The 230,686-nt window shown below is 69.4% G+C and carries 187 protein-coding genes, 2 tRNA genes, 4 pseudogenes and 1 riboswitch (1 of these 194 cut by a window edge); of the genes and pseudogenes, 117 read left to right on the forward strand and 76 right to left on the reverse strand.

The window, feature by feature from the left end; translation table 11 throughout:
* The coding region (locus FHS42_RS17945; RefSeq protein WP_246494953.1) for a 1-deoxy-D-xylulose-5-phosphate synthase N-terminal domain-containing protein at positions 1-1,063 on the reverse strand (1,063 nt) is incomplete at its 3' end.
* Positions 1,064-1,525: 462 nt separating this feature from the next.
* Between FHS42_RS17945 and FHS42_RS17950 the strand changes: the two genes are divergently transcribed.
* From FHS42_RS17950 to FHS42_RS17965, 4 genes are all read left to right on the forward strand, one after another.
* A complete protein-coding gene (locus FHS42_RS17950; protein WP_184573271.1) occupies positions 1,526-2,521 on the forward strand; it encodes a 4-hydroxy-3-methylbut-2-enyl diphosphate reductase in 996 nt (331 codons plus the stop codon).
* A 75-nt stretch (positions 2,522-2,596) separates the two neighbouring features.
* A complete protein-coding gene (locus FHS42_RS17955; protein ID WP_312866933.1) occupies positions 2,597-3,367 on the forward strand; it encodes an alpha/beta fold hydrolase in 771 nt (256 codons plus the stop codon).
* A gap of 235 nt (positions 3,368-3,602) precedes the next feature.
* A complete protein-coding gene (locus FHS42_RS17960) occupies positions 3,603-4,355 on the forward strand; it encodes a GntR family transcriptional regulator (RefSeq protein WP_184573273.1) in 753 nt (250 codons plus the stop codon).
* Positions 4,356-4,664: 309 nt separating this feature from the next.
* Positions 4,665-4,856, forward strand: a complete 192-nt coding sequence (locus FHS42_RS17965) for an SPOR domain-containing protein (RefSeq protein ID WP_184573274.1) — start codon at positions 4,665-4,667, stop codon at positions 4,854-4,856.
* Between the two features lie 96 nt (positions 4,857-4,952).
* Here the strand turns inward: FHS42_RS17965 and FHS42_RS17970 are convergent, their stop codons facing one another.
* Positions 4,953-6,347 (reverse strand): MATE family efflux transporter, encoded by a 1,395-nt coding sequence (locus FHS42_RS17970; protein WP_184573275.1) that lies wholly within the window; start codon positions 6,345-6,347, stop codon positions 4,953-4,955.
* A 111-nt stretch (positions 6,348-6,458) separates the two neighbouring features.
* Between FHS42_RS17970 and FHS42_RS17975 the strand changes: the two genes are divergently transcribed.
* From FHS42_RS17975 to FHS42_RS17990, 4 genes are all read left to right on the forward strand, one after another.
* Positions 6,459-6,983, forward strand: coding sequence for a PadR family transcriptional regulator (locus FHS42_RS17975; protein WP_184573276.1), 525 nt, complete (start codon positions 6,459-6,461; stop codon positions 6,981-6,983).
* 163 nt (positions 6,984-7,146) lie between these two features.
* Positions 7,147-7,548 carry an NUDIX hydrolase gene (locus FHS42_RS17980; protein ID WP_184573277.1) on the forward strand — a complete coding sequence of 134 codons (402 nt, stop codon included), beginning with the start codon at positions 7,147-7,149 and terminating at the stop codon, positions 7,546-7,548.
* Between the two features lie 158 nt (positions 7,549-7,706).
* Positions 7,707-8,147 (forward strand): ATP-binding protein, encoded by a 441-nt coding sequence (locus tag FHS42_RS17985; RefSeq protein WP_184573278.1) that lies wholly within the window; start codon positions 7,707-7,709, stop codon positions 8,145-8,147.
* Between the two features lie 533 nt (positions 8,148-8,680).
* Positions 8,681-11,899, forward strand: a complete 3,219-nt coding sequence (locus FHS42_RS17990) for a SpoIIE family protein phosphatase (protein WP_246494971.1) — start codon at positions 8,681-8,683, stop codon at positions 11,897-11,899.
* 136 nt (positions 11,900-12,035) lie between these two features.
* Here the strand turns inward: FHS42_RS17990 and FHS42_RS17995 are convergent, their stop codons facing one another.
* From FHS42_RS17995 to FHS42_RS18010, 4 genes are all read right to left on the reverse strand, one after another.
* Positions 12,036-12,803, reverse strand: coding sequence for a succinate dehydrogenase/fumarate reductase iron-sulfur subunit (locus tag FHS42_RS17995; protein ID WP_184573279.1), 768 nt, complete (start codon positions 12,801-12,803; stop codon positions 12,036-12,038).
* Positions 12,800-14,836, reverse strand: a complete 2,037-nt coding sequence (locus FHS42_RS18000; protein WP_184573280.1) for a fumarate reductase/succinate dehydrogenase flavoprotein subunit — start codon at positions 14,834-14,836, stop codon at positions 12,800-12,802. Before FHS42_RS18000 ends, FHS42_RS17995 begins: the two co-directional genes overlap by 4 nt.
* 99 nt (positions 14,837-14,935) lie before the next feature.
* Positions 14,936-15,763 carry a succinate dehydrogenase subunit SdhC gene (gene sdhC, locus FHS42_RS18005; RefSeq protein WP_184573522.1) on the reverse strand — a complete coding sequence of 276 codons (828 nt, stop codon included), beginning with the start codon at positions 15,761-15,763 and terminating at the stop codon, positions 14,936-14,938.
* Between the two features lie 492 nt (positions 15,764-16,255).
* Entirely contained in the window at positions 16,256-16,540 is a 285-nt protein-coding gene (locus FHS42_RS18010; RefSeq protein WP_184573281.1) for an Rv0250c family protein, read from the reverse strand.
* Positions 16,541-16,888: 348 nt separating this feature from the next.
* On the opposite strand from FHS42_RS18010, the gene FHS42_RS18015 reads away from it, so the two are divergent.
* The 7 genes from FHS42_RS18015 to FHS42_RS18045 all read left to right on the forward strand — a co-directional run bounded on the left by FHS42_RS18015 (position 16,889) and on the right by FHS42_RS18045 (position 28,575).
* Positions 16,889-19,387 (forward strand): ABC transporter substrate-binding protein, encoded by a 2,499-nt coding sequence (locus FHS42_RS18015; RefSeq protein ID WP_246494954.1) that lies wholly within the window; start codon positions 16,889-16,891, stop codon positions 19,385-19,387.
* Between the two features lie 301 nt (positions 19,388-19,688).
* Positions 19,689-21,593, forward strand: coding sequence for a translational GTPase TypA (gene typA / locus FHS42_RS18020; protein WP_184573282.1), 1,905 nt, complete (start codon positions 19,689-19,691; stop codon positions 21,591-21,593).
* A 1,084-nt stretch (positions 21,594-22,677) separates the two neighbouring features.
* A complete protein-coding gene (locus FHS42_RS18025; RefSeq protein ID WP_184573283.1) occupies positions 22,678-24,303 on the forward strand; it encodes a peptide ABC transporter substrate-binding protein in 1,626 nt (541 codons plus the stop codon).
* Between the two features lie 116 nt (positions 24,304-24,419).
* Positions 24,420-25,346 (forward strand): ABC transporter permease, encoded by a 927-nt coding sequence (locus tag FHS42_RS18030; protein WP_184573284.1) that lies wholly within the window; start codon positions 24,420-24,422, stop codon positions 25,344-25,346.
* Complete coding sequence (locus FHS42_RS18035; protein ID WP_184573285.1) at positions 25,339-26,346, forward strand: ABC transporter permease; 1,008 nt, start codon at positions 25,339-25,341, stop codon at positions 26,344-26,346. Before FHS42_RS18030 ends, FHS42_RS18035 begins: the two co-directional genes overlap by 8 nt.
* Positions 26,347-26,357: 11 nt before the next feature.
* Positions 26,358-27,416 carry an ABC transporter ATP-binding protein gene (locus tag FHS42_RS18040; RefSeq protein ID WP_184573286.1) on the forward strand — a complete coding sequence of 353 codons (1,059 nt, stop codon included), beginning with the start codon at positions 26,358-26,360 and terminating at the stop codon, positions 27,414-27,416.
* A complete protein-coding gene (locus FHS42_RS18045) occupies positions 27,409-28,575 on the forward strand; it encodes an ABC transporter ATP-binding protein (RefSeq protein WP_184573287.1) in 1,167 nt (388 codons plus the stop codon). Before FHS42_RS18040 ends, FHS42_RS18045 begins: the two co-directional genes overlap by 8 nt.
* 108 nt (positions 28,576-28,683) lie before the next feature.
* Here the strand turns inward: FHS42_RS18045 and FHS42_RS18050 are convergent, their stop codons facing one another.
* The 4 genes from FHS42_RS18050 to FHS42_RS18065 form a co-directional block, all read right to left on the reverse strand.
* Complete coding sequence (locus FHS42_RS18050) at positions 28,684-28,881, reverse strand: hypothetical protein (RefSeq protein ID WP_184573288.1); 198 nt, start codon at positions 28,879-28,881, stop codon at positions 28,684-28,686.
* A gap of 74 nt (positions 28,882-28,955) precedes the next feature.
* Positions 28,956-29,318: a hypothetical protein gene (locus FHS42_RS18055; protein WP_184573289.1), complete on the reverse strand. Its 363-nt coding sequence runs from the start codon at positions 29,316-29,318 to the stop codon at positions 28,956-28,958.
* A 251-nt stretch (positions 29,319-29,569) separates the two neighbouring features.
* Entirely contained in the window at positions 29,570-30,436 is an 867-nt protein-coding gene (locus FHS42_RS18060) for a DUF1206 domain-containing protein (RefSeq protein WP_376772621.1), read from the reverse strand.
* Positions 30,437-30,671: 235 nt separating this feature from the next.
* Positions 30,672-31,064: an ATP-binding protein gene (locus FHS42_RS18065; RefSeq protein ID WP_246494955.1), complete on the reverse strand. Its 393-nt coding sequence runs from the start codon at positions 31,062-31,064 to the stop codon at positions 30,672-30,674.
* 163 nt (positions 31,065-31,227) lie between these two features.
* Between FHS42_RS18065 and FHS42_RS18070 the strand changes: the two genes are divergently transcribed.
* Genes FHS42_RS18070 through FHS42_RS18085 form a run of 4 tightly spaced genes read left to right on the forward strand, consistent with a single transcriptional unit; the run spans position 31,228 to position 32,793 of the window.
* Positions 31,228-32,118, forward strand: a complete 891-nt coding sequence (locus tag FHS42_RS18070) for a helix-turn-helix domain-containing protein (RefSeq protein ID WP_184573291.1) — start codon at positions 31,228-31,230, stop codon at positions 32,116-32,118.
* Positions 32,119-32,128: 10 nt separating this feature from the next.
* The gene (locus tag FHS42_RS18075) at positions 32,129-32,329 is read left to right on the forward strand and encodes a DUF397 domain-containing protein (RefSeq protein ID WP_184573292.1); all 201 of its coding nucleotides are present in this window, start codon (positions 32,129-32,131) and stop codon (positions 32,327-32,329) included.
* 49 nt (positions 32,330-32,378) lie between these two features.
* Positions 32,379-32,582 carry a hypothetical protein gene (locus FHS42_RS37225; protein ID WP_246494956.1) on the forward strand — a complete coding sequence of 68 codons (204 nt, stop codon included), beginning with the start codon at positions 32,379-32,381 and terminating at the stop codon, positions 32,580-32,582.
* A 10-nt stretch (positions 32,583-32,592) separates the two neighbouring features.
* Positions 32,593-32,793, forward strand: a complete 201-nt coding sequence (locus FHS42_RS18085) for a DUF397 domain-containing protein (RefSeq protein WP_184573293.1) — start codon at positions 32,593-32,595, stop codon at positions 32,791-32,793.
* Between the two features lie 22 nt (positions 32,794-32,815).
* On the opposite strand, the gene FHS42_RS18090 is transcribed toward FHS42_RS18085, so the two are convergent.
* The 3 genes from FHS42_RS18090 to FHS42_RS18100 form a co-directional block, all read right to left on the reverse strand.
* Positions 32,816-33,385, reverse strand: coding sequence for a GNAT family N-acetyltransferase (locus tag FHS42_RS18090; RefSeq protein WP_184573527.1), 570 nt, complete (start codon positions 33,383-33,385; stop codon positions 32,816-32,818).
* Between the two features lie 248 nt (positions 33,386-33,633).
* Positions 33,634-33,900, reverse strand: coding sequence for a DUF5133 domain-containing protein (locus FHS42_RS18095; protein WP_184573294.1), 267 nt, complete (start codon positions 33,898-33,900; stop codon positions 33,634-33,636).
* Positions 33,901-34,085: 185 nt separating this feature from the next.
* A complete protein-coding gene (locus FHS42_RS18100; protein ID WP_184573529.1) occupies positions 34,086-36,365 on the reverse strand; it encodes a catalase in 2,280 nt (759 codons plus the stop codon).
* 653 nt (positions 36,366-37,018) lie between these two features.
* Between FHS42_RS18100 and FHS42_RS18105 the strand changes: the two genes are divergently transcribed.
* Both FHS42_RS18105 and FHS42_RS18110 read left to right on the forward strand, forming a co-directional pair.
* Positions 37,019-38,296, forward strand: coding sequence for an ATP-grasp domain-containing protein (locus FHS42_RS18105; RefSeq protein ID WP_184573531.1), 1,278 nt, complete (start codon positions 37,019-37,021; stop codon positions 38,294-38,296).
* 94 nt (positions 38,297-38,390) lie between these two features.
* Positions 38,391-40,571 carry a CocE/NonD family hydrolase gene (locus FHS42_RS18110; protein WP_221476640.1) on the forward strand — a complete coding sequence of 727 codons (2,181 nt, stop codon included), beginning with the start codon at positions 38,391-38,393 and terminating at the stop codon, positions 40,569-40,571.
* A gap of 105 nt (positions 40,572-40,676) precedes the next feature.
* Here the strand turns inward: FHS42_RS18110 and FHS42_RS18115 are convergent, their stop codons facing one another.
* The 3 genes from FHS42_RS18115 to FHS42_RS18125 all read right to left on the reverse strand — a co-directional run bounded on the left by FHS42_RS18115 (position 40,677) and on the right by FHS42_RS18125 (position 42,133).
* Positions 40,677-40,928 carry a hypothetical protein gene (locus FHS42_RS18115; protein WP_312866935.1) on the reverse strand — a complete coding sequence of 84 codons (252 nt, stop codon included), beginning with the start codon at positions 40,926-40,928 and terminating at the stop codon, positions 40,677-40,679.
* Positions 40,929-41,089: 161 nt separating this feature from the next.
* Positions 41,090-41,305, reverse strand: a complete 216-nt coding sequence (locus tag FHS42_RS18120; protein ID WP_184573296.1) for a DUF397 domain-containing protein — start codon at positions 41,303-41,305, stop codon at positions 41,090-41,092.
* Positions 41,306-42,133: a helix-turn-helix domain-containing protein gene (locus tag FHS42_RS18125; protein WP_184573297.1), complete on the reverse strand. Its 828-nt coding sequence runs from the start codon at positions 42,131-42,133 to the stop codon at positions 41,306-41,308. It abuts the gene before it with no gap.
* Between the two features lie 130 nt (positions 42,134-42,263).
* Between FHS42_RS18125 and FHS42_RS18130 the strand changes: the two genes are divergently transcribed.
* From FHS42_RS18130 to FHS42_RS18185, 12 genes are all read left to right on the forward strand, one after another.
* Positions 42,264-42,446, forward strand: coding sequence for a hypothetical protein (locus FHS42_RS18130; RefSeq protein ID WP_184573298.1), 183 nt, complete (start codon positions 42,264-42,266; stop codon positions 42,444-42,446).
* A gap of 51 nt (positions 42,447-42,497) precedes the next feature.
* Entirely contained in the window at positions 42,498-43,352 is an 855-nt protein-coding gene (locus tag FHS42_RS18135; protein WP_184573299.1) for a hypothetical protein, read from the forward strand.
* The gene (locus FHS42_RS18140) at positions 43,349-43,687 is read left to right on the forward strand and encodes a hypothetical protein (protein WP_184573300.1); all 339 of its coding nucleotides are present in this window, start codon (positions 43,349-43,351) and stop codon (positions 43,685-43,687) included. Before FHS42_RS18135 ends, FHS42_RS18140 begins: the two co-directional genes overlap by 4 nt.
* 208 nt (positions 43,688-43,895) lie before the next feature.
* Positions 43,896-44,252 carry a hypothetical protein gene (locus FHS42_RS18145; protein WP_184573301.1) on the forward strand — a complete coding sequence of 119 codons (357 nt, stop codon included), beginning with the start codon at positions 43,896-43,898 and terminating at the stop codon, positions 44,250-44,252.
* 338 nt (positions 44,253-44,590) lie between these two features.
* Positions 44,591-46,231, forward strand: a complete 1,641-nt coding sequence (locus FHS42_RS18150) for a peptide ABC transporter substrate-binding protein (protein WP_184573302.1) — start codon at positions 44,591-44,593, stop codon at positions 46,229-46,231.
* 127 nt (positions 46,232-46,358) lie between these two features.
* Positions 46,359-47,282, forward strand: a complete 924-nt coding sequence (locus tag FHS42_RS18155) for an ABC transporter permease (protein ID WP_184573303.1) — start codon at positions 46,359-46,361, stop codon at positions 47,280-47,282.
* Complete coding sequence (locus tag FHS42_RS18160; protein WP_184573304.1) at positions 47,275-48,357, forward strand: ABC transporter permease; 1,083 nt, start codon at positions 47,275-47,277, stop codon at positions 48,355-48,357. Before FHS42_RS18155 ends, FHS42_RS18160 begins: the two co-directional genes overlap by 8 nt.
* A gap of 104 nt (positions 48,358-48,461) precedes the next feature.
* On the forward strand, positions 48,462-49,400 hold the full coding sequence (locus FHS42_RS18165; protein WP_184573533.1) for an ABC transporter ATP-binding protein: 939 nt from the start codon (positions 48,462-48,464) through the stop codon (positions 49,398-49,400).
* A complete protein-coding gene (locus tag FHS42_RS18170) occupies positions 49,390-50,448 on the forward strand; it encodes an ABC transporter ATP-binding protein (RefSeq protein WP_184573305.1) in 1,059 nt (352 codons plus the stop codon). Before FHS42_RS18165 ends, FHS42_RS18170 begins: the two co-directional genes overlap by 11 nt.
* 172 nt (positions 50,449-50,620) lie before the next feature.
* Positions 50,621-51,082, forward strand: coding sequence for a hypothetical protein (locus tag FHS42_RS18175; protein WP_184573306.1), 462 nt, complete (start codon positions 50,621-50,623; stop codon positions 51,080-51,082).
* A 9-nt stretch (positions 51,083-51,091) separates the two neighbouring features.
* On the forward strand, positions 51,092-52,954 hold the full coding sequence (locus FHS42_RS18180) for an alpha/beta hydrolase (protein WP_312866936.1): 1,863 nt from the start codon (positions 51,092-51,094) through the stop codon (positions 52,952-52,954).
* A gap of 77 nt (positions 52,955-53,031) precedes the next feature.
* Complete coding sequence (locus FHS42_RS18185) at positions 53,032-53,511, forward strand: hypothetical protein (RefSeq protein ID WP_184573307.1); 480 nt, start codon at positions 53,032-53,034, stop codon at positions 53,509-53,511.
* A gap of 66 nt (positions 53,512-53,577) precedes the next feature.
* Here FHS42_RS18185 and FHS42_RS18190 read toward each other — a convergent pair whose 3' ends face one another.
* From FHS42_RS18190 to FHS42_RS18215, 6 genes are all read right to left on the reverse strand, one after another.
* Positions 53,578-54,780: an ABC transporter ATP-binding protein gene (locus FHS42_RS18190; RefSeq protein WP_376772630.1), complete on the reverse strand. Its 1,203-nt coding sequence runs from the start codon at positions 54,778-54,780 to the stop codon at positions 53,578-53,580.
* An 8-nt stretch (positions 54,781-54,788) separates the two neighbouring features.
* The gene (locus FHS42_RS18195) at positions 54,789-56,042 is read right to left on the reverse strand and encodes an ABC transporter ATP-binding protein (protein ID WP_246494957.1); all 1,254 of its coding nucleotides are present in this window, start codon (positions 56,040-56,042) and stop codon (positions 54,789-54,791) included.
* 13 nt (positions 56,043-56,055) lie between these two features.
* Positions 56,056-57,033, reverse strand: a complete 978-nt coding sequence (locus FHS42_RS18200; RefSeq protein ID WP_184573309.1) for an ABC transporter permease — start codon at positions 57,031-57,033, stop codon at positions 56,056-56,058.
* Between the two features lie 83 nt (positions 57,034-57,116).
* On the reverse strand, positions 57,117-57,329 hold the full coding sequence (locus FHS42_RS18205) for a hypothetical protein (protein WP_184573310.1): 213 nt from the start codon (positions 57,327-57,329) through the stop codon (positions 57,117-57,119).
* Positions 57,326-59,110, reverse strand: a complete 1,785-nt coding sequence (locus tag FHS42_RS18210; RefSeq protein ID WP_184573311.1) for an ABC transporter substrate-binding protein — start codon at positions 59,108-59,110, stop codon at positions 57,326-57,328. The genes FHS42_RS18205 and FHS42_RS18210 overlap by 4 nt, the downstream gene beginning before the upstream one ends.
* A gap of 101 nt (positions 59,111-59,211) precedes the next feature.
* A complete protein-coding gene (locus FHS42_RS18215; protein WP_184573312.1) occupies positions 59,212-60,261 on the reverse strand; it encodes an ABC transporter permease in 1,050 nt (349 codons plus the stop codon).
* A gap of 581 nt (positions 60,262-60,842) precedes the next feature.
* Between FHS42_RS18215 and FHS42_RS18220 the strand changes: the two genes are divergently transcribed.
* The 3 genes from FHS42_RS18220 to FHS42_RS18230 all read left to right on the forward strand — a co-directional run bounded on the left by FHS42_RS18220 (position 60,843) and on the right by FHS42_RS18230 (position 64,813).
* Positions 60,843-62,168 (forward strand): hypothetical protein, encoded by a 1,326-nt coding sequence (locus FHS42_RS18220; RefSeq protein ID WP_184573313.1) that lies wholly within the window; start codon positions 60,843-60,845, stop codon positions 62,166-62,168.
* 391 nt (positions 62,169-62,559) lie between these two features.
* Positions 62,560-63,768 (forward strand): NAD(P)/FAD-dependent oxidoreductase, encoded by a 1,209-nt coding sequence (locus FHS42_RS18225; RefSeq protein ID WP_184573314.1) that lies wholly within the window; start codon positions 62,560-62,562, stop codon positions 63,766-63,768.
* Between the two features lie 145 nt (positions 63,769-63,913).
* Positions 63,914-64,813 carry an RNA polymerase sigma-70 factor gene (locus FHS42_RS18230; protein ID WP_184573315.1) on the forward strand — a complete coding sequence of 300 codons (900 nt, stop codon included), beginning with the start codon at positions 63,914-63,916 and terminating at the stop codon, positions 64,811-64,813.
* 227 nt (positions 64,814-65,040) lie between these two features.
* Here FHS42_RS18230 and FHS42_RS18235 read toward each other — a convergent pair whose 3' ends face one another.
* Complete coding sequence (locus tag FHS42_RS18235) at positions 65,041-67,281, reverse strand: S9 family peptidase (protein WP_184573316.1); 2,241 nt, start codon at positions 67,279-67,281, stop codon at positions 65,041-65,043.
* A 663-nt stretch (positions 67,282-67,944) separates the two neighbouring features.
* Between FHS42_RS18235 and FHS42_RS18240 the strand changes: the two genes are divergently transcribed.
* The 4 genes from FHS42_RS18240 to FHS42_RS18255 all read left to right on the forward strand — a co-directional run bounded on the left by FHS42_RS18240 (position 67,945) and on the right by FHS42_RS18255 (position 72,977).
* Complete coding sequence (locus FHS42_RS18240) at positions 67,945-68,139, forward strand: hypothetical protein (RefSeq protein ID WP_184573317.1); 195 nt, start codon at positions 67,945-67,947, stop codon at positions 68,137-68,139.
* A 188-nt stretch (positions 68,140-68,327) separates the two neighbouring features.
* Positions 68,328-69,290 carry an N-acetyl-1-D-myo-inositol-2-amino-2-deoxy-alpha-D-glucopyranoside deacetylase gene (mshB, locus tag FHS42_RS18245; RefSeq protein WP_184573318.1) on the forward strand — a complete coding sequence of 321 codons (963 nt, stop codon included), beginning with the start codon at positions 68,328-68,330 and terminating at the stop codon, positions 69,288-69,290.
* Positions 69,287-69,949, forward strand: coding sequence for a DUF6113 family protein (locus tag FHS42_RS38665; protein WP_221476641.1), 663 nt, complete (start codon positions 69,287-69,289; stop codon positions 69,947-69,949). The genes mshB and FHS42_RS38665 overlap by 4 nt, the downstream gene beginning before the upstream one ends.
* Positions 69,950-70,148: 199 nt before the next feature.
* Positions 70,149-72,977: a hypothetical protein gene (locus FHS42_RS18255; protein ID WP_184573319.1), complete on the forward strand. Its 2,829-nt coding sequence runs from the start codon at positions 70,149-70,151 to the stop codon at positions 72,975-72,977.
* Positions 72,978-73,409: 432 nt separating this feature from the next.
* On the opposite strand, the gene FHS42_RS18260 is transcribed toward FHS42_RS18255, so the two are convergent.
* Positions 73,410-74,240, reverse strand: coding sequence for a transglutaminase family protein (locus tag FHS42_RS18260; protein WP_184573320.1), 831 nt, complete (start codon positions 74,238-74,240; stop codon positions 73,410-73,412).
* Positions 74,241-74,281: 41 nt separating this feature from the next.
* Positions 74,282-75,454 (reverse strand): GNAT family N-acetyltransferase, encoded by a 1,173-nt coding sequence (locus FHS42_RS18265; RefSeq protein WP_184573321.1) that lies wholly within the window; start codon positions 75,452-75,454, stop codon positions 74,282-74,284.
* Between the two features lie 140 nt (positions 75,455-75,594).
* Here FHS42_RS18265 and fdxA point away from each other — a divergent pair, with 140 nt between their 5' ends.
* Positions 75,595-75,921, forward strand: a complete 327-nt coding sequence (gene fdxA, locus FHS42_RS18270; protein ID WP_176163910.1) for a ferredoxin — start codon at positions 75,595-75,597, stop codon at positions 75,919-75,921.
* Between the two features lie 291 nt (positions 75,922-76,212).
* Positions 76,213-77,334, forward strand: coding sequence for a succinyldiaminopimelate transaminase (gene dapC, locus FHS42_RS18275; protein WP_312866937.1), 1,122 nt, complete (start codon positions 76,213-76,215; stop codon positions 77,332-77,334).
* Between the two features lie 136 nt (positions 77,335-77,470).
* On the opposite strand, the gene FHS42_RS18280 is transcribed toward dapC, so the two are convergent.
* A complete protein-coding gene (locus FHS42_RS18280; RefSeq protein ID WP_184573323.1) occupies positions 77,471-77,893 on the reverse strand; it encodes an ATP-binding protein in 423 nt (140 codons plus the stop codon).
* Between the two features lie 188 nt (positions 77,894-78,081).
* Positions 78,082-79,233 carry a VldE C-terminal domain-containing protein gene (locus FHS42_RS18285; protein ID WP_184573324.1) on the reverse strand — a complete coding sequence of 384 codons (1,152 nt, stop codon included), beginning with the start codon at positions 79,231-79,233 and terminating at the stop codon, positions 78,082-78,084.
* Between the two features lie 361 nt (positions 79,234-79,594).
* On the opposite strand from FHS42_RS18285, the gene dapE reads away from it, so the two are divergent.
* Positions 79,595-80,695, forward strand: a complete 1,101-nt coding sequence (dapE, locus tag FHS42_RS18290) for a succinyl-diaminopimelate desuccinylase (protein WP_184573325.1) — start codon at positions 79,595-79,597, stop codon at positions 80,693-80,695.
* Between the two features lie 234 nt (positions 80,696-80,929).
* On the forward strand, positions 80,930-81,691 hold the full coding sequence (locus FHS42_RS18295) for an LOG family protein (RefSeq protein WP_184573326.1): 762 nt from the start codon (positions 80,930-80,932) through the stop codon (positions 81,689-81,691).
* 246 nt (positions 81,692-81,937) lie between these two features.
* Here the strand turns inward: FHS42_RS18295 and folP are convergent, their stop codons facing one another.
* Positions 81,938-82,798: a dihydropteroate synthase gene (gene folP, locus FHS42_RS18300; protein ID WP_184573327.1), complete on the reverse strand. Its 861-nt coding sequence runs from the start codon at positions 82,796-82,798 to the stop codon at positions 81,938-81,940.
* A 95-nt stretch (positions 82,799-82,893) separates the two neighbouring features.
* Here folP and FHS42_RS39130 point away from each other — a divergent pair, with 95 nt between their 5' ends.
* Together FHS42_RS39130 and FHS42_RS18310 are read left to right on the forward strand one after the other, a co-directional pair.
* A complete protein-coding gene (locus tag FHS42_RS39130) occupies positions 82,894-83,613 on the forward strand; it encodes a hypothetical protein (protein ID WP_376772623.1) in 720 nt (239 codons plus the stop codon).
* The gene (locus tag FHS42_RS18310; protein ID WP_184573328.1) at positions 83,610-84,203 is read left to right on the forward strand and encodes a DNA-3-methyladenine glycosylase I; all 594 of its coding nucleotides are present in this window, start codon (positions 83,610-83,612) and stop codon (positions 84,201-84,203) included. The genes FHS42_RS39130 and FHS42_RS18310 overlap by 4 nt, the downstream gene beginning before the upstream one ends.
* 158 nt (positions 84,204-84,361) lie before the next feature.
* Here FHS42_RS18310 and chcB read toward each other — a convergent pair whose 3' ends face one another.
* Positions 84,362-85,162 carry a 2-cyclohexenylcarbonyl CoA isomerase gene (gene chcB, locus FHS42_RS18315; RefSeq protein ID WP_184573329.1) on the reverse strand — a complete coding sequence of 267 codons (801 nt, stop codon included), beginning with the start codon at positions 85,160-85,162 and terminating at the stop codon, positions 84,362-84,364.
* Between the two features lie 449 nt (positions 85,163-85,611).
* On the opposite strand from chcB, the gene FHS42_RS18320 reads away from it, so the two are divergent.
* Positions 85,612-85,779, forward strand: a complete 168-nt coding sequence (locus tag FHS42_RS18320; protein WP_184573330.1) for a DUF3117 domain-containing protein — start codon at positions 85,612-85,614, stop codon at positions 85,777-85,779.
* Positions 85,780-86,445: 666 nt separating this feature from the next.
* Here FHS42_RS18320 and FHS42_RS18325 read toward each other — a convergent pair.
* On the reverse strand, positions 86,446-87,120 hold the full coding sequence (locus FHS42_RS18325) for an O-methyltransferase (RefSeq protein ID WP_184573331.1): 675 nt from the start codon (positions 87,118-87,120) through the stop codon (positions 86,446-86,448).
* Positions 87,121-87,262: 142 nt separating this feature from the next.
* Here FHS42_RS18325 and sigE point away from each other — a divergent pair, with 142 nt between their 5' ends.
* From sigE to FHS42_RS18350, 5 genes are all read left to right on the forward strand, one after another.
* Positions 87,263-88,039, forward strand: coding sequence for an RNA polymerase sigma factor SigE (sigE, locus tag FHS42_RS18330; protein WP_184573332.1), 777 nt, complete (start codon positions 87,263-87,265; stop codon positions 88,037-88,039).
* A complete protein-coding gene (locus FHS42_RS18335) occupies positions 88,036-88,968 on the forward strand; it encodes an anti-sigma factor family protein (RefSeq protein ID WP_184573333.1) in 933 nt (310 codons plus the stop codon). Before sigE ends, FHS42_RS18335 begins: the two co-directional genes overlap by 4 nt.
* A 207-nt stretch (positions 88,969-89,175) precedes the next feature.
* Positions 89,176-91,530 (forward strand): trypsin-like peptidase domain-containing protein, encoded by a 2,355-nt coding sequence (locus FHS42_RS18340; RefSeq protein WP_184573334.1) that lies wholly within the window; start codon positions 89,176-89,178, stop codon positions 91,528-91,530.
* Positions 91,531-91,895: 365 nt separating this feature from the next.
* Positions 91,896-92,366: a sec-independent translocase gene (locus tag FHS42_RS18345; protein ID WP_184573335.1), complete on the forward strand. Its 471-nt coding sequence runs from the start codon at positions 91,896-91,898 to the stop codon at positions 92,364-92,366.
* A gap of 105 nt (positions 92,367-92,471) precedes the next feature.
* Entirely contained in the window at positions 92,472-93,170 is a 699-nt protein-coding gene (locus tag FHS42_RS18350; RefSeq protein ID WP_376772624.1) for a hypothetical protein, read from the forward strand.
* Between the two features lie 149 nt (positions 93,171-93,319).
* On the opposite strand, the gene FHS42_RS18355 is transcribed toward FHS42_RS18350, so the two are convergent.
* The 3 genes and pseudogenes from FHS42_RS18355 to FHS42_RS18365 form a co-directional block, all read right to left on the reverse strand.
* On the reverse strand, positions 93,320-94,486 hold the full coding sequence (locus FHS42_RS18355) for an Mrp/NBP35 family ATP-binding protein (RefSeq protein ID WP_184573336.1): 1,167 nt from the start codon (positions 94,484-94,486) through the stop codon (positions 93,320-93,322).
* Positions 94,487-94,991: 505 nt separating this feature from the next.
* Positions 94,992-95,498, reverse strand: a pseudogene (locus tag FHS42_RS18360) (DUF1003 domain-containing protein); the annotation flags it as partial.
* Positions 95,488-96,801, reverse strand: a complete 1,314-nt coding sequence (locus FHS42_RS18365) for a magnesium transporter MgtE N-terminal domain-containing protein (protein ID WP_184573337.1) — start codon at positions 96,799-96,801, stop codon at positions 95,488-95,490. The gene FHS42_RS18365 and the pseudogene FHS42_RS18360, both read right to left, overlap by 11 nt.
* Positions 96,802-97,160: 359 nt before the next feature.
* Between FHS42_RS18365 and FHS42_RS18370 the strand changes: the two genes are divergently transcribed.
* On the forward strand, positions 97,161-97,949 hold the full coding sequence (locus tag FHS42_RS18370) for a hypothetical protein (RefSeq protein ID WP_184573338.1): 789 nt from the start codon (positions 97,161-97,163) through the stop codon (positions 97,947-97,949).
* Between the two features lie 112 nt (positions 97,950-98,061).
* Here the strand turns inward: FHS42_RS18370 and FHS42_RS18375 are convergent, their stop codons facing one another.
* A complete protein-coding gene (locus FHS42_RS18375) occupies positions 98,062-98,673 on the reverse strand; it encodes a hypothetical protein (protein WP_184573339.1) in 612 nt (203 codons plus the stop codon).
* A 242-nt stretch (positions 98,674-98,915) separates the two neighbouring features.
* On the opposite strand from FHS42_RS18375, the gene FHS42_RS18380 reads away from it, so the two are divergent.
* Positions 98,916-99,893, forward strand: a complete 978-nt coding sequence (locus FHS42_RS18380; protein WP_376772625.1) for a DMT family transporter — start codon at positions 98,916-98,918, stop codon at positions 99,891-99,893.
* 47 nt (positions 99,894-99,940) lie between these two features.
* On the opposite strand, the gene FHS42_RS18385 is transcribed toward FHS42_RS18380, so the two are convergent.
* On the reverse strand, positions 99,941-101,068 hold the full coding sequence (locus FHS42_RS18385) for a magnesium and cobalt transport protein CorA (RefSeq protein ID WP_184573341.1): 1,128 nt from the start codon (positions 101,066-101,068) through the stop codon (positions 99,941-99,943).
* A 508-nt stretch (positions 101,069-101,576) separates the two neighbouring features.
* On the opposite strand from FHS42_RS18385, the gene FHS42_RS18390 reads away from it, so the two are divergent.
* Entirely contained in the window at positions 101,577-102,191 is a 615-nt protein-coding gene (locus tag FHS42_RS18390) for a suppressor of fused domain protein (RefSeq protein WP_184573342.1), read from the forward strand.
* Between the two features lie 190 nt (positions 102,192-102,381).
* Here the strand turns inward: FHS42_RS18390 and FHS42_RS18395 are convergent, their stop codons facing one another.
* The gene (locus FHS42_RS18395; RefSeq protein ID WP_184573343.1) at positions 102,382-103,737 is read right to left on the reverse strand and encodes an MFS transporter; all 1,356 of its coding nucleotides are present in this window, start codon (positions 103,735-103,737) and stop codon (positions 102,382-102,384) included.
* A gap of 163 nt (positions 103,738-103,900) precedes the next feature.
* Between FHS42_RS18395 and FHS42_RS18400 the strand changes: the two genes are divergently transcribed.
* From FHS42_RS18400 to FHS42_RS18410, 3 genes are all read left to right on the forward strand, one after another.
* Positions 103,901-104,539, forward strand: a complete 639-nt coding sequence (locus FHS42_RS18400) for a DUF6758 family protein (RefSeq protein WP_184573344.1) — start codon at positions 103,901-103,903, stop codon at positions 104,537-104,539.
* Positions 104,540-104,680: 141 nt separating this feature from the next.
* Entirely contained in the window at positions 104,681-105,616 is a 936-nt protein-coding gene (locus FHS42_RS18405) for a PHP domain-containing protein (protein WP_184573345.1), read from the forward strand.
* Positions 105,617-106,139: 523 nt separating this feature from the next.
* Complete coding sequence (locus FHS42_RS18410; protein WP_184573346.1) at positions 106,140-106,745, forward strand: MarC family protein; 606 nt, start codon at positions 106,140-106,142, stop codon at positions 106,743-106,745.
* Positions 106,746-106,899: 154 nt separating this feature from the next.
* On the opposite strand, the gene FHS42_RS39495 is transcribed toward FHS42_RS18410, so the two are convergent.
* Positions 106,900-107,052, reverse strand: coding sequence for a DUF8834 family protein (locus tag FHS42_RS39495; protein ID WP_512700940.1), 153 nt, complete (start codon positions 107,050-107,052; stop codon positions 106,900-106,902).
* A gap of 203 nt (positions 107,053-107,255) precedes the next feature.
* On the opposite strand from FHS42_RS39495, the gene FHS42_RS18420 reads away from it, so the two are divergent.
* Positions 107,256-108,191 (forward strand): NYN domain-containing protein, encoded by a 936-nt coding sequence (locus FHS42_RS18420; RefSeq protein WP_184573347.1) that lies wholly within the window; start codon positions 107,256-107,258, stop codon positions 108,189-108,191.
* 168 nt (positions 108,192-108,359) lie between these two features.
* Here the strand turns inward: FHS42_RS18420 and FHS42_RS18425 are convergent, their stop codons facing one another.
* Both FHS42_RS18425 and FHS42_RS18430 read right to left on the reverse strand, forming a co-directional pair.
* Positions 108,360-109,223, reverse strand: a complete 864-nt coding sequence (locus tag FHS42_RS18425) for an alpha/beta fold hydrolase (RefSeq protein WP_184573348.1) — start codon at positions 109,221-109,223, stop codon at positions 108,360-108,362.
* 367 nt (positions 109,224-109,590) lie between these two features.
* Positions 109,591-111,357: a DEAD/DEAH box helicase gene (locus FHS42_RS18430; protein ID WP_246494958.1), complete on the reverse strand. Its 1,767-nt coding sequence runs from the start codon at positions 111,355-111,357 to the stop codon at positions 109,591-109,593.
* A gap of 484 nt (positions 111,358-111,841) precedes the next feature.
* Between FHS42_RS18430 and FHS42_RS18435 the strand changes: the two genes are divergently transcribed.
* Positions 111,842-112,588 (forward strand): ferritin-like fold-containing protein, encoded by a 747-nt coding sequence (locus FHS42_RS18435; protein WP_184573350.1) that lies wholly within the window; start codon positions 111,842-111,844, stop codon positions 112,586-112,588.
* Positions 112,589-112,740: 152 nt separating this feature from the next.
* Here FHS42_RS18435 and FHS42_RS18440 read toward each other — a convergent pair whose 3' ends face one another.
* The 4 genes from FHS42_RS18440 to FHS42_RS18455 all read right to left on the reverse strand — a co-directional run bounded on the left by FHS42_RS18440 (position 112,741) and on the right by FHS42_RS18455 (position 114,566).
* On the reverse strand, positions 112,741-113,010 hold the full coding sequence (locus FHS42_RS18440; protein WP_184573351.1) for a hypothetical protein: 270 nt from the start codon (positions 113,008-113,010) through the stop codon (positions 112,741-112,743).
* 156 nt (positions 113,011-113,166) lie between these two features.
* Entirely contained in the window at positions 113,167-113,394 is a 228-nt protein-coding gene (locus FHS42_RS18445; RefSeq protein ID WP_184573541.1) for a DUF3107 domain-containing protein, read from the reverse strand.
* Between the two features lie 123 nt (positions 113,395-113,517).
* Positions 113,518-114,174, reverse strand: coding sequence for a TetR/AcrR family transcriptional regulator (locus FHS42_RS18450; protein ID WP_184573543.1), 657 nt, complete (start codon positions 114,172-114,174; stop codon positions 113,518-113,520).
* A 137-nt stretch (positions 114,175-114,311) separates the two neighbouring features.
* Positions 114,312-114,566: an Rv3202a family protein gene (locus FHS42_RS18455; RefSeq protein WP_184573352.1), complete on the reverse strand. Its 255-nt coding sequence runs from the start codon at positions 114,564-114,566 to the stop codon at positions 114,312-114,314.
* Positions 114,567-114,765: 199 nt separating this feature from the next.
* Here FHS42_RS18455 and FHS42_RS18460 point away from each other — a divergent pair, with 199 nt between their 5' ends.
* From FHS42_RS18460 to moeZ, 13 genes are all read left to right on the forward strand, one after another.
* Complete coding sequence (locus FHS42_RS18460) at positions 114,766-115,851, forward strand: alpha/beta fold hydrolase (RefSeq protein WP_184573353.1); 1,086 nt, start codon at positions 114,766-114,768, stop codon at positions 115,849-115,851.
* A gap of 256 nt (positions 115,852-116,107) precedes the next feature.
* Positions 116,108-117,403 carry a DUF3152 domain-containing protein gene (locus FHS42_RS18465; protein ID WP_184573354.1) on the forward strand — a complete coding sequence of 432 codons (1,296 nt, stop codon included), beginning with the start codon at positions 116,108-116,110 and terminating at the stop codon, positions 117,401-117,403.
* Positions 117,404-117,669: 266 nt separating this feature from the next.
* On the forward strand, positions 117,670-117,762 hold the full coding sequence (locus FHS42_RS38670) for an Ms4533A family Cys-rich leader peptide (protein ID WP_312866938.1): 93 nt from the start codon (positions 117,670-117,672) through the stop codon (positions 117,760-117,762).
* 199 nt (positions 117,763-117,961) lie between these two features.
* Positions 117,962-119,686, forward strand: coding sequence for an ABC transporter substrate-binding protein (locus tag FHS42_RS18470; protein ID WP_184573355.1), 1,725 nt, complete (start codon positions 117,962-117,964; stop codon positions 119,684-119,686).
* Positions 119,687-119,909: 223 nt separating this feature from the next.
* Positions 119,910-120,923, forward strand: a complete 1,014-nt coding sequence (locus tag FHS42_RS18475; RefSeq protein WP_184573356.1) for an ABC transporter permease — start codon at positions 119,910-119,912, stop codon at positions 120,921-120,923.
* Entirely contained in the window at positions 120,920-121,909 is a 990-nt protein-coding gene (locus tag FHS42_RS18480; RefSeq protein ID WP_184573357.1) for an ABC transporter permease, read from the forward strand. Before FHS42_RS18475 ends, FHS42_RS18480 begins: the two co-directional genes overlap by 4 nt.
* Positions 121,906-123,786 (forward strand): dipeptide ABC transporter ATP-binding protein, encoded by a 1,881-nt coding sequence (locus FHS42_RS18485; RefSeq protein ID WP_221476645.1) that lies wholly within the window; start codon positions 121,906-121,908, stop codon positions 123,784-123,786. The genes FHS42_RS18480 and FHS42_RS18485 overlap by 4 nt, the downstream gene beginning before the upstream one ends.
* A gap of 152 nt (positions 123,787-123,938) precedes the next feature.
* On the forward strand, positions 123,939-126,839 hold the full coding sequence (locus FHS42_RS37240) for a DUF3492 domain-containing protein (RefSeq protein ID WP_312866946.1): 2,901 nt from the start codon (positions 123,939-123,941) through the stop codon (positions 126,837-126,839).
* Positions 126,836-129,223, forward strand: a complete 2,388-nt coding sequence (locus FHS42_RS39135; protein WP_184573606.1) for a hypothetical protein — start codon at positions 126,836-126,838, stop codon at positions 129,221-129,223. The genes FHS42_RS37240 and FHS42_RS39135 overlap by 4 nt, the downstream gene beginning before the upstream one ends.
* A 133-nt stretch (positions 129,224-129,356) precedes the next feature.
* Positions 129,357-129,494, forward strand: a complete 138-nt coding sequence (locus FHS42_RS18510) for a hypothetical protein (RefSeq protein WP_184573358.1) — start codon at positions 129,357-129,359, stop codon at positions 129,492-129,494.
* Complete coding sequence (locus tag FHS42_RS18515; RefSeq protein ID WP_184573359.1) at positions 129,494-130,588, forward strand: SDR family oxidoreductase; 1,095 nt, start codon at positions 129,494-129,496, stop codon at positions 130,586-130,588. The genes FHS42_RS18510 and FHS42_RS18515 overlap by 1 nt, the downstream gene beginning before the upstream one ends.
* Positions 130,576-131,325 carry a spherulation-specific family 4 protein gene (locus FHS42_RS18520; RefSeq protein WP_184573360.1) on the forward strand — a complete coding sequence of 250 codons (750 nt, stop codon included), beginning with the start codon at positions 130,576-130,578 and terminating at the stop codon, positions 131,323-131,325. Before FHS42_RS18515 ends, FHS42_RS18520 begins: the two co-directional genes overlap by 13 nt.
* Positions 131,326-131,385: 60 nt before the next feature.
* Positions 131,386-132,564: an adenylyltransferase/sulfurtransferase MoeZ gene (moeZ, locus tag FHS42_RS18525; protein WP_184573361.1), complete on the forward strand. Its 1,179-nt coding sequence runs from the start codon at positions 131,386-131,388 to the stop codon at positions 132,562-132,564.
* Between the two features lie 350 nt (positions 132,565-132,914).
* Here the strand turns inward: moeZ and FHS42_RS18530 are convergent, their stop codons facing one another.
* The 3 genes from FHS42_RS18530 to FHS42_RS18540 all read right to left on the reverse strand — a co-directional run bounded on the left by FHS42_RS18530 (position 132,915) and on the right by FHS42_RS18540 (position 139,482).
* Positions 132,915-134,531: an alpha/beta hydrolase gene (locus FHS42_RS18530; protein WP_184573362.1), complete on the reverse strand. Its 1,617-nt coding sequence runs from the start codon at positions 134,529-134,531 to the stop codon at positions 132,915-132,917.
* Between the two features lie 93 nt (positions 134,532-134,624).
* Positions 134,625-136,307 carry an alpha/beta hydrolase gene (locus tag FHS42_RS18535; protein WP_184573363.1) on the reverse strand — a complete coding sequence of 561 codons (1,683 nt, stop codon included), beginning with the start codon at positions 136,305-136,307 and terminating at the stop codon, positions 134,625-134,627.
* 208 nt (positions 136,308-136,515) lie between these two features.
* Positions 136,516-139,482, reverse strand: coding sequence for a lysylphosphatidylglycerol synthetase family protein (locus FHS42_RS18540; RefSeq protein ID WP_184573364.1), 2,967 nt, complete (start codon positions 139,480-139,482; stop codon positions 136,516-136,518).
* A 191-nt stretch (positions 139,483-139,673) separates the two neighbouring features.
* Between FHS42_RS18540 and FHS42_RS18545 the strand changes: the two genes are divergently transcribed.
* From FHS42_RS18545 to nudC, 5 genes are all read left to right on the forward strand, one after another.
* A complete protein-coding gene (locus FHS42_RS18545) occupies positions 139,674-140,237 on the forward strand; it encodes an MGMT family protein (RefSeq protein ID WP_281392796.1) in 564 nt (187 codons plus the stop codon).
* Between the two features lie 1,063 nt (positions 140,238-141,300).
* Positions 141,301-145,026 (forward strand): ATP-dependent helicase, encoded by a 3,726-nt coding sequence (locus FHS42_RS18550; RefSeq protein WP_376772631.1) that lies wholly within the window; start codon positions 141,301-141,303, stop codon positions 145,024-145,026.
* Positions 145,027-145,145: 119 nt separating this feature from the next.
* A complete protein-coding gene (locus FHS42_RS37250; protein WP_312866939.1) occupies positions 145,146-149,525 on the forward strand; it encodes an ATP-dependent helicase in 4,380 nt (1,459 codons plus the stop codon).
* A 145-nt stretch (positions 149,526-149,670) separates the two neighbouring features.
* On the forward strand, positions 149,671-151,080 hold the full coding sequence (locus FHS42_RS18565) for a dipeptidase (RefSeq protein ID WP_184573367.1): 1,410 nt from the start codon (positions 149,671-149,673) through the stop codon (positions 151,078-151,080).
* Positions 151,081-151,521: 441 nt separating this feature from the next.
* Positions 151,522-152,454 carry an NAD(+) diphosphatase gene (gene nudC / locus FHS42_RS18570; protein ID WP_184573368.1) on the forward strand — a complete coding sequence of 311 codons (933 nt, stop codon included), beginning with the start codon at positions 151,522-151,524 and terminating at the stop codon, positions 152,452-152,454.
* 218 nt (positions 152,455-152,672) lie between these two features.
* Here the strand turns inward: nudC and FHS42_RS18575 are convergent, their stop codons facing one another.
* Positions 152,673-152,915, reverse strand: coding sequence for a mycoredoxin (locus FHS42_RS18575; protein ID WP_184573369.1), 243 nt, complete (start codon positions 152,913-152,915; stop codon positions 152,673-152,675).
* 461 nt (positions 152,916-153,376) lie between these two features.
* Between FHS42_RS18575 and FHS42_RS18580 the strand changes: the two genes are divergently transcribed.
* The 4 genes from FHS42_RS18580 to FHS42_RS18595 all read left to right on the forward strand — a co-directional run bounded on the left by FHS42_RS18580 (position 153,377) and on the right by FHS42_RS18595 (position 157,015).
* Positions 153,377-155,689 (forward strand): ATP-dependent DNA helicase UvrD2, encoded by a 2,313-nt coding sequence (locus tag FHS42_RS18580; RefSeq protein WP_376772626.1) that lies wholly within the window; start codon positions 153,377-153,379, stop codon positions 155,687-155,689.
* A 146-nt stretch (positions 155,690-155,835) separates the two neighbouring features.
* Positions 155,836-156,186: a hypothetical protein gene (locus FHS42_RS18585; protein ID WP_184573370.1), complete on the forward strand. Its 351-nt coding sequence runs from the start codon at positions 155,836-155,838 to the stop codon at positions 156,184-156,186.
* A gap of 143 nt (positions 156,187-156,329) precedes the next feature.
* Positions 156,330-156,698 (forward strand): WhiB family transcriptional regulator, encoded by a 369-nt coding sequence (locus FHS42_RS18590; RefSeq protein WP_184573550.1) that lies wholly within the window; start codon positions 156,330-156,332, stop codon positions 156,696-156,698.
* Complete coding sequence (locus FHS42_RS18595; RefSeq protein WP_184573371.1) at positions 156,695-157,015, forward strand: putative WhiB-interacting protein; 321 nt, start codon at positions 156,695-156,697, stop codon at positions 157,013-157,015. Before FHS42_RS18590 ends, FHS42_RS18595 begins: the two co-directional genes overlap by 4 nt.
* Positions 157,016-157,841: 826 nt before the next feature.
* Here the strand turns inward: FHS42_RS18595 and FHS42_RS18600 are convergent.
* Entirely contained in the window at positions 157,842-159,263 is a 1,422-nt protein-coding gene (locus FHS42_RS18600) for an ABC1 kinase family protein (RefSeq protein ID WP_184573372.1), read from the reverse strand.
* Positions 159,264-159,337: 74 nt separating this feature from the next.
* Positions 159,338-160,603 carry a TOMM precursor leader peptide-binding protein gene (locus FHS42_RS18605; RefSeq protein ID WP_184573373.1) on the reverse strand — a complete coding sequence of 422 codons (1,266 nt, stop codon included), beginning with the start codon at positions 160,601-160,603 and terminating at the stop codon, positions 159,338-159,340.
* 41 nt (positions 160,604-160,644) lie between these two features.
* Between FHS42_RS18605 and FHS42_RS18610 the strand changes: the two genes are divergently transcribed.
* From FHS42_RS18610 to FHS42_RS18630, 5 genes are all read left to right on the forward strand, one after another.
* A complete protein-coding gene (locus tag FHS42_RS18610) occupies positions 160,645-161,172 on the forward strand; it encodes a hypothetical protein (protein WP_184573374.1) in 528 nt (175 codons plus the stop codon).
* 327 nt (positions 161,173-161,499) lie between these two features.
* Positions 161,500-162,177 (forward strand): M48 metallopeptidase family protein, encoded by a 678-nt coding sequence (locus FHS42_RS18615; RefSeq protein WP_376772627.1) that lies wholly within the window; start codon positions 161,500-161,502, stop codon positions 162,175-162,177.
* 317 nt (positions 162,178-162,494) lie between these two features.
* Positions 162,495-164,270: a TerD family protein gene (locus FHS42_RS18620; protein ID WP_184573376.1), complete on the forward strand. Its 1,776-nt coding sequence runs from the start codon at positions 162,495-162,497 to the stop codon at positions 164,268-164,270.
* Between the two features lie 11 nt (positions 164,271-164,281).
* Positions 164,282-164,965 carry an AIM24 family protein gene (locus FHS42_RS18625; protein WP_184573377.1) on the forward strand — a complete coding sequence of 228 codons (684 nt, stop codon included), beginning with the start codon at positions 164,282-164,284 and terminating at the stop codon, positions 164,963-164,965.
* A 16-nt stretch (positions 164,966-164,981) separates the two neighbouring features.
* Entirely contained in the window at positions 164,982-165,746 is a 765-nt protein-coding gene (locus FHS42_RS18630) for an AIM24 family protein (RefSeq protein WP_184573378.1), read from the forward strand.
* Between the two features lie 303 nt (positions 165,747-166,049).
* Here the strand turns inward: FHS42_RS18630 and FHS42_RS18635 are convergent, their stop codons facing one another.
* Positions 166,050-166,580, reverse strand: coding sequence for an NUDIX hydrolase (locus FHS42_RS18635; RefSeq protein WP_184573379.1), 531 nt, complete (start codon positions 166,578-166,580; stop codon positions 166,050-166,052).
* Complete coding sequence (locus FHS42_RS18640) at positions 166,580-168,145, reverse strand: zinc-dependent metalloprotease (RefSeq protein WP_184573380.1); 1,566 nt, start codon at positions 168,143-168,145, stop codon at positions 166,580-166,582. The genes FHS42_RS18635 and FHS42_RS18640 overlap by 1 nt, the downstream gene beginning before the upstream one ends.
* A gap of 191 nt (positions 168,146-168,336) precedes the next feature.
* Here FHS42_RS18640 and FHS42_RS18645 point away from each other — a divergent pair, with 191 nt between their 5' ends.
* The 4 genes from FHS42_RS18645 to FHS42_RS18660 all read left to right on the forward strand — a co-directional run bounded on the left by FHS42_RS18645 (position 168,337) and on the right by FHS42_RS18660 (position 171,751).
* Positions 168,337-169,479: an SDR family oxidoreductase gene (locus FHS42_RS18645; protein ID WP_184573381.1), complete on the forward strand. Its 1,143-nt coding sequence runs from the start codon at positions 168,337-168,339 to the stop codon at positions 169,477-169,479.
* A 98-nt stretch (positions 169,480-169,577) separates the two neighbouring features.
* The gene (locus tag FHS42_RS18650; protein WP_184573382.1) at positions 169,578-170,054 is read left to right on the forward strand and encodes a molybdenum cofactor biosynthesis protein MoaE; all 477 of its coding nucleotides are present in this window, start codon (positions 169,578-169,580) and stop codon (positions 170,052-170,054) included.
* 179 nt (positions 170,055-170,233) lie between these two features.
* Positions 170,234-170,404, forward strand: a complete 171-nt coding sequence (locus FHS42_RS18655; RefSeq protein ID WP_184573383.1) for a hypothetical protein — start codon at positions 170,234-170,236, stop codon at positions 170,402-170,404.
* A gap of 240 nt (positions 170,405-170,644) precedes the next feature.
* Positions 170,645-171,751 carry a YlbL family protein gene (locus tag FHS42_RS18660; RefSeq protein WP_184573384.1) on the forward strand — a complete coding sequence of 369 codons (1,107 nt, stop codon included), beginning with the start codon at positions 170,645-170,647 and terminating at the stop codon, positions 171,749-171,751.
* Between the two features lie 249 nt (positions 171,752-172,000).
* Here FHS42_RS18660 and FHS42_RS18665 read toward each other — a convergent pair whose 3' ends face one another.
* Complete coding sequence (locus FHS42_RS18665) at positions 172,001-172,567, reverse strand: PPA1309 family protein (protein ID WP_184573385.1); 567 nt, start codon at positions 172,565-172,567, stop codon at positions 172,001-172,003.
* A gap of 143 nt (positions 172,568-172,710) precedes the next feature.
* Between FHS42_RS18665 and FHS42_RS18670 the strand changes: the two genes are divergently transcribed.
* The 4 genes from FHS42_RS18670 (at position 172,711) to FHS42_RS18685 (ending at position 178,313) form a co-directional block, all read left to right on the forward strand.
* Entirely contained in the window at positions 172,711-175,740 is a 3,030-nt protein-coding gene (locus FHS42_RS18670) for a UPF0182 family membrane protein (protein WP_184573552.1), read from the forward strand.
* A gap of 41 nt (positions 175,741-175,781) precedes the next feature.
* Positions 175,782-175,855: transfer RNA gene (locus FHS42_RS18675), tRNA-Met, on the forward strand.
* Positions 175,856-176,187: 332 nt separating this feature from the next.
* Entirely contained in the window at positions 176,188-178,014 is a 1,827-nt protein-coding gene (locus FHS42_RS18680; protein WP_184573386.1) for a tetratricopeptide repeat protein, read from the forward strand.
* Between the two features lie 225 nt (positions 178,015-178,239).
* A tRNA-Met gene (locus FHS42_RS18685) sits at positions 178,240-178,313 on the forward strand.
* 372 nt (positions 178,314-178,685) lie between these two features.
* Here FHS42_RS18685 and FHS42_RS18690 read toward each other — a convergent pair.
* Positions 178,686-179,102, reverse strand: a complete 417-nt coding sequence (locus tag FHS42_RS18690) for a Fur family transcriptional regulator (RefSeq protein WP_184573387.1) — start codon at positions 179,100-179,102, stop codon at positions 178,686-178,688.
* A gap of 155 nt (positions 179,103-179,257) precedes the next feature.
* Between FHS42_RS18690 and FHS42_RS18695 the strand changes: the two genes are divergently transcribed.
* The gene (locus FHS42_RS18695; protein WP_184573388.1) at positions 179,258-180,733 is read left to right on the forward strand and encodes a catalase; all 1,476 of its coding nucleotides are present in this window, start codon (positions 179,258-179,260) and stop codon (positions 180,731-180,733) included.
* 308 nt (positions 180,734-181,041) lie between these two features.
* On the opposite strand, the gene FHS42_RS18700 is transcribed toward FHS42_RS18695, so the two are convergent.
* Both FHS42_RS18700 and hisN read right to left on the reverse strand, forming a co-directional pair.
* Positions 181,042-181,470: a CBS domain-containing protein gene (locus FHS42_RS18700; protein ID WP_184573389.1), complete on the reverse strand. Its 429-nt coding sequence runs from the start codon at positions 181,468-181,470 to the stop codon at positions 181,042-181,044.
* 456 nt (positions 181,471-181,926) lie between these two features.
* On the reverse strand, positions 181,927-182,718 hold the full coding sequence (hisN, locus tag FHS42_RS18705) for a histidinol-phosphatase (RefSeq protein WP_184573390.1): 792 nt from the start codon (positions 182,716-182,718) through the stop codon (positions 181,927-181,929).
* A 126-nt stretch (positions 182,719-182,844) separates the two neighbouring features.
* Here hisN and FHS42_RS18710 point away from each other — a divergent pair, with 126 nt between their 5' ends.
* Positions 182,845-183,573 carry a TetR/AcrR family transcriptional regulator gene (locus FHS42_RS18710; RefSeq protein WP_184573391.1) on the forward strand — a complete coding sequence of 243 codons (729 nt, stop codon included), beginning with the start codon at positions 182,845-182,847 and terminating at the stop codon, positions 183,571-183,573.
* A 63-nt stretch (positions 183,574-183,636) separates the two neighbouring features.
* Here FHS42_RS18710 and FHS42_RS18715 read toward each other — a convergent pair whose 3' ends face one another.
* From FHS42_RS18715 to FHS42_RS18730, 4 genes are all read right to left on the reverse strand, one after another.
* Positions 183,637-183,960, reverse strand: a complete 324-nt coding sequence (locus FHS42_RS18715; protein ID WP_184573553.1) for a DMT family transporter — start codon at positions 183,958-183,960, stop codon at positions 183,637-183,639.
* 93 nt (positions 183,961-184,053) lie between these two features.
* Entirely contained in the window at positions 184,054-185,061 is a 1,008-nt protein-coding gene (rsgA, locus tag FHS42_RS18720; RefSeq protein WP_184573392.1) for a ribosome small subunit-dependent GTPase A, read from the reverse strand.
* A gap of 10 nt (positions 185,062-185,071) precedes the next feature.
* Positions 185,072-186,493, reverse strand: a complete 1,422-nt coding sequence (gene aroA / locus FHS42_RS18725; protein WP_184573393.1) for a 3-phosphoshikimate 1-carboxyvinyltransferase — start codon at positions 186,491-186,493, stop codon at positions 185,072-185,074.
* Positions 186,494-186,595: 102 nt separating this feature from the next.
* Positions 186,596-187,309 carry a M50 family metallopeptidase gene (locus tag FHS42_RS18730; protein ID WP_184573394.1) on the reverse strand — a complete coding sequence of 238 codons (714 nt, stop codon included), beginning with the start codon at positions 187,307-187,309 and terminating at the stop codon, positions 186,596-186,598.
* Between the two features lie 466 nt (positions 187,310-187,775).
* On the opposite strand from FHS42_RS18730, the gene FHS42_RS18735 reads away from it, so the two are divergent.
* From FHS42_RS18735 to def, 8 genes and pseudogenes are all read left to right on the forward strand, one after another.
* Complete coding sequence (locus FHS42_RS18735; protein WP_184573395.1) at positions 187,776-188,597, forward strand: SOS response-associated peptidase; 822 nt, start codon at positions 187,776-187,778, stop codon at positions 188,595-188,597.
* 195 nt (positions 188,598-188,792) lie between these two features.
* Positions 188,793-189,581: an alpha/beta hydrolase family protein gene (locus FHS42_RS18740; protein ID WP_246494961.1), complete on the forward strand. Its 789-nt coding sequence runs from the start codon at positions 188,793-188,795 to the stop codon at positions 189,579-189,581.
* A gap of 90 nt (positions 189,582-189,671) precedes the next feature.
* Positions 189,672-190,631 (forward strand): sigma-70 family RNA polymerase sigma factor, encoded by a 960-nt coding sequence (locus FHS42_RS18745; protein ID WP_221476647.1) that lies wholly within the window; start codon positions 189,672-189,674, stop codon positions 190,629-190,631.
* Positions 190,628-190,918: pseudogene (rsrA, locus tag FHS42_RS18750) on the forward strand (mycothiol system anti-sigma-R factor); the annotation flags it as partial. The gene FHS42_RS18745 and the pseudogene rsrA, both read left to right, overlap by 4 nt.
* Positions 190,919-191,732: 814 nt before the next feature.
* Positions 191,733-193,121, forward strand: a pseudogene (locus FHS42_RS18755) (HD-GYP domain-containing protein); the annotation flags it as partial.
* Between the two features lie 1,090 nt (positions 193,122-194,211).
* Positions 194,212-195,282: pseudogene (locus FHS42_RS39140) on the forward strand (HD domain-containing protein); the annotation flags it as partial.
* Positions 195,283-195,971: 689 nt separating this feature from the next.
* A complete protein-coding gene (locus tag FHS42_RS18765) occupies positions 195,972-196,970 on the forward strand; it encodes a tetratricopeptide repeat protein (RefSeq protein WP_184573396.1) in 999 nt (332 codons plus the stop codon).
* Between the two features lie 122 nt (positions 196,971-197,092).
* A complete protein-coding gene (gene def, locus FHS42_RS18770; protein WP_184573397.1) occupies positions 197,093-197,749 on the forward strand; it encodes a peptide deformylase in 657 nt (218 codons plus the stop codon).
* Between the two features lie 114 nt (positions 197,750-197,863).
* On the opposite strand, the gene FHS42_RS18775 is transcribed toward def, so the two are convergent.
* Positions 197,864-198,313, reverse strand: a complete 450-nt coding sequence (locus FHS42_RS18775; protein ID WP_184573398.1) for an ATP-binding protein — start codon at positions 198,311-198,313, stop codon at positions 197,864-197,866.
* Positions 198,314-198,542: 229 nt separating this feature from the next.
* Between FHS42_RS18775 and FHS42_RS18780 the strand changes: the two genes are divergently transcribed.
* Both FHS42_RS18780 and FHS42_RS18785 read left to right on the forward strand, forming a co-directional pair.
* Positions 198,543-199,433 (forward strand): helix-turn-helix domain-containing protein, encoded by an 891-nt coding sequence (locus FHS42_RS18780; protein ID WP_184573399.1) that lies wholly within the window; start codon positions 198,543-198,545, stop codon positions 199,431-199,433.
* Positions 199,434-199,443: 10 nt separating this feature from the next.
* Positions 199,444-199,626 carry a DUF397 domain-containing protein gene (locus FHS42_RS18785; RefSeq protein ID WP_184573400.1) on the forward strand — a complete coding sequence of 61 codons (183 nt, stop codon included), beginning with the start codon at positions 199,444-199,446 and terminating at the stop codon, positions 199,624-199,626.
* Positions 199,627-199,634: 8 nt separating this feature from the next.
* Here the strand turns inward: FHS42_RS18785 and FHS42_RS18790 are convergent, their stop codons facing one another.
* From FHS42_RS18790 to FHS42_RS18810, 5 genes are all read right to left on the reverse strand, one after another.
* Positions 199,635-200,177, reverse strand: coding sequence for a hypothetical protein (locus tag FHS42_RS18790; RefSeq protein ID WP_184573401.1), 543 nt, complete (start codon positions 200,175-200,177; stop codon positions 199,635-199,637).
* Between the two features lie 295 nt (positions 200,178-200,472).
* On the reverse strand, positions 200,473-201,429 hold the full coding sequence (locus tag FHS42_RS18795) for a ribonucleotide-diphosphate reductase subunit beta (protein WP_246494984.1): 957 nt from the start codon (positions 201,427-201,429) through the stop codon (positions 200,473-200,475).
* 152 nt (positions 201,430-201,581) lie between these two features.
* Positions 201,582-204,119, reverse strand: coding sequence for a ribonucleoside-diphosphate reductase subunit alpha (locus FHS42_RS18800; RefSeq protein WP_184573402.1), 2,538 nt, complete (start codon positions 204,117-204,119; stop codon positions 201,582-201,584).
* A 169-nt stretch (positions 204,120-204,288) separates the two neighbouring features.
* Positions 204,289-204,385, reverse strand: a riboswitch (adenosylcobalamin-variant (AdoCbl-variant) riboswitch).
* Positions 204,386-204,844: 459 nt separating this feature from the next.
* Positions 204,845-205,057, reverse strand: a complete 213-nt coding sequence (locus FHS42_RS18805) for a YbdD/YjiX family protein (protein ID WP_184573403.1) — start codon at positions 205,055-205,057, stop codon at positions 204,845-204,847.
* A gap of 160 nt (positions 205,058-205,217) precedes the next feature.
* The gene (locus FHS42_RS18810; RefSeq protein WP_184573404.1) at positions 205,218-207,386 is read right to left on the reverse strand and encodes a carbon starvation CstA family protein; all 2,169 of its coding nucleotides are present in this window, start codon (positions 207,384-207,386) and stop codon (positions 205,218-205,220) included.
* Positions 207,387-208,192: 806 nt separating this feature from the next.
* On the opposite strand from FHS42_RS18810, the gene FHS42_RS18815 reads away from it, so the two are divergent.
* A complete protein-coding gene (locus tag FHS42_RS18815) occupies positions 208,193-209,023 on the forward strand; it encodes a PIG-L deacetylase family protein (RefSeq protein ID WP_184573405.1) in 831 nt (276 codons plus the stop codon).
* A gap of 313 nt (positions 209,024-209,336) precedes the next feature.
* Here FHS42_RS18815 and FHS42_RS18820 read toward each other — a convergent pair whose 3' ends face one another.
* Positions 209,337-210,131 carry a GntR family transcriptional regulator gene (locus tag FHS42_RS18820; RefSeq protein WP_246494985.1) on the reverse strand — a complete coding sequence of 265 codons (795 nt, stop codon included), beginning with the start codon at positions 210,129-210,131 and terminating at the stop codon, positions 209,337-209,339.
* Between the two features lie 282 nt (positions 210,132-210,413).
* On the opposite strand from FHS42_RS18820, the gene FHS42_RS18825 reads away from it, so the two are divergent.
* The 4 genes from FHS42_RS18825 (at position 210,414) to FHS42_RS18840 (ending at position 215,364) form a co-directional block, all read left to right on the forward strand.
* A complete protein-coding gene (locus tag FHS42_RS18825; RefSeq protein ID WP_184573406.1) occupies positions 210,414-211,688 on the forward strand; it encodes an extracellular solute-binding protein in 1,275 nt (424 codons plus the stop codon).
* Between the two features lie 91 nt (positions 211,689-211,779).
* Positions 211,780-212,766 carry a carbohydrate ABC transporter permease gene (locus FHS42_RS18830; protein WP_184573407.1) on the forward strand — a complete coding sequence of 329 codons (987 nt, stop codon included), beginning with the start codon at positions 211,780-211,782 and terminating at the stop codon, positions 212,764-212,766.
* Complete coding sequence (locus FHS42_RS18835) at positions 212,763-213,593, forward strand: carbohydrate ABC transporter permease (RefSeq protein ID WP_184573408.1); 831 nt, start codon at positions 212,763-212,765, stop codon at positions 213,591-213,593. The genes FHS42_RS18830 and FHS42_RS18835 overlap by 4 nt, the downstream gene beginning before the upstream one ends.
* Before the next feature lie 34 nt (positions 213,594-213,627).
* Positions 213,628-215,364 carry a glycoside hydrolase family 3 protein gene (locus FHS42_RS18840; protein ID WP_184573409.1) on the forward strand — a complete coding sequence of 579 codons (1,737 nt, stop codon included), beginning with the start codon at positions 213,628-213,630 and terminating at the stop codon, positions 215,362-215,364.
* Between the two features lie 627 nt (positions 215,365-215,991).
* Here the strand turns inward: FHS42_RS18840 and FHS42_RS18845 are convergent.
* Positions 215,992-216,747 (reverse strand): SDR family oxidoreductase, encoded by a 756-nt coding sequence (locus FHS42_RS18845; RefSeq protein ID WP_184573410.1) that lies wholly within the window; start codon positions 216,745-216,747, stop codon positions 215,992-215,994.
* A gap of 80 nt (positions 216,748-216,827) precedes the next feature.
* On the opposite strand from FHS42_RS18845, the gene FHS42_RS18850 reads away from it, so the two are divergent.
* On the forward strand, positions 216,828-217,511 hold the full coding sequence (locus tag FHS42_RS18850) for a TetR/AcrR family transcriptional regulator (RefSeq protein ID WP_184573411.1): 684 nt from the start codon (positions 216,828-216,830) through the stop codon (positions 217,509-217,511).
* Positions 217,512-217,767: 256 nt separating this feature from the next.
* Complete coding sequence (locus tag FHS42_RS18855; RefSeq protein ID WP_184573566.1) at positions 217,768-219,237, forward strand: GAF domain-containing sensor histidine kinase; 1,470 nt, start codon at positions 217,768-217,770, stop codon at positions 219,235-219,237.
* Between the two features lie 773 nt (positions 219,238-220,010).
* Here the strand turns inward: FHS42_RS18855 and FHS42_RS18860 are convergent.
* Together FHS42_RS18860 and FHS42_RS18865 are read right to left on the reverse strand one after the other, a co-directional pair.
* Positions 220,011-220,268, reverse strand: coding sequence for a WhiB family transcriptional regulator (locus FHS42_RS18860; RefSeq protein WP_003953983.1), 258 nt, complete (start codon positions 220,266-220,268; stop codon positions 220,011-220,013).
* A 317-nt stretch (positions 220,269-220,585) separates the two neighbouring features.
* Positions 220,586-221,554 carry a diacylglycerol/lipid kinase family protein gene (locus FHS42_RS18865; protein WP_184573412.1) on the reverse strand — a complete coding sequence of 323 codons (969 nt, stop codon included), beginning with the start codon at positions 221,552-221,554 and terminating at the stop codon, positions 220,586-220,588.
* A 307-nt stretch (positions 221,555-221,861) separates the two neighbouring features.
* On the opposite strand from FHS42_RS18865, the gene FHS42_RS18870 reads away from it, so the two are divergent.
* Complete coding sequence (locus tag FHS42_RS18870; protein ID WP_184573567.1) at positions 221,862-222,356, forward strand: hypothetical protein; 495 nt, start codon at positions 221,862-221,864, stop codon at positions 222,354-222,356.
* A 267-nt stretch (positions 222,357-222,623) separates the two neighbouring features.
* Here FHS42_RS18870 and FHS42_RS18875 read toward each other — a convergent pair whose 3' ends face one another.
* The 4 genes from FHS42_RS18875 to FHS42_RS18890 form a co-directional block, all read right to left on the reverse strand.
* Positions 222,624-223,607: an RNA polymerase sigma factor SigF gene (locus FHS42_RS18875; protein ID WP_246494962.1), complete on the reverse strand. Its 984-nt coding sequence runs from the start codon at positions 223,605-223,607 to the stop codon at positions 222,624-222,626.
* Positions 223,546-223,959 (reverse strand): ATP-binding protein, encoded by a 414-nt coding sequence (locus tag FHS42_RS18880; RefSeq protein ID WP_184573413.1) that lies wholly within the window; start codon positions 223,957-223,959, stop codon positions 223,546-223,548. The genes FHS42_RS18875 and FHS42_RS18880 overlap by 62 nt, the downstream gene beginning before the upstream one ends.
* A 335-nt stretch (positions 223,960-224,294) precedes the next feature.
* Positions 224,295-224,831, reverse strand: coding sequence for a GNAT family N-acetyltransferase (locus FHS42_RS18885; RefSeq protein ID WP_184573414.1), 537 nt, complete (start codon positions 224,829-224,831; stop codon positions 224,295-224,297).
* A gap of 205 nt (positions 224,832-225,036) precedes the next feature.
* The gene (locus tag FHS42_RS18890; RefSeq protein WP_184573415.1) at positions 225,037-225,297 is read right to left on the reverse strand and encodes a UBP-type zinc finger domain-containing protein; all 261 of its coding nucleotides are present in this window, start codon (positions 225,295-225,297) and stop codon (positions 225,037-225,039) included.
* 266 nt (positions 225,298-225,563) lie between these two features.
* Here FHS42_RS18890 and FHS42_RS18895 point away from each other — a divergent pair, with 266 nt between their 5' ends.
* Complete coding sequence (locus FHS42_RS18895) at positions 225,564-227,162, forward strand: Na+/H+ antiporter (RefSeq protein ID WP_184573416.1); 1,599 nt, start codon at positions 225,564-225,566, stop codon at positions 227,160-227,162.
* Positions 227,163-227,276: 114 nt separating this feature from the next.
* Here FHS42_RS18895 and FHS42_RS18900 read toward each other — a convergent pair whose 3' ends face one another.
* Both FHS42_RS18900 and FHS42_RS18905 read right to left on the reverse strand, forming a co-directional pair.
* Positions 227,277-228,248, reverse strand: a complete 972-nt coding sequence (locus tag FHS42_RS18900; RefSeq protein WP_376772633.1) for a 1-aminocyclopropane-1-carboxylate deaminase/D-cysteine desulfhydrase — start codon at positions 228,246-228,248, stop codon at positions 227,277-227,279.
* A 195-nt stretch (positions 228,249-228,443) separates the two neighbouring features.
* The gene (locus FHS42_RS18905) at positions 228,444-229,034 is read right to left on the reverse strand and encodes an N-acetylmuramoyl-L-alanine amidase (protein ID WP_184573417.1); all 591 of its coding nucleotides are present in this window, start codon (positions 229,032-229,034) and stop codon (positions 228,444-228,446) included.
* A 427-nt stretch (positions 229,035-229,461) separates the two neighbouring features.
* Here FHS42_RS18905 and FHS42_RS18910 point away from each other — a divergent pair, with 427 nt between their 5' ends.
* Positions 229,462-230,373 carry a glutaminase gene (locus FHS42_RS18910; RefSeq protein WP_184573418.1) on the forward strand — a complete coding sequence of 304 codons (912 nt, stop codon included), beginning with the start codon at positions 229,462-229,464 and terminating at the stop codon, positions 230,371-230,373.
* A 139-nt stretch (positions 230,374-230,512) separates the two neighbouring features.
* Here the strand turns inward: FHS42_RS18910 and FHS42_RS18915 are convergent, their stop codons facing one another.
* Positions 230,513-230,686 carry the 3' end of a beta-ketoacyl-ACP synthase III gene (locus FHS42_RS18915; RefSeq protein ID WP_184573419.1) on the reverse strand. The gene runs 765 nt beyond the window's last position, so only the last 174 of its 939 coding nucleotides appear in the window; its start codon lies off the right edge, out of view; its stop codon occupies positions 230,513-230,515.

Raw genomic sequence — 230,686 nt, forward strand, 5'->3', positions numbered from 1 at the left:
GCTGCAACATCGCCGCCGTAATCCCCACCACATCCTCACGCTCCGCACCCACCCGCACCATCTCATCGGAAAACACCGACGTCCACGACGGACCCGCTGGCTTCTTCTGCGACGATACGGCGCCGATCGCGTGGAATTGGTCCAACTCGTGTTGTTCGGCGGGAGCGTGGCCCTTGCCCTTTTGGGTGATGCAGTGCACGATCACCGGCCCGCCGAACGCCTTCGCCCGGCGCAGCGCCGACTCGACCGCCACTAGGTCATGGCCGTCCACAGGGCCGACGTACTTCAGGCCCAGGTCCTCGAACATGCCCTGGGGGGCGACGAAGTCCTTGAGGCCCTTTTTGGCGCCGTGCAGGGTGTCGAGTAGCGGGGTGCCGATGACGGGCGTGCCGCGCAGCCGGTCCTTGCCCCACTCCAGGAAGCGCTCGTAGCCCTGGGTGGTGCGCAGCGTCGTCAGGTGTTCGGCGAGCCCGCCGCGCGTGGGCGCGTACGAGCGGCCGTTGTCGTTGACGACGATGACCAACGGGAGGTCCTTGGTGGCGGAGATGTTGTTGAGCGCCTCCCAGGCCATGCCGCCGGTCAGCGCCCCGTCTCCGATCACCGCGACGACGTGCCGGTCGGTCAGCCCGCGCAGCCGGTGTGCCTTGGCGAAGCCGTCCGCGTAGGACAGGGCGGTCGAGGCGTGGGAGTTCTCGATCACGTCGTGATCGGACTCTTCTTGCGAGGGGTAGCCGGACATTCCGCCGCGGCTGCGCAGTTGGGTGAAGTCCTTGCGGCCGGTGAGCAGTTTATGCACGTACGACTGGTGGCCGGTGTCCCAAAGGAGCCGGTCGCGCGGGGAGTCAAAGACCCGGTGCAGCGCGATCGTCAGCTCCACCACCCCTAGGTTTGGCCCCAGGTGCCCGCCCGTCTTTGACACCGCCTCTACCAGGAACTCCCTGATCTCGCTGGACAGGGCGGTCAGCTCGTGCGGCGCTAGGCGGCGTACGTCCGCTGGGCCGCTGATCCGGTCGAGGAGCGGCGTGGTGCTTGCGCTGACCCCGGACTGCGAGCGAGAACTCAAAACGCACCTCCATTACTGGCGCGGGGGCGGCACTGCCCTCGCGAAATTCCGTGGAACGGCCGACCACGGTCGGGGAGTTCTTCGTGGCTGAGGAGGAGGGGAACGGTGAGCCCCTGGTGCGGCGTCCACGCTACGGCCGCCGTGGCGCATGCGCGTATGGCAATTGATTGCCTGTGTCGCGTCTTCCATCTGCACTGAAGTGCCAGGGCCAGCCAGGTTTGGGTGCTTCCTCACCTGACAATTCCGTGGAATCTGGACGAGCGAGCGGTGCATCGGCCGTTCGCCCCGGCCACCTGATGCCGGTGATGCTCGCGCTCCGGCGGGTCATAAAAGCCAGGTGTCGTGCGCGACAGGCATTTGTGACAGGAGTCTGCTATATACCCGACGCGCACTCGCCGCGAGAATTGGGAACATCAGACTTTTAGTCGTTACGACGTCTTCGATGCCTGGAGGGAGCAGTCGATGCCTTCGGTAAGTGACACAACGCTCACGTCCCCGCGGCAGCAGCGCAAGCGAATCATCATGGCCGAGCCGCGCGGATTTTGTGCGGGGGTGGACCGTGCGATCGGCATGGTCGAGAAGGCCCTTGAGCTGTACGGAGCGCCGGTTTACGTACGTAAGCAGATCGTGCACAACCAGCATGTAGTGAATGAACTGGAGAAGCTGGGCGCACGTTTCGTCGATTCCGAAGACGAGGTCCCCGAAGGGTCGATCTGTGTCTTTTCCGCACACGGCGTATCGCCGGCCGTCCGTGGAAATGCGGCCAGCCGCGAGCTGAAGGTGATCGACGCGACGTGCCCGCTAGTGGCCAAGGTCCACCAGGAGGCGCGCCGCTCATCGGACGCGGGCAAGACGATCTTGTTGATCGGCCACTCCGACCACGAAGAGGTCGAGGGCACTGTTGGTGAGGCCCCGCAGGACACCATCGTGGTGGAGAGCGTCGAGGACGCGCAGCGCCTGGAGTTCGACCCCGGTGTGGAACTGTCCTACCTCACCCAGACCACGCTCTCGCTGGACGAGACCAAGGACATCATCGGCGAACTCACGCGCCGCTTCCCCCACATCAAGGGCCCCGGCAGCGACGACATCTGCTACGCCAGCCAAAACCGGCAAAACGCGGTCAAGGACATCGCCGCCCAAACCGATCTGGTGCTGGTCGTCGGCTCCGACAACTCCAGCAACTCGGTGCGGATGGTGGAGGTCGCCATCCGGCAGGGCACCCAGTCCTACCTGGTCAACGACGTCTCCAAGCTGGACGAGCGCTGGCTTGATGGGGTGGACACGGTGGGCGTGACCTCCGGAGCCAGCGCGCCCGAGGTCCTCGTACAGGAACTGGTCGCCCGCCTCACCGAGTTGGGTTACGGCGATATCGACAGCGTGACCACCACCACGGAAGACATCGTGTTCTCCATCCCCGGCAGCCTCTTTCAGCACACGGGGCAGCCGCGCCCGGAATAGGCCGCCGACCGCAGGGCTGGGGGCCCGCCTAGCCTGTGGCCGGGCTGGTCAACCAGCCTAGCTAGAATGCGGGCCATGCGTGAGTCCTTCACAGCTGGGCAACTGCGCTTGTCCTTCCTGGATTTCGGCGGTCCGGGTCTTCCCCTGCTGGCTTTTCACGGGCATCTCAACGAGGCGTCGGTGTTCGCCCCGCTGGCTGAGGCGTTGGCGCCGCGATGGCGAGTCATCGCTTTGGACCAGCGTGGACATGGTGAGTCCGACCGTGCACAGAGCTATCAGCGGGCTGACTACGTCGCGGATATCGCGGCCTTCCATCGCCATCTGGGACTCGGTCCCGTGCCGGTTCTCGGCCACTCCTTGGGCGGCGTGAACGCCTACCAGTACGCCGCCCGGCACGCAGGCCAGGTCTCCGCCCTGATCGCCGAGGACATTGGCGCCGAAGTGAACGCCGACTGGTCCTTCGCTACGCAGCTACCTGGCAAGGCGCCGTCCCGCCAGGCATTGGCCGCGGCTCTCGGTTCGACGGCGCCCTATCTTGAGGCTTCCTTGCGCCAGTTCGACGACGGCTGGGGATACTCGTTCGACATCGATCACACGGTGCGGTCCCACCAGGCCCTCAGCGGTGACCACTGGAGCGACTGGGAGTCGGTGACCTGCCCGACCCTGCTGGTCCGGGGAACGGACAGCGAGGTACTTGCCCAGGACCACGCCCGGGAAATGATCGCCCGCCGGGCCGGTCAGGCTCGGCTGGCCGAACTCCCAGCCGGGCATGTCGTGCATGTCGATGCTCCCGACCAGTTCGCCGCCGCTGTGCGTACCTTCCTGTCCCAACTGCCCGCGGTGTGAGGGAGACCGGTGGTCAGCGTGCAGCGCAGTGCGTACGCTGCGGCGGGGGCGCCTTCGTGGCGCGATGCCTTGGGGCGGGGCCCTGCGTACACCTAGCGGAAGAGCTGACCGGAGTCCACTCCTGACCAGCAATGCATCACATCGGGTGATTCGTAGCCCAAAGCTTGCGGGTCTTCTTAGGCGATTGCGAAGCTGATGCGGACTGTCAACCCCCTGGGACCTGTTGGGAGGGGCCGTGGCCTTTGGCGAGCAGCCCGCATATCTCCGCGTGGCCGGCGACCTCCGGCAGAAGATCGTCGCCGGCGAGCTGCCGCCGCATACCCGTCTTCCTTCGCAAGCCCGCATTCGCCAGGAGTACGGAGTCTCCGACACGGTCGCCCTGGAAGCCCGCAAGGTGCTCATGGCGGAGGGGCTGGTGGAGGGCCGATCCGGCTCCGGTACGTACGTCCGTGCGCAGCCCGTCCTGCGCCGCCTGATCCGCACCGGATATCGCACCGTTGATGACTGCACCCCCTTCCGGCAGGAGCAGGCCGACGAGACCGTGCGCGGCACCTGGGAATCGAGCAGCATCCAGGAGGAGGCCACGTCCGATGTCGCCGCCCGTCTGTTGATCACCCCCGGTCAGCGCGTGATGCGCACGCGCTATGTCTTTCGGGCCGCCAATGAGCCGACGATGCTCTCCACCTCCTGGGAGCCACTGGCCATCACGGGGCGCACGCCGGTGCTGCTGCCGGAGGAGGGCCCGCTGGCCGGGCGCGGTGTCGTGGACCGCATGGCGGCGATCGACCTGGTGGTGGACAACGTCGTCGAGGAGGTCGGTGCGCGCCCTGGGCTCGCCGAAGAGATGCTCGCCCTTGGCGGCTGTGCCGGCCACGCGGTTTTGGTCATCTCCCGTACGTATTACGCCGGCGGGCGGCCCGTGGAAACCGCCGACGTCGTGACCTCCGCAGACCGCTACCGGGTCGCCTACCACCTGCCGGTCCGATGACCCAGCACCGTGGGTGACGGACGCCCCCGCCGATGGGTCGTTGACCCTTTTCTCGCCGCTCGGTCGGTTGGGCGGCTGCGTTATCACACTGGTTATGGTGATGTGTGCCGGATGGTGCGTGAGGTATCCGTGAGTGCCGTGAGTCACGCTGACCGTCCATAGAGTGGCCGGATGCCTACCTCTTGGTGAGAATTCGTATCCGCTGCGTAAGGGTCGGGCGTAGGCTCGGGCATATGCGGATCGCGGTTTCCCAGAACGGATTTCGACAGCGTGCGCCGGGGTGCAGCCGGCCTCAAGAGGGGGTGCGGGATGACTGATAGCGCCCCCGAGCCCTCCCTGCCCTGGCTGGTCGTCCGCCAGGACGACAACGGCAACCGCTATCGCGTCGGGCGGTATGCCACCAAGAGCGAGGCGGAACAGGTAGCCGACCGGCTCCACGCACGTGGCCCGAGCAAGCTCTACGTAGTCGAACGCTCTACCGCGCCCCGGCGCACCGCTTGACCACGACGCCGTCCGTCCGCACCAACGCTCCCCGTACCGCGCGACTCGCCGAGCGCGCAGGTCAGCGGCGAGGTCACGGTTGAACTACCGCGGGGCTCACGAGGGTTCACTAGGCGAAGCAGTGGCCGGGTGGGGAGGTGCCGGGTTCGGTACGGAGCTTTTCACGCGACTTCCGCCATGGCCCGCGGGCACCGGATGTTCGGTACGCCGGTACAGCGCGGTGATGGCTGCGCATTGCAAGGCCATGGAGAGCGCCATGGCCAGGCACACGCCCGGCAGTCCGAATGTCAACAGACCGTATGCAAGCGGAAGTTGGAGTAGCACCCCACATACCGTGACCCGGGCGAGTGCCGGGCTGCTGCCGCTGCCTTCGAACACCCCGCCCAGCGCGATAAAGCAGGCGAGCAGTACCAAGTACGGGCCTACGCACCGCAGATAGAGCGCCCCCGCCTCGGCCACCTCGCCCTCGCTGCCGAAGGCCCGCATGATCAACGGACCGGCGGCGAGCAGTGTCAGCGCGGTCAAGAGCCCGAGTGCCCCGGCGAGGAGCAGCGCCTGGCGTCCGATGGCCCGCCGCTCATCGCGTCCCGTGCCGAGTAGCTGGGCGGTGCGAATGGCGGCGGCCTGGCGTATCGCGTAGAAGCCCATGGTCGCGACGTACATCGCCTTGGTCGCGATGCCGTACGCGGCGACCTCGCCGGCACCGATCCGGGCGACGACGGCGACGATGGCGAGCGCCCCCGTCATGCGCGCGACGAAGTCGGCCGCCATGGGCAGTCCGGTCGCAGCCGTTTTGCGGGCATCGACGCCGAGCGACCCGGTCCGGCGGGGGGATGCTCGGGCCGCGAGCCGCAGCGTGTCGTTGCGGCGCAGGGCCACGAAACCGCAAGTGAGCGCGACCGTACGACCCAGCACCGTGGCCATCGCCGCCCCGCGTACCCCGAGGTCGAAGCCGAGGATGAGCAAGGGGTCCAGCACGAGAATCAGTCCGTTCGCGAGCACCGCGAGCCGCATGGGGGTCCGGGTGTCGCCCGCGCCTTTGAGCATGCCGTCCACGACGTTGGTGGCGAAGAAGACCGCGATTCCTGGCAGCGCGATCGAGAAGTAGTCGGTGGCCAAAGGGAGCGAGTCGCCACCGCCGAGCACGAGGCGGGCGAGCGGTTCGCGGCACAGGTAACCGCCGATGGCGACCATTGGCGTGAGGAGTGCCCACAGGGCCCATCCGCCGCGCACGGCGGAGCGCATCGCTAACGGGTCCCTTGCGCCACTGGCTCGGGCGAGCAGCACGGTGGTGCCCGAGCCCGCAACGAGGATGACACCGAGCAGCAGGTTCTCGACCGTGGTGGCGACGGCCACCGCGCCCACCGCGGCCCCGCCGAGCCGTGCCACCCAGACCATGTTGATGATCCCGGCCGTGACTCCTGCGAGAAGTTCGCAGTAGACCGGTAATGCGAGTGACATCAGCATGCGCCGGTGTTGCGTTGCCTCCACGACGGCACCCTCTCTATCCGCTGTACCTCGTTTAGAGGTATAGCGAATAGAGATAACATGAGGGCGGAGAGCGGGCAAGTGTGTGGACCGATACGGGAAGGGGCTCGGCGCGTGCTGGAGCTGTCGATTCTGGGTTTCCTGTGCGAGGGGCCCCTGCATGGCTACGAACTGAAGAACCGCATCCAGGGCCTCAGTGGCCACATCCGCCCAGTCAGTGACGGTGCGCTCTATCCGGCCATCAGTCGGCTGGTGAAGGGCGGCCTGGTCGAGCAGCGCACCGAGCCCGGCACCGGCGCCGCGGCCCGCCGGGTCCTGACCCTCACCGAGGCGGGGCGCACCGAACTGCGGGCCCGGCTGCGCCACCCCAAGCAAGCCGACATCACTGATGGTCAGCGCTTCTTCACGCTGCTCGCGTTCCTGCGGCACCTGACTGACCGCGCCGAGCAGGCCGCCGTCCTGCGCCGCCGGCAGGCCTTCCTGGACACCCCGGCGAGCTTCTTCTACCGCGATGGCGAGCCGGTGCGGGCCGAGGAGGAGTCCGATCTCTTCCGGCGGGGCATGCTGCGCATCGCCCGCGCCACTGCGGCAGCGGAAACGCAGTGGCTGGCCGAGGCCATCGACAGCCTGGAGACCTGAGCGGGGCCAAGCCGGAGGCATCCGCGCCGGCCTGTCCTGCTCAACTGTCCTGCTCAACCATGCTGCTCAACCGTCCCGCTCGGTCGTCCCGATGGCCTGCCCCGACGAGCAGCCCCGCTAGGGTCCTGCCCTGACGTGAGTTCCCGACGGTGAAGGCGGAGTGATGGCGGTCCTGATCGACACGGTGGCATGGGTGCGTGTGCAGGACGGCCGGATTCTTTGCGCACGGCCGCGGGGGAAGAGCATCTTCTACATCCCCGGTGGCAAGCGGGAGGGCGCGGAGAGCGATCGGGAGACCCTGCTCCGCGAGATCGAGGAAGAGCTGACCGTACTCCTTGACCCGGACACCGCGGTGCACGTGGGTACCTACGAGGCCGTGGCATCCGATGTGCCGGGCGGCGCCGTGGTGCGTATGAGCTGCTACACCGCGGACTACGCCGGGACGTTGACGGTGAGCAGCGAGATCGAGGAGCTGGCCTGGTTCTCCTACGCTGACCGCCCCCTGGTCCCACCCGTGGATCAGCTTCTCTTCGATGACCTCAAGGCATCGGGCCGGCTGGTCTGAGCCGGCAGGCGCGGTCGAGGCGTACTGGCGGCCGAGAATACGCCGAACGTGCCACCGTGCTTCCCCGCGGACGATAGGCCCACCCGAATATCGGGTATGTGCTGATTAACCCCGTCTAACGTGGACAATTCAATGGGGCCCGTCAGCGTTCAGGGGAAGTGGTCGGCGTGAACGACAGCGCAGGGGCCGTGGCCTCCACACCGGGGTTCGCCGAGTGGAGCTTCTCCGCCGAGCCTGACTCCGTGCGCAGCGCCCGCGGGCTGGTGCGCAACGCATTGGCGGACTGGGGCCTTGCAGCGATCAGCGATGTGACCGTTTTGCTGGTCAGTGAGCTGGTCACCAACGCGCTCCGGTACGCGAGCGGCCCGATCGGTGTTCGCATGTACTGCCGGCCCCTACCCGGCTCCGGCGGTCGCGCCCTATTGGTCGAGGTGTCCGACCCGGTGAAGGACCCGCCAAGAGAACGGGCCGCGGCCCCCGAGGACGAAGGGGGTCGCGGCCTTCAACTGGTGGCCTGCGCGTCCCGACGCTGGGGGACCCGGCGCGGCACGGTGGGCAAGACGGTCTGGTTCGAACTCGCGCTCCCGAGCGGTGCATGAACGCTGCCGGACGGGTAGGCGACGAAACGGCGGCGGTGCGACCCAAGCGCACCGTATGACCCGGCCGGACGAAGGCCGGGAAGCTTTACGGCAAGGCACGGGGCCGGGGTGCTGGGACGGTGTGTGGGGCGCGTGTGCTGGAACGGGAGCCTGACGGGTGGGGGACGCGCGTGAGCTGTCTGGTTAGAGTCGAGTCTGCCTGGTGAGGAGTCAGGCAGCAGCGGTCTGTGAAACGGTCTGGCCTGCCGTAATGAGCGGTAGGCGGGATATTTCGCGGCGACGGGGCCCTGGCCGACATGCCATGGCCCGGCGGGGGCTGACGGGGGTTCGATGGGGCCGCCCAAGCCCGAGCGGACCCGTGCTGGGTCCGTCGAGCGGCTTGTCGAGCGTTCGCGATCGTTACTTCGCACGGGAGTGCGTCGAGACCGTGCTGTGATCGTGAAGGCCGTGCAGGGAGTGGCCGGGGTGCTGGATACTCGGCGTTCTGGGCCGGTCCTAGCACCTGAGCCGGAGGAGACGGGCACGTGAGCGACATGCCAGCGGGGGCGGAGACGCCCGACGGAACGGAGATAGCACCGATTTCGGCACCGATGTGGCAGGGCAGCCCGCCGGGTTCCATTTACGACTATATCCGGGTGGCATCGTTCTCCATCGGCCCTGACGGACGTGTGGAGCAGTGGAGCGAACGCGCCGCTGAACTCCTCGGCATTCCGGCCCACGAGGCCATAGGACGTGACCCGGTGGAGGTGTTCGTCCCGCCCGAGTTGCACGAGCGCGGCCACCGTAAGGTCGCCGAACTGCTCGACGGCCGCGAGTGGACCGGCCTCGTCCCCTATCTGCGACCGGAGCCCGCTGCCCCAGCCCCCCGTACGCACGCCTCCGAGGCCCCCGAGGCCCCTAAGGAAACCGCCGCGGCGGCCCCACCCATCGCGCGCACCGACTTCATCCCCGACCCCCGCACCGCCGCGGAATCCCGCACGTCGAGCAGGGGCGCTGGACGAGAGGGCGGGCGCTACCCGCGAAGCAGCCCCGGCGACGGGCCGTACGGACTCGCCGAGATCTATCTGATGCCCACCCGAAACGACAAGGGTGAACGTTCCGCGCTGTGCATCGCCGTGGATGTAAGCGCACTGCGCCAAATCGAGACGGACCTCGCCGCCTCGCAGGCCGTTTTCGGTCAATCTCCGCTGGGTTTCTTCTTCGCCGATATGGACCTGCGGTTGATGCGGGTCAATGAGTGCTTTGCCCGTTCCTTCGGCCGCCCGGTGGAGTGGCACCGCGGGCGCACCCCGTACGACTTCCTGCCGCGCGCAGAGGCCGACCGGTTCAGCGCCTCGCTGCGCCGGGTGATCGAGACCGGGGTACCGGTCACCGGCATGCAGATCATTGGCTCGCGGTACGGGGAGACGGACCGGCACCGCTGGCAGGCGTCGTTCTACCGGCTGTATAGCGGATCGGGGCGGCCGATCGGCGTGGCCGGTCTGGTCATCGACACCACTGACCGCCGCCGCGCGGAGCAGGAGGCGGCGGGCGTCCGCCGCAATCTCGCGCTGCTGAACGAGGCCGGTGCCCGCATAGGCACCTCGCTCGACCTGGAGACCACCGCCCGTGAGCTGCTGGCCGTCGCCGTGCCGCAATTCTGCGACCTGGCGTCGGTCGATCTGTATCAGGGGTTGCTCGCCGGCGACGAGGCCCCGCCGGAGCTGTGGGCCGCCGCCCGCGGTTCGGGCAGAGGGCGCGGCCGGGCCGGTGAGCCCGTGACGGGCAGCGCACAACTACGCCGGGTCGCCTTCGCCAGCGCCGTATCGGATGGCCCGGTCGCGCTCTCCGGCTACGACGACAGCGAACCCTGCGGCATGGATGGCACAGCTAGCACAGCTAGCACGGCCAGCACAGCCAGCACAGCCAGCACCGGCGGCTCGTCCAGCACGGCCAGCCCAGAGGGCATGGGCCGCACGGCCGATGTAGGTGACATACGCGGCACAGCCGATACGGCTGGTGCGGCTGGTGCGGAAAAGGCGGCGCAGGCCGAGAAGGAAGCAGGCGATGAGCCGGGGTCGGGGTCGCCCGGTGGGTACGGGGCCGGCGACGCACGGTCGCACGTGCCCTACGGCGGCCGTCCGGGACGCGCGGGCCGGCGGCCGGTGCAGGTCGGGGAGGTGCACCAGTACGCGCCACACTCACCGTGCGCCACCGCGCTACGCACCGCGCAGGTGCGCGTCATCCCCGGCCGGGAGGCCGGCATCGACCCAGACGGCGGCCCCGAACTGGGGGCGGTCGTGCAGTCCACGCTCGCCGTGCCGATGGTGGCCAGGGACACGGTGGTGGGCCTTGCCCAGTTCTCCCGTACGAAGGGCAGCGAGCCGTTCGGGGAGCGAGACACTGCGCTCGCCGTCGAACTGGCCGCCCGCGCCGCCGTCTCCATCGACAACGCCCGCCTCTACCGGCGCGAGCACGAGCGCGCGCTGATCCTCCAGCGCAGCCTGCTGCCGCCGGGCAACCCGGAGGCGGCCGGCCTCGACATCGCCTGCCGCTATCTGCCGGGCAGCGAGGCGACGGAGGTGGGTGGCGACTGGTTCGACGTCATCGAGTTGCCCGGGCACCGCACCGCGCTCGTCGTCGGCGATGTGATGGGGCGCGGGCTGCGCGCCGCCGTGGCCATGGGCGAACTGCGTACCGCCGTCCGTACATTGGCGATGCTGGACCTGGAACCGGCCGAGGTGATGACCGCGTTGGACGAGATCGCACAGGGCCTTGGGGCGCCGGGCACCACGCGCTCCTCCACGCGCTCGGCAGTCCGGCAGGGCACGCGCCGTTCCGTACGGGCGCCCGGGGCGACGGGGCGGGCGCGGGGCACGGGCGGCCCCGGCGACTCCGACCCGTCCGAGATCTACCTGGCCACCTGCGTATACGCCGTCTACGACCCGGTCACCCGGCGCTGCACCATCGCCAACGCCGGGCATCTGCCGCCAGTGCTCGTCCCGCACGGCGAGCAGCCTCGACTGGTGGAACTGCCGGCCGGAATGCCGCTGGGGGTGGGCGGCGAGCCGTTTGAGGAGAAGGAGTTCGAGCTCCCGGACGGGGCGCTGCTCACGCTCTATACGGACGGGCTGGTCGAATCCCGCGATCACTCGCTGGACGTGGGGATCGAGGCGCTGCGTATGGCGCTGATCGATCCGCCGGTCACCGCCGCCGACGTCAGCCCGCTGGAGGGCTACTGCGACCATGTGCTTACCGCCCTTGACACCCACCACGGCGAGGATGACACGGCTTTGCTGATGGCCCGCGTGCAGGGCCTGCCCGCCAGCTCGGTCGGCGATTGGCGGCTGCCGTGTGAGCCCAGGTCGGTGGGCCGGGCTCGCGAACTGGCCTGCCGCCAGCTCCGCGAGTGGGGCCTTGACTCCCTGGTGGATACGGCCGAACTGTTGGTCAGCGAGCTGGTGACGAACGCGTTGCGGTACGGCGAGATGGGCGTGCCGCCGGCGAAACAAGGTGGCGAGATACGCGTTCGGCTGCTGCTCGATCGAAGCCTGGTATGCGAGGTGTGGGACAGCGGTCTGGTGCAGCCACGCAGACGACGGGCCCGCGACACGGACGAGGGCGGGCGCGGCCTGCAACTGGTCGGCCTGCTGAGCGCGGCCTGGGGCAGCCGGCGGACGCCGCGCGGCAAGACGGTCTGGTTCGAACTGGCTCTGCCGAACGGCGATTCGAGCGAAGCGGACACCACCGAGGCGCTGCTGAGCATGTTCTAGGTGCGGGGGTGCGGGGGTGCGGGGGTGCGGGGGTGCGGAGGTGCGGGGCGCGGCGCGAAGTCGGCGACCCCCGCCCCCGCCCGCGACCCCCGCCCGCGACCCCCGCCCGCGACCCCGCCCCCGGCGCGCACGCCCGTTACTGGCCCCGGCGCTTGATCTTGTTCCCCAGCCACACCAGGGGGTCATACTTGCGGTCCACGGCGCGCTCCTTCAGCGGGATCAGGGCGTTGTCGGTGATCTTGATGCCCTCCGGGCAGACCTCCGTGCAGCACTTGGTGATGTTGCAGTAGCCAAGGCCGTGTTCCTCCTGGGCGGCGCGCTTGCGGTCGAGGCCGGTCTCGTCGGCGGCGTCCAGCGGATGCATGTCGAGTTCCGCGATGCGCATGAGGAAGCGGGGGCCGGCGAACGCCGGCTTGTTCTCCTCGAAGTCGCGGACCACATGACAGGTGTCCTGGCACAGGAAGCACTCAATGCACTTACGGAACTCCTGTGAGCGCCCCACGTCCTCCTGCGACATGCGGTACTCACCCGGCTTCAGATCGGCCGGGGGGACGAAGGCGGGGATCTCGCGGGCCTTGGCATAGTTGAACGAGACGTCTGTGACCAGATCCCGCACCACCGGGAACGCTCGCATCGGCGTCACCGTGATGGTTTCGGACTGCTCGAACACGGACATTCGGGTCATGCACAACAGCCGGGGGCGGCCGTTGATCTCGGCGCTGCACGAACCGCACTTGCCGGCCTTGCAGTTCCACCGGACGGCCAGGTCGGGAGTTTGGGTGGCCTGAAGCCGGTGGATGATGTCGAGGACCACCTCCCCCTCATTGACCTCGACCGTGAAGTCGCGCAGACCTCCGCCGTCCGCATCGCCTCGCCACACCTTGAAGTGCGCCTGATAACTCACTGGCTCAGCTCCTCATCCGTCAGGTACTTCACCAGTTCGTCCCTCTCGAAGAGCTGGAGCAGATCTGGCCTGATGGGCGGCGTTTCGCGACGCTCCAGTTGAATTTGCCCGGCCTGGTCGCCCACCAGACCACTGAGGCCCGGGTCCGCGGGCGCGACCCCACCGCCGTGCACCGCTGGCCGCTCCGCGTCGATCTCTGGCTGGGTCGCCACCTGGCATACGAGGTTGACCCGGCGCCAGAGCCGGTCCATCGCCGGGAAGTCGTCGCGGGTATGGCCGCCGCGGCTTTCCGTGCGCTCCAGCGCCGCCCGCGCGACGCACTCGCTGACGAGCAGCATGTTGCGTAGGTCGATCGCCAGGTGCCAGCCCGGGTTGAACTGCCGGTGCCCCTCGACCCCCGCCCGGCGGGCGCGCGCCCGCAATCCGGCGAGCCGGTTCAGCGCCTCGGCCATCTCCTCGTGCTTGCGGATGATGCCCACCAGGTCGTTCATGGCTTGCTGGAGTTCCTGATGCAGGGTGTACGGGTTCTCCACCGGGCCGCTGGCCGTGGTGGCGTTCACGTCCTCCGCGCTGAACGGGAGCAGCGCCTCGGCCTCGGCCGCAGCCGCGTCGGCTTCCGCGACCACCGGGCGGTCCTCGGGCCGCGTGTTCGCCGCGAGCTGTGCCGCGTACAGGCCCGCTCGCCGGCCGAAGACCAGCAGGTCGGAGAGCGAGTTGCCGCCGAGCCGGTTGGAGCCGTGCATGCCGCCCGCCACCTCGCCCGCCGCGAACAGGCCAAGCACGCCGGTCGCCGCAGCCGTGTCCGGATCGACCTCGACGCCGCCCATCACGTAGTGGCAGGTCGGGCCCACCTCCATCGGCTCGGCCGTGATGTCCACGTCCGCCAGTTCCTTGAACTGGTGGTGCATGGATGGCAGCCGTCGCTTGATGGTCTCGGCGGACATCCGGGTGGACACGTCGAGGAAGACGCCGCCGTGCGGTGAGCCGCGGCCCGCCTTCACCTCTGAGTTGATGGCCCGCGCCACCTCGTCACGCGGCAGCAACTCCGGCGGCCGGCGGTTGTTGTCCGGGTCCTCGTACCAGCGGTCGCCCTCCTCCTCGGACTGCGCGTACTTGTCCTTGAAGACGTCCGGAACGTAGTCGAACATGAAGCGCTTGCCGTCGCTGTTGCGCAGCACCCCTCCGTCGCCACGCACCGACTCGGTGACGAGAATGCCCTTCACCGATGGCGGCCAGACCATCCCCGTCGGATGGAACTGCACGAACTCCATATTGATCAGCGGCGCCCCGGCGAGCAGCGCCAACGCATGGCCATCGCCGGTGTACTCCCAGGAGTTGGACGTCACCTTGAAGGACTTGCCGATGCCGCCGGTGGCCAGCACCACTGAGGGCGCCTCGATGACGAAGAAGCGGCCCGACTCGCGCTCGTAGCCGAAGACCCCGGCCACCCGCCCGCTGCCGCCAGCTCCCGTTGGCCCGCCCGCCGGGTCGGCTTCCTTGAGTACGCGGGTGACCGTGCACTCCTGGAAGACCTTCAGCCGCGCCTCGTGGTCGCCGAACTCGCGCTCGTCCTCCTGCTGCAAAGCGACGATCTTCTGCTGGAGGGTGCGGATCAGCTCAAGACCCGTGCGGTCGCCGACGTGGGCCAACCGCGGATACTCATGCCCGCCGAAGTTGCGCTGTGAGATCTTGCCGTCAACCGTGCGGTCGAACAGCGCGCCCCAACTCTCCAACTCCCACACCCGGTCCGGCGCCTCGCGCGCATGGAGTTCGGCCATCCGCCAGTGGTTGAGGAACTTCCCGCCGCGCATGGTGTCGCGGAAGTGCACCTGCCAGTTGTCGCCCTCGTTGACGTTGCCCATGCTGGCCGCGATGCCGCCTTCGGCCATCACCGTATGAGCCTTGCCGAACAGGGACTTGCAGATGACGGCGGTACGCATGCCCTGCTCGCGCGCTTCGATGGCGGCGCGTAGCCCCGCACCGCCCGCGCCGATCACGACGACGTCCCACGCCTGCCGTTCGACTTGCGTCATGTCTTTTGTTTCCCTCTCACAGCCTCGGAGTTCCCACATGCCCTGTGGGCGGTCGCCACCCGGACCGTGGGCCGTCCCCACCCGTCCCGTGCGTGGTCGTCAGAAGAAGGTCGGGTCGTCAAAGGCTCCGATCGCCAGCAGATAGACGTAGAAGTCCGCGAGCGCGACGCTGACCAGCGAGTACCAGGCGAGCTTGGCGTGGCGCGCGTTGAGCTTCCCGATCCATCCCCACAGCCGGTAGCGCACCGGGTGCTTGGAGAAGTGCTTGAGCCGCCCACCGACGATGTGCCGGCAGGAGTGGCAGGAAAGCGTGTAGGTCCACAGCAGCACCGCGTTGGCCAAGAACACCAGCGTGCCGAGCCCCATGTGGCCCCACTCGTAGTCGGCGTTGCGGAAGGCCAACACGGTGTCGTACGTCAGGATGCAGGCCACCAGCGTCGCGGCGTAGAAGAAGTAACGGTGGATGTTCTGCAAGATCAGCGGAAAGCGCGTCTCGCCGGTGTACCGCTTACGGGGCTCGGCCACGGCGCACGCCGGGGGCGAGGCCCAGAAGCCGCGGTAGTACGCCTTGCGGTAGTAGTAGCAGGTCAGCCGGAAGCCCAGCGGCAGGATCAGGATGATGATCGCCGGTGAGATCCCCCACCAGTCACCTACAAGGGCCCAGTTGGGGCCGTCGCGCATGGGCTCGCAGTTGTCCGCGAGGCACGGCGAGTAGAACGGTGACACATAGGGCGATTCGTAGTAGTCGTCGTTGGCGAAGGCCCGCCACGTCGAGTAAATGATGAACAGGAGCAGTCCCGCGGCGGACGCGGCGGGCGCCAGCCACCAGCGGTCCGTACGCAGATGGCGTTCCGGGATGGCGGCGCGCGACGCACTGTGCACGCCGTGCGCTCCCGTTTGGACATGAGGGTCGGTGCCTGTGGCCAAGGGGGACTCCGCGGTGGCGTGGTAGCGGCTCGGGTCGGTCGTACGGACGAGCTGACCGGGAAGACCGGTCACATGAGGTCACACAGGGACAAACGACACCGCACGCATCAGGCGACGTCATCCGCTCAAGAAAATTGGTGCGCGCTCGGCGAGTTGCACTCATCGGGTGCCGAGCCATTGGCGATATCGGGGGAGGAGGCGTGGGTGGCGACATGAGGCGAAGGGGGCGCCGACCCGCGGCGTGTGCGCCAGGGCCCGCGGCGTGCGCGCCGGGGCCCGCGCTGTGTGCGTACGGTCTGCGCCCTAGGCGTATGGCCCAGTCTCGCGCCGCCCGGGCGCGGGCCCGCGGCGTGCGCGCCCGCGGCCGGGCCTTCGGCGTGCGCCGGGGGGCGATCCGGGCGGTGGCGAGTGGACAGGTACGGCCCAGGCGGCGGTGCGGTGTGCGCGCCGCACCAACGCCGGGGCCCTGACCTGCCGGTTCTGCACCACTCACTAGGGGGCGTGACCCTCCCGGGAGCCGAGGCCCTCGTCCTCGGCGCCCACCCATAGCGCCGCGTCGTACGGGGTGTCGGGGATGGGCACGCGCTTCGGGCGAGCGGGCTCTGGCGGGGCCGATGCGCGCAGCAGAGCCACGCTTTCCCGCAGGTGATCCGCGTCGGTACGTACCCTGCGGATGTCGAGTCCATCGGAGCCGACCTGCTGTTCCAACCGCCCGACGCAGCGGACCAGATCGTTGAGACTTCGCTGAACAGCCGTCAAATCATCGTGTACGGACATGACTTGCCCTCACTTCCGCGGTTGCGGACGGCGACACTCATGCGACAGCGAGTGTCGCGCGCCGCGCCCGCTGTTGGGAAGAGATCTGCCGGGATTCAGGGCGCACACCGGTGTCATTGCGCCCCTCCCGTTTCAAGCCTAGACCTGAGCGCCGCGCAATTTCGGGAGCGCTACGCCGCGCGAGTGGCGGCCGTTTTGGCCGGATATCGGCCCGCCCGGCCTGGCTAGGCCGGGCGGGTGGCCTTGCGGCGTGAACCCGCCGTGTCGGCGCCGCTGGCCGGGGGCTGTCGCCTTCAGTGAGTGGTCAGTCCATCTGATGAACGGCAATGTCACCCGGAGGTACCCGCCATGTCCGTCGATGGCGTCATCAGGGGCCCGGCGTCCCGCACCCGCCGCTGCGCCACGCTGTTCGCCGCCGGGGTGCTGCTGCCGCTTCCGTGGCTCACCGGGTGCAGTTCCGGCGGCGACAAGGACGCGGCGGCGGCTCCCGCCGCACACGATGTCGCCGATGCCTCCCGCGCCGACCTCTCCGGGCGGGGCACGGTGCGCTGGGCCATCGACGCCAGGCCCACCACTCTCAACGTCTTCCAGGCCGCCGCCGACGCCGGCACCGAACGGGTGGCCGGTGCCGTACTGCCCACGCTGTTCACCCTCGACAAGCAGGGCCGGGCCCAGCGCAACGCGGACTATCTGAAATCCGCCGAGATCACCGACCGCGACCCCCAACAGGTCGTCGTCTACCGGCTGAACCCGAAGGCTGTTTGGAGCGATGGCCGCGCCGTGGGGGTGGCCGACTTCATCGCGCAGTGGCGGGCGCTGCGCGGCAAGAACACCGCGTACTGGACGGCCCGTAACGCCGGCTACGAGCGGATCAAGCAGGTATCGCCCGGCGCGGAGCCCGGGGAGGTCAAGGTCACCTTCCGCCGGCCGTACGCGGACTGGCGTGCCCTGTTCAGCCCGCTGTATCCGAAGGACGTGATGGCCAGCCCGAAGGCGTTCAACGAAGGAGTGCGGGACCGGCTTCCGTTGTCGGCCGGCCCCTTCATGTCGAGCGCGACGGACACCGAGCGGGGCAGCAGCCGCGACGACGGCAAGCGGGGGCCGGAGCGGTACGACGAGAGGCGGGAGCGGGGGCAAAGGCCCGGTGCGCGAACCGGCACTGCGCGAACCGGCACGGCGGAGCACCGTGCGGCGCGGGCCCCCTCGTCGCGCTTGTCGCGCTTGTCGCTGGTGCGTAATCCGCGCTGGTGGGGCGAGCCCGCGCGGCTGGACAAGCTGGTGTTCACGCCGGTGCCCCGTGCGGAGCGGACCGCTGCATTGGCCGCTGGCACGCTCGACGTGGCCGAGATCGACGCGGCCACGGCCGAGCGGATCGAGGAAGCGGGCGGGGCCAAGGAAGCGGGCGGGGCCGAGAACGCGAGGCGGCCCGCCGGCGGCCCACCGCCCGGAAACGGGCCAAACGGGGCGGTCGGAGCAGCGCCCCTACTCGGCGGCAGCGCGGCGACCATGACGGACGCGGCGAGTGCGCTGCGCTCCTGGGTGATCGAGTACGGCCCGAAGGACGCGCGGGACAGGGCGCTGCGAGCGATGGAGGTGGAACGGGCGGCAGCGGTGCGGCGCGCGGTGGAGAACCGGGCGCTGAGCGCCTTCACCGTCCGCAGGTCCCTTGAGCCCGCTTACACCCAGCTCGCGCTGAACGGCACATCCGGGCCGCTCGCCGATGAGCGAGTACGCCGCGCGATCGCCCGGGCCATCGACCGGGAGGAACTGGCCGATACGGTGCTGGGCTCGCTCGATCTGTCCGCGAAGCCGCTCGGCAGCCATCTGACCATGGCCGGCCAGCGGGGATACAAGGACAACAGTGGCGTCATCGGTGCCCAGGACAACGAGGCGGCCCAGTCGCTCCTGGCCGACGCCGGCTGGCAGCCGGGCGCGGGCGCGGCCCCGCCGAAGTCCACGGACGCCAAGCCCGACGCCAAGCCCGACGCCGGGAGGGACAGTGAAGCGGGCGCGAGGTCGGACGCCGGCACTGACAGCAAGCCGGGCGCGAGGTCGGACGCCAGAACGGACAGCAAGCCGGACGCTGCCCAGGATGCGGCGGAGGAGGCTGGGCGGGCCGGGGAGCAGGACCAGCCCGAGCGGGACCGCCCCGAGGGCCGAAGTGCGGCGCGTAACGGCGTCAACCAGCACGGTTCCGACCGGGACACCGGCCGATCCGCGGCCCGGGACGGGAGCGCCCGGGAAGGGACCACACGGTCGGGCACCGTGCCCGGCGGGGCGCCGGTTCGGGTGAAGGACGGCGATCCGCTGCTGCTGCGCTTCGTCCTGCCCGCGGGCCCGGGCACCGAGCAGGTGCGCGAGGTCGGCGAGCGGATCGCGCGCATGCTGGGCACGATCGGCATCCAGACCGACATCACCCAGGTCACGGACAAGAGGTACTTCAAGGACCACGTCGCCAAGGGCGACTACGACCTTGCCCTGTACTCCTGGCCCGCTACCGCCTTCCCGGCCACCGACGCCCGTCCGATCTTCGCCAAGCCGCGCCCGGCGGCGGACGGCTCGCTGCTCGTGGAGCAGAACTACACCCGGGTCGGTACGGATCAGATCGACCAGCTCTTCGACCAGGCGTCCACCGAGTTGGACGAGGACGCGGCACGGAAGCTGATCCAGCGGGCCGACGCCCGCATCTGGGCCGCGGCCGGTTCCCTTCCCCTCTACCAGCGTCCGCAACTGGTCGCGGTCCGCTCGGGCGTGGCCAACGTGGGCGCCTTCGGCTTCAGCACTCCGCGCTACCAGGACATCGGCTACGAGAAGTCCGAGGACGCGAAGGCGGGGGCCGCACAGTGAGCCGGGGCGAGCGCGCGCGGCCGGGGCCGGGCCGGTGGCGGGGGAGGGGATCGAGGGAGGACAACGGGGAAGGAGCGAAAGAAGCAGGGGGTAAGCGCGGGACAAGGGCAGGTAAAGACGGGGCTCGCGGGGCCCCGCTGAGCTGCGGGTCGTGGTGCTCCGCAAAGGGCCGGGGAAGGGCTGAGGCGGCCGGTACCGCCCTTGCCCCGTACCATGGGGTAAGGCCGAGGCTTTAGATCTGCCCGGCAGCGCGCGTACCGGACCGTACGCCGCGATCCACGATTCCGGGAGAAGCGTCGCAGTGCCCACGCGCCACGATATTCGTAATGTAGCCATCGTCGCCCATGTCGATCACGGCAAGACGACCCTCGTCGACGCCATGCTCAAGCAGGCGGGCGCCTTCGCGGCGCACGCGGCTGAGAAGCTTGACGACCGGATGATGGACAGCAACGACCTGGAGCGTGAAAAGGGGATCACGATCCTGGCGAAGAATACCGCCGTCAAGTATCACCCGAAAGACGGTGGTGACCCGATCACCATCAACATCATCGACACCCCTGGCCACGCCGACTTCGGTGGCGAGGTGGAGCGCGGGCTGTCGATGGTGGACGCGGTCGTGCTGCTCGTGGACGCCTCGGAGGGTCCGCTGCCGCAGACCCGCTTTGTGCTCCGCAAGGCGCTCGCGGCCCGGATGCCGGTCATCTTGTGCATCAACAAGACCGACCGGCCCGACTCACGTATCGACGAGGTCGTCAACGAGACGTACGACCTCTTCCTCGACCTGGACGCGGACGAGGAGCAGATCGAGTTCCCGATCGTCTATGCCTGCGCCCGCGACGGCGTCGCTTCGCTGACCAAGCCGCAGGACGGCACGGTCCCGCCCGACAGCGAAAACCTCCAGCCGTTCTTCGACACGCTGCTTTCGCACGTTCCGGCCCCCGAATACGAAGAGGGTGGCTCGCTCCAGGCGCACGTCACGAACCTGGACGCGGACAACTTCCTCGGCCGTATCGCGCTGCTGCGGGTGGAGCAGGGCGAGCTGAAGAAGGGGCAGACCGTCGCGTGGATCAAGCGCAATGGCAGCGTTGCCAACGTGCGTATCAGCGAGCTGATGATGACCGAGGCGCTGACCCGCAAGCCTGCCGAAAAGGCCGGCCCCGGCGACATCTGCGCGGTCGCCGGCATCCCGGACATCATGATCGGTGAGACCCTGGCCGACCCGGAGAACCCGGTCGCACTGCCGCTGATCACGGTGGACGAGCCCGCGATCTCGATGACCATCGGCACCAACACCTCCCCGCTGATCGGTCGCGGTGGCACCGGTAAGGGCGCGGAGAACAAGGCCGTGGTCAAGGACCGCAAGGTCACCGCCCGTCAGGTCAAGGACCGCCTGGACCGCGAGCTGATCGGTAACGTCTCGCTGCGCGTCCTGGACACCGAGCGCCCGGACACCTGGGAGGTACAGGGCCGCGGCGAGCTGGCGCTGGCCATCTTGGTCGAGACCATGCGCCGGGAGGGCTTCGAGCTCACCATCGGCAAGCCGCAGGTGGTCACCAAGGAGATCGACGGCAAGCTGCACGAGCCGATCGAGCGCATCACCATCGATGTGCCCGAGGAGCACATGGGCGCGGTCACCCAGCTCATGGGCACCCGCAAGGGCCGTATGGACAACATGTCCAACCACGGCTCGGGCTGGGTGCGGATGGAGTTCATCGTTCCCTCCCGCGGCCTGATCGGCTTCCGTACGGAGTTCTTGACCAACACCCGCGGTACGGGCATCGCGCACTCGATCCACGAGGGCCACGAGCCGTGGTTCGGCGAGCTGATCACCCGTAACAACGGCTCTTTGGTCGCCGACCGCTCCGGTGCGGTTACCGCGTTCGCGATGACCAACCTCCAGGAGCGCGGCGTTCTGTTCACCGACCCGGGCGTCGAGGTGTACGAGGGCATGATCGTCGGGGAGAACTCGCGCGCCGACGACATGGACGTGAACATCACCAAGGAGAAGAAGCTCACCAACATGCGCTCCGCCAACGCCGATGTCACCGAGTCGATCGTGCCGCCGCGCAAGCTCTCCCTGGAGCAGTCGCTGGAGTTCTGCCGCGACGACGAGTGCGTTGAGGTGACCCCGGAGGCGGTCCGTATCCGCAAGGTCGTCCTCGACCAGAAGGAGCGCGGCCGGGCAGCCTCCCGCGCCAAGCGCTAACGCTTACCGCGCGGGCGCATGGATGCGCATCGTGCTACAGGCCCCAGTCTTCGCGCCGGGTGAACCGGCGTGCGCACTGGGGCCTGCGCGCAGGATGCACCACACCACATCCGCCGGATGCGCCACACCGCATGCACCGGGGCGCTCTGCCATGCCTCGGGCGCCCTCTCGCGCCTCCAGCGCCCTCTCTGCCCTGGGCGCCCTGCCTCGCCCTCAGCGCCCTCGCACGCGCCCGGAAGCCCTGCCCTGCCTCCTTCGCCGCGCAGCGAAATGCAAGGCGTAATCAAGCCAACCGATTTCAACGCCATCAGGCCACCGGGCTGGAGCATCGGCCCTGCCGTCTGGTCCCTCGAATGAGGGGGTCTCGACGCTGCGGGTTCAGTCATGCGTACGGGGGCAGTTCGCTCCGCCCGAGGCGTCGAGCAGCGATCGGCGCGCCCCGACGTAGACCTCAATCGGCCACGGGCATTTTCATGGGCTTGCCGATCGGTTCGCCGCAGCGCTGCGGCGAAAGAATCTTGGCCTTGATTTTGAATCGCCCCCCGCTGGAAGGGGGTTGACGTATCGACGCAGTCGGCCTTAAATCGCGGCGCTCACCTGCCGTGGTGCGGTCGAGGTGGCGTCGGTGGCGGTGTGTCGGCCAGCGGTAACCGTCACGCTGTGTCGAAGTGCCGGGTGCGCGGAGCTTCCATCGCTGCCCCTGGGGCTATTGCCTGGCGGCAGGTCAGGACCGGTCAAGTCAACAAGTTTTCCTCTAACGGGCGTTCGGATATCGGTGAAGGCGTTCCGGATGTTGCGTTAACAGTCCGTTTCGGGGGTGTCTGTCTGCGATGCCTTTGTCCGGATTTCGGTACTCCGTCCCCGGTTGATGTGACCAAAGTGAGACCCTTTAAGTGTGGTTTACGGGCCAGGTGTGCTCAATCATGGGGTCCATTGAGCTCGGGTCAATGGGTCACGCGCTGTGGGGAGCGCCGGCCTACGAGCACACTTTGGGGTGCCGGGTCTTTATGTCGCTGTCAGGGGTGTCAGCGCGCGGCCGGTGCCCTCTCTCGTAGTGACAGTGGACTCCTGAGGAGGCAAACCCATGCGCGGTGCCAATAGCGCCAAGTGGGTCGCGATGGCGGCAGTTGTGGCGCTCGCCGCGACGGCTTGTGGCGGCGGCGACAGTGACAGTGACAGCAGCGGACCGGCTGATAAGAACGCCAAGGTCGTCTTCGACAACGGCGAGCCGCAGAAGCCGCTACAGCCGGCGAACACGATGGAGTCGTACGGCAGCGCCGTGATCAGGTCGCTGTTCACGGGCCTGGTTGACTACGAGGCCGGCACCGGCAAGATCGTCAAGCAGAACGCCGAGAGCATCACCACCAAGGACAACAAGACCTGGACGGTGAAGCTCAAGGCGGGCTGGAAGTTCCACAACGGCGAGACGGTGACGTCCAAGTCGTACGTGGATGCCTGGAACTGGGCAGCGGCCACCAAGAACAACCAGCAGAACAGCTCCTGGTTCGCTGACATCAAGGGCTACGAGGACGTTCACCCCGAGAAGGGTGACGCCAAGGGCGACAAGATGTCGGGCCTGAAGGTCGTGGACGACACCACGTTCACCATCGAGCTCGTCGCACCGATCCCGTACTTCGAGTACAAGCTCGGCTACGAGGTCTTCTCCCCGCTTCCCTCGGGCTTCTTCGAAGACCCCAAGGGCTACGGTCAGAAGCCGGTCGGCAACGGTCCCTACAAGTTCGTGAAGTGGGACCACAACAAGCAGATCGACGTGGAGACGTACGCCGACTACCAGGGCAGCAACAAGCCCAAAAACGGCGGCGTCATCTTCAAGAACTACTCGCAGCCTGAGGCCGCGTACAAGGACCTCACCTCCGACAACGTCGATGTGATCCGCCAGGTCCCGCCGAACGACCTGCCGAACTACAAGAGCGACCTCGGTGACCGCGCGATCGACCAGGACTACTCGGCGATCCAGACGATCAACCCGGCGTTCTACAACACGCAGTTCAAGGACATCGACGTCAAGGTCCTCCAGGGCCTGTCGATGGCGATCGACCGGGACACGATCACCAAGACGGTGCTCCAGGGAACCCGCGTCCCGGCCACCGGTTGGGTCGCCAAGGACGTGCTCGGCTACCAGCCCGGCGCCTGTGGGGAGTTCTGCAAGTTCGACCCCGCGAAGGCCAAGGACCTGATCAAGCAGGGTGGTGGCGTCCCGAAGAACGCCATGAAGATCCAGTACAACGCCGATGGCGGCCACAAGGAGTGGGTCGACGCGGTCTGCGGTTCCATCCGCAAGAGCGTCGGCGTCGAGTGTGTGGGTGACTCGAAGGCCGACTTCCAGGCCGACCTGGAGGCCCGCGACAACAAGCAGGTCAAGTCGATGTACCGGTCCGGCTGGGTGCTGGACTACCCGTTCAACGGCAACTTCCTGCGCGACCTGTACGGCACCGGCGTCGCCGGCAACAAGGGCGCCTTCTCGGACCCGGCGTTCGACGCGCTGGTGAAGAAGGCCGACGGCGCCAAGACGGTGGATGAGTCCGCCAAGAACTACAACCTCGCCGAGCAAGAGCTCAAGAAGACCTTCCCTGCCATTCCGCTCTGGTACTACAAGGTCAACTCTGGTTATTCGAAGAACGTTTCGAATGTGAAGTTCAACCAGAAGGGCGACCCGATCCTCACCGACATCACGGTGAACCAGAAGTAGTCGTCGGACGCTGATGCCAGGGGGCGCCCCGAATCGGGCGCCCCCTGGCCAACGGGGGCAGCCGGTTCCTTACCAGGAACGCGGCTGCTTTCGGCCGACCCCAGGACGGAGGCACGATGGGGCGATATGTCGCGCGGCGACTGCTCCAGATGATCCCGGTCTTCATCGGGACGACTTTTCTCATCTTCTTCATGGTGCGGACCCTGCCGGGTGACCCGATCCGGGCGCTGTGGGGCGACAAGGCACCGGACCCGACACAGCTCGCAGCGCTGCGCCACGAGTACGGGCTCGACAACCCGATGTGGCAGCAGTACCTCGACTACATGAAGGGCCTGTTCCAGGGCGACTTCGGGACCACGGTCGGTGGCCGACCGGTCTCCGAGATCCTCAGCGACGCCTTTCCGGTCACGATCAGGCTCGCCCTCATCGCGCTGACCTTCGAGATGGTCCTCGGCCTCGTACTCGGCGTCTTCGCGGGCATGAAGCGCGGCAAGCTCGTGGACCGCAGCGTGCTGATCCTCACCCTGTTGGTGATCTCGATCCCGGTCTTCGTGCTGGCGTACATCTTCCAGACGGTGTTCGGTACGGAACTCGGGTGGACCACAGCCACGGTCCAGGACTCCATGAGCGTGGAACAGTTGATCTTGCCGGGCATCGTGCTCGGCTCACTGTCGCTGGCCTATGTGGCCCGGCTGACCCGTACCACCGTCGCGGAGAACCTGCGCGCCGACTACATGCGTACGGCACTCGCCAAGGGCCTGCCCCAGCGGCGCATCGTCGTCAATCACCTGCTGCGCAACTCGCTGATCCCGGTCGTCACCTTCCTGGGTACCGACCTGGGCGCACTGATGGGCGGCGCCATCGTCACCGAGGGCATCTTCAATGTCCAGGGTGTGGGCGGTGCCCTCTACCAGGGGCTGATCCGGCGTGAGGGAAGCACCGTGGTGGGCATCGTGACCTGCCTGGTCTTCGTCTACCTCGCCATGTCCCTGATCATCGACCTGCTGTACGCGGTCCTGGACCCGAGGATTCGCTATGCCTGAAATCTATGACTCCCCGCAGTCAGGCCCCGGGACCCGCGCAAGTAACGCCGCGCTCGCCGCGAACCGCGGTGAGTCACCGACCAGCCCGAAGGCGCCGGCAGCCGGCCCCGGGCCCGCTGACACGGTGCGCGACGAGCAGGTCCGCAGCCTGTGGGGCGACGCCTGGCGGGACCTGCGACGCAACCCGTACTTCGTCATCTCCAGCCTGCTCGTGGTGCTGCTGCTGTTCATCGCCGTCTTCCCGAGCTGGTTCACCAGTGCCGACCCCCGGGACACGGACCTGACGAACCACTTCCTCACCAAGCCGGAGCTGGGCAGCTTCTTCACGGCCGACTGGTTCGGATACGACAACCAGGGCCGCAGCATCTACGCCCGGGTCATCTACGGCACCCGCGCCTCCATTCAGGTCGGCGTCGGCGTCACGGTCCTGGTCACCATCTTCGGTGGCCTCATGGGCATGCTCGCGGGCTACTTCGGTGGCTGGCTGGACGCGCTGCTCTCTCGTGTCACCGACGTGTTCTTCGGCATCCCGTTCCTGCTCGGCGCGCTGGTCGTGCTGAACGCCTTCACGGACCGCACGGTGAGCGTCGTCATCGGCGCGCTCGCGTTCCTCGGCTGGACCCAGATCGCCCGCGTGATGCGCGCTGCCGTCATCACGACCAAACAGGCGGACTACGTGGTGGCCGCGAAGGCACTGGGCGCCGGCACCGGGCGCATCCTGGCGAAGCACATCCTGCCCAACGCCATGGCACCGGTGATCGTCGTCGCCACCATCGCCCTCGGCGGTTACATCTCGGCCGAGGCGACCCTGTCGTACCTCGGCATGGGTCTCGCGGAACCGACGATCTCCTGGGGCATCGACATCTCGACCGCGTCCAAGGTGGTGCGGAACAACCCGCACGCCCTGTTCTTCCCGGCCGGCATGCTGACCCTCACGGTCTTCGCGTTCATCATGCTCGGCGACGCGGTGCGCGACGCCCTCGACCCGAAGTTGCGCTGAGGGAGGCGTACGTGACCACTATCGATAAGACCGCGAGCGCCCCCAGCCGGCGCATTGAGGATGACGGGGATACCCCGCTCCTAGATGTCCGGGACCTGCACGTCGAGTTCAAGACGCGGGACTCCCTCGTCAAGGCCGTCAACGGCGTGAGCTACAGCGTCCGTGCCGGTGAGACGCTGGCCGTACTCGGTGAGTCCGGGTCCGGCAAGTCCGTGACGGCGCAGGCCATCATGGGCATCCTCGACATGCCGCCGGGCCGCATCCCCCACGGGGAGATCCGGTTCCGCGGCAAGGACATGCTGGCCATGCCCAACGATGAGCGCCGCAAGCTGCGTGGCCGCAAGATCGCGATGATCTTCCAGGACGCGCTCTCCTCGCTGAACCCGGTGCTGTCCGTCGGCTACCAGCTCGGCGAGATGTTCCGCGTGCACGAGGGGCTGTCCCGCAAGGCGGCCAAGGCCAAGTCCATCGACCTGATGGACAGGGTCCGTATCCCCGCGGCCAGGGAGCGGGTGAACGACTACCCGCACCAGTTCTCCGGCGGTATGCGCCAGCGCATCATGATCGCGATGGCGATGGCCCTTGAGCCCGACCTGATCATCGCGGACGAGCCGACCACGGCGCTCGACGTGACCGTGCAGGCCCAGGTCATGGAGCTCCTCGCGGAGTTGCAGGCCGAGTACAACATGGGGCTCATCCTGATCACCCACGACCTCGGCGTGGTCGCCGACGTCGCGGACAAGATCGCCGTGATGTACGCGGGTCGCATCGTGGAGACCGCGCCAGTGCACGAGCTCTACAAGCGCCCGGCGCACCCGTACACCCGCGGCCTGCTCGACTCGATCCCGCGCCTTGACCAAAAGGGCCAGGAGCTCTACGCGATCAAGGGTCTGCCGCCCAACCTGACGCAGATTCCGCCGGGTTGTGCGTTCAACCCGCGCTGCCCGAAGGCGGACGACATCTGCCGCACCGAGGTGCCCCTCCTGCTGTCGGTCACCGAGCGGGACGGCACCGACCTGCCGGGCCGCGGCAGCGCGTGCCACTTCTGGAAGGAGACGATCCATGGCTGACCCCGCAAAGAAGGACGAGGCGGCCGGCCGGAAGGACGTGCCCCAGGACGCCGTACCCAACCTCACCAAGGTGGAGGTGGCCGAGGCCACGACCATCGCCGAGGTGGAGACCGTGCTCGACGCTCCGGTCGAGCGCGGTGAGCCGATCCTCCAGGTCCGCAACCTGGTCAAGCACTTCCCGCTGACCCAGGGCATTCTCTTCAGGCGCCAGATCGGCGCGGTGAAGGCCGTGGACGGCCTGTCGTTCGACCTCTATCAGGGTGAGACGCTGGGCATCGTCGGCGAGTCCGGCTGTGGCAAGTCCACGGTCGCCAAGCTGCTGATGACGCTGGAGACGGCGACCGCGGGCGAGGTCTTCTACAAGGGCCAGGACATCACCAAGCTGTCCGGGCGCGCGCTGAAGGCCGTACGCCGCAACATCCAGATGGTCTTCCAGGACCCGTACACGTCGCTGAACCCGCGCATGACGGTCGGCGACATCATCGGGGAACCCTTCGAGATCCACCCCGAGGTGGCCCCGAAGGGTGACCGGCGCCGCAAGGTGCGGGACCTGCTCGACGTGGTGGGTCTGAACCCGGAGTACATCAACCGGTATCCGCACCAGTTCTCCGGCGGTCAGCGCCAGCGCATCGGCATCGCCCGCGGCCTGGCGCTCAACCCGGAGATCATCATCTGCGACGAGCCCGTCTCGGCGCTCGACGTGTCGGTGCAGGCGCAGGTCATCAACCTGATGGAGAAGCTCCAGGACGAGTTCAACCTGTCCTACATCTTCATCGCGCACGACCTGTCGATCGTCCGGCACATCTCAGACCGGGTCGGCGTGATGTACCTGGGCAAGATGGCCGAGATCGGCACGGACACGGAGATCTACGACCACCCGACGCACCCCTACACCCAGGCGCTGCTGTCGGCGGTACCGGTCCCCGACCCCGCGGCCCGCGAAGGCCGGGAGCGGATCATTCTCGTCGGCGACGTCCCGTCCCCGGCGAACCCGCCGTCCGGTTGCCGCTTCCGCACCCGTTGCTGGAAGGCGGAGGACAAGTGCGCCAAGGAGGTGCCGCTACTCGCGATCCCGCAACGGTTCGTGGGCGCGAACACCCCGGCGGCGCACGAGTCGGCGTGCCACTTCGCGGAGGAGAAGGACGTCGTCCACGCGTGACGGTGGCGCTCGCCGCGGTGGCGCTCGCCGCTGAGGCGTAGTGGAGTACGGGCTGTGCCTGACGAGGGCGCCCGGGCCGAAGGTGGCCTGGGCGCCCTCGGGCGTTGTTCAGGGGGTTGTCGTCACTGGCCAGTGCTGTACCCGGACAACGAAGATCATGGTCAGCCGGCGGTGTTCCTGATACCAGACCATCAGGCTGCCTTCGGCGTGGTCGAGCAGCCGGGACACCCCTGACTCGTGGAGTGGCGGGTCGCCGAGATATCGAACGGCTGCCGCGTCGGCGAGCTGCTGTGCGAGACGTTCCACGTCTTGCTTGACGCTCGGGTCTAAGCCATCTACCACGTGCTCGGCGTCCGGGAGATATTCCCACGTCTAGTCAGTCACGCGGCAACCTCACGATGCGCCTCATCGAGTAGCGCGCCGATCTCGGCCGAAGCGCGGCGGGCATCCTCCAGGTTGTCGGCGTCAGTCACGGCGTGTTCCAGTGCGTCCAGCCGCTGAGCGCGGCGCGGGAAGCGTCGCAGGGCTTCGAACACCACCCAGCGGTGGAGAAAGGTGTGCATGGGCACTGTGCTATCGGTCTGCACGGCCTCTTGCCACGCATCGTGGAACTCTGCCTCGAAACGGATGGACGCGCTGAGGTCGATGGTCCGGACGGCGACCCTGAGCGCTTGCTCCGTCAGGGGCGGCATGGGAAGCAGCGGCTCGTCACGGCCGAACTGTTCTCTGCGCCGAGTGGTCATGGTGCTCTCTCCTCCGTCGTACGCCCGATGCACACCCGTGCGCGGCGAGCTGCCGTCTGTCGGCCTAGCGCACAAGTGGCGGCCGGCGCCCAGTCTGCGCACGGCCCGCAGGCCATGGGCGCGATGGCTCTTCCGCCACCCGTGCGGGTCAGTTGGGGAGGGGACCCGACGCGCGCAAGGGTCAGGCCGGTGCCGTCACGCCACCGTGATGGCGGCCCACCCTGGGCTCTGCCGTTTCACCCGTACGAACCTCACACCCGCCGCCACCGGGCCAAGGCAAAGGAGAAGACGCCGAACAGGACGAGGCCGATGGCGATCGCCGCCAGGAGCCAGGGGCCGGCCGGGGTGTCGGCGAAGGTGCGCAGCGTGTCGTCCATGCCCTTGGCCTTGTTCGGGTCGTAGGCGAGCGCGGCCCGCACGGCGAAGATGCCCGCCACGGTGAAGAGAACGCCCCGTGCGATGCCGCCGGTGACCCCGAGGACATCGGTCACCTTGCGTGCGGTCTGCGACATCTGCGCGTGCTTGAGGTGCTTGTGGAAGCTGCGCCGCGCGGCCTGGATGACGATCCAGACCCCCGCTCCCGCAATGACGAGCCCGCCGATCGCGACCAGCCACTGCCCCGCGGGCCAGCCGAGGGCAGTCGCCGTCACGTCCTGCGACTTCTTGTCGCTGGAGCCGCTTCCCTTGTCCTTGATGGCGAAGGAGATCATCGAATAGGACGTCAGCCCGTAGAACACCGCGCGCCCCGCGGACGACAGCCGCTTCGTCGCCTTGTGGCCGTCAGGCCCGGCCGCCCCGAACAGCGCCTCCGAGAGCCGCCACAGCGCCATCCCGGCGACGCCGATTCCGATGGCCCAGATGAGGAAAGCGCCGAAGGGTTGTCTGCCGAGTTCACGCAGTGCGCCGCCGTTGTCGGCCTGTTCACCGCCCCCGAAGGCGAGGCGCAACGCGAGCAGACCGATGAGGCAGTAGATCACCCCGCGGGCCGCAAGTCCCCAGCGTGCGGCAGCGTCCATGGCCGAACTGTTCGCCGCTCTGCGGGCCGCGCCTCGGCCCTGTACCGCAGTGAACGTACCCATCGTCGTTGCCTCCTGGGAGTGGGTGACCCACTCCCGCATGCCCCGGTCCCTGCTGGAGTAACGGTGTTTATCGCTCCGCTGAGGCGTCGGTGCCCTTCGGGCACGCGCTGTGGAGATGGGAGGCGGTGCGTGTTGTGCCGCGAGACGCCCGGGCCGGTAGGGGTTGCTGATGGCCCGGGCGTCTGACGGGTGTGCTGCGGCTAGTGGGCGACCTCGCGGCGTGCCGCGCCCAGAGGTTCGCCGACCTGGGCCGCGGCCGTCGTGGCGACCGCGCTCACGCGATGGGTGGGGGCTTGAGCGAGAACCAGACTGCCTTGCCGCCGGGGTGCCGCTGTACGCCCCAGTCGTCGGCCCGTGCGGCGATGATTCCCATGCCGCGGCCGTGCTCGTCGGTGTCCTCCGCGCTGCGCCTGACGGGCAGGCCCGGTCCCGTGTCCCACACCGTGACCCGGAAGTCGCCCGGCTGCCAGTCCATGCTGACGTAGGCGTCGCTGTGCGCGTTGCGGTACGCGTTGGTAGCGAGCTCGGAGGCCAACAACTCGACCGTCTCTGCTAGGCAGTTGAGGCCCGTAGCCCCGAGCACGCTGCGGACGGTGGCCCTGACGATGCCGATGGCTCGCGGATCACGGGGGATGAACAGGCCGTAGGACCGTGGTTCTTCAGGCATGCGCATATGGCAGCCTCCAGTTGAGTGCCTGCTGTGACTGGCGCCATACTCAACGTAGCCATAGCCGGGTTAGTTATTCAACCTCATGCCTCGATTGTGGTCACCAACTAGACGTGCGCGACTCCAGTGAGTGAGACTGCCGTCGTCTTGAGGGAGGGATCGCATGGGGTTACGGGTCAAGCCGACCTACCGCCAACGCCGTTTCGGGGTAGAGGTGCGGCAGTTGCGTGAGCGCGCTGGCCTGTCGTCTACCGAGGCCGCGCGCCTGCTCGTCATGAAGCAACCGCAACTGAGCAACGTCGAGTCCGGCAAGACTGGTCTGTCGGCAGCCAGGGTGTCGTACCTAGCAGATGCCGCAGGTATTAGTAATGGCCCGTTCGTCGAAGCTTTGAACGAGATGGGCCAAGACTCCGGCAAGGGATGGTGGACGGAGTACCGCAAGGAACTTGGGGAATCCCACCTCGACCTTGCCGAGCTGGAGGCAGGCGCGGTCGCCCTGCACAACTACGAGTTGCTGTTCATTCCCGGGCTGCTCCAGACCGCCGACTACGCGACAGCTGTGCACGGAGGCGGCTACGCGGAATCGGTCCGGGAAGTGCAGGACAAGGCTGTTGAGTTCCGCATGGCGCGGCAGCGGATCTTGTCGGGCGACCATCCGCCAAAGCTGCACGCGATCATTCACGAGGCGGCCCTGCGTGTGCTGTACGGCGGGCGTGAAGTCATGCGCGAGCAACTGCTCAGGCTGGTGGAGGTGTCGCGGTTGCCAAATGTGACGGTCCAGATCATCCCGCTCGAAGACGAGCGCCGAGCGGCGTTCAACCACTCGTTCATGGTGATCGAGCCGAGCGTGGTCGAATTGGGCACTGTGCTCGTTGATCAGTTGGGCACAGCGCAGCTACTGGGAGACGCTCAAGTGACCACGGAGTATGAGCAGTCCTTCGCTAGGCTGAGCGAGCTGGCGTTGCCTGCGGTAGACGCCGAAGTGGTGCCAGAAGATCGCAGGGTGAAGGACTCGCTCGGACTTATTCAGCACCTTTTGTACCCCCTGCTTTAGGAGATCGCGCATGCCCCCTCTTCAATGGCGAAAGTCCAGTTTCAGTGCGGGCGACGCTCCCAATTGTGTGGAGATAGCCACTGGCTCCACCGGCAGCCCTCACCTTCGCGAAAGCGCCGTTCCCGGGATGGTGATCACTACGACGCGACCCGCGCTCCAGGCGCTGCTGCGGGTGTTGAAAGCGGGCCGGTCGGATGGTGGTGCGGGCTGATGAGTAGGCGCAGTCCGACGGCTTCCGCGCACCGCGAGGACCGCATGCCGTGAACGCATCCGTGGGCACACCCGTGAACGCTGCCTTGGCCGCCGATAGCCGGGTCCCGCTGTTGCACCGGGCCGCTGAGGACTACTTCGGCGGTCCGTGGGAGCTCCCTTCCGGTGGTGTGGACACCGAGGTAGTACCGGAAGCGCGCAGAACGAAGGACTCGCTCGGACTCATTCAGCACCTCCTGTACCCCCTGCTCTAGGAGATCGCGCATGTCCCCTCTTCAATGGCGGAAATCCACGTTCAGTGCGGGCGATGCCGCCAACTGCGTAGAGATAGCCGCCGGCCCCACCGGCACCCCCCACCTTCGCGAAAGCACCGCCCCGGCGGTGGTCATCGCTACCACCCCACCCGCCCTACGCGCACTGCTGTCGGCGCTCAAGGCGGGCCAGTGGGACTTCACCGGGCGCTGACGAAGACGAACGGCAGCCCGCCTCAGCCGCGGGCCGACGTTTCGCGGTGCTTGCGCCAGTCCGGGGCGAGCACCGACCACACCTCGATGTCGCGGCGACCGCCGCCGCGTGCGTAGCTGCCCCGCAGTACCCCGTCGCGTGCCATCCCGAGCCGCTTGGCGGCCTTGATGCTCGCGGCGTTGGCGGAGTCGGCCAGCCACTCCACGCGGTAGATGGCGCGATCGTTTACGGCCCAGTCGATGAGGACCCGGATCGCGCGGGTGACCAGGCCGCGGCCCACGACGGACTCCTCCAGCCAGCATCCGACCTCGCAGGTTCCCGCCGGCGCGTCGAAGGTCCGGAAGAGGACGCCGCCGACCAGCGTGCCATCGAGCCAGATGCCGTAGATGCGCCCGCCGTCGGCCGCCGTCTTGTCCGCGTACGACTGGAGGAAGGCACGGGCCGAGTCCAGGTCGGTGGCGGCGTCGGCCAAGCCGATGTAGCGCCCTATGTGATCGCGGGACCGATCTAGATGGGTCAGGTACTCCTCGGCGTTCCATGGCTCCAGCGGGCGCAACTCCGCGCCGTCGTCCCCCAACAAGATGGCAAACATCGCGTACCCTCCACCAGCGCGCATCCAGCAACGGTCCGCTCACCCCGTGAGCTGCGCTCACCGTCTCTCACGCGGGCTCTGCGGGACAAGTGGAAATCGCCCCGAAGATCGTTGCGGTTGGCTACCTCGGGGGTGGCACGGCTGCGAGGGCATCGGGCGGGCAGGAAAAGCGCCCGCGTGCGAGGCAAGCGGGCGCTGTCAGCCAGGGGTAGGCGAGGCTGGCCGCGAAGCAGGGCGAGGTGGTCGCCTCACACCCCGCCGGGCACAGGCTGTGCCGGCTCTTCGCCCGCGCCGGTCAGCACGGAGTCATCGTGTACGCGGGCGCCAGGGAGGTGGTACTTCGCGGAGATCAGGGCTGTGTCCACGTCCTGGGTACCGGTCGATACGCACAACGTGTAGGCCACGTCATCCATGCGCTGGCGAGCTGCCTCGTCGCCGGCCTCGGCGTGTAGGGCCTTAAGCGTTTCGTACTGCTCAACTAGTCGTTGCAGTACCGCCGGGTGAGCCATCAACACAGGGGTCTCCTTTCGCCTTAAGGGACGATGGGCGTCCAGGCTTCGGGTACCCGGTATGCAGAGCTGTATGCCTCCGTTGTGGAGGCGGCTTGGTCATGATGGCGGGGGCGTGCCGCACCCCGCTGGGTGTGCACGCCCCCGCCGCGGGCCGTGGGCCCGCGGAGCTCACGAGACCGCAGGGCGCTTTAGAGCGCGGGAGCGAAGCGTTCCCACACCCGGTGGTTGCCCAACAGCTCGGTGATCTGGCCGAGCGTGGCATCGCCGCCGTCGCCCACGATGACGCCGGGCGCGTCGGCCGGGACGCCGGCCGCGGCCAGCACCGCGTCCGCGCCCGCCCAGCCGCCGATCGCCTTGCCGTGGCGGTACGCCTCGCTGAGCATCAGCAGCACCCGCGGGTCGGTCGCGCCTGCGGCCCGTGCCGCCTCGTCGCCGGCCTTGGCGTCCCGCGCTCCGTACGCGTCGGCGCCGGGGCCCGGCACGCCGGCGAGCAAGATGGCGTCGAACTCCGTGGACCGTGCGGTGGCGAAGGAGCGCTGGATGGTGATCGGGTCGCCGCTCGGGTCGAGCTTGCCGCCCGCCGGGGCGATGACCAGCGGGACCATGCCCGCGTCGAGGACGGCCTGGCGCACGGACCGTACCCCGGCCAGGTCGCCGGCGCCGTCGGTGACGATGCCGATGATGCGCCCGTCCGGCGGCCAGACCTGGCCGAGCTGGGACAGGGCGGGGCTCGGTGTGACCGGGGTGAGTTCCACGGTGGGTTCGGGGACGGGCAGGCCGAGGCCGGTGGCGACCTGTTCGCACAGCTGTGGGTCGATGTTGGCGAGCACCTTGAGCTGCCGCTCCTTGATGGCCTGCTCGTAGCACTTGCCCAGCTCGAAGGTGTACGCGCCGATGAGGTGCTCGCGCTCGACGTCCGTCAGGCTCTTCCAGAACAGGCGCGGCTGGCTGAAGTGGTCGGAGAAGGTGGCGGGTGCCTCGCGGACCTTGCGGGCGGCCGGTACCTCGACCGGTACCTCGATGTACGCGCCGGTGTCCGCGCCTGCCAGGAAGGGGCAGCCGCCGTCGAGCGAGTTGGGCCGGTAGGGCGCGACGCCCGCGTGCACGGCGTCTTGGTGGAAGCCGTCCCGCAGCATGTCGTTGACCGGTGCGTGGGTGCGGTTGATCGGGATTTGTGCGAAGTTCGGCCCGGCGAGCCGGGTGATCTGGGTGTCCAGGTACGAGAAGAGCCGCCCGGCGAGCAGCGGGTCATCGGTGATGTCGATGCCGGGGACCAGGTGTCCGGGGTGGAAGGCGACTTGTTCGGTCTCGGCGAAGTAGTTCGTCGGGTTGGCGTTGAGGGTCAGCAGCCCGATCGGTTGTACGGGGGCGATCTCCTCGGGAACGATGTTGGTCGGGTCGAGCAGGTCGATGCCCTCGTACATCTGTTCCGGGTTGTCCGGGAAGGTCTGGATGCCCAGCTCCCACTGCGGGAAGGCGCCGGCCTCGATCGCGTCGGCGAGATCGCGCCGGTGGAAGTCCGGGTCCATGCCGTTGATGATCTGCGCCTCCTCCCAGACCAGGGAGTGCACGCCCAGCTTCGGCTTCCAGTGAAACTTGACCAAGGTGGTCTGACCCTCGGCGTTCACCAGCCGGAAGGTGTGGACGCCGAAGCCCTCCATCATCCGGTACGAGCGCGGGATGCCCCGGTCGGACATGTTCCACATCGTGTGGTGGGTCGCCTCGGTGTGCAGCGAGACGAAGTCCCAGAAGGTGTCGTGCGCGCTTTGGGCCTGCGGGATCTCCCGGTCGGGGTGGGGCTTGCCCGCGTGGATGATGTCGGGAAACTTGATCGAGTCCTGGATGAAGAACACCGGGATGTTGTTTCCGACCAGGTCGAACGTGCCCTGGGCGGTGTAGAACTTCGTGGCGAAGCCGCGGGTGTCGCGGACGGTGTCGGAGGAGCCGCGCGAGCCGAGCACGGTGGAGAAGCGTACGAACACCGGCGTCTCCACGTCCTTGGCCAAGAAGGCGGCCTTGGAGACCTGCGCGGCCGTGCCGTACCCCTGGAAGACGCCGTGCGCCGCGGCGCCCCGGGCGTGCACCACGCGTTCCGGGATGCGCTCATGGTCGAAGTGCGTGATCTTTTCGCGCAGGTGGTGGTCTTGGAGGAGCACCGGGCCGCGCGCGCCGGCCTTGAGTGATTTGTCGGTCTCGTACAGCCGAGCGCCCTGCGCCGTGGTCAGATACGGGCCCGCCTGCCCCAGGTCCGATGGGTCGGCCCCGGTGGGCTGCCCGGTAGGGCTGACGGTGGCGGGAGAGCCCTGGTCGGGCGTGGGCGGCAGCGGGCCGCGCGGGGCGGTCGGCTCATCGACCGGCGGCGTCTCGGCGCCGGGCTTGCCCGGGATGCCTTCGGCCGGGCCGGTGTCACCGCGTAGTGCGCCGGTCACCTTGTCGGCTGCTGCCTTCATGGGGTGGGACTTGCCCATCGATTCCTCCGTGCCTGGGGACGGTGTCGTGAAGTGGCGGGTCGGCAACGTCACAGCCTTGACCGCCGGTGCGGGGCGCCAAACGGGTACATCGAGGAGATTCAGCCCTTCAGCACACGCCCGCTCGGCCACGTGATCGCCTGGCGCGTGCGCCGCGTCAGCCGGGTCATGGGCGATCACGGCGGCGCGGGTACCCGGACGCGGACTGCTCAAGCCCCCACCGCCTCGGCGCCCACTGACTCCCGCGCCCACCTCGTGCGCTGTCCACCGCGCCTCGCGCCCCGTGCGCCCCGCCCCGCGTGTGCCCTGCGCCCCGTGCGCCGCCTGGTCCGTACCGCAGTGCTCTCCGCGACTCCGCGATGACCTGGCATTGAGCGCCGGCGACCGGGTACCCGGTCGCGGACCGGCACCGGCACCGGCGCCAGTAATGACACCAGCAACGGCACCAGTGATGACACCAGTAATGACGCCAGCGTCGGCACCGACGAGACCGGCAGGGCCCGGGTACCCGGGCCGGATATACCGGCCATATGCCATATGCCATATGGGGGTGGGACGGATGAGCCGCATACGCAGAGCGAGTGGGATGGACGGCAGGAACAGGTGGGGGAGTGGGAGCAGTGGTGAGTAAGAAGAACATCGTCGTGATCGGCATGAACGACGCGAATCTACGGACCCTGCGGGAGGTTCCCGGCGCGGACGACTACCGTTTCCACGGCCTGTTCGAGCTGAGTGAGCTCCAGGTCGGCGAGGTGTCCATGGATCGCCTCGTGGACAAGGCGACGGGCATCCTCGATTCCCTTGACGGCGGCGTGGACGCGATCATTGGCTACTGGGACTTCCCCGTGAGCGCGCTCGTGCCGATTCTCAGTGAGCGCTACGGCACCCGAGGCACCAGCCTGCTGTCCGTCGCCAAGTGCGAGCACAAATACTGGAGTCGGCTTGAGCAGCGGGAGGCAATAGCGGAGTATCCGCGCTTCGGGCAGGTTGACCTGACGGCGCAGGACCCGCAGCCGCCCGAGGGCGTGCGCTTTCCGATGTGGGTCAAGCCGGCCGTGGCGTACTCGTCGGAACTGGCCTTCGGCGTCTCGAACTTGGCGGAGTTCCACAGCGCGGTCGCCCAGATACGCGCGGGCATCGGCCGGGTCGGGCGCCCCTTCACCTACGTCCTGGACCGGCTCGATGTGCCGCCCGCGATGACCGGAATCGGCGGCGAGGTGTGCCTGGCCGAGGAGACGCTGACCGGCATCCAGGTGGCCGCGGAGGGTTACGTACACGAGGGCGAGGTCACCGTCTACGGCGTACTCGACTCGATCAACTACCCGGACAGTTCCTGCTTCCTACGCCACCAGTACCCTTCGACGCTGCCCGAGCCGGTGTTGGGGCGGCTGCGCGACGTTTCGGCGCGGGTGGTGCGGCAGCTCGGCTTCGACAACGCGACGTTCAGCATCGAGTTCTTCTACGACCCACGCACCGACACGATCAAGCTCCTGGAGATCAACCCCCGGCACTCCCAGTCGCACGCGGTGCTCTTCCAGTACGTCGATGGGGCGCCCAACCACCACTGCATGATCAGCCTCGCGCTCGGCAAGGACCCGGACTTCCCCTACCGCAAGGGCCGCTATCGGATGGCAGCCAAGTGGTACTACCGCTGGTTCGCCGATGGGGTGGTGCGCAGCGTGCCGTCCCGGGCGGACATCGAACGCATCGAGCGCGAAATCCCCGGCGTGCGGGTCTGCGTACTGCCGCAGGAGGGTCAGCGGCTTTCCGACGCCCGCGAACAGGACAGCTACAGCTACGAGGTGGCCCACATCATCACCGGCGGTGACAGCGAGCAGGAGTTGCGCGCGAAGTACGACCACTGCGTGGCAGCGCTGAACCTCAGCTTCGATGGAACGGCGCCCGGCGGCCGGGCCGAGCGGAACCAGTAAGCATTCCCGCTGGTCAACGGCCGGCCCAAGGAGGGGCCGCGCGGTGACGAGAGCGGTGACGAGAGCGGTTACGAGAAGGGAGTGAACCGGGACCATGCGCTATGTGAGCAACTTGCCATACGCGACGAGGGAAGCGGAACACCTCACCATCGCCATGTCCGACGGCGTCTGCCTGTCGGCGCACGTCTGGCGCCCGACGTCATCCGACGACGAACCGGTTCCCGCGGTCCTGGAGTACATCCCGTACCGCAAGCGCGATCTGACGTCCGTACGCGACTCGATCCACCACCCCTACCTGGCCGGCCACGGCTATGCCTGCGTACGCGTCGATCTCCGCGGCACCGGCGATTCGGGGGGAGTGCTGCGCGATGAATACCTGGAGCAGGAGCAGCAGGACGCCGAGGAGGTGCTCGCCTGGCTGGCCGACCAGCCCTGGTGCGACGGCACGACCGGGATGATGGGCATCTCCTGGGGCGCCTTCGCCGCGCTCCAGGTCGCCGCCCGGCAACCGCCGAGCCTACGGGCCATCGTCATCGCGTCCTTCACCGACGACCGGTTCGCCGACGACATGCACTACATGGGTGGCGCGCTGCTCTCCGACAATTTGGCCGAGGCGGGCACCATGTTCGCCTACGGCACCTGTCCGCCCGACCCGGCCGTCGTCGGCCGCCGGTGGCGCGAGATGTGGCACGAGCGCCTGGAGAACACCGAGCCATGGGTTCTGGAGTGGCTGCGGCACCAGCGTCGCGACGACTACTGGCGGCGCGCCTCGGTCTGCGAGGACTACCAGGCCGTGCGCTGTCCGGTGCTCGCGTCGAGCGGCTGGGCCGATGGCTACTCCAACGCGGTCACCCGGCTGCTCGCCAACCTGGATGTGCCCCGCAAGGGCCTCATCGGGCCGTGGTCGCACAAGTTCCCGCACCTGGGCGAGCCGGGCCCGGCGATCGGCTACCTCCAGGAGGTCGTGCGCTGGTGGGACCGCTGGCTCAAGGGCATCGACAACGACGTCATGGACGGTCCCATGCTGCGCACCTGGATGCAGGAGAGCGTGCCCCCTTCCACGTCGTACGAGGAGCGCCCCGGCCGCTGGGTCGCTGAGCAGAGTTGGCCATCGCCCCACATCCAGCAGGTCGTACGCCCTCTCCTTCGGCATCGCATCGGCACCCCCGAGGAGGCACCGGCGGGCGCCGGCGGCCCAGGCGGCGGACACCGCGGGGACGGCGCGCTGCCGGCGGCGGGGGCCGCGGGCGATGCGGGGATCGGCGCGGATGCGGGCGCGGGTGCCGGCTCGGGCACGGGTGCGGACGCGAGCTCGGGCACGGGTGCGGGTGCGGGGGAGGGGGTGGCGCTGACGGTGCGATCGCCGCTTTCCGTGGGCCAGTTCGCCGGCAAGTGGGCGTCCTACAACGCGCCCCCAGACCTGCCGTACGACCAGCGCGAGGAGGACGGCGGCTCGCTGGTCTTCGATACGGACACGCTCACCGAGTGCGTGGAGATACTCGGCTCGCCCACCGTGGAGTTGGACCTCGCCGTATCGGAGCCGGTCGCCCAGGTCGCCGCCCGTATCTCCGACGTCGCGCCGGACGGCAGCGCGACCCGGGTGACGTACGGACTACTCAACATCGGCCGCGGCGACGGCACCAAGGACCCCGAGCCGTTGGAACCAGGCCGCCGCTACCGCGCGGTCATCGAACTCAACGGCGTGGCCCAGGCGTTCCCGGCCGGCCACCGCATCCGGCTCTCGCTGTCCACCTCGTACTGGCCGCTGGCCTGGCCGCCGCCGCGGCCGGTGCTGCTGAGCGTGTACGAGCGGACGAGCACATTGACGCTGCCGGTGCGCCCGGCGGATCGGCCCGATGGGCTGCCGCAACATCCGTTCGGCGAACCAGAGGGCACCGCGCCGCTGCCGAGCACCCAGCTCACCCCCGTAGAGGAACGCTGGGACGTAAAGCGGGACCTGGTTGGCTACCACGCGGAGCTGGAAATCGTGAAGGACCGGGGCATGGTGCGCTTCGATGACATCTGCCTCGATGTGGGCCGCCGCGCCTACGAGCGCTACACGGCCGTCGCGGACGACTTCACCTCGCCCAGCGGCGAATCGGCCTGGACGATGCACTTTCGGCGCGGCGACTGGGACGTTCGCGTGGAAACCCGCACGGTGATGCGGTGCAACGAGAAGGAGTTCCTGGTCAACGCCACGTTGGACGGCTACGAGGGAGACCGCCGGGTCTTCTCCCGCAGTTGGAACGAGACGGTGCCGCGCGACTGCTTGTGAGTTGGGCGCGTGCCAGGGGGCATGGAGCTGACGGTGGTGGGCGGCGGTGGGCCGCCAGTGGTGGGGCGGGCGGCCGGGGAGCGACCCGGCCGCTCGCCCCGACCGTCACCCGGTTGGTGCCGCCGCTGCCGACTCGTTGCCGTCGTTGGCCGTGGCCCGCCGGCGTACGCCCTGGGCTACGGCCGCCGCAGCGAGCGCGAGGGCGACCAACAGCGCGCTGACCCACAGCGGCGAGCGATAGCCGAGCCCCGCACCGATGACCAGGGCGCCGATGGCCGGCCCGATCGCGGCGCCCACGTTGAACGCGGCCGTGGCGAAGCTGCCGCCCAGGGTGGGCGCCTTGGTCGCTGCGTACAACGCGGGTGGACCAGGTGCCGCCGCTGGTCCACCACGTGGCCTTTACGCACGTCGCAGCCTCACTCTCTGGCAACCACGGGGCGTTGGCGCGCCAGGTAGAGCGACGAAAGCCCGCCACCTTCGATGAGGTGGCGGGGCTGTTCGCGTAGCTGCGCTAAGGGTCAGACGGTGAACTCCCCCGCCTTGATTCCGGCCACGAACGCCGACCAGGCCGACGCCTCGAAGGCTAGCGCCGGACCGTGCGGGTTCTTGCTGTCTCGGACTGGGACGAGCCCGTGTGTGTGCGCGTGGTCGGGGGCCCATTCGACGCATTGCCCGCCGTTGGCTCCGCTGTAACTGGACGCCACCCATCGCTGTCGGCTGTCCGCCTTCATCATTTACGTCTCCTTGCCCGTACGAAGCGCCCTGATCATTGCCCTAGAAGCATCTGGGGCCAAGGCGTGAGCGCGCAAGCGATCGAACGCTTCGACGGTGTACTCCACCGCTGGGCCATCCTGGTACAGGCGACCACCAGTTGGATCGTCCGCGTGCATCACAGCCTTGCCCTCGGGCAATTTCAATAGCGTGAACGCGGTGAGGTATGTCCCCACCGCGCCCGCGCTGAAGGGGAGTACCTGAAGTTCGACGTTGCCAACCGCGGACAAGTCCACGAGATGATCTAACTGGGCCGCCATGACGGAGGGGCCCCCAACCTCGGCGCGCAAGGCGGCCTCGTTGATCACTACCCACAGGGTCAGTGGAGGTTGGCGCTCAAGCACCGTACGCCGTCGCAGGCGCTGCGCCACCTTGGCAGCGATGACCTTCTCTGTCTCCCCCGGGAAGCCCGCGCGAAACTGGGCTGTGGCGTAGTCGTCCGTCTGGAGGATGCCCATCAGAGTCGTTGACGAGTAGTCGAACACATGCGTCGCCCTCCGCTCCAACTTCAGATACGGGACGAACCAGGACGGCGCCGCTTCCTCGTCAATGCGGGCTCGGTGCCCTGCGTACAGTCCCGGCGTTCCGAAGACCCGATCGCAGCCCTCAGCGAATGCGGCACTCGCCAGAATGACGCCCTTCTCGACCTTGCTCACGTAGCTCTCGCTATAGCCGCCTGCGGCGGCGCCCAGCGCTCTCTGCGTGATCTTGCGCCCCTCGCGCACACGTCGGACATCCTGCCCGAATCGAACCAACGGATTCAGATGCGAGGACGCACTCTCATCGGACATGACCTCTGCCTCAGCATTCTCCCGATCAACCCCGCTAAGGGCGGAGTTGGGAATCTGAATGTAGGCCATTCAAGCCTTCCCGGTCTGCCGGAACCGTCGTTGTCTAGTCAGTCCAAGAAGGGAGTTGCACATGACGACGATGAGCCTGAAGGTCTACCGCAAGCGCCCGGGTGAGGACCCTAGGGACTGTCGAGCCACGACGGTGGTCACCATCGACCCCGACGAGGTGACGGCTCAGTGGTTGGACGACCACTACCCGCCCCAGTGGCCGGCGTGCCAGTGCCTCAACTGCTGCGACAGCAAGGGGAGTTGAGCTGCTGTGGAGAAGCCTGATCACTGGCCCCCCGCGCCCGAACCAGCGAACATGATGAGGTTGACCCAACTCGCCGGCGAACGCGATGGGGTGGGCACAGCCGACCGGCGCAGCATTGTGCTGACCTGGCAGCACACTGTACGTGTCGCTGATGGCACCGTGCTGCGGTTCTTCCTCACGGACGCCGACCCGTGCGAGCCCGCCATGGGATGGAAGCCCGCGACGGACATCGAGTTCCAACACGCGTACGAGAACGCACTGTTCGACCCGAAGGCGCTTGCGGCTGGCGAGCTGTGCGCCAACACCCACCGCATCCAAATTCCGCTGGATGCGCTCGCCGGAACGGGCGGGTTCTTTTGGTCGGACGGAGCACACACAGCCGGAATCATGACCACCAACGGCAAGGCGCCCGAGGACTGCGAGCTCCACCTAGCACACGTCCCGGGGCCACAAGTGATCCCGGGCGCCCCGCACGTCCGCGTGAGTCTGCTGGTGTGGAAACCGCTGGACCCCGAGGCCCCAGGCGACACGACCCGCGGCTTGCCGCAGGTCCTACAGATCCGCGAGGGTACGACCCCATGGCAGGTGCCGGGCGTCATCCTGCGCCCCGGTGAGCTGCTGTTATCCGCGGCAGCGCGGGCCGCGTACGCGGTCGGGCTGGAACTGCCGAACCACCACCGCGTACTCGCCACCGACTTCCGCCGTCCCGAGCACATGACATTGGTCGTAGACGGTGGCTGGGTCTCGGGGGCGGACGCGCGGACAGCGGACGGCCACTTCAGCTCGTGCCGGTGCCACGCCGAGCCGCACAGCAGGCGGTGGGCTGCCTGGACGGAACTGGACGACGTGATGACTCGCGCCCTGCATGCCGCGGTGACCATCCCACTAGGTAAGGAGAACAGGTGATCCCGTTGCCGCGCCACTGGAAGACCCACACCCACGGATACGCCGCGTTCTGTCTCGGGGATGGCGACGAGTGCGAAGCCGAGGCGGACGACAGGCTGACCATCGCCGAGGTAGACGTGTGGATGGCGACGCACCGAGCCCACAGTGGGCATGCCCGCTTCCACGTCTCCGCCTTCGGCACGGCTGACCTGTGCGAGGGCCAACCGCCACTTCTCCTGCCCACCGCCGCCCCCGCGTTGCGACTTCTGGTAACCGCCGCCCTGACCCAGATGAACCACTTGTGGACCCGCCACTACACACGCGCCCTCACCCGCTTGAACAAGCAGGCGCCATGACAGCCATGACAGGCAGGCGACTGATCCGGCAGGTGGTAGATGCGCGCCAAGCGCGCGTGGGCGACTGCGTCGCACTCGGTGAGCTAGTGCGGACCGTTCAAGAAGTGCGGCGTACTGAGACCGGGACCACGCTCATACTCCGCAACGGGTCCGTGACCCTCCTGCACGGCGTGCGGGTCACGGTGCATCGGGGTGACAGTCGGCTGTGATGACGTCGCAGTGCACAGCCGTCGCCATCGCTGATGTCCCGGACGACGGGACCGTAGATCTCCGCGAGCTGGGTGAGGCACACGATGACGGCCATGCTGCTCTGGCCACCGACCTGGACCCCTGGGGTGCGGTTTTCTTCCGCTGGTCAGAGAGCGGCTACCGCTTCGAGGCTCACCCGTGGTGCGCGGTTGTCGGGTGGCCGCGCGAGCACGCGTGCTCCCTGTACGTGTCCCACAGCGGCCCCCACCGGTGGGCAGTCACGGACCCCGCGGATGAGGCTTCACACGTCGCAACCGAGAAGGAGTCGTTCGGGCGGTGGCCGGGGCTGTTTCAGCGTAAGCCGGCAACGGACTAGCGCCCGCTCCCGCCCCTTCTCCGCTGGCCAGCTCGCGGAGCCGGGGTGGGTGAACCGCCGGTAAGGCGCGCTGCCGGGATGCGGCGTCCACGGATTAACCGCGGCCCCGGCTGGCACTCCGCAGCCCCGGCTGGCACTCCGCAGCCCCGGCTGGTGCTCAGCGCGGCCCGGCCTGCCGTGCGGACCGGTGGGGCTGGCGACCGTGCGCGCCCCCACCCCTTCGGACAGGCCCCCGGCAGGCCGATCGGCGACCCGGATAGCCGCGCTTGGAGTGCGGTTCATGATCATGTGGGGTGATATCGGGTCCTAAGTGTGCTTCGGGATCTGAGGAGGACTCCATGCGCGAAGTCAGGTGCGCCAAGTGGGTCGTCTGCGCGCTGGCCGTCGCGGTGGCGGCGGCTGGCTGTGGCGGAGGTGGGGACAGTGGCGGGGGCGGGGGCGGGGGCGACGGGTCGGGCACCGTGCGGTCCTCCTGGGGCGACCCGCAGAACCCGCTGGAGCCCGCGAACACCAACGAGGTGCAGGGCGGCAAGGTCTTGGACATGGTCTTCCGCGGGTTGAAGCGGTACGACCCGAAGACCGGCAAGGCCCAGGACATGCTGGCCCAAAAGATCGAGACGAAGGACTCCCAGAACTACACGGTCACCATCAAGAAGGGGTGGACCTTCCAAAACGGCGAGAAGGTCACCGCGAAGTCCTTCGTGGACGCCTGGAACTACGGCGCGCTGTTGGACAACAAACAGAAGAACGCCTACTTCTTCGAGTACATCGAGGGCTACGACGCGGTCCACCCCACCTCGGGGAAGGCCACGGCCAAGACCCTGTCCGGGCTCCAGGTGAAGAACGACAGCACCTTCACCGTCCGGCTCACCCAGAAGTTCTCCACCTGGCCGGAGACCTTGGGGTATGCCGCTTTCGCGCCGCTGCCCCGGGCGTTCTTCGACCACCATGACGCGTGGGTGAGCAAGCCCATCGGCAATGGCCCGTACATGGTTGGCTCGTACAAAAAGGGCTCGTCGATGAAGCTCAAGAAGTGGGAGAAGTACTCCGGCCCCGACAAGGCCCAAAACGGCGGCGTCGAGTTGCGCGTCTACACCGACGTCGGTACGGCGTACACCGATCTCCAGGCCGGAAACCTCGACCTGGCCGACGACATTCCCGCCGCGCAGCTCAAGAACGTGAAACAGGACCTGGGCGACCGGTACATCAACCAACCCGCCGGCATCATCCAAACCCTCACCTTCCCCATGTACGACAAGCGGTGGAACAAGGAAGGGATGGAAAAGGTCAGGCGCGGCCTGTCGATGGCCATCGACAGGAAGCAGATCACCGAGCGGATCTTCGAGAAGACACGCACCCCGGCCACCGACTGGACATCGCCGGTGCTCGGTGACGACGGCGGTTACCAGGCCGGGCTGTGCGGCGAAGCGTGCTCGTACGACCCGCCCCAGGCCAAGAAGCTCATCCAGGAGGGCGGCGGGCTGCCCGGCGGCAAGATGACGATCACGTACAACGCGGACACCGGCTCCCACAAGGACTGGGTGGACGCGGTGTGCAACAGCATCAACAACGCGCTCGACAAGGAAAACGCCTGTGTCGGCACGTCGATCGGCACCTTCGCCGACTACCGCAACAAGATCACCGACCGGCAGATGAAGGGCCCTTTCCGCGCCGGCTGGCAGATGGACTATCCGCTGATCCAGAACTTTCTCCAGCCGATGTTCTACACCAACGCCTCGTCCAACGACGGCGAGTACAGCAGCAAGAAGTTCGATGACCTGGTGGACCAGGCCAACGCCGAGTCGGACACCGGAAAGGCCATCGCCGACTTCCGGCGGGCCGAGAAGGTGCTAGCCGATGACATGCCCGGCATTCCGCTCTGGTACCAAAACGGCAGCGCCGGCTATTCGGACCGGCTCAGCGATGTGCGGCTCAACGCCTTCAGCGTTCCGGTCTACAACCAGATCAAGGTCAACTGACCCCGCAGGCGAGCGGTTCGGCGCATTCGCCGACCCAGGCCCAGGGCCGGGCCCCGGACCGTAGGGCCACCCGCCACGCGGCCCCATCGGAGCCACCCAGCCGACCCTCCCCTCTCCGGAGCCACCCATGGGACGCTATGTGATCCGGCGGCTGTTGCAGATGATCCCGGTGTTCATCGGCAGCACGTTCCTGATCTTCTTCATGGTGTTCGCGCTCGGCGACCCGGTGGCCGCACTCTTCGGCGACCGGGCGCCCGACCCCGCGACCGCCGCGCAGATCCGCAAGGACCTCTTCCTCGACGAGCCGCTGTGGAAGCAGTACCTGCACTACATGAGTCTGACCTTCCGAGGCGATTTCGGTACCGCCTTCAACGGCCAGCAGGTCACCGAGCTGATGGCGGACGCCTGGCCGATCACCGTCCGGCTGACGCTGGTGGCCATCGCCTTCGAAATACTCATCGGCATCACGCTCGGCGTCCTCAGCGGTCTGCGCCGGGGGCGCGCCGTGGACACCACGGTGCTGGTGCTGACGCTCGTCGTCATCTCCATTCCAACCTTCGTCAGCGGCTACGTGCTCCAGTACCTGTGCGGCGTCAAGTGGAACACCGTGAGCCCCACCGTCTCGCCCGAGGCGCCGCTCAACGAACTCCTGCTGCCCGGCGTCGTCGTGGGCCTGGTCTCCCTCGCCTACGTCACCCGGCTGACCCGCACCTCCGTCGCGGAGAACGTACGCGCCGACTACGTACGCACCGCACTGGCCAAGGGGCTGCCCCGGCGCCGCATCATCACCCGGCATCTGCTGCGTAACTCGCTGATTCCGGTGGTCACGTTCATCGGTACCGACATCGGCGGCCTGATGGGCGGCGCCCTCGTCACCGAGCGAATCTTCAACATCCACGGCGTCGGCTACCAGCTCTACCAGGGCGTCCTGCGGCAGAACTCGCCCACCGTCGTCGGCTTCGTGACCATCTTGGTGATCGTCTTCCTGGTCGCCAACCTGATCGTCGATCTCCTCTACGCCGTGCTCGACCCGAGGATTCGCTATGCCTGAGCCGCCTCCCCAGGGCCCGCCTCCCGGATCGGCTGGTCCTCCTCAAGGCCCGCCCGGACCCTTCCAGGGCCCGCCCCACGGACCGACCGGTCCTGCGCAGGGATCGCCCCACGACCCCAACGCGGCCATCGCCCCCACCGGCGGGCCCGCGTTCGACCTGGCCAGCAGCGAGGCCCAGACGCTGGAGCACGGCCCCGGCCAGGAACCCGCCGGTCCCGGGCCCGAGGTCAGGGTCGGCAGCCTGTGGTCGGACGCCTGGCGCGATCTGCGGCGCAACCCGGTCTTCATCATCTCCGCGCTGCTGATCCTGTTCCTGATCGTCATCTCGATCTGGCCCTCACTGATCGCCAGCGGCAGCCCGTACAAGGCCGATCTCGCCAAGGCGCAAGGGGGCGCCGAACCCGGGCACCCCTTCGGCTACGACGTGCAGGGCCGCGACCTCTACACCCGGGTCGTGTACGGGGCGCGCGCCTCCATCGTCGTCGGGGTGTGCGCAACGGCCGGCGCCGCCCTGCTCGGCAGCCTGCTCGGCGGGCTCGCCGGCTTCTTCGGCGGCTGGGGCGACGCCGTGCTGTCCCGCATCGCGGACATCTTCTTCGGCATCCCGATCGTCCTCGGCGGCCTGGTCTTCCTGTCCGTGATCACCAGCGGATCAGTGTGGCCGGTGGTCGGCTTCATCGTGTTGCTCGGCTGGCCGCAGATCTCCCGCATCGCCCGCGGCTCGGTGGTGACGGTCAAACAGAACGACTACGTACAGGCCGCACGGGCGCTCGGCGCGGGCAGCGGCCGGCTGCTGCTACGGCACATCGCGCCCAACGCCATCGCCCCGGTGATCGTCGTGGCCACCATCGCGCTCGGCACGTACATCGCCCTGGAGGCCACGCTCTCCTACCTCGGCGTGGGTCTCAAGCCCCCCACCGTGTCCTGGGGGATCGACATCTCGGCCGCCTCCACGCACATCCGCAACGCCCCGCACATGCTGCTGTGGCCCGCCGGGGCACTCAGCCTGACGGTGCTCGCGTTCATCATGCTCGGCGACGCGGTGCGCGACGCCCTCGACCCCAAGTTGCGCTGAGGAGACCGCAGGTGACCCTGGTCAACGAGCCCATCCCGCAGCCGGCCACCCCCGCGCCCGCCGGCCCGCTACTCGACGTACGCGATCTCCACGTCGAATTCCGGATGCGCGACGGCGTCGCGCACGCCGTCAACGGTGTGAGCTACAGCGTCCGCGCGGGCGAGACGCTCGCCGTGCTCGGCGAGTCCGGCTCGGGCAAGTCGGTCACCGCCCAGGCCATCATGGGCATCCTCGACTCCCCACCCGGCTATGTGACCGGCGGCCAAGTCCTCTTCCAGGGCCGCGACCTGCTCACCCTCGGCCGCGAGGAACGCCGCAAGGTACGCGGGGCGCACATGGCGATGATCTTCCAGGACGCGCTGTCCGCACTGAACCCGGTGGTCTCGGTCGGCGCACAACTCGGCGAGATGTACGAGGTGCACCGGGGCATGTCCCGCAGGTCCGCCCGCAAGAAGGCGGTCGAGCTGATGGAACGGGTACGCATCCCGGCCGCGCGGACCCGCGTGGGCGACTATCCGCACCAGTTCTCCGGTGGCATGCGGCAGCGCATCATGATCGCGATGGCGATGGCCCTGGAACCCGACCTGATCATCGCCGACGAGCCCACCACCGCCCTGGACGTCACCGTGCAGGCCCAGGTGATGGAGCTCCTCGCCGAGTTGCAGCACGAGCTCAACATGGGGCTGATCCTCATCACCCACGACCTGGGCGTGGTCGCGGACGTCGCCGACACCATCGCGGTGATGTACGCGGGCCGCATCGTGGAGACCGCCCCCGTACACGAGATCTACCGCGCCCCGGCCCACCCGTACACCCGCGGGCTGCTCGACTCGATCCCCCGCGTGGACCAAAAGGGGCAGGAGCTGTATGCGATCAAGGGCCTGCCACCGAACCTCATGCACATCCCCTCCGGATGCCCCTTCCACCCGCGCTGCCCGCGCGCCCGGGACATCTGCCGTAAGGACCACCCGCCGCTGTACGACGTCGCCCCGGGCCGCGCCAGCGCCTGCCACTTTTGGGAGGAGACCCTCAATGACGAGTGAGCCGATCCTGGAGGCGCGGGCGTTGGTCAAGCACTACCCGCTCACCCAGGGCGTCGTCATCAAACGACGGATCGGCGCGGTCAAGGCGGTGGACGGGGTCTCCTTCGACCTCGCCGCCGGCGAGACGCTCGGCATCGTCGGCGAGTCGGGTTGCGGCAAGTCCACCGTCGCCAAGCTCCTGGTCCACCTCGAACGCCCCACCCGCGGCCAGATCCTCTACCGCGGCGAGGACATCAGCCACCTTTCGGGCCGGGCCCTGAAGGCGGTACGCCGCAACATCCAGATGGTCTTCCAGGACCCGTACACCTCACTCAACCCCCGGATGACGGTCGGCGACATCATCGGCGAGCCCTACGACATCCACCCCGAGGTGGCCCCCAAGGGCGACCGCCGCCGCAAGGTACGCGACCTCCTCGATGTCGTCGGCCTCAACCCCGAGTACATCAACCGCTACCCGCACCAGTTCTCCGGGGGCCAACGCCAGCGCATCGGCATCGCCCGCGGCCTCGCCCTGCGCCCGGAGATCATCGTCGCCGACGAACCCGTCTCGGCACTCGACGTGTCCGTCCAGGCCCAGGTCATCAACCTGCTGGAAAATCTCCAGCAGGAGTTCAACCTGAGCTACATCTTCATCGCCCACGACCTCTCGGTGGTCCGCCACATCTCTGACCGGGTCGCGGTGATGTACCTGGGGCGGCTGGTCGAGATCGGCACCGAAACGGAGATCTACGACCACCCCACCCACCCGTACACCCAGGCCCTACTCTCCGCCGTCCCGGTCCCCAACCCCGAAGCCCGCGAACACCGCACCCGCATCCTCCTGTCCGGCGACGTCCCCTCCCCGGCTCACCCACCCTCCGGCTGCCGCTTCCGCACCCGCTGTTGGAAGGCCCAAGAACGCTGCGCCCTGGAGGTCCCCCTCCTAGCGGTCCCCGCCGTCTTCCGCACCACGACGGGCCCGGTGGCGCACGACTCGGCCTGCCACTTCGCGGAGGAACGGGACGTGGTACCGAACACGGAACCTGGCGGGGCGGGGCGGAAGGGGTAGCGGGGGTGGGGCGGCCGGGCGGCTGCGGGTTGAGGCCGGGGGGTGGGGGAGGGCTGGGGGTGGCAGGGGCGAGCCTGATCTGAGTACGACTACTCATACACATCACATGGACACTCTTCGTAGAGTGATCGCTGTTGCCGCAGGGGTCAATGAGGGGTGGAGAACGGTAGCCGTGGGAACTTTCGAGGACGAGTGGGCGCAGCTTCGACAGGGCGCGCCATCGCCCGTGGGTGATATGCGCCTGGCCAGCACCGAGGCGCCTGACCAGTGGAGCGGTGACGGCGGGGACGGCGTGAAGTCGGACAAGGCCGCATGGAACGCCGCGGGCGCGAGCGTCTCAGGCTTGCGGTCCAACGTCACGAAGGCGCTGACGGAACTGGAGCATGGCCAGCGTGGCGTGGAGAGCGGCACCGCAAAGGGCGTAGCCAGCGCGAAGGCACAGGGGGAGGTGTACCTCTCATGGCAGAGGTATTTGAAGGCCGTTGGCGAACGGTGTGTGGCGTTGAAGAGCCGGTTGGAAAAGGCCGGTAACGACCACTACCAGAACGATCAGGCCATGCACGGCGCGTTCGCCGGGATGAACGACCAGTACCGCGACACCCCCGCTGTGGGTGGCCAGAGTCAGGGCCGGTGACGTTGACCAGTGGACTTCTCGACACTGAAGACCCTGCGGCCTGCAGACTTCGAGGACGCGGCGGACGGCTACCGTGCGAGCCGGGACATGGCCAGCGCGGCCAAGGACGCTCTCAACGGTCGGATACCCATTGCCATGCGGAACGCACTCCATGGCGAGGCCGTGGACGCGGCTGCCGAGCAACTCCAGAAGTTATCCACGAACTTCCACTACATCCAGGTCGAATGCGGCCTGATGACAACGGCGTTGACCACACTCGCCGGCGAACTGAGTGTGGCCAAGAAGAAGCTGGAGGCGGCCATCGAGGCGGCCGAGGCAGGGGGGTGCACGGTGAACCCCGATGGTTCGGTGCGCTATCCCGCTGGCGGCGATGAGGTGGATGGCAAGGTCCCGGCAGGCGGTAGCGTAAACGGCACTGCTGCGGGCAACGGTTCATCGGGACCGATCGACCTCTCAGGGGACACTCGCGATGCGGCTGAAGCTCTCGATGACCAGGCCGCGCGCATGCACCCCAATCCGAACTACGGCCGTGCGCAGGAATATGCCGACCGCTTGGCTGAAGCAGTCGCTGAGGCCACAGAGGCGGACGAACGGTGGGCGCCGCAGCTGCGGCGCCTCAAGGCCGACGACGACTTGCATGTCTCACACGCCGACTGGGCCGACACGGGGCACGATAGGGGAAGCGTCGGGCGCGCGGCGGAGCAGTACCTCCAGGCGATTGAGCCGCCGCCGAAGGACAAAGACCCAGCATCGAACGCGGAGTGGTGGAAAGACCTCTCGCGAGATGAGAAGGCAGCGTACGTTTCCCTGCACCCCGCCAGCGTGGGAGCCCTTGACGGCCTTCCGGCCGAGGTCCGCGACGAGGCGAACCGGACGGTGCTGGCAGAAAAGCGCAGCCAGTACGAGCTGGAGCTGCGGGGAACCCCCAAACCGCCGATCGACTGGAAAGACTGGCGTGCTTGGAACAAGAAACACGGGGACCGTTACTGGCACCTGAAGGGCAGCTTGGATGGGATGGCGAACATTCAGGGACGCTTCGATAGAACGGGTGAGCGCGGGCTGCCCGAAGCGTATCTTTTGGGGTTCGACCCTGCTGCGAACAAGGATGGTCGTGTCATCATAGCCAACGGGAATCCAGATACAGCCGACCACACAGCTATCCTCGTTCCGGGTACCAAAACGGCTCTGGAAAACGCCGATGACGAGATTGCGAAAAGCGATGCTCTATGGCGGGAAAGCGCTCGACTTTCCCCCAGTGAGTCGGTCTCCACCCTGATGTGGTTCGACTACGACGCACCGAACTCGGCCAAGCCGTTGGAAAACGGCGACATCCTGCCCGAGGCAATGGGTGACGGCTTCGCGGCGCGCGGAGCGCCAAATCTGCGTAGCTTCCTCGACGGTAACGAAGCGGCCCATCGGACTGCCACGGGAGACAGCGGGCACACCACTCTCATCGGGCACAGCTATGGCAGCACTCTCATCGGCGACACAGCCAAATACACCTCTGACTACGCCCCTGATTCGTGGGGCAACGCCTTGCCTGTGGACGATGTAGTGGCCGTTGGTAGCCCCGGTATGCAGGCCAAGCGGCCGGGTGACCTTGGCCTCGATCCTCACCACACTTGGGCCATGGCGGGTGGCGGGGATGACGAGCTCGTGCGTGAGGGTGGCAGGTGGGTCGGACTTGGGGGAGACCGAATCATCCCCACCGATCCCGAGTTCGGGGCCAACGTCATGAAGAGTGATTCGGATAGTCATGGTGGGTTCTGGCAAGAAGAGGATGGTAAGGCGTCGACGAGCTTATCGAACCAGGCGAAAGTGATCGTTGGTAGTTATGGAGAAGTTACCCTTGAGAGGGAAGCTCATTGGTGAGCGAGGGTGGTCGTGGTTGGAGGCGGGCGGGATCGGCGCTCGGTCTGGTCGTTATTCTCTGTATGGGGTGTTCTCCTGTGTCGGATGATTCGGAAAAGTTGAACTACCAGCCGGCGGATCGGCGGAGTAAAGAAGTAGAAGCCGAAATCGGTAGTCTGTCCAGTGAACTCCTGGACATGCTACGAGTCAAAGGGAAGGCCACGCCCGCAGACCCCATGGCGGGCCCGTGTGGGGCGATTGCCGATGCCCCTGAATCGTACCGAAGCGTCAGACATCCATGGTCTCTCTACGGCGTGGACAATAAGGTGTTGGGCGTCGCAATGGAAAACCTCGCGGAGGCGTTGCCGAAGCATGGTTGGCAGGTCGTCAAGCGGGGCCCGGCTGCCAACAAGAACCGAAGTTTGGAAATCCTCGCCGTGCACCTAGAAAGTAAGTCTCAAGCGGAGATCTCGTGGATGAAGGGCCAGGATGGCCACGAACCTCTGATTTCCTTCGCGGTCTACTCTCGCTGCTTCTCTGATCCCGACGCCTCCGCCAGCCCATCCAGCGGCGACTGACCGGAGCCCCCGGCCTGCACTCGGCAGGTACCCCCTCCGGCCCGCCTTTCCATCAGCCCCCCTTGCTTACGCCTTCCTCGGCCCGGCCCCCCGCAGCCGCAACGCCGGGTCGAGGATGACCTCGTGAGTGCGGGCCGTGGTGGGGGCCTCGGGGAAATGGCAGGCCGAGAGGTGGCCGTCGCGGTTGCCCTCGATGCGTACGAGCGCAGGCTCCTCCGTGGCGCAGCGGGTCTGGGCCTTCCAACAGCGGGTGCGAAATCGGCAACCCGATGGCGGGCGGATGGGGGAGGGGACGTCCCCGGCGAGCCGGATGCGTTCGCGGCCCCGGCCGGCGCGGGCCTGTGTTACCGCGGAGGTGCCGGGGCCGGCCTGGCCCTCGGGCGCTGATTCGCGCGCGTCGGCTTCGTCGATGAGCGTCGCCGCCTCGGGTACCGCCGACAGCAGGGCGTGGGTGTACGGGTGCCGTGGGCGCGTATAGATCGACTCGCGGTCGCCGATTTCCACGATCTTGCCCAGGTACATCACCGCGACCCGTTGCGAGAAGTGCCGTACTACGGCCAGGTCGTGGGCGATGAAGACGAAGGCGATGCCGAGTTCGGACCGTAGCCGCTGGAGCAGATTGACCACTTGGGCCTGGATGGACACATCGAGCGCCGACACCGGTTCGTCGGCGACGATGAGCCGCGGCTCCAGGGCGAGGGCGCGGGCCACGCCGATGCGCTGGCGTTGGCCGCCGGAGAACTCGTGCGGGAAGCGGTTGTAGTGCTCGGGGCTGAGCCCCACGGTCTCCAGGAGTTCGCGCACCCGGGCCTCCCGGCCGCCGGGGGGCTGGATGCGGTTGATCTCCATCGGGCCGGAGATGATCGCGCCGACCGTCTGCCGGGGGTTCAGCGACGAGTACGGGTCCTGGAAGATCATCTGGATCTCGGAACGAATCGGGGCGAGGCCCTTGCGGTCGGCGTGGGTGATGTCCTGCCCGCGGTAGCTGATCCGGCCGCCGGTCGGCTCCAGCAGGCGGGTCAGCAGCCGCCCGGTGGTGGACTTGCCGCAGCCCGACTCGCCGACCAGGCCGAAGCTCTCGCCCGCGTGCACCGTCACATCGATGCCGTCCACCGCCTGTACGGCCCCGACCTTCCGCTTGAACGGGAATCCACCCATGATCGGGAAGTGCTTCGTCAGCCGCTCGACCGTCAACAGCGGTTCTCCGGGAGCGGGTTCGGTCTTGTTCGCCGGCTGCTGGGTTGTGTCCTTGCTTCTGGGGTCGCTCATGGAGTTGCTCATGGGTTCGCTCCCTCGCCCGCGTCGTCCGCCGGTCGCTCGCTGGCCGAGCCCTCAACCGGCCTGTCGGCCTGGCCTTCGTGCGGCCTGCCGGCCTGGCTCTGGAGCGGACCACCGCTGGCCTGGTCTTTCAGCAGTCCGCCGCCCGGTGGCACCTGGTTGCTCTCGTCGCCATCGCCCCGTGTCGCTCGGCTGGTCCCGGTGTCCGCCGGCCCGCCGCGGCGGATGCTGACCGCGCGTTCGGGGCCCAGGTGGCAGGCGGCCCCGCGGCCCGGTGGCAGGGCCGGTCGTTCGGTGACGCAGCGGTTGCCGCCGACCTCGGCGGTGTGCGCGCAGCGCGGATGGAAGGGGCAGCCGGGTGGTGGGGCGAGGAGGCTGGGCGGGGAGCCGGGGATGGGGTTGAGTGGAATGTCTACGGGGGTGATCAGGCTCGGCATGGAGTCCAACAGGCCCCAGGTGTAAGGGTGTTGCGGGGCGCGTAGCACCTCGCGTACCGTCCCGCGTTCGACTGCCCGGCCCGCGTACATCACCAGCAGATCATCGGCCGTGTTGGCGACCACCCCCAGGTCATGAGTGATCAGGATGATCGCCGAGCCGAACTCCTGCTGGAGGTCGCCGAGCAGATCGAGGATCTGCGCCTGCACGGTGACATCGAGTGCCGTCGTCGGCTCGTCGGCGATCAGCAGATCGGGGTCGCAGACCAGCGCCATGGCGATCATCGCGCGCTGGCGCATGCCGCCGGAGAACTGGTGCGGATAGTCGTCCACGCGCAGCGACGGGTTGGGGATGCCGACCTTGGCGAGCATCTCGACGGCCCGTCGCCGCGCCTCCCGCTTGGAGGCGCCGGTGTGCTTGCGATACGGCTCGGCGATCTGCCGCCCGACCGTGTAGTAGGGGGAGAGCGCGGTCAGCGGGTCCTGGAAGATCATCGCCATCTTGTTGCCACGCAGCCGCTCCAGGGTGCGTTCCCCGGCGCCGATCAACTCCTGTCCGTCCAGCAGGATGTGGCCTTGCACCGTGGTGGTACGCGGGTCGTGCAGCCCGAGCACGCTGAGGTTGGTGACCGACTTGCCGGAGCCCGACTCACCGACGATGCCGAGGGTTGTGCCGCGTTCCAGGTCGAAGGAGAGGCCGTCCACCGCCTTGACGGTGCCGTCCTCGGTGGAGAAGCGTACGTAGAGGTCGCGTACCGACAGATACGCGCCGTCCGCGCGCGGTGCGGGCGCGCCCGCGCCCTTGGTGAGTGTGGTCATGTGGTCAGGGCTCCTAGGCGAGGCGCACACGCGGATCGATGACGGCGTAGACGGCGTCCACCACGATGTTGAACACCACGATCGCCCCCGAGCTGACCAGCATCACGCCCATCAGCATGGGCAGGTCCGTCAGCCGTACGGAGTCCACGGCCAGCCGTCCGATGCCGTGCAGCGTGAACGTGTACTCGGTGATCATCGCGCCACCGAGCAGCGAGCCGAGGTCCATGCCGAAGATGGTGACGATGGGCGCGATGGCCCCGCGCCAGGCGTAGCGGAAGAAGACCGTACGGCTGGACAGCCCCTTGGCGCGGGCGGTGCGGACGTGGTCCTCCTGGAGCTGCTCGACCATCTGGGAGCGGGTCATCCGGCTGTAGTTGGCCATGAAGATCAGCGAAAGCACCAGCCAGGGCAGCACCATGCCGCTGAACCACTTGGCAGGGTTCTCCGTGATCGGGTGGTACGCCGGCTGTTCCATGATCGACAGCCCGCTGACGAACCAGGCCAGACACAGCACGCCCACGAAGTAGATCTGCATGGACTGGCCGAGCAGCGACAACGAGCTGAAGAACTTGTCGATCCATGTGCCGCGCCGCCACGCGGCGATCATCCCGATGCCCACACCCACCACCAGGAAGACCGCGGCACCGCCAATGGCGAGCGAGAGCGTGGTGGGGAAGCGGTCCACGATGGTGCCCCAGACCGGTTCCTGGTTGACGAAGGAGTAGCCGAAGCAGGGGGCGTCACAGCGCCCGATGGGGAAGTCACGGCCCGCGAAGATGCCGACCATGAAGTCCCAGTACTGGACGGGGACCGGCTGGTCGAGGCCGAGGTTCTTGTTGATGATCGCCAGGGACGCCGGATCGCAGTTCTTGCCGCAGGCGAGCCTGGCGGGCTCCGCCGGCAGCGCGAAGAAGAGGAAGAACGTGATCGCGCTGATGAGGAGGAGTATCACGATCGCGCCGAGGGAGCGGCGGGCGAGGAATCTCAGCATGGCATCGCGGGTCTTCCGGGTCGGTGGGCTGCGGGGCCGGGCTTCCAGCGGTGGTGTTGTCGTGGGTGGGAGGGGAGGAGCGGTTACGTCATGGTCGTGGCGCTGCTGTCGTACGTGTCGTAGGTGTCGTACGCGTGAGGGTGTGCCGCGCGCTGGGCACGCGGTACGCGCCGTACGCGCTGGGCGCACCGCCAGGCGCGCCGTGCGGGTGGCGCGCAGCAGACGAACCTGGTGCGCCGGGAGCGCGCCTGGTGCAGCAGGTGCACCAGGCGCTCCTGACGCGTGGTTGTGGTCACTTCACGAACACGGCCGTTGGGTCCACGGCACCGTACGGCTCGTGGAACTTCACGCCACCGATGCCCGAACCCCACAGCGTGAACAGCCGGTTGTAAAACACGGGGACCTGCGGGATCTCCTCGGTGAGGATGCGTTCACCCAACGTGACCCATTCGGGGGCGGCCTGATCGACGTCTTCGATCTTGGCGATCCGCTCGATTTCCTTGTTGATCGCGGGGGAGTTGAGGTGTGAGTAGTTCGGCGAGTCGTCGTAGACGTTCTTGCCGCCGTAGATCGTCGGTACGACGGTGGAGCCGGATGGCCAGTCGGCGCTCCACGATGAGCGGTACAGATCGTAGGTGTTGTTCACCTTGCCGATCTGCGTGTAGTACGTGCCCCGGTCCAGTTCCTTCTTCTCCACCGTGAAGCCGGCCGATTCCAGGGCGCGTTCGACCACCACAGAGGCGTCCTGCGCGGGCTTGTCGTTGCCGTACGCGTAGACGATCGGGTAGCCCTCCTCGCCCGCCTCCTTCAGCAACTCCTTCGCCTTGGCGATGTTGCCGCCGGGGTACTTCTTCTTCTGGAACGGGTCGAAGCCCTTGTTGTGGCCCTTGAGGGTGGGGCCGACCAACGACCCGGCGATCTCACCGGCCTTGGGGCCGCCGTACTGCTGGAGATACTGACCGTTTGGAAACGCCCAGGCCAGCGCCTCGCGCACCTTCTTGTTCTTGACGCGGCTGGTGTTGATGCTGACGACGTCCACATAGGGCTGGGTGCGCGTCAGCGAGCGCGCCAATGCCTTCTTGTCCTTGAGGACGGTGGAGATCTGCGCCGGATCGACCGCGTTGTTCCACGTCATGGCGTGCTGGTCGGCGCCCTTGTCGGCGAGTAGCCGGCGAGTGGAGTCCACCCACTGATGGCCGAAGGAGACCTCGAACTTGTCCACGTACTGATGCCGGATCGGGTCGGTCTTCGGGTCCCAATGCTCGTTCCTGACGAAGGTGATGCCCTTGCCCGGCTTGAAGTTCGCCACCTTGTACGGGCCGGAGGAGATCGGTTTCTTGTTGTACTTCGGCGAGTCCTTGTCCGGCGGCACCGCGCCGATGTTCGGCATGGCCACCGCGAACGGCACCTCGGCGCGCGGCTGGTTGAAATGGAAGATGAGGGTCTTGTCGTCCGGCGTATCGAGCACCGATGCTGGTAGGTGATCGCCCTTGTACGGGCCGTCGGGCAGCGCCTTGCGGTAGCTCTGGCCCTCGCCCGACAGCCATTGCTGGAGGTACGTCGGGCCGTTGGTCTGGGACTTGTGGTACAGCCGCTCGATGGAGTGCCGCACATCCTTGGTGGTGATCGGCGTGCCGTCCTGGAACTTCAGCCCGTCCTTGAGCTTGTACGTCCAGGTCTTGCCGCCGTCCGACGATGTGCCGGTATCCGTCGCGAGGTCACCGACCAACTTGGTCCTTCCGGTCTTGTCATCCACCTGGTAGTTGGTCAGCGTGCGGTTGTAGACCGTCTGCATGATCAGTTCGTCGCTGACGTAGATCTGCCCGGGGTCGAGATACTCGTACGCATCACGCTGGAGCACCTGAACCGTGCCGCCCTGCTTTGCCCCCGGCACCTCCTTCGCGGGCCCTGTGGAGTCGGCGGCGGTGCCCAGGGTGATGCCCTGGGCCGCCATCGACGGTTCCTTGGCGTTGTCGTCGCTGGACCCGCCGCCCTCGCTGCACGCCGTGAGCACCAGGGCCCCGGTGGCCAGCGCGATGGCGCAGGTTCTGACATTCGATGTGCGATTGACCGTCATGGCTGTGAATGCACCTGCCTCGTCGGACGGAACACTGCTGCGCACTGTCTGGCTGGCTGCTGTGGCCCCTGGCTGGCCCCGCTTGGTGGGTGCCGCCGGGGTCATCGCGTGGTCTTGGGGTCCATGGCGTCGCGTATCGAGTCCCCGAGCAGGTTGAACGCCACCACGAAGACCACCATCGCGACGCCCGGGAAGAACATGTAGGTGATGTCGCCCTCGTAGACCTCGGCACCCTTGGCGAACATCCGGCCCCAGTCCGGGGTCGGCTCCACCACGCCGACGCCGAGGAAGGACAGACCTGCCTCGGCCGTCACGAACATCGGCAGCATCAACGTGGACTGCACCATGATCGGTGTGCCGAGGTTGGGCAGCAGCTCCTTGCGGATGATCCGCCATGGCGAGGCGCCCGTCACTCGCGCCGCCTCGATGAACTCGCGCTCGCGCAACGAGAGCACCTGGCCGCGCAGCAGCCGCGCCAACTGCATCCAGCCCAACAGCCACAGCACCAAAATCAGTGCTGTCACCCGTAGATATGTAGGCGTTTCCTTCTCGGGGCTGACGAAAAGCGCGGTAACCACGGGCATGAATGCCACAAAGAACAACTGCTGTGGAAAGGAGAGCAACAAGTCGATGAGTCGGCCAAGGAAGTAATCGGTGCGCCCGCCCATATATCCAGCGACGACGCCGATCACGATGCCGGTGATCGTGGAAAGCACGGTGGCAGCGATACCGATGAGGAGCGAGGTACGAATGCCGTACACGAGCTGCATGAGCACATCACGGCCGAGTTTGGGTTCAATACCGAACCAAAACTCGCCGTCGATGCCGCCGTTGGGCTTCATCGGATAGCCGGTGATCGGGTCCAACAGCTCCGGCCGGTCCAGGCCATAGGTGGTGTACGCGTCCTTCCCGTACCACCACGAGATGACCGGGGCCAGGACGGCGACGGCGAAGAAGAACAACACCACACAGGCGGAGATCACACCGGCCCGATCACGGGTGAAGCGCCGCCACATCAACTGCCGGGGCGAGAGGCCGACGAGTTGTTGGGGCACGGCCGGATCGCCCGAAGGCAGCTGCGGAAGGCCCGGCAGCCCGCCCTTGGCGATCGGTTCGGCTCCCGCCGCCGCGGCCTGAGATGGACTCGTCATCGCGTATCGCCCCCGCACTTCTCACTGGCCGTGCCGTGCTTGCGGACTCCCCGCGGGCGCTGCTGAACGCCGCCGGATGAGCCGGACTGTGGCAATGATTTCCCAGCTCAGTCAAGGGGCTGACGTACGGATACATCACGCGGACAGTCTTCTTGAGCGAAGGTTTTGCAGATTGAGGTGACCACGTGCTTGACAAGGATCAAAAAAGAGCGGCAGACGGCCATAAAAGGCCATCAAATGCGTTAACGGTCAATCAACTTCGCTGACCCGACCCCGATATACGAACGCACCATCCTGCACCATCCTGAACAGCGGACGGTCGTACGGCCGTGCGGGTGCCGCGGAGCGAGTGGGGCGTGGGCAACCACCACCCCCGCCGGTCGCTTTTCCCGCCGTATGGCGCGCCTCGCATCGGGCTGCGCCGGGCCGAAATGCCCGGCTGCCCGCCGCCGGCAGAATTTCTGGGTAACTCATCGCCCGCGCACTTGAGCGAGTCAAGCCCTGGGTAGACCTGTGGTGCCGGGCGGGGGCGCCGCTCGGTCGGCAGTCAGGGGGCGGCCAGCATGGGCGAGGGGCAAACCATGAGGCGTGAGGTGCGGGTCTTTGGCGCGCTGTACTGCGCCGTATTCGCGGTCGTCTCGCTGGCATGGATCGTGCGTGATCTCAACAAGGTCGACGACGGTTCCTATGTGTGGTGGAGCTGGGTCGGCCTCGCGCGGAACTCCTACAGCGACGGCGTGATCGCCTCCTCCCTCTACGACCTGGCGCTGTTGATCTTGTACGTGGTGATTGGCACCGTGGTGATGCGGTCCGCGGTTGCCGGCAGCGCCCTGGTCGGCGTCGCGCTCGCCACCATCGCGTTGCGGCTGCCCAGCTTGTGGAGCCTCGAATCCGACGCTGCGAGATTCATCCCCGGCGGTTTGCTGACCCGCGCTCAACTCACGTGCTGGGCCGCGGTGTTGGTGAGCGTGGTCATGGTGCTGGTAGTCGCTGGCTCGCGGTCCGCCGCCCGATCGGCGCCGCAAGCCATCGACCGGAACTACGGTGCGACTCCGCCGGCGCCGTTCACCCAGCCGACGTACGGCAGTTCGGGCGCCGCGTTCTTCTTCCTGGGCGGTGTCGGCGCCGTGCTGATCAGCTGGCAGTTCTACGTCGCCCAGGAAATCGGCTGGGACCTCTACGAGAAGCAGCTCACCGGCACCGAGTACCTCCTGTCGGTGCTCGCTGCACCCTCCGCCTGGGTCGGCTGGTTCATCGCGGTGCTGGCGGTCGTGGCGGGCGGCCTCGTGCTCAGCCGCGCACCGTACGTTCGGCCGCTGGGCCTGGTCGCCGCCTTCCTGGTAATCGTCTTCGCGACTGCCGACGTGGCGCGCCTTCTCAAGCTGGACCTGTTCGATCACATGGACGAGCTGCCCACCAGCGGCAAGCTGTTCGTGTACTCGTCCTTCGTCGAGGTGCTCGCCGGGCTGATAGCGCTCCTCGCCCTGGCCCCCCGCGGTCCCCAACTCGACCGCCCGAGCGGCTGGGGCCCCCCGCCCGCCCCGGCCTACGGACCCGGGGGTTACGCGGCCGATGGCTACGGCAGCGGCCCCGCCCATGGTTACCAGGGCGGGGGCTATCAGAGCGGCTACCAGGGCGGTGGCCAGCGAGGTGGGGGCTACCGAGGCGACGGTTACCAGGGCGGTGGCTTTCAGGGCGGTGGCTACCAGAACGACGGCTACCAAGGCGGCGGCTATTCGGGTGCGGGCGGTCACGGCCCTCCGCCCTCGCCGCCGGCCGCACCGCCACCGCCGCCGGCCGCACCGCCACCGCCCTCAGCGCCACCGTCCGCACCGCCACCGCCGCCGGCCGCACCACCGCCGCCCTCAGCGCCGCCGTCCGCTGGCTCAGCTGGGAACAACCGTTAGCGGACAACGGCTCGAAGCCCGACCCGATCCAGCGCCGCCGGCTTGGCCACCTCCACCTCCTCCCCTTGAGCTCAACCGCCCCAACCACACCGTGCAGGCCGGCCCTGATTCCGCCTGCGTACCTGCGGTGGCGTAACACCAACGCGTAACACCAACGCCCGGCACACCGGGGCGTCCTAGCTGCCGAACGCAAGGAACGAGCCCGCATCCGAATCGATAGGGGCATGCGCCGGGGCGTAGACCTCCTCCGCACCGCGGCCTGCCCCAACCCCGCAACCCATGCGGTCACAGCTCCAGCCGAGCCTGCGTGAAGTGATCTGTCTCACGTCCTGTCACAGCGAACGATGACGCGGTGTCTTGAGGCCGAACACCTGGAATCGGAGGAGGCACCATGACTGAGAACACGCATGTGGTCGTGATCGGTGGCGGATACGCGGGCGTGATGGCGGCGAACCGGCTGACGTTGCGCGACGACGTGGCCGTGACGCTGATCAACCCGCGCCCGGACTTTGTCCATCGGGTCCGCCTGCACCAGCTAGTGGGTGGGACTCACGGCGCGGTCGTCGCCTACCGCGACGTCCTGGCCAAGCGGGTTCGGCTGGTGACCGACGCCGTGTCGCGGATCGACGCGGCACAGCGCAGCGTGACGCTGGCGGCCGACGCCACACTCGACTACGACTACCTGATCTACGCCGTGGGCAGTGGCAGCGCCGAACTGACCGTGCCAGGGGCGGCTGAGTTCGCCTACCCGATCTCCACGCTGGAGGAGGCACAGCGGCTGCGCCCGGTCCTCGACGCCACGGCCGCGACAGCCCCGGTGACGGTGGTCGGCGCAGGTCCCACCGGCATCGAGACCACCGCCGAGTTGGCGGAGGCCGGCCACACGGTGACCCTGGTGTGCGGTGGCGTGCTCGGCCCGTACCTGCACGCCAGCAGCCGGCGCTCGGTTGCGAAGCGGCTGGCCAAGCTCGGTGTGACGGTCATCGACGGCCCCGACGCGAAGGTCACGACGGTGACCCGCGATGCCGTGTGGCTCGCCGGCGGCCGTGAGTTGCCGAGCGAGGTCACCGTTTGGACCGTCGGCTTCGGGGTTCCGGACCTGGCCGCGCGCAGCGGGTTGAGCACCGACGGCATGGGCCGCCTGCGTACGGACGAGACGCTGACGAGCGTGGACGACGCGCGCATCGTGGCGGCCGGGGACTCGGCGGCACCGTCCGGCCTGCCGCTGCGGATGAGCTGCGTGAACGCGCTGCCGCTAGGCGCGCGGGCCGCCGACACCGTACTCAGCCGACTCGCCGGCGAGCAGCCCGATGACCTCCGCCAGTCGTTGAGCGCCCAGTGCATCAGCCTGGGCCGAAGCGCGGGCATCTACCAATTCGCCAACAGGTCCGACGTCGCGGTGTGGCTGCACATCGACGACGGCCTGGGCGCCACGGTCAAGGAGATGGTCTGCAAGATGATCCCCACGCACCTGGCCGACGAGGCGCACAAGCCCGGTTCGTTCAAGCTGCACCGCATTCCGGGAGGTGTCGCCAAGCGCCAGCGGCTGCTGCGGGCCCACCGCGCCGAGGCACCGGACGCCGCCGACCAGGCAGTGTGACCGGTGCGCGCTGCGAGGATCGTGCTGTGACGCACGCGAATGCGGTCGGCTGCCATGGCCGACCGCGAAGCCCGCGAAGCCCGCGAAGCCCGCGAAGCCCGCGAAGCCCGCGAAGCCTGCGAGGGATGAGCAGAAGGGACGAGAGATGAGCGACGGCGCCACTGACCCGGCGACCGAGGCGTTCCTCGCCCACCGCAACCTGCTGTTCACCGTCGCCTACGAGGTACTGGGATCGGCGGCCGACGCCGAGGACGTCCTCCAGGAGACCTGGCTGCGATGGGTCAAGGCCGACCAGGGGCAGGTGCGCGACCAGCGCGCCTTCCTGGTCCAAATCACCACTCGCCAGGCACTCAACCGGCTGCGCACCATGAAGCGCCGCCGGGAGGCATACGTCGGCCCCTGGCTGCCGGAGCCGCTGCTCACCGCGCCGGACGTGGCCGAGGACGTCGAGCTCGCCGAGAGCATGTCAATGGCGCTCATGCTCGTCCTTGAGACGCTGGCCCCAACCGAGCGCGTCGTCTTCGTGCTGCGCGAGGTCTTCGACATCAGTTACGACGAGATCGCGGCTGCCGTGGACAAGAGCCCCGTGGCGGTTCGGCAGATCGCCCGCCGCGCCCGCCAGCACGTCGATGCCCGCCGCCCCCGCCGCCGGGTGGTCTCCTCGAAGGAGGGCAAGGCGGTCCTTGAGTCGTTCCAACGCGCGATCGAATCCGGGAACCCGCAGGCCCTCCTTGATGTGCTCGCCCCCGAGGTCGTCCTGATGAGCGACGGCGGCGGCATCAAACACGCCGCGCTGCGGCCGGTCACCGGCGCCGAGCAGGTGTCCCGGATGTTCGCCGGCGGCATCGGCAAGCTCGACAGCACGCTCACCACCGAACCGACCGTGGTCAACGGCAACCCGGCACTGCTCGTCCGCCTGGACGGTGAGATCGACGGCGTCATGGCGCTTCGTATCGAAGACGCCCGCATCACCGGCCTCTACTACGTCCGCAACCCCGAGAAACTGTCCCATATCGTATCCGCGACCCCGCTCACCCTGCGCTGAACAGCACCGGTCCCCGACGCGCGGACGTCAACCCTTCACAGACCCGCGACGATGGGAGGCAGGCCGTATCGAAGGATCGAAGGGTTGAAACGCTGCGTGCTCACGCCAGCGCAGCCCCTGACCGGGAGGGCATCCGCCGGGGCGGACGCCCTCCCACGCCGCAGCCTGACCCCAACCCCGCAACCAGTACGGTCACGGCACCAGGCGAAGCCGTGCGGCAAAGGCCGTTATGCGGCGCCGGCCCCGAAGCCCGCTGTGGTCAGTCCCAGGGCCCGCCGCAGGAAGTCCACCTGGAGCAGCAGCAGGTTTTCCGCCACCTGCTCCTGCGGCGTCATATGGGTCACCCCGGACAGCGGTACGACCTCGTGCGGGCGGCCAGCGGCCAGCAGCGCCGACGACAGCCGCAACGTGTGGGCCACCACCACGTTGTCGTCGGCAAGGCCGTGGACGATCATCATCGGACGGATTTGCTCCGCGGCCCCAGAGAGCCCGTCGTCGGTGATCAGCGAGTTACGCGCGTACACCTCCGGCTGCTCGTCGGGGTGGCCCAGGTACCGCTCCGTGTAGTGCGTGTCGTACAGCCGCTGGTCGGTGACCGGGGCGCCGACGATGGCCGCATGGAAGACGTCGGGCCGGCGCAGCGCCGCGAGTCCGGCCAGGTAGCCGCCGTACGACCAGCCGCGGATGGCGACTCGGCCAAGGTCGAGCGGGAACCGGTCGGCAAGCCCGTGCAACGCGTCCACCTGATCTTGCAGCGTCACCGAGGCCAGCTCGTGCCGAACGGACTTCTCCCAGCCAGGGGAGCGCCCAGGGGTGCCCCGGCCATCGGCGACGATGACAGCGAAGCCCTGGTCGGCGAACCACTGCGAGGTCAGATGGGCGTTGTGCGCCGCCACCACGCGCTGCCCGTGCGGCCCGCCGTAAGGGTCCATGAGCACCGGCAGCGGCCCGTCGCCCTCTGCGTACCCGGTGGGCAGCAGCACGGCGCAGGGGATGTTCCGCTCACCGGCGAAGACCAACTGCGGCGCTGCCTCGATGACGGGGCGCTCCGCGTGGCTGGTGATTTCGGCGAGCCGCTCCCAATCGGCGGGCCCGCGCTCGTCGTCGGCCCGTAGAAGCGTCACCCGCACGCCCGGCCGGGTCAGGTCGGACGAGGGCAGCAGCACGACGTCACCGCCGCGCACCGCCGATGTGATGGCGGGATGGGCGAGCGCGCCGACCGGCTCGCAGCCACCGGGCACGTTCGGCAGTGGGGCGCCGCTGCCCGGCTCATCGCCGCCAGTACGGAACCAGGCGCGGTAGACGCCGATCTCGCCGGGTGCCTTGGGTAGTTCAGCCCCCTCACCGACCGCCGCGGAGAACAGCACATCGCGCTCACCGATGTCGAGGACCGCCCTGACCTGCAAGGTGTCGGAGGTGAGTCGCTGGTCGCCGACCATCAGGACGCGCGCCCCGGCCTCGTCGGCGATCCGTACCAACTGCCCGTCCGGGGTCCATGCGGGCACCCCGGGGAAGAGGTCGAGCCAGGCGTCGTCCTCGTCCGCGTGCACGGTGCGGGTCGCGCCGGAGGTCGTGTCAACCGTGAGGTAGCGCTGTGTGCGCTGGTCACGCGTCTGGACCAACAGCAGCGGCGGTCCGGCCGCCGACCAGTGCACCCGCGCCAGGTACGGGAACCGCTCCTGGTCCCAATCCACCTCCGTACGCGTCCCGTCGAGGCCGATCAGTTCGAGCGTGACCGTGGCGTTGGCCGTGCCGGCCGCCGGATAGGCGACCTCGGCCGGTTCCCGGTCCGGGTGTGCCGGATCGGCGATCCACCAGCGCTGTACGGGGCTGTTGTCCACCCGTGCGACCAGCAGCGCGTCGCTGTCTGGCGACCACCAAAAGCCGCGAAAGCGGTCCATCTCCTCGGCGGCGATGAACTCCGCGAGGCCGTACGTGACGTCCGTCCCCGCTGGCTCGGCCAACGCCCGGTCACCCGTGCCCGTGCTGCCGACGACGCGGAGCGCACCGCCCGCCGCGTAGGCGACATGGCGTCCATCGGGGGCGGGGCGCGGGTCCACCACCGGCCCTTTCGCGTCATTGAGTGGCAGCTCCGTGGTGGTGCCGGCGCGGAGTTCGGTGACGAACAGCCGTCCCGACAGCGCGAAGGCCGCCAACTCGACGGCGCTGTCAGTCGCATAGCCGACCACGCCGGACGCGCCCTCGCGGCTGCGCTCACGGCGCGCCCGTTCCTCGGCCGACAACTCCTCACCCGCGTCGCCAAGGAGCGCCACCGGGTCGGCGGCCGGGTACTCCCGGCCCTGCGCGACGTCCAGTACCCACAGCAGGTTCGCCCGGTCGGTGCCGTGCCGTGAGCGGAGGAAGACGACTCGCGAGCCGTCCGGGGACACGCTGAAGGCGCGTGGCGCTCCAAGGGTGAAGCGCTGCGTACGCGCGTGCTGCCGAGGAAACGAGAGCTGTCCGGTCATGCGCCCGAGCCTACGGGCCGACCCCCGCCGCGGCTGCCCCTACGTCTCGGTCTCGTCCGGATACCGAAGTTTCGCTGCGCGATATCGGGAAGCTTGACGGGCCGTAAGGGTGCCCACCGACGACGGTAGGGGCCAACGAGCGGACTGCTGAGGGGGGCTGGAGCGCCAGGGGCAAGCGCGATGACGCCGGGCCATACGGGCCATACGGCCGCCGTGGGCGAGCTGCGAACGGGCATGCGCCCCTGGCATGCTCCCGTGCACCGTGAAGTGTGAGCGGGTGGAACGTTATGACCCCCCGCGCCTGGTGGGTATGTCTCAGGTGGCGCGCGGGCCGGGGCTCTTGCGGTGCGTGGCTTGCGGGTTCTGTCATGCGGGCGGGGCTGTGGAGCCGGTGGCGGAGCTAGGCGGGTGTGATGGGTGATGCGTAGTGGGTGCGCTGTGGGAGCGAATATCTGCGTTGTGGTCGGGGTAGTGCCGGTCCGGTGAGGCGTGTGGGACGTGGGGGGCAGGTGCCGGGCCATGGTGCTCGGACCGCTCCGCACGGGACGGCTGCGCCGGGGATTGGTGCCGGAGGTTGGTGCCGCGCCGCGGAAACCGTTGTCGTACCACCTCGTTGATCCTTGGTCGATAGTCGTCGAGGTGTGGACCTGGAGGTGAGCCGCTGTGACTCTGTCTATTTCAGCGGTGTTGCTGCTGGCGATCATCGTCTATCTGCTGGTGAAAAAATCCGGCTTGAAGGCGGGACATGCGGTGGTCTGCATGATGCTGGGCTTCTACCTCGCCAGTTCGTCGATGGCCCCCACCATCGATGAACTCGGCACCAACGTCGCCGGCATCATTGGCGACATCAAGTTCTGAGCAGCCGGACAAGCCCGTGGCCCGAAGCCCGAACGGTCGTGCGCGCGCGCCGGCGCGTGGTGCGCTGCGCCGGCGCGTGATGTGCTGCGCGCCCGCGCGCTCATGGCGCGGGCGCGTTGCCGCGGGGGAACGCAGGCAGCCCACCGCCCGGGGCTCATGTCGTCGGGCGGGCTCGTAGGCTGTCCTGCATGACCGTCCTTCCCGCCCGTCGGCTGCTCCTGGTGCATGCGCACCCGGACGATGAGTCGATCAACAACGGCGCCACCATGGCCGCGTACGCGGCCATGGGCGCGCGCGTCACCCTGGTGACCTGCACCCTCGGTGAGGAGGGCGAGGTGATCCCCGCGGAGCTGGCGCATCTCGTCGCCGGCCCGACGCCCGCCACCGCGCACAGTGACACGGCCGACTCCAGGCCCCACAGCGCGCTAGGCGCCTACCGGGCAGGCGAACTGACCGCGGCCATGGCCGAACTGGGGGTGAGCGACCACCGTCTCCTGGGCGGCGCCGGCCGGTATCGCGACTCGGGAATGATGGGCCTGCCGGAAAACCGGCGCGCCGGCGCTTTCTGGCAGGCGGGCACCGACGAGGCGGCCACCTTGCTGGTCGAGATCATCCGCGAGGTCAGGCCGCAAGTGCTGATCACGTACGACCCGCAAGGCGGTTACGGCCACCCCGATCACATCAAGGCACATCAGGTCGCGACCCGCGCGGCGGAACTCGCGGCGGAGACCTGTTTCCGCCGCGATCTGGGTGGTGCGCACCAGATCGCCAAGGTCTACTGGAACTGCGTTCCGCGCTCGGTGGCCGAAGCGGGCTTCGCACGCCTGCACGCCTTGGCTGAGGGTGCCGCCGGCGGCCCGTTCCCCGGCGTCGCCTCGCTGGCCGATGTGCCGGGCGTCGTCGATGACGAGCAGGTGACGACGGTGTTCGACGGCTCGGCGTACGCTGCTGCGAAGGCCGCGGCGATGCGCGCGCATGCTACGCAGATCACCGTGAGCGGCGACTTCTTCGCCCTCTCCAACGGCCTGGGCCAGCCGCTGTTGACCATGGAGTGCTACCGCCTCGCGCAGGGGCGGCCGGGACCGGCCGCGCCCGGCAGCGCGGCGCTGCCGGATCGGGAGGACGACCTGTTCGCCGGGGTGAGCACATGAGTAAGGGCACAGGTAGGGGCGCGAGCAAGGGCGCGAAGGCGAGCGCGGCCACCCGGACGGGCCAAGACAAGGCAACGGGCGCGGCCCAGGGCGCGGGCGCCGCGGCCACTAGCGCGAAGGGCGGGCCTGTACGCCCGCCCGCCCGCACGCCCGCCCGCAGCGCAAGTGGCGGTAGCAGTAGCGCCGGGCGCGGTGCGGGTGCGGCGGCGGGGGCGCGCACCGGCGCGAGATCGGGCGTGGGCCCAGGAGGAAGCGCCGGCGCCGGCCCGGGCGCTTGGCTGGCCAAGCCGCTCAGCCCCTTGCGCATCGGCGTGTATGCCCTGCTCGTCGTGGTCGGCGCGATCGTTGGCATCGCTGGCGCGCTCGTGCAATCGGCTTGGTTCCCCGGTGGATTGCTGCTGGCGCTGCTCGGGTTTGCCGCACTGTGCGTCGGCGGTCTGTACGCGACCGGAGCGCGAGCCGGCGCTTGGTCGCCTGCCGCCGGATGGCTGATGATGGTGCTGTTCCTCACCGCGACCCGGGCTGAGGGAGACTTCGTCTTCGGCTCGGGCGTCGGCTCGTATCTCTTCTTGTTGGGGGGGATGTTCGCCGGTGTGATCTGTGCCACGGTCCCGAAGCTGCCGCAATCGGCGGCATCGGCGACCCGACTTGGGAAATGACGTCACCATTTGGGTGTGAGGTCCACATGACGCTGGGCACGGCGTTGCGTACCCGCTTGGAGTGGGGAAACGGCGGCCGACAAGTACCAGTCGGCAGTGCCCAGTATGGTGGTGCGCGCCGCCGAGCCTCCCCTGGCCTACGGCATGGGGAACCCCAGCGCGAGATGGGGGGCGGCGGAGCTAACTGGGAGAACCTGCTTTGAGCCGTGAATCTGACAGTTCGTCCTCCGGGCCCCAGGGTCGCGGTGATGCCGCCTACCCATCGGGTACTCCGCCGTACGGATCGCGCCAGTATCCGTCGCCGCATCCGACCCAGGAGGCCCCGTACGACAACGCCGACGGGGATAGCCCCGAGGCGCCACCCGCGCCAGCGGAGCCGAAGACCGAGACCACGCTGACCACGCGCATCCGGATCAACATCCCGGGGTCGCGGCCGATTCCGCCGGTCGTGGTGCGCAAGACGGTCAACGAGAAGGACTCGGCCGATTCCGCGGTACCTCTTCCCGGCAGCGGTTCCGGTAGTGGTTCCGCTTCCGGTCAGCCGGGTGGTCCCGGACGCGGTGGGCAGCGCTCGGGTGGCACGAAGGACGGCGGCAAGGGCGGCCCACGACCGGGCGGCCCAGCGAGCGGTACGGGCGGCCCCGGTGATTCCCTTCCCGGCGCTGGCGCTGGCAAGGGCGCTGGCCCCGGCTCACTCGCCTCGGCGGTGGCGCCGACCGGCGGTACCGCGTCCGGCTCGGGCTCACTGTCGGGCCCGGGGGAAATCGCGCGGTCGGACGACCCGCAGCGTAAGGGCGGCGAGCGGACCAGCGACTGGTTCGCCCCCCGAAAGGGCAAGGGCCCGCAGGGCCAAGCCGTACCGACCCCGCAGAACACGCCCACGGGCACGGTCGCGCCGATCCCGGGGCCCACCCAGACGCCGGAGACCACGCAGGAGACCACACAGCCGTTCCCCATGTTCGGCGCGGAGGACCTGCCCGGCGATGGCCACCCAGGCGATGAGGGCTTCGCCGGCCACCCGGGCTACTCCGACCGTGCGGACCAGCCGGGCGCCGGCGGCTACGCGGGCCCGGACGGCCATGGCGAGCAGGACAGCTTCGGCGGCCCGGGCGGCATCGCGGGCCGCGACGCCTTCGGCGGCCAAGACGGACCCGGCGGCCCCGGGACGGGTGGCGGCCCCAGCATGGGCGGCGGCCAGCCGGGCGACCAGCCGTACTTCCCCGACTACGCCGAAGGTCAGTACGGCGCGGGCCCGGGCGGTGGGCAGGGCGATCCGCTCACGGACCGGCTGCCCGACCCCCTCACCGATCCGCTGGGCACCTTCCCGGGCTCCAGCCCTCCGCCGGGCGCTGGTGGCCCGGAGCTCGGCGGCCCCGGCTTTCCCACCGGCCCGGCCGAGCCCACCGGCTTCCCGTACGAGGACCGGATGGAGCGTACGCAGACGCCCCCGGATGGCTTCCCCAGCCCCTGGCTGAGCGGCTCGGGCTCCGCTCATCCGGCAGCGCCGACCGGCGGGCCCGTCACGGGCGACATGCCGGTGCCGCCGCCGGACTCCCTCCCCGGCCACACACCGTCGCCGGGCGCGGCCCCCGGGTTCGACACCTCCGGCGGCCCGGGCGGCCCCTTCGCCGGTCCTGGCGGGTCGGGCGCGCCCTTCGCCGGCCCCGGTGGCCCCGGCGGCGAGCCCTTCGACAGCTCCGGCGGCCTGGATGACCCCTTCCGCGGTCCAGCCGGCCCCGGCGGCGACACGGCGCGGCTGACGCCGCAGCACCCGCGCCAGGGCTCCCCGGGCACGCCGACGCACGGCGGCCCGGCCGAGAGCCCGCTGCCCGACGACCCCGAACTCACCGAGAGCGAACGCGCGGCCAAGGCAGCGCTGGACGCGCTCGCGTCTGGCAAGAAGCCCAGTAGCCCGCCCGTATCGGGGAACACACTGGTCAGCGGCGCGCCTGTGGCTGCGCCTCCCCGCCCGCAGGCAACCAAGCCCGCTGCTCCGGGCGGGGACAGCACGCCGCCCACCGCGCCGGCGCCTGCCCCCAGCGGTGGCGGCGGTGGTGGTGGCAAGGCCAAGAAGAAGAAGGGCCGGTCCAAGCTCGTCATGGCGGGCGTGGGCGTCATCGGCGTGGCGTGCGTCGCGTACGGAGCGGGCCTGGTGCTCGGCCATACGGATGTGCCGAACGGCACCACCGTGCTTGGCATCGACATCGGCGGCACCTCGAAGGAGGAGGCCGTCAAGAAGCTGGACACCCAGCTCGGCAACCGTACGACCGCGCCGATCAAGGTGTCCGTCGATGGCGAGCAACTGGAGCTCAAGCCGTCCGTCGCGGGCCTGTCGATCGACACCGAGGCCACCGTGCGCGACACCGCCGGGCGTGACTACAACCCGGTCACGGTGATCGGCTCGCTCTTCGGCGGTACCCGGGAGGCAGACGCCAAGGTCACGGTCGATGAGGAGAAGCTACGGGACGCCCTCGGGCGCCTAGCGGGGGACGGCGCCGGTGCGGCCCGAGAGGGCAACATCACCTTCGAGCCCGGCAAGGCGGTGCCCGTCTACGGCAAGGCAGGCAAGTCGCTGGACGCCAAGAAGTCGGTCGAAGCCGTCGCACAGGCATACCGGGATCGAGCCGAGACCGGTGCGAACAGGGCGGTGGTGCTGCCCAGCGTGACTAAGCAGCCGAAGATCTCCAACGCCGATGTCGACCAGAAGATGGAGACGTTCGCGGAACCCGCGATGTCGGGCCTGATCACCGTGCTGGCGGGAAACCAACGTATTCAGTTCGGCCCGGACCGCTCGTTGCCACAGATCCTGTCCATGCGGGAGGTCGATGGGCAGTTGGTCGTGCACTACGACCTGGACGCCATAAGGCAGCTCTACGGCAGCACCTTCCAGGGCGTGCTCGTCGAGCGGGGCGACGGTTCTAAGACTCCGGTCAAGCCAACGGACGTGGCGAGCGCCATGGGCCGCGCGCTGGTCGGCAAGACGCCGACCGAGCGCATCGTGACGATCCCGAACACCGTGCTGGGGTGACGCCGTTTCGGCATAACGCCGTTTCGGCATAACGCAGCATCGGTATAAAGCAGTATCGGTATAAAGCAGCGTCGGCGTAACGCCGTATCGGTATAACGCAGCATCGGTATAAGCAGCATCGGCATAAAGCAGTACGGGGGCGTGTGTCGCCCCCGTACACGCCGATCTTCGGTCGCCGCGCACCGGGGGCCGCCGCGCACCCGGGGAGCGCCGGGAGCGCCGCCTGCGCGCGGAGCGTGACGGAGAGCGATCGTGCGCCGGGTGGTGCGCCGCCAGCCGTCCAGGGCTTGGGTTTCTTGGGGGCTCTCGGGGTTCTCGTGGTTTTTTTGAGGGTTCTTGCCCAAGGCCCTGTGGCGCGCCGCGGGCCGGCCTGCTCGATGCTGGGCGGCGCTGGCCCGCATCGCTATGAGGCCCGCGCTGGTGCTGCGAGCCCTAGTTGAGTAGTGCCCGGGCTGCGCGGGCCTGGCGGCGGACCGTCTCCGCCGAACTTGGCTCCATGGGGGCGATGACATCCGCGTACTCCTCAAGCTCCGCCGCACCGCCTGTGAAGTCGCCGCGTTGTACGAGGAGTTGGGCGTGCTCATACCGCAGCTTCGCTGGGTGGCTCGGCAGCAGCAAGGACAACTCGACCGCCCAGAGCTGGACATCGGTGCGCTCGGGACGGGCGGCTGCCCAGGCGCGGATGTTGTTGAGCACCCGCAGCACGATCTCCAGCGGCTCGGCGGGGACCAGCAGCGCAGGGGCGAGCGAGGCGCCCGTGGCGCCCGTAACCAGCAGGGCCGCATCGTCCGCGGACAGCGCACGGCCGCCGTCGAACGGGTCTACCAAGGCGTGTTCCCCGCCCGGCTCGCCGAACCCGATGACGAAATGGCCCGGCAGTGCGACCCCGTACACCGGAGCGCCTGCCCGCCTGGCCACCTCCAACCAGACCACCGACAGCAGGATGGGCAGCCCCCGACGCCGTCGGAGCACCTCGTGCAACAGGGAGGACTCCAGGCGCCGGTAATCGGCCGGGGCGCCGCGAAAGTCATGGCGCTCGCCGAGCAGGCGGGCCAGGGCGCTGGCCCAGGCGGCGGGGCCGCCGGGGGCGAAGGGCAACAGGCCGGCCAGTCGGTCGAGCTCGATCTGCGCCGCGTCGATGCCCGCCTCGTCCAACGCGGGGTCGGCCTCCGCGCCCACCAGGAGGCAGAGGAGTGCGAGGTCGGGGCGCTCTTCACGCGCCGCCTCAGCGAAGTGCCGCCTTCGGTCCGTGCTGTCGTACATACGTGCCTCGTACCCTGTCGCGTGCCTGCTCAGCGGATGTCTTAGCGGGGAGCGCGCCAGTGGTGGTAGGAGTGGTGCGGGCGGAAGCCCAGCTGGTCATAGAGGGCGTGCGCCCCCGCGTTGTCCGTCTCGACCTGGAGGTACGCCGCCGACGCACCCTCCGCGAGCGCCTTGCTCGCGAGCGCGGCCATCACCGCACTGGCGAGCCCGCGCCGCCGGTAGGCGGGCGCCACCTCGACTGCGGTGAACCCCGCCCAGCGGCCGTCCACCACGCAGCGGCCGATCGCCACCGCCTCCCCGGCGGCCTCGCTACCTGCGCCATCGAGGCCACCCGGCTCGGTGCGTACCGTCGCGAACCACACCGAAGGGCCCCCGGTCAACACCTGGAGCACCTCGGGCGCGGGCTGGCCGGCCCGTTCGTAGCGGGCCAGCCATGCGGCGCCGATCGTCCGGGACAGCTCCACCCGCAGCTCCGGGGCGCCGGTGCCCGCCGGCCCCTGGGCGGCTGGTTCTCCCGAGCTGTCGCCGCCGCCCGTGGCCGGCAACGGTGGCGGCTGCGGCCGGTCGGCGAGGGGCGCGAGCGCGGCGATCCATATCTGTGCCGAGACCTCACGTGTCCAAAGGCGCCGCGCCAGTTCGTCGGCCAGTGCCTCCTGGGTGCCCTCGGCCCCGGTGCTGACCTGGACATACGCGGGCAGCCCGCGTTCGGCGTACCATGCCCGCACCCGGCGCAACGCCTCGTCCAGCGGTAGGCCGGGGTCGCTGAGTGGCAAAACGGAGTTGGCGCGCCGGGTGAAGCCACCGGCCGCACGCAGTTCCCAGCCGGAGCCGGAGGCGAGGCCAGCGGCGTCGGCGCCGGGCGGGGCGAGCCGTGCACGTTCGGCGGGGGGCCAGCCGCGAGCCGCGACCCGGTCGAGTTCGTGCGCATCGGCGGCGGGTCCGCGGCGGCGTACGGGTGGGCGTGCGGAGCGTGCGCCGGGGGCGGGCGGGATCACCTTGCCCGCCACGAGGGTGGTGTCCGCAATGCGAACGCCCTCGCCGTTCTTCCGCGTGATCTGTAGCACACCCCCGACCCATGAGGTGAGCACCCCTACGGTGTCCGTGAACTTCTGGGGCCCGCCCCCTGGATCGTTCAGACGCCGTACCGAGACGCGTTTCCCCACGTCAGCAGGGGTAATCCTGACCTCAAGCCGTCCGCCCGTGGTGAACTCCACAGCTCTGTTTGCCCCTCATGTTCGTCTCCTGCCCCGGAACGGAGATACTAGGTGCGGGCATCGACGACGCCGCGCTCCCGCGCGCCACGCGGCGGAGCCACACACCGGTCCCGCCAGCCCTACCAAGGAGGAACGACAGCGTGACCTACGTCATCGCGGAGCCTTGTGTTGACCTGAAGGACAAGGCCTGCATCGAGGAATGCCCCGTAGATTGCATTTACGAGGGCTCGCGGTCCTTGTACATCCATCCTGATGAATGCGTCGATTGCGGTGCGTGTGAGCCGGTCTGCCCGGTTGAGGCCATCTTCTACGAGGATGACACTCCCGAGGAGTGGAAGGACTACTACAAGGCGAATGTCGAGTTCTTCGACGAGCTCGGCTCGCCCGGTGGGGCTTCGAAGCTCGGTTTGATCGAGCGGGACCACCCCTTCATCGCAGCGCTCCCTCCGCAGAGCCACGACGAGTGACCGTGGCCCTCGTCAGGCCCCGATAGGCTCCGCGCGATCAGCGCGGCCTCGGCCCCGCATGGCTCTCCCCGCCCTTGGGTACGGGTGATGGGCGGTGCGGGGCTGAGCCGCGTTGCCAGAAATGGCAGGCCTCCGTGAGCGCTTGTAGGCGCCTAGGCGCCCCAGGAACCGCCGCAGCCCTGCGCAGGCGGCCCGTAAGAACGCTCCGAAACTCTCCAGGCCCCTATGGATTTCCCAGCGCTCCCAAGAAACGTCCGAGAAACTCCCAAGGACTCCCAAGAAAGAGGCACCGTGTCCGCAGTCACCGACCGCCTTCCCGTCTTCCCTTGGGATCGGCTGGAGCCGTACAAGGCCACCGCGGTGGGTCATCCGGACGGCATCGTGGACCTGTCGGTGGGCACACCGGTGGACCCGGTCCCCGCGGTGATCCAGCAGGCGCTGGCGGAGGCGGCCGACAGCCCGGGATACCCCACGGTGTGGGGCACCGTTGCGCTACGCGAAGCGATCAGCGGTTGGGTCCAGCGGAGGTTGGGCGCCCGCGGCGTCACCCCTGCGCAGGTGCTGCCGATCGTTGGATCGAAGGAACTGGTGGCCGCGCTGCCCACGCAGCTTGGGCTCGGACCCGGCGACAAGGTCGCCTTTCCGCGGCTCGCCTACCCGACGTACGAGGTCGGCGCGCGGCTCGCCCGCGCCGAGCCCCTTCCGTACGAGGCGGACATCTTCGCCGACGACGAGAGGCTGGCCACCCTCGACCCGACCGGGTTGAAGCTGCTGTGGCTGAACTCGCCGTCCAATCCGACCGGCCGCGTCATGCCCGTCGCCGAGCTACGCCGCGCCGTCGCCTGGGCCAGGCGGCATGGGGTGCTGCTGGTCAGCGACGAGTGCTACCTAGAGCTCGGCTGGGAGACCGAGCCGGTGTCGGTGCTGCGCCACGACATCTGTGGAAGCTCCTTCGAGAACATCGTGGCCGTGCACTCTTTGTCCAAGCGGTCCAACCTGGCGGGTTATCGCGCGGCGTTCCTCGCCGGGGACGCGGCCGTACTGCGCGAGCTGCTCGTCATCCGCAAGCACAGCGGGTTGATGGTGGCGGCCCCGGTGCAGGCCGCGACCATCGCGGCGCTGGGCGACGACACGCACGTCGGGGAGCAGCGGAAGCGGTACGTCCGCCGTCGCACGGCGTTGCGCGGCGCGCTGGAGGCGTACGGCTTCCGCATCGAGCACAGCGAGGCGTCGCTCTATCTGTGGGCGACGCGCGACGAGCCGTGTTGGGACACCGTTGGTGAGCTGGCCAAGCGCGGCATTTTGGTGGCGCCGGGCGACTTCTACGGCCCGGCGGGCGAGCGCTTCGTACGGGTCGCCCTGACGGCGACGGACGAGCGCGTGGCGGCGGCGGTGGCCCGGCTCGGGGCCTGACATCCGGTGCCGGGGCGGGAGCCCGCAGCCCGGCTGCGTTGTCCATAGGTGCGGGGCCCGGAGGGCGGATCGCTGCGTGTCAGCGGATCGCCTTGCGGGCCCCTTGCGCGCGGTGACGCGACGAGCGGCGCGGTGGTTAGGTGATCGGCAGGTTCAGGTCGGTCACCGCGTCCGCCAGGTTGTTGGTGGAGACGTTCTTCGGCCGCAGTGTGTCTGCGGGCAATGCCTGGCCGACCTGCTTCGCCGTGCCGAGGAGTCGCTCGCTGCCCGCGACGGACGGGACCGCGCTCTTGCCGAGGGAGCCGACGACCTTGCCGGCGGCGGGTGCGCTCTTGCGCACCAGGTTGGCACCGACCTGCCCCGCGCTGTCCGTGGTCTCCCGCGAGACGTCGTCCACCGCGTCACCCAGGAAGGAGGCGTCAGCGCTACCGAGGGCGCCCGGCCCGACCGGAGCGGGAGCGGGGGCTGCCTGGGTCGCTCCGGCGCCGATCAGGGGAGCTGTGCCCGCGGCGACCAGCAGCGCGGCCTGGGCAATCCGACGCGTGAGAGGGAGAGACATCATGCTCCTTCGGCGGTGTCATATGGAAAGAATTGCAGTGCTGTATCCAGTGTTCGGACGCAGTGACTACCGCGTGAGCGACGGGAAGGTTGCGGCTCGTTTTGGTAAAGAGTTGTTAATGTGTCGCATTATCGGCCCAGGCAAAGTGGGTCAATTCGCAATACTCGGAGTCTCTCGGGTCGCCTGTGTTATCGGGCGAGCCCGATACGTACCTTCGTAGGGGAATTCTCCGAGGTCATACGCGCGGAATGGGCGGCCTGCCCGGAAACCGTGCGCCAGCCTTTCGTGGAATTGCTCGCCGTCCATTCCCGGTCGCCGAAAGAGATGCGGATGATGCGCAGTTCGGTGGCGTGGGCCATGGCCCAGTGCGCCACCTCCCAGCCGCGTTCTTGCGGGTCGCCGCCCGGGGTCGTGGCGCGTACGAGAACATCTACTTCGTGCGGGTTCGCCCTCCCGCCCCGGGAGTTGGTCTCCCGCTCGCCACGGTTGCCGGCATGGTCACCGGTACTGCCATCGTCACCGGTACTGCCACCGGTGCCGCGTGCCCCGGCGCCGTGGTGTGCCGCGCCGTCATCCTTGGAGCCGGGGTCATTCTCGGGGTCGAACTCATTGTTGGAGCCGGGCTCGCCCATGCCGCCCTGCCCTGTGGTGTCGTTTCCGGTGCCGGGGGTTGCGCTGTCGGCCCGCTTCGCACCGGAGGCCAGGACCTTCGGCCCGAACTCGCGGGCAATGAGCGTCCGTAGCCGCTGCGGATCGCCGGGCTCCCCGTCATCCGGGAGTGCGGGGCAGCGGAACGAGGCCGCGAGCCGTCCGGTCAGCGACGCGGTCAGCAGCCTGGCCGTCGCCTCATGCTTCGCGTACGCCTGCGGAAAGCCACTGAACTGCACGCGCTGGGCAGCGACGGTCAACGGCAGCCGCGAATACCCGGGCACCTTCACCAGATAGTCGAAGAACTTTCCCGCCGAGTAGACCGGATCGAGTATCTGCTGCGCGGTGCCCCAGCCCTGCGATGGGCGTTGCTGGAAGAGACCCAGCGAATCCCGGTCGCCGCGCCGGATGTTGTGCAACCCCGACTCCTGTAGGGCGGTCGCCAGCGCAATGGTCACCGCCCGGTCCGGCAGCCCGCGCGACGAGGCGACGGCCGAGATGGTGGCCGCGTGAATGGACTGCTCGGGGTCGAGTTCCAGGCGCTCGCCATCGGCCCGTACGGTGCAGCGCGGTGGCCCGCCACCGCCGGTCAGCAGGTGCGCCATCGCGTACCCGACCAGCGCGAGGAGCACCGCGCACGCCACCCCGGCACGCGCCCGGCGGGCGCGGCTGGAGAGGAAGGGGAGGGACACGCGACACACCGTACTGGAGTGCGTTCGGCCGCCGTGCTAGAGGCGGTCATGGGGGCCGTGATGCGGGCTCTGGTACGTGCCCGGAGGCGTGCCGGTGAACGAGACGCGGCAGCGGGGAGCGGAGGGTCCGCGCCGGCGTGCATTCCGTGCGGTGCCTCCCGATGACGGGTTCGGTGCGACTCCTGCCAGAGCCAGAGCCAGAGCCAGAGCCAGTTCCAGTTCCAGTTTCAGAGCCAGATTCCGGTTTCGGTTCCGGTTCGGGCCTGGGTGCGAGCTGCGGTTACAGGGTCGCGGCGGGGGGTGCACAGCGGGTGCGTTGGCCACCGGCTCAGGCGGCCGGGGACCCCGTAGGGTCGCACTCATGGAGCATGAGCACCCCGCACTTGACCTGTCCGTGGATGCCGCCGAGCTGACCGCGCGCCTGGTGGACTTCCCCTCCGTGAGCGGCGCGGAGAAGCCGCTGGCGGACGCCGTTGAGCATGCGTTGCGCGCACTGCCGCACCTGCGCGTGGACCGGGACGGCGACGCGATCGTCGCGCGGACCGACCTCGGCCGTACCGAACGCGTCGCACTCGCCGGACATATCGACACGGTGCCGATCGCCGACAACGTGCCCTCGCGGCTGACCGGCGCAACCGATGGTGCTGCCGGGGACGGCGGCGTGCTGTGGGGCTGCGGCACATCCGACATGAAGTCCGGGGTCGCCGTGCAGTTGCGGATCGCGGCCACGGTGCCCGAGCCCAACCGCGACCTGACGTTCGTCTTCTACGACAACGAGGAAGTCTCCGCCGAACTGAACGGCCTGCGGCGACTGGCCGAACGGCACCGCGACTGGCTCGACGCCGACTTCGCGGTCCTCCTCGAACCCACCCACGGCAAGGTCGAAGGCGGCTGTCAGGGCACCATGCGGGCGCGCGTGGAAACCACTGGCAAGCGAGCGCACTCCGCCCGCAGCTGGCTCGGCGACAACGCCATCCACAAGGCCGCACCGATCCTGGCCAGGCTCTCCCGGTACGAGCCACGCCGGGTCGCGATCGACGGACTGACGTACCACGAGGGCCTTAACGCGGTGGGGATCGCGGGCGGTCACGCCGGCAACGTGATCCCCGACGCCTGCGCCGTCACCGTGAACTTCCGCTTCGCCCCCGACCGCTCGGAGGAGGCGGCGCTCGCGCACGTACGTGAGGTGTTCGACGGTTTCGACGTCGTCCTCGCCGACAGCGCGCCCGGCGCACTGCCCGGGCTCTCGCACCCGGCAGCCACCGCGTTCGTGGCCGCGGTCGGTGCCGAACTCGGGCCCAAGCTCGGCTGGACCGACGTCGCCCGCTTCTCGGCGCTCGGCGTCCCCGCGGTCAACTACGGCCCGGGCGACCCGAAGTTGGCGCACACCCGCGAGGAACACGTCTCGGTAGCCGCCATCCTGGAGGCCGAGGAGCGGCTGCGCGCCTGGCTGGTGGCCTAGCTAGGCGCGCCTGTTTTCCGCTGGCGGCCTGCTGCCCCGCTCCGCCCTGCCAGTGCGCTGCGCTCCCGCAACCCGGTCTACCTGAACAAGCGGTTTCTGTAGCTCGTCCCGTACGCGTATCGCTGACCCTGCTCATGCCAAACGATGCTGGTCGGCGTCGCGGGAGGCTTACGCTGAGGCGCAGAGACTCTCCCTTCGCCCCGGCGGGGGGAGGCGCACGCGAAGGGAGCGCATATGGCCAATGCCGAGAAGGGGCGTACGCCGCAGGACGAGGGCGGGGAGCAGCGTCTTGGGCCGGTGGTGCGACGCCGTGGCCAGATGCAGGCGGGCACGACGGACCAGCATCTCCTCGACACGCGGGGCTCCAGTGGCTGGGTGCACGAGGACCCGTTCCGGGTGCTGCGCATCCAGTCGGAGTTCGTGGAGGGCTTCGGGGCCCTAGCCGAACTCGGCCCCGCGGTCAGTGTGTTCGGTTCGGCGCGTACGACACCGGATTCACCCGAGTACGAGGCGGGGGTCCGGATCGGGCGGGCGCTCGTGGACGCGGGCTTCGCGGTGATCACCGGCGGTGGCCCCGGCGCGATGGAGGCCGCGAACCGGGGTGCGTGCGAGGGCGGCGGGGTCTCGGTGGGACTCGGCATCGAGCTGCCGTTTGAGCAGGGCCTGAACAGATACGTCGATATCGGGGTGAACTTCCGATATTTCTTCGTACGCAAGACGATGTTCGTGAAGTACGCACAGGGCTTCGTCGTCCTGCCCGGTGGCCTGGGCACGCTGGATGAGCTGTTCGAGGCGCTGACCCTGGTCCAGACCCGCAAGGTCACCCGCTTCCCGATCGTCCTCTTCGGCTCCGCCTACTGGCAGGGGCTCGTGGACTGGATGCGGGACACGCTGATCGCGCAGGGCAAGGCGTCGCCGAGGGATCTGGAGCTCTTCCACATCACGGACGACGTGGACGAGGCGGTGGCGCTGGTGAGCAAGGAGGCGGGCGTCTGACGCCCGCTGCGCGCCGGGCGGGCACCTTGCTCCCTTGCCCCTGCCCCCGCTTCTTTTCCGGGCAGCCTGTTCGAGGGCGCCCGTCCGGCGCGTGACATGGCTTGAGATTGCGGCGCTCCCGGGCGCTCCCGGGAGCGTGTGCGTGGGGTGGGCGCGGGCGAGGGGCGTGAGGGCGAGCGTAAGCGCGGGGGTGGGCGCCGGGCGCAAGCGCGGTGCGGGGGCTGGTGGGCGTAGGCGGTTACGCGGTTACGCCAGGCCGCGCCGTGCTACGGCAGGCGCCCGGTGCCCCGCGATGGCGGCCACCATATCCAGCACCTGCTTGGTCTCGCTCACCTCATGCACCCGATAGACCTGGGCCCCGAGCCACGCCGAGACCGCCGTGGCGGCCAGGGTGCCGATGACCCGCTCCTTCACGGGCTTGTCGAGCGTCTCGCCGACGAAGTCCTTGTTGGACAGCGAGACGAGCACCGGCCAGCCGGTCTCCCTCATCTCGCCGAGCCGCCGGGTCGCCTCCAGCGAATGCCGGGTGTTCTTCCCGAAGTCGTGCCCCGGATCGATCAAAATGCCGTCGCGGCGCACGCCAAGGCCGGCAGCGCGCTCCGCAAGCCCCAGCGTGACCCGCAGGATGTCGGCCATCACATCGTCGTAGCCGATGCGATGCGGTCGGGTCCTGGGCTCGACGCCGCCCGCATGCGTACACACCAGCCCCACGCCGTACCGCGCCGCGACCTCCGCCAACCCGGGGTCCACGCCACCCCACGCGTCATTGATCAGGTCCGCGCCCGCCGCACAGACCGCCTCCCCGACCTCGTGTCGCCACGTATCGACGCTGATCACCACGTCGGGATGGCGTTTACGCACCTCGGCGACGAATCCGACGGTTCTGCGCACTTCCTCCGCCGCGCTCACCTCGTCCCCCGGTCCGGCCTTGACCCCACCGATGTCGATGATGGCAGCACCCTCTGACACCGCCTGATCGACGCGGTCGAGAGCGGGCCGGTCCTGGAATGTGGCGCCCTGGTCGTAGAAGGAGTCCGGCGTTCGATTCACGATGGCCATGATCACCGGCTCGTGCGTGTCGAACTCGCGCCGTCCAAGCCGCAGCATTGCGTAACTCCTTCTTCCGTCGTCCGGCAGTGACCTTAACCGCTGCGGCGTACGGCGCCGGTGTCAGTGGGGCATGGCACGATCGGATCTGTTGAATGGCGGATGCACCTCGGGGAGTCGTCGTGTTCTGGTTTTTGCTCATCGCGCTCGTCGCAGTCGTCGGGGCGGTCACGCTTGTCGTGATCGGCGGCGGTGACGGCGGTGCGCTGCCCGAGGCGCAGCCGGACCGGGTCGTGGACCCGCTGCCCGAGGATCGCCCGGTAGATCGCGCGGACATAGAGGATCTGCGGCTGCCGCTGGCCCTGCGGGGTTACCGGATGATGGAGGTCGATGATGCGCTTGGGCGGCTCGGTGCCGAGTTGGCCGAACGGGATGCCAGGATCGCCGAGCTGGAGGCCGCCCTCGCGGGCACACAGGCCACGGCGTATGCGGGACCAGGGCTGATAGGTGAGCCGGGTGCCACGCCGACCGCGCGAGCGGTGCCGCCCGTGGCCCCGGCGGACGCGATGCCCGTTGGCCCTTCGTCGGACGCGGCGCCCGGCCGTGCCGGACACGGCGGCGGACCGGCTGGCGCACACCGTCCGTCCGACGCGGAGGAGTCCCGCGACAACGACGCCATGCGCCGTAGCGCCAGTGGCACCCCGGGCGGCGTGGGCTCCGACGAGTCCGCAGAGCCTGACGAGGGCCCAGCGGGCTCAGCGGGCCCAGCGGGCCCAGCGGACTCAGACGGGGGCCCAAACGAGGATGGCGCAAGGCACCACGGCCATGGTGCGGGCAACCAGGGCCGTGCGGACGAAGAGGGGGAACAGCGATGAGCGACAGGGGATCGGTGGCCGGCCCCGATGGTCTGCTGCGGTGTCCGTGGGGGCTCCAGGCGGAATCGATGGCGGACTACCGGACGTACCACGATCACGAGTGGGGCCGCCCGGTGCACGGCGACGATGCGCTGTACGAGCGGATATGCCTGGAGGCGTTCCAGTCCGGTCTGTCGTGGCTGACGATTTTGCGCCGACGTGAGGGGTTCCGTGCCGCCTTCGCCGGGTTCAAGATCAAGGCAGTGGCGGACTTCACGGACGCGGACGTGGAGCGACTGCTCGCCGATCCCGGCATCATCCGTAACCGCGCCAAGATCGCGGCGACCATCAACAACGCGCGGATCGCGGCGAATTTGGCCGATGGCGAGTTGGACGAGCTGATCTGGTCGTACGCACCGGATCACACCAACCGACCGGTGCCGCGGACCTTTGACGAGGTGCCCGCCATCACTCCGCAGTCCACGGCGCTCTCCCGCGATCTGAAGAAGCGCGGCTTTCGCTTTGTCGGCCCGACCACGGCGTACGCGCTGATGCAGGCCTGCGGCCTGGTCAACGACCACTTGGCGGACTGCCACGTGCGGGCCGGCTAGGCGGCCGACCCGCCCCGCCCCGCCCCGACTAGCCCCCGACCAGCCCAGCCCCGAAGCGCTGGCCGAGGCAGGGGCAGGACAGGCCAGGGCAGGGGGGACAGCGGGGGGCAGGGGGACAGGCAGGACGAGACAGGGCAAGGGCCGATCAGCGTGTGGGGTCAGCGGCCCAGAAACTCGGGCTTCTCCTTTTTGACGAAGGCGTCCACGGCAATGCGGTGGTCTTCCGAGGCGCCCGCCCTGGCCTGGAGTTCCTCTTCCTTGGCCAGGGTGGCGAGCAGTGAGTGCCCGGCCGCGTAGGCGAGGGATTCCTTGATCGCGGCGTAGGCGACGGTCGGGCCCTGGGCCAGCCTCTGGGCGACCTGCTGGGCCGTGGCGGCCAGTTCGGCGGCGGGGACCACCTTGTTGGCGATGCCGAGTTCAGCGGCCTCTTCGGCGCTGACCGAGCGGGGGAAGAGCATCAGTTCGGCGGCCCTGCCGTGGCCGATGAGCCGGGGCAGTGTCCAGGACACCCCGGAGTCAGCGCTGAGCGCGACTCCGGCGAAGGAGGTGGTGAAGGAAGCGGTGTCGGCGACGACCCGGTAGTCGGCGGCGAAGGCGAAGCCAGCTCCGGCGCCCGCCGCGACGCCATTGACCGCGGCAACGACCGGCTTCGGCATCTCGGCGATGGCCGTGACGATGGGGTTGTAGTGCTCCTTGACGGTATTCATGGTGGACCCGGCGGCGCGTACCGCATCGTCGTGCAACCGCTCGATGTGCTCCTTGAGGTCCTGGCCGACGCAGAAGGCCCGACCGCTGCCGGTCAGCAACACGGCTCGCACGGCCGCGTCCCCAGCGGCCTCGTGCAGGGTGTCCCGCAGCGTCACCTTGAGCTCGGTGTTGAGCGCGTTCATGGCGTCGGGACGATTCAAGGTGATCGTCGCGAGTCCCTCGGTCACGTCGTAGAGCACGGTGTCGGCCATGGGTGGGTCCCCTCCGTATGGGTCCGTGAGTCCGTTGGGTCCGCGGCTCGCGGGCCCGTGGGTTCCTGGTGCATCCGGCTGAGCCGTGGGGCGTCACGGCCCGCGGTGGCCCGGTTTTGGACCTTTGCGTTCCGGTCCGGCGCCGGCTGCGGAGCGAAGGGCCCGGACCGTGGTGCCTCGGTTCGCGATCAGCATGCCGGAGATCCGTACGTCCGTCATGTGACCTGCGTCAAAGAACCGACCTACCGTTCGGCCCGGACGGTCGCGCAGTATCGCAGGGCGATCACCGAATTGGGGGGTTTTGTGGGAGTCGCTTGCGAAGGTGATGCTCGCCGCCGTTGGTCATCGGGTCATGGCATGCGGGATAATGGCGGGGAAGCAATGTGTTCGATGCCGGTGACACCTAGGTTGTCGGCTGCGATGAGCTGGTTTCAGGAAGGGGAACGAGCATGGCGGCCATGAAGCCGCGGACGGGCGATGGCCCGCTCGAGGTGACCAAGGAGGGGCGGGGCATCGTCATGCGCGTTCCGCTCGAGGGCGGCGGACGACTCGTCGTCGAGCTGACACCGGACGAGGCCAACGCGCTGGGCGACGCACTGAAGAAGGTCGTCGGCTAGCGGCGCGGGCCACATGATCACGCGCGCTGCCCCGGTTACGGCTGAGAATCGTAGCCGGGGCAGCGGTATGTCTTCCCCCCGTTTCCGTACGGTCCCACCCGCCGCGTGCTCCGCCGAGCGCGTGAGGAAAACCTTGACGTCGCGTACGCAGATCACTTCTTGGCGTCAATTTCCGTGTGCAATGCCATGGCGCCGGCTGCGCAGATCACTTCTTGGCGTCGATTTCTCTGCGTAAGCCCTTGGTGCCGAACGCTCAGGTCACTTTCTGGCCTCGATTCCCGTGCGCAATTTCGAGGCGTCCAGCGCGTACGCCGCACTCCTTCGCGTCGATCCCGCGCGTGTTTCTTCCGGCGAGCTCCGCCCATGGGCGCTGGCCCGGTCGCTCCGCTGGCTCACTGACTCGCTCGCACTGACTCGCTCGCAGGCCCTTGGTTCGTCGCCCGCTGGGTGGTCTGCCTCGGCCCTGCGCCGGCCGACTGTGCGGCGCACACGTCCGACTGAACGAGGGCACTTCGGCGCATGGGTGCTTCACCGCATAGAGGGACCCGTCAGCAAGGAACTCGACCCCGCGAGGCTGTGGACCCGCCCGGGTCCGCCCACCCTGAGCTCCCAGCATGTGTTGCCCGCCGGCCGTCTGGGGCCGTACTGGCTGTGCCCTGCGCCGTACTAGCTGCGCTTGACCGCGCACAGGAGGCCGTCGCCCACCGGGAGCAGCGACGGCTGGAGGACCGTGGATTCACGCACGGCGCGCAGCAGCTCCCGCAGCCGCAGCACCTCCGGTGGCTGGGCGGCGGACTCCACCGTCCTGCCGTCCGCGAAGACGCCCTCGAAACAGACCAGCCCGCCGGGACGCAGCAGGCGCAACGATTCGGCGAGGTAGTCGAGGCACTCGGCGCGGTCGGCGTCGCAGAAAACCAGGTCGTACCCGCCATCGGCGAGCCGAGGCAGTACGTCGAGTGCGCGGCCGGGGATGAAACGTGCCCGGTTTCCCGCGAAGCCTGCCGCCCGGAACGCCTGCCGGGCGAACTGCTGGCGCTCAGGCTCCAGGTCCACCGTCGTCAGTACGCCATCGGGTCGCATGCCGTGGAGAAGGTGAATGCCGGAAACCCCGGTTCCGGTGCCGATCTCGGCGACGGCCTTGGCGTCGGCGGTCGCGGCGAGCAGGCGCAGCGCGGCACCCGTGCCGGAGGACACCGAGCGCAGCCCTGCCTCCCGGGCCCGCTCACGGGCCCAGCGCAGCGCTGTGTCGTCGATGTGCTCGACGCCGTACGCCTCGGCGAACGCCCAGCTCGTCTGCCGGTTGCCGGTAATGGCCCTCTCCTGTCCCCGTAGTTGACGCAACGGTGACTGTATCCGCTGCGCTCGGGAACCCGCAGATGGGACTGGGCGTTGAAAGAGAGCGGAACGACTGAGTGAGTGCTGAGCGATCGAGTCCAAATAGCAGGGCAAAAATGCTTATCCGGAGCTAACGGGCGAGGTGGATATGGTAGTGGCTCTACTGGAGACCACCAGAGCCGACAGGGGAGGTGCGGCTGCGACCGGTGGCCGAAGAGTGCTGAAGCGCTTTGGCAGGCCGACGGACGAGCCGAAATCCGTGACCAACACCGCTGACCGATTCCGCACTACTGAATCCGCAACTACCGCGACTTTCGCCACCGATGCGGATTCGCAGGCGTGGACCCCTCCCACCTGGGAGGAGATCGTCAGCACCCATAGCGCACGGGTCTATCGCCTCGCCTACCGCCTCACTGGTAATCAGCACGACGCAGAAGACCTGACCCAAGAGGTGTTCGTCCGGGTCTTCCGCTCCCTCTCGACGTACACGCCGGGCACCTTCGAGGGCTGGCTGCACCGCATTACGACCAACCTCTTCTTGGACATGGTCCGACGCCGGCAGCGCATCCGCTTTGACGCGCTCGGTGATGATGCGGCCGAGCGGCTCCCCAGCCGCGAGCCCTCTCCCCAGCAGCACTTCAACGACACTCACTTCGACGCCGATGTGCAGCAAGCCCTGGACACCCTGGCGCCGGAGTTTCGTGCGGCCGTGGTGCTGTGCGACATCGAGGGCCTGTCGTACGAGGAGATCGCCGCGACGCTCGGCGTGAAGCTCGGCACCGTGCGCAGCCGCATTCACCGCGGCCGGTCCCACCTGCGCAAGGCGCTTCAGCACCGTTCCCCATCGGCCCGCGCCGAACAGCGCGCGGTTGCTTCGGTGTCCCCGGCCGCGCCGGGGCTCAGCGGGGAGGTCGGGATCGCGTGACCGGTTCAGGCGGTCAGTCCCCCGCCGAGCAGCACCTCGGCGACCGCCTCGCGGCTTTGGTCGATGGCGAATTGGGGCATGATGCGCGCGAGCGAGTGCTCGCGCACTTGGCGACGTGTCCTCGCTGTAAGGAAGAGGCGGATGAACAGCGGCGGCTGAAAAGCATGTTCGCCCAAACCGCCGTGCCTCCGCCGTCCGAGGGGTTCCTCGCCCGGCTCCAGAATCTGCCCGCCGGCCCGCTCACCGGCGACGACGATCAAGGCCCGTTCGGCGGCTCGGCGTCCAGCCGGGACGTCTTCGGCATGCGCGACGAGGCGTTTGCCTTCCTTCCTACGACCGCGGCACCCCGCGAGCGTAGCTTCCGCATACATGAGATGGACCGCGCGCTACCGCGCAGCAGGCGGTTCGCCTTCGCTGCTGCCGGAGCAGTCTCGCTGGCCGCCTTCGCCCTCGGCGGTGCGCTGCCCTTGGACGCGGCGGTTGACTCGCCCGGGAGTCGCCTGGATGGCAACGGCTCTGCGACGACCCCCCTGCGTATTGACGGCGGGGGCGGCTCGTCGGTGGGCTTCCAAGAGGCCGCCCGCCGATCAATGGGACTGTTCTCGGTCAGTGGCGAACGGACCGCGCAGCTCGACCCGCGGACCGGTAAGCCCCTCACGCCGTCACCCAGCGCGACCACTCACCCCGGCGCGCAACCCCCGCCGTACGAGGCACTGCCGCGGTCCATGGGCAGCGCGCTGCCGCCGCTCATCCAGCCAGTGCTGTCGCTGGCGGCCCAGCAGCCGTCGTTCGGTCAGCACCGGGTGCGCGAACGGCAGGCGGCCCCGGCGCCCACCCAGATGGAAGTGCCCTCTCATCCCGCTAGCCGAACCACACCACTGACCAGCGCCGATGTCGGCTCTGAGCTGCACGGCGCCAACGCCCGCTGATCGCCGATCGATGGGAGCGGCCCAGCACGGCGATCACGGGACGGGCCACCGATGGTGCCCCGCTTCGGGTGACCTGGCGTGGCCGGTCCACTGCGCGGGCCTCGAAGGACCTGATTGAATCGCCAGTGGGCCACGCTTGCCGGACGCTGAAACGCGCTCGCTGGTGGCGCGGCCCGCGCCGGACCGCGGGCGAACTGTGGGGAGAACATGAACGAGGGGAAGGCCCCGGGGCCGAAGTGGTGGAGCCGTCCGAGCGTGGACCCCACCGGACAGCCGCACGCGGGAGTCGAGCCAGTGCGGGACGAGCCCGTGGAGGCCGATTCGGTGCGTGAGGACGCCCTACCGGGTGAATCTGTACGGCCTGAGCCGGGACAAGGCGACGTCGTCCGGGACGGCGCGGTGCGAGATGACGCGGTCCGGGACGGCGTTGTGCGGGATGACGCGGTCCAAGGCGGCGTTGTGCGGGATGACGCTGTGCGAGATGACGCGGTATCGGGTGAGCCCGCACGGCGCGTGCCCGCATCTGAGGAGCTCGCACGGGACGATGCCGTACGCGACGGCCTCGTGCGCGACGGCCTCGTGCGCGACAGCCTCGTGCGTGACGGCCTCGTGCGTGACGCCCCGGGCGGCGGAGAGGCTTCGGGTGCCCGGAATGATTCGGGGGCCTGGGATGGCTCGGACGCCCCGGCTGTTCCCGATGTGTCGGCGGGTGCTGCTTTCGACGTGTCAGCGGGGCCTGGTGTCGGGGCGGTGGACGATGCCGCTGCGCTGCGGGATGCCGCGCCCGAGGCGCGGCCGATTCCCCGGCACGACCCAGATCCGTACAGCACGCCGCCCTATGGCGAGCCTGGCCCATGGGCCCCGGCGCCGCCCGTCCAGCGCCCGATGCCGACGCCTGCGCACGGCACCCAGTTGCCCCCGCACTACGCGCATCCGCCGCACCCCGGCATGACGCCCGCACACGGCACCGCCATGCCGCCGCACCCGGCGAGCCAGCCCGGCGACGGGCAACCTCCCCAGCCAGTGCCTCCCCACCAGCACGAGCCGGTACCCCCGCACCCGCATCAGCAGGTACCGCACCCGCACCAGCCGGTGTCACCGCATCAGCAAGTCCCTCCACATCACCCGGCCCACCAGCCGCATCCGCAACCCCACTCGCAACCCCACTCGCAGCCGCAGCTACCGCTACCGCCTCACCCCCAGGCGCAGCCGGCGCAGTCTCACCCGCAGGGTGTGGCGGGGGTGGAGCAGCAGTCGTTCCCGCTGCATGCCTCTGCCCAGCACAGTGGCGGAGCCCCGCAGGGCCCCCACGCGCCACACGGTGCGCACGGTGCCCAGGTCCCGCACGGCACGCCTGCCGTCCCGCAGTGGCAGCACTATGACCCCTGGCGGGCGTCCAGTGGCGGCGCCGGGGCGCCTGCCGCCGGACGCCCGCGTCGGCGGCGGCGCAGCAAAGTGGTGATCGGCGCGATGCTGCTCGCCTTGCTTGCCGGTGGGATCGGTGGCGGGATCGGCGTGTACGTGGAGCAGGAAGGCGATGACACCGAGCAGATCCAGCTGCCGCAGGCATCCGCCGACACCCAGCAGGCCAGGGACCCGGACAGCATCGCGGGCATCGCGGCTCGGGCGCTGCCCAGCGTGGTGACCATCCACGTCAAGGGCGCGGGGGAGAAGGGCACGGGCACCGGCTTCGTGCTCGATAAGCGCGGCAACATCTTGACCAACAACCATGTGGTGGAACCAGCCGACCAAGCTGGGGGCGATTCGGCCATATCGGTGACGTTCAACGGCGGCCAGACCGCATCGGCCAAGGTCATCGGCCGGGACTCCGGGTACGACCTGGCGGTCATCCGAGTCGAGGGCGTCTCCGGGCTCAAGCCGCTGGCGTTGGGTAACTCCGATTCGGTGCGGGTGGGCGACCCGGTGGTAGCCATTGGCGCCCCGTACGACCTGGCGGGCACCGTCACCTCTGGGATCATCAGCGCCAAAGAGCGCCCGATCACCGCGGGCGGTGAGAAGGCGGACGGCAGCGATATCTCGTATGTGGATGCGTTGCAGACCGATGCCCCCATCAATCCCGGTAACTCCGGCGGCCCGCTCGTGGACTCCAAGGGCCGGGTCATTGGGATCAACAGCGTGATCCGCGCCGCGAATGACGGCGGTCTGGGCGGCGGCCAGGGCGGCAGCATCGGGCTCGGCTTCGCGATCCCGATCAACCAGGGCAAGCGGGTCGCGGAAGAGCTGATCAACAGCGGCAAGGCGACGCATCCGGTGATTGGCGTCACGCTCGACATGAAGTTCGGGGGCGATGGTGCACGGGTCGCGATGACCGGCAGCGGTGGCCCCGCGGTCACCAAGGACGGCCCCGGCGACAAGGCGGGCATTCGGCCGAGCGATGTGATTACCGAGGTGGACGGGGTGCCCGTGCACAGCGGCCAGGAGCTGATCGTGAAGATCCGCAGTCACCGGCCCGGCGATCGACTGAAGCTGTCCGTGGAGCGGGACGGCGACGAACGGCCCGTCGAGCTCACGTTGGGCTCTGCGAGCGACGTCGAACGCTGAGCAACGCCGGGGGTGTCCGCGCCCGGCCGTCCGGAAGTCGGCCCGGCCGTCCGGAAGTCGGCCCGGCGTACGGCGGCGCGCGGAGGCTGGAAAGGCGGGGTTGTGCGCAGGCGTTAACCGGCGTTTCCTGGGCGAGGAGCGGCGTACTGGCGTACCGCGGCAAGCGTGAGGTAGGGCACTGCGGAATCGAGTGCTCGGGCACCACGGGTGCGGGGCGAACGGTGCGGATGGGGTGCGGGGCGCGCGGGCAGAGGCCCGGTGCTTGGTCTGTTGTTGGTCCGACCGTCTCCCGTGCCGCCCCGCGAGACAGGTACCGTGTTGGATGGCCTGGACCGTCGGCCACGGACGCATCAAGGAGCTGCAAGGTGTTCTTCGACATAGGACCCCTAGAGCTGGTCGCTCTCGTCATCCTTGCGGTGCTCGTCTTCGGCCCGGACAAGCTTCCCAAAGTGATCCAAGACGCCGCCCGGTTCATCCGCAAGGTCAGGGAGTTCTCGGACAGCGCGAAGGAAGATATCCGGACAGAGTTGGGCCCGGATTTCAAGGACTTCGAGTTCGACGATCTGAACCCCAAGACGTTCGCGCGCAAGCACCTGCTGGACAAGGACGAGCTGGGCCTGAAGGAGATCCGTAACGGATTCGACTTCAAGAAGGAAATGGCCGAGGTCGCCGACGCGGCGCACAGCTACGACGCCTCGGGCAGCACCGACTCCCCACCGGCGACACCCCCGTCTGGTGGCTCATCCGGTAGCTCCTCGGGCGGCTCGGACCTGCTGCGCAAGCGCGACAAGCCGGAGCGCGACGACCCGCCACCGTTCGACTCGGATGCCACCTGATCCCATTCGGGCCGCCTCCTATGGCTATTCTCCCTGTGTCCAGGTGAGGTCGCCTGAAGGGGGGCGGGCCGCCACGGCGAAGGGCAACGAGGAGGCTTCGCGCAGATGGGGACGACGAGTCGGTCAGACGTGCAGGATGCGGCGGCGGCTTCGGGCGCGCCCGCCGGAGAAGTCACGGCGGCCACGCACGACATGCCGACCGAGGTGCGAAGGACGGTCGATGGCTATCTGCTGGCCGCGTTTCCCTGGTACGGCCTCGATGAGGCGTTCACCGGGCCGCGCTGGTTGATGCAGGTTGGCGCGGCGGCCGATGGGATTGTGGAACACGGTTCGACCGGGCATGGCGAAGAGCCGTCGCTGAAGGTGGAGACCACCACGGAAAGCCGCGCGAAGCAGCGCTTCTCGGTGGTGGTGACGGTGGCCAGCCGCCCGGTACGGCGCAGCGCTGACGGCACCGGAATGTTGGAGGCGACGTCCGTGTCATCGGCGGCCTGGCTCGCGGGCTCGGGACTGCTCTCGTGCACCTGGCCGTCACAGATGGAGCGGGCGCTCCGGCAGGACTGGCTTGACCAGCAAACGGCCATCGCCTGGGAACTGGCGGACGACCTTGGCGGGTCCGCCTGGTCGCAGCTCACATTGCCGGTGGACGGGGTGCCAACGGACTTCCACTACCGCGAGTCGGAGTACGGGTGGGTGCTGGCGGGCTCGGCGCGCGAGGGTGTGCACGTGGGAGCGTACGGGCGCGGGATGAGCGCCTACGGGCTGGGCTTTTCCGTCGTCAAGGACATCACGACGTACGCGTAGTCGGTGCCGCCACTGCGCGACGTGGCGGCGCCTGCGATGACTGGTGCTGACGGCTTTGGCTTGGCGCGGCTCGTCGATGCGGCGCAGCGGGCGTAGCGACGGGTGCGGAGCCCCGTGGGCGATTTCAGGGCTCCGTACCCGACCGCGTACTAGAACTTATTGCGCGGGGTGAGGTTCAGCGACATGCCCGACAGACCGCGTTGGCGACCGCCCAGCTTGCCCGCGATGGAGCGCAGTGCGCTGCCCGCCGGGGAGTCGGGGTCGGTTAGCACGACGGGCTTGCCGTCGTCGCCGCCCTCGCGCAGCCGTAGGTCGATGGGGATGGTCCCCAGCACGGGCACCGATGTGCCGGTCGTTTTGGTTAGGCCATCGGCGACGGACTGACCGCCGCCCGTGCCGAACACGTCCACCATCTCGTCACAGTGGGGGCAGGGCAGCCCCGACATGTTCTCGACGACGCCGACGATCTTTTGGTGCGTCTGCACGGCGATGGACCCGGCCCGCTCGGCAACCTCGGCCGCGGCCTGCTGCGGCGTCGTCACCACCAAGATCTCCGCGTTGGGCACCAACTGGGCGACCGAGATGGCGATGTCGCCGGTGCCCGGCGGCAGGTCGAGCAGCAGCACATCCAGATCGCCCCAGAAGACGTCGGAGAGGAACTGCTGGAGCGCGCGGTGCAGCATCGGGCCGCGCCAGACCACCGGGGCGTTGCCCGGGGTGAACATGCCGATCGAGATGACCTTCACGCCATGCGCCGACGGCGGCATGATCATGTTCTCGACCTGGGTGGGGGAGCCATCGGCGCCGAGCATGCGGGGGACCGAGTGCCCGTAGATGTCCGCGTCCACGACGCCGACCTTCAGCCCGTCCGCGGCCATCGCCGCCGCCAGGTTGACCGTCACCGACGACTTGCCGACGCCGCCCTTCCCGGAGGCCACCGCATACACGCGGGTCAGCGAGCCGGGCTTGGCGAACGGCACCTCGCGCTCGGCCTGCCCGCCGCGCAGCGAGGAGGCCAGCTCCTTGCGCTGCTCGTCGCTCATGACATCGAGTTCGACGCTGACACTGGTGACGCCGGGAACTGCGGCCACCGCATCCCGCACTGTGTTGGTAATCGTTTCCCGCATGGGGCAGCCGGAGACCGTGAGATAGATCGCGACCGCCACCGCCCCGTCTGGGGCGATCTCCACCGACTTGACCATGCCGAGTTCGGTGATCGGGCGATGGATCTCCGGGTCGTTCACCGTCGCGAGCGCGTCGCGCACCGCCTCTTCAGCGGGAGCCACGCCGTGCGGGCTGGTCGTTTCGGTAGCCATGCCCCGATGGTACGGCGCGGGCGCAGCGCGCGGGAAAGCCTGTGGACGGTCGCTTTCCTCACGCTCAGCGGGGCCGCCCGCCGGGAATAGACGAGGCGCCGCGAACCTGCCGAACTCTCCGTGGGACATATCCGTCGTGACACGTACGACATATCTGTCGTGACGCGTACATAGTGGGGCCAGGCGTTCAGGCTTCGGACGCGCTACGCACCCGCGCTGTTGCGCTCATCCCCTACTCGCCCGGCTCCTGCGGGCCACCTGGCTCCCGATCTTCCCCGCGGCCCCGAGGACCGCCACGGGCCCCACCCGTACCACGAGCCCCACTGGCACCCCGAGCACCCGGTGCACCACCCTGGCCCCGGGCACCACCCTGGCTCCGCGCGCCGCTCTGACCCCGGGCGCCGCCGTGACCTCGCGCGTCACCCGTGCTCCGGGCGTCCGTGCCGTCCGCCGCGCCGGTGGCGCCCGGGCCGTGGTCGTCAGCTCGGGCGTGCTCGCGCTCCCTGGAGTGCCGCGACGGGGGTTGGTCCGAGTCCGCGGTGTGCCGCCGGTCCAGCTCCCTGACCAGGTCCTCGAATTCCGAGCGAATCCAGTCGCGGGTTGCCACCTCGCCAAGGCCGAGCCGTAGCGCGGCGATCTCCCGGGTCAGGTACTCGGTGTCGGCGATGCTGCGTTCGTTTTGCTTGCGGTCCTGTTCGAGGTTGACCCGGTCTCGGTCGTCCTGCCGGTTTTGCGCGAGCAGGATCAGCGGCGCCGCGTACGACGCCTGGAGAGACAGCGCCAGGGTGAGGAAGATGAACGGATAGTTGTCGAAACGCAGGTCGGACGGAACGGTGGTGTTCCATACCACCCACAGCACGATGACGACCGACATCCACACGATGAAGCGCCCGGTGCCCAGGAACCGCGCCGTGCGCTCGGAGACCCGGCCGAACGCCTCCGCGTCCCACCGGGGCAACAGGGTGCGTCGCGGCTCGCGAGGCTGGTCGAGGCGGATGCGCTCACCGGCCATCGGCGACCTCCGGCAGATCGGGGACGACCGCGCCGTGCAACTCACGCTCGCGCCAGTCGTCGGGCAGCAGATGGTCCAGCACATCGTCCACGGTCACCGCGCCGAGCAACGATCCGCCGGCGTCCACGACGGGCGCGGCCACCATGTTGTACGCGGCGAGGTAGCTGGTCACCTCGGGCAGCGCGGTGTCCGGCGGTAGTGGGCGCAGATCGCTGTCCACGAGCGAACTGACCAGCGTGAACGGCGGGTCCCGCAGGAGCCGCTGGAAGTGCACGATGCCCAGGTACTTGCCGGTGGGCGTCTCGTCCGGGGCCCGGCACACGTACACCTGTGCCGCAAGGGCGGGCGACAGATCCCGGTTGCGTACGCGCGCCAGCGCGTCGGCCACCGTGGCGTCCGGCAGCAGCACGATGGGCTCGGTGGTCATCAATCCGCCCGCCGTACGCTCCTCGTACGAGAGCAGCCGCCGCACGTCCGCCGCCTCGCGAGGCCGCATCAGCGCCAACAGCCGCTCTTTGTCCTCCTCGGGCAACTCGGACAGCAGGTCGGCGGCGTCGTCCGGGTCCATCGCCTCCAGCACATCGGCGGCGCGCTCCTCTTGCAGCTTGCCGAGGATCTCCACCTGGTCGTCGTCGGGCAACTCCTCCAGGACGTCGGCGAGCCGGTCATCGTCCAGCGCAGCGGCGACCTCAGCGCGCCGCTTCGCCGAGAGGTGGTGCAGCACATTGGCGAGGTCGGCGGGGCGCAACTGCTCGAAGGTGGCCAGCAGGTTCTCCGCGCCCTGCCCCTGCTCCTCCAGCGAGAAGCCGGTGACCGCCGACCATTCGACGGTCAGCGCCTCGCCGGAGCGCCGGCCACCGCCAGGCCACCTGCCGCGCAGCGCCGGGGCCTTGCCGCGTCGTACGAAGACCTTGTCGATCTCCCAGTCGCGGCGCGCGGGCAACTGGGCCACCGCCACATCGAGGACGGTCGCCTCCTCGCCGCTCTCCACCAGCGTCACGCGCCGATCCAGCAGCTCGCCGAGCACCAGGGTCTCGGTGGGGCGCTGCTCGAAGCGCCGCATGTTCACCACGCCCGTGGTGATCACCTGTCCGGACTCGACACCGGTGACCCGGGTCATGGGCAAAAAGATCCGGCGCCGGCTAACCACCTCCACCACCAGGCCGAGGATGCGTGGCGGTCTGCCGCTCAGCCCCAGCATGGCCACCAGGTCCCGCACCCGACCCACCGGGTCCCCGTTCGGGTCGAACACGGCGACACCGGCCAGGTGCGAGACGAATACGCGCGGGGCTGCCGCTCCCATGCCACACGCCTCCTTTCGCGGATGTCTCGAGATGCGCGTACCCGCAGATGGCGCGCTGATCTGAAGATCCCGAGTACCTCTATATACCTCCTCCTATCCACAGATATCAGTTGATAGTCAGTGGTATCAGATGATGTGTTGTCAGGCGTGGACGGTGCCCGGTGCGGGTACCCGCTCATCGGGCTCGCTTTCTGTTATGTGATGGATTTTCTGTTTCAGGCCGCCGTGCCGCAGTTCGCTCGGCAGTCCGCTCGGCGTTCGCTCAACATCGGTGCCCGTCTCCCTACGGCGCGCTGCGGACGGGCCCGTACGACACCGGTACGCTGCCCTCTGCACCGGCATCAGGAGGCAGAGCGGACGTGCGCACCTGGAACACGGCTCTCGTTGCGGCGGTATGCGCGGGGTTGGCCGCCGCGACGCTCGCCGGATGCGGCGGCGGCAGCGAGAAAAAAAAGGACCCCGACGAGGGCACCAACGGGGTCGGCAAGCTCCCCGCCGACAAGATCGAGGCCAAGGCACGCCAAGTGGCTCAGCGCGCGGGCGCGGTGCGGCTGACGGGCAACGTGGTCAGTAAGGGACGTACGTACAGTCTCGACATGCGCCTGAAGGGCGACGGCGGCACCGGGCAGGTCTCCACCAAGGGCAGCACCTTTCAGCTGCTGCGCGTGGACAAGGAGCTCTACCTCAAGGCGGGGGCCGACTTCTGGTCGCACCAGCAGGGCGAACCGGGCGAGAAGAACACCTCTGCCCCGACCTCGGAGGGCGGCCAGGGCGCGGACCGCGCCGCAGCAAGCAAGCTGGAAGGCAAGTACGTCAAGGTCCCGGCCGGCGACCCCTCGTACAAGCAGCTCAGCGGCTTCACCGACAAGACCCTGCTACTCGACGGACTGCTCGGGCTGCATGGCACCATCACCAGCGGCGACCGGGCGCACGTCGCCGGCGTGCCGACCATCCGCATCACCGGCGACCAGGGCAACGGCGGCACGCTGGACGTCTCGCTACGGGGCACCCCGTACCCGGTGCGCTTGCAGCGCGCGGGTGGCGCGGGCGTCATTCAGCTCGCCGACTGGAACAAGGAATTTGCGCTGTCCGCGCCCAAGAAGGGCGAGATGGTCGATTACGGGCAGCAGTTGCCACAGAACGGCTGACCCACGCGGAGAAACGGCTGACCCACGCGCGGAGCGCGGGTAAGCCGTGCGGGGCCAGCGGCTCGCCTCCGCGCGACGCGCTGCTCGCGCCGCGCCGGCAGCTGGCGAACGCTCAGCGCGGGTCCTTGCGGGCGTTCTTACGGGCCCGGCGGCGCAACAGCTTCGGCAGGGCCTCGGGCATCGGCTGCCGGGTCGTGGCCGGGCTGGAGGGCGGAATGGCGGCCAGCGAGCCGTTCGGCTGCGCCGCGAGCGGCGCCTCGACCGGTTCCAGGCGCAGCACCCGGCATTCACGGGCCCAGCGCTCGATGACCTGCTCCGAGTCCGGCGCGTTCAACCGCTTGGGCTTCAACTCGGCCACGGCGGCGGCCCACGCCTCGCTGTGCGGCGTGAGCTCCACCACCTTGGCCGTCCAGCCGACCAGGCGCCCGCCCTTGTCCTTGCTGCGCACGGTCACCGTGGCGGTGCCGCCGTCGATCAGCCCGAGGCCATCCAGCGGCTGCTCCATGAGCCCCATGCCGGGCGCCGGGACGCCGTCGCGGGACGCGGAACCCGTCTGGTACGAACCGACCAGCGTGACCGCACCCTCATGCCACAGGTGCCACAGCGCACGGGGCGCGCTGCGGGTGGCCCCGGTGGAGCCCAGCACCCAGACCAGGCCGGACTTCTTCGTCGCCTCTTCGATCAGCGCCCGATCCGTGAGGGCCTGCTCCACGCTGTGCGTCATGAACCCAGCTTATGGGGTGGCCCCGCGCGAGCGGGATGGCCGTGCGCCCCGTACCGAGCTGACCTGGGCCCCAGCCGATACGCCGGGGGCGAGGCACCCTGTAGGTCACCCGGTGACGGTGCGGTGGGCCGGGGCAGGGGCGAGCCGGGAGCTCTGAGCCTGGCCGGGCCAGCAGCTGGAGACCGTCGTTTTGGCGCGCGATGACAGTGCCGTCTGGCGGTGCTGCACCTTACGCTGGGGGAATGCGTGTTCGGCCGGCCAAGTCTGGCATCGTCCCCCGCCCCGCTGTTGCTGATGCTTCCGTGGGTGCCGGGCAGGGCGGCCATATGCCCCTGGACCTCGTCTTGCTCGGCGTCGCCATCGCCGGCATCTCGCTGTCCGCCCCACTCATCGCGGCGACCGCCGCCCCCGCGCTCGCCATCGCCTTTTGGCGCAACATCATGGCGGTGGGTGCCCTCGCCCCGCTCGCGCTCCTACGGCACCGCCGCGAACTGCGCTCCATGGGTGGCCGCGCCATGGGCCTGTCGGCCGCCGCCGGCGCGCTGCTCGCGCTGCACTTCGGGCTGTGGCTGCCGAGCCTGCACATGACGTCCGTCGCCTCCTCCACGGCCCTGGTCACCACCACACCGATCTGGACCACCATCCTGCTGCGGCTGCTCGGGCACCGTTCGTCAAGGCTGGTGTGGGCGGGCATCGGCGTCGCCTTCCTCGGTGTGGTGCTGCTCACCGGTGTCGATCTCTCGCTCTCGCCGCGCGCGCTCGCCGGTGACGGGCTCGCGCTGGCGGGCGGCATGGCGGGAGCCGGGTACATGCTGCTCGGTGCCGAGGTGCGGCGCACAGTGAGCACCACCGCGTACACCTGCGTTTGCTACGCCACCACCGCCGCGCTGCTCCTGATGGTCTGCCTGGTGGGCGGCGTATCGCTCGGCGGCTACAGCGGTACGACCTGGCTGAAGCTGGCCGTGTTGACGGTCGCCGCCCAGTTGCTCGGCCACTCGCTCATCAACCGGGTAGTCAAGGGCCTCGGTCCGGCGGTGACCTCGACCGGCATCCTGCTGGAGACGCCGGGCGCGGCGCTGATAGCGGCGCTGTGGCTCGGCCAGCAGCCACCGGCCGCGGCGTACCCGGCGCTTGGCGTCATCCTGGTGGGCCTGGCCCTGGTGATCCTGGATGGCCGGGGGAAGGCGCGGGCCGGCAGCCGCAGGGAGCCGGCCGACTGACGGCAGCCGGCCAAGCGCCAGCGGATCAGCCGGTCACAGCCAGCTGCCTAAAGCCACCCGTTGCGTTTGAATCCGCGGTGGATGGTGAAGCAGATGCCCGCGATGACCGTGAGGACCGCCGGGTAGCCGTACTTCCAACGCAGCTCGGGCATGGTGTCGAAGTTCATGCCGTACACGCCGCAGATCATCGTGGGCACGGCGATGATGGCCGCCCACGCGGTGATCTTGCGCATGTCCTCGTTCTGCGCGACGGTCGCCTGTGCCAGGTTGGCCTGGAGGATCGAGTTGAGCAGATCGTCGAAGGACAGCACCTGCTCGTTGACGCGGGCGAGGTGGTCGGCCACGTCCCGGAAGTATTTTTGGATGTCCGGGTCCACCAGCCGCATCGGACGCTCGCTCAACAACTGCATCGGCCGCAACAGCGGCGACACGGCCCGCTTGAACTCCAGCACCTCGCGCTTGAGCTGGTAGATCCGGCCCGCGTCACCGCCGCGCGCGGAGCCGCGCCCGCTGCTCTTGGTGGCGCCGTTCGTCGCGGAGAAAACCTCGATCTCCACCTCGTCGATGTCGTCCTGCACGGCATCGGCCACCGCGATGTAGCCGTCCACCACCTGGTCAGCGATGGCGTGCAGGACCGCGGAAGGGCCCTTGGCCAGCAGGTCGGGGTCATCTTGCAGGCGGTGCCGCAGCGCGCGTAGCGAGCCCTGGCCGCCGTGCCGAACGGTGACGATGAAGTTCCGCCCGGTGAAGCACATCACCTCGCCGGTCTCCACGACCTCGCTGGTAGCGGTCAGTTCCGCGTGCTCGACGTAGTGGATGGTCTTGAAGACGGTGAACAACGTGTCGTCGTAGCGCTCCAGCTTGGGCCGCTGGTGAGCGTGTACGGCGTCCTCGACGGCCAGCGGGTGCAGCCCGAACTCCTGGGCGATACCGGAGAATTCACGCTCCGTCGGCTCGTGCAGCCCGATCCAGGCGAAGCCGCCGTCCGCGCGCACCCGGGCCATGGCCTCGGACGGGCTGACGTGGTCGCTGACCCGCCTGCCCTCGCGGTAGACGCCGCAGTCCACGATGGCGCTGGAGACGGACGGATCGCGGGTGGTGTCGTAGTCACTGGTGGTGTGCCCTCGCCGCAGGGCGGGGCGGACGGCTGCGCGCAGGTCACGAATCATCGACATACGGACTCCTCAGCGGGCCGGTCGTCAGCGGCAGAGCGCGGGGCGCAGCGCGATCCGGAACGTGGACGTACGGTGCGTCGTTGAGCCGTACGTCCGCAAAGCGGACGGCACTCCGTGTGCTGGGCGCTGACGTGTGTTCGCGAAGCCGCAAAAACGCGAAGACGTGAAACACGAGAACACGGAATCAAGCGGGTAAAGATGCTCTTCCGTACAGATGGCGCGGGCGCGAAAGACCCCTCAACTTTCCTTCCCGGAAGGACGTTTCACCTTGTGAGCGCCGGGTAAGGAAGGCTTCAGATCACCGAGAGAGGGAGCGCGCCCCGAGCGAGAGGACGGGAGAACAGTCGGTACTGCGCGGTTGACTAGGATCACCCATCGCAGCCCCACCTCCTCCGGCCGGTCCCCCGTAGGGGACGACGTAAGTCCCTGATCAGGCGCCAAGGCTACCAGGGGCGTATGGTCTCGGCGCGCCGCTTTGCCTCTTCGATACGGGTTCTATGCTCGCCGCATGGCGAATGTTCTTGAGCTGGTCGAAGCCCGGTTGCGCACGGCACTGGGTGAGCCAGACGCCCGTGCCGCCATCACCTTCGTCGGCACTGACCGCATCGAGGTACTGCGTTTCACGGGTAGCGGTAACGGCGGTGGCGGTAGCAGCAACGGGGTTGTGCGCTACGCCACGCTCGGTATGTCGGCTCAGCCCATGGCGGACCCGGCCGACGCGCTGTCGGACCCGGTGCACGGCCCTCGCGCTGAGTTGCTGCTGACCGTACGCGCCGGGCGTGCCGATACCGACAAGGCGTTGCGCCCGCTGGCCATACTCGCCGCATCACCGCAGGTCGAGGGCGTGATCGTGGCGCCGGGCGGCTCGCTTGACGTGGGCGAGCCGCTGTGGCCGGGAGCCCTGTTCAGCTCCGTCCTGGTGGCCGAGCCCGGCGGTCTGGTGGAGGACCTGAAATTGGACGCGCCGATGGACCCGGTGCGCTTTTTGCCGCTGCTGCCGATGACGGCGAACGAGGCCGCGTGGAAGCGGGTACACGGCGCAAGCGCTCTTGAAGAGCGCTGGTTGGCCTACGGCACCGACCTGCGTGACCCGCAGCGCCGCTCCGTCATGCTGGACGACTGACGCCGGATCAGCTCCGGGTGGCGCCTTCGCACCGCGTACGGATGCACGCGGGCGCGAGCAGGCGCGTGCCGGTGTGGGCAGGCGCGGGCAAACGAGGGAACCCACGCCGGCGCGCGGCGTGGGACACCTCTTCCTGTCTTCCCGTCCTCGTGCCGTCCTGGCGAAAACGTCAACATGTGTGAGACATCGCTCAGTTGGCGCGTGACCCGCCCGCGGCATGGTGGGGAGTGGTCTGGGCGGCGGCCGGCTCGTTGGCGAACACCCCCACGCTGTCCTGCGCCGCGTGTGCCGGCTCAAGCTGTTCGGCCTGGAGGGTGAGCGCGGAGCGCCGGACCACGATGATGCCCGCGCCGACCACGGCCGCGAGCGCGGCGACGACGAAGGGCATGTGGATGTCGCTCCACTCTTCGATCTTGGGCGCCAGGTAGGGCGCGGCAGCCGCGGCGAACCAGCGGACGAAGTTGTAACCCGCGCTGGCCACCGGGCGTGGCGCGGGGGACACGCCGAGCGCCAGCTCCGTATACACGGTGTTGTTCACACCGATGAAGGCACCGGAGACGATGGTGCAGACGATGGCCGTGGTGTGGCTGCCGTAGCCGAGCAGCACCAGATCGGCGCCCATCAAGGCCAGCGAGGCGGCCAGCACGCGCAGCGATCCGTACCGCTCTTGGAGTCGGGGCGCGACCAGCACCGAGAACACCGCGAGCAACAGGCCCCAGGCGAAGAACACGGCGCCCGACTTGTACGGCGTCATGTTCAGGACGAACGGGGTGAACGCCAAGACCGTGAAGAACGCGTAGTTGTAGAAGAACGCGGAGGCGGCGGCCGAGGCGAGCCCACCGTGCCCGAGCGCCTTGACCGGGTCGAGCAGCGAGGTCTTACGGGCGGGCGTTGGCTGTTCGCGGAGGAAGACGCTGATGGCCAAGAAGCCGACCGCCATCAGTACCGCGGTGCCGAAAAACGGGTAGCGCCACTTCATATCGCCGAGAACCGCGCCGAGCAGCGGCCCGCACGCCATGCCGAGCCCGAGGGCCGACTCGTACAGCAAGATCGCCGTCGCGCTGCCGCTGGACCGCCGCCCGCCGGCGCGCGGTTCCACGGGGTTCGCCGCGCCGACGATGACCGCGAGCGCGGTGGAGACGAACAGCGCGTTGCCGAGTCCCCATCCGGCGCGGAAGCCGACCAACTCATTGACCGATGACGCGGTGCCCGACAGTGCCGCGAAGACGATCACCAGCGCGAGGCCGACGAGCAGCGTCTTTCGGCCGCCGATGCGGCTGGAGACGAAGCCGGTGACCAGCATCGCCACGGCGGTGATCAGGAAGTACGAGGTGAACAGCAGGGACACCTGGCTGGGGGAGGCGTCCAGGCCCTTGGCGATCGACGGCAGGATCGGGTCCACCAGGCCAATGCCCATGAACGCCACGACCGAGGCGCCCGCCGTCGCCCATACGGCCATCGGCTGATGCAAGATGCCGCGCCCCTGGGCGCTCCCGGCGTCGAATGGGTCCTCGTCAGCGTCGGCGCTCGCGCTGCGACTGCGCATGGCCCTTCTCCTTTACCTTGCGTCGAACAGGGGTCGTTGCCGTGTGCACATATTAAGTTAGGCGTGCTAATTAGTGCAAGTTACATCTTGTTTTGCCTGGGAGGCGCGGCCGGACGGGTGATCGTCCTTGACGCGACGGCGGGCGGGGAGGACCGTGACACTTATGAGGGGCGAACCCAGTTGCCCGAAGTGCGGTGGCCGGGTGCGGGCGCCCGGCCTATTCGCCGACTCCTGGCAGTGTGGTGTGCACGGCACAGTGCATCCCCTCCAGCCGGTCGTACCGCCGAGCGTCGAGGCACTTGCCGTCGTGGTGAACCGTGCCGAGGTGCCCGTATGGATGCCGTGGCCGCTGCCCGTGGGCTGGCTGTTCACCGGTGTGGCCTGCGCGGGCGATGACCGCAGCGGGGGTCGCGCCACGGCCGTGGCCTGCTCGGGCCCTGGGCCGCTCGGCGGCCCGGGCGAGATGCTGCTGATCGCGGAGGAGCTCGGGGTCGGCCTCGGCGCCCGATACGCAGGGATCGCAGGACCGGACCCGGGTCCGGCGATGTGCTTGGACAAGCCGCCGCACGCCAAGGTGCTCGCCGCCGGGCGACCTACCCCGCTGTGGCACGTCAACGGCGTCCCCGACGACCGGGCGGTCTTCGCTGGCGAGGCGTGCGGCCTGTGGCTGTGGGCGGTCGTCTGGCCCGCAGAGTCCGGGCTGCTGCTCTATGACGAGTTCGTCCTCACGGACCTGCGGGACGCCGGGGCCGAAACGGATCTGCTGCCGTGCGGTGCGCTGTCCCCGCGCGTGCTGTCCTAGGCGGCGCCGGGCGCGGCTACCGCGGGCGCCGGGGCGCGCCGAAGCGGTGGGAGCTCAGGGCGGCGTGGACGGGAGCGTTCCGCTGCCCCGGTACAGTGAAGAGGTCCCCGCCGTCCCCTCGCCCCTCTTGGAGTTCGCGTCGTGCGCATCGACCTGCACACTCACTCCACGGCATCCGATGGCACGGACACCCCCGCTGAGCTGGTACGCAACGCTGCCGCCAGCGGCCTTGACGTCGTCGCGCTCACTGACCACGACACCGTCGCCGGGCACGCCGAGGCACGAGCCGCGTTGCCCGCCGGGCTGACCCTGGTCACCGGCGCCGAACTCTCTTGTAGGTTGCGGCTGCCCGCTGGTGCGCGCCCGGGCGGCGCCGAGTCCGCTGGCGCACACGCCGCTGCCGATACTGATACCGACACCGATGGCAGCGTGAGCCTGCACATGCTCGCGTATCTCTTCGATCCCGATGAGCCCGAGCTGTTCCGTGAGCGCGAACTCGTCCGGGACGACCGAACGCCGCGTGCCCAGGCCATGGTGGTCAAGTTGCGCGAGCTCGGTGTCCCCGTGAGCTGGGAGCAGGTCGCCAAGATTGCCGGAGATGGTGCGGTCGGGCGGCCCCACGTCGCCGCGGCGATGGTCGAGCTCGGCATCATCGCGAGCGTTTCGGACGCCTTCACGCCGGACTGGCTCGCCAACGACGGGCGAGCGTACGTCGAGAAGCACGAGTTGGACCCCTTCGATGCGATTCGGCTGGTCAAGGCCGCCGGAGGCGTCACCGTCTGCGCTCATCCGCTGGCGTTCAAGCGGGGGCAGTGCGTGCCCGAGAGCGCGATAGCCGAGCTGGCGTCCGCAGGTCTCGACGGCATCGAGGTGGATCACATGGACCATGATGAGCCGACCCGCGCTCGGCTCCGCGGCCTCGCCGCTGACCTCGGCCTTCTCATCACCGGCTCCAGTGACTACCACGGCAGCCGCAAGACCTGTCGGCTCGGCGAATACACCACTGACCCCGAGATCTACGGCGAAATCATCCGCCGCGCGACCGGCGCATTCCCGGTCCCGGGCGCCGGTGGCTAAGCCCGTCCGCGCTCCGTAGCCGCTTCCAGCGCTGGCCATGGCTGGGCGCTGCCCACGCTACGGCTACGCCCGGCGCACGCATCCCGTACGCCCCATGGCTCGCTCTTCGTAGGCGCCTCCCGCTGTCACCCGCCGTGCTGTGCTCCCGGGAGCCCCCGTGTGCTCCGGTACGGCGATCAGTGCGAGGGAAGCCTCTGACTCCCGACGGAATCCAACGTTCCGGAGTGGGCGTGGCCGTGCGGCGCTTGAGATGTGGCGCGCGGAGTGGCGGGGAACCGGCGGGAGCTGTCGCGGCGTATCGGCGCGGGAGGTGCGCTCGGCCGGCCGGTGCCGTGGCCGCCCTGCGGTGGGTACGGGCCGCACGCTCTCCGCTTCCTTTGCCTCTGGCCGCGCCATCCCGGTCCCCCTCGCTTCCCCGCTGACCTGCCTGACCTGCCTGTTCTGTCCTGTCCGCTCTGTCTGTCCTATCCGTACTGTCCCTCGGCCTGTCCCAGGTCTCGGCTCTCTCCTCGCAAGGCACATCGTGTTCGACTTTGCTCTCTTCGGGTCCCTCTTTCTCACCCTTTTTGTCATCATGGACCCCCCTGGCATCACCCCGATCTTTCTCGGGCTGACCTCGGGGCGTCCCCACAAGGTGCAGCGCAAGATGGCGTGGCAGGCGGCGACCGTGGCCTTCTGTGTCATCGCCCTCTTCGGTGTCTGCGGTCAGCAGATCCTGGACTACCTGCATGTCTCGGTACCCGCACTCATGGTCGCCGGCGGGCTGCTGCTGCTCCTGATCGCGCTCGACCTGCTGACCGGCAAGTCGGAGGAACCGACCCAGACCAAGGACGTCAACGTCGCGCTCGTACCGCTGGGCATGCCACTCCTGGCCGGGCCCGGCGCGATCGTCTCGGTGATCTTGGCGGTGCAGCACGCTGAGGGGTTTGGCGGCCAACTCTCGGTGTGGTCGGCGATCGTGGTCATGCATGTGGTGTTGTGGCTGGTCATGCGCTATTCGCTGCTGATCATCCGGCTCATCAAGGACGGTGGCGTGGTGCTGGTGACCCGCCTCGCGGGAATGATGCTGTCCGCCATCGCCGTACAGCAGATCGCGAACGGGATCACCCAGTTCATCCAGGCGGCGTGACGCCCGCCCGCTCGGCTGGCGCCGCCGCCGGGTGAGCACCCGCGCGGGTGCTAGTGGCAGGTGGGCGCACAATGGCGCGAGGCGCCCCCGTACCGTGGTGGTACGGGGGCGCCTCGCGTGGGGGTCGCGTCGTCGTGCAGACGGCCGGTTCGCGTTAGCGTGCGCCGGAATCGGCTGGACGGATGTAGATGCGCTGGCCGACAGAGGCGGCTTGCTGCACGATCCGTTTGACGGAGGCGGCGTCTACGACAGTGCTATCCACGGCGGTGCCGTCGATGTCGTCGAGACGCATGATTTCGAAGCGCAAGGCTTCTCCCTTCGTCTGATCCTCCTGAAGGAGAACTGTGAGTAGCGAGACGCGTCGCTTCTTCGCGGCGCGTTCCACTAGAGAGAACGGGTTGCCCGAAGCAAACATTCCCTACGCTAAGGAAATTTTTCAACATGCTAATTACTGATAGGTAATGAGAGTGGTTGTGTGCACTGTGTCACGGCCCGGGAAATGAGGCCGCTGTGAACGACGTCGAGCCCGTCGAACCCCCAGCCCCCACCGACCTGGCCGCGCTGGCCGCGGGCATCGAGCGCTCCAACGAGCTGCTACAGCGCGTGCTGGCCGAGGTCGCGACGACGCCCTCCACCCACGCGATCTTTGTTGACGCGGGGTACGTATACGCGGCGGCCGGCCGGCTGGTCGCCGGAACCGAGGACCGCCGCTCCTTCGAGCTGGATACCGAGGGACTGATCGAGGCATTCATCGATCGGGCCCGCACGATCTTCCCGGACAGCAGGTTGCTGCGGGTGTACTGGTACGACGGCGCCCGCCGCCGCATCCACACCGCGGAGCAGCAGCGCATCGCCGAACTGCCTGACGTCAAGGTCAGACTCGGCAACCTCAATGCCAACAACCAACAAAAGGGCGTTGACTCGCTGATCCGTACCGACCTGGAGTCCCTGGCCCGGCACCGGGCGATCGGCGATGCGGTGCTCGTGGGCGGGGACGAGGACCTGGTTTCGGCGGTCGAGGCCGCGCAAGGCTACGGGGCGCGGGTGCACCTGTGGGGCATCGAGGCGGCGGCCGGACGCAACCAGGCCGAGCCGCTGCTGTGGGAGGTGGACAGCCAGCGCACGTTCGACCTCGACTTCTGCAAGCCGTACGTCATACGCCGTGCCATGGTCACCGAACCGTCAGGTGAGTTCGCCGCCGGCCACCTTCCCAGCCGGGAGGATGTGCGGTTCGTCGGGGCGCAGGTCGCCGCCCAGTGGCTGGGCAGCCGGGGCCGGGGTGCGCTTGCCGATCTGCTGCCAGGACATCCGTATTTGCCGGGTTCGGTAGACCAGGAGCTGCTCATCGAGGCCGAGGGGTTGCTACAGCTCTCGCTGCGGGCCCACGCCGATTTGCGGCGGGCGCTGCGGGACGGGTTCTGGGACCACTTGCAGGCGCAGTACTGAGCGCTGCCCGCGGGCGGCTTAGGCCGCCGCGGGCAAGCCTTGCAGGGGGTGGGGACGGGCTTGGACCAAGGCGGCTCGGGCCGCTGGGGCTGTGGGGTGGATCAGCGCGCTGCATCGTCGTGCCCGGCGCGACGGGGGCGACGAGGCAGCGGGGCGACGGGGCGCGGATCAGGCGTTCGTCGTGCGCCAGAACGCCAGCAGGGCCTGCGCGGTCTCGGCCGGCCGATCCACCGCGGGTGAATGCTCGGCGCCGGCGATCACCGTGCGGCGGGCCTTGAGTCGGGCCGCCATGTCATCCATCTGCGGCACCGGCCAGGCGTAGTCCACGACACCGGACAGCACGTGCGTAGGTAGCGCCACCTCGGCCAGTTCCGCTACGCGATCTTCCGCGGTCATCAACTGGCGTGCTGCGCTCACCAGTTGCTCAGGCCGGGTGCCCATCCAGCGGTGGTAGAGAAATTCCTGTACGGCCGCTGGCGTCGCCCCCCCGGCCGCCTCCGGGGGATCGAGCTGTCGCATCGCTTCCCAGACCTCTTGCATGCTCCAACTCGCGAGCGCCTCGGTCAGCAGCTTGAGCCGGGCCTGTTGGGAGTCGTCCACCGCGGCTGGGCCCGAGCTCATCAAGGTGAGGGAGGCGAACGGCGTCGGGTCGCGCAGCACCGCAGCGCGGGCGATCAGGCCACCCAGCGAGTGGCCGAGCAGATGTACGGGGTGCCCCGCGCCGACCGCGGCGGCTTGGGCCAGCACATCCCTGGCCAGCTCGGCAGGGGTGTACGCGGCCTCGTCGGGCGGGCCTTCGCTCTCGTACTGCCCCCGACCGTCCACGGCCACCACCCGGAACCCGGCCGCCGACAAGGGTGCAAGCAGCGTGATGAAGTCCTCTTTGCTGGCCGTAAAACCCGGCACCAGCAGCGCCGTCCCGGCCGGCGGCCCATCGGGTGCCGCATCGTGCACGGCGAAGGCGCCGCGCTCGGTCCGCAGGGCGTACGCGCGGGCACGCGGGGGAAGGGTGAGATGCGGCGGCCTGCTCATGCGGTCGAGGCTAACGCGGGGGATGGCGCTGGAACACGGATGGGCGGTTCGTCGCCGTACGTTCGACCCATCGCAGCCACCTGGGCGCCCGGCGTTCTTCCGCGGGGCCGGTTCGCCCGCCGTGCCCGGCAAGCCAGCGGGCGCGGGCTCCGAACAACGCGAGTACGTTCCCGGTGAGTTGCGGGGTGAGTTGCGGGGGCGTGCTCGGGGTGAGCCGTGGGGGAGCTGGGGCGAGGTACGACCGAGGGCCCGGGACGGGGGTGCGTCGTCGGGCCCTCTGCCGTGCGTGCGTTGCATGGTGTGCGTGCTGTGCGCGCCTTGGTGCTGTGCGTGGAGTGTTGGTGCTGTGCGTGGAGTGGCGACCAGGTCAGCTCTCCGCCGAGGCCTCGGAGCTCACCGCCGCGCGGGTGCGCGTCCGGCGCCGGCGCGGCTTGGCCGGGGCCTCGCCCGCTTCGGGGCTACTCGCTTCGGCCGGGGTGGCCGAAGCATGCGAGGTGTTTTCGGTGGCCGCTGACCGTGCGGCGGCGGACTTCTTCGCCGTACGTGCCCGCTTTGCGGGAGCGGCCGTTGCCGCCTCGGCTGTTGCGGCGGTCCCGACTGCGCTCGCGGCGCTGGCCGCTGTCGCGGTGCCGGCCTCGGGCGCGTTGCCCGCCACCGCTTCCGCGTGCGTGGCCTCGCCGGCCACGGGACGGGTGCGGCGGCGCCGGCGCGGCTGCTTGGCCGTGCCCGGCTCGGCGGCGGTCGTGCTCTCCGCCGTGTTGGCGGCGTCGGCCGCCTTCGTGTCGGCTTCGGCCGTAGGGGCCGGGGCAGCTCCGTCCAGGGCGACGGTGCCGCCCCGGGTACGGCGGCGCTGGCGCGGTGTACGCGTACGGGCCGGGAGCTCGCGCTCCTCCGTCACGGTGGCGGCGGGCGCTGCCTTTCGACCGCGGCTGGCACGGCCGCCGGTCTCCCCGAGGTCCTCGACCTCCTCGGCGGCGAGACCGGCCCTGGTGCGCTCGACCCGCGGCAGTATGCCCTTGGTGCCGCTGGGGATGCCGAGGAGCTCGTAGAGGTGCTCGGAGGTCGAGTACGTCTCCTCCGGATCATCGAACGGCAGGTCGAGCGCCTTGTTGATCAACTTCCAGCGCGGGATGTCGTCCCAGTCCACCAAAGTGATCGCGATGCCGGACTTGCCCGCCCGACCGGTGCGGCCGATCCGGTGCAGATAGGTCTTCTCGTCCTCGGGGGACTGGTAGTTGATGACGTGGGTCACGCCCTCAACGTCGATGCCACGGGCGGCAACATCGGTGCAGACCAGGACGTCCACCTTGCCGTTACGGAAGGCGCGCAGCGCCTGCTCGCGCGCCCCCTGGCCGAGGTCGCCATGGACCGCGCCGGAGGCGAAGCCCCGCTGCGCGAGCTGGTCGGCGATATCGGCTGCGGTGCGCTTGGTGCGGCAGAAGATCATTGCCAGGCCGCGGCCGTCGGCCTGCAAGATGCGCGAGACCAGTTCCGGCTTGTCCATGGAGTGGGCGCGGAAGATGTGCTGGGTGGTGTTGGCAACGGTCTGGCCCGCGTCATCCGGCGAGGTGGCGCTGATGTGCGTGGGTTGCGACATGTAGCGGCGGGCGAGCGAGATGACCGCGCCCGGCATGGTCGCCGAGAACAGCATGGTCTGCCGCTTCGCGGGCAGGAACTGAATGATCTTCTCGACGTCCGGGAGGAAGCCCAGGTCGAGCATCTCGTCGGCCTCATCGAGGACAAGGCCGCGGATCTTGGAAAGGTCGAGCTTCTTCTGCCCGGCCAGGTCGAGGAGACGACCCGGGGTGCCGACGATCACATCGACGCCCTTGCGCAGGGCCTCGACCTGTGGCTCGTAGGCCCGGCCGCCGTAGATCGACAGGACCCGCACATTGCGGACCTTGCCTGCGGTGAGGAGGTCGTTGGTGACCTGCTGGCACAGCTCGCGGGTGGGGACGACCACGAGTGCCTGGGGAGCGTCGGAGAGCTGGTCGGGCGTGGCCCGGCCTGCTTCAACATCGACGGGGACGGTGACCCGCTCCAGGAGCGGCAGGCCGAAACCGAGGGTCTTGCCGGTGCCGGTCTTGGCCTGGCCGATGACGTCGGAGCCGCTGAGGGCTACCGGGAGAGTCATCTCCTGGATGGGGAACGGGGACGTGATGCCGACGGCTTCTAGGGCCTCGGCGGTCTCGGGGAGAACCCCGAGGTCTCGAAACGTAGACAGGATGCTTGCCTCTTCTGTGAGACGCGGCGCGAGGCGGCGAAGGGGGTCGTACCGCACCGGGTACTTTGGCCGACCGGGGACAGGCCGGATGGCGCGGGACCACTGCCTCCGCTCAGGCGCGCACGCCGCGAGCGGGTCCCTCTCGTCGCACGTATGTCTCATACGTGCCGCGTGGAGGGCGGTCGATTTGGAGCCGATCGGGCCACCGACCGGGCATCCGCATGCGTGGAACGACCCGCCGATAATGGGCGGGCTCAATACCACTGTACCCCGGATACGGCGCTCCATCCGGAGGCTTGTTTGAGTGCGACGATGAACACACTTGGCGGCGCCCCTGACCGCCGTGGCTGACCAGGGACTTCCGCTGACCCCTGAGCGGACTATTGTGCGCGTCATGGAGACGCCCAACGCCGCTGACACCACACCCGACGAACCCCGCGAGACCACCGGAATCGCCGCCCAGGACTGGGCGCAGGCGTCCGCCGCACCGCAGTACCGGGCTGCGGTGATCGATCTGCTCGGCGCCCTCGCCTATGGCGAGCTGGCCGCCTTCGAACGGCTCGCTGAGGACGCCAAGCTGGCGCCGACCATCGATGACAAGGCGGAGCTGGCGAAGATGGCGTCGGCTGAGTTCCACCACTTCGAGCGGCTACGGGACCGGATCTCCGCGATCGAGGCGGAGCCGAACGAGGCCATGGAGCCGTTCGCCGCCGCGCTGGACGAGTTCCACCGCCAGACGGCGCCGTCAGACTGGCTTGAGGGCCTGGTCAAGGCGTACGTCGGTGACTCGATCGCCAGCGACTTTTACCGCGAGGTGGCCGCTCGACTGGACACTGACACCCGCGCCCTGGTGCTCCAGGTGCTCGATGACACCGGGCACGCATCGTTCGCGGTGGAGAAGGTACGGGCCGCCATCGAGGCCGAGCCGCGGGTCGGTGGGCGGCTCGCGCTGTGGGCGCGGCGGCTGATGGGCGAGGCGCTCTCGCAGGCGCAGCGGGTGGTCGCCGACCGCGATGCACTGTCCACCATGCTGGTGGGCGGCGTGGCTGACGGCTTCGACCTGGCGGAGGTCGGCCGAATGTTCTCGCGGATCACCGAGGCGCACACCAAGCGGATGGCGGCCTTGGGCCTCGCCGCCTGATCAACTGTGCTGGGCCTGGTGCCCTGATCACTGCGCTGGGCCTCACGGCCCAATCGTCGAACGCCGGCCGGGGGTGCGCCTCGGCCGGCGTTCGGGTGATACGGGCGCGTTAAGCCGCCTGATATGAGGTCTTAGACCGGCTGGTAGGGGTCTTAGACCGTCGCGGAGCGGTGTAGCCGCCGGGTGGGGCGGCGAACGAGGAGCGACAGCAGGGCGACGGCCATGATCAGCGCGGCGGCCAACGTCGCCGTGGAGTGGCCGGCGCCGAGCACCGAGTGCCCGAGGAGGGCGCCGAACAGCGCGGCGCCTGGGCCGGTGGAAAGTACAAGCTGGGCTGCCGGAAGTCGCCGAGGCAGCCAGCGGAGCGCCGCGAAGGCGACGACAAGGCCGATCAGTACCGAACCGAGCGCTTCCAGAACCATGTGCTTTCCTCCCGCGCTAGCTATGAGCAATCGCAAATCGGTCGTATCCCGTACTACCCCGCAGCCGCCGTAGACAATCCTTTGCACATACCTCAACGGCGGGGCCCCGGTGTCTATTTCACCGGGGCCCCGCCGTTGGTTGGTACGTCTCGTTTCTCAGAGTGCGCTGAAACCGACCTTACGGGCCGACTGCTCGCCGATCTCGACGTAAGCGAGCCGGTCGGCCGGAACCAGGACCTTGCGGCCGTGGTCGTCCTCCAGGCTCAGCAACTGCGCCTTGCCGCTGAGCGCGTCGGCGACGGCGCGCTCCACCTCCTCGGCAGTCTGCTCGCTTTCGATGACGATCTCGCGAGGCGCGTGCTGCACGCCGATCTTGACCTCCACGGCCATGTCCCTCCGACGGTCCGGGTTTCCCCTGGCCAATGCGCCAGAGGAGGGTGCGCGGTTCCCGCGCCGTACGGACACATTAGCCGCACCGCGGCCCGACCTTTGGGGGTCAGGGGCTTGTCACTCAGGTTGGCCCGAGCCTGGGCCGTCCATGCCGTGCAGGGGGAAGCCCGCCAGGCCCCGCCAGGCCAGGGACGTCACGAGCTCCACCGCGCGGTCGCGTGGGATGTCGCTCTTGCTGGAGAGCCAGTAGCGGGCCACGACCTGTGAGACGCCGCCGAGCGCCACGGCGAGCAGCATGGACTGGTCGGAGGGCAGTCCGGTGTCCTCGGCGATGACCTCGGAAATTGCCTCGGCGCACTGGAGCGAAACTCGGTCCACGCGTTCGCGCACCGCGGGTTCGTTGGTCAGGTCGGACTCGAAGACCAGCCGGAAGGCGCCGCCCTCGGCCTCCACGTAGGCGAAGTACGCGTCCATCGTCGCCGTGACGCGCAGCTTGTTGTCCGTGGTCGAGGCGAGCGCCGTACGCACTGCCTGGAGCAGTGACTCGCAGTGCTGGTCGAGCAGTGCCAGGTAGAGGTCGAGCTTGCCAGGGAAGTGCTGGTAGAGCACCGGCTTGCTGACTCCGGCGCGCTCGGCGATGTCGTCCATCGCCGCCGCGTGGTAGCCCTGCGCGACGAAGACCTCCTGGGCGGCGCCCAGGAGCTGATTACGTCGGGCTCGGCGCGGCAGGCGCGTGCCTCGCGGGCGCGCCTCGGTCTGCTCGATGGCTGTCACGCCGCCTCCCAGGTGGGTCTTTCCGTGCACGGTGTTCACCGCGCCCGCCATCGTACTTTTGGGTAACCGAGACGCGCGCGGCCCGTGCGGACAATTTCCCGGACCGACCACCGGAGCTGGCCGACAAAAGGGACGGATCATCGGTAGTCGTCCTCATCGGTCTCCACGATCCGATACTGCTCGGCGACATCGGCCGGGTTGGCGGTCGTCAGGTCGAGATCGTTGGGCTGCTCGTCGGAATGGGAGTCGGGTGCGATGCCGGTCCGCTGCTCGGCGGTGTCCGCCTCGGGAGCCTCGACATTCCGCTCGCCGCTGGCGCCATCAGCGGGCTCGGTGGGCGCAGCGGGCTCGTCGTGGTGGAAGGTCTCGGGATCAATCGGTTCGATGGGCATATGGCTCCCCTTTCCAGGACGAGCGCCCTCTATACGAGCCTACGAGTGGTCCGTCTGTGGCGCTACGCGCCCGGGGCCCGGGGCGCGGGGAACTGTCGCGGCACGTGGTGACACGAGGAAAGGCGCGAATGTGGTCCAGCTCACCGCTGTGTTGGCGAACACGCGAACGTGCCGCGTGATCGTCTCGTAACATTGCTCCATGTCTTCCTCCGACTCACCGGATCTCCGCAGCGTGCCGCCGGCCTCGCCGGCGCCTGTCGAGCCGGTCGGTGCGGGAGAGCGACTGAGCGAAGAGCGGCTGGATGGGCACACGCTTGCCGTGCGGTCCCGGGCGCCCGATCGCGACGGGTTGCCGCCCGCGCTGTATGTGCACGGCCTCGGCGGCTCGTCCGATAACTGGTCGCTGCTGATGGCCCAGTTGACGGACGTCGTGGACGGTGAGGCCGTCGATCTGCCCGGCTTCGGCTTCTCTCCGCCGCCGCCGAGCGGCGACTACTCGATCGGGGGGCACGCCCGCGCCGTCATTCACCTCATCGAAGCGCGGGCCCGCGGCCCCGTCCATCTGTTCGGCAACTCGATGGGCGGCGCGGTCGTCACGCGGGTGGCCGCCGCACGGCCCGACCTGGTGCGTACGGTGACACTTATCTCGCCCGCGTTGCCCGAGGTGCCGCCCCAACCGACCGCGCTGCCGACCGCACTCCTCGCCGTACCCGGCGTCACCCGCCTCTTCAGCCATCTGACCAGGGACTGGACGGCCGAGCGGCGGACCCGCGAATTGCTGGCGCTGTGTTACGGCGACCCGACCCTGGTCCATCCGGAGCACCTGGCCGCCGCAGCCGCCGAGTATGAACGCCGGCTGGCCCTGCCGTACTTCTGGGATGTGCTCACGCGCTCCGCGCGCGGCGTCGTCGATGCGTACACCCTGGGCGGCCAGCACTCCCTGTGGCGGCAGGCGGGGCGGGTGCTCGCGCCCACGCTGCTCATTTACGGGCTGCGGGACCAGCTCATCTCATTCCGGATGGCCCGGCGGGCGACCACCGTGTTCCGGGACGCCCGGCTGCTGACACTCCTCGACGCGGGGCACGTAGCGATGATGGAGTACCCCGAGGCGGTGGCGCGGGCCTTCCGTGAACTGCTGGATGACGTTGCACAGCGCGCGAAGGTGGAGCCCGTGGAGTCTGTCGAAGCTGAGGGTGCGGTATCCCGGCGCACGGAGCGACCCGCCGCGCCGGGCGCGCCCGGCGCGGAGCGGGGCGCGGGCAGGGGCGCTGCGGCGCGTGGGTAAACACAGCGCACGCGGCGGTCCGCGAGTCCGCGGCGGCCGGCCAACTGGCGGGTACGGCGAGCCTGCTGGGCCTGCTGGGCTCTCCGGTTCTACGGTGCCCGTCCCGGCCCCCGCCTCTCCTGTTTCGTCTGCCTCTGCGGCCTCTTCCGTCCCTGCGGCCTCCTCTGTTTCGCCCGCCGCTGCCTCTTCGCGTGCGGTCATACCGCCTGCGGCGGCCGGAGAACCGTTCACTCCGCCCGGTGGGGTACGGGTACCCATGGCGGATGGCACCCCGCCGCATGGCGTGCAGCGGGTTGCTGGTGAGGCGGGTGCGTCGGCTGGGGCGCCCGAGCGGGCCCGGGGCGGGCACCCCGAGCACCGGGAGCCGGGGGGTGGCTGGGGGGCGCTCGGCAGGGCGGCCCAGCGGGGGCGGGCCGCCTCGCCGGTGCGAGGTGGCGTGCCCGGGCCGCGGCAGGAGTACCTCGCGGCATTCGACGGGCAGGAGGGGCCCGAGAGCCCCAAGAGCCCCCGTAGCCCCCACAGCCCCCACAGCCCTCATGGCCCCGAAGGCACCGCGCGCCCCAACGGTGCCGCTCCTGCTGCGCAGCGCCCCGACCCCGGCGGCGTGAGACCGCCCGATGACGGGGAGCATGTGGAGCCCGAGCCCGAGCCCGAGCCCGAGCCCGCGGGCGCCTTGGGCCCGGCCGGAGGCAAGAGTCGGACGTTTGCCGGCATCGTGGCCGCTGCGGTGACCACCGTGCTCGCGGTCGTGGTGGCCGGGCAGGTGGCCGCCGGGCCCAAGGACGACGACAAGAGGGCGCGGTCGAGCGAGGCCGTGGAGCGGGACGACGACGCGAAAGCGTCGCTGCCGGGCAAGCGGCCGGCTGCCCCCAAGCCCCCGGCCCCGCCGACGTACGAGGAGAAGCTCGCGACGAAGAACCCGCTGAGCCCTACGCTGCGCGGCCCCAACACGTTCACCACCGTGCCGGGGCACGACAAGGCGCCGGGGCGGGGCGATGTGCTGCGCTACCGGGTGGACGTGGAGAACGAACTGCCGCTGGAGGCGAAGTTGTTCGCGCAGGCGGTGCAGAAGTCCCTCAATGACGAACGGAGTTGGGCGCACGGTGGTGAGCGCACCTTCGAACGGGTCTCATCCGGGGACGCGGACTTCGTGATCAGCCTTGCCAGTCCGGGGACGACCGCTACTTGGTGCGCGAAGTCCGGCCTGGACACCACCGAGGACAACGTGTCGTGCGATTCGGCGGCCACCGAGCGCATCATGATCAACGCGTATCGCTGGGCGCAGGGCGCCAAGACGTTCCGCGACGACCAGATGGCGGTGTACCGCCAGATGCTCATCAACCACGAGGTGGGGCACCGGCTCGGGCATGACCACGAGGGGTGTCCGCGGGATGGGGCGCTCGCGCCGGTGATGATGCAGCAGACCAAGCTGCTGCGCACGAAGAACGCCACCTGCCGGGTCAACGCCTGGCCGTTCCCCGACGCGAAAAACGCGAAAGATGCCAAGGGCGCGAAAGACGCCAAGGGTGCCAAGGGCGCGAAGGGGCAGTAGCGCCGCTCGGCGGTTCCGGGCGGGCGACGAGCGGGCGACGGATGGGCGCCGGGCTGTCGTTGTCGGCGCGCCTAAGCGGCGGGGCGCCGGCTGCCGCGCCCGTTGGGCCCCTTGTCACCAGGGGTTTCGGCGGCGGACATGTGATGGTGTGGGCCCGGTCGGCTGCGGTGTTGCCAGTGGTAGCCGGTGTCCGCATGTCGGTACTTACTGTCTCCTTATGTGAGACATCTTTGCTAGTGGGCGAAAAATCGTCCAGTCTTCTGCGCATGTCGCGCCGTCCTGCCACCGAGATCGTCAGCTTCGAGCTGGCGCTGCTCGGCGTGGCCGGACACGCTGTCGCCGACGTTCGCTGTCGATAGGACCGACCTCCCCGGTTCCCCGCCCAGCCTGGGCCCAGGGCCGGCACCTCCCGCTCGTGCGCTGTGCCGCGCGTTCCACGGCTTCACCGCCGTTTCTTAACTTTCCGTATCCGCCCGGGGCGGCCTGCGGCCTGTCGTGAGACCGAGCCCGCAGCCGCCTGCACGTGGATGCTCCCTGCTGCGAAAGGCGTTTTTCGTCATGCGTCAACTGCCCCTCATATCCCGCCGCGTGGCCGCGGCGGCCGTCAGCGTCGTTCTGCTCGGTGGCGTGGCCGCCTGCGGGCCGGAGGACAGTGACAGCAGTGGCTCAAAGGGCGGAAGCGGCGATGCGCCGCGCGAGGGCGGCACGCTGACCGTCCTCAACTCCCAGCCCCAGTCGGACTTCGACCCGGCGCGGTTGTACACCTCGGGTGGCGGCAACGTGCCCGGCCTTGTCTTTCGCACCCTGACCACCCGTAACCGCGAGAACGGCCCGGCGGGCGCCAAGGTCGTGCCCGACCTTGCCACCGATATCGGCAAGCCGAGCAAGAACGCCACGGTGTGGACGTACACGCTCAAGGACGACCTGAAGTACGAGGACGGCTCGAAGATCACCACCGCGGACATCAAGTACGGCATCGAGCGTTCGTTCGCGGCCGAACTGTCCGGCGGCGCCCCGTACCTGCGGGACTGGCTGGTCGGCGGAGACTCGTACGAGGGCCCGTACAAGGAGAAGAAGGGCCTCGACTCGATCGAGACGCCCGACGAGAAGACCATCGTCTTCCACCTGCGCAAGCCCGAGGGCGACTTCCCCTACCTGGCGACCGGGACGCAGTTCGCCCCGGTGCCCAAGGCGAAGGACACCGGGACCGGGTACGAGAAGCACCCGATCTCCTCCGGCCCGTACAAGGTCGTCAAGAACTCCGGTGACGGCGAGCGGCTGCTCCTTGAGCGCAATGCGCACTGGTCGGACAAGACCGACGCGGAGCGGCACGCCTACCCCGACACCGTCGATGTGAGGTCCGGACTCGACTCGGCCGTCATCAACCAGCGCCTGTCCACAGGCACTGGCCCCGACGCCGCCGCCGTGACCACCGACACCAACCTCGGGCCCGCCGAACTCGCGCAGGTCAGCGGGGACAAGAAGCTCGCGGACCGGGTCGGCACCGGGCACTTCGGGTACGTCAACTACCTGGCGTTCAACCCGAAGGTGAAGCCCTTCGACAACCCCAAGGTGCGGCAAGCCATCAGTTACGCCATCAACCGCACCAGCGTGGTCAACGCGGCGGGCGGCTCCTCGCTCGCGGAGCCCGCCACCACCTTCCTGCCCGAGCGGAAATACTTCGGGTACACGCCCTACGACCACTTCCCCGCGGGCAAGACCGGCAATCCGGACAAGGCCAGGGAACTGCTGAAGAAAGCGGGCTACCAGGACGGGTTGAAAATCACCCTCACCCACTCCACTGCCAGGAACTTCGAGACCAGCCCCGAAGTCGCCACTGCCCTTCAGGAAGGTCTGAAGAAGGCGGGGATCACCGTGCGGTTGCAGGGGCTTGAGGACAACGACTACAGCGAGAAGACCAAGAGCGTGCAGCAAGCGCCCGGCCTCTTCCTCTCGCACTGGGGCGCCGACTGGCCCGCTGGCGGACCGTTCCTGGCGCCGATCTTCGACGGCCGCCAGATCGTCAAGGACGGTTCCAACTACAACGCCGCCCAGCTCAACGACAAGGCCGTCAACGACGAGATCGACGCCATCAACAAGCTGACCGACCTCGACGCCGCGGCCAAGCGATGGGGCGCGCTGGACAAGAAGATCGGCGAACAGGCGCTGACCGTCCCGCTGTTCCACCCGGTGTACAAGCGGCTGTACGGCGCGGACGTCAAGAACGTGGTGATCAGCGACTGGACCGGCGTGCTGGACGTCTCGCAGGTCGCAGTCCGGTGATGTACGTGCTCTCAGCGATACGAGTGGTGCCGGTGGCCGACGCGCGGCCAGCGGCTAGCGCCCGGCCGGCGGGGGGCGCTACGGCGCCTGCCCCGCCGCCGGCTGATGCGCCAACGCGCGGGGTGCGGATGCGCGGTATGCGGATGCCCGGGGCGCGGGCGCGCGGGGTGCGGATGTCCGGGGCGCGGGCGCGCGGGGTGCGTGCCGGTCGCTGGGTGGCCTCATGAGCACCGAAGTGCTAGCCGCGGCCCAGGCGGGGGTCCCGGCCCCCGCCTCGGGCGCCCGCCAGGTGTGGTGGCGGCTGCGGGCCCGCAGGGCCGCCGCCGTGGCGGGTGCCGGGCTCGGGCTGCTCCTGTTGCTCGCGCTCGCCGCGCCCCTGCTGTCCGTGCTCATCGGTCAGGACCCCAACGCGTACCACGACGACCTGATCGACTCGGCCCGTGGCGGCGTGCCGACCGGCTCGTACGGCGGCATCAGCGGTGAACACTGGCTCGGTGTCGAACCGGGCACCGGGCGCGACCTGTTCATCCGCCTCGTCTACGGGGCCAGGGTCTCGCTCCTCGTCGCCATCGGCGCCACCGTGCTCCAGGTGCTCATCGGCGTGAGCATCGGCATCGCGGCCGGGCTCGGCAACCGCCTGCTCGATGGCCTGCTCGGCCATCTCAGCGACGTGTTCATCGCGCTGCCCACGCTGGCCTTCGCCATCGCGCTGACCGCCGTGGTGCCCGGCGACTTCCCCCGTCCGCTGCTGCTCATCCTCGTCATCGCGCTGCTCGGCTGGGGCGGCACGGCCCGGATCGTACGGGCTCAGACGCTGTCGTTGAAGAAGCTCGACTTCGTGGCTGCGGCGCGTCTCGGCGGCTCAGGACCCTTTCGGGTCGCCCGCCGTGAACTGCTGCCCTCGCTCGCCGCACCCGTGATCACCTACGTGGCGATCTTGCTGCCGACCAACATCGTGGCCGAGGCGGGCCTGTCCTTCCTCGGCGTCGGAATTCGGCCACCCACGGCGTCTTGGGGGCAGATGCTCTCGTCGGCGACGACCTGGTTCCGGGCCGACCCGGCCTATGTGCTGCTCCCGGCCGGTCTGCTGTTCCTCACGGTGCTGGCCTTCACGGTGCTCGGCGACGCCTTGCGCACGGCGCTCGACCCGCGCGAGGCGTCCCGCCTCGGCGTCGGCAGGGAGCGCACCCGCCGCACCCGCCGGACCCGTACGAGCCGGAAGGGAGACCCGGCATGACCTCCTATGTGCTGCGCCGGGCGGCCGGCGCGGTCCTGGTGCTGTTCGTGCTGTCCGTCGTCGTGTACGCGGTCTTCTACGCCGTACCAGGTGACCCCGCCAAGCTGGCCTGCGGGCCGCGCTGCAACCCCGCGCAAATCGCGCAGGTGCGCGACCAGCTCCAGTTGGATGACCCGCTGTACACGCGCTACTGGCACTTCCTCCAGGGCCTGTTCGCAGGCCACGACTACTCGACCGGCACCGGCGTACTGCACTGCAACGCGCCCTGCTTCGGCCTGTCGTACCAAAACGACCAGCAGGTCACCGAGCTGATCTCACAGCGCCTGCCCGTCACAGCATCGCTCGGCTTCGGCGCCATGGTGCTGTGGCTGGTTCTTGGCATCGGCACCGGATTGCTCTCGGCGCTACGCCGCGGGGGGACCACCGAGCGAGTGCTGACCTGGTTCACACTGGCCGGGACGGCGACGCCCGTGTTCATCATCGGGCTGCTGCTGCTCATGGTCTTTTGCGCGCAACTACAGTGGTTGCCTTTCCCGTCGTACGTGCCACTGACCGAGAGCCCCGAGCAGTGGGCGTGGAACATGCTGCTGCCGTGGATCGCACTCGCGCTGATCGAGGCGGCCAAATATGCGCGGCTGACCCGAAGCTCCGTCCTGGAGACGCTGGCCGACGACCACATCCGCACCTTTCGTGCGTATGGGGTCTCCGAGCGCGCCATCGTGGGGCGGCACGCGCTGCGTGGCGCGCTGCCGCCGGTGATCGCGCTCAGCGCGCTCGACCTCGGGTCGATCTTCGGCAGCGCAATGCTCACCGAGACGCTGTTCGGACTGCCGGGCCTCGGCCAACTCATGGTGCACGCGGTGCGGGACATCGACCTACCGGTCGTGGTCGGCGTCGTGCTGGTCACCGGCGCGGCCGTCGTCATTGCCAACATCATCGCGGACCTTCTCTACGCCGCAACCGACCGAAGGGTGACCCTGACATGAGCGATCAGCGGTCCATACGCCCGCTCGTGGAGGTCGCGGAGTTGAGCGTCGGCTTTCCGGTGGTGGGTGGCAGCGCGCTGTCCCCGGCGGGGGGCGCGCGGGAGTCCGGCGATGGCCCCGATGCTCCACCTGCGCCGGGGCACGCGGGCGCGGCGAGGGCGGGCACGGCGGGTCGCGGTCTGGTGCGAGCCGTGGACAGGCTGTCCTTCACCCTTGAGGCGGGGAACGCCCTCGGCATCGTCGGGGAGTCCGGGTCCGGCAAGAGCACCGCGGCGTTCGCCCTGCTCGGGTTGCACCGCGGCACCGGGGCCCAGGTAACCGGCGCGGTGCGGGTCGGCGGAAGTGACGTACTCACCGCAAGTGATGCGGAGTTGCGTCGGATACGCGGCGGGGTCGCGGCCATGGTGTTCCAAGACCCGCTGTCGTCGCTCGATCCCTATCTGGCGATCGGTGATCAGATCACCGAGGTGTACCGGGTGCACCACCGGAGCGCGTCCCGGCGCGCCGCGCGGGCGCGCGCCGTCGAGGTGCTCGACCGGGTCGGCATCCCGGATGCGGCGCGGCGCTCGCGCGCTCGGCCGCACGAGTTCAGCGGCGGCATGCGGCAGCGGGCGCTGATTGCCATGGCGCTGTCCTGCGAACCCCAACTGCTAGTGGCTGACGAACCCACCACGGCGCTCGATGTGACCGTGCAGGCCCAGATCCTCGGGCTGCTCGCCGAGTTGCGCGCGGAGACGGGGATGGGGCTCATCTTGGTCACGCACGATCTGGGCGTGGCCGCGTCCAACGTCGATGAACTGCTGGTGATGCGGGAGGGGCGCGCGGTGGAGCGCGGTCCGGTTCGTACGGTGCTGAGCGCGCCGCGCGAGCCCTATACCCGCACCCTGCTCGCGGCGGTGCCGCGGGTCGATGCGCGGCGGGCGAACGGGGCGAACGGGGCGAACGGGGTGAGCAGGGCGAGCGGGGCGAACGAGGTGGGCAGGCCGGACGGGCCGGACGGGCCGGACGGGCTGGATAGGCCGGATGGGGTGCGCAAGCTGCATGGGGTGCGTGATGCGGGTGTGGTGGTGGGCTCGGGAGAGCCGGCGGGCGGAAAGCCGCTCCTGGAAGCGGTCGGGCTGCGCCGGGAGTTCGGCAAGCGGGGGCCCCGCGTGGTCGCCGTGGACGATGTGTCACTGACACTGCACTCCGGCGAGACGCTGGGCATCGTTGGCGAGTCCGGCAGCGGTAAGACGACGCTCGGCAGGATGATCGTCCGACTCCTGGAACCGTCCGGTGGCGAACTGCGCTACCAGGGGCGGGAGATCGGTCGGCTGCGCGAGCGGCAGTTGCGGCCGTTCCGCAGCGAGTTGCAGATGGTCTTCCAGGACCCGGTGTCGTCCCTGAACCCGCGTCGCAGCATCGGCGAGTCCATCGCCGATCCGCTGCGCGCCGCGGGCGTGCTGCCCGCCCCGCGGATCGTCGCCCGAGTGCGTGAGCTGCTGGAACGGGTCGGCCTGGAACCCGACTGGTACCACCGCTACCCGCACGAGTTCAGCGGTGGCCAACGGCAGCGGGTCGGCATCGCGCGGGCGCTGGCCCCTGAGCCCCGGCTCATCGTCTGTGACGAGCCCGTCTCCGCGCTCGATGTCACCACGCAGGCGCACATCGTGCGACTCCTCGGTGAGTTGCAGCGGGAACTGGGGCTCGCCCTGGTGTTCATCGCCCATGACCTCGCCGTCGTCCGGCAGGTCAGCGACCGGGTCGCGGTGATGCGCGACGGCCGGATCGTAGAAGAGGGCGAGACGGACGCGGTGTACGACGATCCGCAACACCCCTACACCCGCGCTCTGTTGGCCGCGGTGCCGCTACTGGGAGGGGCCGAAGCCGCCGCATAGCGTGTCGCAACGGCGGCTGCCAGGAAAAGTTACGGCCATTCACCCCTTCTGGTGGCGCGATGGACAACCGTCCATCGCGCCACCCGGCCCCCCGCATAGCGTGCTGCCGCTGCCTCACGGCGGTTGCCTACCAGGGAGATCGGGGTGTGAACGTGCGCGTGGGACTGCTGACCGAGGGTGGATATCCGTACGCGAACGGTGCGGCGAGCACGTGGTGCGACCGGCTCGTACGCGGCCTTGGCCAGCATGAGTTCGAGGTCTGTGCGCTGAGCCGCAGTGCCGAGCAGGAGGCCGCCGGCTGGGTGCCGCTACCGGACCAGGTGCGACGCGTCCGCACCGCTCCGCTGTGGGGAGATCTCCCGTACGAGTCGATGCACGGCGCGGCACGCCCCTACCGGCGTCGGGAACGCGCCCGGTTCGCCGAACACTTCGGTCACTTTGCGCGGGCTATCAGCGCGGCGACCATCGGCTCACCGGACGACGAGACGGACACCGACCAGGCCGGGGCCGCTTCAACCGGCGAAACGGCACGCGACGGCGATGCCCAAGCCCCAGCCGCACGCGGAACGGATACGACGAAAGGCTGTTCGGGCGCTGCCGCGATGGCGGGCATCCATTCGAGTGTCCCAGCGGGCACCGGAGCGGCCCCGGCTGCGCAGGAGGCCGAATCGGCGGGCGATATGCGTCGGGGTGCTCCTGCTGGAAACCTGGGCTGGTCGGCCGGGCTCTCTAGCGGGCGGGGTGGCGTGGGTCCGTCACGCGAGCGCTCCGCGCGCCTGGCGGACCGTTTCGCCACTGTGGGGCAGAACGCTCCACGCGGCCCGAACTGCCCGGACGGGAGGGACCTCGCGGCGAGTGGCGGCGAGGGGGCGGTGACGCATGAGGGTGTGGGGACGGTTGGGGGTACCGGTACCAGTACGGAGGCGGGCCGGGGCTCGGACAGAGGCGCGGGTGAGGGCTCGGGTGCGGACGAAGGCTTGGACGAAGGCGCGGATGGGTCCCGTGGATTTAACCCCTTGCGTACGTCCGTGGCGCGGGCCAGTGGTGCGTACGCCGTGCCGTCGCGCACCTTCACCGATGGGCTTTACGGATTAGCCGAACTGGCGCGCAATTACGGGGGGTTGTCCACCGCGCTGCGCTCCGAACAGGCGCTGCGGCTGTTGGAGGCGGCCTGCCATGCGCCGGGCGCGATGGGCGACGTACAGCGGGCGACCGTCACCGAGCTGCTGGCCGTCACCCGATATCTGGAGTCTGCGCTGCGCCCGCTGTCCCTGGACTGGTACGGCGATGGCGACGGCGGCCGGGCCGGCGCGCGTCCCCACAACGGCGCTACCGGCTGCATTGACCGCCCCGGCCTCCCCGACCACGGCGATGCGTGCGGCGAGGCCGCGGAGCGCGGTCTCGCCGGCGTGGACCTGTGCCACGCCACGTCCGGTGGGCCCGCCGCACTCCCAGGGCTGCTGGCCAAGCGCTTCTTCGGCACGCCACTGTTGGTCACCGAACACGGCACGCGGCTACGCGAGCACTACCTCGCCCACTCCGGCGCGTCCGCGACCAACCCGGCGTGCCCACCAGAACGCGCCCCCCACTCTGCTCCCGTACGCGCCCTGATCGCCTCGTTCCACCGGCAGTTGGCCGCGGAGGTGTACGCCCAAGCCGCACTCATCACGCCGGGCCATGCGCACACCCGCCGCTGGCAGGAGCGCTGCGGTGCCGACCCCGCGCGGGTGCGGACCGTGTATCCGGGGCTGGACGTCAGCCGGTTCGCCGACGCGGGGGAGGGTGGCGCGGCGGGCGCCGACGACGGCCGGACGCTGCTGTGGGTCGGCCGTGTCGAGCCCAGCAGGGACCTCCTCTCGCTGTTGCACGCGTTCGCACAGGTACACCGGGCCGAGCCGGGCAGCCGGTTGCGGATCGTGGACACCGGTCCGCCCGCCGGCCCGGACGAGACCGCCGCCGGCACCTACCCGATCGACGCGGCTGCCCTGCTCGGCAGCGCACCGCCGATGGCCATGGCGTACGGAGCCGCGGCGTACGGAGCCGCGGCCCACGGAGCCACAGCGTTCGGGCCCGCAGCGGGTGGCACGACGCTCGCGGCAGTGGCGCCCGGGGCCACGGTAGATACGGCCGCGGTGTGGGGCGGCATGGTGCGGGGCGGCATGGTGCGCGAAGGACGGAAGGGCGCGGCGCGTTGGGGGCGCGGGGGCGGTGGCCGGTGGCGAACTGGTGCGGGCCGATTCGTCGGCGGCGGCACCGTGGTGGCCGGGGGCGATGGCACCGAGGCCGGGGCGGCAGCGTATCGAGCGCACTGTGCGGCAGTTGCCGCCCAACTCTTCCCCGATGAGGCGGCGCACGCCCACGCGGTGGGCGACAACCCCGTCTCCTTCGAGGTGTTGGGCGATCTGGAGGTGCCGAACCTTCAGGAGGCGTACGCAGGGAGCAGTGTGGTGGTGCGATCGAGCGTGGCCGAGGGGTTCCCGGTCGGGTTGGTGGAGGCGATGTTCTGTGGTCGGGCCACGGTGTCCACAGATGTGGGTGCGGTCGGTGAGGTCGTCGGTGGTACCGGCGTGATGGTGCCGCCGCGTAACCCCCGGGCGCTCGCGGCGGCGTGTCTCACGCTGTTGCGCGACCCCGAGCGTCGAGAGCGCCTAGGCGCTGCTGCCCGCGCCCGCGCGTTGGAACTCTTCACCGTTGAGCAGAACGTCACCGCCTACCGGGGGAGCTATCTGGAGCTGATGGCGCACGCCCCCGTGCGCCGGGTGGCAGGGGGCGGAAGCGCGGAGGGCAGTCCGTTGCCGTTCACCCACCCGGCGGAGGCCCAGGTGCCGGGCCGTTGGACGGCAGCGGACGCTCCGGCACGGCTTCCGCATCGCGCGACGCCCAGCGCCGCGCCTGGCCGGCCCGCGCCCCGGTGGGCAGCCCGCCCTGGTGCCCCGGCTTCGCACAGCGCAGGTTCCCCCGCCCTCGACGGGGCGGCCGAGCGCGCCGCGCCGACCGAAGCGGGTGAGGCGGCCTGCGGCCGGTCGAGAAAGCGAGAGGAGGACGACGCATGACGACGCCCGACAGCGCACCCCACTTCCTGAGCCCGGCACAGGGCGAGCGCCGCCCCTCCAGCTTGACCGGAGTCGCGGCCACCGCCCCGCACCGCTTGACCGAAGCCGAAGCCGAAGCCGAAGCCGAAGCCGCCGGTGGCGGTGGCGGTGCCGGTCCCGGCGCCGGCGCTTTCGCCGGAGCACGCCCCGTCGCGGACAGCGCTCCGGCCGCACGCTCGGCCGCTCCGCGAGGGCGTTCGGAGGTAACGCATCGGGGATACGCCGATCCGGTACGGAAGGTGTTGCATCAGTACCGCGATCTGTGTGAACACGCTGTCGACCCACTGGAGATCGCGGCCGGGCTTGAGGAACGAGGGTTCAGCGACCGCGCCGCCGCCCGGTACCGGCACCGCGATGTGTTCGCGCTCGCCGAGGAGCTGTACGCCAGGGCGCCCCGGGAGGGCGCGCTGACGGACGACGAGGCGCGGTGGCCCGTGGCCGGTGGACTCGGCTGGTGCGGCACCACACCCGGTGCGCCCGGCGCGCCCCGTGACACCAGTGCCCGCGCGGACGCCGTTGTGGACCCCGCTGCGTACGGCGCTCATCTCGGCGCGCCCGCCGGACCATCGTCCGGCACCGATGTGCCCGCTGGCGCGTCACCCGGCGCCGGCGCGTACTCCCGTACGGGCTCCGGCGCGTACGCCGGCCGGCACCTTGGTGTGTGCCTAGGCGCGCAACACGGCCAGGGGCGGGGTATCGGCGGTGGCCAGGGGCCCCAGTGGCGTCGGCGGGTGACGCGGTGGAGGCGTGGTGTGTCGCTTCTGCTGGGGCACCTGTTGCCGGGCGCGCTGTGCTTGGCAACGCTCGCCGTCTTGGATCGGGTGGCGGGCGCGTCGGACGCGGTGCGGTGCGGTGTGGGGGCGGGTGGCGCGGCCCTGGTGACCGTGGCGCTCTGGCTGTGCCTGCGGTACGGGCCGCTCCGTACGCCCGCGAGCGCCCGCCCAGCCAACCACGTCCGCCCCGCTTGGCCCGCTCGGCCCGCTCGCCCTGTTCGGCCCGCACGCTTTGCTCGATCCGTCGTGCGGTCCAGCGGTCTTCGCCCGCCGCTGTCCCGTGCGGTGCGCGGCGGGTCCCCCTGGGGGCCGCGTCGGCGGCGGACGTCGGGTCTGGGGCCGGCGTGGTGCTGCTGGTTGCTCGGGTACCTGCTGTTCGGGCCCTGGCTACTCACCGAGGTGTTGGCGGGCGGACCCGACCCCGGCCAGCTCACCGAACAGGCGCCGTACGCGCCCTATCCCGGCACACACTCCGGCGCCTACTCCGGCGCCTACTCCGGTGTGCGACAGGACGTTGCGCCCGGCGTGGTGGCACTCGGCCTCGCGCTGTTGCCCGCGGCGTGGTGCGCCTGGTGGTTCGCGGCGTGCGCCCGCCGCCGGCTGGTGGTGAGCCGGGAGGTGAAGTGGTTCGCCGCACGGGCCAGGTCGTTGTTCGTGGCCGCGGTCGCGGTGTTCGTGGGTGCGCTTGGCGGACTGCTCGCAGGGGTCTGGTATCTGCTGCCGCGGCACGGGTTCGGGCTCGCTGCCGCGCTCGCCGCGGTAGCGCTTGGCCTGCTGTTCTTCGTCTCGCGGCTCCTGGCGGTGCACGGGTTCCGCCGAGCGGCGGCGGGCGGACTCGCCCTAGCGGGCGGGATCGAGGCCATCGCGCTGGGTACCGTGCTGGCCTCCCGGTTGCCACACTGCGGGATGCTGGCCCGCCCCGTAGCAGGTCTGGTGGCTGCCACCGGCCCGGCGACGGTCCCCGCGGTGGCCTGTGCGGTGGGTGCGCTCCTGCTGTGCGCCTACGGATGCAGCGCCCTCTCGCGCGCATGCGCGCATGACATCGGCCATCGCGATCCGACCGCGCCAGCACCCCAGACGTACGACACCGGCCCGGCGATCCCCGGCGCCCACCTCTGCGGCACGAGCACCCGTCCCGTATTCGAGCCCCGTGCCCGTGCCCGTCGTGGCTCTCCTTGCAGCCGCGGTTCTCGTCCCTCCCGGTCCCGCTCGCGTACCAGCGACTCTGCCAACCCCGACGCCGACGCTGACCCCGCCGCCAATCCCGCCGACGCTGACCCCTACGCCACCCCTGGCCCCGACGCCCATCCCTACGCCGACGCCACCTTCGACCCCACCTTCGACCCGACCTCCGGCACCACCATCGGCATGAGCGACGACCTGCGTCCTCGCCCCGCCGTTGCCTATGACATCGGCCCCCGCCGTGCCCCGGCGCGGGATGCCGTCCTCAGGCGTACGGCGGCCGAGTCCGCACGCCGTTCCACCGCGGTGCCGCGGGGACCCGGCGCGGGCAGCCCCGCGCCGTTGGACGGGCGGGCGCGGCGATCCCGCGGACCCGCCGTATTCCCGTAACACCGACGCCGTCGCGCCGTAGCCATCGCGCGCGTTGGCCCTTGGCGCACGTGCCGTGAAAGCCGCCGCCGCAGCCCGGCCCCCGGGCCCACAGTGGTTCCCGGCGGCCCAACCCTCACAAGGAGCAAGCGAGATGAACACCTTTCCCCTTGACCGTCCCGCCGACCGGGTGGCTCAGATGCCCCGTCCGGCCTGGCCCGTCAGGACGATTCAGCCCCTCAGCATCTGCGTCACGCAGGCCAGCGGCACAGCGGAACGGGGGCGCGGCTGATGCGCGTCTTGCTGCTTGGCTCCGGTGGCTACCTCGGGCGATACGTCGCCGACCACCTTCTCGCCGACCCGGCGGTGCAGCTCACTGAGCTCGGCCGGGGCGACGGCGCCGACGTGCGCTTCGACCTGTCCACCGGCAGTCCCGGAGCGCTGACCCGCTTCCTGGACGCCGTACATCCCGGCGTGGTGATCAACTGTGCGGGCGCCACCCGAGGCGGTGCCCGGGAGCTGACCCGGCATAACACGGTGGCCGTGGCCACCATCTGCGAGTCGCTGCGGCGCAGCGGCTGCGGCGCGCGGCTGGTGCAACTCGGTTGCTCCGCCGAGTACGGGCCTTCGCAGCCGGGGTCCTCCATCGCCGAAGACGCGATCCCCCGCCCGGGCGGCCCGTACGGGGTGAGCAAGTTGGCCGCGACGGAGTTGGTGCTCGGCTCCGGCCTTGACGCGATCGTGCTGCGTGTCTTCTCGCCGGTCGGGCCGGGCACCCCGCCCCATTCGCCCTTGGGCCGCCTGGCGGACACGATGCGGCGCGCCATGCAGGCGGGCGACAACGAGTTGAAGTTTCCCGGGCTCGGCGCCCAGCGCGATTTTGTGGACGTACGGGACGTTGCACGTGCAGTGCACGCAGCATCGTTGTCGGCTGCACAGGGCGTGGTGAACATCGGCACCGGCCGCTCGGTGCGGCTGCGCGATGCCGCCGCCGTGCTGTCCAGAGTGGCGGGCTTCGGCGGTGCGCTGCACGACATGGAGGGCATCTCCCACCCCCTGCGTACCGTGCCGCATCCGGCGCAGCCCCCCGGCATCCCGCACTCCGTAGGGCACGTGAGCCCGCTCGGTGGGGGCCACGGGGCGGGTCACGGCCACGGCCATGGCGGCCCGGGAAGCGGCCATGGCCCGGGGCACGGCGCAGGGCACGCGCGGGGCGACCACGGGGCCGAGCACCTGGGCCCCGCCGGGTACGCGTACCCGGACGGCTGCGGCGGTTGGCAACAGGCGGATGTGCGCACCGCACGGGACCGGCTGGGCTGGCGGACGCGGATCGGTCTGGAGGAGTCCCTCGCCGACATCTGGATGGAGGCGGCATGTCGTATCTGACGTCCACGGGCTCCCCGCGGGCGACAGCGGCGGCGGGGCGGCTCGGCTTCGGGGTGCCCGGCTACGCCCATCCTTTGCTGGCTCCCGCGGAGTGGGCCGAACTGGCCCGCCCGCGCACCCCCCTGCACTGGGCGGTGCTCAACGTGGCGCGTGGTCCTGGCGCGCGCGCCGATCCGCACTGCCTTGCGGAGGCGACTCGGCTGCGTGACGCGCGGGTGCGGGTCCTCGGTCACCTCGATGTGCGGTTCGGCACCCGCCCGTTCGGCGAACTCCTCTCGGACGCGCACCGCTATCTGGAGTGGTACCAAGTTGGCGGGTTCTATCTCGACCGGTGCCCCACCGAGCGCACCGGTCTCGGCGAGATCCGCCGTGTGGCCACCACACTGCGCGCCCTGTGCGAGGGGGCTTACGTGGTGTTCACGCATGGAATGCACCCTTACGCGGGATATGTGGAGAGCGCCGATCAACTGGTGACCTTCTCCGGGCCGTGGGCCAACTACCGGTGGTCACAGGTGGCTGCGTGGACGGCGGACTATCCGCCCGAGCGGTTCTGCCACCTGGTGCACGGGGTGCCTCGCTCACATTTGGACGAGGCGCTGCGCATCGCCCGGTGGCAGGGCGCGGGCACGATCTACTTCACGGACCGTTCGGGCCATGGCCAGACCGACCCCTGGGAGGCGCTGCCCGGGTACTGGGACGAAATCGTCTCGCGCATCGGACCGGGTGTCTCGGAATGAGACGCCGCGTGGCAGTGTTACGAGAAGAACAACGCTGCTCCCACCAATTACGGAGTCCCCGTGTCGCTGCCACCCCTGGTCGAGCCGGCTGCCGAGCTCACCGTGGACGAGGTTCGCAGGTACTCGCGTCACCTGATCATTCCCGATGTGGGAATGGACGGGCAGAAGCGCCTGAAGAACGCCAAGGTGCTCTGTGTGGGCGCGGGCGGCCTCGGCTCGCCCGCACTGATGTATCTGGCGGCTGCCGGTGTCGGCACGCTCGGCATCGTGGAGTTCGACGAGGTTGACGAGTCGAACCTACAGCGCCAGATCATTCACAGTCAGGCCGACATCGGCCGTTCCAAGGCGGCATCCGCCCGGGACTCGGTCCTTGGCATCAACCCTTATGTGAACGTCGTGCTGCACGAGGACCGCCTTGAGGCGGAGAACGTGATGGAGATCTTCTCCCAGTACGACCTGATCGTGGATGGCACGGACAACTTCGCCACCCGCTATCTGGTCAACGACGCGTGCGTGTTGCTGAACAAGCCGTACGTATGGGGTTCGATCTACCGCTTCGACGGCCAGGCGTCCGTCTTCTGGAGCGAGCACGGCCCGTGCTACCGCTGCCTGTACCCGGAGCCCCCGCCGCCCGGCATGGTCCCCTCCTGCGCCGAGGGCGGCGTGCTGGGCGTGTTGTGCGCCTCCATCGGCTCAATTCAGGTCACCGAGGCCATCAAGGTGCTCACCGGCATCGGCGAGTCGCTGGTCGGCCGCCTGGTGATCTACGACGCCCTGGAGATGACCTACCGCCAGGTCAAGGTCCGCAAGGACCCCGACTGCGCGGTCTGCGGCCCGAACGCCACGGTCACCGAGCTGATCGACTACGAAGCGTTTTGTGGCGTGGTCTCCGAAGAGGCACAGGAAGCGGTGATGGGCTCGACCATCACCCCGAAGCAGCTCAAGGAGTGGATCGACGAGGGCGAGGGCATCGAGATTATCGATGTCCGCGAGCCAAACGAGTACGAGATCGTCTCCATCCCCGGTGCCCGGCTGGTCCCCAAGAATGAGTTCCTGATGGGCAACGCCCTCCAGGATCTCCCACAGGACAAGAAGATCGTCTTGCACTGCAAGACGGGCGTCCGGTCGGCCGAGGTGCTCGCCGTGCTGAAGTCCGCGGGCTTCGCCGACGCCGTACACGTGGGTGGCGGCGTGATCGGCTGGGTCCATCAGATCGAGCCGGACAAGCCCGTCTACTAGGCGAACTGCGCGGCGGCTGTCAGGCGGGAACCGGCAGCTGCCGTCAGGCAATTGGGCCGGCCCTCGCTCGACCGGGCGGTGGCCGTCCGATCCGGGCGGCCTTCCGGTCGTCCGATGGGTGTCCGATGGGTGTCCGGTGCTGCGGTCTCTCGGTGCTGGGGCCGCCCCGTGCCTTCGGCAGCAGACACCAGTGAACGACGCAGGGGCCCGGATCACCGTTCACCGGTGGCCGGGCCCCTACGCGTTGGCCGCCGTGCGGCCCATGGACGACTCTCAGCCAGCTCGTCAGCCAGTGAGCCCGGCCAGCGGCTAGCCAACCATCGCCAGGACAGCTAGCCGGGCAGTTGGGGCTAGCTGCACGTCGTGCCGTTGGCAGGCACCTTGCCGTCGAGGAGATAGCCGTCAACAACCTCGGTCATGCAAGCGCTGCCGCTGTTGTACGCGCCGTGCCCTTCGCCCTTGTACGTCAGCTCGACACCAACGCCCTGACCAAGCTGCCGGGCCATCTTGCGCGCACCCTCGTAGGGCGTCGCCGGGTCGCCGGTGTTGCCGATCACGACGATCGGTGGCGCCCCAGCGGCGCTGACCTCGGGGTGGTCCTGCTGCCCGGCCACTGGCCAACTGTCGCAACTGAGCAACCCCCAGGCGACGAAGTCGCCGAAGATGGGGGAGGCGGCGCGGAACTGCGGCAGTTTGGCCTTCACCTGGTCCGGGGTGTAGCGCTGGCGGGAATCCGCGCACGAGATGGCGGTGTTGGCGGGCTGGATGTTGCTGTAGTGGCCCTGTTCGTCGCGTCCTGCCATCGAGTCGGCGAGCGCCAACAGCACGGAGCCTTGGCCGCGTTGTGTCGCCTCCTGGAGGCCGAGCGACAAATACTTCCAGGCCTCCTTGTCGTAGAGCGCCGCCGCTATGCCGTACACGGCCTGATCGGCCGTCAGCTTGCGGCTGCTGTCCTCGACAGGCAGCGGTTGCTGGTCCAACTTCTTCACCAGCGCCGCGATCTGCTGGCTGCCGCTGGCCGGGTCGTCGCCGACCGGGCACCTGGAGCCCTTGCGGGCGCAGTCCTTGAGGTAGTTGCCCAGTGCGAGCTGGAAGCCCTTGGCCTGCGCGAGTGCGTGCTCGGCGGGGCCGTGGGTCGGGTCCACCACCGCGTCAAGTACGCTCCGGCCGACGTTCTTGGGGAACAAGTGGGCGTAGACGCCACCCAGTTCGGTCCCGTACGAGATGCCGAAATAGTGGAGCTTGCGGTCGCGCAGCACCTGCCGCATCAGGTCCAGGTCGCGCGCCGCGCTCACGGTGTCCACGCGCGGCAACATCTTGCTGGAGTTGTGCTGGCAGGCCACCGCGTACTTGCGGGACTGCGCGAGGGCTGCCGTCAACTCGGTTTCGTCGTCAGGTGTGTTGTCCACGGCCGCCGCCGCATCCTGTTCGGCATCGCTCAGGCAGGTCACACCCTCACTCGCGCCGACCCCGCGCGGGTCGAAGCTCACCAGGTCGTACCGCTTGCCCAGCTTCTTGTAGTCATCGGCGAAACTGGGCAGTGTGCCGACACCGGAGCCGCCGGGCCCGCCGAAATTGAAGATCAGCGAACCGATTCGTTGGTCACCGTCCGTCGCCTGCTTGCGAATCACCGCGAGGTCGATGGTGTCGCCGGTCGGCTTCTCGTAGTTGAGTGGAGCCTTGAGCGTGCCGCACTCCCAGGCCTTTCCTGGCGCCTCGCCCCCGCCTTGGAGCGCTGTGGGCGCCGGGCAGGACTTCCAGCTCACCTGCTGGCCTGTGAGCGCCTCGGGCAGGGTGGCGTCGCGCGGCACCGGCGGCGCGGACGACGGCGGCCGGGCGTTCTTTGCGCCCCCATCGGATGCGGAGTCCCCGCCGTCGTCACCGCCTCCGCAGCCGTTCACCGTCGCACCCAAGGCGACCACCAGGGCCGCCGAAGCCAAAGCCCTGCTCCGTATAAGACGTGACATGCTGCCTGATCTTAGGTGCCCCGGCTCGCTCTCTCGCCAGCGCACCGGGCCATCCGGCCCCTCGCCGGGGCGCTGCCGCCACCGGTCACCTCGCTAGCGGCACACTGTGCCATCCCGCGGAACCTTCCCCGCCAGGAGATACGCGTCCACGGCGCGCTTCACGCACGGGTCGCCGCTGTCATAGGCGCCATGGCCCTCCCCGTGGTAGGTCAGCTCCACACCGACGCCCCGGCCCAGCGCGCGGGCCATGCGACGGGCGCCCTCGTACGGGGTGGCCGGGTCGCCGGTGTTGCCGACGACCAGGATCGGGGCGGCGCCCCGCGCGCTGACGTCCGGCGTCTGCCAGGTGCCATGCGTCGGCCAATGGGCGCACTGGAGCAGGCCCCACGCCAGGTAGTCGCCGAACACCGGTGACGCCTTGCGGAACGTGGGTAGCGCGGCCCGTATGTCCGCTGGCGTGTAGCGCTGGGTGAAGTCGGCGCAGGTGATGGCGGTGAGGGAGGATTGAAGAGAGCTGTAGTGGCCGTCCTCGCTGCGGCCGTTCATCGCGTCGCCGAGCGCGAGCAGCACCTGACCGTCCCCGGCCTCGGCGTCACTGAGGCCCTGCGTCAGGTACTCCCAGAAGTCCTTCGAGTACAGCGCCTGCGCGATGCCACCACTGGCCAACGACTGCGTCAGGGACCGGCCGCCTTTGCCAGGCAACGGGTCGTTGTCGAGCCGCTTGAGGAACGCGGTGATCTCCCCCTCGGTCGGGCAGTCGTCTCGCTCGGCGGGGCAGTCACGCAGATAGCTCTGCAACGCCCGCTGGAACCCTCTCGCCTGCCCGATGGCCCCGCGTAGCGGGTCCTGGTCCGGGTCCACGACGGCGTCGAACAGCGCCCGACCGACCCTGTCGGGGTACAGATGGGCGTAGACGCCGCCGAGTTCGGTGCCGTACGAGACGCCGAAGTAATGCAGCTTGCTGTCGCCGAGCACGCGTCGCATCAAGTCCAGGTCGCGGGCGGCGTTGACGGTGCCGATGTGCGGTAGCACCGTGCCGGAGTGCTTCTTGCAGCCCGCCGCGTAGGTCCGTATGCGGGCGTCGAGCGCGGTGCTCTCGCGGGCGTTGTCCGGGGTGGCGTCGGCCGCGTGGTACGCGTCGAGGTCTCGATCATCCAGGCACCGCACGCCGTTGCTGCGGCCGACGCCACGCGGATCGAAGCTGACCAGGTCGTAGCGCTCGCGCAGGTCCTGGTAATTCTCCGCGAACGCCGGCAGTGCCGTGATGCCGGAGCCGCCGGGGCCGCCGAAGTTGTAGATCAGCGAACCGATTCTGCGGTCCTGGTCCGTCGCCCGCGCGCGGATGAGGGCGATGCCGATCGTCTTGCCCTCGGGCCGCGCGTAGTCGAGTGGGGCGTGCAACGTGGCGCACTCCCACGGTTCGCCCGGCGGGCCCCCGTCCGCGCCGTCCTCGCTCGTGTCCGGTGCCGGGCACGACGACCAGTCCAGCTCTTGCTGCGCCGAGGCGTCGGGCCGCCCGCCGTGGTCCTCGTCGTCGGAGCTACCACATCCCACGGCGGCGCCGCCGATCAGCAACACGGCGGCCAACCATGCACCGGTGCGTACGCCTGGCACGCCGCGTACGCCCCCGGCGTATCCCGTTGCGGGGCGCCCCGCCGTTGGCTGCTTCGCTGCTGGTTGCCCCGCTGCTGTGCGCTGTGCCCCGGTGCGTCTGGCTGCCGCACCCGTGCGTGAGGGGTCCCGCTGTTTGGCATCCGCTCGGATCTCTCGGGACATGGCTGTCCTCCCAAGGCGGTGGACCGGCTGCCTGCCATCGTCCGGGCGAGCGCGGGCCGCTGCCCGCACAGACGGCCGTACGAGTGAGCCGCGGCGATACGCCCGTGCGGGTGAGCGAGCAGCCGCAGCCCCGCGGTACGCGACTGCCGCGGTACGCGGCCACGGCTTGACCGCGACTGTGGCTGGAGGCGCCGCTACCGCAGCCCGCCTACAGCGCTTCCTTGCGGGTCAGGTGGGTGAAGGCGAGCCAGCCCGGGAGGACCGGGAGCCAGAACGTCATCAGCCGGAACAGCAGCACCGCGGGCGCGGCCGTGTCGTACGGGAGCCCCGCGAACGTCAGACCCGCGATGAGCGCCGCCTCGACCGCGCCGACGCCGCCGGGGGTGGGCGCAGCGGAGCCCAGGGCGTTGCCGGCCAGGAAGACCACGGCGATGCTCGCGTAACTCAAATTGCCGTCGAAGGCCCGGATCGAGGAATCCAGGCACATCACGAACGCCGCCGTGAGGAGCAGCATGCCGCCGATGCCCGCGAACAGCTTTTGCGGGCGCTGGAGCAGGTCGAGCATGCGCGGAATGACCCCGGCGAACAGCGACCGCACCCGCGTGGACACGAATTTGCGCATCGCCGGAATCGCCGTCACCACCAAGGCCAGCACCGCCGCCGTCAGCAGCCCGGCGATGACCGTACGGGACGGCGAGAGGGTTGGGGTGCGCTCGGTGCCGGTGATGTAGCCGAAGGTGCCGAGCAAGATCACATGGCTGGCCAAACCGAAGAGCTGCGATGCGCCGACGCTGGCGACCGCCTGCCCGGGGCGCACTCCGGCGCGTTGCAGGAAGCGGGTGTTGAGCGCCACGCCACCGACAGCCGCCGGGGCGACCAGCTTGGCGAACGACGCGGCGACCTGCGCCAGCACGGTTCGCCCGAACGGCACCTTCTCCGGTACGAACCCGAGCAGGCTGATGGCCGCACAGATATAGGTCAGGCTGGAGAAGAAGAGAGCGATGGCCACCCACGCCCAGTTGGCCTCGTCCACCACCTGGCCCAGCTTGATGTGGGTGAACTGGGAGAGCAGGAAGTACGCCGCGAACGCGCCCGCGCAGAAGCTGACCAGGGTGCGCGGCTTGATGCGCTCAAGCCGGACCGGCTCTATCGGCGCCTGCGGGCGCACCAGCAGCACCTGCTGCCGGATCTGCGAGAGCAAGTCCTCCTCACGGGCCTCTTCAAGCGCCTCGTCCACCGCACGCTTCTCGGCTTGTTTTTCCGCCTGCTGCGCCGCCTTGAGGGCCTTCCTCGCCTTGCGGTCCAGCGGCTCCGCATCGACCCGCTGCCTGACCTCGGCGGCCTCCGCCTCGCGCGCCTCCTTTTCGCTACGGGCCGCCGCGAGCACGGCCTCGCGCTCGCGCTCCGCACGCTCGCGGGCGAGGTGGCGGAGCGTGCCGCGGGTGACGCGGTTGAGCGCGAGGGGCTGAAGCAGCGGGAGGCAGTCGGCGACGGCGTCGGGGCCCATGACGCCGACCGCGGCGGTCACCGAACGCTCGGCGCCGACCCGCAGCGCGAGCGTGGTGAGCAACTGCGCGATGTCCATCCGCAGCACCACATCGCCCGCGGCGATCTCGCCGCCGCGCAGGTCAGAGACGATGACCCGGCCGGAACGATCCACCAAGATGGCGTCGCCCTCCAGCCTGCGGTGCGCGATGCGCCGCGACTGCAACGCGCGCGCCTGGCGCCAGGCGCCCTCAAGGAGTTCGTCGGTGATCCGCTCGTCGGGGAGGGAGTTCAGGGTCCGGCCGCCGGTGTGCTCGTACACCAACATGACCGCGTCCGGGCCCAGCTCCGACGTCGCGATGAGCTTAGGCGCGTTGGCCCCGGCGGCGATGGCCGCGTACGCGAGCAGCGCCTCCTGCTCCAGCGCCTGCCGCAACGACTGGAGGCTGCGGCGCTGGGTGATGGAGCGCAGCGCGAGCCGTTGCCAGGTGCGGTAGAAGAAACCCTGCGCTTGTTGCTCGCGGTCCACGACGGTGACGTCGAGCGGTAGGCCCTCCTCCAGAGTGACCAGATAGCGGCGGCCCCGGTCGGCGTTGGACGGTTGCTCGCCGCTTTGTCCCTCGTCCCAGCGCAGCGCGCTCACCGGGCTGAAGCCGACCCGGCGCAGGCCGAGAAGCAGATGCTGCCCGGTGGGCCGGACGTTGGGCGAGCCGACCGCGTACAGCGTCCCGTACGCGACGGTCCAGCCGATCAGCACGGTGACGAGGATCGAAAACGGCGTCGTATAACGGCCGACGAGTACCGCGAAGGCGTCGAGCAGCAGCACGATCCACATCGCCACCCGCCAGCGCGGGCGGCGGGCCATGCCGACAGCCGTCATATAGGCGATGACGGGGGCGAGATAGCCGTGCACGGGATCGGAGAACGCGCCGCCGGGCGACTGCTGTGTCAGCGCCTCCTGTACGGAGTTGGGCGCGGAGCGCGCCACCCATAGGTCGGTGGCGAGCGATACGCCGTGGGCGAGGACGGCGGCGAGCACGCCATCGGCGATCCGTAGCCCGTCCCGTTTGATCAGCCGTTCCATGGCGAAGGCCACGGGCAGGATCAGCACGGCGACGCTGGCTGTCAGACCGGCGAAGTCGATGAGCAGGTCGGGTGCCTGCTCCGCGCCCTTGCCGATGTCCTTCCCCAGGCCGGCGGTGGTGCCGTGGGCGAAGGCGGCGATGGCCAGCACGACGGCGATGCCGAGCACTCCGAGGACCAGTTTGACCAGGTCGGAGGGGCGGTGCACCCGGGCGGGCAGCAGTGGTTCGTCGCCGGAGACCTGGTCCGCGCGGAGATCGGGCTCCTCGCAGCGGTGCGCCCCGGTGGAGGCGGGCTCGGCTGGTGCGTCGGGTGCGTCGGGTGCCTTGGGTGAGGCTGGCGAGACGGGTGTGGCAGGTGTGGCAGGTGTGGCAGGTGTGGCGGTTGAGTTGGGCTTGTTGGCTTCGGGCCCGGGCTCGGGCGCTGGGGTGTCGGATGAGGCGGTGGCGCCGGACGCGGTAACGGGGCGCGCGGTGGCGCCGGCTGCATCGGTGGTACGGGCCCCCGATGCACCTTCGGCGTCCGGGCCGTCCGTCGCGTCGTTTTCATCGGAGCGGGGCAGCGCGGCGGGGGTGCTGTCCTCTTCCGAAGGCTGCGCACCCTGCATCTCAGTCGTCTCTTCTTGGTCTCGTATCACCTGTCACCGCCCGGAAGATGGTGGCATGGCCAGCGAGCCGGGGGCGGCAGCAGGGTGTACTTCGGGGGCGCGAGATACGGATGGTACGCCCCGTAGCACCCATCCGCACCCGGTGTAATTGCGGGGTTCCGCTGTCGGTGCCGTGCGGCAGGATGAGGCGGATGAGCCGCGAGAGCGAGGAACGATCCGAGCGGGACGGGCTGCCCGAACACCGCGAATACGCAGAACACGCCGAGTATCCGGAGTATCCCGAATACGCAGAACGTGTGCTGGTGGTAACGGAGCGCATTCCGCCCGGTCGGGTGATGACATACGGCGACGTCGCCGAGTGGCTGGCCCAGGAGATAGACCCGGAGGCCGCGCCGGTGCCCGGTGGCGGTGGCCGAGGTGTGGGCGGCCCGCGCCAGGTGGGCCGGGTGATGGCGCTGTACGGCGAGGCGGTGCCCTGGTGGCGCGTGGTGCGCGCGGACGGGACGCTGCTGCCGGGCCATGAGCGGCAGGCGTTGGCTCACTACCGAGCGGAGGGCACACCGTTGCGCGAGGCGGCGCGGACCAGGCCCGCGCCCGACGCTGCTGAATCCGGTGGGTCCGGCGGCGGCCAGGGCCGGCGCGGGGCGCGCGGAGCTAGCGGCGCACGCGGGCGTACGAGCGGGGAGCTGCCGCGGCTCGACATGCGGCGGGCCCGCTGGGACGGCGCCGACCCGCCGCCCGGCGGGTCGGCGTGAGGCATCCGGCGCGCCGGGCGGACGGGAGGGTTCCGCGGTCGCCGCCGGGCCGTCCCGTGCCGTCCGCGGATGGGACATCTCGGGCATGAGCGATGCCTCCGGACTTCCTGACGTACCGGGCATAGTGCGCGGGTGCGGCGTGTCTTGGGTGATCCGCGCATGGCGGGCGGCTGGCGCCTTCCGGGAGCCCCACGCCCTCAGCTTCCACGTACCCCGATTGTCTGATGTGTCCTCCGCAGCAGAGGGTTGGAGTGCGCTGTGGAGGCATGTGGTGCTTGCGGTACGCGTGGTGCGCACGGATTGCCGCGTTACGTACATCACGCGCCTATCGGATGCGCCTGGCGCGCCCCATGGGCCCGCGGTGCTCGGCGCGGCGTGCGGAGCCCGGGCCTCCGGCACGGCCCGGGCGGCTGTTATCCCTGGTGTGGCAGGTGTTTTCGGAAATCGGGGAGCTTCCGTCCTAACTCCCGGACTCATGGCGTGCGGGTGTACGGCAGGGGGATGTAGGGCGAGCTGGGGACGCCTGGGACGCGCTGCGCCCCGCGCCGGCACTGGCGTAGCGTCTGGGGCGGCCCTCACCGCTCGGCCGCCGTCCAACAAGTCTTGGCCATCACGAGGCGCATTTCGGCCACGGAACGGCGCGTCGGGGGCACGGCCGGGCTCAACCGGGCGTTGACCACAGGCGTCATGGCCCCACCCGTCCAGCACGGCCGCAAGGCACCCAGTACAACCACCAGGACCGGCGAACCACGTGAGCTCCTCCTCCTCGTCTCTTCCCCGGCGCGGGCCGACGTCGCGAACGCGGCAAACGCCCCCGGGGCCGCGGCAGGGGACGCCCATGGGGTCTTCCGCCGCGCACCCCGCCGGGGACGCACTCCCATCCGCCCCCCAACCGGGACCGCCCGCAACGACCGAAGCGCGCGGCAGCGCCGCGGCGTACGGCGGTGCCAGGGCAGCTGGCGCTCCCTGGACGTCCGCAGCCTCCGGTTCGGGCGGCTACCGGCTGGTGCGTACGCCGCCCGGATCGGCCACGTCCCCTGTGCTGGACGCCCGACAGCGCGCGGTGGTTGATCACGCCGGCGGTCCGCTGCTCGTGCTGGCGGGTCCCGGCACCGGAAAGACGACCACGCTCATCGAGGCCGTCGCCGCCCGCGTGCGCCGAGGCACCGACCCGGAGCGCATCCTGGTCCTCACCTTCAGCCGGAAGGCGGCGGTCGCCCTGCGCGATCGGATGGCGGCACGGATCGGCGGCGTCGCCGCTCCCTGGGCGACGACCTTTCACTCCTTCTGTTACGCGTTGGTACGCGCCCACCAGGACGCCGACCTGTTCGCCAACCCGCTGCGCCTGCTGTCGGGACCCGAGCAGGACGTGGTGGTACGTGACCTGTTGGCCGGGCAGGCGGAGCTGGAGCGCGAGGGCCGCGCTTCGGTGCGCTGGCCCGACGACCTGCGCGCCTGCTTGACCACCCGAGGATTCGCCGACGAGGTGCGCGCCGTGCTCGCCAGAAGCCGGGAGCTGGGCCTTGGCCCCCAAGCGCTGGGCTCCTTCGCCGCCCGCACCGGCCGGCCCGACTGGGGCGCGGCTGCCTCCTTCCTCGCCGAGTACCTGGACGTCCTCGACGCCCAGGGAGTGCTCGACTACGCGGAACTGGTGCACCGCGCGGTGTTGCTCGCAGAGCGCCCCGAGGTGGCGGCGGAGCTGGCCGGGAAGTACGACGCGATCTACGTCGATGAGTACCAGGACACGGACGTCGCCCAGGCGCGGCTGCTGCGCGCGCTGGCGGTCACCGCGACGCCCCGGCGCGGCACGCCCGGCGCAGTTGCGTCGGGCGGCGGTGCGTCGGAAAAGCGTGTGCCGGGCGGCGGCGTGTCGGAACGGCGTGCGCCGGGCGGCGGTGTGTCGAGGGGGGCGGGGGCAACGGACGGTGCGCCGGTGGGCGGTGCCGCGGGGAGCGCCGCACCGCAGGGGGGTACGCCGCAAGGGCGTACGCCCCAGGCGGGTACGGCGCTGGTTGTGTTCGGCGATCCCGACCAGTCGATCTACGCCTTCCGGGGCGCGGACGTTGGCGGCATCCTCGGCTTCCCCGCAGCCTTTCCGCGCGCTGATGGACGGCCCGCTGATGTGGCGGTGCTCACCACATGCCACCGTGCGCGCGCGGCCCTGTTGACCGCCACCAGGACACTCGCCCGCCGGATGCCGCTGTCCCGGCTGCCGGCCGCCGTTGCGCGCGCGCACCGAGAGCTGACCGCCACCGGCGACGGCGGAAGGGTCGAGGCCTACACCTATCCCACCGTCAGCGCCGAGGTGGACAACGTCGCCGACATCCTGCGCCGTGCGCACCTGGAGGACGGGGTGCCGTGGAGCGCGATGGCGGTGCTCGTCAGGGCGGGCGCGCGGGCGCTGCCGGGCGTACGGCGGGCGCTGACCACCGCGGGCGTGCCGGTCGAGGTGGACGGCGACGACATTCCGCTACGAAACGAGCCCGCCGTCGCGCCGTTGCTGACCGCCCTGCGCGCCACGGCAACAGCGACTCTGCCGGCGCGCGCCGGCGCGACGCCCACGCCGCCCGTACCCCACCAGCGCCAGGCCCCGACGAACGACTCGACGAACGACTCGACGAACGACCCGGGGGCCGATGAAGCTGAGGACGCCGACAACTTCTCGGCCGACAACGCCTCAGACGCCGTCGGCGGGTGGCTCTCCGTGGAGACCGCGCTCTCCCTCCTCACCTCGCCACTCGGCGGCATGGACGCCACCGACCTGCGCCGGCTCGGCCGGGCGCTGCGGGACGAGGAGCGGGCCGCCGGGCGCGCCGTGCCCAGGCCGTCCGATGTGCTGATCGCCGAGGCATTGACCGAGCCGCAGCGACTGGTTGTGCACGATCCGGCGTACGCGCGGGGCGCGCAGCGGCTCGGGCTGCTGCTGTGTAAGGCGCGCGAGTTGCTCGCTGGCGGCAGCACGGCGGAAGAAGCGCTGTGGTGCTTGTGGGACGGTACGTCGTGGCCGCAGCGGCTGGAGCGAGCGGCCTGGCGTGGCGGGGCAGCGGGGCGCAATGCGGACCGGGACCTCGATGCGGTGTGTGCGCTGTTTGAGACGGCCGCGCGCGCGGAAGAGCGCACCGGTGGCCGGGGCGCGCTGAACTTCCTCGAAGAGCTCGACGCCCAGGACATCGCCGCCGACACGCTGGCACGCCGGGCGGCCAGGCCCGACGCCGTACGACTGTTGACCGCGCACCGCTCCAAGGGGTTGCAGTGGCGGCTCGTGGTCGTGACGGGTGTCCAAGAAGGGCTCTGGCCCGACCTGCGGCGGCGCGGTTCGCTCCTGGAGGCGGACCGGATCGGCCGGGACGGCATCGCGGAACCACTGCCGCCCGGCGCGCTGCTCGCCGAGGAACGGCGGTTGTTCTACGTGGCGGCGACGCGGGCCAGCGAGCGTCTGGTGGTGACCGCCGTACGGGCCCCCGCCGACGACGGCGACCAGCCGTCGAGGTTCCTGACCGAGCTCGGCATCGAACCGGTGGATGTCATGCACCGGCCGCGGCGCCCGCTGTCGGTGCCCGCACTCGTCGCGGAGCTGCGCGCCACCACCGTTGATCCAGCGGCCTCCGACGCGCTGCGGGACGCGGCGGCCCAGCGGCTCGCCCGACTCGCGGCGCTGCGCGACGACGAGGGTGTGCCACTGGTCCCCGCGGCGCACCCGTACCGCTGGTGGGGCCTGGACGACACCACCCACAGCGAGGTCCCGCTGCGGGACCGGGAAGCGCCGGTGGGGCTCTCGGGCAGCGCGCTCGACCAACTGGTCAACACCTGCTCCCTCCAGTGGTTCCTGGGGCGTGAGGTGAAGGCGGAACCACCGTCCACCGCGGCGCAAGGGTTCGGCAACGTCGTCCACGTGCTCGCCGACGAGGTCGCCTCGGGGCGTACCCCCGCCGATCTCGCGGTGCTGATGGAGCGGCTCGACTCGGTGTGGGATGCGCTCGCCTTCGAGGCGCCGTGGAAGTCGCGGCAAGAAAAGGAGAACGCACGGGCAGCCCTGGAACGCTTTTTGCGCTGGCACGTGATGGAGCGCGGCGGGCGCACCGTCGTCGGCAGCGAGCACGCCTTCGATGTGACGCTTGAGGTGGATACGTACCAGGTACGCATCCGCGGCTCCATGGACCGGGTGGAGACGGACGCCGATGGCCGCGCGTACGTGGTGGACTTCAAGACGGGCAAGCAGTCGGTCACCCGCGACGGGGTTGCCCGTCACCCGCAGCTCGCCGTCTACCAGCTTGCGGTGCGCGAGGGCGCGGTGGACGACCTGTTCGGCGGCGCTCACCCGGAGCCCGGCGGCGCGGAACTGGTGCAGCTACGGCAGGGAGCCGCACGCAAGGCGGGGGGCGAGACGCTGCCCAAGGTGCAGGCACAGGAGCCGCTCCCGCGGGGGCTGGTGGAGCAGGGAGATTCGGCGGGGCCGGTGGGGCACGTGGGGCAGGCGGATTCAGCGAGTCCCGTGGAGCGGGTGGGTTCGGCGGAGCAGGTGAGCGCGGCGGGCCCAGTGGATACGGCTGACGCGACGGATTCTGCTGGTGTGGCGGGGCCGGTTGCCGCGGCGGCCGGTTCGCCCGGGGAGACGGCGGGTGGGACGGCGGGTGCCGGGGCACCGGACTGGGTGGGCGATCTGCTCGCTACGGCGGCGGGCCGGGTGCTCGATGAGCGCTTCACCCCGAGCCCCGGCGAGCACTGCAACCGCTGCGCCTTCCGCGCCTCCTGTGGCGCCCGCCCGGAGGGCCGGCACGTGGTCGAGTAGCACCGCGAAGGCGGGGCAGGCGGGGCAGGCGGGGTGGGGGGACGCGGAGGCGGGGTTGACGGTGGTTGGTCGCCGGGACGTGGTGGGCGATGTCAGTGGGCGGCATTAGCCTCACTGGGGTGTCAGCACACCTCACCGATCCCGAGCAGCTCAAGGAGCTTCTTGGCATTCCGTTCACCCCAGAGCAGATGGCCTGCATCATTGCGCCACTCGCTCCGCAGGTGATCGTGGCCGGGGCCGGCTCCGGCAAGACGACGGTGATGGCCGCGCGGGTCGTTTGGCTGGTCGGTACGGGACAGGTCGCGCCGGAACAGGTGCTGGGCCTCACCTTCACCAACAAGGCGGCCGGCGAGCTGGCCGAGCGGGTGCGTAAGGCGCTGCACAGGGCCGGGATCGGCGAGCCCGGTGACGTCGGAGGTGCCGTTCGCGGGCCTGGGCCCGGTGAAGTGGAACTGGAGGGCGAGGTTCCGGGCGAGCCGCGAATCTCCACGTACCACGCCTTCGCGGGGCAATTGCTGGGGGACCACGGGCTACGCATCGGAGTCGAGCCGGGTGCCCGATTGCTCGCCGACGCCACCCGCTTCCAACTCGCCGCCCGCGTGCTGCGCACCGCGCCCGGCCCGTATCCGGCGCTCACGCGGTCCTTCGCCGACCTGGTGACCGACCTCCTCGCCCTTGACGGCGAACTGGCCGAGCACCTGGTGCCCGTCGAACGGCTGCGGACCCACGACACCGAACTGCTGGCGACCCTGGAAGGGGCCAAACTCAGCAACGACGACCTGCGGAAGGTGCCCGAGGCGGCCCGCGCCCGGCTCGAACTCCTTGACCTTGTCGGCCGCTACCGCGCGGAGAAGCGCCGCCATGACCTCCTCGACTTCGGCGACCAGATCGCCCTGTCGGCCACCTTGGCCCGCAGCCATCCCGAAGTCGGCCGGGCCCTGCGCGAGGAGTTCGCCGTGGTGCTCCTCGACGAGTACCAGGACACCTCGGTGGCCCAGCGACTGCTGCTGTCGAGCCTGTTCGGCGCGGGTGAGGAGGCGACGGCTAGCGAGGGCGGGGCGGGGGCGGTAGCCGGCGGCGGGGCGGACCCGGACGCCGGTGCGCGCAGCCCCGGAGTAGCTGCGGGCGCGGGGGCCGCTGTGACCGCGGTGGCCGGGAGCGCGACCGGTGGTGGGAGCGGTGGTGGGAGCGCAGTCCCCGGCGCACGGGCGGGCTTGCACGACGGTACGGGGCACGCCGTCACCGCCGTGGGCGACCCCTGCCAGGCGATCTACGGCTGGCGCGGCGCCTCCGTCGCCAACCTGGATGACTTCCCCGAGCATTTCCCCCGCGCGGCTGGGGGTGTTCGCGAGGCTCATGGTGCTCACAGGCCTGTTGGGTCTGTTGGGTCTGTTGGGTCTGATGGGTCTGATGGGGCTAGTGGTGGCAGCGAGATCGGCGATGCTCACGTACCTGGTGGTGCTGTCGGGGCAGTCACGTCCGCTGCTCGGGCGCGCAACGGTGGCCCGGCCGAGCGGTTCTCGCTCAGCGAGAACCGGCGTAGCGGGGGCCGTCTACTCGCGCTCGCCAACCGCCTCGCCACCCCGTTGCGCGCACGGCACGCGGGCGTCGCGGCGCTGCGCCCCGCGCCCGGCGCCGACCGCGACGGCCTGGTGCGCTGCGCGCTGCTGCCCACCCACGCCGAAGAACTGGCCTGGCTCGCGGACTCCATCGCCCACCTCGTGCGTACGGGCACGCCGCCGGGTGAGATCGCGGTCCTGTGCCGTACGGCGGTTGACTTCGCCCAGATTCAGGGCGCGCTGGTGGAGCGGGACGTTCCGGTCGAGGTGGTGGGCCTGTCCGGGCTGCTGCATCTGCCGGAGGTCGCCGATCTGGTCGCCATGTGCGAAGTGCTGCACGACCCCACGGCCAACGCCGCCCTGGTACGGCTGCTGACCGGCCCGCGCTGGCGCATTGGCGCACGCGACCTGGCGCTACTGGGCCGCCGCGCCCGTGCGCTCGTACGACGTCACCCCACTCACTCACCTGACCCTGACAACCCTGACAGTCCCGGCCAGGACGCGGACCGCCGCCTCGCCGAGGCCGTCGAGGGGGTCGATCCGGCCGAGGCCATCTCGCTCGCCGACGCCCTCGACACACTCGTCTTGAACACATCCCCCTATGGACCCCAGGCTCATGACGACGCGGGCGACGAACTGCCGTTCTCGGCGCACGCCCGAGTCCGCTTCGCCCGCTTGGCCACAGAACTGCGTGTATTGCGCCGTTCGCTCGGTGATCCGTTGATGGACGTGTTGCACCGCGTTCTCGCGGTCACCGGCCTTGAGGTGGAACTGTCCGCTTCGCCGCACGCACTCGCCGCCCGGCGCCGCGAGACCCTGGGTAACTTCCTGGACATCGCCGCCGGATTTGCAGCTCGTCAAGGCGGCGCCTCCGCGCTGGACGGCGCGCCAACCCTGCTGGCGTTCCTTGGGTTCCTACGGACGGCCGCCCAGTACGAGAAGGGCCTGGACAACGCGCTCCCGGGTGGCGAGAACACCGTCAAGGTGCTCACCGCGCACAAGTCAAAGGGCCTGGAGTGGGACGTGGTGGCGGTGCCGGGGCTGGTGGCGAAGACGTTTCCGAGCGAGCAGTCCCGCGAGTCCTGGACGGCGAACGCGAGGGTGCTGCCGCACGCGCTGCGCGGCGACGCCGACACGCTTCCTGACGTGACGAGCTGGGACGCCAAGGGGCTGAACGCGTTCAAGGCCGCGATGAAGGAGCACCAGCGCACGGAGGAACTCCGCCTTGGCTACGTGACCTTCACCCGCCCCCGCTCCCTGTTGCTCGGTTCCGGGCACTGGTGGGGCCCCTCTCAGAAGAAGCCACGTGGCCCGTCCGCCTTTCTGGATGCGCTGCGGGAGCACTGCGAAACGGGTGCGGGCGAGATCGAGGTTTGGGCGCCCGAACCGGCCCCTGACGAGGAGAACCCAGCCCTGCGCGACCCGGACCCAGACTCGGACGAGGCCGCGCCCGCCGACCGGGCCTGGCCGCTCGCGCTCAACCCAACGGCGCTCGCCCGCCGCCGCCGGGCCGCTGACGCGGTCCTCGCCCACCTCGCCCGCCTCGACGCCCCCACCGGGCGTGCCACGCACCCCGCCGCGCACACCGCGGACCTGGTGGAACCCGCCACCGCCACCCCTGGCGCGGAGGGCCCATCAGGCCACGACACGGAGCACCCCGCCACCGCCGCCTTCGCTACCGCCCTCGCCCCGGACGATGCTCACGCCGCGGACGATGCCCTTGGCTCGGGCTACGCCCACGACCCGGAGTGGCCGCCTCCAGACGACCCGCACGATGACGCCTCGTACCCCGACCCGTATGACGACTTGTACGACGACCCGCATGAGCGCCCGTACGGCGAGCAGCACGCCGACTCGTATCACGCTGACTCATCGGTGGCGCCCCCGGCCGTCCCGCAAGCAGCCCCACCCGACACTCCGCACGGCGACGAGCCAGCGAACGACGAGCCAGCGAACGACCAGGGACTGAGCGACCGAGCACCAAACGACCGAGCACCAAACGACCAAGCACCGAGCGAGCATGCGCCGAGCGGCGAGCCGCTGCTGCCAGCAGAGACGCGGCTTGCCGACTCGTGGGACCGGGACCTCGACGCGCTCGCTGGGGAACTGCGCCGGGCCCGGGCCACCGTGCGCGATGTGCTCGTGCCGCCCGCGTTGAGCGCATCGCAGGTGCTGCGGCTCGCCGCCGACCCGGATGGCTTCGCCCGCGAACTGGCCCGCCCCATGCCGGGCCCGCCGCGCCCCGCCGCGCGCCGCGGCACCCGCTTCCACGCCTGGGTCGAGTCGAGATTCGAGGCGCTGCCGCTGCCGATGCTGGGACCGGACGAACTGCCGGGCGCCGACGAGGACGGCCCGGAGTCGGACGCCGAGGGCGGTGGGGACGGCTGGGACCTGGAGGCGCTGAAGGAGGCGTTCAACCGCACCCCGTACGCCCGCCGCACGCCGCACCGCATAGAAGCCCCCTTCCAGCTCAACCTCGCCGGCCGGGTGGTGCGGGGCAGGATCGACGCCGTATACCGCCACCGCGTACGGCATGCTCCTGGCGCGAAGCCCGCCCCCCCGGCGGACGGCGCGCACGCCGCCGAAGCCACACCGGGTGCCGCGCCCCACGGCCCCCCCGTGGACGGCGACGGCAGGCCTGCCGACGAAGCGCACGGTGACCAGCTCCAGGACCAGGGGGACCAAAACCAGCTCCAGTACGAGTACGAGTACGAGTACGAAATCATCGACTGGAAGACCAACCGGGCGCAGGACGCCGACCCACTCCAGCTCGCCGTGTACCGGCTGGCCTGGGCCGAACAGCATGGCCTGCCGCTGTCCGCCGTCACGGCGGCGTTCCTCTACGTTCGTAGCGGCGAGATCGTCCGGCCGGAACCCCTGCCGGGCCGGGCCGAAATCGAACGCATCCTGCTCGGTGAACCACGCGGCACAGGCGCCTAGCCGAACGCGGTGAGCACCTCGCGAGGGGCCCGGCGCGGGAGGCGGTCTCGCCTGCTGCGCTGCCCCTCACACCATGACCGGCCCTCGGGCTCGGGCGGCGGAACCCGGGCGAGGCGGGTCGGCCCGGCCGGTTAGGCTCGTCGTCATGAGCACCGCCCCGGACGACGCTGTCCGCGCCTATGTCGAAGCCCACCGTGCCGCGTTCCTCGATGACCTGGTCGCCTGGCTGCGTATCCCCTCCGTATCGGCCGACCCCGGCCGCGCCGGTGACGTCCGACGCAGTGCCGAGTGGTTGGTCGAAAAGCTGGCCGCGACCGGCTTCCCGACAGCGGAGGTCTGGGAGACCGCCGGTGCTCCCGCGGTCTTCGCGGAGTGGCCGTCGAGCGATCCGGACGCCCCCACGGTCCTGGTCTACGGTCACCACGACGTCCAGCCCGCCACGCTGGAGGACGGCTGGCACAGCGATCCGTTCGAACCGCAGACGCGCGACGGCAAGCTGTACGCACGGGGCGCGGCCGACGACAAGGGGCAGGTGCTCTTTCACACGCTCGGCGTCCGCGCCCACCTGGCCGCGACCGGCCGCAGCGCGCCCGCCGTCCATCTGAAGTTGCTCATCGAGGGCGAGGAGGAGTCCGGTTCGCCGAACTTCCCCGAGCTGATCAAGGCCCGCGCCGACCGGTTGGGCTGTGACGCGGTGGTCGTCTCCGACACCGGCATGTGGTCAAGGGACACCCCGACGGTTTGTACGGGGATGCGTGGACTGGCCGACTGCCAGATCGACCTGTACGGGCCTGAGCAGGACATTCACTCAGGTTCCTTCGGCGGAGCCGTACCGAATCCGGCCATGGAGGCGGCCCGGCTCGCTGCAGCGCTGCATGACGCGGACCTGCGGGTGGCGATACCCGGCTTCTACGATGGTGTGCTGGAACTCACCGAACGTGAGCGCCAGCTCTTCGCCGAACTCCCCTTCGACGAGGCGGAGTGGCTGCGTACCGCACACTCACGCGCCACGTCGGGCGAAACGGGATACACCACCCTGGAGCGGATCTGGGCCCGCCCGACCGCCGAGGTCAACGGCATCGGCGGCGGCTACCAAGGCCCCGGTGGGAAGACCATCGTTCCCGCGAGCGCCCAGGTGAAGCTGTCGTTCCGGTTGGTGGAGGGCCAGGACGCGGAAGAGATTCAGCAGGCGGTACGGGAGTGGGTGGCGCAACGGCTGCCCGCCGGTATCCGGCACGAGATCACCTTCTGGGGCGCGACCCGTCCTTGTCTGACCCCGCTTGATCACCCGGCGTTGCAGTCGGTCGTACGGGCCATGGAGCGCGCCTTCGGCCAGCCGGTCCGCTTCACCCGTGAGGGCGGCTCGGGCCCGGCGGCCGATCTGCGGGACGTCCTGGGCGCACCGGTGCTCTTCCTCGGCATCTCGGTGCCGTCCGATGGGTGGCACGCCCCGAACGAAAAGGTGGAACTCGACCTGCTGATGAAGGGCGTCGAGAGCGCCGCCTATCTATGGGGCGATCTTGCCGAGACCTGGCGGGTACCCGTGACGCGATAGCAGGCCAGGCCCTGGGGCGACGGCAAGCCACTGCCCGACCAGTGAGCTGCACGGCGGACCACCGAGCCGTACGGGCGGACCACCCACCGGGCCAGCGGCGAACCACCGAGCGCCAGGCAGGCCCCACCAGGCCACCCACCAGCCCAGAAGCGGGCCACGGGGCGTGCAGCGGGCCGAAGGTCGGGCAGGCGGGACCGCCGGGAACACGACAAAGTGTTCCAGACAGACCAGCGACCAGACAGACCAGCGGCCAGGCAGACAGCGGCCAGGCAGGTCAGACAGGCCAGAGGTCAGACAGTCGCACGGTCGGGCTGATCGAGACCGCTGGAGAGTGCGTAAGGCCCGGTAAACCCGACACCCAGCGAAGCCCGAACGACGGCCGCGTAAGCCGGGAAGAGAGCACAGCTGTACATGGTTCACATAGGGGGAGTTGGAAGTAACGTGACCACCTGGACCGAACGATCCACCGGCATCTCGATCCCACTGACGGCCGAGGGTGGCGTTGACCGCGCGGCACACCACCGGCTGGACGAGGCGTGGCTCGCCGCAGCGTGGAGCCATCCGACGACGCGCGTCTTTGTGGTTTCCGGCGGCCAGGCCCTGGTGGACGACACCCCTGACGGCCGTACGGAACTGGTGATGACGCCGGCCTTCGAGGCCCCCCTCACTGAGACCCACCGCTATTTCCTGGGCGCCGACGCCGAGGGTGTGCGCTACTTCGCGCTACAGAAGGACACGCTGCCAGGGCGCATCGACCAGTCGGCGCGCCCAGCGGGGCTGCGTGAGGCAGGCGCGCTGCTCTCCGAGCGGGACGCCGGGCTGTTGGTGCATGCCGTTGCGCTGGAGAACTGGCAGCGGTTGCACCGCTTCTGTTCGCGCTGCGGCGAGCGGACCGTGATTGCGGCGGCCGGTCACATCCGTCGCTGTCAGGCTTGCGGCGCCGAGCACTACCCCCGTACCGACCCTGCCGTGATCATGCTGGTCACCGACGAACAGGACCGGGCGCTGCTCGGCCGACAGGTGCACTGGCCGGAGGGTCGGTTCTCAACGCTGGCGGGCTTTGTCGAGCCGGGCGAGTCCATCGAGCAGGCGGTGGTCCGTGAGGTGGCGGAGGAGGCGGGGGTGACGGTCGGCGACGTCGAGTACGTCGGCAGCCAGCCCTGGCCCTTCCCGTCCAGCCTGATGCTCGGCTTCATGGCCCGCGCCACGACCTCGGACATCCAGGTCGACGGCGAGGAGATCCACGAGGCGCGCTGGTTCTCCCGCGACGAACTGCGCGCGGCATACGAGTCGGGCGAGATGCTGCCGCCCTACGGCATCTCCATCGCGGGCCGCCTCATCGAGCTCTGGTACGGCAAGCCCCTACCGGGCTAACCGGGCACCTTGGGCCCGTCAAGCACGCCCCTGACCTGCCCGCCAAGCACGCCCGGTGACCTGCCCGCTAAGCACGCCCCTGACCTGGGCGAGCCGACCGCGGACGCTGCCGTCACGCACCGCCCACGCAGCCGCCCCCGAGGTAGGTACGGGGGCGGCTGCTTGGCGCTGCTGTTAGTTGATGCAAGGGCCCAACCGGCGGGCCAGGGCCAGCAAGGTCAGACGCCGAGCCGCTCTTTGACCTGTGCCAACGAGGGGTTGGCCAGCGCCGAGCCGTCGGGGAACAGCAGGGTCGGCACGAGCTGGTTGCCGTTGTTCACCTGCTCCACGAACTTCGCCGACTCCGGGTCCTGCTCGATGTTGATCTCGGTGTAAGCGATTCCTTCGCGCTCCATCTGGCCCTTGAGGCGGCGGCAGTAGCCGCACCAGGTGGTGCTGTACATCGTCACAGTGCCCGACATCGGTCCTGGCGCTCCTTCGGCTGGTGTTGGCTTTGTGCGGTAGTGCTCGTACAACGCGCGCCTGCCCCCGGCCATTCCCAGCACGCCGCATCGGCCGCGTACGACCCCGTACGACCCCGTGCCGGCCGCGCACGGCCCCGTTACCGGCCGCGCACGCCTCGCATCGACCCGTGCCCGGCCTCGTACCCACCACGCACAGCTCCTCCCGACGACGTACGCCCCAGAGCCCGCTCGCGCCGCCGAAGGGGCTGTGGTGGGCCGAGTGGGCGCAGAGACGACGTACGCCCCAGAGCCCGCTCGCGCCCGACCGCCTACCGTCCCCGCACTCCCCCCGAGGCCCAGCTGCCGGAGAAGGAGGCGGGCATACGACTCCGGGGCAGGGGTGGGCAGCCCGCTGCGCGCCTGGCTCTGCTCAACCCGGCCGGTGCTGCGCCTTGACCAGCGGCAGAGCGAATCGCCATGTGAGATTAATACGACCGCAACCCCTTGGCTGTGGACAACCGAAACGTCGCCAACCCGGAACCTGGCAGCATGGCGGGGTGACAGCAAGCAACGCACCTCTCGCCTCCGGCGGCGGCCAGCCCACCGCGCTCTTCCCGAGCGTTCCGGACTCCGCCGACGCGGTGCTCGACGGTCTCGACCCCGAGCAGCGCGAGGTCGCCACGGCCCTGCACGGCCCGGTGTGCGTGCTGGCCGGAGCAGGCACGGGCAAGACGCGAGCGATCACGCACCGGATCGCGTACGGGGTCCGCGCGGGCATCCTTCAGCCCGCCAGCGTCCTCGCCGTGACCTTCACCAACCGCGCGGCCGGTGAGATGCGCGGCAGGCTGCGCCAACTCGGCGCGGGTGGTGTGCAAGCTCGTACGTTCCACTCGGCGGCGCTGCGCCAGCTCCACTACTTCTGGCCCAAGGCGGTGGGGGGCGACCTGCCGCGGCTGGTCGAGCGCAAGGCCCAGCTCGTGGCGGAGGCCGCCGCGCGCTGCACGATCCGGCTCGACCGCAACGAGCTGCGGGATGTCACCAGCGAGATCGAGTGGTCCAAGACCACTCAGACCGTGCCCGAGGAGTACCCGATCGCCGTCGTCAAGGCCGCCCGCGACGCCCCTCGCGACCCGGCTGAGACCGGACGGATCTATGCGGTGTACGAGCAGCTCAAACGGGACCGCGGCGTGATCGACTTCGAGGATGTGCTGCTGCTCACGGTCGGTGTCCTCCAAGACCGGCTCGACATCGCCGACCAGGTGCGCAGCCAGTACCAGCATTTCGTGGTGGATGAGTACCAGGACGTCAGCCCGCTTCAGCAGCGCCTTCTCGATCTGTGGCTCGGCGACCGGGAGAGTCTGTGCGTGGTCGGCGACGCCAGCCAGACCATCTACTCCTTCACCGGCGCGACCCCGGACCACCTGCTGAACTTCCGCGTCCGGCACCCATCGGCCACCGTCGTCAAGCTCGTCCGCGACTACCGCTCTACCCCCCAGGTCGTGCACCTGGCCAACGGTCTGCTCGCCACCGCACGCGGGCGCGCCGCCGAGCACCGTCTGGAGCTGATCTCCCAGCGGGACCCGGGCCCCGAGCCGGGCTACAGCGAGTACGCGGACGAGCCGGCCGAGGCCGAGGGCACCGCCCGCCGCATCCGTGACCTTCTCGACACGGGCGTCGCCGCCAGCGAGATCGCCGTCCTCTACCGCATCAACGCCCAGTCCGAGGTCTACGAGCAGGCGCTCGCCGACCAGGGCGTCCCCTACCAGTTGCGTGGCGCCGAGCGCTTCTTCGAACGGCCCGAGGTGCGCGAAGCCGGGCTGCTGCTGCGCGGCGCCGCCCGCGCGGGGGGAGCCGATCCAAGCCTGGAGGACGCGGACATACCGTCCCAGGTGCGCGCCGTGCTCGGCTCCCGAGGCTGGGCGCCGCAGCCGCCCACCGGCTCGGGCGCGGTCAGGGAGCGCTGGGAGTCGCTTGCGGCCCTGGTCCGGCTCGCCGACGAGTTCGTACGGGCCAGGCCCCAGGCGACCCTGCGCGACCTGGTCACGGAGCTGGACGAGCGGGCCGCCGCCCAACATGCCCCAACGGTCGAGGGCGTGACGCTGGCCTCCCTGCACGCGGCCAAGGGCCTGGAGTGGGACGCGGTGTTCCTCGTCGGCCTCACCGAAGGCATGCTGCCGATCACCCACGCCAAGACCGACCGGCAGATCGAGGAGGAGCGGCGACTGCTGTACGTCGGCGTCACCCGAGCCCGCCGCCACCTCATGCTGTCCTGGGCACTGTCCCGCTCACCGGGCGGGCGCCCGACCCGCCGTCCCAGCCGTTTCCTGGATGGCCTGCGGCCCGGCTCCGCGGCTGCTGCCGCACCCCGCATGGCCGTCTCGGGCGGCACCGCCGCCACAGGAGGCGTGGAGCGGGGTGTGAGCGCCAAGCGGCGGCCCCGAGGCCCGGTGCGCTGCCGGGTGTGCGGCAGGTCGCTCACGGATGCGGGCGAGATGAAGCTGATGCGGTGCGAGGACTGCCCGTCCGAGCTCGACGAGGGCCTCCACGACCGGCTCCTTGACTGGCGGGCGCAGCAGGCCGCGCGGCTGGGCCAGCCCGCGTACTGCGTCTTCACCGACAAGACACTGCTCGCCATCGCCGAGGCGGTACCGGACTCCGAGGCCCGACTCTCCGCGATCTCCGGCGTCGGCGCACGCAAACTCCGCACGTACGGCCCTGACGTGCTCACACTGTGCGCCGGAGAGGACCTCGCGAGCCATGAGGAGCCGGAAAAGAACTCGTCGAAAAAATAGTTTGCGCACGCGGACGGCGTACCCATAGCCTTCCGAGCACGGAGACAACGGGCCTTCCGAGATCCGATGGATTCATGTTGTACTGACCAGACACGAACTGGCCCTGCCAGATCAGTCCCGAGACGCCGAGAGGAGGCGAAGACCAAATGATCACTTACATCAGCACCATCAAAATGATCGATCGTCCGGTCATCGCCACCTGCCCGCTCGGCTTCTCCTCGCAGGGCACTGATGTGTCCAGCTTCGGTACCTCCGCCTTTGGCACCTCTGGCTTCGGTGCTGCCGGCTTCGGTATCTCCGGCGTGCGCCCGGAAACCCTGGCGCCCCGTCCGGTTCATGAGCTCCGCAGTGAGCGACCGATCCAGGCACCGGCAGTAGCAGCGGTGGCACAGGCCAGGACCTATGCCATGGCCGCCGCTAATGGCGCCGAAATCCAGACGCAGCATCACCAGAAGTGGGCCTCCCGCGGGCTCGAACCCTGGAGTGATCCAACCTGATCGGCAATCAGGTCGGCACCTTCCAGGGCCGCGGAACCCACACCGGGTTTCGCGGCCCTTTTGATTTGCCCTCCTGGTTGCCCAGGGGGGAAACGCAGAGCCCGGCCACCAGCCGGGCCGACACAGACGAGGAACTCACCACCGTGCAACTCAAGGCGCACACCCCGTCCGTAGCGACCGACCTGATCCCCCCGCCTTACCCCTCGGAGGACTCCTTGACCCCGGCCCCGCTCACCGCTCTGACCGAGCTGGATGACGCCATCGACAGCCTCGGCGAGGCCGTGCCGTGTCGTTCGTACGACCCGGAGGTCTTCTTCGCCGAGTCGCCCGCCGACGTCGAGTACGCCAAGGCGCTGTGCCAGACCTGCCCGCTGCGTGAGGCATGCCTTGCTGGTGCGAAGGACCGCCGGGAGCCCTGGGGCGTTTGGGGCGGCGAACTCTTCGTGCAGGGCGTTGTCGTGGCCCGCAAGCGGCCCCGTGGGCGCCCGCGTAAGAACCCGGTCGTGGCATGAACACCCCGGGAACTATCGACCGCCCCGCGACGCACGACCCCAAGAAGCAGGACCCGATGATGCCAACCACCGATGAACCCACGCTGGTATTTCCCCCACGCAACACCACAGGTGCGACCGAGTCGCGCCAGAACAGGACCCGCGAAATGCAACTCATCCCAGAAGCCTTGGCTCGCGCACATATGCGCGAGCGAATGCACGAGGCGGATTCCGAACGCAGGGCAGTGCGCCTCGCCACCGCCCGCCGCATGCAGCGCCGGGCCGAACGCGCTTCACTGCGCGCCCGCCGTGCCTTGGCCATGGCGGTCATGAGCTGAAAGATGTCCAGCCGGTTAACGACCGGTAGGCCCCGGCGATCGACCGCTCCCTTGGAGCGGAGGATGGCTAACCGTCGTCGTACCGTGGCAACGAACGAACGATCGCCAACGTGCACCACCCACGCATAGTGCCGTTATCACTGGGGGCGGGTCCGAAAGGACCGGCCCCCAGGCCATTCCCCGCTCCTTTTGGCGGGGCATGTGTGCCATGTCGTGGACGGATTTCGCAGATGTCGTCTCTAGGCGGACCAGACGTCACGTGAATCAGTGTCTTCGGACGCCGAGGCCATCACCTGTGTCGGCTGCACGACTGTCGCCCCCAACACCCCACCGATGGAGACTTGTTCCGTCGAAATCGGCAGCCGTCATGACTTCTGCGACACCTGCGCCCGAAAGAACATCAAAGCTATCGAGGGTCTGCTTGGCTCGGCCTGACGGCAGCGGCTCGGCAGCCACCCCTATCAGCCCCCGGCCGATAACCCGACCGACCCGGACCGGCAAGACCGCAGGGGCGGTGCTTTGCGCTCGGTCCGGAGGGCCGGTTGGCGGGCCGGTTGGTTGGGAGGTTGGCGGGCCGGTTGGTTGGGAGGTTGGCGGGCCCGAGCGGTCGGCTGATCTCCCTGCGGCCGGACGGCAGGTCATGAGTCGGTCGGTCAGCCGTGGCGGGTCGGGTGAAGCAGGTCCGGGCAGAGCCGGGTCGCGTTGGGCAGAGCCGGGTCGGGACGGGCGGAATCCGGTTGGTTGGGGCTCGTCATTCGGGTCCGGTCTGGCCCGGGGCGGGAGTCCGGCCTGGCCCGGGGCGGGGGCCCGGGCCAGGAGACGGAACCTATGAGGCCGAGGTCTCCTCCGCGATGTCGTGCTCCAGCGCTACTGCGGCTTCCAACTCGGGCCCGACCTCTTCGACCTCGTCCTCCACCGCGAACCCGGGCACCCACTCCTCGATCTCATCCCGCATCCGCACCGTGGCGCCGAGCTGCGAGAGCACCCCAATGGTGCTCATGCTCACCCGGTGGATCAGCAGATACGACGGCGGCAGGTTGAGCTGTCGGCCAAGGTCATAGGCGGGCGAGCGGCGGTCGGCGAGGGTGGCTGCCTGGCCGCGTATCCACTCCCGGGAGAAGGTGAACTCCTCCTGCTGGGCCGGTTCGATGATGGGCAACAGATAGTCCATGAGCATTTCCGAGTCGAGCTGGAGCCCCGGCTTGATGAACCCTTGCTCGCGCAGGAGTTCCTGGACCTCGTCGCCCTCGCCGTCCAGGAGCATCCGCAGTGTGGTGCCGATATGCGGAGGCAGGCCGTCCGGCAGCCGATCCACCGTGCCGAAGTCCATGACACCCAGCCTCCACTTCTCCGGTGGGCCATCCGGCGCGTCCTCGACGAGAAGCCGGAAGTTGCCGGGGTGCGGATCGGCGTGCAACAGGCCGGTGCGGGCGACGCCGGAGAAGAGAAACAGGGTCAGCAACTGGCCGGCACGATCTCGCTGCTCGGGTGTGCCGTTCGAGATCACCTCGGAGAGCGGTATGCCCTCCATCCACTCGGTGATGAGCACCTGGTCGCACTGGTGCACCACCCCCGAGACGGCGACGTCCGGATCGTCGGCGAACTCGTCCGCGTAGGTCTGCTGTGCCTGTGCCTCCAGCTCGTAGTCCAACTCCTCGGACACCCGGTTGCGCAGCTCTACGATCAGTGGCTTTATTTCGATACCAGGCACCAGGGGGCCAAGCAGTCGGGAAAGGCGGCCCAGTTGAGTGAGGTCGGAGAGCAGTGCTTCCCCGGCGCCCGGGTACTGCACCTTCACCGCGACATCGCGCCCGTCGTGCCAGGTTGCCCGATGTACCTGTCCGATGGAGGCCGCAGCGGCCGGTTTGTCGTTGAACTCCTGGAAGAGCTCGCGCCAGTCTGCCCCGAGCCGATTGGCCAGCGCTGCGTGCACCGAACGAGTGGGCATCGGTGGCGCCGCTTCCTGGAGCTTCGTCAACGCCGCACGGTAGGGCTTGGCGATCTCTTCCGGCAATGCGGACTCGAAGACCGACATGGCCTGGCCGAGCTTCATCGCGCCGCCCTTGAGCTCGCCAAGCACCCTGAACAACTGCTCGGCCGTGCGCTGTTGTAGTTCTCGTGCGACGATCTCCGCCGGTCGTCCGCCGATTCGCTTTCCCAAGCCCCAAGTGGCTCGTCCGGCGAAACTCAGCGGCAGTGCGGCCAACTTGGCGGTGCGGGTGACCGCCTTGCGGGGTAGATCAGACATGCGCCCCTCCAACTCCAACTGAGTTCTCCCGGGGCGAACCCCGGGCCCCCGTCGCCCACCCAGCGGACGCCGGCTTACCCGGACATTGTGGCCTGCGGCTCCTCGCCATCTGATGAATACCTCGTAACCGAAGTGGTCATCGCGCCGCACACGCAGCTCGGATGCGGCTCGATGGGCCGCACATCCCAGGCTAGACCTGGCAGCGTGAGCTCCAACCGGGCCCCCACGCTAGGCGGGGTCCCTCCGTCAAGCAGGGCCAGGACCTGCGCTGCTGTGTAGCCGGCCACCACGGTTGCCAGCGCGGCGTCACATGCCGGGACGGGTGTCTGACGCCCGGACCGCCACTGGGCCAGCATCCTCGGCCAGCCGGGTTCCCGCTCGGCGCGTCGGGCTGCCATGCATCCGGCGCAGCAGGTGATCCCCGGCAAGACCAGCGGGCCCACCACCCCGGTGCCCTCCAGTACACCCGCATACAGATGCGGGACTTTGGCACTCATCAACTGCTCGGCGGCATCCGGCTCCGGAGCGTAGGCAGCCAGCCCGTCGCGTGGCGCGATCACTACCAGGTCCGGGCCACACGGGTCAGCTGAGGCGCCGTGGCCAGCCGAGGCTGCGACACCACAGGACGGGCCTGCCGTGCCGCATGCGGCCGGGGCGGGAGACGCACCACGCGCGGACGAGGCTGGGCTCGCGGCGCGGGAGGTACGGCGCGCGGGTGCGGCGCTGCGGACCAGACGGCGGGCCGCCGTGTCCCTGCGTTCGCCGATCTGCTCGGGCGAGAGCCCACCGGGCAGCACGTCCCACGGCTCGACGTAGCCGCCGTCCATCACGTCCACCTGCCCGACCCCCGCGGCCGACAGTAGCGCCGCCACCGACGAGCCAACCCGTCCGGCGCCCCGCACCTGAACCCTCGTCGCCCGCCGCGCACCAAGCAGCCGAAGCCCGGCGCTCGGGTCGGGATGGAGCACCGAGAGCGCCGCCTGGTCGGCCCGCAACCGATCCCTGGCCCTCGCATCGCTCCGTACCGCCGAGGTGGTGCCGCCACCCGCCAAGGAATCCTCGATCAGCCCGGCCGCGACGAGCCGCGCCACGACGCTGTCAGCCCTGCCCGCTGGCAGACCCATCGCCTGGGCCTCCTGACGCAGCAGCGGCAATCCTCGGGTGCCATCGAGGAGGTAAATGAAGCTGCCGGTCGCCGTGTCGAGCGGACCGACCGCCACCGCGTGCGCCGGGGTGATCCCGAACTGCACGGTGTCCCGACTACGCCACGCCCGCCGCAGCGCCGGTTTGAGCCGTGGGTGGGTGGGCCACTCAAGGGTTGGGTCGGCCGGTCGTGCCATGCCGGCCAGGGCCGGGTCCGTTGAGACGACCGGGCCGTCTGGTGTCTGACTCGCCGAACGTCGTGCGGCGCCTGCCGGGGGCGACGCACTACTCGCGGGAGACGGTGCGCAGCCCGGCGGTGGCGGTGGCGGTGGCGGGGTTGCGGGTGGTGGGGTGGCTGGGGGGCGCGCTGGGCCCGTTCGCCGCCGCGCTGCGGGCGCCGAGCACGCCACTTCGCTCCGGGGCCTCGGCCCGCCCGGGACTGCTGCTCCGTCCCGGGGTGGTGCTGCGTCCTGGGACGGTGCTCCACCTACCGGGGGTTTCGTACCCGCTGAACGACGGGTCGAGGACGTCGGGCCTCGTGGGGTGCTCCTCGGGGGCGGCGCCGTGTTCGACGGGGGCCGCACGGCGCCCGGCCGAAGCCGTGGTGGATGCTCCGGTCGCGGTACGGCTTCCAGCGGCGGCGATCCTGAAGTCGCCCGAGTCGCCCGAGTCGCCCGAGTCGCCCGAGTCGCTTGCGGTCGCTGTGAGTCCGTGGCGCCTGGTGGGTCGGCGGTCAGATGTGGCGTTGAGCGCATGGATCGCATGAGTTCTCCTCTTGAATCTTTCGTGCCTTTGTCTCTTTGTGTCGTGTTGACCGCGGGGCTTCGCGCACAGGGGTCAGGGCGGTCTCGCACAGCCCGTTCGAGGACAGGTCAAGGTGGTGCGCCCGTCGAACGAACGGATCTGCGCGATAGCAAGGGATGGGCCGGATGTCTTTGCGCAGTCCCAGCATGGACACTTCTCCCGGCGGCCGTCGTAAGTTATCCACAGGCGCTCGCGATAGTCATACAAGCTGTGCGGGCCCTCGGGTTGTTCGGCCGCTATCCGCGTGCGGGGCGGGACTTCACGCACCGCTAGCGGGTAACGTCGGGGCGTGCCCGCCGACCCGCCCCCTCGCTTTTCCCCGAGAACCCGCACGGGTGAGGGTTCCTCCAGCGCTAGCTGGGGGAGTGCCGCCGGGGAAACGCCGTTGCAAAGCGTCCCCAGAACCCAACGCGTCCCTCCCAGCCCGCAACGGCGGGATATGCAGGCGAGCGCCGTCGAGATCCGGCGGAGCAGCCGTCGGCGCCGTACGGTCTCCGCCTACCGTGACGGCGACCGCACCATTGTGTTGCTTCCCGCCCGGATGTCGGAGGCGGAGGAACAGCGCTGGGTGGGCGTGATGCTCGACAAGCTCGCCGCGCAGGAGAGCAAGCGGATGTTGGGCGACGCGGAGCTGTCCGCCCGCGCGAAGGTCCTCTCCGGTCAGTATCTGGAGGGCCGGGCCAAGCCCAAGACCGTCCGCTGGGTCACCAACCAAAACACCCGCTGGGGTTCTTGCACCCCGGCCGAAGGCAGCATCCGGCTCTCCCACCGGCTCCAGGGCATGCCGGAGTACGTGCTCGACTACGTACTCCTGCACGAGCTGGCTCATCTGCTGGTGCCCGGCCACGGGCCACGGTTCTGGCGGCTGCTTGAGGCGTATCCGCGAACCGAGCGGGCCCAGGGCTACCTGGAGGGCGTCGTCGCGGCGAGCCGACTGCCGCATCTTCCCGAGGCGCGTGACGAATAGCGCGCTCCCACGCGGCTCGGCGCGCCCGCGACCACCTCACCGCGGTCGCCCGGCGCGGGGCTGCACCTTCCCGCGTTGCCATTCCCCGCGCGGCATCCTCCCGCGCTGCTTCCTCTCGCGCGGCTTCCCCCCCACGTTGCTTCCTCCCACGCTGCCTGTTCGCATGTTGCTCGCTCCCAAGGTGGCAACCAGTTGCCTCCTACGGCGCTCACCTGCCTTGGCGGTGCCTCGCCCCGGTATCCCCCCTCTGCGCTGTCAGCGGTTAGCCTGGCGCGCAACGCAGTCACGGTTTTCGGGATGGGGGACGGTCGTTACGTATGGCCAGGGAATTCCAGCGTGGTCACAAGGCCAAGATCAGTGATCTGACGGCAGGGAGGGACCTGTACGTCGGCGTGCAGATCGCCGGGCCCGGGCTGTCCTTCGATATCAGTTGCTTCGGCCTCGACGCCGACGAGCGGTTGTCCGACGACCGTTACTTCATCTTCTTCAACCAGTCCAAGTCGCCCGAGGACGCAATTCAGCAGCTCGGCGCGCAGGCCGGGGACACGGAGTCGTTCCGGGTCACGCTCGACCGCATTCCGCAGCACATCCAGAAGCTGTCGTTCACCGCGACCATCGATGGCGCGGGACAGATGTCGCAGGTCGGGCCCGGTTACGTGCGGATCGTCGCGGGTGGTGACGAGGTTGCGCGGTACGCGTTCACCGGCTCCGAGTTCACCACCGAACGTGCCGTGATGCTCGGAGACTTCTACCTCAAGGACGTGTGGCGGTTCGCTGCTGTCGGGCAGGGCTTTGACGGCGGGCTAGACGCACTGCTTAAGAACTTCGGCGGCGAGGTCGCGGAGGAGGAGGAGCCCGTAGCGGCGCCCACTGCCCCGCAGGGCGCAGCCCCTGGCTTCGCGCCCCCCGGCGGTGCCCAGGGCGCGCCGGCCCCCGCCCCCGGCTTCGCGGCTCCAGCCGCCGCCCCACAGCCGCTGGCTCCGGTGCCTCAGCCGCAGCAACCACAGCCCCCGGCACCGCAACCGCCCGCGCCGCTGCCCCAGCAGCCCGCCCCGCCGCAGGCGCCACAGCCACAGGCGCCCCTGCACACGGCACCGACCATCGTCGCGCCGCTCACTCCGCCCGGCGGCGCCGTACCGCCTCCCGGCCAGCCCGGCCCGCCGCCGGGCTACCCGGGCCACCAACCGGGCCAGCCCGCACCCGGCTACCCCGCGCCGCCGCACGCGCCGCATGGGCAGCCGCAAGGCCAGCCCACGCCGTTCCCCGGCCAGCCCGGCCCGCCGCCCGGCTATCCGGGCCACCAACCGGGCCAGCCCGCACCCGCCCCGTACGGGCAGCCGCAGCTGGGCCAGCCGCAGGGCCATCCGGGCCAGCCCGCCCCGTACGGGCAGCCAGCCCCCGGGCAGGGGGGCGCGCACGGCGGCCAGGCCACCCCCGGTGTGCAAGCCGCGCTCGCCAAGTACCGCGAGGCGCCGACCGGCCAGCGCTGGACCCCGCAGAACCCGCGCCTGATCCGGGTGGACCTCGGCATCGGCGGCCAGCCCGTACTGGCCAAGCAGGGCACGATGGTGCTCTACCAGGGCAAGGTTGACTTCAGCCACAAGAGCGCCGGTTTCCGGGGGCGGATGGAGGGCAACGCCACCGGCCAGGAGATGCAGCTCATGCGCTGTACGGGCCAGGGGCAGGTGTTCCTCGCGGAGAACGCGGCCGAGGTGCACCCGGTCGAGCTCCAGGGCGACGCGATCTGCGTCTCCGCCGAGAACGTGCTCGCCTTCGATGAGTCGCTCCAACACGAGGTCCGCCGCATCGAGGGCCACGGCATTCCCGGTGGCGCCCTATTCACCATGCAGTTCCAGGGCACCGGGACCGTCATCGTCAAGACGCAGGGCACCCCGGTGGTGCTGCCGGTGACGCCGACGACGTTCGTGGACAGCAACGCCATCGTCGCCTGGTCGGCCGCCTCGCAGGTGATCATCTCCAGCCAGGTGCGGCTGCGCCGCAACGCCTTCCCCGGGCATAGCGGGGAGGCCGTGAACCTCCAGTTCCGGGGCGCGCCCGGCAACTTCATCGTCGTCCAGCCCTACGAGGTGTGAGGGAGCCCGTCATGGACCAGCAACTGATCTCGGGCTACGCCCCGACCCCGGTCACCGCCCGGATGGAAAACCACGGCAGCAACATGCTCAAGGTCGCGATGCAAAGCGGTCAGGACCTGTTCGCCCGTACCGGCTCGATGGTGGCCTACGAGGGCTTCGTGCAGTACGAGCCGAACCCGCCCGCCGTTCGTCAGATGGCCTCCCAGTGGCTCACCGGCGAGGGTGCCCCGCTCATGAAGTGCAGCGGCGATGGGCTGCTGTACCTCGCCGACTACGGCGCCGACGTCGTCTGCATCAACCTGGCCGGTGACTCGCTTTCGGTCAACGGCACCAATCTGCTGGCCTTCGACGCACACCTTCAGTGGGGTGTGCAGCGCGTCAAGGGCATGGCCAAGTTCGCAGGCCAGGGCCTTTTCAATGTCGGTATATCCGGTACTGGATGGGTCGCACTGACCTCACGCGGTACGCCGATCGTCGTGGACTGCGGGCGCGGCGAGGACGAGACGTACGTCGATCCGGACGCGCTGGTGGCCTGGTCAACCAACCTGAAGATGAAGGGGAAGCGCAGCTTCAAGGCATCCTCGATGATCGGCAGGGGCAGCGGCGAGGCGTACCAGCTCGGCTTCTCAGGGCAGGGCTTCGTCGTCGTACAGCCCAGCGAGGACAGCACTGACCGGCTCCGGGCCCGGGGCTGAGGGGGAGCGAGAAGACATGCAAAGTCCACTGTTCGGTCACACCGAGAATCAGACCCAGGACCGTTACGCCGTGCAGAACCCGCACCTGCTGCGGGTGGCGCTGACCGGCCACGACGATGTCCTCGCCCGCAAGGGCGCGATGGTCGCCTACCAGGGGCTTGTCGAGTTCGACGCCGAATATCAGACGCAGGGCCAGCGCCGCGCCCGCGCCAACACCGGTGAGGGCCTGGACCTGATGCGCTGCTCCGGGCAGGGCACCATCTACTTCGCCAATCTGGCGCAGTACGTCCATGTCGTGGACGTCGATCACGACGGGCTCACGGTGGACAGCGCGTACGTCCTCGCGCTCGACTCCGGGCTGCACTGGGAGACCATCGCGGTGGACAGCCAGTTCGGCGTCTCCGGGTCCGGCAAGTACAACCTCAACATCTCGGGGCAGGGCAAGGTCGCGCTGATGACCTCGGGCCAGCCGCTGATGCTTCAGGTGACGCCGGACAAGTACGTCAACGCGGACGCCGACGCCATCGTGGCCTGGTCGAGCTCGCTGCGGGTCCAGATGCAGGCGCAAACCCACTCGTCGGGTGTCTGGCGGCGGCGCGGCAACACCGGCGAAGGCTGGGAACTCAGCTTCCTCGGCCAGGGGTACGCCCTCGTCCAGCCCAGCGAGGTGCTACCGCCGCAGAACGCGGTGCTGGGGCAGGGCGCCGCCGCCCAGTTCGGCATGGGCCAGCAGGGCGCCCACGGCCAGAACCAGGGCAACGTCTGGACCAACAGCCGCTGACCGTACGCGGCACCGACGTACGCGGCGCCGTTACGCATCACCGACCTATGCGGCGCCGACGCATTACCGACGTACGCAGGCAGTACGCACCGTACGCAGCAGTGGCCGCTCCAAGCAGTGCACACCGCGAGCCGGGCCGGAGTACCTCATCCGACCCGGCTCGTACTTCTGTGCCGTGCGCCCTGCTGCGCCCTGCTGCGCCCTGCTGCGCCCTGCGCACGCTCCTCGCCCTCCAGCAGCGGTATTCGCCCCCGGACAGCCTCGTCCGTCCGCCCTCCGATCGCCGCGCCCGCCCCGCCGGCTTCAAAGGAGTGCGCGCGTGCGCTGCGCCAACTGGACGACCGACGCATCGGCCACGCCGGCCACCTCGGCATAGCCGAACCAGCGCACGTCGAGGGACTCATCGCTGATCGCCGCCTGTGCGTCGGCCGGTGCGAGCGCCGCGTACTGCACATCCAGGTGCCAGGCACACGGCGTCCGGTGTCGGTCAAGGCGCACCGGGCCACCCGGTAGCAGGGTCAGCCCCGAGATGCCGGACTCCTCGGTGGCCTCACGCAGCGCGGCGTCGGCGAGGGTCGCGTCCTGCGGTTCGCAGTGGCCGCCCATCTGGAGCCACATTCGCAGCTTGCGATGCAAGGTCAGCAAGACGCGTTCCCGCGGCGGGTCGATGACCAGCGCGCTGGCCGTCAGATGCCCGTCCCGGCACGCCTTCCACAGGCCGTCAGGGTGGGCGATCAGATGATCCTCGTACGCCAGCCGCAACCGTTCTTGATCCGGATCGGGCGCAGACCACTCACGCAGCGCCCGGACCGCCTCCGTGTGCAGCGCCGTCATCAGCGGCGCTCGCCGCCGGCGCCCTCGTCAGGACCGTCGTCCTTGCCGTCGCCCTTCTCGCTGCTCCCCTTGTTGTCCTTTTCGCTGTCGTTCTCGCCGTCGTTCTTGTTGTCGTTCGTGTCGCCCTTTTCGCCGCCCCGCTGGGCGTCCCCGCCGCTCTTTTGCTGTTCCGGTGCGGTGCTGCCGGAAGCGCCGCCCTTGCTCAGGTCGGCGCCGCTCGCGGCCTCGCCGAGCATCTTGTCCAACTCGGAGAAGTCGAGCTGCTCGCGATGGACGAAACCGTCCGGGTCGTCCAGGTCGGCGGCCGTGGGCAGCATGTCCGGGTGCTCCCACAGAGCATCCCGGCCGTCCAAGCCGCGGGCGTCGGTGAGCGAGGCCCACAGCCGGGCCGCGTCCCGCAACCGCCGGGGCCGCAGCTCAAGGCCGATCAGCGTGGCGAAGGTCTGCTCGGCGGGGCCGCCGCTCGCGCGGCGGCGGCGCAGCGTCTCACGCAGCGCGTCAGCAGACGGCAGGTGCGGCGCCGCGGCGGCGTGCACGACGGCGTCCACCCAGCCCTCGACCAGCGCCAGCGCCGTCTCCAGCCGAGCCAGTGCCGCCTTTTGCTCCGGCGTGTCCTCCGGCTGGAACATGCCCTGTTGGAGCGCCTCCTGCAACTGCTCGGGGTGGGTCGGATCGAGCTGGCCGACCGCATCCTCCAACTTGGCGGTGTCCACCTTGATGCCCCGCGCATACCCCTCAACCGCGCCGAACAGATGCGAGCGCAGCCACGGGACATGGGCGAAAAGCCGCTGGTGGGCGGCCTCGCGCAGGGCCAGATAGAGCCGTACCTCCTCCTGCCGAACACCGAGGCCGGAGCCGAACGCCTCCATGTTGGCCGGCAGCAGCGCCGCCTTGCCCGCGGGGCCGAGCGGCAGTCCGATGTCGGTGGAGCCGACCACCTCGCCGGCCAACACGCCAAGGGCCTGACCGATCTGGGTGCCGAACATGGCGCCGCCCATGGAACGCATCATGCCGAGCAGCGGCCCGGCCATGGCCTGCATCTCCTCCGGCAGGACCTGGCCCATCGCCGACCCGACCTGCTCGGCGACCGGGTCTACCAAGTCCTTCCACACCGGCAAGGTCGCCTCGACCCACTCGGCGCGACTCCAGGCCACCGCGGAGCCCGCGCCCGAAGGCAGCGACGTGACCCCGTCCAGCCACAGGTCGGCCAGGCGCACGGCTTCCTCGACCGCGGCCCGCTCCTTGGGGCCCACGCTCGCGTCCTTGTCCTGCCCCTCGGCCCCGCCCTGCGCCACGGTCTGGCGGGCGATGTCCTTGGCCATGTCCCAGTTCACCGGGCCGCCCTCGTAAGAGAGCATCTGGCCAAGCTGCTGGAAGGCGGCACCCAGGTCGTTCGGGTTCAACGAACCGAACATGGCGGCGAACGGGTTGTCTCCGCCGCTCCCGCCGAAGCCGAACGGGTTCGCGGGCCCGGGCTCACCGCCCTGGTTGCCCTTCTTCTTGCCGTCGTCGCCGTCCTCCGGCTCCTCCGGCGGAAGGCCAAATCCAAATGGGGTGTCACTCACGGGTTTCCTCGGCTCGTAGGGCCGTCGGCTCGGAGCCGGCGGCGACTGCCCAACAACACCACCAGCGTAGACACCCAGCCGCTATCAGGGCTCGGTGCTTCGCTGATCGGATGCCTGCGGCAGGATGGACAGCGCCTGGTACGTACGCATCAGTTCTCTTACGTACAGAAGACAACCGCTGGAGCCGCCCGGTGAGTTCCCCAGATCCAACCGTTCGCGCAGCGCGAAACGATCCTCCCCCCGAGCGTTCGGCCTGGGGGGAGCCACCTTCCGCGCCCCTGCGGCGCCCCGTCGTGGCCGTCACGGGGGCCGCATCCGGCGTCGGTGCGCTGCTGACCCGCAGGCTTACGGAATGCGATGAGATCAAACAGGTCGTGGCCATAGACGAGCGCAGGGGCGACGTCGTCGAGGCCCTTTGGCATGTGCTCGACGTACGCGATCCGGTCATTGCCGACAAGCTGTCCGGCGTCGATGTCGTGGTGCATCTCGCCACGGACCTCGATTTGGAGACCGACCCCGAGGCCAGGACGGCGTACAACGTACGAGGCACCCAGACCGTGCTGACCGCCGCGGCGGCGGCCGGGGTGCGCCGGGTGGTGCTGTGCACCTCGGCGATGGTCTACGGGGCGCTGGCCGACAACGACGTACCGCTCTCCGAGGACGCCGAACTGCGCGCCACGGCCGAGGCCACCGGCGTCGGCGACCTCCTGGAGATCGAGCAGCTCGCGCGGCGTGCGCCCCGCGCGCACCCCGGTTTGAATGTCACCGTCGTACGCCCCGCCGTGCTGGTCGGCGGCACCGACACCGCCCTCACCCGCTACTTCGAGTCGCCCCGGCTGCTCGTGGTTGCCGGGTCGCGCCCCACCTGGCAGTTCTGTCATGTGGAAGACCTGGTCAGCGCCTTGGAGTACGCGGTCCTTGAGAAAGCCGAGGGCGAGCTGGCCGTGGGGTGTGACGGCTGGCTCGAACAGGAGGAGGTCGAGGAGCTGACCGGTATTCGGCGGATGGAGTTGCCGTCCGCGGTTGCTCTCGGCGCCGCCTCCCGGCTGCACCGGCTCGGCCTCACGCCGTCGCCCGCCGGTGACCTCGCGTACACGATGCATCCATGGGTGGTCAGCGGCAGCAGGCTGCACGATGCGGGTTGGCGACCTCAGTGGACCAACGAGGAGGTCCTGGCCGAACTGCTGGAGGAAGTCGCGGGTCGCCGTACGGTCGCCGGGCGCAGGCTCGGCCGCAAGGACGCGACGACGTTGGGCGCCGCGGGCGCCACGGTCGCGCTGGTGGGTACCGCCGCGTTGGTACGTCGCGCCCGCAAGGCCCGCCGGCGGCTGTAGCCCATGGCCCCGCCGGTGAGTCCTGGCGGAGTCTCCATACCGGCCCCCGGCGGACCGGTGGGATCGGCTGTTTTCGCTAGGGGCACGGGTAGGACACGATGGACGACATGGCACACACGTACGACACGCATCAGGGGGAGCGTGGGGCAGCCGACCCCATCAAGCTCCTGGCCATCCGCGATGCGCCGCTCTCCGTGGACGAGGTGTTCGGCGCGGTGGGTGACACCTCCGCGGGCGGTACCGCGCTCTTCGTCGGTACGGTGCGCGACCACGATGGGCGAGCCGACACCGCGGTCACGGGGCTGGGGTACTCGGCGCATCCGAGCGCCGCGGCCGAACTGCGCCGGGTGGCCGAGAAGGTAGCTGCCGACTTTCCGGTCCGGGCGCTGGCCGCCGTGCACCGCGTCGGTGACCTGGCGGTCGGTGATCTGGCCGTGGTGGTCGCCGTCTCCTGCCCGCATCGCGCGGAGGCGTTCGAGGCCTGCCGCCGGCTCATCGATGACCTCAAGAGCGAGGTGCCGATCTGGAAGCACCAGAGCTTCGGGGACGGAACGGAGGAATGGGTCGGTGCGTGAGGCATCCCCACGGCCCTTAACTGCGTCTTCCCACAGGAAGGGGCAGGCACACCGCGGCGACGTAGCAAGTGGGGGCGCGTGCGGTTGCGTAACCAGGCCCCTGCCGTAAGCGTTGATCTGGCAGACGATTAATCTGCTCATCTGTCAGTTGCGGGTGTGTAGGGGATTGGAAGGCCGCTGTGGGTGTGCTCGTGTGGTTGATCATTCCGCTCATCGCCGCTGGCGCGGCCGTGGTGTACACGACCTGGGCGGCACGTGACCGCAGGGCCGGGGACGTCGCCGAGGTCGCGGGGTACGAGCGGTTCCGCGAAGCCATGCAGCGTTCACACTCCGGTTCCGGCTCCGTCTGACCCAGCACGCACCCGGGGCGGCTTCGTCCGTGCCGGTGTGCAGCTGTTTGCGCGAGCGATCGCGGCTCGCGTGTGGGCCCCGGGTTCGCCCGGGGGCCGGCGAGTCGGAGCGCGGGCGCGTAGGCCCGACGCGTGGGGGGTGCGCGGGGGCGTACGGAACTGGGAAAACGGGCCGACGGGAGCCATCCGGACGGACGGCCCCAGAGGTGAACTCATAGGCCCGTCCCGTACTGTCGTTCCATGCCACGCCGCACCGCAACGCTGCTCGCCTCGCTCCTGACGCTCATCGCGTTGCTTTGCGCGGGGGCCCTGATACCCGTGCCGTATTCGGAGATGAGCCCGGGCCCGACGGTCAACACCCTGGGAAAGCACAAGGGCGAGACGGTGCTACAGATCACCGGGCACAAGACGTATCCGACCAGCGGTCACTTGAACATGACCACCGTCCGAGTGACCAACTCGGAGTACAAGATGAACCTGGTCGAGGCGGTCTACGGCTGGCTCACACACGACAACGCGGTGGTGCCGCACAAGACGCTCTACCCGGACGACAAGTCCGCGGACGAGGTGAACCAGGAGAACGCCGAGGAGTTCAGCCAGTCCCAGGAGAGCGCCAAGGTGGCCGCGCTGAAGCAGTTGAAGAAGATGAAGGAGCTGGACATCAAGGTCGGCTCGCACATCGTCGTGGGCAGCGTCTTCAAGGGCGGACCGGCCGAGGGAACCTTGCACGCGGGCGACGCGATCAAGGCGGTGGACGGCAAGGCGGTGCACAGCCCGTCCGATGTGGCCAAGCTCGTCACCGAACACAAGGCCGGCGAGAAGACGGTCTTCACGGTGATTCCGGCGGAGCGGGTGCAGGCGGCCGAGAAGGCGCACAAGGAGCCCAAGGGTGCCAAGAACATCACCATCACCACGGTGAAGGCGCCGCAGGAGGAGCGGGCGATAGTCGGCATCGAGGCGGCGGTCGATTACACGTTCCCGTTCGACATCAACATCACGGTGAACCACATCGGCGGCCCCAGCGCCGGCCTGATGTTCTCACTCGGCATCATCGACAAGTTGACACCCGGCGACCTGACGGGCGGAGAGTTCGTCGCGGGCACCGGAACCATCGAGGAAACGGGCAAGGTCGGCCCCATTGGCGGCATCTCGATGAAGACCGTGGGTGCGCGGGCCAAGGGCGCCAAGTTCTTCCTGACCCCAGAAGCCAACTGCGCCACGGCCACGAGGGACATTCCCGATGGGCTCACGCTGGTCAAGGTGAGTGACCTGGACGATGCGGTAACCGCGCTGAAGAACATCCGTGAGAAGAAGACGGACAAGTTGCCGAGCTGCCCGAAGAGCTGACGGGTAGCTGGCCCACCTGGCGGCGGCCTTACGAGGCTGCCGCGGGCCAACGATGACGGCCGACCGCCGCAGGGCCAAGAGGGACGCGCACGGCCCCGCGCGGCGCGTGTGGGCACCGGCCAGGCCCAAGCGGGGCGCGTGAGGCGCGGCACGGGCGCGTCGCGGCGTGAGAGCGTGCGGCGTACGCCCCAGGGGCTTACGCGTCCGCAATTGCCCCCGGGCGTACGCGGCACGCCGCGCCTGTGGCGCTCAGTCCTCGAACGTCGCCGCCAGCGCCTCCGCGAGACCAGGCACCAGGTCAGCCCCGGTTAGCACCTCCGTGGAGGAGTCCTTCTCGCGAAGCCGCAGCGCCGACTCACGCGCCCCGTCGCGAAGCACCGCCACCGTCATGCGCACCTCCTGCCGCTCCGGGTGGCCTGCCACCCAGCTCGCCAACTGCTGCTCGTCGAGGCCGTCCGGAACGGCGGCCTCGGCCGTGGCGGGGAGCATCAACCGCTCCACGACCAGGGCGCAGCCCGTCACGGCGCCCGGCCAGGCGATGGTGCCGAGGAAGTCGTCGAGCGCGGTGCCCGCGGGCAGTTCGTCCTGCTCGATGGGGGTCAGGGTGCCGGTCGAGCCCTCGGCGTCCAGGCCCAGCTGGGTGGCGAGCGCCGGTTCGTCGGCGCGCAGTCGGACCGTATCGACCAGCGCGAACAGCCGCGCGGGCTGGTCCCAGCCGAGCCCGGCCGCGTACTCATCGAGCTCCAGTACGGCACGGGTGAGGGGGCTCGCGGCCATCGCAGGCGCGGGCGTGGAATCGGGGGGAAGGTTGGACATGGTCAATATCGTGCCTTGAACGGACCCCAAAACGGGAACTGAGTAAAGCCTGAGTAAGTTGCATCAGTAAGCCCTAGTATCTCGGGGCTGCTTTACGAGCTCTCTCGACACCGAACTTTGAGGTGCGCACCTTGGCTTTCCAGATGCCGGACCGCGGCGGAGGCCCAACCGGGCCACGGATCAGAGTCGGCCGACCGTCTCGACGGGTCCGGACCCTGCTCATGACGCTGGGCGTCCTGGCCGTGCTGGCCATGGCGTTCGTCATGTTCGCCGGGTTCTGGACGGACTGGCTGTGGTACCGCTCGGTTCACTACTCGTCGGTCTTCAGGACCACGTTGACGACCAAGATCGGTCTCTTCTTCGTCTTCGGCCTCCTCATGGCCACCGCCGTCGGGGTGAACATTTGGCTGGCGCACCGGCTGCGCCCACCGCTCAGCGCGATGTCGCTGGAACAGCAGTCCCTCGACCGGTACCGGATGGGCATCGACCCGTACAAGAAGTGGCTCCTGATCGGGGTCACCGCGCTGGTCGGCCTGATCTCCGGGGCGTCCGCATCGGGTCAGTGGCGTACCTGGCTGCTGTGGGTCAACGGGGTGTCGTTCGGCCAAAAGGACGCCCAGTTCCATAAGGACGTTTCGTTCTACGCGTTCGACCTGCCCTGGTACCGCTTCCTGCTGAGCTTCGGCTTCGCGGCCACGGTGCTGTCGCTGATCGCCGCGACGCTGGTGCACTACCTGTACGGCGGGCTGCGCATCACCAGCCCCGGGGCGCGCGCCACGGCAGCCGCCACCGGTCACCTGTCCGTGCTGCTGGGCATCTTCGTTGCGCTGAAGGCCGTCGCGTACTGGCTGGATCGGTACGGCTTGGCGGTGAAGTCGAGCGACCTGAAGGAGACCGGCAACTGGACCGGTCTGAAGTACGTCGATGCGCATGCGTATCTGCCCGCGAAGACGATTTTGTTCTGTATCGCGGTGATCTGCGCGCTGCTGTTCTTCGCGACGCTATGGCGGCGTACCTGGCAGCTTCCGGTTATCGGCTTTGGCCTCATGGTGCTCTCGGCGATCCTGATCGGCGGGCTTTACCCGGCGATCGTGCAGAAGTTCCAGGTCCAGCCGAACGAGCAGGCCAAGGAAGCGCCGTACATCAAGAAGAACATCGAGGCCACGCGCAAGGCGTACGGCATCGACAAGGCCGAGGTGCGGGACTACTCGGGGGTCAGCGACGCGAGCAACGAAAAGCTGCGCGGCGCTGCCGACACCACCGCCAGCATGCGGTTGCTCGACCCGAATGTGGTCTCCCCGACCGTGCAGCAACTCCAGCAGGTCCGCGGCTACTACCAGTTCCCGCAGACGCTGGATGTCGATCGCTACAAGACCAAGGACGGTAAGGAGCAGGACACCGTCATCGGTCTGCGCGAGCTGAACATCGACGGCATTCCCGAGCGCAACTGGATCAACGACCACTTCAAGTACACCCATGGCTTCGGTGCCGTGGCCGCTAAGGGCACCTCCACCACGAAGACCGGAGCGCCCGACTTCACGGAGCGGAACCTGCCGTCCAAGGGCGAGTTGGGCTCGTATGAGCAACGGGTGTATTACGGCGAGAAGACCAAGCAATACTCGATCGTCGGTGGCCCGCAAACGGAACTCGACTACTCCGACGACAATGGCGAGAAGAGTTACTCGTATGAGGGCAAGAGCGGTGTAAACCTCTCGAACCCGATCAACCGGGCGGCCTATGCCGTTGCGTTCAACGAGCCGCAGATCGTGTACTCGGGCGCCATCGGTAAGGGCTCGCGGATTCTCTACAACCGCACACCCAAGGAGCGCGTCGAGGCGGTCGCTCCCTGGTTGACCATCGACGGCGATGCCTATCCGGCGGTCATCAAGGGGCGCATCCAGTGGATCGTGGACGCCTACACCACGACGAGCGGTTATCCGTACGCGTCGCGGACGACTCTCGGCGACACCACCGAGGACTCGCTGACCGATGGCCAGCGCGAAGTGGTGGCCCAGGAGAACAAGGTCAACTACATCCGGAACTCGGTCAAGGCGACCGTTGACGCCTACGACGGCTCCGTAAAGCTCTACGAGTGGGACACCAAGGACCCGGTACTCAAGACGTGGCGCAAGGCGTTCCCCGGCACGGTCAAGGATCGTGACCAGATCAGCGGCGAGCTGATGGAACACCTGCGGTATCCGCAGGACCTGTTCAAGGTGCAGCGCGAGCTGCTGACGCGTTACCACGTCGAGGACCCCGAGCAGTTCTACAGCGGCAGTGAGGTGTGGCAGATCCCGGACGACCCCACTAACAGGGGAACGTCGGTGCCGCCGTACTACCTCAGCATGAAGATGCCGGGCCAGGAGGATCAGCGGTTCTCGCTGACGACGACCTTCACGCCAAACCAGCGTGAGAACCTAGGCGCCTTCATGGCCGTGGATGCCGATGCCGAAAGCAAGGACTACGGCACCATCAGAATGCTCAAGCTGCCATCGGAGACCACCGTCTCAGGTCCGCAGCAGGTGCAGTCGAAGTTCAACTCCGATACCGAGATCGCTGACAAGATCAACATCTTGAAGAGGGGCGACTCGGAGGTGAAGTACGGCAACCTGCTCACCGTGCCATTGGAGAACGGGCTGTTGTACGTCGAACCGGTCTACGTCCGGGGCGCGGGGACGAACTATCCCCTGCTCAAGAAGGTGTTGGTGACCTTCGGGGATCAAACAGCCTTTGAAAACACCCTGGACAGAGCTCTGGACGTGGTGTTCGGCAAGAAGTCGCCCAGTCCGACGGAGCCGCCAAAAAACGAGCCGGACAAGCCGGATGAGCCATCCGCCGACCCCACGGTCCGAGAAGCGTTGCAGGACGCCCAGGAGGCCATCGACGCCGGCCAGGAGGCGCTGAAGAAGGAGCCCCAGGACTGGGAGGCGTTTGGCAAGTCCCAAAGCGACCTCAAGGAGGCGCTGGAGCGGGCGGCCAAGGCGGAAAAGGCCGCCGGGGACAAGGCCAAAAACGGCGACAAGCCCGATGAGAAGGCTGGCGACAAGGCCGGCGACAGGAGCGATGCCGACAACGGCGGCGGGCAGAACGGCGGCGCCGACCAGGCGTCGGCCGATACCGGGCAACAGCCTGCCGACAAGCCGGAGCGATCACCGGGCAGAGCCGACGGTTGATTGAGCCCACCCCGCGCCGTGGTACCTTAGAGGAACAACGACGCGGGGTGGAGCAGCTCGGTAGCTCGCTGGGCTCATAACCCAGAGGTCGCAGGTTCAAATCCTGTCCCCGCTACTGCACGACAAGACCCGAACTCCTTTCAGGGGTTCGGGTCTTGTCGTGTGTACGCATGTATGGGCCTGCTGGCGCGGGAGAGTTGGCGGGCATCGGCGCGGCGTGAAGAACTGCGCGACGCGCCGGGAACATCCTGTGCAGACCGCTTCAACTGCGGTTTCAGAGTCGTTCTGTCGGGAAGTCGACAAACCGCTGAAGTGACCCCGCCGCTGCGGTATACCAGGTGTACGCCGGTTGTGGGTGGTGCAACGATGGAACACATGGGGGACAGGGCAAGGTTGTTGGAGAAGGAGCGGCTTGTGCCAGCGCCCGCTGATGGGCGCGATGAGAGCATGCCGGTACTTGCAATGGTGGCCCCGGAGCACGCCACCACGGTCGCCGGGGACGCTGCGGACACCACTGACAGCACTTACAGCACTGACGTCGAGTTCGAGACAGCTCACCGCCGGGCGGCCGAGGCCGGGGACACGGCGGCCATGAGCGTTCTCGGCGCGCTGCTGCTGCGCCGCGGTGACCTGGACAGGGCCGAACCGCAACTGCGCGCCGCGAGCGTCGCCGGCGACCGCGCCGCCGCCAACAACCTGGGCGTCCTCCTGCATCAACGAGGCTACGCGGAAGAGGCCGCAGGCTGGTGGCGTACCGCCGCCGTCGCCGGTTCGGCTGCCGCGGCCCATGCGCTCGGTCGCCACCACCGCGAGCGCGGCGATGAGCCCGCGGCCGAATACTGGCTGCGCCAGTCCGCAGAGTCGGGCCATGCGCTGGGCGCCTACGCACTGGCCGATCTGCTGGAGCACCGCAGTGACGTCGGTGCCGAGCGTTGGTTTCGGGCCGCGGCCGAGCACGGGCACCGCGAGGCCGCGTACCGGCTCGCGCAGATCCTGCACCGGCGCGCGCGCGAGCAGCACCACCCGGACGGCCGGGGCAAGAGCGCGGGCGCCGATGGCGAGCAGAGCGAGGCCGAGCGGTGGTACCGGCAGGCCGCGGCACGTGGGCATCGGCGCGCCGCCCTGCATCTGGGCACCTTCCTTGAGGAGCGCGGCGAGACCAAGGAAGCCGGCCGCTGGTACCTGATGTCCGCCGAAGACGGCGAGCCGCGCGCCGCCTGTGCGCTGGCCTTTCTGCTGCGGGACGCGGGTGACCTGGACAGCGCCGGCGTCTGGTGGCACCGGGCCGCCCAGGACGGCGACGGCAACGCCGCCAACGCGTTGGGCGCGCTGCACGCCGACCGGGGCGAGCCGCAGGCCGCCGAGCGGTGGTATCGAGCGGCGCTCGACGCGGGCGACGTCAACGGTGCGTACAACCTCGGGCTGCTCTGCACCTCGCAGGGCCGTACCGCGCAGGCCGAACAGTGGTACCGCCGCGCCGCTTACGCGGGTCACCGCGAGGCCGCCAACGCGCTCGCCGTGCTGCTGCTCCAGCGCTCGGACGCGGCGGGTGCTGAGCCGTGGTTCTCCAAGGCCGCCGAGGCGGGCAGCGTGGATGCCGCGTTCAACCTCGGCATCCTGCATGCCGGCCGTGGTGCGGAGCGTACGGCGCACGAGTGGTACGCACGGGCCGCCGCCGGAGGACACACCGAGGCGGCTCTCCAGGTGGCGATTGTGCTGCTGCGCGACGGGGACGAGCAGGCGGCCGAAAGCCATCTTCGCTGCGCGGCCGGAGGCGGCAGCGCGGAGGCCGCATTTCGGCTGGGTGCGCTCCTCGACCGGCCGGGTGCCGAGCAGGGCACGGGCCTGGGGGATGGTGCGGAAGGCGAGCCGGAGCAGCGGGAGTGCGAGGAGTGGTACGAGCGGGCGGCCCAACAGGGCCACCGGCGGGCACAGGTGCGCGTTGGCATGCTCGCATCTGCCCGCGGGGACGTGGTGAAGGCCGCGCACTGGTACCGCACTGCGGCTAAGGCAGGTAGCCGCAACGGCGCCTTCAACCTGGGCCTGCTGCTGGCCCGGGAGGGTAGCGAGCCGGAGGCCGCGCTGTGGTGGACCCGTGCCGCCAACGCCGGACATGGCCGCGCCGCACTGCGGCTCGCGCTGCTCGCGGCCCGACGCGGGGCGCTCACCGAGGGGCAGCGCTGGTGTGCCCGAGCGGTCGAGCTCGGCCCGGCCCAGGTCGCCGAGCGCGCGGCCCGGCTCGCGGACGCCCTCCAGCAGGAACTGTCGGCTTAGGGCGGCGCGGCGACCGGCCGGCTGGTGGCAGGGTTGCCCGCCGGGCGATCGCGGGGCGTAGCCGCCGCTTGGGTCGCGCCTTGCGGCGCGGCTATGGCCGTGCGACGCCGCGTGCTGTGAGCTTGTTGCGGGCGTGCTGTGGGGGCGCTGGCGAGCGTGGCCGATGGTGCGCGCATCGCGATTTGCCCTGGTCGGCGGGGTGGGGTTACAGTAAGCACACAACGGCGCGGGGTGGAGCAGCTCGGTAGCTCGCTGGGCTCATAACCCAGAGGTCGCAGGTTCAAATCCTGTCCCCGCTACTCACGACAAGGCCCGAATCCTGATCAGGATTCGGGCCTTTGTCATGGGCGCATGTCTGTGCCGTGGGTTCGTGCGCGGCTGGAGACCGCGCATCGGGCTTGGCAGGGCCGCCGGGAAGCGGAACAGCGGGCACGTATGTGGGCCGCCGGTGCCGGCGGCTGTGCAGGAGTAGCCGCGCAGGAGCAGTCGCGCAGGGGCGGCGGGGCATCACCTGGGGGGGGGGCAGTGCCGGTGAAGCAGTGGGGCGGCGGGCCGGTGGGCCAGCGCGCGGACGTTATGCCGTACTCCCGTGCCACACAGCCCAGTTGGGACCGGCCCTCAACGCCGAGCTCTGTTGGTTCAGCGCCCGCGATGGCGCTTCGAACGGGCCGTCAGGCGCTTGCGCAGGAGGGGCAGACGCCTCGGTAGGTGACCTCGACCGCGGTGACCGCAAAACCGAAACGCTCCTGCTCGGGCAGATCGGAGAGCGGGTTGCCAGCGGGGTGCACGTCGCGGATGGTTCCGCAGCGGCTGCATACCAGGTGGTGGTGGTCGTGGTGGGCGTTGGGGTCGTACCGCTTGGCGCGGCCGTCCGTGCTCACCTCAATGACCTCGCCGAGCGACACCAATTCGCCAAGGGTGTTGTAGACGGTCGCCCGGGAGATCTCGGGCAGCCGGCTCGTCGCCAGGGCGTGTACCTCATCGGCGGTGTAGTGCACATGGTCCCCGTTGAGGACCTCGGCCACGACGCGTCGCTGGGCGGTCAGTCGCCAACCGCGTCCCCGGAGTCGTTCTAGCAGGTCACTCATGCCAATCACCTATCAGTCAGATAGGACCAGAGTAGCAGTGTCTGTCCATGACCAGACTTCGTACGTCTCTCCATTTCGTCTTGACTTAGACAAAGTCCAATGTAGGATCGGTTACGGCTCAGGCCAAGGGACAGGACGATACGCAGGAGGCGCACGTGACGGTTCAGGGCGAGACGGCTCAGTCGGCAGGACCGCTGACTACGGAGGCCGGTGCTCCGGTCGCCGACAACCAGAACAGTGAGACCGCGGGCGTCGGTGGCCCGGTGCTGGTGCAAGATCAGTCGCTGTTGGAGAAGCTGGCGCACTTCAACCGCGAGCGCATACCGGAGCGCGTGGTGCACGCACGGGGCGCGGGCGCGTATGGCACTTTTACGGTGACCGCGGACGTGACCCGGTACACCCGGGCGCACTTCCTTTCCGAGGTTGGCAAGCAGACCGAGACCTTCCTGCGCTTTTCCACGGTGGCGGGCAACCTGGGCGCGCCCGACGCGGTGCGGGACCCGCGTGGCTTCTCGCTGAAGTTCTACACCGAGGAGGGTAACTACGACCTCGTCGGCAATAACACTCCGGTGTTCTTCGTCAGGGACGCCATCAAGTTCCCCGACTTCATCCACACCCAAAAGCGGGACCCGTACACCGGCTCGCAGGAGGCGGACAACGTCTGGGACTTCTGGGGGCTTTCGCCGGAGTCCACGCACCAGGTGACGTGGCTCTTCGGTGACCGTGGCATACCCGCCTCGTACCGTCACATGGATGGCTTCAGCTCGCACACCTATCAGTGGAACAACGCGGCGGGCGAAGCCTTCTGGGTCAAGTACCACTTCAAGACCGACCAGGGCATCAAGAACCTGCGGGCCGAAGAAGCCGCTGTGCTGGCCGGGCAGGACCCCGACAGCCACCAGCGTGATCTGCGTACGGCCATTGAGCGGGGCGAGTTCCCGAGCTGGACCGTGCAGATCCAGGTCATGCCGGTGGCCGATGCGGCGACCTACCGCTTCAACCCGTTCGACCTGACCAAGGTCTGGCCGCACGCGGACTACCCGCCGATTGAGTTCGGCAAGTTGGAGCTCAACCGCAACCCCGAAAACGTCTTCGCCGAGGTCGAGCAGTCGATCTTCTCGCCCGCGCACTTCGTGCCCGGTATAGGCCCCTCCCCGGACAAGATGCTCCAGGGCCGGCTGTTCGCCTACGGCGATGCGCACCGCTACCGGGTGGGCATCAACGCCGACCACCTGCCGGTCAACCGGCCGCACGCCACCGAGGCGCGTAACTACAGCCGCGATGGCCTCGCGTACGACGGACGGCACGGGGGCGCGAAGAACTACGAGCCCAACAGCTTCGGCGGCCCCGCCCAGACCAACGCCCCGTCCTGGCAGCCGATCGCGGTCAGCGGCATCACGGGCAGCGAGACCACGCCCTTGCATGCCGAGGACAACGACTTCGTGCAGGCGGGCAACCTGTACCGGCTGATGTCGGAGGACGAGAAGGAGCGCCTGATCGCCAACCTGGCGGGCTCCATCTCCCAGGTGTCGCGCGAGGACATCGCCGAGCGAGCCATCGCGAACTTCCGCAAGGCGGACGCGGACTACGGCAAGCGGCTGGAGGCCGCGGTCCAGGCCCTACGCGGCTGAGTCGTCCGCGCAGCGGGCATACCGACTCGACTCCCTGGAGCCGGTGGCCCGCTGTGTGGACGGTGGAACGGTTGCTTGCCGTACTAACCGAAGAGGCCGGACGCCATGGGGCTCCGGCCTCTTCGTGCACCTGGAGATCGCCGGGGAGCACCGGAAAGCATGGGGTGCCTAGGCGCGGGTGCCAGTGAGCTGTGTGTGACGGGGGTGGGGCGTGACCGGGGTGGGGCCGGCGTGCTTCGCAAGAGCGTGGAACTCGCCGGGTCCGCCTGGCTTGAAGTACGGGGTTGAACTGCGGGGATGACGCGCGGTTACACCGTGCGGGCCGGGCTCACACTCGCTAGTGCGCTCCTTGGCTGACCGGCGCGGGACCAGTAGCGGATGATGTCGCGTACGGATACGAGTCCGACCGGTTCGCGGTCGTTGAGCACGATGAGATGCCGGAACCCGCCTCGTGTCATCGCCTGGGCGGCCTCTTCGAGGGTCCACTCGGGTGCGGCGTAGACGACATCCGTGGTGGTGTGGGCCTGTGCGGTCTCATGGTCGGGATTTTGGCCTGCGCCTAGGGAGTTCAGGACGTCGCGCTCGGTGAGAATGCCGAGTCCGCTGGTGTCGGTGTCGAGGACGACCGCCGCGCCGACCCGGCGATCGGCCATCAGGTGGGCGGCCTGGCGGAGGGTGTGATGGGGGCCGATGGTGAGGACCACCGTGCTCATGGCGTCGCGGACGAGAGTGGGCATGGGCTGGAGCCACCTCCTTGGAGAACCCGCTCGGCGAACCCTGCGCCCAAGGGCACCTCGGGAAAGCATTCACAAGCGCACAAGCGGGAGGATTCTCATATTCACATGGGTTGGCCGGCACAACAAGAGCCCGAACAGGGGGACATGGCGCGGACCGCTCCGGCGCTGCCCGACTCGCCGAGGCTCAAAGCGGCGGTTTTCCCCAGTGCAATCGACGTCGGCGCCGGTGACAAGGGCGCGCGAGGCGCCCGAATGGGGCGCACTGTGCTGTCACCTGAAGGAGGCACCAAAAGGGAACACCTGAGACGGGCTCGGGTGGAAAACGCCTGTATGGGGCGCGCCATGGGGGAGCACCGATAAGGGTGCGCCACGGCGGCAACCGCCGCCGGCGGATGGCCGGCCGGCGGCGGTGCTGGGCGCTACCGCGAGGCAAGGGCTACTGCGGGGCGGGGCGTGTTACCCGAGGCGGTTGAGCAGTTCCTCGTGGAGCAGGCCATTGGAGGCAGCGGCGTTGCCGCTGTGTGGCCCGGGCCTTCCGTCGAGCCCGGTGAACCGGCCGCCCGCCTCCTGCACGATGACCGCGTTGGCGGCCATGTCCCACAGCGACAACTCCGGCTCGGCGCAAAGATCGACCGAGCCTTCGGCGACCATCATGTACGGCCAAAAATCGCCGTATCCGCGGGTGCGCCAGCAGTCGCGGGTCAAATCCAAGAAGCTGTCGAGCTTCCCGCGCTCCTCCCAGCCGCTGAGCGAGGCGTAGCCGAATGAGGCATCGGTGAGCGTGTTGACCTTGGACACCGCGATCCGGCTGGCCGACGAGAGGCTACGCCCGGTGTAAGCGCCGAGCCCCTCCGCGGCCCACCAGCGACGGCCGAGCGCCGGGGCCGACACCATGCCGACCACCGGTCGGTCGCCGCCCTCGCCGCGCTCCATCAAGGCGATGAGGGTGGCCCATACCGGTACGCCGCGTACGTAGTTCTTGGTGCCGTCGATCGGGTCGATCACCCAACGGCGTGGGCCGGCGCCCTCGCTGCCGAACTCCTCGCCGACCACCGCGTCCCGCGGCCGTGCACGCTGCAATGACGTGCGGATCAGCTCTTCGGCGGCCTTGTCGGCATCACTGACGGGTGTCATATCGGGTTTGGTCTCGACCTTGAGGTCCAGAGCCTTGAACCGTTCCATGGTCGCGGAGTCGGCCGCGTCCGCCAGCACCTGTGCGAGCCGCAGATCATCGTGGTAGTCGGGCATGCTCGCACACTACCTCGCACAAGCGGGACGATTCGGCGCTCGCGGGGGCTATTGACAGCGTCTGGCGGCGCGTCAATTCTGTGGCGCACGGCAGCCATGTTGGCTGTCCGGGCCTGGGAGGCAACGATGCCTACAGCGCGTGAAGTTTTACTGAATGCCGCTTTTGTCGCTCTGGGTCGCCGCCCGTGGGCCGGGGTGCGGATGGTGGATGTAGCCGCCGCTGCCGGGGTGTCCCGGCAGACCCTCTACAACGAGTTCGGCAATAAGGACGGCCTGGCCAGGGCGCTGATGCGGCGCGAGGCGGAGGCGTATCTCCGGGGCGTGGAACGGGCGTTGGTGGCTGCCGACGATGCGAGCGATCCCGGTGACCGGCTGGCCGCTGCCGCCGTGTGGACCGTACGAGTAGCGCGTGACAATGCGCTCGTACGGGCGGCGCTGACCGGCTGCTGGGATGACTGGCTCCCGGCCCCGGCGGCCGGGCCACCGGCGCTCCCCGGGCAGCGGCCGGCGCCGGGTAGCGCATCCGTGGCGGCCCACCGGGAACTGCGCCCCGCGACGGACGCCGGGCGGGGGCCGGTAGTGGTGGACAGGCCCGTGGATGCCGCGGGGCCGGGCGCGTCGCTGCCAACCCCCGTGGAACTGGTGCAAACCGTCAGCGATCGATCACTGGCGGCACTCAGCGACGACTGGCCACCGGAGTCGGCGGCTGATCTGGCGCGAGTGTGCGAGACCGCGGCGCGGCTAGCGGTGTCGTACGTAGTCGCCCCGGGCAAGCCGGACGAGGTGGCCTGGCTGGTCCGCGAGGTGCTGGTGCCGTGGCGTACGGCTGGGCAGGGCGAGCCGAGCTGGCGCTGAGCCCACCGCGGCTGGGCCCCGCGCCACAATCGGCCGACGGCTGGCCCGCGCGCAAAGCAGCGCTCAGTGTGTCGTGCTGGAGAGCTGGAGGCCGATCACGCCCACGATGACCAACGAGATAGAAACGATCTTGAAGGTGGAGACCAGGTCGTCCAGAAAAATCATGCCGTAGATCGCCGTGCCCGCCGCGCCGATCCCCGTCCACACCGCGTACGCCGGGCCGACGTCCAGCTTCTTCAAGGAGAGGGTGAGCAGCCCGAAGCTGCCGAGCGCGAAGATGCAGAAGGCGACCGTTGGCCAGAGCCGGGTAAAGCCGTGGGAGAGCTTGAGGCAGATGGCGAAGCCGGTCTCCAGGAGGCCGGCGACCACAACGAGCAGCCACGCCATCAGATTGCCTCCCACGTTCGGTCTGTGTGCGATTAAGGATGTACCTCGGAGATCAACGGGCAAACGTCGTCCCGGTGTTCCCTTTGGATGTACTCAGTCCCCCTCGCGCCGTTCGCGGGTTGCGAGCAGCCTGCGTAGCGAGTAGAGCCGATCCCCATCGGCGTGCCCCTCGGCGACCCATGCATCGAGTGCACAGTCGGGTTCGTCGTGGCTACAGGCGCGCGGACAGCCCTCGGTGCCCGCCTCCAGATCGGGGAAGGCGTGGATGACGCGCCCCGGGTCCACGTGGTGCAGCCCGAAGGAGCGCACGCCCGGGGTGTCGATCACCCAACCGGTGCCGTCCGGGAGTGGTAGGGCGAGCGCCGATGTGGTGGTGTGCCGACCGCGTCCGGTGACCGCGTTGACCAGCCCCGTGGCGCGTTTGCGGGCCGGAACCAGGGCGTTGACGAGCGTTGTCTTGCCGACCCCGGAGTGTCCGACGAAGGCGGTGACCCGCCCGGCGAGCTGTTCCCTGACCTGGTCGGCCGTGGCATCGTCGATCAGGTCATCGCGGCTGGTGACCACGTGCGGCACATCGAGCAACTTGTACGTCGCCAGTAGCGTTTCGGCCGGCGCCAGGTCCGACTTGGTCAACACGAGCAGCGGCTCCAGGCCGGCGTCGAAGGCCGCCACCAGGCAGCGGTCGATGAGCCGGGGGCGCGGTTCGGGGTCGGCGAGCGCGGTGACGATCGCGAGCTGATCGGCGTTGGCGACCACCACCCGCTCGTACGGATCGTCGTCGTCGGCCGTTCTGCGCAGCACAGACGTGCGTGGCTCGACCCGCACGATGCGGGCCAGGGTGTCCTTGTCGCCGGTCAGGTCGCCGACGATGGCCACCTGGTCGCCGACCACCACTCCCTTGCGGCCTAGCTCGCGGGCCTTCATGGCATGGATCGTCCGGTCTTCGACCAGACAGGTGATCCGGCCCCGGTCCACGGTGAGCACGAAGCCGGGTACGGCGTCCTCATGCTTGGGGCGGATGGTGGTGCGCGGGCGGCTGCCCTTGCGACCTGGGCGGATGCGTACGTCGTCCTCGTCCGGGTGCTTTCCGTAGCGGCGCATCGTCGGACGCTCAGACCCTCGACATCGGGGCCGGCCCGGCTGGCGAGCCGAGCATCCCTGTCCACAGGCCGGGGAAGTCGGGCAGGGTCTTGGCGGTGGTGGCGACGTTTTCCACCTGGACGCCGGGGACGGTGAGGCCGAGCACGGCGGCTGCGGTGGCGAGCCGGTGGTCCTCGTAGGTGTGGAAGATGCCGCCGTGCAGCGGGCGTGGCCTGATGCGCAGCCCGTCCTCGGTTTCGGTGACGTCGCTGCCCAACTCGTTCAGTTCCTTGGCCAGCGCCGCGAGCCGGTCGGTCTCGTGTAGCCGTAGATGGGCGATGCCGCGCAGCACCGACTCGGAGTCGGCCAGCGCGGCGACCGCGGCGATCACCGGCGTCAACTCGCCCACCTCGTGCAGGTCGGCGTCGATGCCGGTGATGCGACCGGTGCCGGTGAAGGTCAGCGCCGTGCCGTCCGATGTGGCGGTGAACTCACAGGAGCCGCCCATGTCGGTGAAGATGCCGCGCAGTGCGTCACCGGGCTGGGTGGTGTGCTCGGGCCAGTCGGGGATGGTCACCCGGCCGCCGGTGACCAGCGCCGCGGCCAGGAAGGGGGCCGCGTTGGACAGGTCGGGCTCGACCACCAGGTCCCGGCCGAGCAGCGCGCTCGGTGCCACCCGCCACACATCGGGCTCACCGCCCGACTCGGGGGTGTCCACGGCGGCGCCCGCGCTGCGCAGCATGTCCACGGTCATCCGAATGTGCGGCATCGACGGCAGCGTGGACCCCACGTGCCGCACCTCGACGCCCTGGTTGAAGCGCGAGCCCGACAACAGCAGGGCGCTGACGAACTGTGAGGAGGAGGAGGCGTCGATACGGACCGGGCCGCCGTCGATGATGCCGTTGCCGTGCACGGTCAGCGGCAGTGCGCCGCGGCCGTCGTCGTCGATGCGGGCGCCGAGGGCGCGTAGCCCGTCGATCACGCCGTGCAGCGGGCGTTCATACGAACGAGGGTCGCCGTCGAACCGAATCGGCCCCTCTGCGAGAGCGGCGACCGGCGGCAGGAAGCGCATGACCGTACCGGCGTTGCCGACGTCCACGGTGGCCGGACCGTGCAAACCGGCGGGGATCACCCGCCATGCCTCACCGCCGCCCTCGGGGGCGTCGGGTTCGCCGGGGGAGCCGGGAGCAGCGGAGGTGGCGGAGTTCGACGCGATGGTCTCCTCGACGCCGACGCCCATGGCGCGCAGCGCCTCGGCCATGAGCAGGGTGTCGCGCGAGCGCAGCGGGCGGCGCAGCCAGCCAGGTTCGGCGGCGAGTGCAGCCAGGACCAGGCCGCGGTTGGTGACGGACTTGGAACCGGGCACGGTGACGGTCGCATTGACCGCTCCGTGCGCGAGCGGAGCGGGCCAGAGCGCGAGTGCGTCGTCTGGAAAAGTCTCAGTGCCGGTCATGAGCCTTACTTTAGTGGCTCCGCCGGAGGACGAATCTCGATCAAAAACGGTGAATCCCCTCCGTAACACGGCACTGCTAGAAGTCTGCTCGGCCAAGGTCGTTCACAGGGCGAGTAGCCAGCGCCCGCCGCCGACCAGCGAACACAGCGTGACCGTGTGGAAGAAAAACATCCACATTGCGGCGGGCACATGGGTGAGCCGGGCGAGCTGGTCCGGGTCGGAGTCCCCGGCGTGCCCGTACTGGCGCTTGCGCTGGAGTTCGAACGGCGGGCGCACCCCGCCCAGCAGCAGGAACCACACCACGCCGTACGCGAACGCCGCCTGCACCTCGGGCTCCGTCAGCCAGGAGATGAGCAGGAATATCGCGCCGGTGACCACGACCGACAGCACCCCGTACGCATTGCGGATCATCACCAGCATGGCGATCAGCAGCGCGGTTGCGCCCCACAGCAGCGCTGTGATGTGCCCTGCGGCGAGTAGCCAGGCGCCGCCAAGACCCAGGAGTGAGGGCGCGGTGTAGCCGGCTGCCGCGGTGAGGATCATGCCGAGTCCGGTGGGCTTGCCTCGCGAGAGGGTCAGCCCGGAGGTGTCGGAGTGCAGTCGGATGCCGTCCAGGCGGCGCCCGCTGAGCAGCGCGATGATCCCGTGACCACCCTCGTGGGCGATGGTGATGGCGTTGCGGCTCAGGCGCCACGTGGTGCGGTAGACCACGGTCGCCAGCGCGATCAGGCCGGTGATCGCAACCAGCCACTGCGAGGGGTCGGGCTGGGTGCCGACGACGCGGTCCCACAGCTCGGTTGCGCTGGTGCTGTCCATGTGCGGGCGGCTCCTTGGGTCCCGGGCTCGTCCCCGGTTGGCCTGATCGTTTGGCGGGTCTGATCGTTTGGTGGGTCTAGCGGGTCTAGCGGGTCTAGCGGGTTCTCGGGTCTATCGGGTCTAGCGGGTTCAGTGGGACCTGGCCGGGGTGATGAATGACGCAGTCTGGCACTCCGGGCGGACGGTATGAAAAACGCGGCGGCGGGAGGCGGGGTTCCACGCGTACGCCCCGAGGTCGAGCCACGGGCCATCCGTGAAGGTGGGGAGTGCGGGTGAGCGCATGGGAGTGCGGGTGCGGGTGTGTGGGGCGCGCGGGGTGCCCGATACGCGCGTTACAGCGGGTGACGTCGGGATGCGGGCCGACGACTGGGGCGATTGCTGCACGGAGCGCTGGGCCAGTGCGGCAGCATGGGTGGGGCAACGGTGCGGTGCTCAGAGGCAGTAAGCAGGTAAGAGGGGTAGCGAGATGTGCGGACGGTACGCGGCGAGCAGGAAGCCCGAGGAACTGGTCGGGCTGTTCGGCGTGACGCAGGGGGAGCCGACCGAGGCGCTGGCCCCGGACTGGAACGTGGCGCCGACCAAGAGCGTGTACGCCATCCTGGAGCGGCCCCTGAAGCAGTCGGCCGACCCCGCCCCGGTCCGCCAGCTCCGGACGCTGCGCTGGGGCCTGGTGCCGTCGTGGGCGAAGTCGCCCGATGTAGGCGTGAAAATGATCAACGCGCGGGCCGAGACGGTGCACGAAAAGCCCTCCTTCCGGCGCCCCTTCACTGCCCGGCGTTGCCTGATACCGGCGGACGGCTACTACGAGTGGGTGACCGGCGCCGACGAGCGCCAGTTGGAGGAGCGGGGTCGCAAGAAGCGCCCGCGTAAGCAGCCGTACTTCGTTACGCCCGTGGACGGCTCGGTGATGGCAATGGCCGGGCTCTACGAGTTCTGGCGGGACCGCACGCTGCCCGACGATCATCCGCAGGCGTGGTGGGCGACCTGCACGGTGATCACGACGGAGGCTGAGAGCGAGCCGTTGGCGAACCGGGACACGGACGCCAGCGGGCCGGCTTCGCTCGCGGAGATCCACCCGCGTATGCCGCTGATGCTGACTTCGGACCGCTGGGCTGCCTGGCTCGACCCGTCCCGCACCGACGAGGAGTCCCTGCGGGCGCTGCTTACGCCGCCGCCCGGTGGGCTGTTGCGGGCCTACCCGGTATCCACGGATGTGAGCAATGTCCGCAACAACGGCCCGGAGCTGCTGGCGGAGCTGCCGGCGCCGGAGGAGGAAACCCTGTTCTAGCGGCTGCTTTCTGACGGTCGTTTTCGCGTGGCTGTCTTCTCGCGGCTGTTTTCTCGTGGTCGGGCCGTGGCGGGGTCGTGGCTCGGCCGTGGGGCTGGCTTTGGGCGGTCTTCGTACGGTCAGGGAGCGGTCTCGGGGGGCCCCGCCGGCGGGTGGAATGGGACGGCGGCCCGGTTGCGAGGGCAGGATGAGCGGATGCGTACGACAGCGAACAAGGACGGTGGCGGGGCGGCTGGCAAGGCCGCGGGCGGCGCCGGAAGCACGGGTGTGAGCAGAAGCAAGGCCGCGGGTGGCGCCGCGAACACGAGCACGGGCGACAGCGGGAGCCCGAGCGGGGCGGAGCCCGGGGCCGCGGGGGAGAGCGAAACCGTGGCGACCCCCGCTGGAGACGCGCGGGTCACCTGGCATCGCGCGCCCGGGGCCCGCGTCGTCCTGGCCCTGGGGCACGGGGCGGGTGGTGGCATCGAGGCCAGGGACCTGCGTGCGCTGGCGGCGGCCCTGCCGCCGCGCGGCGTGAGTGTGGCCCTGGTGGAGCAGCCGTGGCGGGTCGCGGGGAAGAAGGTGGCGCCGGCGCCGGGGACGCTGGACACCGGTTGGATCGCGGTGTGGCCGGTCCTGGCCGGGCCAGGGCTGCCGGTGATCGCGGGCGGGCGCAGCGCCGGCGCCCGGGTGGCCTGCCGCACCGGCCGGGAGCTGGGGGCCAGCGCGGTACTCGCGCTCTCCTTTCCCTTGCACCCGCCCGGCAAGCCGGAGAAGTCCCGCGCCGGCGAGCTGCTCGACGCGGGGTTGCCCACGCTTGTGGTGCAAGGTGGCCGAGACCCGTTCGGCCGACCCGACGAATTTCCCGATGGGACCGACATCGTGGAGGTTCCGGAGGCCGATCATGGCTTTGCGGTGCCGAAGAAGGCTGAGCTGACGCAGGAGGCGGCGGTGAGCGTGATCACAGACGCCGTGACGCGGTGGCTGGATCGCAGCGGTTATTAGGCCCGGGAATGCGGGCCGGGGCGCGGATGTTGTGCGTGGCGTAGAGATCAAAACGTAGCGGCATCAGTACGAGGAATGGGAGATTCCCGCATGGGTTCGCTTGTTTGCCCGTCCCGTCCGCAGACCGCTGGCCTGGCGTGGTCGCAGGTGCGGGTAGACCAGTCCGCGCTGGCTGGAGCGGCGGGCGGGCCGGATCGTCGTCTATTCTCCGACTCAAGCGGGTCCGCATCCGGTCTCGCCACGGTGTTGGAGGAGGTGGGTCCGGTCACTGGGACGGACGCGGGGACCGACGGCACGATGCGAGGCTCGGCTGACGCGCGGCAGCAGGACGCCGCGGCGCAGGTGAGCCACGATGAGAATGAGGCCGCCCAGGCCGAGAACGAGACCGCCAGCCGAGCCGACAACGAGACCACCGCCGAGCGAAACGCCCGCTTCGAGCGAGATGCCCTCACTTTCCTCGACCAGATGTATTCAGCCGCGTTGCGGATGACCCGTAACCCGGCCGACGCCGAGGATCTGGTTCAAGAGACCTACGCCAAGGCGTATGCGTCCTTCCATCAGTTCCGTGAGGGCACCAACCTCAAGGCGTGGCTGTACCGCATTCTCACCAACACCTTCATCAACTCGTACCGCAAGAAGCAGCGCGAACCGCAGCGCAGCGCCGCCGAGGAGATCGAGGACTGGCAGCTCGCTCGCGCCGAGTCGCACATGTCCACCGGGCTCCGCTCCGCCGAATCGCAGGCGCTCGATCACCTGCCCGATTCGGACGTGAAGGCAGCGCTCCAGGCGATTCCCGAGGAATTCCGTATCGCGGTCTACCTGGCGGACGTTGAGGGGTTTGCCTACAAGGAGATCGCGGACATCATGGGTACACCTATCGGTACGGTGATGTCTCGACTGCACCGTGGGCGCCGCCAGTTGCGGGGTCTGCTGGAGGACTATGCCCGTGGACGCGGGTTGGTGCCTGCGGGCGCGGGTGCTGTGTCGAGCGGGGTCTCCCCGGCATCGTCAGGGGAAGAGTCGCACGATCGGAAAGGCTCGAGCTCATGAGCTGCGGTGACCCGCACGAGACGGACTGCTCTGAGGTCCTCGACCATCTGTATGAGTTTCTCGATCACGAGATGCCGGACGGCGACTGCGCCAAGTTTGAGGTGCACATCGACGAGTGCTCGCCGTGTTTGGAGAAATACGGCCTGGAGCAGGCCGTGAAGAAACTCGTCAAGCGCTGCTGCGGGCATGATGATGTGCCAGCTGATCTGCGCTCGAAGGTGATGGGCCGGATCGAGTTGATCAGGTCCGGCCAGGCCGTCCCCGACCAGGCGATCTTGGAGACCGGCCCCGGTGCCTCGGTGCACGGGGGTGGCCCGAAGGCCGCCCCTCGGGAGTCCGGCACTGCGGAGACGGACGCCGCGTCGGCGTCCGATTCCGCCGCGATCCCCGGGGCGGCTACGGCCACAGCCGCCGCCTCGGCTCCGGCGACCGCAGCTCCCTCGACGTCGGCCCAGACCCTTGGGGCATCGGCCACCGGGGCTGCCGACAGTGGTGCGGAGACCGCGGCCCGCGACTGAACGCCCGAGCGCTGCGCCAACTGAGCGCTGGGCTAAGTGAGCGCTGTGCCACCGAGCGCTCGGCCGTCGAGGATTCGGCTACCCGTGCCGTGACGGTCGTGAACGTCGTGCATGCCATCAGCGGCATCAGGATTGGTGTGTTCGGCTAGGTCGTAAGGCGCGGCGGCCCAAGCCAGTACGGCATGCCGCGGCACGCGCCTCGGGCCAGTACGGCACATCGCGGAGCCCAGCCCCCAGCCCCGTACGACGCGACACTGCATTCAGCCCAGCCCAGTACGACGCGACCAGGGACGCGGCCCGGTTCAGTACGGCAGGCCGCGGCCCGCGCACCAGCCCAAGTGCGCGACGGACGGTGGGTCACCGGGACCGCTGCGGGGCTCGGTGCACGCCCTTCGTCGGCGTTAGAACACGTGGGCGGGTATGGCGCGCCGCGCCACCCTTGCGCCACCAGATCGTCACCCGAAGGTGTGTATCTGTTCCCGCCGAGCGGCTGATTCCACCTGAGCAGACGTTTTTGCCATCGGGCCGTCCTATCCTCCCCAACCTGACGTCGAAGCCTGTGTGGGCGGGGAGGAAGGGCACCATGCGGGCACTCCCGCGAGCAACGCGCGTCTCCATCCTGGGCGCCGTATCAGCGGCGACCATCTGTGGCCTACCGATCCTCACGGCAGGCCCTGCCACGGCCTTTATCTCCGGCCCTGCCACGACTTTCCTCTCCAGCTCCGCCATGACCTTTGTCTGGGGTCCCGCGGTCCTTCCGGTGACCTCCGACGCCGCCGCCTGGCTTCCGGTGGTGCTGCTCGCGCTCGTCTTCGCGGGCTGCCAGGAGGTGAGCCGGCGCGCGGCGTACGGCACGGGCCGCGCCGCCACGGTGGATGGCCCGCCACCCGAATGGGGCAGTCCGGTGCTCCTCGCCGGGGCCTTCCTCCTGCCGCCGGCCGCGGCGGCCTTGGTCCCCGTTCCCGGCGCGCTCATCGGGCGGGGGGAGCAGCGGCCGATGTCCGTCAGCCGCGCGGGGGACGTCGTACGGCTCTCGCTCGCCTCGTACGCGGGTGCCACGGCCTTCGCGGCGCTGGATGGCCCGGCGGCGGTCGTGGCGGCCGACGTTCCGCATGCGCTGCTGCCCGCCGCCGTCGCGGCGCTCGCCTGCTGCCTGGTCGTGGTGGTCCTTGACCGCGGCGCCATGGGCACTACCGGACGCAGCAAGCCGCGCACGGCCTGGTCCACCTGGCTGGTCCGCTCCTGCGCCCCGCACCTGCTCCATGGGCTCGCAGGTTTGACGATGGCCGTGCTGTGGCGCAGCCCGTACGGGCCACCGGCCGCCCTGCTCGTGCTGCTGCCGATCGCCGTCTCCTGCTGGGCCCTCGCACAGTGCTACCGGGAGCGAGCCGCACATCAGGCGACGGTGCGGGCCCTCGTGCAGGCCGTCGACCTCAAGGACCGCTACACGCGCGGGCACGGCGAACGCGTGGGCCGCGCCGCGGTGCTGATCGCCCGCGAGTTGGGGATGGCGGAGGAGCGCCTGGAGACGCTGCGGATCGCCGGGGTGCTGCACGACGTCGGCAAGCTCGGCGTGCCGACCCGGCTGCTGCGAAAGAACGGGCCGCTGACCCCGCAGGAGCGAAGCGTCATCGAACTGCACCCCGAGCACGGGGACGCGATGGTGCGCGGCATCGGTTTCCTCGACGAGGCCAGGTCAGCGATCTTGCACCACCACGAGCGGCTGGACGGCAGCGGCTATCCGCACGGCCTTGCCGGATACGAGATCCCCGAGGCCGCGCGGGTGGTGGCGGTCGCGGACGCGTTCGACGCCATGACCTCGACCCGCAGCTATCGGCGCGCCCGACCGGTGGCCGCTGCGGTCGAGGAGCTCAGGCGCTGCGCGGGCTCGCAGTTCGACCCCCGCATGGTGCGTGCCTTGGCCCGGGCACTGGCCCGGCACGGCTGGCAGCCCGAAACTGCCGCCGATGGCATCGAGTACGACGCGGCGGGACCTCACGGCGGTGCCATCGACAGCGGCTGCGCCTACCTGGCCTCCGGGGCCGCCTATGGCCCTGCGGATCACCGGGCGCACGGAAGCGCGTACGACCGTGTGCGCGAGGGCGCGTATGGCCGGACGTACGAGGGCACGTGTGGCGACGCGTACGAGAGCGTCCTCCACGGTGTCGTGAACGGTGGTGGGGCCCCCGAAAGCCTGCGAGGTGGGGCGGGCGAAGGCGGGCACCGTGGGGCGGCTGAGGGGGCGTACGGGGCTGCTTACGCGAGCGGTGTGCACGGTCGGGGGTACGCCGAGGAGGGCGAGGGGAATCGCGCGCAGGGTGACATGACGGGGCGCCGAGAGGCTTATGGGTGCGCGGATACGGGCGCGACGGCAGAGCCCGATGTGAGACCTGTTGCGTCAAGTGAGCCGAAGGGCGCGAGCGATAGGAAGGGGCAGGGGGACGCGAGGAGGTCGAAGGGAGTGAGGGGATCGAAGGCTTCGGGAGTGCTCGGGGTGCCCGGCGATGTGCCGTTCCCGCGCTCCGATGACCTGCGGTCGGTGCCAGCCCCGGCGCATGCGGCGCGTCCCCCTCGGGGCGAGGAGCATGGCTGACGCCGCCGCGCCGAAGGGTGCGGGACACGATGGCCTGCCCCCCGGCGTGGCAAGCGACGCGGCAGCGGGCGCCGACGAGCCGGGGGAGTGGGATGGGCGCAGCCGGCGCCAGCAGCGGCGCGCGCGCCGCCGGTTGCTTCGGCCGGGTGGGTGGGGCAGTTGCCCCCGCCCCGGTGGGACGCTCGCCGTCGCCGTCACTTACGGCGTGGCCGGCGCCCTCGCCGTCGCCTCGTGCGGCTGGACGGCGTGGCAGGGGCTGAGCGCGCCCCGGATGGCGCTCGCGTTCGGGGCGCTGATCGCCGCTGGGGAAGCCATCCGCTGCCGGGAGGCCGCGCCGGCCACCGCGACGCCGAGGGCAGCGACGCCCGAAGCAGGGGCGCCGCAAGCAGTTGAGCAGGGCACGGCCACGCCGGGCACCTGCTCTCTCCTGGACGCGCCCGGGAGCCGCGGCACGTCGGAGCAAGACCCGCTGGCCGGCCTCCTAGGCCCCGGCGACTGGACGGCCCCGATGGCCCGAGCCGACTCAACACGCCGCCCACTAGCGGCCGATGGTGGCCCGAAAGCAGGTGAGTACGCGGTGCTGGGGCGGGAGCGGGAGCCGACTCCGCTGGCCGCTGCGGGGGCGCTCGCGTATGTGTTGCTCGGCATGGTAGCGGGCGAGCGGGGGGCGTTCGGCGTGGCGCAGACCGTCGCGATCGTCCTCGCCGCAAGCCTGGTCGGTCTGGTGGTGCCCGTCGCGCTCGGCCAACGCCCTGGCGTCGATCGCCTGGTGCGCCGGGTGCTCACGGTCGGCTTCGCCGTCACCTGCTGCCAACCGCTCTACCACAGTGGCCCGCTGGCCCCGTGGCACATCGAAGGGCCCCATCGTGTCCCGTACTTGCTGGCCCTTCTCCTTCTCACGGCGCTGTATGACGCGTTGTTGACCGCCACGTTCGCGTGGGCGCGCACCAACGGGTCGTACGCGCCCTTGCTGCGCGACCAGTTGCGCGCGCTCCTCGGCATGGGGGTCGTGGTGTGTGCGACGGGTGTGGTGATGGCGCTCGCCGTGGACGCTGCCGGGCTGTGGACGCTGCCGGTCTTCGGCGTGCCGCTGTTGCTCGCACAGGGTGCGTTGCGCCGGGGCGCCGCCGTGCGGGCCACCTATCGGCAGACCGTCGCCTCGCTGGCCTGTGCCACGGAGATCGCCGGGTATACCCCGCCAGGGCATGCGCGGCGGGTGGCGCTGCTCAGCCAGCAAGTCGGCAGGGAACTCGACCTGTCCGAGCGCGCGCTGAGTGTCCTCGAATGTGCGGCCCTGATGCATGACATCGGTCAGCTTTCGCTGGTCGATCCGGTTCCGGCCGGGGCCACCGAGCCGCTTCCGGCCCCTGAGGCGCGTCGGATAGCCCTGCTCGGCGGCGCTGTCGTGCGGCAGACCGGGGTGCCGGCGGAGGTTGCCGTCGTGGTGGAACAGCAGGCGGCACCGTACCGGGAGCAGCCGCTCACCGCTCGCATCGTTCGGGTGGTCAACGCGTACGTAGACCTCACGGGTGATCTTGGTGCGCAATCCGCTGCGGCACCTTGCGACGCGGCACCGCTCCCTTCGACGCGGGGCGTGCACACGGCCCCCAGCGGCGGCGAGGGCGCGCAAGAACCGGTGGACCGCGATGGCGGAGCAGGCTGGGGCACGGACTGGAATACGGACTGGGATACGGGTGGGGGAGCGGGCTGGAATGCGGGTGGAGGGTCGGCCGCGGGGGCGGACTCGGGGCGGCCGGGGGGAATGCTGTGGGCGATGAGGCGGTTACAACGAGGGACGGTGCGGGAGTACGACCCGGCGGTGGTGGCGGCGCTGGCGCGGGTGCTCCAACGGGCGCCCCGCGATTGATATCGCAGGGTGAAATTTGCGTTCCGTGCGGTGGATGTCGGAGTGGTGGGAGGGGGCCGAATTGGGTGGTGACTTGGTAACCCTCCGTTCAGCAGTTCCACGTCTGGCAGGCGGTTGTCAGAACCCATGGGTAATGAGCGAGCCCCAGAATGGGCATGGTTGGATGCGGAGAAAGCTGAGTGAAGGGGTGTCGGGGCGCTGACCGGCGGCAAGGAGTAGGGGTAGTGCACCCCATCCCCCGACCACATCTCGGGGGCCGGGCTGAGATGTCCGTGAAGATGTGGCAGGTTGTCGTCAGGGAGGGCGACGCCGCTCGCAAGGGCACTGGCGCGGAATGACGCAGCAATCGGCAGGCGGGAATCGTGAGGATCTTCGGCAAGGTACGGCACCGGCCATCCGCTTCCTGGCGGCAGGCCACCGACCGTGCGTTCACGCTCATCGGCGACGGCCGGTACGAGGACGCGGGCGCGCTGCTGACGCGCGCCGTCGATCTGGAGCCGTGGCTCTCCGAGTCCTGGTTCAACCTGGCCCTGCTGCATAAGTTCCGGCATGACTGGGAGCAGGCACGGGCCGCCGGGCTGCGCGCCGTCGCACTGCTCGACCGAGACTCCGGGGCCCCCGACTGGTGGAACGTGGGCATTGCCGCCACCGCGCTCCAGGACTGGCCGCTGGCCCGCCGGGCCTGGCAGGCGTACGGGCTGAAGCCGCGTGGCGACCAGGCGGTGACCTCCGGGCCCGCCGGCACCCCCGTGGACATGGATCTTGGCAGCGCGGCCGTGCGGCTCTCGCCCGAGGGCGAGGCCGAGGTCGTGTGGGGTCGCCGCCTCGACCCGGCCCGCATCGAGGTGCTGAGCATTCCGCTGCCGTCCTCGGGGCGGCGCTGGGGCGAGGTCGTGCTGCACGACGGCGTGCCGCACGGCGAGCGGACCACGGCCGCCGGGCCCTCCTACCCCGTCTTCGACGAGATCGAGCTGTGGGCACCGTCGCCCGTGCCCACCTGGGTGGTGCTCATCGAGGCGGCCCGCGAGATCGACCGGGACGCGTTGGAGCGGCTGGCGGCGGACGCGGGCTTCGCAGCCGAGGACTGGTCGTCGTCGGTTCGGCTGCTGTGCCGCTCCTGTTCCGAAAGCCGGATGCCCAGCGACGAGGGCGACGGCGAGCACCTGGACCCGCACGACCACAGCGAACCTGGCCACCCCGGCCCGCTCGGGCACCGCACGGCGGGCTCCGGATCGCTGTGGATGCCGGAACGGGAGTGCGGCATCGCGGCCCCGGCCGGGCTGGTGCGCGGCCTGCTGGACGGCTGGGTGGCGGACAGCCCGGATACGCGCGAGTGGCGAGACCTGGAAGAGGTCTGCTGAGGGTTTGCCGGGGGCGCCGGGGCGGCGCTGCTGCCGCCGTATCGCGGACCGGGGCGGTTGCTGTTGCCCGTACCCTGTAGGGCGGGACGAAGCAGAGATTCCAGGAAGGCTTACGGCGGACCATGGCGCAGCAAGAGACCGACCAGCAGGTGAACGAGGAGTCCTCACTGCCGGAGGCGGAGGACGGGTTCGTCATCGACACCCAGGACTGTGAGGAGCGCGAGCAGGCTCACCGCGAGCGCGGCACGGCCCGTCCCATCACCGTCGTGGGCAACCCGGTGCTGCACAAGGAGTGTCAGGACGTCACCGTGTTCGACGACGAGCTGGCTGCGCTCATCGATGACATGTTCGCCAGCCAGCGGGCGGCTGAGGGTGTGGGCCTGGCCGCCAACCAGATCGGTGTGGACCGCAAGGTCTTCGTCTACGACTGCCTGGACGACGAGGGGGCCCGCCATGTCGGCGCGATCTGCAACCCGGTCCTGATCGACCTGCCCGCCGAGCGCCGCAACCTGGACGACTCCAACGAGGGCTGCCTGTCGGTGCCCACCGCCTACGCGTCGATGCCCCGCCCGGACTATGCCGAGGTGCGCGGCCAGGACGCCCAGGGCAAGCCGATCAAGGTCAAGGGCACGGGCTACTTCGCACGTTGCCTCCAGCACGAGACGGACCACCTGCACGGCTACCTGTACATCGACCGCCTCTCCTCGCGCGACCGCAAAGACGCCCTGCGCCAGATGGAGGAGGGCACCCCGCGCTACGAGACGGTGCCCAACGACTGAGCCGTACGGTCACGGCTTCCCCGGGCCGCTCCAGGCCGCGCGCTTGCGAGGCGGCCGGGGCGGCCCGCTCGGTTCGGCCCCCCATTCCGCACGGAGCTCCTGGGGAGGCCGGCGCTAGGCCCGCACTCGCGCCCCGAGCCGGAACCAGATGGCCTTGCCTGGGCCCGGCCCATGCCGGCACACGCCCCACTCGGCGGCGCACTCGCTGATGAGGAAGAGCCCGCGCCCGTGCTCATCGTCCCCGCCGCGGCGATACGGGCGGGAGACGGTGGGGCCGCCGGGTGCGTCATCGCAGACCAGCACGCGGAAAGAGCCCGCGGGTGTCCAGTCCGCGTAGAGGGTCACGGGGGCGGAACACCCGGAAAGCAAACAGGCGTTGACGGCGTTGGTGACCGCCTCCGAGGTCAACAGCAGGGCGTCGTCCGTGAGTTCCGTACGATGCGCTGACGTCAGCGCGGTGCGTACGGCCTCCCTGGCGGTACGGACCCAGCCGGGGTCCGGCGGAAACACGAGGGAGAAGTCGGGGTGCGGCGCGGCTTCCGTCGCAGCGGTGGTGGGGCACATGGCGTGACTCCTTCGGCACCTGAGCCCGTACGTGCGCGTGGGCGCCGACGCGCGGCCAACTGGGCGTGGCTGCGGCGTACTTCCGGCTTGCGTCGCCGTGCGAGCGGTTCGTCTTCGACGGTAGAGAGCTTTGTTTCTGCTTAGCAACTCGATCGGTGGAATTGCCCCCAACGAGTGGCACGCAACTCCCCGCGCACGGCAGACTGCTGGCCATCGCAAGGAGGCCGTCATGGGGCTACGAACCAATCCGACACAACGACAGCGCCGATTGGGCATTGAGCTGCGAAAGCTCAGAGAAGCGCGGGGCTTGACGCTGGCGCAAGCTGCTAGCTTCGCTGGCCTTGGCGCACCACATCTGGGGCATATCGAAGCGGCTCGTACGGCCATTCCCGAGGTTAAGCTGCGGGCTCTGGCGGATGGCTGTGGTTGCAAGAACGAAGCTCTGGTCAACGCTTTGGTTGCCATGAGCAACGCCACGGGCAAGGGGTGGTGGTCGCGGTACAAAGAAACACTCGCGGCAGGTGCCCTCGACCTCGCCGAGTTGGAGTCGTCTGCTGTCGGTTGCAAGACGTTCCAATGGATCTATGTTCCTGGTCTGTTGCAGACGCCCGACTACACACGAGCCTTGCTGAAGGGTGGATCGCCCGACGCGTCACTACAGGTGGTGGAGGCATCCGTTGCTTTCCGTCTGCACCGGCAGCGGATCATCACAGACGAACCCGTTGTACCCCTCCACGCAGTTATCCATGAAGCGGCGCTGCACATGCAGTTCGTCGGGGCCGAGGTCATGCGGAAGCAGATCGAGCACCTCGTGGGGATGGCACGACTCCCACACGTGCGCATCCAGATTCTGCCGTTCACAGCGCGCGACTATCCAGCCCGCTTCGGCACGCCGTTCGTTGTGTTCGAGTCAGTCATGAGCGAGCTGAATACCGTATACGTCGAGCATCCGGTCTCATCGCCGTTCGTCAACGAACCCTCTCAGCTCGCCGAGTTCTCAGATGCTTTCGATCGCTTGAGTGGTGTGTCACTGCCCCCGATTGACCTCCTACTCGAACCCGAGTTCCATATGCGGAAGGACTCTCTTGGTCTTATCCAGCACCTGCTGTACGCCTTGTGAAAGGGACGAGATGTCGGAACTTCGATGGCAGAAGTCGAGCTACAGCGGTGGCGGCACGAGCGGGGAGTGCGTCGAGGTAGCCCCCGGCCCCGATGGGCTCCTGCACATACGTGAGAGTGATGCGCCGGATGTGACCCTGGTGGTGTCCGGGGTCGTGTGGGGGGCTTTTCTGCGGGGGATCAAGGCAGGTTGAGCCGTCCGTCAGCGAGGGCGGCGGAACCACTGGCTTGTGGTGCGTTGCGACAGCAGGACCACCGTGACGATGGCGGCGATCGCGGCCGGGCCGGTGTGGTACTCCCGCATCGCGCTCAGGCTCGCGGCGATGGCGATCGACGTGAAGACGATCGCGGTCACCTTTGTGCCGTGGCCCCCCTTGCCGAACCGGAACGCGCAGATCGCTCCCGCGTACCAGAAGAGACCGATGCTGAACACCGCGCCCGCAGTGCGCGCGCCGTCGTGGGCACCCGCGAGGATGGAGACAAGGACGAAGAACCCGGCGCCTACGAAGAGCAGCACTTGCGCGGCGCGGACGATGCCTGGCATCTGCTGCGGGAGGTAGCCGCCCTGGCCCGGTGGTATCCCGGGGTAGTGGAGCGGGTGCACGTGCGGCTGAGTCCCGTACTGCGGAGCGTAGTAGCCCTGGGCGGGCCCCGCTCCGAAGTGGGGTGTGTGGCCTTCGGGCGAGGCGGCTCCGGGGCTGGAGGGTGAGGTCGGGCCGTAGGCGGGGTGTTCGGGTCCGGGCATGCGCACACGCTAGCGGGGGCTTGTCGAGCCCCGGCGGGCTTTGGGGTGATGTGTCCCGCGTAGGCCGTGGCAGGTCCGTGCCAGCGAAGAAAGGGACAGGTGAAACACGGCGCACGGCCAGGTGGATGACGACCCCAAGAACCAGTGGAGCAAGGGCGATTGGAGCACGGCGCGAGGGACAGCCGGAGCGAGACACAAAGGCGGGCGGACCCGGCCACCTGGCCAGGCCCGCCCGTCTCGCAAGACGGCAGACGGCTACTTCGTAGCGGCGCGCGTCCCGTGTGTCAGGGAGCGATCAGAACTCGTCGTCGAAGGAGACTGAGCCCTCCACCGCGACCTGGTACGCCGATGGCCGCCGCTCGAAGAAGTTCGTCAACTCCTGGACGTTTTGCAACTCCATGAAGGAGAACGGGTTCTCCGAGCCGTACCGGGCCGGCAGGCCGAGGCGGCGTAGGCGCTGGTCGGCGACGCACTCCAGGTAGGCGCGCATCGACTCGGTGTTCATGCCGTGCAGCCCGTCACCGCACAGGTCGCGGGCGAACTGCAACTCGGCCTCCACGGCCTCTTCCAGCATCGCGGTGACCTCCCGGCCCATCTCCTCGTCGAAGAGGTCGGGCTCCTCCGCGCGGACCGTGTCCACCACCGAGAACGCGAAGTCCATGTGCATGGACTCATCGCGGAACACCCAGTTGGTGCCGGTGGCCAGGCCGTGCAGGAGGCCGCGCGAGCGGAACCAGTACACGTAGGCGAACGCCCCGTAGAAGAAGAGGCCCTCGATGCAGGCTGCGAAGCAGATCAGGTTGAGCAGGAAGCGGCGGCGGTCCGCCCTGGACTCCAATCGGTCCAGCTTCTCCACCTCGTTGATCCACCGGAAGCAGAACTGCGCCTTCTCGCGGATGGAGGGGATGCTCTCGACGGCGTCGAAGGCCGCGGTGCGGTCCTCCGGGTCGGGGAGGTAGGTGTCGAGCAGCGTCAAATAGAACTGGACGTGCACGGCCTCTTCGAACAACTGCCGGGACAGATACAGCCTGGCCTCGGGCGAGTTGATGTGCTTGTAGAGGGTCAGGACCAGGTTGTTCGCCACGATGGAGTCGCCCGTGGCGAAGAACGCGACCAGCCGGCCGATCAGGTGCTGCTCGCCAGGCGAGAGCTTGGCCAGGTCGGTGACGTCGGAGTGGAGGTCCACCTCCTCCACGGTCCAGGTGTTCTTGATCGCGTCGCGGTAGCGGTCGTAGAAGCCCGGGTAGCGCATCGGGCGCAGGGTCAGTTCGAAGCCCGGGTCGAGCAGGTTCTTCGTCTTCGCCGCGGCCTTGGCCGAACTGCCGGCGGCGGTCGTGGCCTTGGCGGGGGTCGTGGCCTTGGCCTCCGTCGTGTTCGTGGTGGCCGGGGTCTGGGCCGGGCTGGTCACTGGCATGCCTCGCAGGACTCGGGGTTCTCAAGGGAGCAGGCGATCGCGTCGATTTCGGCGGGCGTCTGCTGCGCGGGTACGGGGGCCGGCGCTGGGGTCGGGGTGCCGGTCGTCGCCTCGGCGGCGCGTGCGGAGTGCGCGATGCGGGTGGCGGGGCGCGAGCGCAGGTAGTACGTCGTCTTGATGCCGCGCTTCCAGGCGTACGCGTACATCGAGCTGAGCTTGCCGATGGTGGGCGAGGCCAAGAAGAGGTTCAGCGACTGGCTCTGGTCCAGGTAGGGGGTGCGGTCGGCGGCCATGTCGAGCAAGGCGCGCTGCGGGATCTCCCAGGCGGTGCGGTACAGGTCGCGCACCTCCTGCGGCACCCAGCCGAAGTCCTGGATGGAACCGTTGGCCTCGCGGAGCGCGTCGCGGGTTTGGGTGTCCCACACGCCCAGCTTCTTCAGGTCCGCCACCAAATAGGCGTTGACCTGGAGGAACTCACCGCTGAGCGTCTCGCGCTTGAAGAGGTTGGAGACCTGTGGCTCGATGCACTCGTACACGCCCGCGATCGATGCGATGGTCGCGGTCGGCGCGATGGCAAGGAGCAGCGAGTTGCGCATGCCGGTCTTCGCGATCCGGGCGCGCAGCGCGTCCCAGCGCTCGGGCCAGTACGCGTTCGCGTCCGCGTAGTGGTCGGGGTGGAGCACGCCGCGCGCGGTGCGGGTCGCGGCCCAGGCCGGGTGCGGGCCGCGCCGCTCGGCGAGCTCTGCGGACGCCTCGTACGCCGCGAGCATGATCCGCTCGGCGAGCCGGGTGGACAACTCCTTGGCCTGCGGCGAGTCGAAGGGCAGCCGCAGCCGGAAGAAGACGTCCTGGAGGCCCATCACGCCAAGGCCCACCGGGCGCCAGCGGACGTTGGAGGTGCCGGCCTGCTCGGTCGGGTAGAAGTTGATGTCCACCACGCGGTCCAGGAAGGCGACGGCGGTACGGACCGTGCGGTCCAGCTTCTCCCAGTCGATGCCCGCGTCCCACGGGGCTGTTGTCTCCGCGGTACCAGCGCCTAGGGGGGCGTTGGCTGCATCTAGCGGGCCCTCGCGTAGATGCGCGGCCAGGTTGATCGAGCCGAGGTTGCACACGGCGGTCTCGCCGTCGTCCGTGACCTCCAGGATCTCGGTGCACAAGTTGGAGGAGTGGACGACCTTGCCGGGTTCGGCGGTCTGGTTGGCGGTGCGGTTGGCGGCGTCCTTGAAGGTCATCCAGCCATTGCCGGTCTGCGCGAGGGTACGCATCATCCGCGCGTACAGCGTCCGCGCCGGCACCGTCTTGACGGCCTTGCCCGCGGCCTCGGCCGCCCGGTAAGCGGCATCGAACTCATCGCCCCACAGGTCCACCAGGTCCGGCGCGTCGGCGGGCGAGAACAGCGACCAGTCGGCGTCCGTCTCGACCCGGCGCATGAACTCGTCCGGAACCCAGTGCGCGAGGTTGAGGTTGTGGGTGCGGCGGGCCTCCTCGCCGGTGTTGTCCCGCAGTTCGAGGAACTCCTCGATGTCCGCGTGCCAGGTCTCCAGGTAGACACAGGCCGCACCCTTGCGCCGGCCGCCCTGGTTGACGGCGGCGACCGATGCATCGAGCGTGCGCAGGAACGGCACGATGCCGTTGGAGTGCCCGTTGGTGCCGCGGATCAGCGAACCGCGAGAGCGGATGCGGGAGTACGAGAGGCCGATGCCGCCCGCGTGCTTGGAGAGCCGTGCGACCTGGTGGTAGCGGTCATAGATCGAGTCGAGCTCGTCCAGCGGCGAGTCCAGCAGATAGCAGGACGACATCTGCGGGTGTCGGGTGCCGGAGTTGAACAAGGTGGGAGAGCTGGGCAGGTAGGCGAGCGAACTGGTGAGCCGGTACAACTCGCTGACGTCCGCCAACGCCCGCTGCGAGCCGTCCTCGGCCAGGCCGCAGGCCACGCGCAGCAAGAAGTGCTGAGGGGTCTCGATGACCTGCCGGGTGATCGGGTGGCGCAGCAGATAGCGGCTGTGCAGGGTGCGCAGGCCGAAGTAACCAAAGCGGTCATCAGCACGGCCCACACCGTGTCCGCCAGCGCCCGCGCCAGCACCCGCAGCCCAGTCGCCGGGCACCGCGTTGATCTCCGCGATGAGCGCGTCCAGGCGCGCCGCGTGAGCCCGTACGAACGCCGCTGTCTCGTCCGCGATCAGCCCCTCACGGTGACCCACAGCAATCGATGCGGAGAAGGACACCGCGCCCTGCTCGGCGGCCTCCTGCGCGATCGCCCGAGTCAGCAGCCGCGCGGCGAGCCGCGAATACTGCGGCTCCTCGGCGATCAGACCGGCCGCAGCCTCGGTCGCAAGCGACCGCAACTCCGCCTCGTCCGAGCCGGGATGGCGTCCGCGTAGCGCAGTGGCGGCGACCTTTCCGGGGTCGGTGGCGGGCAGGTCGGCGGTGAGGTCGGTCAGGACGCGCAACAGCTGCGTCCCGGCTCCTTCGACCGCTGACTCTGAGACGGACTGGCGTGCAACCGGGTCCGCTGGCGCGATGGTCACGTGTGGCTCTCCCTCGCTCGGCAAGGGGCCAGGCGGGGCGGGCGGAAGGCGCGTACGGGCCGCCGCGGCCGGTGGCCGGGCATGCCGCGCAGCGTCCACCGACCCAACCCGCGAGGCCCAGACGTATGCGACGCCCAGGGCCCGGAAACTCGTCCCGGTGGTGGGCGTACTGTCGGCAGGCCCTCGGACTCACGATGCGCAAAAAGGCATACGTACACCGTTGCGGGACAGTTCCGGATTTGCACCGGATTCCCCTGCGGCGACAGCGAGCACGAGCATACATCTTGTGCCGACCAACGCATGCAGCCCCACATCTTGTGTCGCGTCGTCAGGAATCTCGTACGGATGTGCTAATGCTCCCGGATACGTGAGGGCCCATTGGGCCCGTCATCAAGGGCCGGAACGGTTCGGCTGCACCCCTGTGGATTGGTGGCTTGTCACAGTCCCTCGCGTGTTGACCGGCGTCCCGAAGAGGAGTGGGGTTCGCCGCGCGTCGGCCATCTGGGGCGGCGGATATAGCGAGCCGAAGGGGTGGGAACGGGATGCGGTGAGCCGGACGAAGAAGGTGGTGCGTCTGTCGGCCGCACGGGCGGCGGCGGGCCGTACGGGCCTCGGCCCGTCGCCGCAGCGGCCGATGGCCGCCGCCTCCCTCGAAGGGAAGCGGCGGCCATCAGGGTGGCGCGGTACGGCCGGTGCCCGCCGTGCGGCAGACACCGGGGCGGCCGTCAGCAGCAGCGGAAGTCGCCTCGGGGGTCGGCTTCGCGCTCGTCCATCCGTTGCCGCTCGAACTCGGCGCGACTGGGCAGAGCCGCCTCGGGATGCTGTCGCCGAGTGTGCGTGACGTAGCGGTCGTACGTGTTCTCGCCGGTCAGCTCGCGTACGTACCAGCGCACCAGGCGGCCCCAGTGCGCCGCCCGGCGCGCGGTGTGGGTGATCATGTCGATCGGCTCCCTTCCCCAACGGTGCGAACGCTCACGGTGGCCGGCTGTCTGAGTGCCGCGGGAGTCCGGCTCCGTTCCATGATGCCGGTGGGTGCGGCGCCTGTGTGGGTGGCTACGGTGCCGGCTGTGTGGGTGGTTACGGTGCCGGTCCCGGTGGTCACGGCGATCGGTCGCCCTGCGTGGCCCGGCCGCTTTCGGCGGTCGGCGCAGCAGCTGCCGCCGCGAGTTCCCGTTTTTCCTCGTGAGTTGCGATGAGTCCATCGGGGGCCACGATCTGCGACTTCACGTACGGTGCCTCGTGCAGCCGGGTGGCGTCCGGGTTGCGGATGGCCCGGACGCAGGTGCGGGTCGCGTCCGCGATCACGATGATCACCAGCACGGCGAGCAGTGCGGACAGCACCCCGTCCACCGTCGAGTTGGTGACGACGGTGTGCATCTCGTCCATGTTCTTGGCGGGCGGCAGCACCTTGCCGGCGTCGATGGCGTCCTGGTAGCGGTCGCGCTGGCTGAAGAAGCCCACCCTGGGATCGTCGGAAAAGACCTTCTGCCAGCTTGCGGTCAGGGTCACCACGGTGTCCCAGACCAAGGGAATCGCCGTGACCCAGGCCCACTTGAGTCGTCCTGACTTGATCAGCAGTGTGGTGCACACCGCGAGTGCGACGGCGGCCAGGAGTTGGTTGGCGATGCCGAACACCGGGAAGAGCTGGTTGACGCCGCCCAGCGGATCGTGCACGCCCACCCACAGGAAGTACCCCCACAGCGCGACCACGATGGCGCTGGCGATCCAGGCGCCGGGCTTCCAGCCCACGTCGCGAAATGGCTTGTAGAGGTTGCCGAGCATGTCCTGGAGCATGAACCGGCCGACCCGGGTGCCCGCGTCCAGGGCGGTGAGGATGAACAGCGCCTCAAACATGATCGCGAAGTGGTACCAGAACGCCTTCATGCTGTGGCCGCCGATCACATCGGAGAAGATCTCCGACACACCCACGGCCAGCGTCGGGGCGCCACCGGTACGGGAGAGCAGCGAATGCTCCTCCACGGCCTTGGCGGCTGCGGCCAACTGGTCGGGCGAGATGGTGTACCCGAGCCCGGCGATCGCGTCGGACGCGGACTGCACGGTGCCGCCGACCACCCCCGGTGGGGCGTTCATCGCGAAGTACAGGCCCGGATCGATGATGGACGCGGCCACCATCGCCATCACGGCCACGAACGACTCCATCAGCATGGAGCCGTAGCCGATCATCCGTACCTGGGTCTCCTTCTCGATCATCTTCGGCGTGGTGCCGGAGGAGATGAGCGCGTGGAAGCCGGAGAGCGCGCCGCAGGCGATGGTGATGAAGACGAAGGGGAACAGCGATCCGGCGAAGACCGGTCCATCGCCGCGCCCCGCGAAGTCGGTGACGGCGTCCATCTTGAGGGTTGGCAGCGTGAAGACGACGCCCACGGCGAGCAACCCGATGGTGCCGATCTTCATGAAGGTGGACAAATAGTCACGCGGCGCGAGCAGCATCCACACCGGCAGCACCGAGGCGATGAATCCGTACGCCACCAGCCACAGCACCAGCGTGCTGTGGTCCAGGGTGAAGGCGCCCGCCCACGAGGACTCCGCGACCCAGTTGCCGCTGACGATGGCGAGCAGCAGCAACACGACGCCGATGAGGGAGACCTCGGTGACCCGGCCCGGCCGCAGCACCCGCAGATAAAAGCCCATGCCGAGCGCGATGGGGACGGTCATCGCGATGGAGAAGGCACCCCAGGGCGATTCGGCCAGCGCGTTGACCACGATCAGCGCCAACACCGCAAGCAAGATGATCATGATGATGAAGACGGACAGCAGGGCCGCCGCGCCGCCGATCGGGCCGATCTCCTCGCGGGCCATCTGGCCAAGGGACTTGCCGTCCCTGCGGGTGGAGAAGAACAGCGTCACCATGTCCTGCACGGCGCCCGCCAAGATCACGCCGACGATGATCCATATCGTGCCCGGCAGATACCCCATCTGCGCGGCGAGCACCGGACCAACGAGCGGGCCCGCGCCCGCGATGGCCGCGAAGTGGTGCCCGAGCAGCACCCGGCGGTCGGTTGGATGGAAGTCAACGCCGTCGTTCAGGCGCTCGGCCGGCGTGGCCCGTGTCTTGTCCGCGCGCAGCACCTTGGTGAGGATGAAGCGCGAGTAGAAGCGGTACGCGATGGCGTACGAGCCCAGCGCCGCCGCCACCATCCATGCGGCCGATACGTCCTCGCCCCGCGAGAGGGCGAGCATGGCCCAGCCGATGGCGGCGACGATCGCGACGGCTGACCAAATGAGGATGGTGCGGGGGGAGATCATCCGTGGTGTGGAGGTGTTCACTGGTGCAGCCCCCTGTCGCGCTCCCTGGTGAAGGGGCTGGCTGCGCCGGGACGCGCTGGGGGTCGTGGGCCGGGGGGTGGGCCGTGGTGTGGGGGACAGGCGCGTCCGGGTGGGTCACTGCCGGGCGTGGTCTGGACCAATCGCCCGACGGCTCGTACGATCGCCTTCATCTGATGCAACTCCGCTTCCCCACCCCTGCGATGGGACCCGAACGTGCTCGACGTCGTGGTGGTACTGCGGGCTGAAGGCGCCCCACTCGACGCCTCCTCCGCTCTGAACCGGAACGCAAAGACGCCTTCCATCCTCGCCAACACCCGATCATCCTTCCCTCATGCCTCACAGGTCACGCTCGTACCACGCGGTGCGGCGCTGGCCCGGCCCGTGCGTCATCCGGAACCCGCTGAACCGCCACTCGTGTCAGCCGCCCCCGTGTCCGTCGAACGGCTGGCGGAAATCGTCGCTCGGGCAGCCACCGGAAGGGAAGCCTCCGCCGCCACTCACTCTCCGGCTGGCGCCTTGGCTGGCTCCCACGGCATGCGCAAAATGTGCGTCGTGCACGTCATGCACGGCATGCACGTCATGCACGGAGTACACGACATACGCCGCATACGCGCAGTACACGACACGTACAGTCGGAACTCGCCAGATAGCCCGAGCGGATGGGCCGGCCGAAGCCGCGTACGGGGGATGACAGAGTCAGGACGCTGCATGAACCACGCGTGGCCTCGTCCGCCGGCACCGGCGCGTGCGGGGAGCGTTCGACAGTAGGAAAGGATCACAAACCCATGACCCACGAGGCGAAGCCTTCCGCGACGGCGCCTGTGAAACCGTCCGTGACACCCTTCGCGACGGCGCCCGCGGTGAGCTCCGCAACGACGCCGCCGAACGCGCCACGGTGGCGCACCGTTGTGCTGTCACCGCACTTCGACGATGCCGTGCTGTCGCTGGCGGCCGTGATCCCGCGGTTGCGCGGCCCGGTTGTCGTCGTCACCGTGTACGGCGGGGAGCCTGGGCCCGAGGCCGCCGTCTCCGGTTGGGACGAGCGCTGCGGCTTCGGTACGCCGCACGAGGCGTACGAGGCTCGGTCGGTCGAGGACGCGCTAGCCCTCGACATGCTCGGGGTGTCCCGAATAACCCTGCCGCACCCGGACGGCCCGTACGGCGGCGCCGATCAACTCGGCCACCTCGACCAGTGGCTACGCGACCTGCCCGACGGCATCGACGTGCTGGCCCCCCTCGGCACTCGGCAGGCCCACCACGCGTTCGTTCGGGAGCAGGCGCTGCTGACGCGGGCCGCACAGGGCGCGCCGCTGCCCCTGATCTACGCCGATCTTCCGTACACCGGGCACGCTCCGGGCTGGCACACCGACGCGGCCGAGGCCGCGCTCGCGGCCGAGCCGGAGCACGGCGAGTCCTATCGGAGTCTGACGGACCGCTACCGGCTCAGCGTTCGCTGGGACGTCCGACTCGACGATGCGCAGTGGGCCCGCAAGCGCCTGGCCGTGCAGTGCTACGGCTCGCAACTCGCCCCGCTCGGTGTGGACCACGGCCCGTTTTTGTCCTGGTCGGGCCCGCTGCGTACGGAGCGCGTGTGGTCGTTGGAGCAGCGTTCGTAGCCAGCGGTGGCACTGCGGGTGTTGTGCGGGGCGCCGTGGGGCCAGGCGGGCGGCAGGGCGGGCGTGTGGTGGGGCGGCGTATGGCCGGGGGTGGCCCGGTACCGCGGGACGGCCGTGCGCACGGGGGGTGGCTGTGCGGCGGGGCGGGGCCCGGGGGAGTGGTGGGGCGAATGTTCGGGAGGGCGGCGCCCGCCTGCCAGGTGGCAGGGGGCGCCGCGAGCCCGGGTGGGGGCGCGATGCTGCGGCTGGTTGCTGGTTGCTGGTTGCTGGTTGCTGGTTCCTGGTTGGCTGGTTGGCCGCAGCGGGCGCTGGGTCAGTCCGTGGGACGGCGCAATCGGGCGACGAACTTGTACCGGTCGCCCCGGTAGACCGAGCGCACCCACTCCACCGGTTCGCCGTTGTCGTCCAGGGAATGTCGGGACAGCATCAACATCGGCAGCCCGACGTCCGTGCCAAGGAGCCCCGCCTCGCGCGGGGTGGCCAGCGAGGTCTCGATGGTCTCCTCGGCCTCGGCCAGGCGTACGTCGTACACCTCGGCCAGCGCCGTGTACAGCGAGGCGTACTTGACCAGACTGCGGCGCAGCGCAGGGAAGCGCTTCGCGGACAGATGCGTGGTCTCGATGGCCATCGGCTCGCCGCTGGCCAGCCGCAGCCGCTCGATGCGCAGCACTCTGCCGCCGGTGGTGATGTCCAGCAACTCGGCGAGCCGGTCATCGGCCGTGACGTAGCCGATGTCGAGGAGTTGGGAGGCGGGTTCCAAACCCTGTGCCTTCATGTCCTCGGTGTACGAGGTAAGTTGCAGCGCCTGGGACACCTTGGGCTTGGCCACAAAGGTGCCCTTGCCCTGAATGCGCTCAAGCCGCCCCTCGACGACCAGTTCCTGTAGCGCTTGGCGCACCGTCGTCCGGGAGGTGTCAAACTCGGCGGCCAGAGTACGCTCGGGCGGCACCGGAGTGCCCGGGGGCATGGTTTCGGTCATTTCCAGCAAGTGCCGCTTGAGACGGTAATACTTGGGGACGCGCGCGGTGCGTGTGCCGCTCCCGGCCGTCCCGTTGCCGTTGTCCAGCACGCCGCCGACGCTCTGTGCAGTGCCCCCGTCGGTCCCCATGGCGTGACGTCCCGACTCCGATCCTGTTGCCGTCACCGGCTCCTCCGTTACTTTGGCTGGAGGTACGGGGGTGTTCCCCGGACAACGCAGCGCGGCTCACATCGTGGCATGGGCGGGACCAAAGGTGCCCCCATCAACGTGTTGGCAGGCCCCAGGTGTCGGTCCGATAACGGACCTGACAGCGACTCTTATACACCCTTGACACCCCTAAAGGTCTAGGCCAAGCTGCGGGAACTGGTCTAAACCATTAAAGACCAATTTCTGTTCTCTGAGGAGAGTGCTGTGAAGCGTGGGCTCATAGCGGCGACGGGTGTCGCGGCCATGTTGGTGAGCGTTGCGGCCTGTGGGTCTGACGGCGACGACAACAAAGGCTCCGGCAAGGACGGTTGGAAGGGCGAGACCCTGACCGTCTGGGCCATGGACGGGTCCACGCCGGAAGGCTGGACGAAAGATGTGACGACTGCCTTCGAAAAGAAGACCGGAGCCAAGCTGAAGTTTGAAGTTCAGCAGTGGAACGGAATTCAACAGAAGATAACCACGGCACTCTCCGAGACAAATCCCCCGGACGTCATCGAGCTCGGCAACACCCAGACCCCGGCCTACGCACAGACCGAGGGCCTTGCCGACCTGTCGGACCTGAAGAAAGAGATCGGCGCCGACTGGACGGAGAACATCAACAAGTCCTCCGTCTTCAACGGCAAGCAGTACGCGGCCCCCTGGTTCGCCGTGAACCGCGTGGTCATCTACAACAAGAAGGTCTGGGCCGACGCCGGCATCAAGGACATGCCGAAGACGCGCACCGAGTTCTTCAAGGCGCTCGACACCATCGACAAGAAGACCGAAGCCGAGGCCATCTACATGCCCGGCCAGAACTGGTACTTCTTCGACGGCCTCACCATTGGCGCCGGGGCCGAACTGGCGAAGAAGGACGGCGACAAGTACGTCTCCAACCTCTCCGACCCAAAGGTCGGCAAGGCCATGGACATCTACAAGCAGTACGCCGCCTTCAGTGACGCGCCCAAGGACAAGGACGAAGCCACTCCGCAGCAGGCCGAGGTCTTCGCCGGAGGCAAGACCGGCGCTTTCATCGGCATGCCCTGGGAAGCGGCCACCGCCATCAAGGCGAACCCGAAGATAGAAAAGGACATCGGCTACTTCACCATCCCGGGTGAGACCGCTGGCAAGCCCGAGGGCGTGTTCCTCGGTGGCTCCAACCTGTCCATTGCCGCGGGCAGCGAAAAGCAGGAACTGGCGAAGGAATTCCTGCGTATCGCACTCTCCGACACGTTCGAGGGACAGCTTGCCAAGGAAGGCGGCGTAATTCCGAACAAGGAAGCGCTGAAGTCCCACCTCAAGGGCAACGTGGCCGCCGAGGCCAGCGCCGCGGCCTCGGTAAGCGGCGGCACCACCCCGCTGATCCCCGAGTGGGCCTCGGTCGAGAACGCCCCGAACCCGATCAAGACGTACATGACCGCCGTGCTCAACGGCAAGTCGCACGAGGAAGCCGCCAAGTCTGTTGAGGGCGAGCTGAACAAGCGTCTCGGCCAGGAGCTCTAGCCGCTGAAGTACACGCACGCTGCCGGGGGATGGGACATACCAGCCCCCGGCAGCGCATCGACTATGTCCGGCTCAGGAAGAGAAGACGAGCATGTCAGTGCAGACTGAACGCGCGGACGCGGCGCCAGAAACCGCCGTCCACAAGAGTGGGGAACCCCCCGGCGGACTCGACGCCAAACGGCAGCGGATCAGAGACAATTTCCTGCCGTACGTGCTGCTACTTCCCGCGCTAGCCGTAACCCTGGTGTTCCTGGGCTGGCCGATGGTGAAGAACGGTGATCTGTCCCTCCAGAACATCAACCGACGGCAGTTGATCCTTCGGCTCACCGAGTACACCGGGTTCGACAACTTCGAAGAGGCACTCAAGAGCGAGCAGTTCTGGCGCGTCGTTGGACGCTCGATCGTCTTCACTGGCGTCAACGTCATCCTCATCATGGTGATCAGCACGCTGATCGGCCTGTTGCTCGCCCGCCTCGGCAAGACGATGCGCGTAACGCTCCAGTTGGCCCTGGTGCTCACCTGGGCCATGCCCATCATCGCCGCGACCACCGTCTATCAGTGGCTCTTCGCCCAGCGCTTCGGCGTCGTGAACTGGACGCTAGACAAGCTCGGCTGGCACTCGATGGCCGACTACAACTGGATCGGCTCCCAGTTCTCCGCCTTCTTCGTCATCACCTTGCTGATCGTCTGGCAGTCCGTGCCCTTCGTGGCCCTGAGCCTGTACGCCGCGACCACGACGATCCCCGGCGAACTCTACGAGGCGGCGGCCCTGGACGGCGCGGGCGGCTGGAAGAGCTTCACCGCGGTGACGTTCCCCTTCATCAAGCCGTTCCTGTTCGCCACGACCTTCCTTGAGGTCATTTGGGTCTTCAAGGCCCTACCGCAGATCTACGCCATCAGCGGCGGCGCGCCCGACCGGCTTACCGAGACTCTGCCGATCTACGCCTTCGTCGAGGGTGTCGGAAACCAGCACTTCGGCATGGGCGCGGCGATCTCGATGCTCACCATCCTGGTTCTGCTGACCCTCACGTCGTACTACCTCCGCATCGTTTTGAAGCAAGAGAGGGACGAGCTGTGAAGCGTTCACGCCTCGGCCGCATCTGGCCCAACGCAACGGCGATCGTCCTGGCCATCGGGTTCGTCTTCCCTGTCTACTGGATGTTCAACACGGCTCTGAAGCCCACCGGCGACATCCTCACCGAGGACCCGGTCTGGTTTCCGTCCCATCTGACCTTCGAACACTTCGACACGGCCATCAACGCGCCCAACTTCTGGACGCTGGTGCGCAACTCCCTCACCGTCACGATCGTGGCGGTCGCGCTGTCCCTGCTGATCGCCCTGAGCGCCTCGTTCGCCATCGCGCGGATGCGATTCAAGGGGCGCCGTGGCGTGATCCTCGTCTTCATGATCGCCCAAATGGCCCCCTGGGAGGTCATGGTTATCGCGATCTACATGCTGGTGCGGGACGCCGACATGCTCAACAGCCTGGTGCCACTCACCATCTTCTACATGGTCATGGTGCTACCACTGACCATCCTGACGCTGCGGAACTACATCGCGGCGGTGCCCAAGGAACTGGAGGAGTCCGCCATGGTCGATGGCTGCTCCCGTGTCCAGGCGTTCAGGAAGGTCATCTTCCCGCTGCTCGCCCCCGGCCTGATGGCGACCTCCCTGTTCGGATTCATCACCGCCTGGAACGAGTTCCCCATGGTGCTGATTCTCAACAAGGAAGACCACGCTCAGACGCTCCCCGTATGGCTCTACAGCTTCCAGACCAACTTCGGCAATGACTGGGGCGCGACCATGGCCGCCTCCACGCTGTTCGCCCTGCCTATCTTGATCCTCTTCCTCTTCCTCCAGCGCCGGGCCGTTGGCGGCCTGACCTCAGGCGCAGTCAAGGGATAAGGCGCCTTTTCACCTCAAGGGACACCGCTGCACGATGACCACCTCCGCCTTCGCCTCCACCGACTCCCTGACCAGGGACGCCCTCGCCGTCCTCCAGCCGGGTTTCAAGGGCACCACCTCCGCCCCCGACTGGCTGCTTCGCAGGATTGACGAGGGGCTAGCGTCCGTCGCGCTGTTCGGCCGCAACGTCGTTGGGCCCGAGCAGCTCGCCGCGCTCACCGGTCGGATGCGGGCGGAACGTGGTGACCTGTTGGTGGCTATCGATGAGGAGGGTGGCGACGTCACCCGCCTTGAGGTGAACGAGGGCTCCTCCTTCCCCGGCAACTTGGCCCTTGGCGCAGTGGACGACCCGGACCTCACCCGGGCCGTCGCCCAGGAGATCGGCCGGCGCCTAGCCGAGTGCGGAATCAACCTCAACTGGGCGCCGGCCGCCGACGTCAACGCCAATCCGGACAACCCGGTGATCGGCGTCCGCTCCTTCGGCGCAGACCCGGCCCTGGTGGCCCGGCACACCGCGGCCTATGTGGAGGGCATGCAGGCGGCCGGGGTCGCCACGAGCGTCAAACACTTCCCCGGCCACGGCGACACCGCCGTGGACTCGCACCATGACCTCCCGCGTATCGACGCCGACCGGACCGTCTTGGACCGCCGTGATCTGGTGCCCTTCCGCGCCGCCGTGGCGGCCGGGACCCGCGCGGTGATGAGCGCGCACATCCTGGTGCCCGCCCTCGACCCGATCCGGCCCGCCACCCTCAGCTCCGCCGCCCTACATGGCCTGCTGCGGCAGCCCGTGGCCGATGGCGGACTCGGCTTCGACGGGTTGATCGTCACCGACGCCATGGAAATGAAAGCGATCTCCGCGACATACGGCCTGGAACACGGCTGTGTGCTGGCCATCGCCGCCGGTGCTGATGCCATCTGCGTCGGTGGCGGCCTGGCCGACGAGGAAACCGTGCAGCGGTTGCACGATGCCCTCGTACGGGCCGTACACGTCGGCGAACTGACGGAGGAGCGGCTCGCCGACGCCGCGGCCCGGGTCCGCGCCCTGGGTGCTTGGGCCCGCCTCGGCACCCAGCACGCGGCCTCCTTCGTAGCCTCGGCCCCCAGGTCGGCCTCGGCCTCGGCCTCGGCCCCGATGTCGGCCCAGGCTATGGCGTCAGCCTCGGCCTCGGGCTCGGCGCAGTCCGCGGTCCTCGCGTCAGTCTCGGGCTCGGATGCAGCCCTGGCGTCGGCCTCGGGGCCGACCAGCGCGCCGGCCGGGCGGGCAGCGCACGCCGTACCCGCCGCCCCCGAGGTGGGCCTCACTGCCGCGCGCCGCGCCGTCCGCGTGACCGCCGGTGAGCAGGGTTTCAGCCCGCTCCAACAGTCCGCCTACGTCGCCGCCTTCACCCCCATGGCGAGCATCGCGGTCGGCGATGACACCCCGTGGGGCGTCGCGGCCGAACTGGCCCGGCTGCTCCCCGGCACCGAGACCGAACCCGTGACCAAGGCCCGAATGACCCGCGACGGTGTGCCCGCGACGATCGCGCGGGTGTGCGCTGCGGCGGGCAAACGCCCGATCGTCGCGGTCGTGCGAGACGTCCACCGACACCACTGGATGACCGAGGGCCTCAACGCCTTGGTCGCCGCACGGCCCAACACGATCGTCGTGGAAATGGGCGTACCCCAGGCAGCGCCCATCGGCGCCCTGCACATCGCCACTCACGGCGCAGCCCGAGTCTGCGGACGCGCCGCGGCGGAGGTCATCACTGGCGGCGAAGCCGTACGGTAATGCGGCCCGGTGAGGCACTCGGTCATGCGCCTGGTGAGGCGCCCGGTGAGGCGCCCGGTGAGGCACCTGATGGTCCGCCTGGTGAGGTGCCCGGCGAGGCCGGGCACAGCATCCGTGTGCTGGTGCTGGGCTGGGGGCCATTGCTGGGGCTGGGGCTCATCCCCATGCTTGTGCCGACGCCCTCCCCTCCCCCCTCCCCTCCTCATGCCCATGTTTAGCGCCCGTGCCCGTGCCCGTGCCCATGTCCGTGCCGAGCGACGGACATCTGTCGGTAGGGCGTACACCGGCCCGGCCGATAGGGCGCATGCCTGCTGGTAGGGCGCGCACCTGCCCGGGGCAGCGTCGGGCCAACCGGGGCCCGCCACCGGTAGGAGCGCTCCGATCGGGGGACGAGCCGGCTGATCGGTTGGCGCCGGCGGTTGGGGAAGTGCGGAGGCCGAGCCTTGGGAGCGATGGCCGGTGGGCCGTACGGCTGGGCGTTCGGGCGCTGCCCCTGCCCCGTTTGCCCTGTCCGCCACGTTCGATCGTCTGCCACGTTCGGCACGTTCAGTCGTGCCCCCGCCCCCATCCGAGGCGTTTTCCACCTGAAGTGCCCGAGGTGGGCTCTGTCGGCCATTCCAGCGTCGGTCAGACCAGCGCGCCTCCCGATGCGTCGATCCACTGGCCGGTGACCCACCGGCTGTCTGGTGAGGACAAGAAGGCCACGATGTCGGCTATGTCATCGGCCTTGGCTACTCGGTTGAAAGGCGATGCCTCGGCGGCGGCAGCCAGGGCCTCGGGTTCGTTGCGCAACCAGTCCGCGTTCATGTCGGTGTCCACCACGCCCGGCGCTACCGCGTTCACCGATATCCCGCGGGGGCCAAGCTCCTTGGCGAGGGTCATCGTGAGAACGTCGATGGCGCCCTTGGTCATGGAGTAACCGATCAAATCCGGTATGGCGGCGCCCCGGGTCAGCGTCGTGGAGATGTTGACGATCTTGCCGCCGTCCCGCAGCCGTGACAGTCCGAGCTGGGTCACGAAGAAAGGTGCCTTGGCGTTCACCGCGAAGACCCGGTCGAACGCCTCCGGTGTCACCGTGGCGATCGGGTCCTTCGACTCGACGATTCCCGCATTGTTGACCAGGATGTCGAGCCCGTCGGCCTGCTCGTCGAAGGCGGCCCACAGGGTCTCTGCGTCTCCCGGCACCCCAAGCTCGGCACGCAGCGCGAACGCCTGTCCGCCTGCCGTCTCGATCGCCGCCACCGTCTCCCGCGCCGCCGCGTCATTGCGCCCGTAGTGCACGGCCACCCTGGCGCCGTCCCGTGCCAGCCGCTCGGAGATGCCTCGCCCGATGCCCCGACTGCCACCGGTGACCAGAGCCGTCTTGCCGTTGAGCGCGCCCATGGCTACGCCCCCTTCTTTCTTTAGGAGTCGCTACAGAAGGACCGTAACACATTGATTAGTGGTCGCTATAGAATGGGGAAATGGTTACCACGAACGAGGGATGCGAAGGGGCGGTGAGGCGCGGCAGGCCCCGCTCCTTTGACCGTGATGCGGCGCTGCGGGCCGCGACCATAGAGTTTTGGGACCGCGGCTTCGAGGCGGTCTCCATCGCCGACCTCACCCGCGTGATGGGCGTCAAGGCGCCGAGCCTCTATGCGGCCTTCGGGGACAAGAAGACGCTGTTCGAAGAGGCCATCGAGACGTACCTGCGCGACTTCGGCGGCTTCATCGGCCGTGCGCTCGAAGAGGAGCCGACCGCTCACCAGGGCGTTGCCCGCATGCTTCATGAGGCCGCGGCCTGGCATACGCTGCCCGGCTACCCGCGCGGCTGCATGCTGATCAGCGCCGCGATCAACTGCACCACCCAGTCCGCAGAGGTCGCCCAGGGTCTCGCCGGCCGCCGTAACGACGGGGTTGCGGCGATCGAGCGGCGCATCGGCGCCGACATTGCGGCGGGGATTTTGCCAAGCCATACGGACGCCCATGCGCTCGCCGTCTACTGCACGGTCGTGCTGCACGGCATGGCCCAACAGGCCAGGGACGGCGTGGACCGGGAGACGCTGGAAGCCGTGGCGCACACCGCGATGGCGGCCTGGCCTGCCGAGGTGCGGGGTGCAGCGGGGGAGGGGCGCGGGTCACCCGTGGCGGAATCGGGCGCCTCGTAAAAGACCCGCGGGCCGCGGCGCCAGGGCGGGACCCTCAACCCGCCCGGCACCGCAGCCCGGAGTTGCATCGGCCAATGTGGCCGATCTGAGGCTCGGCGCGGTCAGGGCAGAGAGCACCGTCAGCCTCGGTCCGCTCTCCTGTGCGGGGAGAGCGGAAGTCGCTGTCGTTATTGTGGACTAGACCATTCTCCGCTGTCTACGGCTCCGTGCAGACTGGCCTGGGGCAGGGCCCGGGTAGGCTCGCGGCGTGCCCTCCATGAACGATCTCGTACACCAGCACACCGCTCTCGGTGATTCCGACCTTGAGTGGCTTCACCTGCTGGTTTCGGAGTGGCAGTTGCTCTCCGACCTGTCCTTCGCCGACCTGGTGCTGTGGGTCCCCACCCGGGATGGGACTCGCTACGTCTCGGTGGCGCAGATGCGGCCCAACACCGGGCCCACCTCGTACCAGGACGACATGGTGGGCCACCTCGTTCCGCGGGGACGCCGTCCGATGCTGGACGCCGCGCTCGATGAGGGCCGCATCGTCCGCGAGGGCGACCCGGAGTGGCGTGAGGAGGTGCCGGTTCGGGTGGAGTCGATCCCCGTGCGCCGCGACGGCCGGGTGCTCGGGGTCATCGCGCGCAACACCAATCTGCTGACGGTACGGACTCCGAGCCGACTGGAGCTCACGTATCTGCAAAGCGCCTCCGACCTTGCCCAGATGATCGCTGCCGGGACCTTTCCGTTTCCCGGCCAGCAGGTGGACATGGACGCGTCGCCGCGTGCGGGGGACGGGCTCATCAGGCTCGATGCGGAAGGCGTCGTCCAGTACGCGAGCCCCAACGCGCTCTCCGCCTATCACCGCCTTGGCCTCGCCGCTGACCTGGTGGGCCACCACCTGGGACGTACCACTGCCGAGCTTGCGCCCGCCCGCGGGCCAGTGGACGAGGCACTGGTCAAACTGGCCAGCGGCTGGGCTCCGCGGGAGTTCGAAGTCGAGGGCGAGGAGGGCGTCATCCAGTTGCGCGCCATTCCGCTCAAGCCCAAGGGCACCCATATCGGCTCGCTCGTACTGCTGCGCGACGTCACCGAACTGCGGCGCAGGGAACGGGAGCTGATCACCAAGGACGCCACCATCCGCGAGATCCATCACCGGGTGAAGAACAACCTACAGACCGTGGCTGCCCTCTTGCGGCTCCAGGCTCGGCGGATGGATTCGGAGCAGGGCCGCGAGGCGCTCAACGAGGCCGTGCGCAGGGTCGGTTCGATCGCGATCGTGCACGAGACCCTGTCGCAGAATTTGGACGAGCGTGTCGAGTTCGACGAGATCGCCGATCGAGTGCTCGCCATGGTGGCCGAGATCGCGCCGGGCACGGTCGCCGCTCGGCGCACCGGACGGTTCGGCATCCTCGACGCCGAGGTGGCCACGCCGCTGGCCATGGTGCTCACCGAGGTGTTGCAAAACGCCCTTGAGCATGGCTTTGGCCCAGGTGAGCAGGGCATGGTCGAGGTCAGCGCGGTGCGCGGTGGTACCAGGACCGAGGGCCGGTTGCTGGTCACGGTGCAGGACAACGGGCGCGGGCTGCCGGAGGGATTCGACCCGCGCCGGGCGGGGAACCTCGGCCTCCAGATCGTCCGCACCCTGGTCGAGGGGGAGTTGGTCGGCACGTTCGACATGCTCCCGGCACCCACCGGCGGAACCCGGGTCATCCTCGACCTCCCGGTGCGCGCCAAAAAGAGCTGACGCCCCGAACACCTGTGGGCCTGCGGCGTACCGGACCGGCGCGTGGGCCCACAACACCCAACGGGCGCGCGCCCCGACCGTATGCCCGCACCGCACGCCCCAACACGCGCCGCTCGCGCCGCCGGTAAGTGCACCGTCAGGGCACGAGAACACATCCGCCGCCGCGCTCGCACACGCGCACCTTCGTGGAGGTACGAGGCGCGCGCATCGTCGGTCTACGAGCATGCGTGCCCCTGCTTGAACGCGGAGCTGACGACCGCATGCGCCGCTCGCAGGCGTACGCATGGTCGGCGAGCGTACGCGGAATCGGTTCCTGCACCGATAGTTGATGGGGCGTCAGTGAACGTCGCTCATTCGTTATGTGCCCAGCGGCCCGACGAGCCGGCTACGGCCGGGCCGCAGGGGGAGATAGGCGTGGGTTGCTGGGCTCAGTGCGGGAACCTGCCGGCGATCGATATCTGACCGTTGCCTACGCGGTGTTCTTTCGCGCGCTGGGACACGCCTTACGGCGGAGGTGTCCGGACAATCACGTCAGCGCACGCGCATGCCATGTGCCCCTGATGTGCGGGTTTCTTGGTGAGCGTGTGTTGATGTGCGCAGTGGGGCGGCGGACCCCACACAGCACTGAGCCCCGGACCCATCTGGTCCGGGGCTCAAAGCTCACGTTGCTGTGGGGGCACCGCCCTTGGCACCTCCCGGTCAAAGACCGGGGGCGGAGCCTGGCAGAGCATTGGGGTACTGCGCGCTGCGGCTCGGGGGCCGAGGGGCTGCGGTCAGGCGCTGGCGTTGCGCGCCCGGTTGCGAGCGGCGCGGCGCTTCATTGCGCGGCGCTCGTCCTCGCTGAGGCCACCCCAGACGCCGGAGTCCTGGCCGGACTCAAGCGCCCACTGCAGGCACTGCTCCATGACGGGGCAGCGGCGGCAGACGGCCTTGGCTTCCTCGATCTGCAGCAGCGCAGGACCGGTGTTGCCGATGGGGAAGAACAGCTCGGGATCTTCCTCGCGGCAAACGGCGTTGTGACGCCAGTCCATGGCTGCTCCATCTCCTCGTATTGCGGGATCATTGCTTGTGAATGTGAACGCTTTCACGAATCCCCCTGCAATGGAAGGGCCGCCGCCCAGTTGCCCGGTGCGGACCTGAAGTCATAAGGAGGAGGATTCGGGCTCTCAAGGGGGCCCGTGTGCAGCCGTCCCGATCGCCATGAAGAGACTCGCAAACCTCGGCGACGGATACAACCCCTTCCGGAAAGTTTTTTTTGAATCCACGGTGTCGCCTCAGTCACAGCCGTACTTCCACAGGGTGGAGGCCAGCCTAAACGTTCGAGTGGAAGGAGTTTTGGGCCTGCCACTCACACAATCACACGCAGTGCATGGCGTACGCCTGTGAACGTCACGCTCGTACGCAGTCCCAGGTGGTCGCCGTCCATCTGGAGGGGCAGTGGAACCTGTGATTGCAAGGTGAAGTCGGTGAGGTCATGCAGGGTGACCGCGTGCTTGCCGTGCGGACCGCGCTCCGGAGTGGAGGTGAGCAGGTGGGTCGCGTAACGGGCGACCGCCGGGGTGGTCAGCTTTGTCAATCCGAGCACGTCAAGGCCGGTGTCGAAGGACGCCTGGGGCGATGCATAGATCGGCCGGTTGCCGAAGTACGTCCATGGTGAGGTGTTGCACACTATCGACAGCGCCAGGTCGGAGATCGGGTCCTCGCCTGGCCGTTCGATGGTGATGGCGCCCTGCCTGCGATGCGGCTCACCGAGAAACTGTCGCAAGGTCTGCCGTACGTACAAGGCGTGGGTCGAACGCTTGCCGCGCTCTCGCTGCTGCTCGACCCGGCCGATGACGCCGGCATCGAACCCGAAGCCCGCGCAGAAGGTGAACCAGCGCTCGGGCACTGCCTCGTCCGCCGTGCCCGGGGTGCCCGCCGCAAGGCCAAGGCCCACCGTGCGCTCGCTGCCCTCGCGCAACGCGGCCAGTAGCGCGCCGGTCGCCTCCACCGCATGGTTGGGCAGGCCGAGTGCCCGTGCGAACACGTTGGTGGAACCACCCGGCACCACGGCGAGCCGGGGCAGATCGCTCGGGGACGGGCCATGGTGCAGCAACCCGTTGACCACCTCGTTGACGGTGCCGTCGCCACCGAGCGCGACCACCACGTCGTACGTGCCGCTCTCGGCCGCTCGGCGGGCCAGATCGCGGGCGTGCCCCCGATACTCCGTGTTCGCGACCTCCAGCTTGAGGTCGCTGGCGAGTGCATGGGTCAACACATCACGGGTGCGGGCACTGGTGGTGGTTGCTGCCGGATTGACCACGAGGAGCGCGCGCATGCGATGCAGACTACCTAGCTGCTGATGGAGCTCCCACCCCCCGGGTGCGCCTCCACGGCTCACAGGGGCCGGGCTCGGGGTGTTTGGGGGCCCAGCTTCGGGGCCCCACGGGGCAGGGCAGCGGACGGACTACCCTGCATGGGTGAGCAGCAAGCAGAACCGTAGCCCCGGGCAGCGCCGACAGAAGGCTGCCGGAGCCGCCAAGACAGCTAAAGCGGCAAAAGCAGCCGAAACAGCTGGAACAGCTGACACAGCTGACACAGCTGAAACACAGCGTAAGACGGCTTCGGACGACGACCGGGCCCCGGTGGCCCCCGCTTCCCAGGCGCCCGCGGACCGAAGCCGTGCCGCTGATGAGCGCACCTCGCCCAGCCGCGCCACGGCCGATGGGGCGGCTGACGAGCCGGCGGGCCCGCGTCCTGCTCGGCTGACCGGTGCCGCGGTCATCGCGGTCGTCGAGGGCGCACTGCTCGCCGCGTACGGGGTTTACCTGGTGGTGATGGGCTTGGTCGGTGACCCGGACAGTCCGCAGCAGACGGAGATTCTCGCGGTCGTGTTCTTCGTCCTGGCGGCGCTGCCGCTGGTGGCTGCCCGCGGACTGTGGCTGCGCCGCAGTTGGAGCCGCGGACCGGCGATGATTACGCAGATCATGGCGCTGCCGGTGGCGTGGACGCTGATCAACTCCGGAGGTCTGCTGATCGCGGGCGGGATCGGCATCGCCATCGCCGCCATCACGGTCCTCGTGCTGCTCGTCAACCCCACCGCGACCGAGGCGCTCGGCATCGGGCCACGGGACGCGTAACGCTCACCGCGCCCCATGTGCGGCGTGGTGCCCTGCCAGCACGTCGTGCGGCTCGCCTCGGACTCCGAGGCGAGCCGCACGACGTTTCGCGCTGACTGCTACCCCCACTGCTACCGCCACCGCTGACCGCTGATCCGCGTACGGCCCCGTGCACGTGCCCCCACATGGGGTGGTGTGCGGGGGCCGTGGGCACGGGCGGGTGGCGCTGCCCGATGGGGCCGGCGCCCTCGGCTCGACGAGGCCGCCGGTGTGGTGTGTGTGGCGTGCTCACTCCTCCACGAGCAGCCTTTCCCGAAGTTGGGCGAGGGTGCGCGCAAGGAGTCGGGAGACGTGCATCTGGGAGATGCCGACCTCCTGGGCGATCTGCGACTGGGTCATGTTGCCGAAGAAACGCAGCAGCAGAATCTTCTTCTCGCGTGGTGGCAGGTCCTCAAGTAGCGGCTTGAGGGACTCGCGGTACTCGACGCCCTCCAGCGCCTCGTCCTCCGCGCCGAGGGTGTCCGCGACCGCCGGGGACTCGTCGTCCGTGTCAGGGACGTCGAGCGAGAGCGTGCTGTAGGCGTTGGCGGACTCCAGCCCCTCCAGCACCTCTTCCTCGGAGATGCCCAGATGCTCGGCCAACTCGTGCACGGTGGGAGCACGGCCATGCCGCTGGGACAGCTCAGCGGTGGCTGTGGTGAGGGCCAGCCGCAGTTCCTGAAGCCTGCGCGGCACCCGCACCGCCCAGCCCTTGTCCCGGAAGTGCCGCTTGATCTCACCGACGACCGTGGGCGTTGCGTACGTGGAGAACTCCACGCCGCGGTCCGGGTCGAACCGGTCAACGGACTTGATCAGCCCGATGGTGGCGACCTGGGTGAGGTCATCGAGCGGTTCCCCGCGGTTGCGGAAGCGCCGCGCGAGATGTTCCACCAGCGGGAGGTGCATCCGCACGAGGTGGTTGCGCAACTCGGCCCGCTCCATGGAGCCGTCGGGGAGCTGGCGCAGCTCTATGAACATCGCCCGTGCGCCGCTTCGGTCCTGTGGATCGTGACTGCGCTTCTCGTGTTGGTGCTGATCCATGTGGTCCGCCCGCTCTGGTCCGTCGCCGGCCGACTCCGGGTCCGCGGGATGCGGCCGGTCCGGCTGCTGCGGGATGGCCGGGGTGCGCACCCCTCGCGATGATGCAGTGCTCACGGAGCCCCCCTTTCCGTCACGGCTGTCCGGGACCGGCGCCGCGCTTCTTGTGCAGGCTGATGGTGACCGTGCGGTCATCGGCAACCGTGGAGTCAACCTCGCCGGCCAGCGCGGAGAGCACCGTCCAGGCGAAGGTGTCGCGCTCGGGAGCGCGACCATCTGTAGTTGGTGCGGAAACCGTGACCCGTAGCGCGTCGCCGACCAGTCGGAAGACGCATTTGAGGACGCTGCCAGGAACCGCTTGTTGAAGGAGGATCGCGCATGCCTCATCCACGGCAATGCGTAGGTCCTCGATTTCGTCGAGGGTGAAGTCCAAACGGGCTGCTAGGCCGGCTGTGGCCGTACGCAACACCGACAGGTAGGCACCCGCAGCGGGCAACCGGACTTCCACGAAGTCCTGGGTCCCGGGCTCGCCTGCGATCTGGGACACCCTCACCTCCAAGGTGACACAAGCTGGTTGAGCTGATATGAGCGCCGGCCGTCAGCCCTTATGGTGGAGGCAGACGAACTGGCGCGGCACATGGTTCGGCTGCGACGCTATCGCGATCTGTGGCCTCGTGTCGCCTGGACGGAGCATGGCTCGCCCCAGGGGAGTACGGAGCCCGAGGACCACGACTGTCACTCATGGTAAGCACATGAATACGCACAGTGGTAGGGGTCTGTGGCCTCAAATTGAAAGAGATGGCGCCCTGTTGATCACCCCGACACCCTTCGCCTCCTCAAGAGGGGCCGTCGTCCCTGCTCAGCACAGTGTGTCGGTGCTGCCTAGCAGGTCTCTTCGGCAAGCGCCGCGAGGCTTCGCAGCGGGGCGCCGGACAGCCGCCGCACCGTCCACTCGTCCATCGCTTCGGCGCCAAGGGACTTGTAAAACATGATCGAGGGCTCGTTCCAGTCGAGGACCGTCCACTCGCAGCGCTCATAGCCACGGTCCACGCAAATTCGCGCCAGTGCGGCCAGCAATGCCTTGCCGTGGCCGCCGCCACGTGCCGATGGGCGAACGTACAGATCCTCCAGGTAGACCCCGTGCGTGCCGGTCCACGTGGAGAAGTTGCGGAACCACAGCGCGAAGCCGACCGGCTCGACAGCGGCGCCCTCGGGCTCGCCGGCGGCGGGCCCACCGGCGGCGGGCTCGACGGGCTGCTCAGCTATCAGGGCGAAGACGGCCGGGTGCTCGCCGAAGAGGGCGACGCGCAGTTGCTCCTCGGTGGCCTTGGCCGCCTTCGGCTCACGCTCGTACTCCGCGAGTTCGCGGACCATCGCGTGGATCGCGGGGACGTCGCCGGGTGTCGCTGGTCGGATCATGCGGCCAAAGGTAACCGGGGGGTCCGACAGCCGAGGCGCCGGGCCCGACCCGATGGCCGCTCGCCTGCGTGGGGCCCGCAGTTGGCCCACTACACGGCGGCGAGCCAAACCCGCGCCCGCGCCGCGCCACCAGCGTCGGGCCCAGACCCCAGACCCCGGGCCCAGACCTCGGGCCCAGACCCCGGCCTCCGATTCAGACTCAGACTCAGACGAGGGTCTGGTCAGCGAAGCACCAGCGCCAGTTCTCGTCCGGTTCGAACGAGCGCATGACCGGGTGGCCGCTGGCAGCGTGGTGGGCCGAAGCGTGCCGAAGTGGGGAGGAGTCGCAGCAGCCAACATGGCCGCAGCTCAGGCATAGCCGCAGGTGAACGGGGTGGGTGCCGGCCTCGACGCACTCCAGGCAGGCCGCGCTCTGGGCGGCGGGTTCGGGGCGCGGCAACTCGGCGACATGGAGGCACTCGCTCATGGTGGCAAGCCTAAGCCGCTTCGTCCGGCCTCGACGGGTGAGGGAAGCGGCAAGCGCGCCGCGAGCCCCGGGGCTGGGCGGCGCTGGCGGTACGGGCGGTACGGGTCGGGTGGATCAGGGAGGGCGCCTTGTGTGCGCGGCCATGCGGGTCATGCCTGCCACGGCGGACCCTGCCGGCCGTGGGGAGAGCGTGGTCTGGGGGAAACATGGGGCGGTGAGGGCCGTACGAGACGTGCGAGCCGTGAGGATGGGATGGGCGCGGGCCGATGGACGTCATTCCCTTGCTGATGCTGGTTGCGGGCAGTGCGGCGATCGCCGGTGCGGCCCGCCGTACCCCGGTGCCGGGGCCGTTGCTGCTCGTCGCCGCCGGTCTGGTCGCCTCGTACGTGCCGGGTGTGCCCGAGTACGCGCTGGACCCGCATGTCGTGCTGCCGCTGCTGTTGCCGCCCCTGCTGCACATGGCCGCGTTGGAGAGCTCCTATTTGGATCTGCGGGCGAATCTGCGGCCGGTCGCGCTGCTGTCGGTCGGCTATGTGCTCTTCGCGACGCTTGCCGTTGGGTGGATCGCGTATCTGGTGGTTCCGGGGCTGCCCTTGACCTCGGCGCTGGTGCTTGGCGCAGTGATCGCCCCGCCCGACGCGGTCGCGGCCACCGCCATCGCCCGCAAGGCCGGGCTGCCGTCTCGCATCACCACGATCTTGCAGGGCGAGTCGCTGGTCAACGACGCCACCGCGATCACGGCCTACAAGGTGGCGCTGGCCGCCGCGGTCGGCGAGGGCGCCACCTGGGGCTCGGGCGTGCGGGAGTTCCTCGTAGCGGCGGTGGGCGGGGTGGTGGTCGGGGCGGTGTTGATGGTGCCGCTGCACTGGCTGCGGACCCGGCTTCGGGAGCCGCTGTTGCAAAACACGCTGTCGCTTCTCATCCCGTTTGTCGCGTACGCGGTCGCCGAGCAGGTCGAGGCGTCGGGAGTGTTGGCCGTGGTGGTCGTTGCGCTGCATTTGGGCCATCACTCCTGGCAGGTGGACTTCGCGACCAGGCTTCAGGAACACGCGGTGTGGAAGATGGTCTCCTTCGTGCTGGAGTCGGTGGTCTTCGCGCTGATCGGCCTGCAACTGCCCGTCGTGCTGCGGGGCCTTGGCGAGTACGGGATCGGGGAAACGCTCTGGTACGCCACGGCGGTGTTCCTCGCCGTGGTGGTCGTGCGCTATCTCTGGGTCTTCCCGGCGACCTTCGTACCGCGCGCGCTTTCGACGCGGGTCAGGCAGCGGGAGCCCGATGTGGATTGGAAGGCCCCGGCCATCGTGGGCTGGGCGGGGATGCGCGGCGTGGTGTCGCTGGCCATTGCCTTTTCCCTGCCCACGGCCGCCCATGGCGGGGACGTTTTTCCGGCCCGTGACCTGGTGCTGCTGCTCACCTTCAGCACCGTGATCGGCACGCTCGTCGTGCAGGGGCTTACGTTGCCGACGCTGATTCGTGCGCTACGGCTGCCGGGCCGCGATGTGCGCGGCGAGACGCTGGCTGAGGCGCAGGCGCAGAGCAAGGCATCGCAGGCGGCCGAGCAGCGGCTGACGGAACTGCTCGCGGACGAGCGCAACCAGCTCCCCCTGCCGCTGGCCGACCGGCTGCGGACGGTCGTCGAGCGGCGCCGCAACGCGGTGTGGGAGCGGCTCGGCACGGTGAGCGCGGCCACGGGCGAATCGGTGGACGAGACGTACCGGCGGCTCTTCCGCGAGGTGATCGGGGCCGAGCGGGAGGCGTTCGTACGGCTGCGGGATGAGCGGCGCATCGACGACGAGATGCTACGGACGCTGCTGCGCCGACTGGATTTGGAGGAGGCGGCGGCGTACCGCGAGGGCGAGGAGTAGCTGCCCGGGTGCGTTGGGGTGAGCGTGGGGCGCGCAGGTGGTCGTCTGAGCGGTGTGTGTATGTCGCGCGCCGGCGGTGTGCGGCCCGACGGACCGGGCCGACCTGCGTGGGGGTTACGCCGTGAGGGCCGGGCCTGTGATCACCGCGATGACCGTGGCGCCGGGAGCGAACGTGCCCTCCTCCGCCAAGATCGTCAGCCCGTACAGCATTTTGGCCACATAGATGCGGTCTAGTACGAGTCCGTGCCGACGTGTGAAGTCCTGGGCAAAGGCGTCGATTTCCGGCGTCGTGCGCGCGTACCCGCCACCGTGAAAGCGTTCGTTCAGCTCCCAGTCGCCGGTGCGCGCCCCAAACGCCGCGGCTTGCAGCGCGGCGACCTCTGCCCCCAGGAAGCCGCCCTTGAGCACGGGAAAACCGATGACCCGTGGCCGGGGCTCGGGCCCTTCCGCGAGTCCGGCGGCGAGCCCGGCCAGGGTGCCGCCCGTGCCGCACGCCACACCGACGATGAGTGGACCGTCGGCTGAGGCGAGGGCCGCCCGCAGTTCCCGGCCCAGCGTGGCGCACCCCTGTGCGGCCAGCGCGTTGCTGCCGCCCTCGGGTATCACGTAACACGCGCCGAACCGGGCGCGCAGCGCGTCGAGCACCTCGGGCTCGGCCTTGTGACGGTATGCGGATCTGGTGAGGAAGTGCAGCCGCATGCCATCGGCGGCGCACTGCCGAAGGACGGGGTTGAGCGGCTGGCTGGCTAGTTCGTTGCCGCGTACGACGCCGATGGTGGGCAGGCCGAGCAGCCGGCCGGCGGCGGCGGTAGCACGCAGATGATTGGAGTACGCACCGCCGAACGTCAGCAGCGGGCGTGGCCCCGTGTCGGCGGCGGCGCGCAGGTTCAGTTCCAGCTTTCGCCACTTGTTGCCGGGCAACTCGGGGTGGATCAGGTCGTCCCGTTTGAGCAGCAGCCGTACGCCATGGCGCGCGAACCGTGCGTCTTTGACCTCCTGGAGCGGGGACGGCAGCCGAGGGTGCAGGGAGCCGAGGCCGGTCTCGTCATCGGCGGGGGCGCGGGTGTGGCCGATGCCGGCATCGATGCCGGTGGAGGCGGGGCGTCCGGCGGGGTCAGGGGCGGGGGCGTTGCTGCTCACCCGTCCATTGTCGGCCGGCCGCCGGTCGTCCCGCCGCGCGCGGGGAGGCACACGGCGCGACGGCCGGCGGCGAGCACGAGTCGGCGGCGGCGCACCGTGGTGCGGGCCGGTGGGGGCCGGCACTGTGCTGACCGCTTGCGGCTACTTCAGCCGGTCGTGGATGCGCTCCCGCATGCTTTTCATGCTGAAGCCCCTGGGGTCCACCTTGCCCGGCTGCCATTCCAGGTGGCCGATGACGGATCGCTCGGTCCATCCGTGGTGGCGGCAGATGGCCGCGGAGGCGCGCTCGATGGCCTCCAACTGGGCGTCCGGCCAAGGATCTTTGCCGTCGCCAAGGTTTTCGCACTCGAAGCCGTAGAAGTGGCGGTTGCCATCGGTGTTGGCCTCGTTGTCGGACGGCAGCGTCTTCTCGCCGATCACCGCTCTCAGCACGTCATCGTCGCCGAGCCCGGCGTGGTTGGCCCGGCCGTAACCGACCAGATGCACCGCGCCGTCCTTGGTGATGACGCCGTGGCACAGCGGCCCCGGCAGGCTCGGATGCCCGTCACGGCAGAGCCGCACCGTCTCGGCGGCCCCCGAGGTGACCGTGTGGTGAATCATGATGCCGTGCACCGGGCCCCAGGGGCCCTTGTCGTTGCGGTTGTGGTGTTCCCAGTCACCGACTTCCTTGATTCGCACGCCCTCGTCGCGGAGACCGTTGATGAAGTCCCGCGCGGACATGGGTGGGGACATGGCCGCCTCCGTTCGGTGCGTGGCGGTAGCCCGATCGCGTACCGCCTCCCTGAACCGCTTGTACCGGAACGCTCGCTGTTGGACTAGCCGTTCGGATACCGTGCGAACCGTTCCGGCCGCCGGACACCGGCCGCGCACCGCCATCGAGGGCATTTACGCAGGTGAGCGCGTGGGGTGAAGGAGCGAACCAGGGGCGCGAATCATGGGGGCGTGCGCCGGTGTGGCGGGTGGTATCACGCGGTGCATGATGGCGCTGACAGCTCACTGCGCTCCCCGGGCCTCGGCCCGGGGAGCGCAGTGCACGGCGCACGAGCCGCGGGAAGGCGCGGGGGAGCCCGGCGGAGCGCCGCGGTGGGGCGGTGGCGGCATGCCGCGAGGCCGCTGCCGGAACGCTGCGGGAAAAGGCAAGGGAACACGGGGCAAGCACATGGACTATCAAGGGGCGCTAGAAGAGGTAGCTGCCGCGGTGCAAGCACAGATCGGGCAGGGCCAGGTGGCGCAGTACATCCCGGCACTCGCCTCGGTCAGCGCCGATCACTTCGGCATGGCGATCGCCGATATGGACGGCGAGGTGTACGGGGTGGGGGACTGGACGCAGCCGTTCTCCATACAGAGCATCTCCAAGACCTTCAGCCTCGCGCTGGTGCTTGCGCACGGCGGTGAGGTGATCTGGGAGCGGGTCGGCAGGGAGCCATCAGGCAGCTCGTTCAACTCCCTGGTGCAGCTCGAATACGAGAACGGCGTGCCGCGTAACCCGTTTATCAACGCCGGCGCGCTGGTCGTCACCGACCGACTCCAGACCCTCACCGGCGATGCGAGCACCGTGCTCCTGGACTTCCTGCGAGCCGAGAGCAACAACCCGAATCTGGCCTTCGACCCGTCCGTGGCGCTCTCCGAAACCGACCACGGTGACCGCAACGCCGCGCTCGCGTACTTCATGGCCAGCTACGGCAACCTCGACAACCCCGTACCGACCGTCCTACAGCACTACTTCTGGCAGTGCTCGGTCGAGATGAGCTGCCGCGATGTGGCGCTGGCCGGCGGCTTTCTGGCTCGCCACGGGCTGCGCGCGGATGGGACCAGGCTGCTGCCCAGACGCGAGGCGAAGCAGATCAACGCGGTCATGCTGACCTGCGGCACCTACGATGCGGCGGGCGACTTCGCGTACCGGGTCGGGCTGCCGGGCAAGAGCGGCGTCGGCGGCGGCATCATCGCCGTCATACCGGGGCGATGCACGCTGTGCGTGTGGAGCCCCGGACTCGATGCGCGCGGCAACTCGGTGGCCGGTGTCGCCGCCCTCGATTACTTCACCACGCTGACGGGCTGGTCGGTTTTCTGAGCGTGGTGGGCCGGTGCGCGTGCTGGTGTGGTGGGCGCTCGGGGCGGCCTTCTCGGTGCTCGGGACGCGGGGCGAGCTCCGCCGGGCTCAGGGCTTCCCGGAGGCTGAGCGGTGAGCCGGGGCTGGTCCGCGTTGTGGGTTACGGGCAGGCGATGACCTGTCCCGCGTAGGAGAGGTTGCCGCCGAAGCCGAACAGCAGGGTCGGGGCGCCCGGTGGGATCTCGCCGCGTTCGACCAGCTTGGACAGGGCCAGCGGAATGCTGGCCGCGGAGGTGTTGCCCGAGTCAACGACGTCTTGGGCGACGACGGCGTT

Source organism: Streptomyces zagrosensis, from assembly GCF_014203645.1.
Taxonomy (GTDB): Bacteria; Actinomycetota; Actinomycetes; order Streptomycetales; family Streptomycetaceae; genus Streptomyces; species Streptomyces zagrosensis.

Bases quoted from the DNA above. Each gene is read 5' to 3' on its own strand.
- FHS42_RS18170 (WP_184573305.1), top strand. From the start codon at position 49,390: ATGACGAGTGAGCCGATCCTGGAGGCGCGGGCGTTGGTCAAGCACTAC.
- FHS42_RS18710 (WP_184573391.1), top strand. From the start codon at position 182,845: ATGCCTACAGCGCGTGAAGTTTTACTGAATGCCGCTTTTGTCGCTCTG.
- FHS42_RS18540 (WP_184573364.1), bottom strand. From the start codon at position 139,482: ATGCAGGGTGCGCAGCCTTCGGAAGAGGACAGCACCCCCGCCGCGCTG.
- FHS42_RS18395 (WP_184573343.1), bottom strand. From the start codon at position 103,737: ATGCGCAGTCGCAGCGCGAGCGCCGACGCTGACGAGGACCCATTCGAC.
- FHS42_RS18630 (WP_184573378.1), top strand. From the start codon at position 164,982: ATGCAAAGTCCACTGTTCGGTCACACCGAGAATCAGACCCAGGACCGT.
- FHS42_RS18810 (WP_184573404.1), bottom strand. From the start codon at position 207,386: ATGATCTCCCCCCGCACCATCCTCATTTGGTCAGCCGTCGCGATCGTC.
- FHS42_RS18160 (WP_184573304.1), top strand. From the start codon at position 47,275: ATGCCTGAGCCGCCTCCCCAGGGCCCGCCTCCCGGATCGGCTGGTCCT.
- FHS42_RS18165 (WP_184573533.1), top strand. From the start codon at position 48,462: ATGCGCGACGGCGTCGCGCACGCCGTCAACGGTGTGAGCTACAGCGTC.
- FHS42_RS18605 (WP_184573373.1), bottom strand. From the start codon at position 160,603: ATGGCACGACCGGCCGACCCAACCCTTGAGTGGCCCACCCACCCACGG.
- FHS42_RS18735 (WP_184573395.1), top strand. From the start codon at position 187,776: ATGTGCGGACGGTACGCGGCGAGCAGGAAGCCCGAGGAACTGGTCGGG.
- FHS42_RS18845 (WP_184573410.1), bottom strand. From the start codon at position 216,747: ATGGGCGCGCTCAACGGCAAGACGGCTCTGGTCACCGGTGGCAGTCGG.
- FHS42_RS18600 (WP_184573372.1), bottom strand. From the start codon at position 159,263: ATGTCTGATCTACCCCGCAAGGCGGTCACCCGCACCGCCAAGTTGGCC.
- hisN (WP_184573390.1), bottom strand. From the start codon at position 182,718: ATGCCCGACTACCACGATGATCTGCGGCTCGCACAGGTGCTGGCGGAC.
- FHS42_RS18210 (WP_184573311.1), bottom strand. From the start codon at position 59,110: ATGACGGTCAATCGCACATCGAATGTCAGAACCTGCGCCATCGCGCTG.
- FHS42_RS18895 (WP_184573416.1), top strand. From the start codon at position 225,564: ATGGACGTCATTCCCTTGCTGATGCTGGTTGCGGGCAGTGCGGCGATC.
- FHS42_RS18470 (WP_184573355.1), top strand. From the start codon at position 117,962: ATGCGTCAACTGCCCCTCATATCCCGCCGCGTGGCCGCGGCGGCCGTC.
- FHS42_RS18280 (WP_184573323.1), bottom strand. From the start codon at position 77,893: ATGTCTCTCCCTCTCACGCGTCGGATTGCCCAGGCCGCGCTGCTGGTC.
- FHS42_RS18575 (WP_184573369.1), bottom strand. From the start codon at position 152,915: ATGTCGGGCACTGTGACGATGTACAGCACCACCTGGTGCGGCTACTGC.
- FHS42_RS18815 (WP_184573405.1), top strand. From the start codon at position 208,193: ATGACCCACGAGGCGAAGCCTTCCGCGACGGCGCCTGTGAAACCGTCC.
- def (WP_184573397.1), top strand. From the start codon at position 197,093: ATGGCGCAGCAAGAGACCGACCAGCAGGTGAACGAGGAGTCCTCACTG.
- FHS42_RS18055 (WP_184573289.1), bottom strand. From the start codon at position 29,318: ATGACCACTCGGCGCAGAGAACAGTTCGGCCGTGACGAGCCGCTGCTT.
- FHS42_RS18625 (WP_184573377.1), top strand. From the start codon at position 164,282: ATGGACCAGCAACTGATCTCGGGCTACGCCCCGACCCCGGTCACCGCC.
- FHS42_RS38665 (WP_221476641.1), top strand. From the start codon at position 69,287: ATGAGTAAGGGCACAGGTAGGGGCGCGAGCAAGGGCGCGAAGGCGAGC.
- FHS42_RS18195 (WP_246494957.1), bottom strand. From the start codon at position 56,042: ATGACCACACTCACCAAGGGCGCGGGCGCGCCCGCACCGCGCGCGGAC.
- FHS42_RS18460 (WP_184573353.1), top strand. From the start codon at position 114,766: ATGTCTTCCTCCGACTCACCGGATCTCCGCAGCGTGCCGCCGGCCTCG.
- FHS42_RS18740 (WP_246494961.1), top strand. From the start codon at position 188,793: ATGCGTACGACAGCGAACAAGGACGGTGGCGGGGCGGCTGGCAAGGCC.
- FHS42_RS18110 (WP_221476640.1), top strand. From the start codon at position 38,391: ATGCGCTATGTGAGCAACTTGCCATACGCGACGAGGGAAGCGGAACAC.
- FHS42_RS18090 (WP_184573527.1), bottom strand. From the start codon at position 33,385: ATGTTTGCCATCTTGTTGGGGGACGACGGCGCGGAGTTGCGCCCGCTG.
- FHS42_RS18565 (WP_184573367.1), top strand. From the start codon at position 149,671: ATGAGCACCGCCCCGGACGACGCTGTCCGCGCCTATGTCGAAGCCCAC.
- FHS42_RS18715 (WP_184573553.1), bottom strand. From the start codon at position 183,960: ATGGCGTGGCTGCTCGTTGTGGTCGCCGGCCTCCTGGAGACCGGCTTC.
- FHS42_RS18865 (WP_184573412.1), bottom strand. From the start codon at position 221,554: ATGCGCGCGCTCCTCGTGGTCAATCCGGCAGCAACCACCACCAGTGCC.
- FHS42_RS18125 (WP_184573297.1), bottom strand. From the start codon at position 42,133: ATGTCCGATGAGAGTGCGTCCTCGCATCTGAATCCGTTGGTTCGATTC.
- FHS42_RS18745 (WP_221476647.1), top strand. From the start codon at position 189,672: ATGGGTTCGCTTGTTTGCCCGTCCCGTCCGCAGACCGCTGGCCTGGCG.
- FHS42_RS18260 (WP_184573320.1), bottom strand. From the start codon at position 74,240: ATGTACGACAGCACGGACCGAAGGCGGCACTTCGCTGAGGCGGCGCGT.
- FHS42_RS38670 (WP_312866938.1), top strand. From the start codon at position 117,670: ATGTCGCGCCGTCCTGCCACCGAGATCGTCAGCTTCGAGCTGGCGCTG.
- rsgA (WP_184573392.1), bottom strand. From the start codon at position 185,061: ATGCGCCGCTACGGAAAGCACCCGGACGAGGACGACGTACGCATCCGC.
- FHS42_RS18215 (WP_184573312.1), bottom strand. From the start codon at position 60,261: ATGACGAGTCCATCTCAGGCCGCGGCGGCGGGAGCCGAACCGATCGCC.
- FHS42_RS39135 (WP_184573606.1), top strand. From the start codon at position 126,836: ATGACGACGCCCGACAGCGCACCCCACTTCCTGAGCCCGGCACAGGGC.
- FHS42_RS18060 (WP_376772621.1), bottom strand. From the start codon at position 30,436: ATGCGGGAGTGGGTCACCCACTCCCAGGAGGCAACGACGATGGGTACG.
- FHS42_RS18775 (WP_184573398.1), bottom strand. From the start codon at position 198,313: ATGTGCCCCACCACCGCTGCGACGGAAGCCGCGCCGCACCCCGACTTC.
- dapE (WP_184573325.1), top strand. From the start codon at position 79,595: ATGGAGCATGAGCACCCCGCACTTGACCTGTCCGTGGATGCCGCCGAG.
- FHS42_RS18585 (WP_184573370.1), top strand. From the start codon at position 155,836: ATGATCACTTACATCAGCACCATCAAAATGATCGATCGTCCGGTCATC.
- sigE (WP_184573332.1), top strand. From the start codon at position 87,263: ATGGTAGTGGCTCTACTGGAGACCACCAGAGCCGACAGGGGAGGTGCG.
- FHS42_RS18235 (WP_184573316.1), bottom strand. From the start codon at position 67,281: ATGACCGGACAGCTCTCGTTTCCTCGGCAGCACGCGCGTACGCAGCGC.
- FHS42_RS18780 (WP_184573399.1), top strand. From the start codon at position 198,543: ATGGGGCTACGAACCAATCCGACACAACGACAGCGCCGATTGGGCATT.
- FHS42_RS18455 (WP_184573352.1), bottom strand. From the start codon at position 114,566: ATGCCCATCGAACCGATTGATCCCGAGACCTTCCACCACGACGAGCCC.
- FHS42_RS18030 (WP_184573284.1), top strand. From the start codon at position 24,420: ATGGGGCGATATGTCGCGCGGCGACTGCTCCAGATGATCCCGGTCTTC.
- FHS42_RS18430 (WP_246494958.1), bottom strand. From the start codon at position 111,357: ATGACTCTCCCGGTAGCCCTCAGCGGCTCCGACGTCATCGGCCAGGCC.
- FHS42_RS18830 (WP_184573407.1), top strand. From the start codon at position 211,780: ATGTCAGTGCAGACTGAACGCGCGGACGCGGCGCCAGAAACCGCCGTC.
- FHS42_RS18120 (WP_184573296.1), bottom strand. From the start codon at position 41,305: ATGATGAAGGCGGACAGCCGACAGCGATGGGTGGCGTCCAGTTACAGC.
- FHS42_RS18805 (WP_184573403.1), bottom strand. From the start codon at position 205,057: ATGATCACCCACACCGCGCGCCGGGCGGCGCACTGGGGCCGCCTGGTG.
- FHS42_RS18905 (WP_184573417.1), bottom strand. From the start codon at position 229,034: ATGTCCCCACCCATGTCCGCGCGGGACTTCATCAACGGTCTCCGCGAC.
- FHS42_RS18535 (WP_184573363.1), bottom strand. From the start codon at position 136,307: ATGTCCCGAGAGATCCGAGCGGATGCCAAACAGCGGGACCCCTCACGC.
- FHS42_RS18065 (WP_246494955.1), bottom strand. From the start codon at position 31,064: ATGCCTGAAGAACCACGGTCCTACGGCCTGTTCATCCCCCGTGATCCG.
- FHS42_RS18890 (WP_184573415.1), bottom strand. From the start codon at position 225,297: ATGAGCGAGTGCCTCCATGTCGCCGAGTTGCCGCGCCCCGAACCCGCC.
- FHS42_RS18860 (WP_003953983.1), bottom strand. From the start codon at position 220,268: ATGGACTGGCGTCACAACGCCGTTTGCCGCGAGGAAGATCCCGAGCTG.
- FHS42_RS18425 (WP_184573348.1), bottom strand. From the start codon at position 109,223: ATGAGCAGGCCGCCGCATCTCACCCTTCCCCCGCGTGCCCGCGCGTAC.
- FHS42_RS18295 (WP_184573326.1), top strand. From the start codon at position 80,930: ATGGCCAATGCCGAGAAGGGGCGTACGCCGCAGGACGAGGGCGGGGAG.
- FHS42_RS18820 (WP_246494985.1), bottom strand. From the start codon at position 210,131: ATGGGGACCGACGGGGGCACTGCACAGAGCGTCGGCGGCGTGCTGGAC.
- FHS42_RS18400 (WP_184573344.1), top strand. From the start codon at position 103,901: ATGAGGGGCGAACCCAGTTGCCCGAAGTGCGGTGGCCGGGTGCGGGCG.
- FHS42_RS18135 (WP_184573299.1), top strand. From the start codon at position 42,498: ATGATGAGGTTGACCCAACTCGCCGGCGAACGCGATGGGGTGGGCACA.
- FHS42_RS18520 (WP_184573360.1), top strand. From the start codon at position 130,576: ATGTCGTATCTGACGTCCACGGGCTCCCCGCGGGCGACAGCGGCGGCG.
- FHS42_RS18595 (WP_184573371.1), top strand. From the start codon at position 156,695: ATGAACACCCCGGGAACTATCGACCGCCCCGCGACGCACGACCCCAAG.
- FHS42_RS18155 (WP_184573303.1), top strand. From the start codon at position 46,359: ATGGGACGCTATGTGATCCGGCGGCTGTTGCAGATGATCCCGGTGTTC.
- FHS42_RS18350 (WP_376772624.1), top strand. From the start codon at position 92,472: ATGGGGACGACGAGTCGGTCAGACGTGCAGGATGCGGCGGCGGCTTCG.
- FHS42_RS17980 (WP_184573277.1), top strand. From the start codon at position 7,147: ATGGCGGTCCTGATCGACACGGTGGCATGGGTGCGTGTGCAGGACGGC.
- FHS42_RS18380 (WP_376772625.1), top strand. From the start codon at position 98,916: ATGCGTGTTCGGCCGGCCAAGTCTGGCATCGTCCCCCGCCCCGCTGTT.
- FHS42_RS18635 (WP_184573379.1), bottom strand. From the start codon at position 166,580: ATGACGGCGCTGCACACGGAGGCGGTCCGGGCGCTGCGTGAGTGGTCT.
- FHS42_RS18225 (WP_184573314.1), top strand. From the start codon at position 62,560: ATGACTGAGAACACGCATGTGGTCGTGATCGGTGGCGGATACGCGGGC.
- FHS42_RS18795 (WP_246494984.1), bottom strand. From the start codon at position 201,429: ATGCGCTACCCGGGCTTCTACGACCGCTACCGCGACGCGATCAAGAAC.
- FHS42_RS18390 (WP_184573342.1), top strand. From the start codon at position 101,577: ATGGCGAATGTTCTTGAGCTGGTCGAAGCCCGGTTGCGCACGGCACTG.
- FHS42_RS18045 (WP_184573287.1), top strand. From the start codon at position 27,409: ATGGCTGACCCCGCAAAGAAGGACGAGGCGGCCGGCCGGAAGGACGTG.
- FHS42_RS18785 (WP_184573400.1), top strand. From the start codon at position 199,444: ATGTCGGAACTTCGATGGCAGAAGTCGAGCTACAGCGGTGGCGGCACG.
- chcB (WP_184573329.1), bottom strand. From the start codon at position 85,162: ATGGCCGACACCGTGCTCTACGACGTGACCGAGGGACTCGCGACGATC.
- FHS42_RS39130 (WP_376772623.1), top strand. From the start codon at position 82,894: ATGGCGGATGCACCTCGGGGAGTCGTCGTGTTCTGGTTTTTGCTCATC.
- mshB (WP_184573318.1), top strand. From the start codon at position 68,328: ATGACCGTCCTTCCCGCCCGTCGGCTGCTCCTGGTGCATGCGCACCCG.
- FHS42_RS18010 (WP_184573281.1), bottom strand. From the start codon at position 16,540: ATGTCCGTACACGATGATTTGACGGCTGTTCAGCGAAGTCTCAACGAT.
- FHS42_RS18665 (WP_184573385.1), bottom strand. From the start codon at position 172,567: ATGTCCAACCTTCCCCCCGATTCCACGCCCGCGCCTGCGATGGCCGCG.
- FHS42_RS18000 (WP_184573280.1), bottom strand. From the start codon at position 14,836: ATGACGCAAGTCGAACGGCAGGCGTGGGACGTCGTCGTGATCGGCGCG.
- FHS42_RS18085 (WP_184573293.1), top strand. From the start codon at position 32,593: ATGTCCCCTCTTCAATGGCGGAAATCCACGTTCAGTGCGGGCGATGCC.
- FHS42_RS18530 (WP_184573362.1), bottom strand. From the start codon at position 134,531: ATGTCACGTCTTATACGGAGCAGGGCTTTGGCTTCGGCGGCCCTGGTG.
- FHS42_RS18220 (WP_184573313.1), top strand. From the start codon at position 60,843: ATGAGGCGTGAGGTGCGGGTCTTTGGCGCGCTGTACTGCGCCGTATTC.
- FHS42_RS18200 (WP_184573309.1), bottom strand. From the start codon at position 57,033: ATGCTGAGATTCCTCGCCCGCCGCTCCCTCGGCGCGATCGTGATACTC.
- FHS42_RS18510 (WP_184573358.1), top strand. From the start codon at position 129,357: ATGAACACCTTTCCCCTTGACCGTCCCGCCGACCGGGTGGCTCAGATG.
- FHS42_RS18230 (WP_184573315.1), top strand. From the start codon at position 63,914: ATGAGCGACGGCGCCACTGACCCGGCGACCGAGGCGTTCCTCGCCCAC.
- FHS42_RS18435 (WP_184573350.1), top strand. From the start codon at position 111,842: ATGGAGACGCCCAACGCCGCTGACACCACACCCGACGAACCCCGCGAG.
- aroA (WP_184573393.1), bottom strand. From the start codon at position 186,493: ATGACCGGCACTGAGACTTTTCCAGACGACGCACTCGCGCTCTGGCCC.
- FHS42_RS18650 (WP_184573382.1), top strand. From the start codon at position 169,578: ATGGACGACATGGCACACACGTACGACACGCATCAGGGGGAGCGTGGG.
- FHS42_RS18465 (WP_184573354.1), top strand. From the start codon at position 116,108: ATGGCGGATGGCACCCCGCCGCATGGCGTGCAGCGGGTTGCTGGTGAG.
- FHS42_RS18840 (WP_184573409.1), top strand. From the start codon at position 213,628: ATGACCACCTCCGCCTTCGCCTCCACCGACTCCCTGACCAGGGACGCC.
- FHS42_RS18375 (WP_184573339.1), bottom strand. From the start codon at position 98,673: ATGACGCACAGCGTGGAGCAGGCCCTCACGGATCGGGCGCTGATCGAA.
- FHS42_RS17990 (WP_246494971.1), top strand. From the start codon at position 8,681: ATGCCAGCGGGGGCGGAGACGCCCGACGGAACGGAGATAGCACCGATT.
- FHS42_RS18515 (WP_184573359.1), top strand. From the start codon at position 129,494: ATGCGCGTCTTGCTGCTTGGCTCCGGTGGCTACCTCGGGCGATACGTC.
- FHS42_RS18150 (WP_184573302.1), top strand. From the start codon at position 44,591: ATGCGCGAAGTCAGGTGCGCCAAGTGGGTCGTCTGCGCGCTGGCCGTC.
- FHS42_RS18105 (WP_184573531.1), top strand. From the start codon at position 37,019: ATGAACGACGCGAATCTACGGACCCTGCGGGAGGTTCCCGGCGCGGAC.
- FHS42_RS18730 (WP_184573394.1), bottom strand. From the start codon at position 187,309: ATGGACAGCACCAGCGCAACCGAGCTGTGGGACCGCGTCGTCGGCACC.
- FHS42_RS18190 (WP_376772630.1), bottom strand. From the start codon at position 54,780: ATGAGCGACCCCAGAAGCAAGGACACAACCCAGCAGCCGGCGAACAAG.
- FHS42_RS18480 (WP_184573357.1), top strand. From the start codon at position 120,920: ATGACCTCCTATGTGCTGCGCCGGGCGGCCGGCGCGGTCCTGGTGCTG.
- FHS42_RS18070 (WP_184573291.1), top strand. From the start codon at position 31,228: ATGGGGTTACGGGTCAAGCCGACCTACCGCCAACGCCGTTTCGGGGTA.
- FHS42_RS18910 (WP_184573418.1), top strand. From the start codon at position 229,462: ATGGACTATCAAGGGGCGCTAGAAGAGGTAGCTGCCGCGGTGCAAGCA.
- FHS42_RS18545 (WP_281392796.1), top strand. From the start codon at position 139,674: ATGAGCCGCGAGAGCGAGGAACGATCCGAGCGGGACGGGCTGCCCGAA.
- FHS42_RS18130 (WP_184573298.1), top strand. From the start codon at position 42,264: ATGACGACGATGAGCCTGAAGGTCTACCGCAAGCGCCCGGGTGAGGAC.
- FHS42_RS18620 (WP_184573376.1), top strand. From the start codon at position 162,495: ATGGCCAGGGAATTCCAGCGTGGTCACAAGGCCAAGATCAGTGATCTG.
- FHS42_RS18875 (WP_246494962.1), bottom strand. From the start codon at position 223,607: ATGACCGCACGGTCACCATCAGCCTGCACAAGAAGCGCGGCGCCGGTC.
- FHS42_RS18790 (WP_184573401.1), bottom strand. From the start codon at position 200,177: ATGCCCGGACCCGAACACCCCGCCTACGGCCCGACCTCACCCTCCAGC.
- FHS42_RS18885 (WP_184573414.1), bottom strand. From the start codon at position 224,831: ATGATCCGACCAGCGACACCCGGCGACGTCCCCGCGATCCACGCGATG.
- FHS42_RS18015 (WP_246494954.1), top strand. From the start codon at position 16,889: ATGTCCGTCGATGGCGTCATCAGGGGCCCGGCGTCCCGCACCCGCCGC.
- FHS42_RS18145 (WP_184573301.1), top strand. From the start codon at position 43,896: ATGACGTCGCAGTGCACAGCCGTCGCCATCGCTGATGTCCCGGACGAC.
- FHS42_RS18385 (WP_184573341.1), bottom strand. From the start codon at position 101,068: ATGTCGATGATTCGTGACCTGCGCGCAGCCGTCCGCCCCGCCCTGCGG.
- FHS42_RS18365 (WP_184573337.1), bottom strand. From the start codon at position 96,801: ATGGGAGCGGCAGCCCCGCGCGTATTCGTCTCGCACCTGGCCGGTGTC.
- FHS42_RS18670 (WP_184573552.1), top strand. From the start codon at position 172,711: ATGCCGGACCGCGGCGGAGGCCCAACCGGGCCACGGATCAGAGTCGGC.
- FHS42_RS18475 (WP_184573356.1), top strand. From the start codon at position 119,910: ATGAGCACCGAAGTGCTAGCCGCGGCCCAGGCGGGGGTCCCGGCCCCC.
- FHS42_RS18075 (WP_184573292.1), top strand. From the start codon at position 32,129: ATGCCCCCTCTTCAATGGCGAAAGTCCAGTTTCAGTGCGGGCGACGCT.
- FHS42_RS18355 (WP_184573336.1), bottom strand. From the start codon at position 94,486: ATGGCTACCGAAACGACCAGCCCGCACGGCGTGGCTCCCGCTGAAGAG.
- FHS42_RS18700 (WP_184573389.1), bottom strand. From the start codon at position 181,470: ATGCCCACTCTCGTCCGCGACGCCATGAGCACGGTGGTCCTCACCATC.
- folP (WP_184573327.1), bottom strand. From the start codon at position 82,798: ATGCTGCGGCTTGGACGGCGCGAGTTCGACACGCACGAGCCGGTGATC.
- FHS42_RS17950 (WP_184573271.1), top strand. From the start codon at position 1,526: ATGCCTTCGGTAAGTGACACAACGCTCACGTCCCCGCGGCAGCAGCGC.
- FHS42_RS18310 (WP_184573328.1), top strand. From the start codon at position 83,610: ATGAGCGACAGGGGATCGGTGGCCGGCCCCGATGGTCTGCTGCGGTGT.
- FHS42_RS18485 (WP_221476645.1), top strand. From the start codon at position 121,906: ATGAGCGATCAGCGGTCCATACGCCCGCTCGTGGAGGTCGCGGAGTTG.
- FHS42_RS18660 (WP_184573384.1), top strand. From the start codon at position 170,645: ATGCCACGCCGCACCGCAACGCTGCTCGCCTCGCTCCTGACGCTCATC.
- FHS42_RS18440 (WP_184573351.1), bottom strand. From the start codon at position 113,010: ATGGTTCTGGAAGCGCTCGGTTCGGTACTGATCGGCCTTGTCGTCGCC.
- FHS42_RS18680 (WP_184573386.1), top strand. From the start codon at position 176,188: ATGCCGGTACTTGCAATGGTGGCCCCGGAGCACGCCACCACGGTCGCC.
- FHS42_RS17965 (WP_184573274.1), top strand. From the start codon at position 4,665: ATGACTGATAGCGCCCCCGAGCCCTCCCTGCCCTGGCTGGTCGTCCGC.
- FHS42_RS17955 (WP_312866933.1), top strand. From the start codon at position 2,597: ATGCGTGAGTCCTTCACAGCTGGGCAACTGCGCTTGTCCTTCCTGGAT.
- FHS42_RS18035 (WP_184573285.1), top strand. From the start codon at position 25,339: ATGCCTGAAATCTATGACTCCCCGCAGTCAGGCCCCGGGACCCGCGCA.
- FHS42_RS18855 (WP_184573566.1), top strand. From the start codon at position 217,768: ATGAACGATCTCGTACACCAGCACACCGCTCTCGGTGATTCCGACCTT.
- FHS42_RS18690 (WP_184573387.1), bottom strand. From the start codon at position 179,102: ATGAGTGACCTGCTAGAACGACTCCGGGGACGCGGTTGGCGACTGACC.
- FHS42_RS18100 (WP_184573529.1), bottom strand. From the start codon at position 36,365: ATGGGCAAGTCCCACCCCATGAAGGCAGCAGCCGACAAGGTGACCGGC.
- FHS42_RS18850 (WP_184573411.1), top strand. From the start codon at position 216,828: ATGGTTACCACGAACGAGGGATGCGAAGGGGCGGTGAGGCGCGGCAGG.
- FHS42_RS18320 (WP_184573330.1), top strand. From the start codon at position 85,612: ATGGCGGCCATGAAGCCGCGGACGGGCGATGGCCCGCTCGAGGTGACC.
- FHS42_RS18340 (WP_184573334.1), top strand. From the start codon at position 89,176: ATGAACGAGGGGAAGGCCCCGGGGCCGAAGTGGTGGAGCCGTCCGAGC.
- FHS42_RS18025 (WP_184573283.1), top strand. From the start codon at position 22,678: ATGCGCGGTGCCAATAGCGCCAAGTGGGTCGCGATGGCGGCAGTTGTG.